This is a genomic window from Flavobacterium fragile (assembly GCF_023634865.1).
Lineage (GTDB): Bacteria > Bacteroidota > Bacteroidia > Flavobacteriales > Flavobacteriaceae > Flavobacterium > Flavobacterium fragile.
This window is the reverse complement of the sequence record NZ_JAMLJN010000003.1, coordinates 1-230,686: the sequence shown is the minus strand read 5'-3', so window position 1 is coordinate 230,686 and position 230,686 is coordinate 1. Positions and strand designations below refer to the sequence as shown.

The 230,686-nt window shown below is 33.9% G+C and carries 186 protein-coding genes, 3 tRNA genes and 1 pseudogene; 64 read left to right on the top strand and 126 right to left on the bottom strand.

All coding sequences use genetic code 11. The annotated features are described in order from the left end of the window. Positions 1–10 precede the first annotated feature (10 nt). Positions 11–1,894, top strand: coding sequence for a DUF349 domain-containing protein (locus NAT47_RS05540; RefSeq protein ID WP_250581200.1), 1,884 nt, complete (start codon positions 11–13; stop codon positions 1,892–1,894). Positions 1,895–1,941: 47 nt separating this feature from the next. After that, a complete protein-coding gene (locus NAT47_RS05535) occupies positions 1,942–2,868 on the top strand; it encodes a hypothetical protein (RefSeq protein WP_250581193.1) in 927 nt (308 codons plus the stop codon). Between the two features lie 362 nt (positions 2,869–3,230). Here NAT47_RS05535 and mazG read toward each other — a convergent pair whose 3' ends face one another. The 3 genes from mazG to def all read right to left on the bottom strand — a co-directional run bounded on the left by mazG (position 3,231) and on the right by def (position 5,276). Then, positions 3,231–4,004: a nucleoside triphosphate pyrophosphohydrolase gene (mazG, locus tag NAT47_RS05530; RefSeq protein WP_250581191.1), complete on the bottom strand. Its 774-nt coding sequence runs from the start codon at positions 4,002–4,004 to the stop codon at positions 3,231–3,233. A 134-nt stretch (positions 4,005–4,138) separates the two neighbouring features. Further along, on the bottom strand, positions 4,139–4,573 hold the full coding sequence (locus NAT47_RS05525; RefSeq protein WP_250581189.1) for a DUF5606 family protein: 435 nt from the start codon (positions 4,571–4,573) through the stop codon (positions 4,139–4,141). Between the two features lie 115 nt (positions 4,574–4,688). Beyond that, a complete protein-coding gene (gene def / locus NAT47_RS05520; RefSeq protein WP_250581187.1) occupies positions 4,689–5,276 on the bottom strand; it encodes a peptide deformylase in 588 nt (195 codons plus the stop codon). Between the two features lie 181 nt (positions 5,277–5,457). Between def and NAT47_RS05515 the strand changes: the two genes are divergently transcribed. From NAT47_RS05515 to argH, 8 genes are read left to right on the top strand one after another with little or no spacing between them, the layout of a single operon-like run. After that, positions 5,458–6,039 carry a GNAT family N-acetyltransferase gene (locus NAT47_RS05515; RefSeq protein ID WP_250581185.1) on the top strand — a complete coding sequence of 194 codons (582 nt, stop codon included), beginning with the start codon at positions 5,458–5,460 and terminating at the stop codon, positions 6,037–6,039. Beyond that, on the top strand, positions 6,014–7,213 hold the full coding sequence (locus NAT47_RS05510) for an argininosuccinate synthase (RefSeq protein ID WP_250581183.1): 1,200 nt from the start codon (positions 6,014–6,016) through the stop codon (positions 7,211–7,213). Before NAT47_RS05515 ends, NAT47_RS05510 begins: the two co-directional genes overlap by 26 nt. Before the next feature lie 5 nt (positions 7,214–7,218). Continuing rightward, on the top strand, positions 7,219–8,193 hold the full coding sequence (gene argC / locus NAT47_RS05505; RefSeq protein ID WP_250581181.1) for an N-acetyl-gamma-glutamyl-phosphate reductase: 975 nt from the start codon (positions 7,219–7,221) through the stop codon (positions 8,191–8,193). A gap of 10 nt (positions 8,194–8,203) precedes the next feature. Further along, positions 8,204–9,340 (top strand): aspartate aminotransferase family protein, encoded by a 1,137-nt coding sequence (locus NAT47_RS05500; RefSeq protein WP_250581174.1) that lies wholly within the window; start codon positions 8,204–8,206, stop codon positions 9,338–9,340. A gap of 2 nt (positions 9,341–9,342) precedes the next feature. After that, positions 9,343–10,302, top strand: coding sequence for an N-acetylornithine carbamoyltransferase (locus NAT47_RS05495; protein ID WP_250581167.1), 960 nt, complete (start codon positions 9,343–9,345; stop codon positions 10,300–10,302). Further along, positions 10,289–11,089, top strand: coding sequence for an acetylglutamate kinase (gene argB, locus NAT47_RS05490; protein ID WP_250581165.1), 801 nt, complete (start codon positions 10,289–10,291; stop codon positions 11,087–11,089). The genes NAT47_RS05495 and argB overlap by 14 nt, the downstream gene beginning before the upstream one ends. Then, the gene (locus tag NAT47_RS05485) at positions 11,058–12,128 is read left to right on the top strand and encodes a M20 family metallo-hydrolase (RefSeq protein WP_250581163.1); all 1,071 of its coding nucleotides are present in this window, start codon (positions 11,058–11,060) and stop codon (positions 12,126–12,128) included. Before argB ends, NAT47_RS05485 begins: the two co-directional genes overlap by 32 nt. Before the next feature lie 2 nt (positions 12,129–12,130). After that, positions 12,131–13,441 (top strand): argininosuccinate lyase, encoded by a 1,311-nt coding sequence (argH, locus tag NAT47_RS05480; RefSeq protein WP_250581162.1) that lies wholly within the window; start codon positions 12,131–12,133, stop codon positions 13,439–13,441. On the opposite strand, the gene NAT47_RS05475 is transcribed toward argH, so the two are convergent. Genes NAT47_RS05475 through NAT47_RS05465 form a run of 3 tightly spaced genes read right to left on the bottom strand, consistent with a single transcriptional unit; the run spans position 13,438 to position 15,235 of the window. Beyond that, complete coding sequence (locus NAT47_RS05475) at positions 13,438–13,914, bottom strand: Lrp/AsnC family transcriptional regulator (RefSeq protein WP_250581160.1); 477 nt, start codon at positions 13,912–13,914, stop codon at positions 13,438–13,440. The genes argH and NAT47_RS05475 overlap by 4 nt on opposite strands. A gap of 30 nt (positions 13,915–13,944) precedes the next feature. Next, the gene (gene ruvX / locus NAT47_RS05470) at positions 13,945–14,355 is read right to left on the bottom strand and encodes a Holliday junction resolvase RuvX (RefSeq protein ID WP_250581157.1); all 411 of its coding nucleotides are present in this window, start codon (positions 14,353–14,355) and stop codon (positions 13,945–13,947) included. 31 nt (positions 14,356–14,386) lie between these two features. Next, entirely contained in the window at positions 14,387–15,235 is an 849-nt protein-coding gene (locus tag NAT47_RS05465; protein WP_250581155.1) for an META domain-containing protein, read from the bottom strand. A 105-nt stretch (positions 15,236–15,340) separates the two neighbouring features. Between NAT47_RS05465 and NAT47_RS05460 the strand changes: the two genes are divergently transcribed. Further along, on the top strand, positions 15,341–16,156 hold the full coding sequence (locus NAT47_RS05460) for a 2,3,4,5-tetrahydropyridine-2,6-dicarboxylate N-succinyltransferase (protein WP_250581153.1): 816 nt from the start codon (positions 15,341–15,343) through the stop codon (positions 16,154–16,156). A gap of 144 nt (positions 16,157–16,300) precedes the next feature. After that, positions 16,301–18,169 (top strand): LTA synthase family protein, encoded by a 1,869-nt coding sequence (locus NAT47_RS05455; RefSeq protein WP_250581151.1) that lies wholly within the window; start codon positions 16,301–16,303, stop codon positions 18,167–18,169. Here NAT47_RS05455 and NAT47_RS05450 read toward each other — a convergent pair. Next, positions 18,155–18,916, bottom strand: a complete 762-nt coding sequence (locus tag NAT47_RS05450; RefSeq protein WP_250581149.1) for a glycosyltransferase family 2 protein — start codon at positions 18,914–18,916, stop codon at positions 18,155–18,157. The two genes, NAT47_RS05455 and NAT47_RS05450, sit on opposite strands and share 15 nt — an antisense overlap. 87 nt (positions 18,917–19,003) lie before the next feature. Here NAT47_RS05450 and NAT47_RS05445 point away from each other — a divergent pair, with 87 nt between their 5' ends. Further along, the gene (locus NAT47_RS05445) at positions 19,004–20,062 is read left to right on the top strand and encodes a glycosyltransferase family 9 protein (protein WP_250581147.1); all 1,059 of its coding nucleotides are present in this window, start codon (positions 19,004–19,006) and stop codon (positions 20,060–20,062) included. Positions 20,063–20,144: 82 nt separating this feature from the next. Here the strand turns inward: NAT47_RS05445 and NAT47_RS05440 are convergent, their stop codons facing one another. Together NAT47_RS05440 and NAT47_RS05435 are read right to left on the bottom strand one after the other, a co-directional pair. Next, complete coding sequence (locus NAT47_RS05440) at positions 20,145–20,960, bottom strand: glycosyltransferase family 2 protein (RefSeq protein WP_250581145.1); 816 nt, start codon at positions 20,958–20,960, stop codon at positions 20,145–20,147. A gap of 24 nt (positions 20,961–20,984) precedes the next feature. Then, on the bottom strand, positions 20,985–21,749 hold the full coding sequence (locus tag NAT47_RS05435) for a lipopolysaccharide kinase InaA family protein (RefSeq protein WP_250581143.1): 765 nt from the start codon (positions 21,747–21,749) through the stop codon (positions 20,985–20,987). An 81-nt stretch (positions 21,750–21,830) separates the two neighbouring features. Here NAT47_RS05435 and NAT47_RS05430 point away from each other — a divergent pair, with 81 nt between their 5' ends. Then, positions 21,831–22,628 carry a glycosyltransferase family 2 protein gene (locus NAT47_RS05430; RefSeq protein ID WP_250581142.1) on the top strand — a complete coding sequence of 266 codons (798 nt, stop codon included), beginning with the start codon at positions 21,831–21,833 and terminating at the stop codon, positions 22,626–22,628. Here NAT47_RS05430 and NAT47_RS05425 read toward each other — a convergent pair. Then, positions 22,623–23,729 (bottom strand): glycosyltransferase family 4 protein, encoded by a 1,107-nt coding sequence (locus NAT47_RS05425; RefSeq protein ID WP_250581139.1) that lies wholly within the window; start codon positions 23,727–23,729, stop codon positions 22,623–22,625. The two genes, NAT47_RS05430 and NAT47_RS05425, sit on opposite strands and share 6 nt — an antisense overlap. 104 nt (positions 23,730–23,833) lie before the next feature. On the opposite strand from NAT47_RS05425, the gene NAT47_RS05420 reads away from it, so the two are divergent. The 4 genes from NAT47_RS05420 (at position 23,834) to NAT47_RS05405 (ending at position 27,821) form a co-directional block, all read left to right on the top strand. Then, on the top strand, positions 23,834–24,403 hold the full coding sequence (locus tag NAT47_RS05420; protein ID WP_250581137.1) for an L-threonylcarbamoyladenylate synthase: 570 nt from the start codon (positions 23,834–23,836) through the stop codon (positions 24,401–24,403). Positions 24,404–24,497: 94 nt separating this feature from the next. Then, positions 24,498–25,913, top strand: coding sequence for a CCA tRNA nucleotidyltransferase (locus tag NAT47_RS05415; RefSeq protein ID WP_250581135.1), 1,416 nt, complete (start codon positions 24,498–24,500; stop codon positions 25,911–25,913). Positions 25,914–25,987: 74 nt separating this feature from the next. Further along, positions 25,988–27,007 carry a COX15/CtaA family protein gene (locus NAT47_RS05410; RefSeq protein ID WP_250581133.1) on the top strand — a complete coding sequence of 340 codons (1,020 nt, stop codon included), beginning with the start codon at positions 25,988–25,990 and terminating at the stop codon, positions 27,005–27,007. A 43-nt stretch (positions 27,008–27,050) separates the two neighbouring features. Next, positions 27,051–27,821 (top strand): CDP-alcohol phosphatidyltransferase family protein, encoded by a 771-nt coding sequence (locus tag NAT47_RS05405; protein ID WP_250581131.1) that lies wholly within the window; start codon positions 27,051–27,053, stop codon positions 27,819–27,821. A gap of 56 nt (positions 27,822–27,877) precedes the next feature. On the opposite strand, the gene NAT47_RS05400 is transcribed toward NAT47_RS05405, so the two are convergent. Further along, complete coding sequence (locus NAT47_RS05400) at positions 27,878–28,471, bottom strand: thioredoxin family protein (RefSeq protein WP_250581129.1); 594 nt, start codon at positions 28,469–28,471, stop codon at positions 27,878–27,880. Between the two features lies 1 nt (position 28,472). Further along, on the bottom strand, positions 28,473–28,961 hold the full coding sequence (locus NAT47_RS05395; RefSeq protein WP_250581127.1) for a TlpA family protein disulfide reductase: 489 nt from the start codon (positions 28,959–28,961) through the stop codon (positions 28,473–28,475). Between the two features lie 214 nt (positions 28,962–29,175). Between NAT47_RS05395 and NAT47_RS05390 the strand changes: the two genes are divergently transcribed. From NAT47_RS05390 to NAT47_RS05350, 9 genes are all read left to right on the top strand, one after another. Next, positions 29,176–29,727, top strand: a complete 552-nt coding sequence (locus tag NAT47_RS05390; protein ID WP_250581124.1) for a plasmid pRiA4b ORF-3 family protein — start codon at positions 29,176–29,178, stop codon at positions 29,725–29,727. A gap of 102 nt (positions 29,728–29,829) precedes the next feature. Next, on the top strand, positions 29,830–30,888 hold the full coding sequence (locus NAT47_RS05385; protein WP_250581122.1) for a nucleoid-associated protein: 1,059 nt from the start codon (positions 29,830–29,832) through the stop codon (positions 30,886–30,888). A 142-nt stretch (positions 30,889–31,030) separates the two neighbouring features. Further along, on the top strand, positions 31,031–31,690 hold the full coding sequence (locus NAT47_RS05380; protein ID WP_250581120.1) for a TetR/AcrR family transcriptional regulator: 660 nt from the start codon (positions 31,031–31,033) through the stop codon (positions 31,688–31,690). Between the two features lie 4 nt (positions 31,691–31,694). Next, positions 31,695–33,005 (top strand): ABC1 kinase family protein, encoded by a 1,311-nt coding sequence (locus tag NAT47_RS05375; RefSeq protein WP_250581118.1) that lies wholly within the window; start codon positions 31,695–31,697, stop codon positions 33,003–33,005. A gap of 158 nt (positions 33,006–33,163) precedes the next feature. Next, positions 33,164–35,179: a choice-of-anchor L domain-containing protein gene (locus NAT47_RS05370; RefSeq protein ID WP_250581116.1), complete on the top strand. Its 2,016-nt coding sequence runs from the start codon at positions 33,164–33,166 to the stop codon at positions 35,177–35,179. Positions 35,180–35,223: 44 nt separating this feature from the next. Beyond that, the gene (locus NAT47_RS05365) at positions 35,224–36,240 is read left to right on the top strand and encodes a DHH family phosphoesterase (protein WP_408610591.1); all 1,017 of its coding nucleotides are present in this window, start codon (positions 35,224–35,226) and stop codon (positions 36,238–36,240) included. Next, positions 36,237–36,797, top strand: coding sequence for a gliding motility-associated peptidyl-prolyl isomerase GldI (gldI, locus tag NAT47_RS05360; protein WP_250581115.1), 561 nt, complete (start codon positions 36,237–36,239; stop codon positions 36,795–36,797). The genes NAT47_RS05365 and gldI overlap by 4 nt, the downstream gene beginning before the upstream one ends. A 6-nt stretch (positions 36,798–36,803) precedes the next feature. Then, positions 36,804–37,892 (top strand): peptidylprolyl isomerase, encoded by a 1,089-nt coding sequence (locus tag NAT47_RS05355; RefSeq protein WP_250581113.1) that lies wholly within the window; start codon positions 36,804–36,806, stop codon positions 37,890–37,892. A 4-nt stretch (positions 37,893–37,896) separates the two neighbouring features. Next, on the top strand, positions 37,897–38,907 hold the full coding sequence (locus NAT47_RS05350; protein WP_250581111.1) for a peptidylprolyl isomerase: 1,011 nt from the start codon (positions 37,897–37,899) through the stop codon (positions 38,905–38,907). 45 nt (positions 38,908–38,952) lie between these two features. Here the strand turns inward: NAT47_RS05350 and NAT47_RS05345 are convergent, their stop codons facing one another. The 6 genes from NAT47_RS05345 to proS all read right to left on the bottom strand — a co-directional run bounded on the left by NAT47_RS05345 (position 38,953) and on the right by proS (position 43,550). Beyond that, positions 38,953–39,387, bottom strand: a complete 435-nt coding sequence (locus NAT47_RS05345; protein ID WP_250581109.1) for a hypothetical protein — start codon at positions 39,385–39,387, stop codon at positions 38,953–38,955. 45 nt (positions 39,388–39,432) lie between these two features. Beyond that, a complete protein-coding gene (gene typA / locus NAT47_RS05340) occupies positions 39,433–41,232 on the bottom strand; it encodes a translational GTPase TypA (RefSeq protein WP_250581107.1) in 1,800 nt (599 codons plus the stop codon). Between the two features lie 143 nt (positions 41,233–41,375). Next, complete coding sequence (rpsT, locus tag NAT47_RS05335; RefSeq protein WP_073583040.1) at positions 41,376–41,627, bottom strand: 30S ribosomal protein S20; 252 nt, start codon at positions 41,625–41,627, stop codon at positions 41,376–41,378. A gap of 157 nt (positions 41,628–41,784) precedes the next feature. Then, positions 41,785–41,856, bottom strand: a tRNA-Glu gene (locus tag NAT47_RS05330). Positions 41,857–41,882: 26 nt separating this feature from the next. Beyond that, positions 41,883–41,954: transfer RNA gene (locus tag NAT47_RS05325), tRNA-Glu, on the bottom strand. A gap of 117 nt (positions 41,955–42,071) precedes the next feature. After that, positions 42,072–43,550, bottom strand: a complete 1,479-nt coding sequence (proS, locus tag NAT47_RS05320; protein WP_250581105.1) for a proline--tRNA ligase — start codon at positions 43,548–43,550, stop codon at positions 42,072–42,074. Positions 43,551–43,652: 102 nt separating this feature from the next. On the opposite strand from proS, the gene NAT47_RS05315 reads away from it, so the two are divergent. The 6 genes from NAT47_RS05315 (at position 43,653) to NAT47_RS05290 (ending at position 50,076) form a co-directional block, all read left to right on the top strand. Next, positions 43,653–44,612 (top strand): hypothetical protein, encoded by a 960-nt coding sequence (locus NAT47_RS05315; protein ID WP_250581103.1) that lies wholly within the window; start codon positions 43,653–43,655, stop codon positions 44,610–44,612. A 22-nt stretch (positions 44,613–44,634) separates the two neighbouring features. Next, entirely contained in the window at positions 44,635–46,110 is a 1,476-nt protein-coding gene (locus NAT47_RS05310) for an OmpP1/FadL family transporter (protein ID WP_250581100.1), read from the top strand. Positions 46,111–46,311: 201 nt separating this feature from the next. Then, positions 46,312–47,613, top strand: coding sequence for a 30S ribosomal protein S12 methylthiotransferase RimO (gene rimO / locus NAT47_RS05305; RefSeq protein WP_250581098.1), 1,302 nt, complete (start codon positions 46,312–46,314; stop codon positions 47,611–47,613). Positions 47,614–48,004: 391 nt separating this feature from the next. Further along, positions 48,005–48,862 carry a hypothetical protein gene (locus tag NAT47_RS05300; protein ID WP_250581096.1) on the top strand — a complete coding sequence of 286 codons (858 nt, stop codon included), beginning with the start codon at positions 48,005–48,007 and terminating at the stop codon, positions 48,860–48,862. A 220-nt stretch (positions 48,863–49,082) separates the two neighbouring features. After that, positions 49,083–49,757: a hypothetical protein gene (locus tag NAT47_RS05295; RefSeq protein WP_250581094.1), complete on the top strand. Its 675-nt coding sequence runs from the start codon at positions 49,083–49,085 to the stop codon at positions 49,755–49,757. A gap of 82 nt (positions 49,758–49,839) precedes the next feature. Then, complete coding sequence (locus NAT47_RS05290; RefSeq protein WP_250581092.1) at positions 49,840–50,076, top strand: YdcH family protein; 237 nt, start codon at positions 49,840–49,842, stop codon at positions 50,074–50,076. Positions 50,077–50,128: 52 nt separating this feature from the next. Here NAT47_RS05290 and NAT47_RS05285 read toward each other — a convergent pair whose 3' ends face one another. From NAT47_RS05285 to NAT47_RS05250, 8 genes are all read right to left on the bottom strand, one after another. After that, positions 50,129–51,547: an MBL fold metallo-hydrolase gene (locus tag NAT47_RS05285; protein ID WP_250581090.1), complete on the bottom strand. Its 1,419-nt coding sequence runs from the start codon at positions 51,545–51,547 to the stop codon at positions 50,129–50,131. Positions 51,548–51,626: 79 nt separating this feature from the next. Beyond that, a complete protein-coding gene (locus tag NAT47_RS05280) occupies positions 51,627–52,838 on the bottom strand; it encodes a peptidoglycan endopeptidase (protein WP_250581088.1) in 1,212 nt (403 codons plus the stop codon). Between the two features lie 98 nt (positions 52,839–52,936). Next, positions 52,937–55,201, bottom strand: a complete 2,265-nt coding sequence (locus NAT47_RS05275) for an aconitate hydratase (RefSeq protein WP_250581080.1) — start codon at positions 55,199–55,201, stop codon at positions 52,937–52,939. Positions 55,202–55,316: 115 nt separating this feature from the next. Beyond that, positions 55,317–58,088 (bottom strand): bifunctional aconitate hydratase 2/2-methylisocitrate dehydratase, encoded by a 2,772-nt coding sequence (locus tag NAT47_RS05270; protein ID WP_250581349.1) that lies wholly within the window; start codon positions 58,086–58,088, stop codon positions 55,317–55,319. 315 nt (positions 58,089–58,403) lie between these two features. Then, positions 58,404–59,357, bottom strand: a complete 954-nt coding sequence (locus tag NAT47_RS05265) for an AAA family ATPase (RefSeq protein ID WP_250581078.1) — start codon at positions 59,355–59,357, stop codon at positions 58,404–58,406. Positions 59,358–59,465: 108 nt separating this feature from the next. Further along, positions 59,466–60,821: a peptidylprolyl isomerase gene (locus tag NAT47_RS05260; protein ID WP_250581076.1), complete on the bottom strand. Its 1,356-nt coding sequence runs from the start codon at positions 60,819–60,821 to the stop codon at positions 59,466–59,468. Beyond that, positions 60,805–61,656 carry a peptidylprolyl isomerase gene (locus tag NAT47_RS05255; RefSeq protein WP_250581074.1) on the bottom strand — a complete coding sequence of 284 codons (852 nt, stop codon included), beginning with the start codon at positions 61,654–61,656 and terminating at the stop codon, positions 60,805–60,807. Before NAT47_RS05255 ends, NAT47_RS05260 begins: the two co-directional genes overlap by 17 nt. Continuing rightward, a complete protein-coding gene (locus tag NAT47_RS05250) occupies positions 61,656–63,617 on the bottom strand; it encodes a peptidylprolyl isomerase (protein WP_250581069.1) in 1,962 nt (653 codons plus the stop codon). Before NAT47_RS05250 ends, NAT47_RS05255 begins: the two co-directional genes overlap by 1 nt. A gap of 127 nt (positions 63,618–63,744) precedes the next feature. On the opposite strand from NAT47_RS05250, the gene NAT47_RS05245 reads away from it, so the two are divergent. Then, positions 63,745–65,340, top strand: coding sequence for a peptide chain release factor 3 (locus tag NAT47_RS05245; protein ID WP_250581062.1), 1,596 nt, complete (start codon positions 63,745–63,747; stop codon positions 65,338–65,340). A gap of 49 nt (positions 65,341–65,389) precedes the next feature. On the opposite strand, the gene NAT47_RS05240 is transcribed toward NAT47_RS05245, so the two are convergent. The 3 genes from NAT47_RS05240 to ffh form a co-directional block, all read right to left on the bottom strand. Next, on the bottom strand, positions 65,390–66,319 hold the full coding sequence (locus NAT47_RS05240; RefSeq protein ID WP_250581060.1) for a TolB family protein: 930 nt from the start codon (positions 66,317–66,319) through the stop codon (positions 65,390–65,392). A 271-nt stretch (positions 66,320–66,590) separates the two neighbouring features. Then, on the bottom strand, positions 66,591–67,472 hold the full coding sequence (locus NAT47_RS05235; protein ID WP_250581058.1) for a bifunctional 5,10-methylenetetrahydrofolate dehydrogenase/5,10-methenyltetrahydrofolate cyclohydrolase: 882 nt from the start codon (positions 67,470–67,472) through the stop codon (positions 66,591–66,593). Positions 67,473–67,544: 72 nt separating this feature from the next. Further along, positions 67,545–68,882 (bottom strand): signal recognition particle protein, encoded by a 1,338-nt coding sequence (ffh, locus tag NAT47_RS05230; protein ID WP_250581056.1) that lies wholly within the window; start codon positions 68,880–68,882, stop codon positions 67,545–67,547. A 179-nt stretch (positions 68,883–69,061) separates the two neighbouring features. Here ffh and NAT47_RS05225 point away from each other — a divergent pair, with 179 nt between their 5' ends. Next, positions 69,062–69,364, top strand: a complete 303-nt coding sequence (locus tag NAT47_RS05225; protein WP_250581054.1) for a heavy metal-binding domain-containing protein — start codon at positions 69,062–69,064, stop codon at positions 69,362–69,364. A gap of 64 nt (positions 69,365–69,428) precedes the next feature. Here NAT47_RS05225 and NAT47_RS05220 read toward each other — a convergent pair whose 3' ends face one another. Continuing rightward, a complete protein-coding gene (locus NAT47_RS05220) occupies positions 69,429–69,896 on the bottom strand; it encodes a hypothetical protein (protein WP_250581052.1) in 468 nt (155 codons plus the stop codon). 38 nt (positions 69,897–69,934) lie between these two features. Next, on the bottom strand, positions 69,935–70,969 hold the full coding sequence (locus NAT47_RS05215; RefSeq protein ID WP_250581045.1) for a hypothetical protein: 1,035 nt from the start codon (positions 70,967–70,969) through the stop codon (positions 69,935–69,937). A 176-nt stretch (positions 70,970–71,145) separates the two neighbouring features. Between NAT47_RS05215 and NAT47_RS05210 the strand changes: the two genes are divergently transcribed. From NAT47_RS05210 to NAT47_RS05200, 3 genes are read left to right on the top strand one after another with little or no spacing between them, the layout of a single operon-like run. Beyond that, on the top strand, positions 71,146–71,661 hold the full coding sequence (locus NAT47_RS05210) for an RNA polymerase sigma factor (RefSeq protein ID WP_250581043.1): 516 nt from the start codon (positions 71,146–71,148) through the stop codon (positions 71,659–71,661). Between the two features lie 44 nt (positions 71,662–71,705). Next, complete coding sequence (locus NAT47_RS05205) at positions 71,706–72,605, top strand: FecR family protein (RefSeq protein WP_250581041.1); 900 nt, start codon at positions 71,706–71,708, stop codon at positions 72,603–72,605. Then, positions 72,606–75,149 carry a TonB-dependent receptor gene (locus tag NAT47_RS05200; protein WP_250581039.1) on the top strand — a complete coding sequence of 848 codons (2,544 nt, stop codon included), beginning with the start codon at positions 72,606–72,608 and terminating at the stop codon, positions 75,147–75,149. 32 nt (positions 75,150–75,181) lie between these two features. Here NAT47_RS05200 and NAT47_RS05195 read toward each other — a convergent pair whose 3' ends face one another. From NAT47_RS05195 to argS, 14 genes are all read right to left on the bottom strand, one after another. Next, positions 75,182–75,370 carry a YgaP family membrane protein gene (locus NAT47_RS05195; protein ID WP_250581032.1) on the bottom strand — a complete coding sequence of 63 codons (189 nt, stop codon included), beginning with the start codon at positions 75,368–75,370 and terminating at the stop codon, positions 75,182–75,184. An 11-nt stretch (positions 75,371–75,381) separates the two neighbouring features. Further along, positions 75,382–75,687: a hypothetical protein gene (locus NAT47_RS05190; RefSeq protein ID WP_250581030.1), complete on the bottom strand. Its 306-nt coding sequence runs from the start codon at positions 75,685–75,687 to the stop codon at positions 75,382–75,384. A 50-nt stretch (positions 75,688–75,737) separates the two neighbouring features. After that, the gene (locus tag NAT47_RS05185; protein ID WP_250581028.1) at positions 75,738–78,935 is read right to left on the bottom strand and encodes an efflux RND transporter permease subunit; all 3,198 of its coding nucleotides are present in this window, start codon (positions 78,933–78,935) and stop codon (positions 75,738–75,740) included. A 63-nt stretch (positions 78,936–78,998) separates the two neighbouring features. After that, positions 78,999–80,081 carry an efflux RND transporter periplasmic adaptor subunit gene (locus tag NAT47_RS05180; RefSeq protein WP_250581026.1) on the bottom strand — a complete coding sequence of 361 codons (1,083 nt, stop codon included), beginning with the start codon at positions 80,079–80,081 and terminating at the stop codon, positions 78,999–79,001. 4 nt (positions 80,082–80,085) lie between these two features. Then, complete coding sequence (locus NAT47_RS05175) at positions 80,086–81,393, bottom strand: TolC family protein (protein ID WP_250581024.1); 1,308 nt, start codon at positions 81,391–81,393, stop codon at positions 80,086–80,088. 254 nt (positions 81,394–81,647) lie between these two features. Continuing rightward, positions 81,648–81,857: a hypothetical protein gene (locus NAT47_RS05170; RefSeq protein WP_250581022.1), complete on the bottom strand. Its 210-nt coding sequence runs from the start codon at positions 81,855–81,857 to the stop codon at positions 81,648–81,650. A gap of 98 nt (positions 81,858–81,955) precedes the next feature. Beyond that, entirely contained in the window at positions 81,956–83,563 is a 1,608-nt protein-coding gene (locus NAT47_RS05165) for a hypothetical protein (protein WP_250581020.1), read from the bottom strand. Between the two features lie 66 nt (positions 83,564–83,629). Continuing rightward, positions 83,630–83,947 carry a hypothetical protein gene (locus NAT47_RS05160; protein ID WP_250581013.1) on the bottom strand — a complete coding sequence of 106 codons (318 nt, stop codon included), beginning with the start codon at positions 83,945–83,947 and terminating at the stop codon, positions 83,630–83,632. Positions 83,948–84,212: 265 nt separating this feature from the next. Continuing rightward, on the bottom strand, positions 84,213–84,809 hold the full coding sequence (locus NAT47_RS05155) for a class I SAM-dependent methyltransferase (RefSeq protein WP_250581011.1): 597 nt from the start codon (positions 84,807–84,809) through the stop codon (positions 84,213–84,215). Next, complete coding sequence (locus NAT47_RS05150; RefSeq protein ID WP_250581009.1) at positions 84,806–85,009, bottom strand: DUF6132 family protein; 204 nt, start codon at positions 85,007–85,009, stop codon at positions 84,806–84,808. The genes NAT47_RS05155 and NAT47_RS05150 overlap by 4 nt, the downstream gene beginning before the upstream one ends. A 60-nt stretch (positions 85,010–85,069) precedes the next feature. Next, on the bottom strand, positions 85,070–86,314 hold the full coding sequence (locus NAT47_RS05145; RefSeq protein ID WP_262918731.1) for an MBOAT family O-acyltransferase: 1,245 nt from the start codon (positions 86,312–86,314) through the stop codon (positions 85,070–85,072). Between the two features lie 269 nt (positions 86,315–86,583). After that, a complete protein-coding gene (locus NAT47_RS05140) occupies positions 86,584–88,008 on the bottom strand; it encodes a GDSL-type esterase/lipase family protein (RefSeq protein ID WP_250580999.1) in 1,425 nt (474 codons plus the stop codon). Continuing rightward, positions 87,998–89,449, bottom strand: coding sequence for an SGNH/GDSL hydrolase family protein (locus NAT47_RS05135; RefSeq protein WP_250580997.1), 1,452 nt, complete (start codon positions 89,447–89,449; stop codon positions 87,998–88,000). The genes NAT47_RS05140 and NAT47_RS05135 overlap by 11 nt, the downstream gene beginning before the upstream one ends. An 85-nt stretch (positions 89,450–89,534) precedes the next feature. Beyond that, positions 89,535–91,313: an arginine--tRNA ligase gene (argS, locus tag NAT47_RS05130; RefSeq protein WP_250580995.1), complete on the bottom strand. Its 1,779-nt coding sequence runs from the start codon at positions 91,311–91,313 to the stop codon at positions 89,535–89,537. A 182-nt stretch (positions 91,314–91,495) separates the two neighbouring features. Here argS and NAT47_RS05125 point away from each other — a divergent pair, with 182 nt between their 5' ends. Then, positions 91,496–93,910, top strand: a complete 2,415-nt coding sequence (locus NAT47_RS05125; protein ID WP_250580994.1) for an outer membrane beta-barrel family protein — start codon at positions 91,496–91,498, stop codon at positions 93,908–93,910. 110 nt (positions 93,911–94,020) lie between these two features. On the opposite strand, the gene NAT47_RS05120 is transcribed toward NAT47_RS05125, so the two are convergent. Further along, positions 94,021–95,028 (bottom strand): 3-oxoacyl-ACP synthase III family protein, encoded by a 1,008-nt coding sequence (locus NAT47_RS05120; RefSeq protein ID WP_250580992.1) that lies wholly within the window; start codon positions 95,026–95,028, stop codon positions 94,021–94,023. A gap of 182 nt (positions 95,029–95,210) precedes the next feature. Here NAT47_RS05120 and NAT47_RS05115 point away from each other — a divergent pair, with 182 nt between their 5' ends. Beyond that, a complete protein-coding gene (locus NAT47_RS05115; RefSeq protein ID WP_250580990.1) occupies positions 95,211–97,625 on the top strand; it encodes a S9 family peptidase in 2,415 nt (804 codons plus the stop codon). 112 nt (positions 97,626–97,737) lie between these two features. Here NAT47_RS05115 and NAT47_RS05110 read toward each other — a convergent pair whose 3' ends face one another. Next, the gene (locus NAT47_RS05110) at positions 97,738–98,658 is read right to left on the bottom strand and encodes an ABC transporter ATP-binding protein (RefSeq protein ID WP_250580988.1); all 921 of its coding nucleotides are present in this window, start codon (positions 98,656–98,658) and stop codon (positions 97,738–97,740) included. Between the two features lie 115 nt (positions 98,659–98,773). On the opposite strand from NAT47_RS05110, the gene htpG reads away from it, so the two are divergent. Next, a complete protein-coding gene (gene htpG, locus NAT47_RS05105; protein WP_250580986.1) occupies positions 98,774–100,657 on the top strand; it encodes a molecular chaperone HtpG in 1,884 nt (627 codons plus the stop codon). 104 nt (positions 100,658–100,761) lie between these two features. Here the strand turns inward: htpG and NAT47_RS05100 are convergent, their stop codons facing one another. Then, positions 100,762–101,256 carry a hypothetical protein gene (locus NAT47_RS05100; RefSeq protein ID WP_250580984.1) on the bottom strand — a complete coding sequence of 165 codons (495 nt, stop codon included), beginning with the start codon at positions 101,254–101,256 and terminating at the stop codon, positions 100,762–100,764. Positions 101,257–101,717: 461 nt separating this feature from the next. Between NAT47_RS05100 and NAT47_RS05095 the strand changes: the two genes are divergently transcribed. The 6 genes from NAT47_RS05095 (at position 101,718) to NAT47_RS05070 (ending at position 106,806) form a co-directional block, all read left to right on the top strand. Then, entirely contained in the window at positions 101,718–102,623 is a 906-nt protein-coding gene (locus NAT47_RS05095) for an EamA family transporter (RefSeq protein WP_250580982.1), read from the top strand. Between the two features lie 33 nt (positions 102,624–102,656). After that, positions 102,657–103,259 carry an alpha-ketoglutarate-dependent dioxygenase AlkB family protein gene (locus NAT47_RS05090; protein ID WP_250580980.1) on the top strand — a complete coding sequence of 201 codons (603 nt, stop codon included), beginning with the start codon at positions 102,657–102,659 and terminating at the stop codon, positions 103,257–103,259. Positions 103,260–103,397: 138 nt separating this feature from the next. Beyond that, complete coding sequence (locus tag NAT47_RS05085) at positions 103,398–103,679, top strand: TIGR03643 family protein (RefSeq protein ID WP_250580978.1); 282 nt, start codon at positions 103,398–103,400, stop codon at positions 103,677–103,679. A gap of 56 nt (positions 103,680–103,735) precedes the next feature. Beyond that, entirely contained in the window at positions 103,736–104,017 is a 282-nt protein-coding gene (locus NAT47_RS05080; RefSeq protein ID WP_250580976.1) for a TIGR03643 family protein, read from the top strand. Between the two features lie 52 nt (positions 104,018–104,069). Continuing rightward, entirely contained in the window at positions 104,070–105,929 is a 1,860-nt protein-coding gene (locus NAT47_RS05075) for a M61 family metallopeptidase (protein WP_250580974.1), read from the top strand. A 154-nt stretch (positions 105,930–106,083) separates the two neighbouring features. Beyond that, positions 106,084–106,806, top strand: coding sequence for a DUF4369 domain-containing protein (locus tag NAT47_RS05070; RefSeq protein ID WP_250580972.1), 723 nt, complete (start codon positions 106,084–106,086; stop codon positions 106,804–106,806). A gap of 136 nt (positions 106,807–106,942) precedes the next feature. Here the strand turns inward: NAT47_RS05070 and NAT47_RS05065 are convergent, their stop codons facing one another. The 7 genes from NAT47_RS05065 to idi form a co-directional block, all read right to left on the bottom strand. Beyond that, positions 106,943–108,205 carry an IS4 family transposase gene (locus tag NAT47_RS05065; RefSeq protein WP_250581341.1) on the bottom strand — a complete coding sequence of 421 codons (1,263 nt, stop codon included), beginning with the start codon at positions 108,203–108,205 and terminating at the stop codon, positions 106,943–106,945. Between the two features lie 545 nt (positions 108,206–108,750). Beyond that, positions 108,751–108,824 (bottom strand) — tRNA-Thr (locus NAT47_RS05055). Positions 108,825–108,899: 75 nt separating this feature from the next. Then, positions 108,900–109,169 carry a hypothetical protein gene (locus NAT47_RS05050; protein WP_250580970.1) on the bottom strand — a complete coding sequence of 90 codons (270 nt, stop codon included), beginning with the start codon at positions 109,167–109,169 and terminating at the stop codon, positions 108,900–108,902. Positions 109,170–109,226: 57 nt separating this feature from the next. Then, positions 109,227–110,192 (bottom strand): type I phosphomannose isomerase catalytic subunit, encoded by a 966-nt coding sequence (locus NAT47_RS05045; protein WP_250580968.1) that lies wholly within the window; start codon positions 110,190–110,192, stop codon positions 109,227–109,229. 224 nt (positions 110,193–110,416) lie between these two features. Beyond that, positions 110,417–110,869, bottom strand: coding sequence for a peroxiredoxin (locus NAT47_RS05040; protein ID WP_250580961.1), 453 nt, complete (start codon positions 110,867–110,869; stop codon positions 110,417–110,419). A 1-nt stretch (position 110,870) separates the two neighbouring features. Continuing rightward, positions 110,871–111,281, bottom strand: a complete 411-nt coding sequence (locus tag NAT47_RS05035; protein WP_250580959.1) for a 6-pyruvoyl trahydropterin synthase family protein — start codon at positions 111,279–111,281, stop codon at positions 110,871–110,873. Between the two features lie 116 nt (positions 111,282–111,397). Further along, on the bottom strand, positions 111,398–111,925 hold the full coding sequence (gene idi, locus NAT47_RS05030) for an isopentenyl-diphosphate Delta-isomerase (RefSeq protein ID WP_250580957.1): 528 nt from the start codon (positions 111,923–111,925) through the stop codon (positions 111,398–111,400). 295 nt (positions 111,926–112,220) lie between these two features. Between idi and NAT47_RS05025 the strand changes: the two genes are divergently transcribed. Beyond that, on the top strand, positions 112,221–112,667 hold the full coding sequence (locus tag NAT47_RS05025) for a cold-shock protein (RefSeq protein ID WP_250580956.1): 447 nt from the start codon (positions 112,221–112,223) through the stop codon (positions 112,665–112,667). A gap of 68 nt (positions 112,668–112,735) precedes the next feature. Then, positions 112,736–113,626, top strand: a complete 891-nt coding sequence (locus tag NAT47_RS05020; protein WP_250580954.1) for a phospholipase A — start codon at positions 112,736–112,738, stop codon at positions 113,624–113,626. A gap of 4 nt (positions 113,627–113,630) precedes the next feature. On the opposite strand, the gene NAT47_RS05015 is transcribed toward NAT47_RS05020, so the two are convergent. Then, a complete protein-coding gene (locus tag NAT47_RS05015; RefSeq protein ID WP_250580952.1) occupies positions 113,631–115,190 on the bottom strand; it encodes an NAD(P)/FAD-dependent oxidoreductase in 1,560 nt (519 codons plus the stop codon). A gap of 24 nt (positions 115,191–115,214) precedes the next feature. Further along, entirely contained in the window at positions 115,215–116,273 is a 1,059-nt protein-coding gene (locus tag NAT47_RS05010; RefSeq protein WP_250580950.1) for a DUF2891 domain-containing protein, read from the bottom strand. A 58-nt stretch (positions 116,274–116,331) separates the two neighbouring features. On the opposite strand from NAT47_RS05010, the gene NAT47_RS05005 reads away from it, so the two are divergent. Then, positions 116,332–116,574 carry a hypothetical protein gene (locus tag NAT47_RS05005; RefSeq protein WP_250580948.1) on the top strand — a complete coding sequence of 81 codons (243 nt, stop codon included), beginning with the start codon at positions 116,332–116,334 and terminating at the stop codon, positions 116,572–116,574. A gap of 3 nt (positions 116,575–116,577) precedes the next feature. Then, the gene (locus tag NAT47_RS05000; protein ID WP_250580946.1) at positions 116,578–116,940 is read left to right on the top strand and encodes a DUF983 domain-containing protein; all 363 of its coding nucleotides are present in this window, start codon (positions 116,578–116,580) and stop codon (positions 116,938–116,940) included. A gap of 89 nt (positions 116,941–117,029) precedes the next feature. Here the strand turns inward: NAT47_RS05000 and recQ are convergent, their stop codons facing one another. Next, positions 117,030–119,225, bottom strand: coding sequence for a DNA helicase RecQ (gene recQ / locus NAT47_RS04995; protein WP_250580944.1), 2,196 nt, complete (start codon positions 119,223–119,225; stop codon positions 117,030–117,032). Between the two features lie 85 nt (positions 119,226–119,310). Between recQ and NAT47_RS04990 the strand changes: the two genes are divergently transcribed. The 4 genes from NAT47_RS04990 to lptB all read left to right on the top strand — a co-directional run bounded on the left by NAT47_RS04990 (position 119,311) and on the right by lptB (position 122,368). Beyond that, positions 119,311–120,276, top strand: coding sequence for a KpsF/GutQ family sugar-phosphate isomerase (locus tag NAT47_RS04990; RefSeq protein WP_250580937.1), 966 nt, complete (start codon positions 119,311–119,313; stop codon positions 120,274–120,276). Further along, positions 120,276–121,103, top strand: coding sequence for a twin-arginine translocase subunit TatC (gene tatC, locus NAT47_RS04985; RefSeq protein ID WP_250580929.1), 828 nt, complete (start codon positions 120,276–120,278; stop codon positions 121,101–121,103). Before NAT47_RS04990 ends, tatC begins: the two co-directional genes overlap by 1 nt. A gap of 3 nt (positions 121,104–121,106) precedes the next feature. Beyond that, the gene (locus NAT47_RS04980) at positions 121,107–121,460 is read left to right on the top strand and encodes a carboxymuconolactone decarboxylase family protein (protein ID WP_250580927.1); all 354 of its coding nucleotides are present in this window, start codon (positions 121,107–121,109) and stop codon (positions 121,458–121,460) included. 110 nt (positions 121,461–121,570) lie between these two features. Next, a complete protein-coding gene (lptB, locus tag NAT47_RS04975) occupies positions 121,571–122,368 on the top strand; it encodes an LPS export ABC transporter ATP-binding protein (RefSeq protein WP_250580925.1) in 798 nt (265 codons plus the stop codon). Between the two features lie 198 nt (positions 122,369–122,566). Here lptB and NAT47_RS04970 read toward each other — a convergent pair whose 3' ends face one another. Both NAT47_RS04970 and NAT47_RS04965 read right to left on the bottom strand, forming a co-directional pair. Beyond that, positions 122,567–123,415 carry a glycoside hydrolase family 25 protein gene (locus NAT47_RS04970; RefSeq protein ID WP_250580916.1) on the bottom strand — a complete coding sequence of 283 codons (849 nt, stop codon included), beginning with the start codon at positions 123,413–123,415 and terminating at the stop codon, positions 122,567–122,569. Beyond that, positions 123,415–124,155 carry a CDP-alcohol phosphatidyltransferase family protein gene (locus tag NAT47_RS04965; RefSeq protein WP_250580914.1) on the bottom strand — a complete coding sequence of 247 codons (741 nt, stop codon included), beginning with the start codon at positions 124,153–124,155 and terminating at the stop codon, positions 123,415–123,417. The genes NAT47_RS04970 and NAT47_RS04965 overlap by 1 nt, the downstream gene beginning before the upstream one ends. Positions 124,156–124,282: 127 nt before the next feature. Between NAT47_RS04965 and NAT47_RS04960 the strand changes: the two genes are divergently transcribed. Together NAT47_RS04960 and NAT47_RS04955 are read left to right on the top strand one after the other, a co-directional pair. After that, on the top strand, positions 124,283–125,356 hold the full coding sequence (locus tag NAT47_RS04960; protein ID WP_456298674.1) for a putative type IX sorting system protein PorV2: 1,074 nt from the start codon (positions 124,283–124,285) through the stop codon (positions 125,354–125,356). 92 nt (positions 125,357–125,448) lie between these two features. Then, positions 125,449–126,588: a lipoprotein N-acyltransferase Lnb domain-containing protein gene (locus tag NAT47_RS04955; protein WP_250580912.1), complete on the top strand. Its 1,140-nt coding sequence runs from the start codon at positions 125,449–125,451 to the stop codon at positions 126,586–126,588. A gap of 97 nt (positions 126,589–126,685) precedes the next feature. Here NAT47_RS04955 and NAT47_RS04950 read toward each other — a convergent pair whose 3' ends face one another. The 8 genes from NAT47_RS04950 to NAT47_RS04915 all read right to left on the bottom strand — a co-directional run bounded on the left by NAT47_RS04950 (position 126,686) and on the right by NAT47_RS04915 (position 136,963). Beyond that, positions 126,686–128,068: an exopolysaccharide biosynthesis polyprenyl glycosylphosphotransferase gene (locus NAT47_RS04950; RefSeq protein ID WP_250580910.1), complete on the bottom strand. Its 1,383-nt coding sequence runs from the start codon at positions 128,066–128,068 to the stop codon at positions 126,686–126,688. Positions 128,069–128,226: 158 nt separating this feature from the next. Next, positions 128,227–128,742, bottom strand: a complete 516-nt coding sequence (locus NAT47_RS04945) for a hypothetical protein (protein ID WP_250580881.1) — start codon at positions 128,740–128,742, stop codon at positions 128,227–128,229. A gap of 1,683 nt (positions 128,743–130,425) precedes the next feature. Continuing rightward, positions 130,426–131,448, bottom strand: a complete 1,023-nt coding sequence (locus NAT47_RS04940; protein WP_250580879.1) for a glycosyltransferase family 4 protein — start codon at positions 131,446–131,448, stop codon at positions 130,426–130,428. Then, positions 131,411–132,766: an O-antigen ligase family protein gene (locus NAT47_RS04935; protein WP_250580877.1), complete on the bottom strand. Its 1,356-nt coding sequence runs from the start codon at positions 132,764–132,766 to the stop codon at positions 131,411–131,413. Before NAT47_RS04935 ends, NAT47_RS04940 begins: the two co-directional genes overlap by 38 nt. Further along, on the bottom strand, positions 132,756–133,847 hold the full coding sequence (locus NAT47_RS04930) for a glycosyltransferase (RefSeq protein WP_250580875.1): 1,092 nt from the start codon (positions 133,845–133,847) through the stop codon (positions 132,756–132,758). The genes NAT47_RS04935 and NAT47_RS04930 overlap by 11 nt, the downstream gene beginning before the upstream one ends. Positions 133,848–134,469: 622 nt before the next feature. Next, a complete protein-coding gene (locus NAT47_RS04925) occupies positions 134,470–135,672 on the bottom strand; it encodes a glycosyltransferase family 4 protein (RefSeq protein WP_250580873.1) in 1,203 nt (400 codons plus the stop codon). Then, complete coding sequence (locus tag NAT47_RS04920) at positions 135,669–136,664, bottom strand: glycosyltransferase (RefSeq protein WP_250580871.1); 996 nt, start codon at positions 136,662–136,664, stop codon at positions 135,669–135,671. The genes NAT47_RS04925 and NAT47_RS04920 overlap by 4 nt, the downstream gene beginning before the upstream one ends. Positions 136,665–136,759: 95 nt before the next feature. Continuing rightward, a complete protein-coding gene (locus tag NAT47_RS04915; protein ID WP_250580869.1) occupies positions 136,760–136,963 on the bottom strand; it encodes a hypothetical protein in 204 nt (67 codons plus the stop codon). Between the two features lie 1,134 nt (positions 136,964–138,097). Between NAT47_RS04915 and NAT47_RS04910 the strand changes: the two genes are divergently transcribed. Continuing rightward, the gene (locus NAT47_RS04910) at positions 138,098–138,730 is read left to right on the top strand and encodes a hypothetical protein (RefSeq protein ID WP_250580867.1); all 633 of its coding nucleotides are present in this window, start codon (positions 138,098–138,100) and stop codon (positions 138,728–138,730) included. A 378-nt stretch (positions 138,731–139,108) separates the two neighbouring features. On the opposite strand, the gene NAT47_RS04905 is transcribed toward NAT47_RS04910, so the two are convergent. The 29 genes from NAT47_RS04905 to NAT47_RS04765 form a co-directional block, all read right to left on the bottom strand. Beyond that, positions 139,109–140,104 carry a glycosyltransferase family 2 protein gene (locus NAT47_RS04905; protein WP_250580865.1) on the bottom strand — a complete coding sequence of 332 codons (996 nt, stop codon included), beginning with the start codon at positions 140,102–140,104 and terminating at the stop codon, positions 139,109–139,111. Further along, positions 140,094–141,122, bottom strand: a complete 1,029-nt coding sequence (locus NAT47_RS04900) for an exostosin domain-containing protein (RefSeq protein WP_250580863.1) — start codon at positions 141,120–141,122, stop codon at positions 140,094–140,096. The genes NAT47_RS04905 and NAT47_RS04900 overlap by 11 nt, the downstream gene beginning before the upstream one ends. A gap of 6 nt (positions 141,123–141,128) precedes the next feature. Then, positions 141,129–142,646, bottom strand: a complete 1,518-nt coding sequence (locus NAT47_RS04895; protein WP_250580861.1) for a glycosyltransferase family 2 protein — start codon at positions 142,644–142,646, stop codon at positions 141,129–141,131. Next, the gene (locus NAT47_RS04890; RefSeq protein ID WP_250580859.1) at positions 142,643–143,785 is read right to left on the bottom strand and encodes a glycosyltransferase family 4 protein; all 1,143 of its coding nucleotides are present in this window, start codon (positions 143,783–143,785) and stop codon (positions 142,643–142,645) included. The genes NAT47_RS04895 and NAT47_RS04890 overlap by 4 nt, the downstream gene beginning before the upstream one ends. Positions 143,786–143,788: 3 nt before the next feature. Further along, the gene (locus tag NAT47_RS04885) at positions 143,789–144,667 is read right to left on the bottom strand and encodes a hypothetical protein (protein ID WP_250580857.1); all 879 of its coding nucleotides are present in this window, start codon (positions 144,665–144,667) and stop codon (positions 143,789–143,791) included. Between the two features lie 3 nt (positions 144,668–144,670). After that, the gene (locus NAT47_RS04880) at positions 144,671–145,555 is read right to left on the bottom strand and encodes a hypothetical protein (protein ID WP_250580855.1); all 885 of its coding nucleotides are present in this window, start codon (positions 145,553–145,555) and stop codon (positions 144,671–144,673) included. Next, positions 145,555–146,988, bottom strand: a complete 1,434-nt coding sequence (locus tag NAT47_RS04875; protein ID WP_250580853.1) for an MBOAT family O-acyltransferase — start codon at positions 146,986–146,988, stop codon at positions 145,555–145,557. The genes NAT47_RS04880 and NAT47_RS04875 overlap by 1 nt, the downstream gene beginning before the upstream one ends. A 4-nt stretch (positions 146,989–146,992) precedes the next feature. Beyond that, the gene (locus tag NAT47_RS04870) at positions 146,993–147,868 is read right to left on the bottom strand and encodes a hypothetical protein (RefSeq protein ID WP_250580851.1); all 876 of its coding nucleotides are present in this window, start codon (positions 147,866–147,868) and stop codon (positions 146,993–146,995) included. After that, complete coding sequence (locus NAT47_RS04865) at positions 147,865–149,262, bottom strand: glycosyltransferase family protein (RefSeq protein WP_250580849.1); 1,398 nt, start codon at positions 149,260–149,262, stop codon at positions 147,865–147,867. The genes NAT47_RS04870 and NAT47_RS04865 overlap by 4 nt, the downstream gene beginning before the upstream one ends. Before the next feature lie 355 nt (positions 149,263–149,617). Continuing rightward, entirely contained in the window at positions 149,618–149,926 is a 309-nt protein-coding gene (locus NAT47_RS04860; protein WP_250580847.1) for a GIY-YIG nuclease family protein, read from the bottom strand. Positions 149,927–150,198: 272 nt separating this feature from the next. Beyond that, positions 150,199–151,074 (bottom strand): N-acetylneuraminate synthase family protein, encoded by an 876-nt coding sequence (locus NAT47_RS04855; RefSeq protein ID WP_250580846.1) that lies wholly within the window; start codon positions 151,072–151,074, stop codon positions 150,199–150,201. A gap of 482 nt (positions 151,075–151,556) precedes the next feature. Further along, positions 151,557–152,714 carry an acylneuraminate cytidylyltransferase gene (locus tag NAT47_RS04850; RefSeq protein ID WP_250580844.1) on the bottom strand — a complete coding sequence of 386 codons (1,158 nt, stop codon included), beginning with the start codon at positions 152,712–152,714 and terminating at the stop codon, positions 151,557–151,559. Between the two features lie 51 nt (positions 152,715–152,765). Continuing rightward, positions 152,766–153,644: a glycosyltransferase family 2 protein gene (locus NAT47_RS04845; RefSeq protein WP_250580842.1), complete on the bottom strand. Its 879-nt coding sequence runs from the start codon at positions 153,642–153,644 to the stop codon at positions 152,766–152,768. Next, the gene (locus tag NAT47_RS04840) at positions 153,644–154,789 is read right to left on the bottom strand and encodes a glycosyltransferase family 4 protein (protein ID WP_250580840.1); all 1,146 of its coding nucleotides are present in this window, start codon (positions 154,787–154,789) and stop codon (positions 153,644–153,646) included. Before NAT47_RS04840 ends, NAT47_RS04845 begins: the two co-directional genes overlap by 1 nt. A 4-nt stretch (positions 154,790–154,793) precedes the next feature. Continuing rightward, positions 154,794–155,978, bottom strand: coding sequence for a glycosyltransferase family 4 protein (locus NAT47_RS04835; protein ID WP_250580838.1), 1,185 nt, complete (start codon positions 155,976–155,978; stop codon positions 154,794–154,796). Between the two features lie 12 nt (positions 155,979–155,990). Further along, entirely contained in the window at positions 155,991–156,635 is a 645-nt protein-coding gene (locus NAT47_RS04830) for a class I SAM-dependent methyltransferase (RefSeq protein ID WP_250580836.1), read from the bottom strand. 243 nt (positions 156,636–156,878) lie between these two features. Further along, complete coding sequence (locus tag NAT47_RS04825; protein ID WP_250580834.1) at positions 156,879–157,865, bottom strand: acyltransferase family protein; 987 nt, start codon at positions 157,863–157,865, stop codon at positions 156,879–156,881. A gap of 3 nt (positions 157,866–157,868) precedes the next feature. Further along, positions 157,869–158,924, bottom strand: coding sequence for an acyltransferase family protein (locus NAT47_RS04820; RefSeq protein ID WP_250580832.1), 1,056 nt, complete (start codon positions 158,922–158,924; stop codon positions 157,869–157,871). Continuing rightward, positions 158,925–159,704, bottom strand: coding sequence for a glycosyltransferase (locus NAT47_RS04815; RefSeq protein ID WP_250580830.1), 780 nt, complete (start codon positions 159,702–159,704; stop codon positions 158,925–158,927). A gap of 3 nt (positions 159,705–159,707) precedes the next feature. Then, complete coding sequence (locus tag NAT47_RS04810; RefSeq protein WP_250580828.1) at positions 159,708–160,562, bottom strand: glycosyltransferase family 2 protein; 855 nt, start codon at positions 160,560–160,562, stop codon at positions 159,708–159,710. Next, positions 160,550–161,401, bottom strand: a complete 852-nt coding sequence (locus NAT47_RS04805) for a glycosyltransferase family 2 protein (protein WP_250580826.1) — start codon at positions 161,399–161,401, stop codon at positions 160,550–160,552. Before NAT47_RS04805 ends, NAT47_RS04810 begins: the two co-directional genes overlap by 13 nt. A 49-nt stretch (positions 161,402–161,450) precedes the next feature. Then, positions 161,451–162,398, bottom strand: coding sequence for a glycosyltransferase family 2 protein (locus tag NAT47_RS04800; protein WP_250580824.1), 948 nt, complete (start codon positions 162,396–162,398; stop codon positions 161,451–161,453). Next, the gene (locus tag NAT47_RS04795; protein ID WP_250580822.1) at positions 162,395–163,279 is read right to left on the bottom strand and encodes an FkbM family methyltransferase; all 885 of its coding nucleotides are present in this window, start codon (positions 163,277–163,279) and stop codon (positions 162,395–162,397) included. Before NAT47_RS04795 ends, NAT47_RS04800 begins: the two co-directional genes overlap by 4 nt. 7 nt (positions 163,280–163,286) lie before the next feature. After that, on the bottom strand, positions 163,287–164,513 hold the full coding sequence (locus NAT47_RS04790) for an ABC transporter ATP-binding protein (protein WP_250580821.1): 1,227 nt from the start codon (positions 164,511–164,513) through the stop codon (positions 163,287–163,289). Positions 164,514–165,362: 849 nt separating this feature from the next. Further along, complete coding sequence (locus NAT47_RS04785) at positions 165,363–166,214, bottom strand: ABC transporter permease (protein ID WP_250580820.1); 852 nt, start codon at positions 166,212–166,214, stop codon at positions 165,363–165,365. A gap of 208 nt (positions 166,215–166,422) precedes the next feature. Further along, positions 166,423–166,575 (bottom strand): hypothetical protein, encoded by a 153-nt coding sequence (locus NAT47_RS04780; protein WP_250580819.1) that lies wholly within the window; start codon positions 166,573–166,575, stop codon positions 166,423–166,425. 90 nt (positions 166,576–166,665) lie between these two features. Beyond that, complete coding sequence (locus NAT47_RS04775; RefSeq protein ID WP_250580818.1) at positions 166,666–171,978, bottom strand: hypothetical protein; 5,313 nt, start codon at positions 171,976–171,978, stop codon at positions 166,666–166,668. Positions 171,979–172,209: 231 nt separating this feature from the next. Continuing rightward, positions 172,210–172,452, bottom strand: coding sequence for a hypothetical protein (locus tag NAT47_RS04770; RefSeq protein ID WP_250580817.1), 243 nt, complete (start codon positions 172,450–172,452; stop codon positions 172,210–172,212). Then, positions 172,437–176,954 carry a T9SS type A sorting domain-containing protein gene (locus NAT47_RS04765; protein WP_250580816.1) on the bottom strand — a complete coding sequence of 1,506 codons (4,518 nt, stop codon included), beginning with the start codon at positions 176,952–176,954 and terminating at the stop codon, positions 172,437–172,439. Before NAT47_RS04765 ends, NAT47_RS04770 begins: the two co-directional genes overlap by 16 nt. 546 nt (positions 176,955–177,500) lie before the next feature. Here NAT47_RS04765 and NAT47_RS04760 point away from each other — a divergent pair. From NAT47_RS04760 to NAT47_RS04735, 6 genes are all read left to right on the top strand, one after another. Further along, positions 177,501–179,372 (top strand): tetratricopeptide repeat protein, encoded by a 1,872-nt coding sequence (locus NAT47_RS04760; RefSeq protein WP_250580815.1) that lies wholly within the window; start codon positions 177,501–177,503, stop codon positions 179,370–179,372. Positions 179,373–179,403: 31 nt separating this feature from the next. Then, positions 179,404–180,138 (top strand): tyrosine-protein phosphatase, encoded by a 735-nt coding sequence (locus tag NAT47_RS04755; RefSeq protein ID WP_250580814.1) that lies wholly within the window; start codon positions 179,404–179,406, stop codon positions 180,136–180,138. Between the two features lie 104 nt (positions 180,139–180,242). After that, positions 180,243–181,379, top strand: coding sequence for a DegT/DnrJ/EryC1/StrS family aminotransferase (locus NAT47_RS04750; RefSeq protein WP_250580813.1), 1,137 nt, complete (start codon positions 180,243–180,245; stop codon positions 181,377–181,379). A gap of 48 nt (positions 181,380–181,427) precedes the next feature. After that, on the top strand, positions 181,428–183,338 hold the full coding sequence (locus NAT47_RS04745; RefSeq protein ID WP_408610593.1) for a polysaccharide biosynthesis protein: 1,911 nt from the start codon (positions 181,428–181,430) through the stop codon (positions 183,336–183,338). A gap of 60 nt (positions 183,339–183,398) precedes the next feature. Then, positions 183,399–184,163 (top strand): polysaccharide biosynthesis/export family protein, encoded by a 765-nt coding sequence (locus tag NAT47_RS04740; RefSeq protein ID WP_250580811.1) that lies wholly within the window; start codon positions 183,399–183,401, stop codon positions 184,161–184,163. A 2-nt stretch (positions 184,164–184,165) separates the two neighbouring features. After that, positions 184,166–186,529: a GumC family protein gene (locus NAT47_RS04735; RefSeq protein ID WP_250580809.1), complete on the top strand. Its 2,364-nt coding sequence runs from the start codon at positions 184,166–184,168 to the stop codon at positions 186,527–186,529. A 64-nt stretch (positions 186,530–186,593) separates the two neighbouring features. On the opposite strand, the gene NAT47_RS04730 is transcribed toward NAT47_RS04735, so the two are convergent. The 29 genes and pseudogenes from NAT47_RS04730 to NAT47_RS04590 form a co-directional block, all read right to left on the bottom strand. Continuing rightward, the gene (locus NAT47_RS04730; RefSeq protein ID WP_250580803.1) at positions 186,594–186,797 is read right to left on the bottom strand and encodes a hypothetical protein; all 204 of its coding nucleotides are present in this window, start codon (positions 186,795–186,797) and stop codon (positions 186,594–186,596) included. A gap of 18 nt (positions 186,798–186,815) precedes the next feature. After that, positions 186,816–190,517, bottom strand: a complete 3,702-nt coding sequence (locus NAT47_RS04725; protein ID WP_250580801.1) for an endonuclease — start codon at positions 190,515–190,517, stop codon at positions 186,816–186,818. A 345-nt stretch (positions 190,518–190,862) separates the two neighbouring features. Further along, positions 190,863–191,345, bottom strand: a complete 483-nt coding sequence (locus tag NAT47_RS04720) for a sugar transferase (RefSeq protein ID WP_250580794.1) — start codon at positions 191,343–191,345, stop codon at positions 190,863–190,865. 42 nt (positions 191,346–191,387) lie between these two features. After that, positions 191,388–191,957 carry a hypothetical protein gene (locus tag NAT47_RS04715; RefSeq protein ID WP_250580787.1) on the bottom strand — a complete coding sequence of 190 codons (570 nt, stop codon included), beginning with the start codon at positions 191,955–191,957 and terminating at the stop codon, positions 191,388–191,390. A gap of 1,480 nt (positions 191,958–193,437) precedes the next feature. After that, positions 193,438–195,327 carry a polysaccharide biosynthesis protein gene (locus NAT47_RS04710; RefSeq protein ID WP_250580785.1) on the bottom strand — a complete coding sequence of 630 codons (1,890 nt, stop codon included), beginning with the start codon at positions 195,325–195,327 and terminating at the stop codon, positions 193,438–193,440. A 1,450-nt stretch (positions 195,328–196,777) separates the two neighbouring features. After that, the gene (locus NAT47_RS04705; RefSeq protein ID WP_250580784.1) at positions 196,778–197,032 is read right to left on the bottom strand and encodes a hypothetical protein; all 255 of its coding nucleotides are present in this window, start codon (positions 197,030–197,032) and stop codon (positions 196,778–196,780) included. A 6-nt stretch (positions 197,033–197,038) separates the two neighbouring features. Then, positions 197,039–202,894, bottom strand: a complete 5,856-nt coding sequence (locus NAT47_RS04700) for a T9SS type A sorting domain-containing protein (RefSeq protein WP_250580782.1) — start codon at positions 202,892–202,894, stop codon at positions 197,039–197,041. Between the two features lie 585 nt (positions 202,895–203,479). Then, positions 203,480–203,953, bottom strand: a complete 474-nt coding sequence (locus NAT47_RS04695; protein WP_250580781.1) for a sugar transferase — start codon at positions 203,951–203,953, stop codon at positions 203,480–203,482. A 938-nt stretch (positions 203,954–204,891) separates the two neighbouring features. Next, on the bottom strand, positions 204,892–206,061 hold the full coding sequence (locus NAT47_RS04690; protein ID WP_250580779.1) for an ATP-binding protein: 1,170 nt from the start codon (positions 206,059–206,061) through the stop codon (positions 204,892–204,894). A gap of 764 nt (positions 206,062–206,825) precedes the next feature. Further along, positions 206,826–207,581, bottom strand: coding sequence for a hypothetical protein (locus NAT47_RS04685; RefSeq protein WP_250580777.1), 756 nt, complete (start codon positions 207,579–207,581; stop codon positions 206,826–206,828). A gap of 973 nt (positions 207,582–208,554) precedes the next feature. Continuing rightward, entirely contained in the window at positions 208,555–208,935 is a 381-nt protein-coding gene (locus tag NAT47_RS04680; protein WP_250580775.1) for an HU family DNA-binding protein, read from the bottom strand. Between the two features lie 323 nt (positions 208,936–209,258). Continuing rightward, entirely contained in the window at positions 209,259–209,900 is a 642-nt protein-coding gene (locus NAT47_RS04675) for an acetyltransferase (RefSeq protein ID WP_250580773.1), read from the bottom strand. A gap of 11 nt (positions 209,901–209,911) precedes the next feature. Beyond that, positions 209,912–210,517, bottom strand: a complete 606-nt coding sequence (locus NAT47_RS04670; protein WP_250580771.1) for a sugar transferase — start codon at positions 210,515–210,517, stop codon at positions 209,912–209,914. Positions 210,518–210,535: 18 nt separating this feature from the next. Continuing rightward, on the bottom strand, positions 210,536–211,381 hold the full coding sequence (locus tag NAT47_RS04665; protein WP_250580770.1) for a nucleotidyl transferase AbiEii/AbiGii toxin family protein: 846 nt from the start codon (positions 211,379–211,381) through the stop codon (positions 210,536–210,538). Continuing rightward, positions 211,374–212,006, bottom strand: coding sequence for a type IV toxin-antitoxin system AbiEi family antitoxin domain-containing protein (locus NAT47_RS04660; RefSeq protein ID WP_250580768.1), 633 nt, complete (start codon positions 212,004–212,006; stop codon positions 211,374–211,376). The genes NAT47_RS04665 and NAT47_RS04660 overlap by 8 nt, the downstream gene beginning before the upstream one ends. A 126-nt stretch (positions 212,007–212,132) precedes the next feature. Then, positions 212,133–212,318, bottom strand: a pseudogene (locus NAT47_RS04655) (sugar transferase); the annotation flags it as partial. 90 nt (positions 212,319–212,408) lie between these two features. Then, positions 212,409–213,527, bottom strand: a complete 1,119-nt coding sequence (locus NAT47_RS04650; protein WP_250580766.1) for a glycosyltransferase family protein — start codon at positions 213,525–213,527, stop codon at positions 212,409–212,411. Next, positions 213,524–214,663 (bottom strand): glycosyltransferase, encoded by a 1,140-nt coding sequence (locus NAT47_RS04645; RefSeq protein ID WP_250580764.1) that lies wholly within the window; start codon positions 214,661–214,663, stop codon positions 213,524–213,526. Before NAT47_RS04645 ends, NAT47_RS04650 begins: the two co-directional genes overlap by 4 nt. After that, the gene (locus tag NAT47_RS04640; RefSeq protein WP_250580762.1) at positions 214,656–215,774 is read right to left on the bottom strand and encodes a glycosyltransferase family 4 protein; all 1,119 of its coding nucleotides are present in this window, start codon (positions 215,772–215,774) and stop codon (positions 214,656–214,658) included. Before NAT47_RS04640 ends, NAT47_RS04645 begins: the two co-directional genes overlap by 8 nt. Beyond that, entirely contained in the window at positions 215,752–216,993 is a 1,242-nt protein-coding gene (locus NAT47_RS04635) for a hypothetical protein (RefSeq protein WP_250580760.1), read from the bottom strand. The genes NAT47_RS04640 and NAT47_RS04635 overlap by 23 nt, the downstream gene beginning before the upstream one ends. Further along, a complete protein-coding gene (locus tag NAT47_RS04630; RefSeq protein ID WP_250580759.1) occupies positions 216,981–218,093 on the bottom strand; it encodes a glycosyltransferase in 1,113 nt (370 codons plus the stop codon). Before NAT47_RS04630 ends, NAT47_RS04635 begins: the two co-directional genes overlap by 13 nt. 6 nt (positions 218,094–218,099) lie before the next feature. Next, entirely contained in the window at positions 218,100–219,248 is a 1,149-nt protein-coding gene (locus tag NAT47_RS04625) for a glycosyltransferase family 4 protein (protein WP_250580757.1), read from the bottom strand. Next, a complete protein-coding gene (locus tag NAT47_RS04620) occupies positions 219,235–220,197 on the bottom strand; it encodes a glycosyltransferase family 2 protein (protein WP_250580755.1) in 963 nt (320 codons plus the stop codon). Before NAT47_RS04620 ends, NAT47_RS04625 begins: the two co-directional genes overlap by 14 nt. Further along, the gene (locus NAT47_RS04615) at positions 220,194–221,645 is read right to left on the bottom strand and encodes a lipopolysaccharide biosynthesis protein (protein WP_250580753.1); all 1,452 of its coding nucleotides are present in this window, start codon (positions 221,643–221,645) and stop codon (positions 220,194–220,196) included. The genes NAT47_RS04620 and NAT47_RS04615 overlap by 4 nt, the downstream gene beginning before the upstream one ends. A gap of 139 nt (positions 221,646–221,784) precedes the next feature. Then, positions 221,785–223,083: a nucleotide sugar dehydrogenase gene (locus NAT47_RS04610; protein ID WP_250580751.1), complete on the bottom strand. Its 1,299-nt coding sequence runs from the start codon at positions 223,081–223,083 to the stop codon at positions 221,785–221,787. A 33-nt stretch (positions 223,084–223,116) separates the two neighbouring features. Then, the gene (locus NAT47_RS04605) at positions 223,117–224,091 is read right to left on the bottom strand and encodes an SDR family oxidoreductase (RefSeq protein ID WP_250580748.1); all 975 of its coding nucleotides are present in this window, start codon (positions 224,089–224,091) and stop codon (positions 223,117–223,119) included. Positions 224,092–224,222: 131 nt separating this feature from the next. Further along, positions 224,223–224,648 carry an adenylyltransferase/cytidyltransferase family protein gene (locus tag NAT47_RS04600; RefSeq protein ID WP_250580746.1) on the bottom strand — a complete coding sequence of 142 codons (426 nt, stop codon included), beginning with the start codon at positions 224,646–224,648 and terminating at the stop codon, positions 224,223–224,225. Between the two features lie 337 nt (positions 224,649–224,985). Further along, complete coding sequence (locus NAT47_RS04595) at positions 224,986–225,492, bottom strand: helix-turn-helix domain-containing protein (RefSeq protein ID WP_250580744.1); 507 nt, start codon at positions 225,490–225,492, stop codon at positions 224,986–224,988. Positions 225,493–227,966: 2,474 nt separating this feature from the next. Beyond that, entirely contained in the window at positions 227,967–229,175 is a 1,209-nt protein-coding gene (locus NAT47_RS04590) for an ATP-binding protein (protein ID WP_250580743.1), read from the bottom strand. Between the last annotated feature and the right edge of the window lie 1,511 nt (positions 229,176–230,686).

Sequence of the window (230,686 nt, the reverse complement as noted above, 5' to 3'; positions counted from 1 at the left end):
CATTTACACAATGTCAGAAGCAACACATGATAACCTGCACAACGCAGATGGACAAGACCAAATGGAACAATTAGATGGTGTTACCACTATTAGTCAATCGGTATTAGAGGAAATAGACAATTCTAATGCAGAAGAAAGCGAAGATGATTCGATAAAAGAAAAGCACGAAATTCCAGTTTTGGATTACGATGCGATGTCGATGGAAGCCTTAACCGATGAACTGGAAAAATTAGTCAACAACGAAAAAGTAATGGCGATTAAAGACCATGTAGAAGGCATTAGAAAAGCTTTTTCGGACAAATACCACCATTTTATAGACGAGAAAAAAGAGGAATTCTTAGCTCAAAACAACGAAGAAGGTTTAGATTTTGAGTATCACTTCCCTTTAAAAAATAAGTTTGATGGTATTTACAACGCGTACAAAGCAAGTAAAGCGAAACACTTCAAACAATTACAAAACAATTTAGAACAGAATTTCGCGGTTCGTGAAAGCTTAATCGAAGAGTTGAAAAACTTAATCGATTCTGGTGATTCGAGCATTAGCGATATGTTCAAAAAGGTAAACGAAATTCGTGAGCGATGGAAAAATGCGGGTGCGATTCCAAGAGACAAATACAATATCTTGTGGAACAACTACCATTTTCACATGGAGCGTTTTTACGACATCATGCACTTAGACAAAGAAGCGCGTGATTTAGACTTGAAAAACAATTTAGAGCAAAAACAATTAATCATTGCTAAAGCCAAAGAATTGTTGAACGAAACTGACGTAATGAAAGCGTTCCGCGAATTGCAATTATTACACCGCGTTTGGAAAGAAGAAATTGGTCCAGTAGATCGTGAACACAGAGAAGTGATTTGGAACGAATTCAGCGAAATCACCAAACAAATGCACGATAAACGCGAAAGTTTATATGCTGAAGCTAGAGCTAAAGAATCAGACAACTTAGCGGTGAAAAACGAAATCATATCTCAAATTATTGTTTTAGGAAACGAGAAAATCGATTCGCACAGTGGATGGCAAGAGCAAATTCAGAAAATGGAAGCATTACGTGAAGCGTTCTTTAAAGCAGGAAAAGTGCCAGCGGAAGTAACTGAGGAAACTTGGGCTAACTTTAAAAATGCGGTTCGTTCTTTTAATGCGAACAAAAATGTTTTCTATAAAGACATCAAACACGAACAACACGAGAACTTAAATAAAAAATTAGCGTTAGTTGAAAAAGCTAAATCATTAAAAGACAGTGCTGATTTCGCGGCTACAACTCCAATTATGAAGAAAATTCAGGACGATTGGAAGAAAATTGGACATGTGCCACGAAAATATTCAGATAGTGTTTGGAAAGACTTTAAAGATGCGTGTAATGCATATTTTGATAGAATGCATGAAGCAAGAAACGCGGAAACTAGTGAAGAAGTAGAAGCATTTGAAAAGAAAAAAGCATTTTTAGAAGAATTGAAATCATTCACTTTAACTGGCGAACACAAAGCGGATTTAGATGCCATAAAAGCTCACATTGCGACTTGGAAAACTTTTGGAAAAGTACCTTTTAACAGAAGACATATTGAAGGAAAATTCAATAAGATTTTAGATGCCTTGTTTGAAAAACTAAGTATGTCTAAAAAAGATACCGAAATGATGCGTTTTAACAATCGCTTAGAGCAATTAGTAGAAGGTGACGACCGCAGAGCTTTGGAACAAGAGCAATTCTTTATCAGAAAGAAAATCGACGAAGTACAAAGCGAAATTTTCCAATTAGAGAACAACATTCAGTTTATTAGCAGTAGTTCGAAAGGTGAAAATCCTTTTATCAAAGAAGTTCAAAAAAGCATTGAACGCCACAAAGACGACTTGAAACTATGGAAAGAAAAATTACAGCAAATTAAAAATATGTAATTGGAAATCCCGAGTTAAGGCTCGGGATTTTTTTAAAAAATTTTCAAATGAAAAACATCCTTATTTTTTTCACTTTTTTTATTACTAATTATTCACTAAGTCAAATTAATTTAAAAGATTCTACTTTTCAAGCTATTGGATATTGGGATTTAAACGAGGAGCAACAATATAAAATTACCCATTCCAAATACAAAGTTACTGGTAATGATTCCATTTTAAAAAGCAGATTAGACTTTAGACTGAATATAAAAATTACTGACTCAACAGCTAACTCTTATACAATTGAGTGGCTATATTCTGACTTTAAAACCAATATTAAACATCCACTACTTTCAAAAATCATCTCTTTAAATGAAAATAGAAAAATTATTTTCAAAACAGATGAAATGGGAGGTTTCAAAGAAATTTTAAATTTAGAAGAATTAACTAGAGATTATCAAAAGACAATTGATATACTTAAAAACGAAATTTCAAAGTCCGATAATGAGTTAGTTGAATTAATAAAAAAAATTGAAACCTTATATATAGGAAAATTGGCTGTAAATAACACGACTATTAAAGACATTAATCAATTTTATAATTTTCATGGTGGGGCGTATAAATTAAATGAAACCGTTGAAGGTAATTTAAAACTAGACAACCTTTTAGGGGGAGAGCCGTTTGACGCAAAAGTTTATGTTGAATTAACCGAAATTTCCGAAGATAATGATTTTGTAGTGCTTTTACTTGAACAATATGTTGATCAAGAACAACTTGCTAAAGAAGCTATACGATTTGGAGAAAAAATAAGTGAACAAAAAATAAGTGCTAATGATAAAAAAAACATCGAAAACTTAGAACATAGCATAATATTAACCACATCCATACATAATTCCGGTTGGCCTTTATACTCAATGCAAGTAACAAATGTAAGTTTAGATGGAAATAGTAACGTTGAAATTAGAGAAATTGAAATTATTTTAGACGAAAATTAAAAAGGTAAATCAATTTATTTTTCTAACATGACAATCATTTTCATAACACACTAATATACAGTCTTTACAAAACTTCCTAATCGTTGTGTTTATTTTACCGATTTCAGCTCCAAAGGAACTAAAAAAAGTGAATGCAACTATTTAAAATACCATTAGGCATGAAATATGGGTAACTTTAAAGTAAAATAGCTGGTAAAATCCCGTAGGGATTACATAAAAGAGATGCTTAAGCATGACAAACTGAGTGGAAAAACTTTGCGTGCTTTGCGAAACAACTTAGCGCCTTTGCGTTTAAATACTCAAACAAGTTGAGCCTAACAAACTAAACGTTAAAACTGAACACTGCGTCTGACCACTGAACACTACAACTTCTTCGCTTCTTCCCAAAAAACATCCATTTCAGCTAGCGTCATATTCATTAAAGGTTTGCCTAATTCGGTGGCTTTGCTTTCTAAATATTGGAAACGTTTAATGAATTTTTTATTGGTGCGTTCTAAAGCGTCTTCTGGGTTTACTTTTAAGAATCTTGCGTAATTTATCATGGAGAATAAAACGTCGCCAAATTCGGCTTCTATTTTGTCTTGGTTGCCGGCTTGTACCTCAACTTGAAGTTCGTTTAGCTCTTCTTGTACTTTGTCCCACACTTGATGCGGTTCTTCCCAATCAAATCCAACACCTTTAACCTTATCTTGAATGCGGCTTGCTTTTACTAATGCTGGTAAACTTTTTGGCACACCTTCTAAAACGGATTTTTTACCTTCTTTGAGTTTTAGTTTTTCCCAATTTTGCTTTACTTCTTCTTCATCAGCCACTATCACATCGCCATAAATATGTGGATGACGATCGATTAATTTATCACAAATGGAATTTGCTACATCGCCAATATCAAACGCATTGGTTTCGCTTCCAATTTTCGCATAAAATACAATGTGTAACAATACATCACCCAACTCTTTCTTGATTTCCTGCAAATCGTTATCTAAAATAGCATTGCCTAATTCGTAGGTTTCTTCAATCGTTAAATGACGTAGACTTTGAAGCGTTTGCTTTTTATCCCACGGACATTTTTCGCGTAAATCGTCCATGATATCTAAAAGGCGGTTGAAAGCTTGTAATTGTTGCTGGCGTGTGTTCATTTTGGAGTTGAATTGTTAAATTGTTGAATCGTTAAATTGAGATGCTGAAACGAGTTCAGCATGACAAATTAGATGTAAAAATAAAAAATCCCACGTGGAAAACGCAGGATTTTAAAGTATAATTTTTTCAATGCTTATTCAGCAGCTGGAGTTTCTTCTTCTTGTTTTACTTCTTTTGATAACGCTTCTACAGAAACAAATCCTTTAGGTTGTAACAAATTGTACCAATTTAAGATTTTTTTAATGTCAGACGTATATACTCTGTCTTCGTCAAATTCTGGTAAAACTTCTCTGAAATACGTTTTTAATTTTGCATCGTCTTCTTTGTGAGACATTGCTAAACCATCGTTTTCTTTAGTAGCAATTGCTTTGAATACTTCTGTTAAACGTACCTCTTCTGAATAAGTATATACTGCAATTTCTGATAACAAACTTACGTTTGCTCTCATTCCAACAGTAATTTTCTTTCCGTCTAATAAAGACTCTGCAACAAATCCTGTACGTGTTTGAATTTTTAATTCATATAAACCTGGTTTCCCAGAAATAGCTAATATTTTTTGAATGCTCATTGTTCTTACTAATTAAGGTTGGCAAATATATTATTTTAAAGTAAAAAGTGAAACGTAAAAAGTAAAAAGTTTAAAGAAAAACTGAATACTAAAAACTGAACACTGAATACTGTAATTAACGTCCTTTTTTGTTAACAAATTTCATTTTATAATCAGGTCTTGCTTTACCATCCATGATGTTTTGCAATTTTTTCCCAATTAATTTCTTTTTCAACATCGACAAGTGATCAGTAAATAAAATACCTTCAATGTGATCGTACTCATGTTGGATAACACGAGCGATTAAACCATCATATACTTCGGTCTTCTTATTAAAATCTTCGTCCATGTATTCAATTGTAATTGTGTCATGACGAAAAACATCTTCACGCACATCTGGTATACTCAAACAACCTTCGTTGAATCCCCAAATATCACCTTCTTCTTTGATGATTTTGGCATTAATAAACGTCTTTTTGAAGTCTTTCATTAAAGCTGCTTCTTCTTTAGAAACGTCATCACTATCTGCAAAAGGTTCGGTATCAATAACAAACAAACGAATAGGTAACCCAACTTGTGGAGCCGCCAAACCAACGCCATGTGCATGATACATAGTGTCATACATGTTCGCAATTGTTTCTTTAAGATTCGGATATTCTGGCGTAATGTCCTCCGCTACTTTACGTAAAACTGGTTCACCGTATCCGTATATTGGTAAAATCATAAACTTGAAATTAAGGGTACAAAAATAGTAAAATATACAGATAATAAAACTGTTATAACAAATAAATAACAATTTAAACTAAAGATTTAAAATCTTTAAAATTAATTTTAAAAAGATATTTTATCTTTATTTTGTGATTTAATAAATAATTTTATTTAGTTTTGCCGAAATTTTAAAAGAAATGACCATTAAAATTGAGCAAACGAATTCTCAACATTTGATTTTCTGCGAAGCCATCATAGAAGAAATGGAACTTTCGGCAAAAATGAGAGGAACAGGAATCGCAAAGCGTTCGATAGAATATTTAAATAAAAAAATCATAGACGGAAATGGAATTATCGCCCTTACCGAAGAAAACGAATGGGCAGGATTTTGTTATATCGAAACGTGGAGTCATGAAAAATTTGTAGCCAATTCAGGATTGATAGTAGCGCCAAAATTTAGAAAACACGGACTAGCTCGTAAAATCAAACAAGCTATATTTTCATTGTCTCAAAATAAGTTTCCAAATGCTAAAATCTTTGGTCTAACTACGGGTTTAGCAGTGATGAAAATCAATAGTGAATTGGGCTACGAACCCGTAACTTATTCCGAATTAACACAAGATGAAAACTTTTGGAACGGATGCAAAAGCTGTATCAATTATGAAATTTTAATCGCAAAAGAAAAGAAAAACTGTTTGTGCACAGCCATGTTGTACGAACCAAAAGTAGCATTAATACCAAATGAAGAAAACCATGAAAAAAGTAGTTTTAGCTTATAGCGGAGGATTAGACACTTCGTTTTGTGCCGTTTATTTATCTAAAAAATTAGGATACGAAATTCACGCAGTAACTGTAAATACAGGTGGATTTTCAGTTGAAGAAATAAAAGACATTGAAAGACGCGCTTTGAATCTTGGTGTCCATTCTTATACGTGTATTGATGCCGTAAAAAATTATTATGATACTTGTGTAAAATTCTTGATTTATGGAAATGTTCTAAAAAACAATACCTATCCGCTTTCTGTAAGTGCTGAACGAACCATTCAAGCTAAATCGATTGCTGATTTTGCTAAAAAAATCAATGCTGATGCAGTAGCTCATGGAAGTACTGGCGCTGGAAATGATCAAGTGCGTTTTGATGTAATTTTTAATATTCTTTGTCCTAATATCGAAATCATCACGCCAATTCGTGATTTGAAACTTTCTAGAGAAGCCGAAATGGAATTTTTAAAAGAAAATCAAGTAGAAATGAATTTCGAAAAAGCGTTGTATTCTGTAAATAAAGGGCTTTGGGGAACTTCTGTTGGCGGAAAAGAAACTTTAACATCTAATCAACATTTACCTGAAACCGCTTTTCCATCGCAATTAGAAAAATCAGAAGCAGACAAAACCGAAGTGATTTTACATTTCAAAGAAGGAGAAATCTTCGGAATTAACGATACTATTTTCTCTCATCCAAGTGATGCTATTTTGCATTTAGAAAAGTTAGCCGCTCCTTTCGCTATCGGAAGAGATATTCACGTGGGGGATACCATTGTCGGCATAAAAGGAAGAGTAGGTTTTGAAGCGGCGGCGGCTATGATTATTCTGAAAGCACATCATCTATTGGAAAAACATACGTTATCGAAATTCCAATTGAATTTGAAAAGCCAATTAGCCGATTGGTATGGTAGCTGGTTACACGAAGGTTTGTTCTTAGATCCCGCTTTACGTGATATAGAATCTTTCTTTACCAACACTCAAAAAACTGTCAACGGAAAAGTTACAGTAACGCTTTTACCCTATCGTTTTATCCTTAACGGAATTGAATCAGAAAACGATTTGATGGCATCCAAATTTGGAAGTTATGGTGAAATGAATTTGGGCTGGTCAGGAGAAGACGTAAAAGGATATTCAAAAATAATCAGTAATTCGCTTACCATTTATCATCAGGTGAACGAAGGGAAAATATAAATCAAATGAAATCAAAAATAAAAGTTGGAATAGTGGGAGCTGCAGGTTATACCGGTGGCGAATTGATTCGTTTGCTCTTAAATCATCCAAAAACCGAAATAACTTTCGCATTAAGCAGAAGTCAGAATGGAAAGGAAATCAGCAGTATTCATAGCGATTTAATTGGCGAAACAAATTTGATTTTCACCAATCAATATTCCAATATAATTGATGTTTTGTTTCTGTGTCTCCCACATAAAGAAAGTAAAATTTGGTTGCAAAATAATGAAGTGAATGAAACCATCAAAATCATCGATTTAGGAAATGATTTCAGAATTGACGGCAAATTTGAAAAAGGCAATTTTGTTTACGGTTTACCCGAAATCAATAAGAAAACTATTGAACAGAGTAATTACGTTGCTAATCCAGGTTGTTTCGCTACGGCTATTCAATTAGCGTTGCTTCCACTTGCGAAAGCAAAGATTTTAAAAACAGTTTACACAACCGGAATTACAGGTTCGACTGGTGCAGGACAACAATTGCAAGAGACAACGCATTTTAGCTGGAGAGTTAATAATATTTCGGCTTACAAAACTTTACAACACCAACATGTAGCTGAAATTTGTAAAACGCTAAATAGTTTAAATGTGGAAAAAGTAAACTTAGAATTTGTGCCTTGGCGTGGCGATTTTACTCGGGGAATTTTCTCTAGTTCTACGATTGAAACAAAAATGAGTTTAGAAGAAATTCAAACACTTTATGAAGATTTATACAGGAACAATCCATTTGTGTTTTTGTCTAAAACCAACATCGATTTGAAACAAGTTGTAAACACCAATAAATGTTTGCTGTTTATTGAAAAAGACGAAAATCACGTGGTCATTCACTCCGTTATTGATAATTTATTAAAAGGCGCTTCTGGACAAGCGATTCAAAACATGAATTTGATGTTGGGCTGGGAAGCAACGCTGGGATTAAAATTAAAAGCCTCAGCATTTTAAAAAGAAAAAAATGAAATTATTTGATGTATATCCGTTATTTGACTTAAACTTCATTAAAGCTGAAGGAAGTTATTTATGGAACGATAAAAACGAAAAATATCTAGATTTATATGGTGGTCATGCCGTGATTTCAATAGGTCATAGCCATCCAACTTATGTACAAAAAGTCACGGAACAGTTACAAAAAATTGGCTTTTATTCCAATTCAGTAAAAATTCCAATCCAAGAAGAAGTAGCACTAAAACTAGGTAAAATTTGTGGTTACGAAGACTATTCGCTCTTCATGTGTAATTCAGGTGCTGAAGCCAACGAAAACGCAATTAAACTAGCTTCATTTCACACAAAAAAGAAAAAGAATATTTGCTTCACCAAAGCTTTTCATGGAAGAACTGCGGCTGCTGTTGCGGCAACCGACAACAAAAGTATTATTGCGCCAACGAATGAGACGGACAATTTTATTTTTGTTCCATTTAACAACACAACTGCGTTAGAGGAAACATTTAAAAATCACGAAATTTCTTCGGTAATTATTGAAGGAATTCAGGGTGTAGGCGGTGTTCAAATTCCGGAAGTCGACTTCTTAAAAAAAATAAGAAGTTTATGTGATGAACATGAAGCGGTTTTCATTTGCGATGAAATTCAATCGGGTTATGGAAGAACAGGAAAGTTTTTTGCTCATCAACATGCCCAAGTTCAAGCTGATATCATAACAATTGCGAAAGGAATGGGAAATGGTTTTCCGGTTGGTGGCGTTTTAATTGCTCCTAAATTTCAAGCCAAGCATGGTTTATTGGGAACCACTTTCGGCGGTAACTATTTGGCTTGTGCTGCATCACTTGCCGTTTTAGAAACCATCGAAAAAGAAAACCTATTACAAAATGCAACAGATTTAGGAAACTACTTGTATGAAGAGTTAAAAGACGATCCGTTAATTCACGAAATCCGTTACCAAGGTTTAATGTTTGGCATCGAACTAAAAGTTTCTTGTGCGCCATTACGAAACAAATTGCTGAGTGAATTCAATATTTTAACTGGAAATGCTTCGTGCCCAAAAACATTGCGAATTCTTCCTGCTTTAAACATTACAAAAACCGAGTTAGATGCTTTTATACACGCATTTAAAATTCTATCCAAATCAAATTTATAATCATGAAACGATTTTTCTCTGTAGACGATATAACCAATCTTGATGCATTTATTCAAGAGGCAATCCAAATAAAAAAAACGCCTTTACAAAAAAGCGAATTAGGCAAAGGAAAAACTTTAGGCTTGGTTTTTCTAAATTCAAGTTTAAGAACTAGATTAAGTACTCAAAAAGCAGCTCAAAATTTAGGTTTGAATACCATCATTTTAAATGCCAATCAAGAAGCGTGGACATGGGAATTTGAAGATGGAGCAATTATGAATGGTGGAACTGTAGAACACATCAAAGATGCGGCGCAAGTACTGAGTCAGTATTGTGATATTATTGGTATTCGTTGTTTTGCGGGATTGACTAATAAAGAAGAAGACACTTCTGAAAAGGTATTTTCTTTGTTTGAAAAATATGCGACTGTGCCTATTATTTCCTTAGAATCAGCAACTTTACATCCGTTACAAAGTTTGGCGGATTGCATCACTATTGAAGAGCAGAAACCAATCAATAAGAAACCAAAAGTAGTTTTGACTTGGGCGCCTCACATAAAATCGATTCCACATGCCGTTGGAAATTCCTTTGCTCAATGGATGAACAAAACGGATTGCGAATTTGTAATTACGCATCCAAAAGGATATGAATTGGACCCAAAATTCACTCAAAATGCAACCATTGAATACAATCAAGAAGTAGCACTACAAGATGCTGATTTTGTATATATAAAAAACTGGTCGTCATTTGAAGAATATGGGAAAATCCTAGAAACCGAGGAAGATTGGATGTTAACCCATGAAAAACTAAAAGTTACTAATGATGCCAAAATCATGCATTGTTTGCCCGTGCGAAGAAATGTAGAAGTAAGCGATGAAGTATTAGATAGACCTAATTCTTTAATTTACCAACAAGCCAATAATAGAACTTATGCCGCACAAATTGTGCTTCAGAAAATACTGGAATCAAATGAAAACGCTTAATGTAATAAAAATTGGCGGCAACGTTATCGATGATGAATCAAAATTAAATGATTTCATCCAATCGCTTGCGAGTTTAAACGAACCTTTTATTCTAGTTCATGGCGGTGGAAAATTAGCAACTGATTTGGCTGAAAAACTAAATATCCCACAACAATTAATTGAAGGCAGAAGAATTACAGATGCCGAAACTTTGAAAATTGCGACCATGGTTTATGCGGGTTACATCAACAAAAATATAGTTACGAAACTTCAAAAACACAAAATTAATAGTATAGGTTTATCTGGAACTGATGGAAATTTAATTACGGCAACAAAACGAATTCATCAGGAAATCGATTTCGGATTTGTGGGTGATATTTCAATTGAAAATGTTAATTCAGACTTCTTAGAGTTGCTACTTCAAAATGGATTAAAACCGGTAATCTGCGCTATTACTCACGATAAACAAGGTCAATTATTAAATACAAATGCCGATACTATTGCGAGTGTTTTGGCTTCGGCTTTGGCAACTTCATTTCATGTAAAATTGACGTATTGCTTTGAAAAAAATGGCGTTTTATCGAATCCCGAAGAGGAAAATTCAGTTATTAAAAACTTAGATTGGGAAACGTTTCAAAAATTAAAAGAACAAGGAATTATTAACAAAGGAATGGTTCCAAAAATTAAAAATGCATTTGAGGCTTTGGCAAATGGAGTGAAAGAAATTGGGATTACTTCTTCAGAAAACTTTGCTCATTTTATAAAAAACAATTCACATGAAGGAACAAGAATTACATCATCTTTTTGAGTCGGTTTACAAATTATTGAAAGCATTAATTTCGATTCCTTCGTTCAGTAAAAGTGAAGATAAAACAGCGGATTGTATAGAAAATTTCTTTGTAACATATAACATTCCGACGTATCGAGAAATGAATAACGTGTGGGCATTCAATAAATTTTATGATGCATCCAAACCAACTATTCTGCTAAATTCACATCACGATACGGTAAAACCGAATGCAAGTTATACCCTAAATCCTTTTGAACCAATTGAAAAAGACGGAAAATTATATGGTTTAGGCAGTAACGATGCTGGTGGTTGTTTAGTAAGTCTAATCGCTACTTTTATTCATTTTTACGATAAAGAAAACTTAAACTACAATTTAGTTTTAGCCGCTACTGCTGAAGAAGAGATTTCGGGTGTAAACGGAATCGAATCCATCTTTAAAAAACTTGGTTCTATTGATTTTGCGATTGTAGGTGAACCTACCGAAATGAATTTGGCTATAGCCGAAAAAGGATTATTGGTTTTAGATTGTGTGGCTAAAGGAACGTCTTCACATGCCGCACATCCGAACCATAATAATGCGATTTTGAATGCAATTGAAGATATTCAATGGTTTAACACCTATAAATTTGATAAAGTTTCGGATTTATTAGGCGAAATAAAAATGACGGTTACTATTATCAATAGTGGTACACAACACAATGTAGTTCCCGATTCTTGTCAGTTTACCGTAGATATTCGAACTACTGAAATGTATTCCAACACTGAAATTTTCAACATCATCCAACAAAACATTAAAAGTGAGGTAACTCCACGTTCCTTAAGACTGAATTCCTCCTCAATTCCGCTGTCACATCCTTTTGTACAAGCTGGAATAAAAATAGGAAGAACCTATTACGGTTCGCCAACCTCATCAGACCAAGCGGTAATTCCTTGTCCTTCTCTAAAAATGGGGCCCGGATTATCAACACGTTCGCACAGCAGTGATGAATTTATTTACGTACAAGAAATTAAAGAGGCAATTCAAATTTACCATTCCGTTTTAACCCAAATACTATAGTTATGGTAGAAAAAATATGGCAAAAAAAAGCAAGTGAAAACGCACATCACACTGAAATAGTAGAAAAATTTACCGTTGGAAATGATGTCCAATTTGATTATGCTCTAGCTAAATTCGATGTTTTGGGATCATTAGCCCATTGCGAAATGTTGCATTCCATCCATCTATTAAAAACGGATGAATGGCTTCTCATTGAAATCGAACTTCAAAAAATTTTAGAAGAAATCAAACAAAATCAATTTGTAATTGAATCTGGAATTGAAGATGTGCATTCACAAGTAGAACATTTATTGATTCAACGAATTGGGGAGATTGGAAAGAAAATTCACAGTGGTCGCTCGAGAAATGACCAAGTTCTGACCGATTTAAAATTGTATTTAAAAGCTGAAATTTTAGATATCAAATCACTTATTGAAGCTGTTTTTTCGTCATTAATTCAGTTGAGCAACCAACATAAAGAGGTATTACTTCCGGGTTATACACATTTGCAAATTGCTATGCCTTCTTCGTTTGGATTATGGTTTGGCGCATATGCTGAAAGTTTAGTAGATGATTTAGAATTGCTATTGGCAAGCCACAATATTATCAATAAAAATCCATTAGGTTCAGGTGCTGGCTACGGAACTTCATTTCCATTAAATAGAACGTTAACAACTGAATTGTTAGGGTTTGGAGCATTAAATGTCAATTCGGTTTACGCTCAAATGACTAGAGGAAAATCAGAAAAAGTTATAGCAATGGCAATAGCAGGTTTGGCGGGAACCATTAGTAAATTGTCGTATGACATGTGTTTGTATTTGAATCAAAATTTCGGTTTTATTTCTTTTCCGGATACTTTGACAACGGGAAGTAGTATTATGCCTCACAAGAAAAATCCGGATGTTTTTGAAATTATGAGAGCAAGATGCAATCGAATTCAAGCCTTACCTAACGAATTAATTATACTTACAAACAATCTGCCTTCAGGTTATCACAGAGATGTTCAATTGACAAAAGAGGCTTTATTTCCAGCGATTCAATCTTTGAAAGAATGTCTTGAAATGCTACAATTTATGTTGCAACACATTGAAGTTAAGAAAGATATCGTAAAAGATGCTAAATACAATTATATGTTTAGTGTAGAAAGTGTAAACCAGCAAGTTTTAGAGGGAATTCCGTTTAGAGATGCTTATAAAAACATTGGAATAGCAATTGAAAATCAAGATTTTATCCCAAATCACGAAGTGAATCACACCCATGAAGGTAGTATTGGAAATCTTAGAAATGAACTAATAGAAGAAGCTTTTAAAAGAGTAATAGCTAAATTTAATTAATTCCCTTTTGGCAGCATATAAGCTGTTTCTTTCTTTGCTTCATTCAAAACGATACTGCTGTGATATTGTCCAATATTAGGAATATTTGAAATCACATTTACCACAAAATCATTGTACGATGTAATATCCTCTGCAATGATTTTTAGCATATAATCGTAATTTCCAGACAAACTAATCACTTCTTGAACTTGAGGAATAGCAATTATGGTTTGTTCAAAAGCATCAAGAGCAGCCTTAGATTGTTCTTTCAAAGTAACGTTACAATACACCACGATTTGAACACCAATTTTAAAACGATCTACTAGCGCCACATACTTTGTAATCACTTGGTTTTTTTCCAAATTTTTGATACGCTCATAAGTTGGAGTAAACGAAAGCCCAACACGTTCTCCTATTTCTTTCACCGAAATTGTGGAATCTTGTTGTAAAATTTCTAAAATAGCTTGGTCTTTGGCGTCTAATTGATGTTTCATTCAGTAGTAAAATTGAAAATAAATATACAATTATTTTTTATAATGTAAATAATCTTGAAGCATAATGGTGGCAGCAATTTCGTCAACTAAAGCCTTATTTTGACGTTGTTTCTTTTTTAAACCACTATCAATCATCGTTTGAAACGCCATTTTAGAAGTAAATCGTTCATCTACTCTATCCACCGGCATATCAGGAAAAGCTGATTGAAATTTCACCACAAAAGCATTGATGATTTCGGCACTTTGAGATGGCGTTCCATCCATTTGCTTGGGTTCGCCAATAATAACTCGTTCTACTTTCTCTTTCAAGAAATAGTCTTTTAAAAAAGCAATCGCTGTTTCCGACGAAATGGTAGTTAGCCCAAAAGCAATCATCTGCATTTCATCAGTAACGGCAATTCCTGTTCGTTTGATTCCGTAATCTATGGCTAAAATTCGCATTGTTGATTATTTTGAACAAATATACATTCAATTACTTAATAATTTCAAATTCGGCTAATGTTGCCATTCTAGCTTTGTTTAATTTTAAAGTTTTACCATCAAAATTATAATTATCAGCCATTTCTAAAACTTTAGCTAGTTCTTGTTCGGTTACCATATCTTCACAAGCCATCATGGTGGAAGCTACTTTTGAGAATTCGATACGACTAACCTCTTCTTTTAATTTATAGCTTCCCATCATATTATTACAACCTGCAAAAGCTGAAAATCGTCCATCAGGATTAAAAGTAATTCCAAATTCTCTTTTACTATCTTTATTCTTTTCGATAGTTTTTCCGTATAATTTCAACAAACTCCATTTTGAATTTTTCAATTCAACTTTAGTAACTTCTTTGGTTTTTGTTTCTTCTTTTTGAGCTGGAGCAATTGGTTCCGAAATTTCAATTCTTGATAATTTGTATTTTGAAGCTAAATCACCTTCAATGCGTTTTTCATCAACATCTAAATGAAATAATACATTTTCACCCACAAAATATTGATTTGGTGCAGCTGAACCCGAAAGTGTAATGGTATTTCCAGCTTCATTCCAAGTATATGTTCCTGTCTCTTTAAAAACTTCTTTAGATTTTCCTTTATAAACTATTTCCTTTACATACGAATCTTCTGTCAATGAAATTGTAGTTTCAATAGCCTCACAATCGGCACAAGGTAAACTTCCTTTGTATGTTCCAATGTAATCCAAACTTATTTTTGCATTATGATGATCAATTTGAACTGTTGTTGAATCCATTGGAATTGTTCCTTCTTGTTTTTTCGAATCATTTTTACATGATGTTAATGTTGATGCAATTATTGCTAAACTTAAAAAACTTTTTTTCATGATAATACTCTATTTTGTGATTTCTATAAATTTACAAATTTTATGAATCAAAAACAATTCCAAAAATCATAAAATAGTATCTTTGCTATTCAAATTTTGAAAAACATGACCAATTTACAAGCAACAATAGAACAAGCATGGGAAAATCGTGCTTTATTACAAGAAGAAACTGCTCAAAAAGCCATTAGAGAAGTTATCGAATTATTAGATAGCGGAAAACTTCGTGTAGCTGAACCAGTTGAAAACGGGTGGCAAGTTAACGAATGGGTAAAAAAAGCCGTGGTAATGTACTTCCCAATTCAAAAAATGGAAACTTGGGAATCGGGTATTTTTGAATATCACGATAAAATGTTACTAAAACGTAATTATGCTGAAAAAGGTATTCGTGTAGTTCCAAATGCTGTGGCAAGATATGGTGCTTATATTTCTTCAGGAGTAATTTTGATGCCTAGTTATGTAAACATTGGTGCTTATGTAGATGAAGGTACGATGGTAGATACTTGGGCAACCGTAGGAAGTTGTGCGCAAATTGGTAAGCATGTTCATCTTTCTGGAGGCGTTGGAATTGGTGGTGTTTTAGAACCCTTACAAGCCGCTCCAGTAATTATTGAAGATGGCGCTTTCATAGGTTCAAGATGTATTGTGGTTGAAGGAGTTCACGTTGGAAAAGAAGCGGTTCTAGGTGCTAATGTGTGTTTGACAGGTTCTACAAAAATTATTGATGTAACAGGTGATGAGCCTATCGAATATAAAGGTGTTGTTCCTGCTCGTTCGGTAGTAATTCCTGGAAGCTATACAAAGAAATTCCCAGCGGGAGATTATCAAGTACCTTGCGCGATAATCATTGGACAAAGAAAACCTTCAACAGATTTAAAAACTTCTCTAAATGATGCATTAAGAGAATACAACGTAGCCGTTTAAATAAAATCCTTATAAAATTATTCAAATTCCAATTTGCGATAAAACATGCGCGAATTGGAATTTTTGTTTTAAATCAAAAGTAAAATAAACGTAAATAAATTGTAAATTTTATATGAATGGTTAATTTTGTTGAAAATTACCCTTATGTCAAACTATTTTAGCAGTGTAAAACTATTTTTCAAGCGTTTTTTTGTAGTTCTTTTTATTTACCAAATTTGTCGTTTGTTGTTTTACTTTTTCAATCGAAATGCTTTTGAAAACATTTCTGCTAAAGGCTTTTTAGGCGGTATTCATTTTGATTTATCGGCTATTGCCTACATCAATTTAATTTTTGCACTTTTACATTTTCTTCCTGGTAATTTTAAATACAAACCTAACTACCAAAAGTATTTGAAAACTGGATTCTTTGCAGTTAATTTGATATTCATTTTAACCAATTTTGTTGATTTCGAATATTACAAATTCACCGGCAGAAGAAGTACTTTTGGCATGATTACCGCAAGCGGAATGGAAAATGAAATTGGCGGATTAATCTTTTCCTTCTTAATTGAATTTTGGTATTTACCACTTCTTGCATTTGTTTTAGGAATACTATTCTGGAAAGCAACTCCAAATTTAAAACCTGCAACCGAACAAAGTGCAAATTGGTCACAAATAGCGAAACAATATGGCATGTTTGTGCTTTTAATGGGATTTGTTTTCCTGTTAGGCCGTGGTGGTGTACAAAAAAAACCAATTAAAATTGTGGATGCAGTAAATTATGGTTCTATCAATCAATCTGCGTTAGTTTTAAATACGCCTTTTTGTATCTTAAAAACCCTTGGCAAAAAAGAAACTTTAGAATCTCCAAAATACTTTTCAGAAACCGAATTAAATCAAATTTTCAATCCAATTACGGAAATTACTTCAACTGAAAATCCAAACAAAAAAAATGTAGTAATTATAATTTTAGAAAGTTTTGGACGAGAAAATATCCAACGCGGACAAACGCCTTTTCTGGATGGATTAATTGAAAAATCTTTATTTTTTGAAAATGGTTTTGCCAACGGAAAACTATCAATAGATGCTGTTCCTTCTACGCTTTCGAGTATCCCTAGTTTGATGAATACTTCATTAATTACGTCAAGTTATTCGATTAACGAAGTGTATGGTTTGCCAAAAATTTTAAAAGATAACGGATATCAAACTGCGTTTTTTCATGGTGCTTTTAACGGAAGTCAGAATTTTGATCAATATTGTAAAGTGGCGGGTTTTGATAATTATTTTGGAAAGAATGAATACGTTGGTCCAGAAGCATTTGACGGAAGATGGGGCATTTTTGACGAGGAATTTATGCAATATTTTTCAGGTAAAATGACCGAATTTAAACAACCTTTTTTTAGTACAATTTTCACCATTTCATCTCACAATCCTTACATAGTTCCCGAAAAATACAAAGGAAAATTCCCAAAAGGTAACGCTAAAATTCATGAAAGTATTGCTTATTCTGATTATGCTTTGAAACGTTTTTTTGAAACGGCTTCACAACAAGAATGGTACAAGAATACTTTGTTTGTAATCACGGCAGATCATACTTCATCAGAACCTACTGAGAAAAAATTCAAAACAAATGTTGGGAAATTTAGAGTACCGATATTATTCTTTGATCCTTCAAATCCTTCTATGGTTGGAAAAAATCTAAAGAATTTACAACAAATTGACATTATGCCATCGATTATTGATTATTTGAATATCGATAGTAAAATGATTACATATGGTAAATCGTATCAATCTGAAAAAGATTTTGTAGTGTATTATTTAGACAACATTTACCATTATATTTCAGGTGATTATTACTTAGCTTTTGATGGAAAAAAATCGTTAGGATTATATAATTTCAAGAAAGATGAATTATTAAAAACCAATTTAATCAAAACCGAAAAAGCAAAAGCAACCGAAATGGAAACGTTCATAAAAGCGTATATTCAATCGTTTAACGAGCGAATGATTGAAAATAAACTAACGCTTCAATAATTTTTCTTGACGTTGTAATTTCAGTAATTTGGCGTATTTCATGTGCGAGAAAAATCCTTGGATTAAAGCGATTGTAATTCCATCAATGCCGTTGAAAATGCCTTTTTTGAAGAAATAACATCTAATAAAAGCAATTAATCCATTAATCACAGGTTTCATAGCTCCTACTCTTTTTCCTTGATCAAAAAGTTGTTGGGCATGCCAAGTAGAATATTGGTTTTTCTTTGCTATAATTTGCTCAAAAGATTCCCAACCGTAATGTAAAATATGAACGGCTACTTTTTTCTCGTTAGTAGTTTCAATTTTTTGATGCACTTTAGCTTCGGAAGGTTTTGCAGTTTTCTTATTAAAAAAACGCACTTTATGATCGGGATACCAACCTGAAAAATCGATTAATTCATCGGCTAAAAAGTTTTTAACTCGAAACGAAAAAGCATCGTAATTCCCTTCTAAATATTTCCCTTTTAAGATAAATTCTTTGGCATCTTTATCTAAAAATTCGTCAGCATCTAAATTCAAAATCCAATCGTTTTTGCAAAATGGCAATCCGTGTGTGCGTTGTGGACCATCGCCAAGAAATTTTTGAGAAATTACTTTTGCTCCTTTTTCTTCGGCAATTTTCACAGTATTATCAGTACTTAACGAATCGACAATGATAACTTCATCACATACTTCAAACAAAGCATCAATGCATTTTCCAATGTTTTTTTCTTCATTAAACGTAATAACTAAACCACTAATTGCCATAAAATTTGAATTTTCACAAAAGTAAACAATTTATTTTGTTGGCAAAGTTTCAAAATCAGTGTATTTTAGCCAAATAATTTATCCAAAATGAAAATTTTAGTCATACAACAAAAGCGAATTGGAGATGTATTAACTTCTACAATATTATCCAATAATTTGAAGCAAAAATATCCAAATGCACAAGTAGATTACATGTGCTACGCCAATTGTGTTGATGTACTAAAAAACAATCCTAATATTGATAATATTATTGTTTTAGAAGAAAAAGTACGAAAAAACTATCTTTCGCTTTTTCAATTTATTTTCAAAATTAGAAGTTCCAAATATGATGCAGTGATTGATGCTTACAGTAAATTGGAAACCAATTTAATCACCTTGTTTTCTGGTGCTAAATATAAAATTTCATATAAGAAAGGATATTCTAATATATTCTACAATTACAATATTGAACGACTAAAAAACGGCACAAAATCAGAAATTGGATTAGCTATTATCAACCGATTACGTTTATTAAAACCGCTAATTAAAGAAGAAATTACCGATTACAAACCCAAAGTTTTTTTAACGGATTCAGAAATTAATAAGGCAAAAGAAATGCTGTCGAAATTTCCTTTAAAAACCGACAAACCTACTTTTATGATTGGAATTTTAGGTAGCGAATGGTACAAAACCTATCCGTTTGAAAAAATGGCGGAATTAATAGATTTTACTGTTGCAACCACAGATGCAAACTTGCTTTTCAATTACATTCCAAAACAAAAAGAAGACGCTCAAAAAATCTTTGATTTGTGCCAACCCGAAACGCAAAAACGTATTTATTTTGATTTGTATGCCAACGATTTACGTTCGTTTTTAGGATTATTATCACAATGTAATGCTTTGATTGGAAACGAAGGCGGAAGTGTGAATATGGCAAAAGCGTTGTTTGTTCCAACATTTTCATTGTTTTCACCAAGTGTAGATAAAGAAACATGGCAAATTTTTGAAGATGAGAAAAATATTTCCATTCATTTAAAAGATTTGAAACCTGAAATTTATCAAGAATTTGACGAGAAATACATCAAAGAAAACACTTTCAAATATTTTGAAGAATATCCGATTGCGTTGATTAAAGAAAAATTAAAAGCTTTTTTTAAATTGCTTTAAAGAAACAAATCTGTCATGCTGAACTTGTTTCAGCATCTAAAAAAACTAAAATAGAAACTGAAACCAGTTCCGTTTGACAAGATTAAAAATATTGTGACAAACCATTTTTAATACAAGTCACATTGTGTTTTTTATTGAAATTGCGAATAGCATTATTTTTCTCCCAAGTTTCATGAGTTGCATAACCCCTTTGATGGTCTAAATGCAAACAAACAGCACTGTAGCGAATTTGTTTAGATAGAACACCAAAGTTGAACAAACGTTCGCCAACTTCTCTATCTAAACCACCGTATTGCATTTCTTCGTTAAAACCATTTATGGCAACTAAATCTTTCTTAAAACAAGACGTGTTGTGACCGTTAAACGTTCGTTTTGTTGGGGTTAACCAATTCATAAATGAAGCAAAAAGTGAAATTCTAGTTAGCTTTGATAATTTAAACGTTTTGGAAACACCATTTTTAATTAGCCAAGAAATCGAAAAACAATCTTGATTTTTAATATTTTCTAATGAAATTTTTTGAGACGTTTCCATTGGCAATTTAAAATAACCACCAGAAAGAAAATAGCCTACTTCTTGATGTTTTAAATGTTGAGCAACAAAATCTTTTCTAGGAATACAGTCGCCATCGGTAAAAAGTAAGTAATCCGAATTGGTTTTGAGTATGGCTTTATTTAAGATTTTACATTTCTGAAAGCCATTATCTTCATGCCAAACGTGAACAATTGGAAACTTAAACTGATTTTGAAAAGATGCAATTATAGTTTTAGTTTTTTCGGTAGAACCATCATCGGCAATAACAACCTCAAAGTCTGGCTCCGTTTGGACACTATATCCAACAAGCACTTTTTGAAGCCATTCTTCTGAATTGTAAGTGGTGATAATTACCGATAATTTCATGCAAAGAATAAAAAGTGAAAAATACTACTTTTTCCAGAACTTTAATTTCTTTTTCAGTCTTTTTTTTCGGTGAAAACGATATTGAAAATCAGCTGTTAATCCCCACATGGTTTCAAAAATAGTAGTTTCATCTTCTCCCGAAAGTTTTGCATATTCGTTACTCATCACAGCAATCATATCTTTTTTATGCGTGATTTTCGATAAATTCTTCATTCGGGTTTGAAAATCGAGTATTTCATGGAATTTCATTCGGTTTAAATCAACTAGAAAAAAGGAATAACTTCCGTCGGTATTTTTACGAATTAAGGTATTTCCTGGTGAATGATCTAAGAATTCAATGCCTTTTTCGTGCATTTCGTAGGTAAATTGAGTGAATTTTCGAATGATGAAATCTCTGTTTTCAAAAGCTTCATTTTGAACAATTTCTCTGAATTCAAATACATTTTCAAGATGTTCACAAGCGTAATAGCTTTCTTTAAGCCCTATTAAATCATAATTTTCAAAGAAAGCAACAGGCTCTGGTGTTCCAATTTGCATTTCCATCAATTTTGAAGCAAATTCGAAAGAACGACGTGCTTTTGATTTTCGGAAATAGCGATAAGCGATTTTGTTGATAATATTAGGCTTCTTAAACGATTTAATACTAATCACTTCATTTCCCAATTCAAAAAGTTTAATTGCATTACGTTTTCCAATAACAAAATCTCTTCCAGATGATGAAAAATGGGTAATGTAATTTTCTATTTGAGTTTTATATTTTTGGAAGTTGGGATGATACTGCGCCAGCATGTTTTTTTTTATTCAAAAGTAGCTATTGTTGGCTATAATTCCAATTTATTGAATATTTTTACATGTTTTTAGCAAAAAAATATGAAACCATTACCAAAATGTTCCTTAGTTACACCAACCTATAACTGGCCTGAAGCACTAGAATTATTGCTTTTAAGTATTACTAAACAAACTGTTTTACCTAATGAAGTAATTATTGCCGATGATGGTTCAAAAGAGGAAACTCGTTTGTTAATTGAGCGTTTTCAAAAATCATTTCCTGTTTCGTTAATTCATGTTTGGCATGAAGATAATGGCAATCAAAAGCCAAAAATCATGAACAAAGCCATTGCCAAAGCAAAATACGAATACATAATTGAAATAGATGGAGACATCATCATGCATCCGGATTTTGTAAAAGATCATTTAACCTATGCTGAAAAAGGAGTTTATTTATTTGGTTCAAGAGTTAATATTCAAAAATCGATTTTAGATAGTGTTTTCATAAACAAAACTACTTCATTCCATTTTTTTTCTAAAGGTATTAAAAAACGTGGAAGAACATTACGAATTCCTTTCTTTATGAATTCTGCTAAACTTCACGACAAACGTTCTTCAAAACTTAGAGGCTGCAATATGTCGTTTTGGAAAGAAGATTTCATTAAAGTAAATGGTTTTAATGAAGGTTTAGTAGGATGGGGAGTTGATGATTCCGAGTTAATTCAACGCATGCATAACTTAGGAATTAAAGGAAAACGATTAAAAAATGTTGGAATTGCTTATCATATCTATCATAAAGAACAAGACAAAAGTCACATTCATTTAAACAATGCTATTGAAGACGAAGTAAGAGAAAAAAAGATAACTTTTATTGAGAAAGGTGTGAATCAGTATTTATAATTTCATCACTCTAAGATATTCTTCTTTGGTTTGTTTGGCAATATTTTCAGCTGTAAATTCATTTTCGATAATAGCTTTACTTTTTGAAACGAATTGCGATTTCAAATTTTCGTCATCTAAGAGAGTTAAAAGTTTATTGGCCAACTGTTTGAAATCTTTTACAGGAGCAATAAAACCATTTTTGCCATCTTGAATAACATCTGGAACTACTCCAACTTGCGTTGAAACAACTGGAGTTCCAAGTAACATGGCTTCAAGAACAGATGTTGGTCCGCCTTCTCTTTGTGATGTCATTAAGAAAGCATCTAATTGTGGAACTAAGGAAGATGCTTGTTCGATTTTATCTGTGAATATTATGGCTCCTTCCAACCCTTTATCTTTTACTTGTTGTAATAATTCAGGTGTGTTTTTTGTAAATTCTCCAATTTGGATAAATTTAATATCCTTTCGGTTTAATTTATGAACTACTTCGTCAACAACATTTATGAACGTTGGCAAATCTTTTGCATTGGAATGATTGGCAATATTTCCAACAACTTTAAATCCTGCATCAATTTTATACTTTTCTCTTAAGTTTAAGACTGGTTTCAAATTTAAAATCTCCAACGAAACACAATCATGCACAATTACAGTTTTACTTTTTGTTTTTTCATTTAAAATTTTTCCTAAATCTCTTTTAACTGAATTAGAAACACAAATAATTGAAGACAATCCCTTAAAATTATATTTCAAATTACTCAAAAAGCTACTGCTTGTTCCCATTCCCTTTTTAGAAAAAATTGTTTTGGTTTTCAGATAGAAAAGAAAATCAGAAATTGCGAAAACAGTCAGTGAATCACTAGTATGTAAATGAATAACATCTGGCTTTACCTGTCTTAGAAGTGAGTTTAAATATATGTAATTTTTAAATGTATTTAATTTATTGCCTCTAGCTTCGTAGAACTTAATATTCATATTGCTGCAATGCTTCTGTAAAATTGAATTCTTAACCCCAAACACTATGTTTTCTACACCTATATTTTGCAATTCGGGAAATAGATAAATCATTTGTTGTTCGTTTCCTCCCCAACCTTTAGCTCCAGAAATATGCAATATTTTCATAAGATAAGTTTGTTAAAAATCGTATCTAGAAGTGTTATACCTATACCGATTTTATTCGTTACTTTGCAAATATAAAATAGTAATTTAATTTCGTTTAAGAAATTATGGAAAATATCAACACCGAAGTACAAAACGCATTCGAAGTCATTATAAATGGTGGCATTATCTTATATCCTACTGATACCGTTTGGGGAATTGGATGTGATGCTACTAATGAAGAAGCTGTAAAAAAAATCTACGCTTTAAAACAACGAGAAGAAACCAAAAGCATGATTGTTTTAATGAACGGCGAACGTATGATGTACAACGTTTTCAAAGAAATTCCAGAGGTGGCTTGGCAAATTTTAGATTTATCGGAAAAACCAACAACTTTAATTTTAGACAATCCTCGAAATGTTGCCAAAAATATTATAGCCGAAGACAACACGTTAGGAGTTAGAATGGTAACGGAACCTTTCTGTTTTAAGTTAATGGAACGCATGAAAAAACCATTGGTTTCCACCTCAGCTAATATTTCCGGCGAACCAACCCCAAAAACTTTCAAAGAAATTAGTCCCGAAATTATAAAAGGTGTGGACTATGTAGTAAATTTGCACCACGATAAAGTTTGCAAAAATCCTTCTACTATAATTAAATTAGGTTTAGACAACCAAGTAAAAGTGATTCGCAAGTAAAATGCACCAATAAATCGATCTGTCAATTAGCCAATTATGTTGTTTGCTAGGTAATTGGCACATTGACTAATTGTCAAATCGACTAATTAAAGAAATGAATTACAAACAACATTTAGAACATAACATCTTCAAAATAATTTCACAAGCTGCCCAAGAACTTAACTTGGAATGCTATGTGATTGGTGGTTTTGTTCGCGATATAGTACTCAACAGAAACCACAAAAAAGACATCGACATCGTTGCCGTTGGTAGCGGAATTGAATTGGCTTTAAAAGTTTCTGAATTGATTCCATTTCATCCAAAAGTACAAGTTTTTAAAAATTATGGAACTGCGATGTTACGCTACGATGATATTGATGTAGAATTTGTTGGCGCTCGAAAAGAATCGTATACACACGATAGTCGAAATCCATTAGTGGAAAACGGAACGTTAAAAGACGACCAAGAAAGACGTGATTTCACAATAAACGCATTGGCTTTTTCGTTGAATTCTGCAAACTTTGGCGATTTAGTTGATCCTTTTAATGGTGTGGAAGATTTGAAAAATAAAATAATCAAAACGCCTTTAAATCCCGATATTACCTATTCTGATGATCCGTTGCGAATGATGCGCGCCATTCGTTTTGCTACGCAATTGAATTTCGAAATCGAATCGGATTCTTTAGAGGCAATTTCAAAGAATAAAGACAGAATCAACATTATTTCAGGCGAAAGAATTGTAGATGAGTTGCATAAAATTTTAGCTTCGGATAAACCTTCAATTGGTTTTTTACATTTGTATCAAACGGGTTTGTTAGACATTATCTTACCCGAACTTACGGCTTTAAATAATGTGGAAGAAGTTGAGGGTCATACACACAAAAACAATTTTTATCACACCTTAGAAGTGGTAGACAACATTTGCCCAAATACGGATGATGTATGGTTACGATGGGCAGCGCTTTTGCATGATATTGGTAAGGCACCAACCAAAAGATTCAACAAAAAACAAGGTTGGACTTTCCACGGACATGAATTTTTAGGTGGAAAAATGGTCAAAAAAATATTTGAGCGTTTACACATGCCGTTAAATCATAAGATGAAATTCGTGCAAAAAATGGTTACGATGAGTTCACGTCCTATTGTAATTGCGGAAGACATAGTTACAGATAGTGCCGTTCGTCGTTTGGTTTTTGATGCAGGCGAAGATATTGATAGTTTGATGACCTTATGTAAAGCCGATATCACTACAAAAAATCCAAAGAAATTTCAGAAATACCATAAAAACTTCGACATCGTAAAAGAAAAGATTATAGAAGTAGAAGAAAAAGACCGAGTTCGTGTGTTCCAACCTCCTATTTCGGGAGAAGAAATTATGGAATTATTTGGTTTAAAACCTTGTAGAGAAATTGGGATTCTCAAAGAAGCGGTAAAAGAAGCGATTTTAGAAGGCGAAATTCCAAACGAATATGAAGCCGCCAAAACATTCGTGTTAAACAAAGCTTCAAAAATGGGATTGAAAAAAGTATAAAAATTATAATCTGTTAAAGCACTTTTCAAATTAGCATTGCGTAAATTTGGAGTGCTTTTTGAATATCAAGAAAAATGAAAACAAATAAATCAGTCATTTACTGGCTACTTTCAGGATGTGTTTTGTTATTTATCATGGTAACCGTTGGTGGAATTACGCGTTTGACCAATTCTGGTTTATCTATGACCGACTGGCATTTGATTAATGACACGTTTCCTCCAATGAGCGAAGAAAAATGGGTGGAAGCTTTCGAAGAATACAAGAAATATCCAGAATATCAATTAATCAACAAGCACAAAGATTTTCAATTAGACGATTATAAATTCATTTTCTTTTGGGAATGGTTTCACCGTTTTATTGGTCGTATCATTGGAATTGTTTTCATTATTCCATTTGTTTATTTCTTAATCAAAAAGAAACTAGACAAAGAAACAATTAAAAAATGCATCATTCTATTAGCAATGGGTGCTTTTCAAGGATTTTTAGGTTGGTTCATGGTAGCCAGCGGTTTAAAAGATATGCCCGATGTGAGTCACTTTAGATTAGCGATTCACTTAACATTTGCTTTTATTACGTTTGCTTATACCCTTTGGGTTGCTTTAGATTTAATTTATCCTGAAAGAAAATCACCTGTTGTTGAATTAAGAAAAATCGCTAGAATAGCATTGGTAATTTTAATCATCCAAATTATTTATGGAGGTTTTGTTGCTGGATTAAACGCTGGATTAATTCACAATCATTGGCCTTTGATGAGCGATGGACAATTCTTTCATGAAAGTATCCGATTAGAACAATCTAACTTACTTTTATCATTCACAGAAGGAAAAAGTGGTGTTCAATTTATTCACCGAACATTTGCTTATGTAGTTGTATTTTCAATAATCTATCTTTTTATAAAAAGTAGAAAATTTATTTTGGATAAAACACAAGATAATGGTGTAAAAACGCTACTAGTTTTCGTGTTTATCCAATTCATTTTAGGGATTTTTACGTTATTATTCCATGTGCCACTTTGGTTAGGATTAGCACATCAAATTATGGCGTTTTTTTTACTAACAGCGATGACCTTTACACTTCATCGTTTTACAAAATAATGTTACAGACTATATTGTCACAGTTCTTTATTTCAAACTTTAAATGTCAAAATTAAACGCTTCGGATAAATTTTTAGATTTATCTGATTATGGAAGATCTTTCGGAAGATTTTTTGCGCTTCAATTAAAAGAAACCCGATTTACCGCCATCCATGTAACGCTTTTATTTGGTATTTCTGGATTAATGGCTATTTATTGTATTCTAAACCAATACTATTTTGCGGCTGCTTTTTTCATTATTTTAAAATCCGGAATTGATGCTGCTGATGGTGAATTAGCTAGATTGAAAAATATGCCTTCTTATGTGGGAAGATATTTAGATAGTGTATTTGATATCGTTTTAAACTTTCTATTTCTAATGGCTATTGCTTACGTATCTGGAAACTCTTTTTGGATGGCTATTTTAGCTTTCATTAGCATACAATTACAAGGTACACTTTACAATTACTACTATGTGATTTTAAGACATAAATCAGTGGGAGGTGATAACACAAGTAAAATTTTTGAATATAAAACACCAAAAGCTTTACCTGGCGAAACTCAAAATGCGGTAAACATTTTGTTCAGAATATATACTATTGTTTACGGCGTTTTTGATAAGATAATTCACGCTCTTGATTCAGAAGCCTACAAAGTAAAAACATTTCCAAATTGGTTCATGACCTTACTTTCTCTTTACGGATTAGGTTTTCAGTTATTAATGATTGCTTTGATGCTGCTATTCAATTGGATAGAATACATAACACCTTTTTTCATTATGTATTCCTTTTTAATTTTCGTTTTAATAGGAATTAGAAAAAGATTTCTTCAATAATATAAAAAAAAAGTGAAACATGACATTTCACTCTTCTAGTTCTATTTTTTATAAATTTACTTTTTAACTTTAATAGAACATCCAATTGCTTTTGTAGTATTAGGGGTTGGCTCCTGTCCTTTTTCAAGAGCAGCAATAGCATTTTCTAAATATTTTTCTTTAACCTGAGAAGCATCCTCCACATTATCATCGATAGCTCCAATATATTTTACTACTAAATTTTTATCTAATAAAAATACATGAGGTGTTTTAGTAGCACCATATTGTGGATAAATTTTCTGACCTTCATCAAACAAGTATGGGAATGTAAATTTCTTCTCTTTAGCTCTTTTTTGCATCAACTCAAAACTATCTTCTGGTTGAGCCGCTGGATCGTTAGAATTAATCGCTAACAAAACGTAACCTTTTGATTTATATCTTGTAGCCAAATCAATGATTCGATCTTCATACTTAACAGCATACGGACAGTGATTACAAGTAAACACAACTATGAATCCTTTCGCATCTTTGTAATCCGCCATGCTGTACATTTTATTATCGACCGATTTTAATTTGAAATCGGTAGCCTTATCTCCTACTTTATATCCTGTAGGATTAGTAAAACTCATTAAAACACCCATTAATAAGGCAAAAAATCCAATTCTTTTCATATTAATTTAATTTAGTTAGTGATTCATTTACAAACTGATTTAATTCTTCAAACGAGGCAAATTCTTGTTCCACAAAAATGCCTTTATTAGCCTTGATAATCCAAGTAGCCGGAATGGAACCGGACCAATTTTCATCAACTTTTGAAATCCAATTGTTGAATTTTTTATCCGCCATGTAAGTGGTTACAAAAGTGTAATTCTTCTTTTTTAAAAATGGTTTCAATTTACTTTCCACTTGCTTTTCGAAATCCAAACTCACAGTTATTACTTTTACATTTGGATTATCTTGATGTAATTTTTGAAAATAAGGCAATTCTTTTACGCAAGGTGTACACCAAGTGGCCCAAAAATTAACAACCAAAGGTATTTCGGAATTATTTTGAACATAGGCATTCAATTCATCGAAGTTTTGAAACGTAATTAAGTTTTGAGCTTTGATTGAAAAACTCAAAAAGAAAATTGAAAATACGATTAAACGAAAATATTTCATCTGCTTTTTTTTCAAAAATAGCGAGATATTCATTTTGTTTGTTGTTAATTAACAATTCTTTAAATATCGTAAATACTTATAAATTAACATAAGGTCAAAAAAACAAAGCATTATTAAAATTTAAGAATTGTAAAATCTTATCAACAAATCGCAAAAGCAAAAAAGTTTCTCGTAAATAATAATTACTTTTGCAGTTCTTAAAATTTCAAAGATTATGATTTACAAATTCCGAGTGATTCTCGATGCTGAAGAAGATATTTTTAGAGATATTGCCATTGAAAGCGACAACACCTTAGAAGATTTACACAATGCTATCGTAAACGCTTTTGGCTTTGATGGAACAGAAACAGGTTCGTTCTTTACTTGTGAAGACGACTGGACTTGGAACGAAGAAGATGAAATCCCAATGTTTGACACTGGCGAAGTTCCGGGGGAAATGAAAACGATGGTGGATTTCAAAATTGATGATTTGATGCACCAAGACAATACTAAAATGGTCTATGTGTATGATTTCTTTAGTATGTGGACATTCTTCGTGGAATTAGCTGCTATTGAAGAAGAAAAAGAAGCTGGCGAAACTTATCCTGCATTATTATTTTCTCATGGTGAATTACCAGCAGAAGCAGGTCAAAGCGGATTAAGAGGTGATTTATCCAATGACGATATTTACGGTGACTTTGAAGACGATTTCGATGACGATGATTTCGACATGTTTGATGGCGATGACAGCTTCGAAGACATGGGATTTGAAGAAAACTGGAACTAAAAGCCAAAAGAATTAGAAAAGAATAAACCAAAATACAATCTTAAAAAGCCAAGAAAAAACAATATCAGTTCTATCTTGGCTCTTTTATCTAAACTATAAAAAATGATCAATCTATTTAATGCTCACATTGAGAATTTATCAATTCACCGCGTAGGAAATAAAAGCAGAAATGAAGCTATATTCTTATCTGAAAATCCATACGGGTTGAATGATGAAATCATGCCTTTATTGAAGGAATTTTTCTTTAAACCTTTTAGAGAAAAAGAAGAAAACTACTTTCAGTTTGCTCATGAAGTAGATTTAGAATACAACGAAATGTATAATTTTGCTACCGAAGTTTTCAATAACCCTAGCGAAATTCACAACGTTTCTAAAAAAATTACAAAACACCTATTCGAGCAATCGAATCATCCACATATTAAAAATGGAGAAGTGTATGTGGCTTATTTTACGCACGTTTCTATTGATAATAATGTAGTAGATGCCATCGGAGTTTTCAAAAGTGAAGTACAAACCGATTTCTTACAATTCGAAGAAAACGGAAACAACTTAGAAATGATTTTACAACAAGGAATCAACTTGAATAAGTTGGACAAAGGTTGTATCATTTTTAACTATAAAAAAGAAGAAGGCTACAAAATTTTAACCGTTGATAGCAACCGTTACGATGCGCGTTATTGGTTAGAACATTTCTTATCAGTTGATGCGTTTCAAGATGAAAACTTCATGACAAAGAAATACTTAAAATTCTGTCAAGAGTTTGCCAAAGAAGTAGTTTTACCAGCCGAAGACAAACAACAAGAAGTATTGTTCATGAACCGAGCTATCAATCACTTTGCAAAAAATGATGAGTTTGAAGAAACAGCTTTCTTGAACGAAGTAATGCAAAATCCAGAATTCATTCCAGAATTCAAAAATTATAAAGTGGATAAAGGTGCCAAATACAGCATCGAAGATGTTTCAAGTTTTCCAATTGCAAATGCTGCAGTAACAGATGTGCGTCGTTCTTTGAAAAATACGATTCAATTGGACACCAATATCCAAATCAAATTGGATTTCATCAACCCAGAAAGCGCTGAAAAATTCGTAGAGAAAGGTTGGGACGAAGAAAAACAAATGTATTACTACTTGGTTTACTTTAATAAAGAGCAGAAATCGTAAGCCATTTACATACAAATTATTAAACCTCAATTGCAAATTCGTAATTGAGGTTTTTTTTGAAAGAACTTTAACAAAATATTTTGTTTAACTTTTTTGATTTTAAATTAAACATTCTGTACCTTTGAGAAAAATATTTAAAATCATGGCAAAAAAGAAAGAAATAAACAAAGAAGGCATTTTAAGTTTATATATCGATTATTTCTTAGAACACAACAAGCAACCGCAATCGGTTTATTTGTTTGCCAAACATGCTGGTTTTGAGGAAGGTTTGTTTTACAAACACTACGCTTCTTTTAACCAAATTGAGCAAAACTTTTTCATCTCGCTATTCGATAATACATTAGAATTATTAGGAAATAGTGAAGAATTCGCTTCCTACGATGCTCGCACGCAATTGTTGAGTTTCTATTTTACGTATTTCGAAATGTTAACTGCTAACAGAAGTTTCGTGGTAGCGTTGTTGAAAGAAGACAAAAACAAATTGAAAAGTTTGTCAAAATTGAGCGAATTAAGAAAAAGCTTCAAGCAGTTTTACGACACTTTAGACATTGAAAAAATCGATTTAAAACAAGAAAAGTTAATTGAAATTCAAGAAAAAACTATGAGTGAAATGGCTTGGTTCCAATTCTTATTTACTTTGAAGTTTTGGATTGAAGATACCTCAATTTCATTCGAAAAAACCGACATTTTCATTGAAAAATCAGTCAATACCAGTTTTGATTTGATGGATACTACTCCATTCAAAAGTCTAATTGATTTTGGAAAATTCATGTGGCACGAAAGAGGCTCATTTAAAATGTAATCACATGAAAACAATCGATAGTATTCCAACATCAAAAATCCAACGTGCTTCTAAGTTGATTCAAACCGGAGCTAAAGTAGGTGTCAATTATCTCAAATATTACGGAGATAAAATCACCAAATCCGAAGAAGAAGCCAAAGAATCGCTGAACAAAAACAACGCTGCCGACATTTACGATAGTTTAAAGCAACTGAAAGGAAGTGCTTTGAAAGTTGCACAAATGTTGAGCATGGATAAAAATATTTTACCAAGAGCTTACGTGGAAAAATTCTCGTTGGCGCAATTTTCGGTGCCGCCGTTGTCAGCTCCTTTAGTAAACAAAACCTTTAAAAATTATTTTGGCAAACAACCGAACGAAATATACGATACCTTCAATGCCACTTCTATAAATGCGGCTAGCATTGGTCAAGTGCACCAAGCTACCAAGGATGGGAAAAAACTTGCTGTGAAAATTCAATATCCAGGAGTGGCAGAAAGTATTAGTTCGGATTTGGCTTTAGTAAAACCTATTGCCATCAAAATGTTCAACATTAAAGGAAAAGATTCGGATAAATATTTCAAGGAAGTTGAAGACAAATTGATTGAAGAAACCAATTATATCAATGAGGTAAAACAAAGTATGGAAATGGCGGAAGCTTGTAAAAACATTCCAAATTTGGTTTTCCCGAAGTATTATCCAGAATGGTCTTCGGAAAAAATCATTACAATGGATTGGATGACAGGCGAACATTTATCTGAATTCACCGCTCATAATACTGATGCTGAAAAATCAAATATTTTAGGACAAACCCTTTGGGATTTTTACATGTTCCAAATGCACAATTTGAGAAAAGTGCATGCTGATCCGCATCCAGGAAATTTCTTAATAACGAAAGATACAAAGTTAGTAGCTTTAGATTTTGGTTGCATTAAAGAAGTTCCGAATGACTTTTATGTACCGTATTTCGAATTAGCGAAAAAAGAAAACTTAGACAATCCAGAATTCTTCCAATCGAAATTATACGAATTGGAAATCCTAAGAAAAGAAGACACAAAAGAAGAAGTAGAGTTTTTTACCGAAATGTTTCATGAACTTTTAAGTTTGTTTGCACGACCTTTCCATGTAGAAGAATTTGACTTTTCTGATGAAGAATTTTTCGGACAAATTGCTGATTTAGGTGAACGTTATTCGAAAAACACGGAATTACGTAACATGAACGGAAATCGCGGTTCAAAGCATTTTATTTACATCAATAGAACGTTTTTTGGTTTATACAATTTAATGCACGATTTAAAAGCTACAAATGTGAAAATCAACAACTTTATTCAATATTAATTTTGCCCCAAGTAATACCTTTAGATCCCTAGTTGAGCCATAAGACTAGGGATTTTTTCTTTGATTTTCTTTCGCTAACAATCACATATACTTTATATTTATTTTAACATCTTTATTGATTTTTAAAACCCTTGATTTGTATTATATTTACCTTAAATATGATGAGAATTAAAAATACCTTTTTTTTTATTGTTTTTTGGTGCGGATTATTTTCAAACTATGCACAAAACATATCAGTTGACGAAAGTTTTTCTGCCGAAGATTTAGTTAATAATGTCTTGATTAATAGTTCATGTGCAACTGCATTGAACATTAATTTCTTGGGAGGCAACTTTGCAAATGGCGAAAAAAGTTTTGGTTTTTTTGATGCAACCGGAACATCTTTTCCTTTTCAAAACGGAATTATTTTATCAACAGGAAAAATAATAAATGCTGAAGGTCCAAATACCTCTTTATCAGACGATGGAGGGAATATGGGTTGGGATGGTGACCCCGATTTAAATCAAGCATTAGGTTTAAACAATACGTTTAACGCAACCGTTCTAGAATTTGACTTCATTCCACTAGGAAATAAAATTAGCTTTGATTATATCTTTTCTTCTGAACAATATTTGACAAATCCATCTTCAAACCAATGTAATTATACAGATGGATTTGCTTTTCTTTTGAGAAGAAATGGAGAAACTACTTATCAAAATTTAGCCGTAGTTCCAAACACTACTATTCCTGTGAAAGTTAATACCGTTAGGGGCACAGGGACAATTTGTCCCCCAGCTAATGAAACCTATTTTGATGCTTTTAATGACACCAATCATCCTACTAATTTTAATGGACAAACTAAAGTATTAACGGCTCAATCCAATGTAATTCCTGGAGAAACTTATCATATAAAGTTAGTTATTGCAGATGAAGGGAATTACCGTTTTGATTCGGCAATATTTTTAGGTGGTGGCAGTTTTAATTTTGGCATTGATATTGGAGACGATCGTTTAATGGCTACTGGAAATCCTCTTTGCCCTGGAGAAATATTAACAGTTGATGCATCTCAAGTTGGTGCCACTGGATATCAATGGTATCAAGACGGTAATGTAATTCCGGGAGCTACTAATGCGACTTTTAATATAACTTCAGCAGGAGATTACCTTGTTGAAATTAATTATGGAACTACATGCCAAACAACAGGAAGCATTAAGATCGAATACGCTGAGCCTTTAGTAATTAATCAAAATTCGTTTACCGAATGTGACGCTGATACCAATCAAGATGGAAAAACAGTATTTAATTTGGATACTATTAGAAATCAATTATTTACTAATCTACCTTCCAATTATGTAGTTTCATTTTTTGAAACACCTACTAGCACAACTGCATTACCAACCACTTTTATCAATACAAATCCTAACTTTCAAACCATTTATGCAAGAATAACGAATATTCAAGGTTGTTATTCCGATTATGCCGTGAATTTAAGAGTTAATACGTTTGATGACATATTAGCTGATGAAACTTTAGGCTTGTGTGAAAATGAATCTTTAATTCTTAATGCCGGAAGTGGATTTGCTTCTTACCAATGGAATACAAATCCTCCTCAGTTTACCCAACAAATTACTGTAAATTCTGGTGGTAATTACCAAGTAACAGTTACCAATGACGTAAACTGTTCTAAAACCAAAACTTTTACCATAGAACCTTCTGGAGCTGCTACAATAGAGGAAATTATTATTAATGACTTCTCGGATAATAATACCGCTACTATTCAAATTGCTGCAAGTAGCTTAGGCAATTATGAATTTTCTTTGGATGGAAACAATTATCAAAATTCCAATACATTTTCAAATCTTACAGCAGGTGAATACACCGTTTATGTTCAAGATAAAAAAGGATGTGGTATTGTTTCGGAGAATTTCTTAATTCTTGACTATCCGAAATTTTTTACACCGAACAACGATGGTTATAACGACATTTGGTTTATAAAAAATCTTGAAAGAAGAAATTTAGAAGAAAGTATCATTACAATTTTTGATCGTTACGGAAAACTCATCAAACAAATTACAAGAAATGAAGGCTGGAATGGAACATTTAACAATGAATCACTTCCATCCTCTGACTATTGGTTTACAATTGAACTTACAAATGGAAAAACAGTTAAAGGACATTTCTCACTAATTCGTTAAACATAATAATTGCAGAATAGCTTACAAAATAATATATTCGCAGTATGATGCAAATACACGAAATTGAAGCTATAAAATCACTTTTAGCTACACCAAAAAAAATTACAATTGTTCCTCATAGAAATCCCGACGGAGATGCTATGGGATCTACATTAGCCTTATATCATGCCCTGAAAAAATTGCAACATAATGTAATTGTTATGGCTCCAAATGAATTTCCAGACTTTTTAGCTTGGTTACCAGAGAGTGAAAAAGTAATCGTTTTTGAACGCAGTTATGATACTTGCAAAGGAATTTTAGAAAATACTGAATTACTTTTCACACTAGACTTCAATGCTTTACATCGTACTGGAGATCAAATGGAAAATGTATTAAAAACATTGACAGCTCCTTTTGTAATGATTGACCACCATCAAGCACCTGATGATTATGCTACTTATACTTTCTCCGATACTATTTATGGATCAACGTGTGAAATGGTGTATGACTTTATTCATCAATTAGGATATGAAAATTTAATCAATAAAACAGTAGCCACTTGTTTGTATACAGGAATTGTTACCGATTCGGGGAGTTTTCGTTTTCCAAAAACTACAAGCAAAACCCATAAATGCGTTGCCGATTTAATAGATAGAGGAATCAACAATAGCGAAATTCATAATTTACTTTTTGATAATTCTTCCTACAACAGATTACTTCTTTTGGGAAGAGCACTCCAAAACTTAAAAATACTTCCGGAATACAAAACTACTTACATCACCTTATCTCAGGACGAGTTGAATGAATTTGGCCATCAAAAAGGAGATACAGAAGGTATTGTAAATTATGGGCTAAGCATAAAAGGAATCGATTTTACTGCCATTTTTATTGAAAATAAAGAAGAAGGAATCATCAAAATTTCATTCCGCTCTCAAGGGGAATTTGATGTAAATCAATTTGCTCGTAATCACTTTAATGGTGGGGGACATATTAATGCCGCAGGGGGTAAATCTTTTTCGAGTTTAGAGGAAACGATACAACAATTTATTGCTATTTTAGCACAAGAAAAAAAAGAATTATGAAACTTCAAACCTTATTACTTTTAGGCACTTTTATATTTTTTGCGAGTTGTTCGCAACAACAGCAACAAGCTAGAAAACCAATTTCACATACTTCTGGAACTTTTATAAAAGAGTCTATCGAACGCAATAAAATTCTTATTGCTGATGAAGAATATTTAATTGCTGAAATTATTAAAAAAGATTCTTTAAAATCTTACATTTCCTCAAATAAAGGATATTGGTACAAATATGAAACTAAGGTAAACGAAGCCACACCAACTCCAAAACGAGGTGATATTGCCTTTTTTGATTATGAAATTAAGGACTTAAAAAACCGAATTATTTATACCATGGCCGAAACCAAACCTCAAACTTATTATGTGGACAAAGAAAACATTATGATGGGATTACGCGATGGTATTAAATTAATGAAAAAGGGAGAAATAGTAACTTTTCTATTTCCATCTCACATGGCCTATGGTTATCATGGCGACGACAAAAAAATTGGCACAAACGAACCTTTGATTTGTACCGTTAGTTTAAATGATATAAAAGAAGATACTCAAGCTAAAAATTAATTATAAATGAAAATTTCCTCAATTTTATTACTTAGTGTTTTCACTTTTTTTACATCTTGTTCAAAATCTTATGATAATTTAAAAGAAGGATTATATGCCGATATTGAAACTTCAAAAGGTAGTATAATTGTGAAACTAGAATTTGAAAAAGTTCCAAATACTGTAGCAAATTTTGTAACCTTAGCTGAAGGTAAAAATCCTTTTGTTAGTGAAGAATTCAAAGGAAAACCTTTTTATGATGGTTTAACATTTCACCGTGTTATTTCAGACTTTATGGTTCAAGGTGGTGATCCAAATGGAAACGGCTCAGGTGGTCCAGGTTATAAATTCAAAGATGAATTTCATCCTGATTTAAAACATTCAAAAGCAGGAATTTTATCTATGGCAAATGCAGGACCAAGTACAAATGGGAGCCAGTTTTTCATCACCAGAAAAGCAACACCTTGGCTTGATAATATGCATACTGTTTTTGGAGAAGTTGTAGAAGGCATAGAAGTCGCAGATTCAATAGAAGCATACGATGTTATTGATAAAATTACAATCATTAGAATTGGAAATGCGGCAAAAAAATTTGATGCAGTAAAAATTTTCAAAAATTATTACTCAACTGTTGCTAAAGAAATAAAAGAATCTGAAGAAAAAGCAGCTAAAATTATCGAAAGTAAAGTTAAAGAAATTACTACCTTAAAAGCTACTGGAACTAAAACAAAATCAGGTTTAATCTATCAAATTATAAAAAAAGGAACCTCAAAAAAACCTGCTAATGGCACCCAAGTCTATATCAACTATGCTGGTTACTTAGAAAATGGCCAACTTTTTGATACCAATTACGAAGACATTGCAAAACGATTTGGAAAACATAATGCGCAAAGAGCCATAATGGGAGGCTATAGCCCTATAGCATCTACTATTGGAAATCTTCAATTTATTCCAGGTTTTGTGGAGGGAGTTAACATGATGAATTTTGGTGATAAAGTAATGTTATACATTCCGTCTGAACTTGGATATGGCCAACAAGGTGCAGGGGATGTTATTCCACCAAATGCTAATATAATTTTTGAAGTTGAACTTTTAGAATCTAATCCAACAAAATAATAAAATGAAAAATACTTTAAAACTCATTACAATTCTTTTTGGAGCTGCAACCACGATGTTAGCTCAACCAAAAAAACAAGAAGGTATATTTGCTGAAATCAATACAACAAAAGGAAAAATTGTAACTATTTTAGAATACAAAAAAACACCTATTACTGTTGCGAATTTTATCAGTTTAGCTGAGGGTAAAAATCCAAAAGTAACTGAAAAATACAAAGGAAAACCTTTCTATGATGGATTAAAATTTCATAGAGTAGTTGCTGACTTTATGATTCAAGGAGGTGATCCTGAAGGTAACGGTATGGGAGGTCCTGGTTACAAATTTGTAGATGAAATTGTTGCTGATTTAAAACATTCTAGTAAAGGAATTTTGTCAATGGCTAATGCTGGTCCAGCAACTAATGGAAGTCAATTTTTCATCACACATAAAGCAACACCTCATTTAGATGGAAGACATACCGTTTTTGGTCATGTAGTTAGCGGACAAGAAGTGGTAGATAAAATTGTGCAAGATGATGTTATTTTATCTGTAAAAATTGTTAGAATTGGAAAAGATGCAAAAAACTTTAATGAGGTTGCTGTTTTTAATGACTACTTTGCCAAAAAAGAAGCAGCTGAAAAAATTGAAGCTGAAAAACTAAGAGTAGCTAAGGAAAATGCTCTTAAAGAATTCGCTAATGCCGGTACAACACCAAGCGGATTAAAATATATTGTTTTACAAGAAGGTACTGGAAATAAACCTTTAGCCACTAGTAACGTAAAAGTTCACTACACTGGAATGTTTTTAGACGGAAAAGTATTTGATAGTAGTGTACAAAGAGGTCAGCCAATTGATTTTGGTTTAAATCAAGTAATTAAAGGTTGGATAGAAGGGGTACAATTAATGCCTGAAGGTTCAAAATATAAATTTTATATTCCTTCACATTTAGCATATGGTGAAAGAGGAGCTGGTGGAGTAATCCCTCCGAATGCTGACTTAATCTTTGAAATTGAGTTGATTAAAATCAATCAATAATATAAAAAAAAGCCACTAAATTTAAATTAGTGGCTTTTTTATTTTTTAGAATTTCCAATCAAAATCATCTTCTTTTTCTTTGAAAACTGCACCAAGTTCTATCTTAATGATTTCGTTGTAATCTAGATGAAAAAACAACCAGTTTTCTTCATTAAAATAACTTAATATTCCTTCGATAGTATCTGACTCAAAATATTTAACTTTATTCTTCTCCAAAATTGGATATACTTCACTCCAATTTTTGCTAATTAAAGAAGTATTAAATAACTTAACAATTGGATTAGAAGTCGTCATATAGCCTAATCTAAAATCTTCTTCTTTATAGAAAGTTAATCGTAGTTTTCTTGAATTATAAACATAAACAACATTTTCATCTTCATCTTTATAACTAGAATCAGGTTTACCCAAAATCTTAATCACATCTTGCTCTTTCATTCCAAAAAGCAAATTGTCTATTCCATACTTTAATTTAATTTCCATTCTTCTTGATGCTAAAAAATCCCGACTTTCATCGGGATTTAAATATTATGCTATTTTAAAACGTTTTCTATCGTTTTCATTCAAATAGATTTTACGTAAACGTAACGATTTTGGTGTCACCTCAACATACTCATCTTTTTGAATGTACTCTAAAGCTTCTTCTAATGAGAATTTGATAGCTGGAACAATTCTAGTTTTATCATCAGCACCAGCAGAACGGAAATTAGTTAACTGCTTAGTTTTGGTAATATTGATAACCATATCATCTCCACGTGAATTCTCACCCACAACCTGGCCTTCATAAACATCTTCATTAGGGTCAACGAAGAATTTACCTCTATCTTGTAACTTATTAATCGAATAAGGAATCGCTTTACCATTTTCCATAGAAATCAACGAACCATTAATACGTCCAGCAATTTCTCCTTTGTAGGGTTGATATTCAATAAAACGGTGCGACATAATAGCTTCACCTGCAGTAGCCGTTAATAATTGATTTCTCAATCCAATAATTCCACGTGAAGGAATATTAAATTTGATAATCATACGATCACCTTTTGGTTCCATAGATAACATTTCACCTTTACGAAGCGTTACAAATTCAACTGCTCTACCTGAAAGATTCTCTGGCAAGTCAATCGTTAATTCTTCAATTGGCTCACATTTCACACCATCAATTTCTTTGATGATAACTTGTGGCTGACCAATTTGCAACTCATAACCTTCTCTTCTCATCGTTTCAATTAAAACCGATAAGTGAAGTACACCACGACCAAACACCATGAATTTGTCAGCAGAATTAGTCTCTTCAACACGAAGTGCTAAATTTTTCTCTAACTCTTTTTCTAAACGTTCTTTTACGTGACGAGAAGTTACAAATTTACCTTCTTTACCAAAGAAAGGCGAATCATTAATCGTAAACAACATGCTCATAGTTGGTTCATCGATAGCAATTGTTTCCAAAGCTTCTGGATTTTCAAAATCAGCAACTGTATCACCAATTTCAAATCCTTCTAGACCAACTAAAGCACAGATATCTCCAGCAACAACTTCTTCTACTTTTTTACGTCCTAAACCTTCAAAAGTGTGCAATTCTTTAATTTTAGTTTTGATGATTTTTCCATCACGTTTTACCAAAGAAACATTCATTCCTTCTCTTAACACACCTCTTTGTAAACGACCGATCGCGATACGACCTGTAAAAGATGAGAAATCTAGGGAAGTAATCAACATCTGTGGTGTTCCTTCCGAAACTTTAGGAGCAGGAATATGTTCTAAAACCATATCTAACAATGGTTCAATATTTTCCGTTTGGTTTTTCCAATCATCCGACATCCAATTATTTTTAGCCGAACCGTAAACAGTTGGAAAATCTAACTGCCATTCTTCAGCACCTAATTCAAACATTAAGTCGAAAACTTTTTCATGTACTTCTTCTGGAGTACAGTTTTCTTTATCTACTTTATTGATAACGACACAAGGTTTTAATCCTAAGTCAATCGCTTTTTGCAATACAAAACGTGTTTGAGGCATTGGTCCCTCAAAAGCATCTACTAAAAGACAAACACCATCCGCCATATTAAGTACGCGCTCAACTTCACCACCAAAATCGGCGTGACCTGGAGTATCGATAATATTAATTTTAGTTCCTTTGTAAGTTACAGAAACGTTTTTAGAAGTAATGGTAATACCTCTTTCGCGTTCAATATCATTATTATCAAGAATTAAATCTCCTGTATTTTCGTTATCACGAAATAACTGGCAGTGGTACATAATTTTGTCAACCAATGTTGTTTTACCGTGGTCAACGTGTGCAATAATTGCGATGTTTCTAATAGAAGTCATTTATTATTTTTTTGAAAGGTGCAAATGTAGTGTTTATTTTTAGAAAAATAGTATAGTAATCAATACTTTAGTAGAAATAACATTAACATAACGAATAAAAAAAGCTCTCGAATGAGAGCTTTTATATATTTACTAACTATAGCTTATAAAGAAGCTACGTGCTTAGTTAATTTAGATTTTAAGTTAGAAGCTTTGTTATCGTGAATGATATTTTTCTTAGCTAATTTATCAATCATAGAAATTACAGTAGATAATTTAGCAGAAGCTTCAGCTTTGTCAGTAGCTAAACGAATAGCTTTGATAGCGTTACGAGTAGTTTTATGTTGGTATCTATTTAATACTCTTTTCTTCTCGTTACTTCTAATTCTTTTTAAAGCAGATTTATGATTTGCCATTTTGTTCTTTTTTTAATTGTAATAATTGTTATAAACTATTAGTTAAAAAAGAAAAACCTCCCACAATTACTTTTAGCAATCACTTTGGTTTTAACTAATAAAACAAAAAATGAGACACTATTTTTTGTTTTATAAAACTATTTCACAACTAATTTTGTAGCCCGTAGGGGAATCGAACCCCTCTTACCAGGATGAAAACCTGGCGTCCTAACCGATAGACGAACGGGCCATTAACCTATTCTTTTTTCAATTTTGTAGCCCGTAGGGGAATCGAACCCCTCTTACCAGGATGAAAACCTGGCGTCCTAACCGATAGACGAACGGGCCATCTCATACTTTGAAATCCTAAAAGAACTCATTTCTGTAATGCGAGTGCAAAGATAAACACATTTTTTATTTCTGCAATAGCCTCTTTATTTTTTTTTCGCTTTTTTTACTATTATTTTAGTAAGCCTTTGCAAATAAGACTCTTCCAATTGAAGGTTTTCCAGAAAAAACACACACACCCGCTTCATCTACTCTATCTAAAGCGATACAACGAATCGTTGCTTTAGTCAATTCTTTTATTTTTTCTTCTGTTTCAGGGGTTCCATCCCAATGAGCTGATAAGAAACCACCTTTTATTTCCAACACTTCTTTAAACTCATCAAAAGAATTCACTTCTGTAATATGAGTATTTCTATATTCTAAAGCCTTAGCAAACAAATCATTTTGAATAGTTGCCAATAAATTTTGAATGTAAGCTACTACTCCATCTTTCGCAACTAACTCTTTAGATAAATTATCTCTACGTACTACTTCATAGGTTCCGTTTTCTAAATCATTTGGACCAACTGCAATACGAACTGGCACTCCTTTTAATTCCCATTCCGCAAATTTGAATCCTGGTTTTTGTGTATCTCTATTATCATATTTTACCGAAATACCAAGTTTTCTTAATTCAGAAGCTAAAACATTTACCTGTTCTGAAATAGCATCAAACTGTTCGTCAGTTTTATAAATAGGAACAATCACCACTTGGATTGGCGCTAAATTTGGAGGCAATACCAAACCTTTATCATCAGAATGAGTCATCACTAAAGCTCCCATCAAACGTGTTGAAACGCCCCAAGATGTTCCCCAAACGTACTCTTGCTTTCCTTCTTTATTAGCAAATTTCACATCAAAAGCTTTGGCAAAATTTTGACCTAAGAAATGCGAAGTTCCCGCCTGTAAAGCCTTTCCATCTTGCATTAAAGCTTCAATACAATAGGTTTCATCTGCTCCAGCAAAACGTTCTGTTTCTGTTTTTAACCCCTTGATAACTGGAATTGCCATAAAGTTTTGAACAAAATCCGCATACACATTCATCATTTTTTCTGATTCTTCAATCGCCTCCTGACGTGTTGCGTGAGCCGTATGCCCTTCTTGCCATAAAAATTCAGCTGTTCTCAAAAATAAACGCGTTCTCATTTCCCAACGCACCACATTGGCCCATTGATTGATTAGCAAAGGTAAATCTCTGTACGATTGAACCCAACCTTTGTAAGTTGACCAAATAATAGCTTCAGAAGTTGGACGAACGATTAATTCTTCCTCTAATTTAGCATTCGGGTCAACAATTAACTTTCCTTTATTCTCTTCATCGGTTTTAAGTCTGTAATGTGTCACAATGGCACACTCTTTAGCAAAACCTTCAGCATTTTTCTCTTCTGCCTCAAACATGCTTTTAGGAACAAACAAGGGAAAATAAGCATTACTATGTCCTGTTTCTTTAAACATTCTGTCTAGTTCAGCTTGCATTTTTTCCCAAATTGCATAGCCATACGGTTTAATCACCATACACCCTCTTACTCCTGAATTTTCAGCTAAATCGGCCTTTACGACTAATTCATTATACCATTTGGAATAATCTTCCGCTCTTGTTGTTAAGTTCTTGCTCATTATGAATATTTTGGCACAAAAATTGTTTATATATTTTTTAACTAATTTGTTTGGCAAAAATAGTTAAATTTGAAGTGTCCAACAATAAAAAAAATAAGAGTTATGAAAACTTATTACTTGTATACCCAAAAAAATGCCATATTTACCTTGTTTGGATTGCTGGCTGTAATCACAACTTCATGTGGTTCCTACCAAAATTCATCTTACTATGACAATGATGGCGTATATGGTTCAGAAAGACCCAGCAACCAAGTTGAAAATAAATATTCTGAACAAAATTTGGAGAAATCTAATAAATATGCACAGCAATTCAAAAACATGCAAGAGGAGTACGTAGTTTTCACAGATGTTGACAATTATAGCTCAAATCCTCAAGATACTGTAGTTACCGTATACAGAAATGAATATGGCAACCATAACTATGCAGGTTGGGGAAATAATGCTTCCAACAATGTCACTGTTAATTATTACAACAATGGTTGGGGATGGAACAATTGGTACTCGCCTTATTGGGGTGGTGGCTGGAATTCTTGGTATGGCCCTAGTTGGGGATTAGGTTGGAACTCTTGGTATGGCGCTAACTGGGGTTGGGGATTTGGATGGAACTCTTGGTATGGTGCAGGATGGGGTTGGAACAATTGGTATTACCCTAACTATGGTTGGAATGGCGGTTATTACCACGGTGGAAGAGACGTTATTTACAACGGCAGTATAAGAGGCGGACACAACAATTACAACAATCCAAGAGGAGGAAGAAATATTATTAATAACAATAGAAGTAATACACCTAGACCTAACTTCAATAACAATAGAGGAAATACAAGACCTCAAGAAAATGGAGTGAGACCTAGCTCAACTCCGAGAAACAATAACTATTCTACTCCTAGAAACGATAATAATTCAACACCTAGAAATAATAATTATTCTACTCCTAGAAACAACAACTACTCTACTCCTAGAAGCGGCGGTTATTCATCACCACCGAGAAGTTCTTCAGGCGGAAGTTTTGGAGGCGGAGGATCTAGAGGAGGCGGAGGCGGATCTAGAGGCGGAAGAGGTTAATACAAATCACATTATTTATTTTATGAAAAAAATATTTTTAACTTTAGCATTTAGCATTTCTGTAGTATCAATTGCGCAAGAGATTACCACTAATGATGCACTTAGATATGCGATAGACAATATGAATGGAACAGCTCGATTTAGAAGTATGGGAGGAGCATTTGGAGCTGTTGGAGGTGACTTATCAGCTATCAACATAAATCCAGCAGGTTCTTTGTTTTTTAATAACAATTTTGCAAGTGTTTCAGTTTCAAATTTCAACAACTGCAATGAATCGAATTATTTTGGAAAAATGAACAAAGAAAGTTACAGTACTTTAGATTTAAATCAAATTGGAGCTGTCTTCGTTTTTGATGAAAATTCTGGAAAATCTGGGTGGAATAAAATTTCCTTTGCCGTGAATTATGAAAACACTAAAAATCTAGACAATCGATTATTTGTTTCAGGATACAACCCTTATAATTCTATTTCACAATATTTTGTAGATCAAGCAAATTTTGTCACTAACACTCCTTTTAACGATTATCAATATGAGATGGCTTATGAAACCTATATCATAAACCCTTCAACAGCAGACCCTAACGTTTTTGTATCTAATGTTTCTCCTGGAGGCAATTATTATCAAGATTTTTTTACAACTGCTAATGGATACAATGGCAAACTAACTGCTAATATTGCTACTAGTTACAAAAACAAACTTTTTTTAGGACTAAATTTAAATGCTCATTTTACAGATTTTGTAACCACTAGCAGACTTTATGAATACAATGATAACCCAGAAAACCCTAGCTCACAGCCTACCGTTAGAGAAATCGTATTTGATAACCAGTTAAGTAGTTATGGTTCAGGTTTTTCATTTAACCTTGGAGCAATTTATAAAGTTGATGAATCATTACGATTAGGTGTTGCATATGAATCTCCTACTTGGTTGAGATTAAAAGAAGAGCTAGTACAGGATTTATACACATACGGAAATGTTAATGTACCTGCAGGAGATCAAAATCGTTACTATGAAGGTCCAATTTTTATTTTTCCAGCTTACAAACTAAAAACACCTGGTAGAGTTACTGCAAGTGCTACCTATATTTTTGGCAAAAAAGGATTAATCAGTATTGATGTTGCTTCTAAAGATTATAGTAAAACGGAATATAAAAATTCTTACCAAAACAATTTTAGAGATATTAACTCACAATTAAGCAATGAGCTTACAACAGCATACGAAGTAAGAATTGGAGGTGAATATAAAATCAAACAATGGAGCATTAGAGGCGGTTATCGATTTGAAGAAAGTCCATACAAATACAATGCTGTGATTGGAGATTTAACTAGCTATTCTACTGGTATTGGATATAATTTTGGCGAGAGTAGACTGGATCTTTCTTATGCTAACACAAGAAGAGATTATAATCAAAACTTGATTTCTTCTGGAATGACAGATACTGCTAGAATTAAAAACATTCAAGATAATATTACACTAACTTATGCTATCAATTTTTAATACGATTCAATAACTATAAAAAACCACTTCTTCAACCGAAGTGGTTTTTTTTATACCCAAACCATAACTTATAGCCCCGATGGGAGCGACATCCCGCCTAAGCGAATATAGCGGACAGCGGAATCAAACCATCAAAAAATTACAAAACGCTGGTGCTTTTACTAATTATTTTATGTAATTTTGCACCTCAAAATTAAAAGCATGAGAACCAAATCGTTAAAGAAAAATAAAATCAATGTAATTACTCTTGGATGTTCTAAAAATACTTACGATAGTGAAGTGTTAATGGGACAATTAAAGGCAAACGGTAAAGAAGTAGCACACGAAGAAGAAGGTAATATCGTGGTAATTAATACTTGTGGTTTTATTGACAATGCAAAGGAAGAATCGGTGAATACGATTTTGGAATATGTGGATAAAAAAGATCAAGGTTTAGTAGACAAAGTGTTTGTTACTGGATGTTTATCTGAAAGATACCGTCCTGATTTAGAAAAGGAAATTCCTGATGTTGACCAATATTTTGGAACTACAGAATTACCTCTTTTATTGAAAGCTTTAGGGGCTGATTACAAACACGAATTATTAGGAGAACGTTTAACTACAACTCCAAAAAACTATGCCTATTTAAAAATTGCAGAAGGATGTGATAGACCTTGTAGTTTTTGTGCAATTCCTTTAATGCGTGGAAAACACGTTTCGCAACCTATTGAAAAATTAGTTAAAGAAGCGGAAGGTTTAGCTAAAAAAGGAGTTAAAGAATTAATTTTAATTGCCCAAGATTTAACTTATTACGGATTAGATTTATACAAAAAACGCAATCTTGCCGAATTACTAGAAAACCTAGTTAAAGTTGAAGGAATTGAGTGGATTCGTTTACATTATGCTTTCCCAAGTGGTTTCCCAATGGACGTATTAGACGTAATGAAACGCGAACCAAAAATTTGTAATTATATTGATATTCCGTTACAACATATTTCAGATGATATTTTAAAATCAATGAAACGTGGAACAACTAAAGAGAAAACGACTAAATTATTACAAGAATTTAGAGAAAGAGTTCCTGGTATTGCCATTAGAACTACATTAATTGTGGGGTATCCCGGAGAAACACAAGAAGATTTTGAAATCCTACGGGATTGGGTTCAAGAAATGAAATTTGAACGTTTGGGATGCTTTACGTATTCTCATGAAGAAAACACAGGTGCTTTTGCTTTAGAAGACGATGTGCCACAAGAAGTAAAACAAGCACGTGCTGCCGAAATTATGGATTTACAATCGCAAATTTCATGGGATTTAAATCAGGAAAAAATTGGAAAAGTATTCAAATGCGTTATTGACAGAAAAGAAGGTCAATATTTTATTGGTAGAACCGAATTTGATAGTCCAGATGTAGACAATGAAGTATTAGTAGACGCTACTAAATACTACTTAAAAACGGGTGATTTTGTAAATCTAAAAATAATTGATGCCACAGAATTTGATTTGTATGCTGAGCCTATTTAAAATTTTTAATATTCTAAACATTCACATATCCTTGCATTAGTAAGGATATTTTTTTTTAAACATACCAACCAAAATGAGTTTAACAATACATCATAATTTGTGATTTTGTTGAAAGACAAAAACTTTACTCATTATTTACGATATTTTTTTTAATTTTATAGTAAAACATAACAACAACACAATCATGAGAAAAATTTTTCTATTAGCATTCATTTTAACAATAAATAATTTAGTGGCATAGGTTGGAATTGGTACTGACGCACCTCAAACAAGTTTAGATGTACGAGCAAAAAATCATATTACAAACCCAGGTACTGTTGATTCTAAAGATGGAATTTTAACTCCCAGAGTAAATTCATTATCTGTTAATGGAGAAGTAAATGGGCAATTAGTGTACTTAATAGCCGATAACGGAAATTACAAACAAGGTTTTCATTACTGGGATGGAGTACAATGGAGAGGTTTATACAATACAACAACAACTACAGGCACAATAACTAATTTATCGTGTAACGAAGCTATTTTAACTCCTTCCGTTTATACATCAGGAGTTACTTACACAGGTATTGTAACTATTCCTTACGTTGGAGGTAACACAGGTTCTTATGCCGCACAAACGATTGGACCTGTTAACGGATTAACATTATCATTGCAAGCAGGAAATTTTGAATTAGGCGGAGGAAACATGGTTTTTTCAGTATCAGGAACACCAACGGTTTCTAGCCCAACACCTACTAGTTTCAGTATCACAGTTGGAGGGCAAAGTTGTACAATTCAAGTAGGAGGCGGTAATTTAAAAGTCGGAGAAATCATAGCTGTCTCTTATACAATTCCAAAAACTCAAGCTGATCTATCCTCATTTAACCTAAATGATTATGTTACCACTAATAGTTTGACTCCCTTACCCGTAATCGATGGACTTCAAATGTCACTAGTGGGAGCAACTCTTAACAATTATTATTTGCCTAAACTATACAATTTTTCAGGTAGTACTAAAACGATAACTTATACATTGAATGAATTGTTAGCAGTTCAATACGAAGATGGTACTGAGGTTTCAATAAACAACGGAAGCTCAATTAGTCTAGGAAATGGTGATGTACTTTGGTCATCTGTTACCCCTGATGTGATGACCCTTAATTTAAATTTCAATAATGGAAGTGCCGATAGATTGTATGAATTAAAATGGTGGGGAATGGAAATTGGAAGCAACAGAAAAATTATTCTAACAGCGCGTAGGATTTTCTAAGAAATATTATTTCCACTTAATGCAATTATCTAAAATACAATAAATTAAAAATCCTCTATATGAGGATTTTTTCATTTAAAAACCTATTGTATAGATTTTGTATCATAACAATTCAAATAAAAACCACTTATAAAACTGATAATCATACCATTAAAATGTTTGTTTATTTTTGTACTTTTGTTAAGAGATATATCTATTTCACTAATTTAAATTACTTCTCATGAGAACTTTTCTACTTATCTCATTGATACTTTTGGGAATCCATGGATTTTCTCAAGTAGGCATTGGAACCGACGCTCCTACGAAAGATTTAGATATTAACGGAGAACTCAGAATTAGAACCATTAACAATGGGAATGTCCCAACAGACGGTGTTATACTAACTGACGCAAATGGTGTGGTAAAAAAAACAACTCCTAGTAACCTTATTAACAATACACTAAAAACCGTTGTAAAAGGTAGTTTTGCTCAAGACGCAGGTTCTCTAGTAAGTTTATCATTATTAAGTAGTGAAGCAAAAATAACATTCAACGCAGAAGAAATTGACTTAAATGATGAATATGATGTTACATCAGCTACATATACCGCAAAACAACCCGGAATTTACAGAGTGTATTCTCAAATAAAAGCTGGAGGTACTGTAGCTGTAGCAACCAACTTCGGCATCTCCATCCGTAAAAATGGAACGATTATAGCTAGAAATAATTTTGCGAATATTGGAATTACTGTAGTTATTACAGAAATTAATGTTACTCCCCCAGTTCGTTCTGCAGAAAATCTAATTCAACTGAATACGGGTGACACTATTGAATTTTACTTCGATGCCAATCTACTATCTGTTGATCTAATAAAAAATAAAGTTGATAGTTATTTTACAATAGAACAAATTAGGTGATTTTTTTTAAAAATGATAATTATCATATGTAATCATTTTTTTTAGTAGTAACTTCGAGTATAGAAATTTAAAAAGTAAAATTATGATAACCAAACATCCTATTTACCAAGATTTTCCTGAGTTCGCAGACAAGATTAAAGACTTGTATCATCATAATGATGAATTTCAAGTATTAGTGCACTCGTACACAGAATTAGACGAAAAAATCTATAAAATTGAAACCGATGAAGAATTAGCTATGGATGATGAATTATCACAACTTAGAAAAGATCGTGTGTTTCTTAAAGATGAAATTTATAATTTCCTAAAAAATAATTAGATTGATTTGGTCAGAAAAAGAGGCTGTATTCTTAGTGAAACAGCCTCTTTTTTTACAATAAAGTCTTCGGACAAACATATTCTGTTTTAGGTAATGAAGTAGTTTTTGCAATTTCATTAAATCCTCCTGTAACATCTACAAAATTATCATATCCTCTTTGTTTTAAAATGGAAGCTGCAATCATACTGCGATAACCTCCAGCGCAGTAAATCACAAAGGATTTATCTTTAGGAAAACTATCTAACTTAGCATTCAATTGATTCAATGGAATATTGACGGAATGTAACAGGTGTTCCGAATCAAATTCACTTTTCTTACGAACATCAAAAAGTAGAACCTGCTCTTTATTGAACCACTCTTCCAACTCTTTACCTGAAATTCTTTTTAAAGTATCAATTTCTTTACCTGATTGTTTCCATGATGCAAATCCACCTTCTAAATACCCTATAGTATTATCATATCCTACTCTTGATAATCGAATCATACATTCTTCTTCCCTACCAGGTTCTGTAACTAAAAGTATAGCTTGATTAATATCGGAAATCATCTCACCAACCCACATAGCAAAACTACCATCGATTCCAATATTAATGCTATTTGGAATAAAGCCTTTTGCAAAATCATTGGCATTTCGAGTATCCAAAACTAAAGCGCCCGAAACATTAGCTAAAGCTTCAAAATCATTTGGATGTAGAGGTTTCTTTGCTTTTTCAATTACTTTATCCAAGGATTCATATCCTTTTAAATTTAGCAATACATTTTTTGGAAAATAACCTGGCGGCGTTGTCAATCCCGTAAGTAATTCATTTACAAACTCGTCTTCTGTCATATCTTGTCGAAGCGCATAATTGGTTCGTTTTTGATTGCCTAAAGTATCGGTAGTTTCTTTACTCATGTTTTTTCCACAAGCACTACCCGCACCATGATTGGGATACACAATTAAATCATCTGAAAGCGGCAAGATTTTTTCACGGAGTGAATGATACAATAAGCGAGCTAATTTATCCTGAGTTAAATCGGCAACTACGTGTTGGGCCAAATCAGGGCGACCAACATCACCAATAAACAAGGTATCACCTGATATGATTCCGTGTTCCTTATCGTTTTCATCAATCAACAAGTACGTTGTACTTTCCATGGTATGACCAGGCGTATGAATGGCTTTTATTTTATAATTTCCAATGGTAAAAATTTGACCATCAGCAGCAATTAAAGCTTCATAATTAGGCTTTGCAGTTGGTCCAAATACAATTTGAGCTCCCGTTTTGGCTTTTAAATCCAAATGACCGCTCACAAAATCGGCATGAAAATGGGTTTCAAAAACATATTTGATTTTGGCATTATCTTTTTTGGCACGATCGATATAAGGTTGGACTTCACGTAATGGATCAAAAATAGCAGCTTCACCATTATTTTCTATATAATAAGCAGCATGCGCAATACAACCTGTATAGATTTGTTCTACTTTCATAACGTAACTTTTAGAGGTTACGAATTTACAGGCTAACAGTTAGAAGTAAAATGATAAATATCATGTAGAAAACCATCGATTAGTTTTCTAAAACACGATTAATTTGAATGAAACGTCTTTTATAATAAGGTTCTTCCGTAGATGAAATTATAACTCCCGCTTGAACCGAAGAATGAATAAATTTAATTTCATCTCCGTTAATCTCAGTAATCATTCCTACATGGTTGATACTTCCTCTTCCGTTTGTAGTAAAAAAGATTAAATCGCCTTTTCTAGCCTGACTCCTATCGATTTTATACCCAGCACCAACAGCCATTGAACTAGAAGAACGTGGCAGCGTCATATCGATGTGCTTAAAAGTGGTAAACATCAAACCCGAGCAATCAAATCCAGCGCTTGAAGTTCCACCTCCTCTATAGCGCGTACCTAAATGTTGAGAGGCTTTAGCAATTAAGAAATCAATTTTTGACATATGTTCAAGAGAGATTTCTTCTCCAAATTTTGGCGCTTTTTCAGCTTCATTTTGGTGATTTACTAATTCTAAATTTCCTTTTTTAACGATAACTTCATAACCAATAGGTAAATTAGCTATTATTTCAGGATTCATTTCTTCCAAATCCCTAACACTAACTTTATATTTTCTAGATAGTTTATATAAGGTTTCACCTTTACTAACAGTATGTACGTGATTACCTATTTCATCTATACACAAATTAGCATCTATGTTGATTAGTGGTGACGTTTCAACAGTTTCTTGTTTTACCACCAATTTTTGGTCTTCCTTTTTCTTTTCTTTTTGTTCTTCTTTAAGTGCTACCTTTTGCTCTGATTGAGCAGGTTCTTGTAATTGTTCTGATGTTTTTACTTTGGGTTTAACAGATTCTTTTTTGGCAGAAATTACAATTTTATCACCTATTTGCATAGTTTCAGCCTTAACATCAGGATTCAATTCTTTTAACTTTTCCAAGCTGATATCATACATTTTGGCAATCTTATATAAGGACTCACCTGAAGCAACGATATGAGTCTCTGGATTTGCATTTTTTGTACCCCCTTTTTCCTTTGAAGTCTTAGAATTTGATTTCTTATTTGGAATCAACAAAACCGTTTTCAATTGAAGTAAAGCACCTTTAGCTTTTGGATTTAATTCATAAATGTCGGATTCACTAACATCATACTTTTTAGCAATGGAATAAATAGATTCACCCGAAACCACGGTATGTTTAATGGTTTTTTGAGCAAATAAAGAACAACTAAAAAAAATAAAAAGTAATATGTAAGTAAACCTCATTGGAACTATTTTATATGGATTGCAGATAAGAGTTTGCAAGATAAAAAAAACTCCCTTTAAAAAGGGAGTTTTAACAATATTTTAAATTCGAAATTTAACTATGCTTTTTCAGCCGCAATTAAATTTAAAGCCGAGCCCGCCACAAACCAAGCGATTTGGCTATCGTTATAAGAGTGATTCGCTAAAATTGTATCTTTAGAACCATCAGCATGAACAAATTCTAATGTCAGCGGTTTTCCTGGAGCAAATTCTGTTAAATCTAAGAAATTGATGGTATCATCTTCTTGAATTTTATCATAATCCGATTCGTTGGCAAAAGTTAAAGCTAACATTCCTTGTTTTTTCAAATTCGTTTCATGAATACGAGCAAATGATTTCACTAAAACTGCTTTTACACCAAGAAAACGTGGTTCCATAGCTGCATGCTCTCGTGAAGAACCTTCACCATAGTTATGATCACCCACTACAATCGACGGAATTCCGGCTGCTTTATAAGCTCTTTGTACTTTAGGCACTTCGTCATAGGCTCCCGTCAATTGATTTTTCACCGAATTTGCTTTTCCATTAAATGCATTTTCCGCACCAATCAACATATTATTCGAAATATTATCCAAATGACCACGGAAACGTAACCAAGGTCCAGCCATCGAAATATGGTCAGTCGTACATTTCCCGAACGCTTTGATTAACAATTTGGCACCTGTAATATTTTTACCATCCCAAGCATCAAAAGGCGCTAACAATTGTAATCGGTCTGAAGTTGGAGAAACCACAACTTCTACATTAGAACCATCCTCTGCTGGTGCTTGAAATCCAGGATCTTTTACATCAAAACCTTTAGTTGGTAATTCATCTCCAAAAGGGGGATTCAATTTTACAGCTTCTCCTTTATCATTTATCAAAGTATCTGTTATGGGATTAAAATCCAAACGACCTGAAATCGCTAAAGCGGCTACCATTTCTGGCGAAGTTACAAAAGCATGCGTATTTGGATTTCCATCGGCTCTTTTTGAAAAGTTACGGTTGAACGAATGTACGATGGTATTTTTTTCTTGTTTGTCCGCTCCTTCTCTATCCCATTGTCCAATACAAGGCCCGCAAGCATTCGTAAACACTTTGGTTCCCATTTTCTCGAAATCGGCAATAATTCCATCTCGTTCAATCGTGTAACGAATTTGTTCCGAACCTGGGTTAATCCCAAATTCTGCTTTAGGCTTAATGCCATGAGCCACCGCTTGTCTTACAATGGAAGCAGCACGCGACATATCTTCGTAAGAAGAATTGGTACACGAACCGATTAATCCCCATTCGACTTTAATTGGCCATCCGTTAGCTTCGGCTTCCGCTTTCATTTTGGAAACTGGTGTTCCTCTATCTGGAGTGAAAGGCCCGTTAATGTGTGGTTCTAATTCTGATAAATTGATTTCGATTAATTGGTCAAAATATTTTTCTGGATTCGCATAAACTTCGGCATCCGCGGTTAAGTAAGAAGCCACTTTATCCGCTGCATTCACAACATCTTGACGACCTGTTGCTGCTAAATATCTTCTCATTGAATCATCGTATCCAAAAGTGGAAGTAGTAGCTCCAATTTCAGCTCCCATATTACAAATAGTTCCTTTTCCGGTACACGACATCGATTCGGCACCTTCTCCGAAATATTCTACAATAGCACCGGTTCCGCCTTTTACGGTCAAAATATCAGCTACTTTTAAAATAACGTCTTTTGGTGCGGTCCAACCGTTTAATTTACCCGTTAATTTTACTCCGATTAACTTTGGAAATTTTAATTCCCAAGACATACCCGACATAACATCAACCGCATCGGCACCACCAACTCCAATAGCCAACATTCCTAAACCACCAGCATTTACAGTATGAGAATCAGTTCCAATCATTAAACCTCCAGGAAAAGCATAATTCTCTAATACGATTTGGTGAATAATTCCCGAACCCGGTTTCCAAAATCCAATTCCGTATTTATTAGATACTGAGGACAAGAAATCAAAAACCTCTTTAGATTGTTTATTGGCGAAAGCTAAATCAGCTTCTGCACCCGATTTTGCTTGAATTAAATGGTCGCAATGTACGGTTGTAGGAACCGCAACTTTACTCTTTCCAGCATGCATAAATTGCAATAAGGCCATTTGTGCTGTTGCATCTTGACAAGCCACTCTATCGGGAGCAAAATCAACATAATCTTTACCTCTTGCGAAGGCTTGCGTTGGCATTCCTTCCCAAAGATGCGAATACAAAATTTTCTCAGACAAAGTCAATGGACGCCCAACTATATCACGAGCTTTATCTACTCGTTCTGCCATGGTGGCGTATACTTTTTCAATCATTTCAATATCAAATGCCATAGTAATTTATTTTGTTTGTTATTTAATCCCACTAATTTACAAAAAATTGAACAGATAAAAACAAAAAAGCCCAAGTAAAAAAACTTGAGCTTTTCATTTTGATATTTAGATTTAATTATCCTACTAACAATTTGTGAGATGGAGCAAACTTAGTTAAGTTGATTCCATCCACCGCTTTTTTGTATTCTTCAATTGAAGGGGTTCTTCCTAAAATAGTTGACAATACTACAACAGGAGTAGATGATAATAATGATTCTCCTTTTTTCTCTGCAGAGTCTTCTACAACACGACCTTGGAACAAACGAGTTGATGTTGCCATTACCGTATCTCCTTTAGACGCTTTTTCTTGGTTCCCCATACAAAGGTTACAACCCGGACGCTCTAAATACAACATGTTTTCATATTCGGTACGAGCAACTGCTTTTGGTGCATTATCATCAAATTCGAAACCTGAATATTTTTGTAATACTTCCCAATCGCCTTCTGCTTTTAATTCGTCAACAATATTGTATGTTGGAGGAGCAACTACTAATGGCGCTTTAAATTCCACTTTACCTTGTTGTTTTTCGATATTTTTCAACATTTGCGCTAAGATTTTCATATCTCCCTTGTGAACCATACAAGAACCGATGAATCCTAAATCTACTTTTTTATCACCGCCGTAGAAAGAAAGCGGACGAATCGTATCGTGCGTATAACGTTTTGAAACATCTTTATTGTTAACATCTGGGTCAGCAATCATTGGCTCAGCAATTTGATCTAAATCTACGACCACTTCAGCATAATATTTTGCATTTGCATCTGGACGTAACGCTGGTTTTTCACCTGAACGGATCTCTGCAATACGCTTGTTTGCTTTATCGATTAATCCTTGAAGAACACGGTTTTTGTTGTCCATGCCTTTATCAATCATGATTTGGATTCTTCCTTTTGCAATTTCTAAAGATTCGATTAAAGTTTCATCTTCAGAAATACAAATAGATGCTTTCGCTTTCATTTCAGCAGTCCAGTCAGTAAATGTAAACGCTTGATCAGCGGTTAATGTTCCAATGTGAACTTCGATAATTCTTCCTTGGAAAACATTTTCACCACCAAATTGGTGCAACATTTGCGCTTGAGTAGCATGAACTACATCTCGGAAATCCATATAATCAGGCATGCTTCCTTTGAAAGTCACTTTTACCGATTGAGGAATTGGCATTGAAGCTTCACCCGTTGCTAAAGCAAGAGCAACAGTTCCCGAATCTGCACCGAAAGCAACCCCTTTTGACATTCTAGTATGTGAGTCACCACCAATAATAATAGCCCACTCATCAACTGTAATATCATTTAATACTTTGTGAATTACGTCGGTCATTGGATGATAAACCCCTTTTGGATCACGTGCTGTAATCAATCCGAAATCATTCATGAACTGCATTAATTTCGGGATGTTTGCTTGTGCTTTTTTATCCCAAACAGATGCTGTATGACAACCTGATTGGTACGCTGCATCAACAATTGGAGAAATTACAGTTGCTGCCATCGATTCTAATTCTTGAGCCGTCATTAAACCTGTAGTATCTTGCGAACCTACAATGTTTACTGTAACACGAACATCAGAACCAGCATGCAACACTTGTTTAGAAAGAGTCCCAACTGCATTTTTATTGAAAATTTTCTCAACTGCCGTTAATCCTTGACCTTCAATGTGAATCTCTTTTGAAGGAGCGTATACAAGAGGTGCTTCAATTCCTAAAGTTTTAGCAGCAAAAGTTTGAAGTTTTTTACCAAAAACGATAGCGTACGAACCACCCGCTTTGATAAATTCCATTTTTTGTGGGGTGAATGATCTTGAAATATCGATCAATTCTTGATCACCGTTGTATAATTTTTTTGTTTTTGTATTGATGGTCAAAACAGTTCCAGTTGCAACTGAATATACTTGCTCTAAAACTGGTTCCCCATTTTCATCGCGAACTAATTCACCGTTAGCATCGGTCTTTTTAACCCAGTTTTTTAAATCGATTCCAATTCCTCCTGTTACGTCAACTGTAGTTAAGAAAATTGGAGAAATTCCATTGGTTCCTCCTACGATTGGAGCGAAATTCACGAATGGTACATAAGGACTTGCTTGTTTACCTGTCCAAAGTGCTACGTTATTTACACCTGACATACGAGAAGAACCTACACCCATCGTGCCTTTTTCAGCAATTAACATTACCGATTTATCTGGATGTTGCGCTTGTAAGGCTTTAATTTCTTCTTGCGCTTGAGGTGTAATCATACATTTTCCGTGTAATTCACGGTCAGAACGCGAGTGCGCTTGATTTCCTGGAGATAATAAATCGGTAGAAATATCACCTTCTCCAGCGATAAAAGTTACCACTTTGATTTCCTCTGCAACTTCTGGAAGTTTAGTAAAAAACTCCGCTTTTGCATAGCTTTCTAAAATAGCTTTTGCTACTGCATTTCCATTTTCATATGCTACTTTTAAACGATCCATATCGGCATCGTATAAGTAAACCTGTGTTTTTAAAACTTCAGCCGCTTGTTTCGCAATTGCTTCATCGTTTCCTAAAGCTAAATCTAACAATACTACGATAGATGGTCCACCTTTCATGTGCGATAACAATTCAAAAGCAAAAGTTGGAGTAATTTCAGCCACTACTTCTTGCCCTAAAATAATTTCTTTCAAGAATTTAGCCTTAGCACCAGCAGCAGGAGTAGTTCCCGGCAAAGTGTTATAGATGAAAAATTGCAAGCAATCTTCTCTATTTGCATTGTTTGTATCTTTGATTTGAGCAATGATTTCGTTTAATAAATCAGCACTATCAATTGGTTTTGGATGTAATCCTTGACCTTTTCTTTCCTCGATCTCTTTAATGTATTCGTTATAAAGATTCATTTCAGCAGCTAATGCCATACTATAAATAAGTTAATTAGTGTTTGTTGTTAAAGTGGCACAAATTTAATAAATCTTAATCAAATTTAAAAATTTTTAATAAAAAGCCTAAATAGAAGAATTATTATTTACAAAGATTTTATTTTAGTATTTATTTTTCAATAAAATTCGATAAAACAAAAATATTTTGAATAATTCGTAATTTAAAATCAAAGTTTTGTTAAATCAGCAAAAAACAATACTTGTTTTTAAAAGAGTAACAAAACAAAGGTGCATTTCCACTATCGGAAGTCCACAAAATGCTATGCTTAAAAGAAATTAGAACAACTTCTTAATGATTTGTTCTTCAGTTATACCCTCTGCATCCGCTTTATAATTTTTTACTATTCGGTGACGTAAAATACCTATAGCTACCGATTTTACATCTTCGATATCAGGAGAAAATTTACCATTAAATGCCGCATTGGTTTTAGCTGCTAAAATTAAATTCTGAGAAGCTCTTGGTCCTGCCCCCCAATCAATATAGGTTTTCACAAACTCATTAGACAAAGGATTATCGGGACGTGTTTTGCTGACTAAAGTAACGGCATATTCAATCACATTATCCGCCACAGGCATTTTTCGGATTACATTTTGAAAATCGATAATTTCTTGGGCTGTAAATAATGGTTTTACTTCAGGCTTAAAATCAGAAGTAGTAGATTTTACCACATTTACTTCTTCTTCAAAAGTAGGATAATCCAACTTAATCGCAAACATAAAACGATCCAATTGCGCTTCAGGAAGCGGATATGTTCCTTCTTGCTCTATAGGGTTTTGAGTAGCCAATACAAAATAAGGCAAATCTAATTTATAATGATGCCCGGCAACAGTTACGGCACGTTCTTGCATAGCCTCCAATAAAGCGGCTTGTGTTTTAGGAGGCGTTCTGTTTATTTCATCTGCCAAAATAATATTCGAAAAAATAGGCCCTTTTATAAATTTAAAATTGCGATTTTCGTCTAAGATTTCACTTCCCAAAATATCAGACGGCATTAAATCAGGTGTAAACTGAATGCGTTTGAACTGCAACCCTAGCGCTTGAGATATAGTATTCACCATCAAAGTCTTAGCAAGTCCCGGAACTCCTATTAACAAAGCATGACCACCTGAAAAAATACTCATCACTATTTGATGTACTACCTCATTCTGACCTACAATCACTTTAGCTATCTCTAACTTTAATTCATTTTGTCTTTTTACTAATTCATTAATAAGCGTAACGTCTGACATAAATTCTAATTTTAGTAATGGGTAAAAGGTGTTCTGATAAAGAAACTAAGATAATTATTTTTTATGAAAAAATACCCTTTGAAAATTTTCAGAGGGTATTAATATAGTTTACTTTTTTAACCAATTGTTGGCAAATGGGCAATCCTTATAATCATCTCCAATTTTAATGTAGGTCTCTTTAATTTTTTCTTCAGACCACTTAGCAATAGCTTTAATTTGTTTGTCTTTTAAAGCCAACTCTTTGATCTTTAAATAATCTTTCGCAAAATCTGCTTGATGTTCTTCAGTTCTGTTATTTACAGTGATGATTTTATAAAACTTACCCATTCCTCTAGCTTCATCTAGAATTGGCATAGTAACCTCGCCGTCTTTTAAATCCGAAACTTGTGCATATAATACAGGGTCCATTTTTGTCAATTCGAATTTTGGCTCCATAGTTCTTGGATTTAACAAAACACCACCATTATTTCGTGTTTCTTTTTCATCAGATGAAGAACGAGCAGCATCAGCAAAAGAAATTTCTTTGTTTACAATTTTAGTTCTGATTTGCTCAATTTTTTCTTTAGCGTCTTTAATAGCTTGAGAAGAAACTTTTGGTGTAATTAAAATATGACGTAATTCTACATCTTGACCTTTAATTTTCTCCACGTAAATAATGTGAAATCCAAATTCCGTTTCAAAAGGTTCTGATATTTCTCCTTCAGCCAAACTAAAAGCAACATCTTTAAATTCTTTCACAAAAGGCGTTTTACGATTCATTTTGTAATATCCTCCATTCGAACTAGAACCAGGATCTTCTGAAAACAAAACTGCCTTACTGAAAAAACTCGACCCATTTAAAACATCTTGTTTTATTTCTTTCAACTTATTGATTACATTGTTTTTCTCGTCTTCTGAAATCACAGGCTTCACAACGATTTGAGCAATCTCCATTTCAGCTCCCACGGTAGGTATTTCATCTGCAGGGATTCCTTTAAAGAAATTACGCACTTCTTCAGGTGTTATTTCAACCCCGTCAACAATTTTCTTTTGCATTTGAGTAGTTAACTTATTCATTTTTACTACATCGAAAAAATGACTTCTTAACTCTTCTACGTTTTTCTTGTTGTAATATTTAACTACCTTATCAATCGAACCAATTTGTTCAACAGCTGCATCAATTTGTTCATTCAAAAATGAATTTACCTCAGCATCTGATACTACTATACTGTCTTGAACCGCTTGATGTGCATATAATTTATCTTCTAATTGCTTTCCTAATAATTCGCAACGAGTGATATTTTTCACATCAATTCCTTGTGATTTTAAGGTTATCAATTCTAAATCAATATCAGAATCCAACACCACATAATCGCCTACAACAGCAATTACGCCATCTACTTTTTGTCTTTTAGGTTGTGCAAATACTGCTGACGATGTTATTAATAGTAATGCAAAAAGTAATTTCTTATTTATAAATTTCATATTTATTGTCTTTGATTGCGTCATTCGTAATCTCTTTTTCTAAAGTATTAATTAATTCTAATTTTCTATTATTTATTATAATTTGTTTTATAGTTGGTTTTAAAAACTCTAACGGAGTTGCACTATCTTTTGGTAAAACACTATTCACTTTTACTAACCAAATAGTAGTTGAATCAGGATACTGAAAGTTACTACCACTTGAAATATAATGTTGCTTGTTGTCAATGTTTATGAACGGGATTTTCTCATAAACCTGATTAATATCCACCCAAATAGAGTCGTTAAAAGCATAACTTTTAAACTGAACTGCCATTTGCTCAAGCTCTTTCTTATCTTTTTTGGTAAAGGAAGTAAACTTTGATTTAATTTTAGCAAATTTTGGATTTTCTTTAACTAAATTAATGTATCGTAACTTTACCAATTCTGAAGGATTCTTGAAATACTGTTTATTTTTATTGTAGTAATCCTGAATCTGAGATTCCGTAACCAGAGTATCAACCTGACGTATTACTAAATTTTCCAGATATGCCTCAGTATATAAATCAACTTTATATTGCTCAATCAAGTCGTTAAATGCTTCAACTTGATCTTTCCCAATGTTTTTCTCTGCCGCTTCAAACAATAATTTTTGTGTTGCCCATCGATCAATAAATGATTTCACAATGGTGATGCTATCTTCTTTTGAAGTTCCATTAGGAACCAAGTTTAAAATATCGGACTCATATAAATAACTTTTCCCAACACGCGCAATAGCTTTGGGCTCCTTCGGTGGTTTAAAATAATCACACGAAGCTACCAATAGGAAAAGCAAAAATATAGAAGTCCAGTATTTCATTATTTACTCAATTGATTCTTCACCTTTAAAAACACATCTTGATTTACTTTTATTGAAAATTCTTTTTTCAATTCGTCAACCCAATGATTTTCTAAATATTGCTGATAATCGCTAATAACTCTTCCTTTAGTTTCTGATAATTCCTTATTACCTGATGGTTTTTCATCAATTACATGAACTACAAAATAATAATTATCTTTCGAAACAATTGATGAAACTCCTTTAGACAAATTATTAAATTGTGATAAGACGTCAGCATCTATTTCATAAAGACCTGATTTTGATATAATGTTAACTTTTCCGTCTTTATTTAGTTCTGCTTTAATGTAATCCAATGATTTTCCTTTTTTCAAGAACTTTTGTGCCTTCTCAATTATTTTCAAATCAGTAGATGATAAAATATCCGCTTGTAATCTTTTTTTCCACTGATAATTCTTAATGTTGTCTTGAAAATAGGTATTCAAAGCTAAGGTATCATTCTTTGCTCTATTCCATATCTCTTTTTCCATTAAGTCAAAAAGCAACAAACCATCACGATACTCATCCATTACATATCGAAACTCTGGGAATTCATTTTCCAAATTATCATTGTAATAAGCCAATACTTGTTCATCAGTAAATTTTTCAAACAATTCATCCACCAATCTCGAAATAGGTTTTGTTTTTATATTCCCCTTCTGACTAGAAGATATATAATCTAAAAACACCTTAGAATTTACTTTTTTAACCTTATTTAGGGTTAAGACTACTCCCTCTAATTGATTGTTTTTGGCTGGAACTTCCCAAGTTTGATTGTAGAATTTATCATTTACAACAGACTTGACTTTAGAGAGTAATGTGAGATTCTTATTCACATCATATTTAGAACGTAACTTTTTGGCTAAGGAATTAGTGATTAATAAGGAGCGTTCATCTCTTTTTATTTTATCTTCCAATTCTGATTTCATTTCTGATAGCGAACCAACAGGATGTTTTTCGATTAGTTTTACAATATGCCATCCAAATTGCGTTTCAAAAGGAGCCGATATTTGTTGTCTTTCTTTTAAACCAAATGCAACATTTTCAAACTCTTCCGAACTCAACTGCCCCGATCCAAAACGTTGCAAAATACCACCTTTAGATGCGGAAGACTTGTCCTCTGAAAATTGTTGGGCCAAACTTTCAAAACTTTCGCCTTGTTGGATTTTTTGATAAATAGCATCTATAGTAGATTTCGCTTTTTCTTTTGGGCCATTTTCATCTTGTTTTAAAAGCATAATATGAGCCACTGTTACTTCACCACGATTAGCTCTCTTGTCTGCTACTTTAACCAAATGATAACCAAAACGAGTTCTAAAAGGCTTGGAAACTTGACCTACAGGAGTATGGTAAGCAGCATTTTCAAATGGGTAAACCATTCTAAAGGCAGAAAAATAACCCAAATCACCATTATTTTCTTTTACAGATGGATCTTCAGAAGTTTGTTGGGCTACCGTTATAAAATCCTCACCTGCATCTAATCGCTTTTTAATAGCTGTAATTTTTTGATAGGCTTTTAAAGTATCAGCCGGAGAAGCTCCTTCATCTACTAAAACTAAGATATGAGATGCTCTTACCTCTTGTTGCAATCTGTCATATGCTTCTTGAATCAACTCATTAGTAACTTTAGAATCATTCAAATAATTCTTAGACAATTGGTTGCGATACGATTTTAGTTCATTTTGGTAATTATTGCCATTTTGTAAACCAAGTTTATTCGCTTTTTCTACTTTTAACTTATAGCCAATAAACAATTCCAAATACTTATCCAGATCTTTTTGAGAGTCATCTTTTACTAAATCTAAATTCTTTTTGTAAACCCTAACAAATTCATCCGTATAATAAGGATTATTGTCTATCGAAAACAAAACTTCCTTGGTTTGGGCCAATAAAAAATAAGGTGTTATTAAAAAAACAAAAACAAGTAAGCGACTAATTTTCATAATATATGTATACATTTTGAGTTGCAATCGACAAAAATAACAATTCGAGACTATTCCACAACATTTAAAACGGACTATTAACAGAAAATTCTGCAAAAAAAGTTACTTTTGCACAAAATTTTGAATAATGAGTTTTATAGAAGAAATAGCAAGAAGAAGAACCTTTGGAATTATCTCCCATCCCGATGCTGGTAAAACAACTCTAACAGAGAAATTATTATTGTTTGGTGGAGCTATTCAAGAAGCGGGTGCGGTAAAAAGTAATAAAATTAAAAAAGGTGCTACTTCCGATTTCATGGAGATTGAAAGACAAAGAGGAATTTCCGTAGCCACTTCTGTCTTAGCTTTCAATTATAAAGATAAAAAAATCAATATCTTAGATACACCTGGTCACAAAGACTTTGCAGAAGATACCTTTAGAACTTTAACTGCAGTTGATAGTGTAATCGTAGTAATCGATGTTGCAAAAGGGGTTGAGGAACAAACCGAAAAATTAGTGGAAGTTTGTAGAATGCGAAACATTCCAATGATTGTTTTCATTAACAAATTAGACCGTGAAGGTAAAGACGCTTTCGATTTGATGGATGAAGTGGAGAAAAAATTAAAACTTCGAGTAACACCATTAAGTTTTCCTATTGGAATGGGATACGATTTCCAAGGAATCTATAATATTTGGGAAAAGAACATTAACCTTTTTGAAGGTGATAGTCGAAAAAATATTGAAGAAACGATAGCTTTTAACGACATCAATAATCCAGAACTAGAAGGAATTATTGGAGAAAAACCAGCTAACCGATTAAGAGAAGAGTTAGAATTAATAGACGAAGTATATCCACCATTTGACAGGGAGGAATATTTGGCTGGTGATTTACAACCGGTGTTCTTTGGTTCGGCTTTGAATAATTTTGGAGTTCGAGAATTATTAGATTGTTTCATCGAAATTGCGCCAACACCAAAGCCAAAAGAATCAGATACGAGATTAGTTCAACCTGATGAAACCAAATTCAGTGGATTTGTTTTTAAAATTCATGCCAACATGGATCCAAAACATCGTGACCGTTTAGCTTTCGTTAAAATTGTTTCGGGAACATTTGAAAAAAACAAACCGTATTTACACGTTAGACACGGAAAAAACATGAAATTTTCAAGTCCAAACGCTTTTTTTGCAGAAAAGAAAGAGATTGTCGACATTTCCTATCCTGGTGACATCGTAGGATTACACGATACGGGTAACTTCAAAATTGGAGATACTTTAACGGAAGGAGAAATAATGAATTTCCAAGGAATTCCAAGTTTCTCACCAGAACATTTTAGATACATCAATAATGCAGATCCATTAAAATCAAAACAATTAGAAAAAGGAATTGACCAATTAATGGACGAAGGGGTTGCCCAATTATTTACGTTAGAAATGAACGGAAGAAAAGTAATAGGTACCGTAGGAGCGCTACAATACGAAGTTATTCAATACCGTTTAGAACACGAATATGGTGCAAAATGTACGTATGAAAACTTTCCAGCTTTTAAAGCATGTTGGGTAAAACCACAAGATCCAAAAAACGAAGAATTTGCCGAATTCAAGCGTGTAAAACAAAAATTCTTAGGTCACGATAAATACGGCCAATTGGTTTTCTTAGCCGATAGCGATTTCTCAATCCAAATGACCCAACAGAAATATCCTACAGTAGAATTATTCTTTACTTCGGATTATCAAAAGAGATAAAACAAAAAGCCATTTCGTTTGAAATGGCTTTTTAGTTTTATGAATGTAATTAATTAACAATTAAAGGACGAACTCTCCAAATATCAGTGTAAGGATAAGAAAATGCAGATAATTCTTGATTAATAGTACTATTAGATGTTCTAGTAGTATTGAAAAAATTAGAATATTTGTTAACTGCTTTATCCGGCTGACGTGCACCAGCTGTAGATGAAAAATAAATATTACCATCTACTCCCCAAAAAGGCTGAGTCTCATTTGAGTCACCGCTTGTAATTTGAGTTAAAGAAGTCCCATTAACTTTCATCACGAATAAATGACTAAATTTATCTTTTGTTCCAATAAAAACAATATGTTTTCCATCAGGGGAATAAGCACCATTAGTAGAATGCTGTTCACCAGTTGTAATCTGTGTGCTTTGGAACGATTTCAAATCTAGTTCGAATAACTGATAAAAATCACCTGATAATTTTGTATACAACAACTTATCACCTTTCGGACTCCATTTAGGATTAATACCTTCAGAGAGTACTGTAAAGCTACTTCCATCTCTATTAACCAAACAGATATTACGAGTCTCTTGCAAAGTTGTAGTTAAAACTATCTTCTTGCCATCTGGAGAAACACTAGCATCTGCATCAAAATCACCATAAGCATTTTGACCAATATAAGTTAAACCTAATTTATTTATGCTTGTAACTGCTATAGTAGGTTTAGAGGCATAATAGGTGAAAATAAAATTTTCATTATCTATCCACGAAGGTCTATCCGTTTTATTTCCTATTAATGGAGTAAAACCTGGTAGCATAACATCATTTTTTAATCTAATACTCCATTTATTATAATTGTTATTTGCGTCATCGCGGATTACATATAATAATTTTTTTCCATCTGGAGACAAAGAAGGTTGAAATTCTGCTACAACATCATCTGTTATTCGAACTAATTCTTTCGCACTTGCTGTAACTTGAGGACCAGACAACTTAACTGGAGCTGGTTTCGTAGAACTGCATGAATTTAAAATAAATACAGCAACTATACTAGAGAGGATAATTTTTTTCTTCATAAAAACTTAATTTATTTGTTAAAAAACAAATATATAATTTTTTTTAAAAATTATATTTATTTTTTTTTAAATTATAAATAAATTTTCTAAAAAAAACAAAAAATGAGCCCAATATAATGTTGAGCTCACTACTATGATACCTAATTAACTACAATTGTGATGAAATATAGAGAATTTATTTTTTTAATTATTTATGTCTTCTTTGCTCTCTTGCTAATAAGGTGTTTTTCAACAACATTGCAATCGTCATAGGACCTACTCCCCCAGGTACTGGTGTAATAAAAGAAGCTTTTTTAGATACATTTTCAAAATCAACGTCGCCTACAATTCTGTATCCTTTTTCAGTAGTTTCGTCTTCTACTCTAGTGATACCAACATCGATTACAACTACATCGTCTTTAACCATTTCGGCTTTTAAGAAATTAGGAACTCCTAAAGCAGAAATGATAATATCGGCTTGAGAGGTAATTTGGTTGATGTTTTTTGAATGACTGTGAGTAACCGTTACCGTTGAATTTCCTGGGAATCCTTTTCTTCCCATTAAAATCCCCATTGGACGACCAACAATATGGCTTCTTCCGATAACTACGGTATGTTTTCCATCAGTTGGCACATTATAACGTTCTAATAACTCTAAAATTCCGAATGGTGTTGCCGGAATAAAAGTAGACATGTCCAAAGCCATTTTTCCAAAATTTTCAGGATGGAAACCATCTACATCTTTACTAGGATCAATCGCTTCAATGATTTTTTGGGTATCGATTTGTTTTGGCAAAGGCAACTGAACAATGAAGCCGTCAACAGCATCATTTTCGTTCAATTCTTTGATTTTTTTCAACAATTCAATTTCGGTTGTAGTACTTGGCATTTTAATTAAAGTAGATTCAAAACCCACGCGCTCACAAGCTTTAACTTTACTTCCTACATAAGTTAAACTAGCGCCATCATTTCCTACGATAATGGCTGCCAAATGGGGTACTTTTTCTCCTTTTGCTTTCATTTGGGCTACCTCAGCAGCGATTTCATTTTTAATATCTTCCGATACTTTTTTTCCGTCTAATAATTGCATTTTGTTGTGTTGTTTGTTGTGTGTTTTATTTATATATTATAAAAAAGACGCGAGGAATCGCGTCTTTACAGTTTATCTCATGCCTTTCATTCCTCCCATGGCTTTCATTAGGTTTTTACCTGCACCACCTTGCATCATTTTCATCATTTTACTCATTTGGTCAAATTGCTTCATCAATTGGTTCACCTCTTCAATTTTTCGACCCGAACCTTTAGCAATTCTAGTTTTGCGTTTTACATCAATGATAGACGGCTTACTTCTTTCTGCCGGAGTCATTGAATAAATAATAGCTTCAATATGTTTGAAAGCATCATCTTGAATTTCTACATCTTTCAACGCTTTTCCAGCACCTGGGATCATTCCAACAAGATCTTTCATGTTACCCATTTTCTTGATTTGTTGAATTTGCGCTAAGAAATCGTCAAAACCAAACTCGTTTTTAGCGATTTTCTTTTGTAATTTTCTTGCTTCTTCTTCGTCATATTGCTCTTGAGCTCGTTCTACTAAGGAAACCACGTCTCCCATTCCCAAGATTCGATCTGCCATACGAGAAGGATAAAACACGTCGATAGCTTCCATTTTTTCACCCGTACCGATGAATTTAATTGGTTTATTCACTACCGACTTAATCGAAATCGCCGCTCCACCACGAGTATCACCATCTAACTTCGTTAAGATAACTCCGTCAAAATTTAATCTATCGTTGAATGCTTTCGCTGTATTTACTGCATCTTGTCCCGTCATCGCATCTACCACAAACAACGTTTCTTGTGGTTGAATGGCTTGGTGAACATTAGCGATTTCATTCATCATTTCTTCATCTACAGCCAAACGACCAGCGGTATCGATAATGACTACATTGAAACCATTTGCCTTGGCATGTTTGATCGCATTTTGAGCAATTTCAACTGGATTTTTATTTTCGGGTTCTGAATAGACTTCAACACCAATTTGTCCACCTACTACATGCAACTGATTAATTGCCGCAGGACGATAGATATCACAAGCCACCAATAAAGGCTTTTTGTTCTTTTTCGTTTTTAAAAAGTTCGCTAATTTTCCAGAAAAAGTAGTTTTACCAGATCCTTGTAAACCCGACATTAAAATCACAGAAGGATTTCCAGAAAGGTTAATTCCAGCGGCATCACCACCCATTAATTCGGTTAACTCGTCTTTAACGATTTTAACCATTAATTGTCCTGGCTGTAATGTAGTTAATACGTTTTCACCAATTGCTTTTTCTTTTACTCTTGTGGTAAAATCTTTTGCAATTTTAAAGTTTACGTCGGCATCTAATAAAGCTCTACGAACTTCTTTAAGAGTATCAGCAACGTTAACGTCGGTAATTTTACCATGTCCTTTTAATATATGAAACGCTTTATCTAACTTATCACTTAAATTATCAAACATAATGCTGTTTTTGTTTAATGAAGTGCAAAGATAACATAAAGTTAGAAAGTCGCAAAGTAGTATTTAGAGTTTGAAGAAAATAATCAGTTGGTATTAAAATAAAAAAGAAAATATTCCATTTGATCTGAGAAAAAATAATCAAAAGTTTTATATTTGATATAACCATAAAAATCAAAAATATGATTTTAACAACAACCAATTCGGTAGAAGGGTTTTCAATAGTGGAATACTTGGGAATCGTTTCTGGAACTGCAGTAAATGTGCAAAAAATGAAATTTACATTCAATATGCAAAAATACTACTCGGGAATCAGCGAAAGTATTTTAGATGTTAAAGAACAAGCGATGCAACAAATAAAAGCAAATGCAGAAAAATTAAATGCCAATGCGGTTGTGGGTATCCAAGTTGATATTGAACTCACTTCAAGTAATTATGTTGCAGTAAGTGTAACAGGAACCGCAGTAAGTATAATAAAAAAATAATAATATGAAAACAAAAAAACCAACTTTAAAGTTGGCTTTTTGTTTGGGTAAAAAGGGTTATTTTTTAATTCTTCTCAAAAGTCAGGTAATCGGTTCCACCGCTACCACCGCTTACATCCACTAACTCAATCTTAGAGGGGCCATAACTAATAATACTCCAATCATCTGTTAAATCATCTACAAAACTTGCAGGAGCAGGTGAAGCAAAAAAGATGTTAAAATCTAGGTCGTCGTTTGGAGTATCATCATTACTATTATCACGAGTAACTGACCAAGAACCTGTAAAAGTTGAAGAGTTAGCCGCTGTTAAAACACTATTTGCACCAAATGTAAAAATGTAATTGGAATAATTCGTTGTTTCGTTAACACCTGAATCTTCATAGAAAGTAATACGCCAAGTTCCTTGGTTCACGGTATTAATAACAGGAGTTGGATCTGCTGAATTTACAGAATCATTATCATCCGAACAGGTAGAAGCTACATTGAGCATAAAAATCAAAGATAATAACGGAATTAAAGATAGTCTTTTCATAAAGTTATATTTTTAATGAATAAATTATTGTAATGCTTTTAATTTTTTGTAAAGTATAAATAATCTGTACCTTCATTTCCTCCACTCACATCTTTTAATCTAATTTGAGTAGAGGTAAATTCAACTACTTCCCAGTCATCTTCAAGCTCATCTAAGGCTAAACCTTCATAATTTAAATCTAATTTTTCTTCACCACTTTCTATATAATTAGACCAACTACCATTTAAAATATTGCCATTTAGTATTGCTTGAGTAGTTCCATTTGCTGTAAAAGTGAAAACATATCCTGAATATGCCGCAGTTTGATCTGTATCATCATAAAAATATGAAACATACCAAGATCCACTAGATAAAATTGCGGCTAAATTTCCATTACTACCCGAAGAAGGAGAATCATCATCACAATCATCGATAGCATCCTCAATAACATCTTCAAATTGGTCATTATTAGATATCACAATGGTTTGATTATTTGAATTAGTTACTGAAATTGGATATTGAATCGCTATATATTCATTATCCTCTAGCGACTCTAAAAAATTGTATAGTTGTACATTATTTGTAATAGAAATTGTTTCAGCTAATTGATTATTTGCGTTATAGATATTAACTACAATTGGAAAATTGAAATTAATACATTCTATTTCATCAAAACCATCATCTTCACCACAATCATCCATAATATCATCTAAAACATCTGAATTTTGTACTACAAGTGTGGTAAAATTTTGAAATTGAACCGTGATTGGATAGACAAAATTTACAATATCATCATCGTTTGAAAATGCATCAATTGCATCTTGAACTGTTTGATAATCCGCTTGATTTGAAACTACAATATTTTGTCCATTAACAATAACAGTTGCCGGAAGTACAACGCTAAAACAACTTGAATTGTCTAACACGTTATCAGTTGATGTAGGATTTTGAGAAACCCTAGAGATTAAATTTGTTAATGGTGAAGATTTTGCTAGATTTTGACTAGTATCTTGAATGACTTCATTTTCTTCACTTTGGCATGACATTAAAAGCAAACCTATTAAACTTAAATTTAAAAAATGTTTTAGTTTCATATTTATTATTTTTTTGGGTTTATATTAGTTATAACAATTCAAATTAATTTTACCCTACCTAAATTTTAAAAAAATGATTAAAATTAAAAATGTTTATATTTGCTATAACTATACAACAACTTATTTTTATAAAACCCTACCTAGGATTTAATTAATTTTAAGCGATTTATTCAAGGATGCCTGAAAATAGTACAATTTGCCAAGAAAATATTTTTTCAGCTTTTTTTAAAAGCCATGCAAAAGGTTTACGAAATTATCTTTACTACAAATTTGGCAATACAGAACAGGCTGAAGATGCCACACAAGAAGCTTTTATAAAACTGTGGCAGAATTGTAAAGATGTCCCAATTGAAAAAGCAAAATCTTATATTTATACTATTGCAACTAACAATTCTTTAAATGCAATTGCACATAATAAAGTAGTTCTTACCTATGAAAAGAACAATACTTTAATCGATAGAACCAACGAAAACCCAGAACACATACTAGAACAAGAACAATTTGAATCTAAATTATTAAAAGCTATTAACAATATAAACGAAACGCAAAGAATAGCTTTTTTAATGCATCGAATTGATGGAAAAAAATACGCCGAAATTGCCTCTGAATTAAACATTAGTGTGAAAGCCGTTGAAAAACGTATTCACTTGGCTTTGATAGAACTAAAAAAAGAAATTGAAAATTTTAAGTAGGGTAAAAAACAATATACTTGTTACATTATTGTAATACAGAAATTATGGACGAAGATTACAAACTAGCCAAATGGCTTAATAACGAATTAACCACTGAAGAATTAGCCGAATTTAAACAAAATCCGGACTTTCCTTTGTATGAAAAAATCAAAGAAAATTCAGCTCGCTTAAAAACACCTGCATTTGACCAAGATAAAATGTTAAGCAACGTTGTTGCTACTAAAAAAGCAACAAAAGTTGTGAAACTACAACAAAATTGGTTCGTTCGGATTGCTGCTGTTTTAGTTATTGCTTTGGGATTAAGTTTTTTTATGGTTAATAGTTTTAAAGAAAAATATTACGGTACTGAACTTACGCAAACTGTAAATTTACCAGATAATTCAGAAGTTATCGTGAATAAAAATTCGTCTATAGAATACAAAACTTTTTTCTGGAAAAACAACCGAACTATCGATTTAAAAGGTGAAGCCTATTTTAAAGTGGCAAAAGGAAAAACATTTGAAGTCAATACAAATTTAGGAAAAGTGACCGTTTTAGGAACACAGTTTAATGTAAATGCAAAAGACAACACCTTTGAAGTAACCTGTTACGAAGGAAAAGTAAAAGTAAAATACAAAAATCAGGAACTTATTCTAACAAAAGGGATGTTGGTTACTTTTGAAAATGATTCTAAAAAAGAAGGAAAAACCACATTATCAATGCCAAACTGGGCTTCTGATGAAATAGAAATGAGTTTTACAAATCAAAACTTAAAAACTATTATTACTGATATTGAAAACACATATAACGTTACCATTAAAACAAATACGATAGCAACAGAACAATTATTCACTGGAAAACTTCCTAGCAATAATTTAGATGTAGCCTTACAAATAATTGCCTCAACCTATCATTTACAAATAAACAAATCAAACGAAACAAGTTTTGAATTAGTAAAAAAGTAAATGAATTATAATCGCTTTTTAATAATTATTAGCTTATTTGTCTTTGTTTTACCGCTTAGTGCGCAAGACAAAGACAATACTATTTTATTAAAAACAATTTTTGAAAACATCAGCAAAAAACACCAAGTCAGCTTTAATTACATCGAAGAAGAAATTGCGGTTTTCAAACTAGTTCCTCCTTCAAACGCACTAACATTACAAGAAAAACTGAACTACATTACCGAGAAAACCCAATTAAAATTTGAATTTATTTCAAAAAAATACATTTCAGTAATTAACAATCAAAAACTTGATAAACCTTTATGTGGCTATCTTTTTGATGAAGAAACAAAAGAACCCATCATTGGAGCATTCGTAAAAATAACTGCTACGAATAGTACCTCAATTACGAATGACTTAGGTTATTTTGAACTTAATGTAAAATCGGCAAACGATATCGAAATTTCACATTTGAACTATAAAACTAAATTAGTACAATCAACTTTTTTATACGTTGAAAATTGCCCGAAAATCTATCTAAAAAGCATTATAAACGACTTAGACCCCATCATAACAACAGTTTATTTAACTAAAGGAATTACCAAAAGAAAAGACGGAACATACGAAATAAAACCTAAAAAAATAGGACAACTTCCTGGTCTAACTGAACCTGATGTTTTTCAAACCATGCAACAAATCCCTGGTATAAATGCTACGGATGAAAGCATTTCAAACACAAGTGTGAGAGGCGGAACACATGACCAAAATTTGTTTCTTTGGAATGGAATTAGATTGTATCAAACAGGGCATTTTTTTGGATTAATTTCTTCTTTAAATCCAAATTTAGCTCACAAAATTAATATTGCTAAAAACGGAACCTCAGCTTTTTATGGCGATGGTGTTTCGAGTTCAGTTTTAATTTCAACACATACAGATTCTATCGAAAACACAACAGGAGCTGTAGGTTTTAACTTAATTAACGCTGATTTTTATGCGAAAGTAAAAACTTCAAAAAAATCAAATATTGAAATTAGCGGAAGACGATCATATACAGATTTAGTAACTTCTCCAACCTATACAAATTATTTCAATAAGATTTTTCAAAACACAATTGTTACTAATTATTTTGACAACCAAAATATTAAATATAGTTCAGATGAAGATTTTTATTTTTATGATTTCACCGCGCAATATCATCAAAAAATAAAACAAAAAACAGATTTATTTGTTGATATCTTGAGTATTAGCAACGTATTAGACATATTTCAAACCAAAACAGAAAATAATATTACCATATCTAAAAACAGTTGCTTAGAACAACAAACTTATGGAGCAAATGCATTGTTGAGAACAAACTGGAATGCAAAAAATAGCAGCGAAATATCAATTTACGCTTCCTATTACAATATTAATTCTGAAAATGAATCGATAGAAAGCAATCAAATTTTTAATCAAGAAAACACCATTTTAGATACGGGTATAAAATTACAAAATAATCATATCCTATCTGACAATTTTACCTTTAGGAATGGCTATCAATTTAATGAAATTGGAGTACGAAATGTAGATATCGTAAATACGCCTGTTTTTTCTAGAAAAATCAAAGAAGTTTTAAAAAATCATGCGCTAATTGCCGAACTTAACTATTATTCAGTTAACGATAAATTTAAAGGCCGAATTGGTTTCAGACAAAACTATATTCAAGAATTTTCAACGTTTATTTTTGAACCGCGAATTCAGTTAAATTATAAATTCACTCCGTTTTTCCAATTGGAAATTATGGGGGAAAGCAAGCATCAAACCACATCACAAATTGTTGATTTACAACAAGATTTTTTAGGTATCGAAAAACGAAGATGGACTTTATCTAACAATGAAGACATTCCTATTGTGAAAAGTAATCAAGCGTCATTAGGATTCTCGTTCAATAAAAACAATTGGTTGCTAACTCTAGAAAATTTCTACAAAAAAGTAGATGGAATTACCAGTATGAGTCAAGGTTTTCAAAACCAATATGAATTTGTAAAGACCAATGGAAATTTCACGGTTTACGGAACCGAATTTTTAATTCAAAAACAATTCAGACATATTACTTCTTGGGTAAGTTATACTTTTCAAGAAAATAATTATGAATTTAAAACATTGAATGCAAAAGCATTTCCTAATAATTTTGAAATTAAGCATCACATAAAATCAGCTATTATATCAGATTTCAAAAATATAAAACTTGCCATTGGAGCACAATGGTTTACTGGGAAACCAACAACTTTACCAATAAGCACAACACCTATCTACACCAATCCAGAAACACCGGCTGTGGGTTATCAAGCGCCAAATTCATCTAATTTAGAGGATTATTTCCAAGTGAATTTTTCAGGTGCTTATGCTTTTAATATTGGTACAAAATCAAAACTAAATTTTGGTTTTTCGGTTCAAAATTTATTGAATAATAAAACCAGTATCAATCAACATTATCGCATCAACAATAACACAAATATTGTGGAACAGATAAATACTTTCTCATTAGAAAGAACACCAAATGCCTTTTTAAGATTTACTTTCTAATGAAAAAGTCAGGCTTTCACCTGACTTCAATATTAATCTTTTATCTTAAATACTTTTCTTAAAATATCTTCCATTAAACACCATTTGGTAAAGGATGATTGTAGTAAATTAGCCCCTACAAAAAGGGTAAACCAATACCAATTTTCATTTACATACATTCCTAAAAGAACACTTAAAAGAATAAAGGTTCCTGCCACTGCTCTAACAATTCTATTGATCATAATTTTTGATTTTAATTATATTTTTCTACCGATAAAACGGCTAAATGAACTTTTGATATGGATTCAAGTTTTTTATTAAATGCAGCTACTTCTTCGAATAAAGCATCTAAATTTTGTTGTAAAATGAAGGCGTAAAACATTACTGAATCGGTTTCATTCATTTCAGAACCAAACCAATTATCTTCCACGCCTTCCTCTGAAGCATCTCTAAAACCTTTTACATCGCGGTACGAATAGGATTTTACTTTAGCTTCTTTTAGCATCTTTTTGACTTCTTTTTCAAATTCTGCTATAGCGGTGATTAATACTAATTTCATATTTTTTTATTTAAACCTGACAGGTCTTAAAAAACCTGCCAGATTGTTATTTAATTATTTTTCTCCCATTTTTTACGTTCGGTAATGTAGTAAATCAAAGGCACTACGATTAATGTTAACAATGTTGAAACAATCGCTCCTGCGACTAACGAAATAGCTAATCCTTGGAAAATTGGGTCAAACAAAATGATTGAGGCTCCAATCACAACAGCACCTGTAGTTAATAAAATTGGGGTTGTTCTTACGGCTCCAGCTTCAATGATAGCTTGTTTAATCGGAATTCCATCGTTCAATCGGATTTCGATAAAGTCAATCAACAAGACTGAATTTCGCACCATAACTCCAGCCAACGCAATCATCCCAATAAATGAAGTAGCAGTAAAAAACGCTCCTAACATCCAGTGACCTAACACAATTCCCACTAACGAAAGAGGAATCGCCACCATCATAACGATTGGTGTTTTGAAATTTTGGAACCAACCTACAATCAACATGTAAATCACGATAATTACGACTAAGAACGCTGCTCCTAAATCACGGAACACCTCTAAGGTAATTTGCCATTCTCCATCCCATTTTACAGTAAAATTACTTTCGTCTGATGGTGAACCGATATACAATTCGTTTACATTATAGCCTTTTGGTAATTGCATTTTTTCCAACTTCTCATTCATTCCTAAAATTGCATATACCGGACTTTCTAAGGCTCCTGCCATATCGGCTAAAACATATACTACTCGTTTTTGATCTTTTCTGTAAATCGTATTTTGTAAGGTATCAGTAGTAACTTTTACCAAATCACTAACCGGAACTACATTACCCCGACTTCCTTTTATTTTCAAATTTTGAATATCTTGAATTGAAGTTTTGTCTTTATCTTCCAATGATAATGTGATACCAACTGGATTATTTGAACGTTCATCATACAAGTTAGAAACCGGCATTTCTCTTAATAAATAAGTCAAATTACCTACTACTTGCTGTGGGGCGATTCCATTCAACATGGCTTTTTCTCTATCCACCTCTAATTTATATTCTACTTGAGGCGCTTCTACCATCCAATCGGTATCAACCACATCTGTTGTAGTTTCTAAAATGGTTTTCACTTGATTCGCTACTTTAATTTGCTCTTCATAATCAGGTCCGTAAACCTCCGCCACTAAAGTAGATAAAACGGGTGGTCCAGGTGGAACTTCCACAATTTTTACATTCGCACCATATTTTTTAGCAATTTTTTGCACTTCTGGACGTACTACTTTTGCGATATCGTGACTTTGTAAATCGCGATCTTCTTTATGTAGTAAGTTTACTTGAATATCCGCCATGTTGCTTCCACCACGCATATCGTAATGACGTACCAAACCATTAAAGGTTATCGGAGCCGAAGCGCCAATATAATTTTGATAATCCACAACTTCAGGAACCGTTGAAAGATATTGCGCAATTTCTTTAGTAACTGCAGCCGTTCTTTCCAAAGTAGTTCCTTCTGGCATATCAATCACCACTTGGAATTCATTTTTGTTATCAAAAGGCAACATTTTCACGGCTACCGATTTGGTAAAGAACATCAATACAGAACCTAGTAATAAAACTCCTGTAATCAAGAACATTAGATTACGTTTCTTAGAGTTGTCTAAAAGCGGTTGCTCAATTTTTTTATAGATTTTATAAATCCAAGACGTTTCTAAACCTTGTTCTTCTTTGTGTTCTTGCTCATCTTTTTCATGTAACAAATGGTAACCTAAATAAGGCGTAACCGTTAAAGCTACAAACAATGATAATAACATCGCAATAGAAGCACCAATCGGCATTGGACTCATATAAGGTCCCATCATACCCGATACGAAAGCCATTGGTAAGATAGCTGCAATTACGGTAAATGTTGCTAAAATCGTTGGGTTACCTACTTCGTTAATCGCATAAATAGCGGCTTGTTTGAATGGCAGTCGCTTCATTTTGAAATGACGGTGCATGTTTTCGGCAATAATAATACTATCATCCACCACAATACCAACTACGAACACTAAAGCAAAAAGCGTAATTCTATTTAACGTATAGCCTAATAAATAGTAACTAAATAAAGTTAAAGCAAAAGTTAATGGAACTGAAAAGAAAACTACTAATCCACCTCTCCAGCCCATAGCTAACATTACTAAAACCGTTACCGCAATAATGGCAACACCTAAGTGTAACAACAACTCTCCTACTTTGTGTGAGGCAGTTTCTCCGTAGTTACGAGTAACTTCGACATGCACATCTGCAGGAATAATATTTTTCTTTAAGCTTTCAACTTTAGTAATGATTTTCTCTGAAATTTGCATCGCATCGGCACCTTTTACTTTCGCAATCGAAATGGTTACGGCTGGATATTCTGAATTAAATTTTGAGAATTTCTCATTCGCTTTTCCGTAACCAAAAGACACATAATTCTTTGGCGTTTGAGGTCCATCTTGAATCGAAGCGACTTGTTTTAAGTAAACCGGCATGTTGTTATTGACACCGACTACCAAGTTTTCTACGTCTTCCGAAGTGGCTAAAAATTTACCTGTTGTAACTAAATACTCGGTATCATTTTGCACAAAACTTCCTGATTGCGAACTTCCGTTATTGGCTTGAATCATTTGCATAATGCCCAACGCATCAACACCATTTTCAGCCATTTTATCCTTGTCTAAAACTACTTTTAGCTCGCGTGTTCTTCCACCAATTTCTTTCGTAATCGCAACATCTTTTACTTTTTCAACTTCCGAAGTAACTTCTTCGGCTATTTGACGTAATTGGAAATCATCATATTTTTCACTCCAAAGCGTTAATCCCAACATCGGAACATCATCAATCGAACGCGTTTTTACGATAGGTTGCATAACACCTTCAGGGAACATCGTGCGATTTTTCATCAATTCGTCATATAATTTTACATACGAATCTTCACTGTTTTCACCCACATAAAATTGTACCACCATCATAGAATAGCCATTGAAAGCCATACTGTGAATGTGCTCCACTCCCTTGATGTTGCTAATAATTTTCTCTAATGGTTTTACCACTCTACTTTCCATCTCAGATGGGCTAGCTCCTGGATACATGACCATAACATCGGCCATAGGAACGTTTATTTGCGGTTCTTCTTCCCTTGGAATTAAGAACGAACTGTATGTACCAATAATCATCAACGCCACCATCAATAAAATGGTTAATTTAGAGTTGATAAAGAAATTGGCTATTTTACCTGATATACCTTCTTGCATTTTTTTAAGTTTAAATGTTTATGAGTTTAAAAGACAATACTTAAAACTGAAAACTGCGACTGATTACTGAACACTAATCTTAGCTCCGTTGAATAATTTTCCTTCTGCCGAAACAATATAGAGCTCATCTGCTGATAATCCAGATAATACTTCTACTTGATTTCCGAATGTTTTCCCGATTCTTAACCATCTTAAAATGGCTACATTACCACTTCCTATGGTATAAATTCCAGTTAATTGTCCTTGTTTTACTAGAGCGCTTTCTGGAACTAGAACCACATCCGATTTCACAGTAGATACTTCTTTTTTAGCGGTTGGGAATTGCACGTTTACAAACATTCCAGATAAGATTTCTTTATCCATTTTGTCCAAAGTTACTTTCACCAAATATTGTCCGCCTGTATTTTTTGCGGATAAACTCACTTCAGAAACTTTTCCAGTTACTTCTTTGTTTAATGATTTTACATTGATTTTTACTGGCATTCCGTTTTTTACATTCGAAATATCACTTTCTGAAACCATAGCCGTTACTTGTAATCTTGATGCTCCTTCAATACTTACTAAAGGCATTCCTGGGTTGGCCATATCACCTTCTTTTACAAAAGTATTAGTAACTGTTCCTGAAAATGGAGCGGTGATATTCGAATAAGAAAACTGCGCCATCACTTCATTACGCATTTGTTTGGCTGCTTCTAATCCTGCTTTTGCCATTTCGTAGCGAGCCGTCATATCATCTAATTCTTTTTGAGAAGCCGATTGTTGTGCAAACAAATTCACAAAACGATCATAATCTTTTTTGGCATTGTTATAAGCAGCTGTAGCATGTGTGATGGAAGCATCTACTTGTGCTTTTTTAGCTTGTAAATCCGTATTATTGATGCTTACCAAAAGTTGCCCAGCCGAAACATTTTGTCCCACTTTTACATTTACTTTGGTTACATAACCCATCATTCTAGTACTTAAATTGGCACTATTTTCAGATTCAATTTTTCCACTTGCCGTTACATACGGACTATTTGAATTTCCTGAATTCCCAGCTACTTTTACTGAAATTGCAGGTAAATCTGCTACATTTTCTTTTTTATCACTTCCACAAGAAGTTAAGATTAATGAAGACAAAGTGATTATTGTTATTATTTTTTTCATAGTGTTATTTCGTTAAAAATTGTAAATATTGTTTAGTAAAGTTATATTCGAAAACAGCTTGCAAATGCTCTAATTCTTTTTGCGCCATTTGGGTTTCAGCCATTAGTAAATCGGTAGTTTTTTCTAAACCTTGTGTGAATCGGTTTTGACGAATTCTGTAAGCTTCTTGTGATTGTTCAAAAGCCAATTGGGATAAATTCACTTTGTTGTGGGCATCAAGCAATTGGCGATTCGTTTTACTCAATTCTAACTGACTTTGTTTTTTGTATTGTTCGGTTTCAACCGTTGCTTTTTCAAAATCAGCTTTTGCTTTTTGTGTTTTTCCGATATTCTTATAGCCATCAAAAACATTCCATGATAATTGAGCACCTACTACATATCCTTTTGCTGAAGTTTGAAACACATGTTGGTCATACAATTCGTAACTTCCAAAAGCATTCAATCTTGGTAAAAATCCGAATTTAGACGATTGAAACATTTTTTGATACGCTTCTGCCGATTTTTGCATCGCTTGAATATCTTTTCTAGAATCAGAAAGTGTTGTACTGATATTTTCAATGACAATTGCATTATCTAATGCTTCAGCAGGTTTATAGGTTTTACCAGCCATATCTTCGTTTAATAAAAAAGCTAAATAATCCGAAGCATTTTGTACATTCGATTTGGCATATTGCAATTGATTAACGATTTCATTCACACGAACCTGTACATTTAACAAATCGGTTTTTTGCAACATTCCGTTTTTAAAATAATTTTCAACTAATTTCAAATTGCCTTGAGCAGTTGAATTTGCTTTTTCTAAAACTTTCACTGCTTTGTAAGCCAATTGTAATTGCATGTACGCTTTTGAAACTTCAAATTTTAAATATTCTTTAGTACGTTCTGTTTGATACTGAAACGCTTCCATTTTAGCTTTAGCAGCTTGTCTTCCTAGCAATCCATCTACATTAAGCAAAGGTTGTTGCACCTCAATCTTAGTAGCAAAATTTTGGGTTCTCTTAGGATCATTTAACAAAGTAGGATTAAAATCAGTAGCAGTTAAAATTTCCTGATTCAACTTCGAACCAAAAGCCATTAAAGGATTGGTAGTAGCTATTCCAGTATGTGAAACCGTAACATTAGGCAAAAAGAGCGCATTCGATTGACGATAATCCGCTTTTGCAGATTGAAATGATTTTTCAGCCACTTTAATTTGTAGGTTATTTTCAGTGACTTTTTGTAACAAATCATTTTTTGAAATCGTCAAAGTGTCTTGTGCAAAAGCAGTAACAGACACCAATCCTAAAACGATTAACAAGTTGACTTTTTTCATAGTTTTGTTTTATTCTTATTTTACGTTACAAATGTACATTCGAAAAAAAAGGTAGTCGGTAACATGAGTTACACAATATGAGAGTTAAAATAGAAGAGCGTCCTTGAAGAACGCTCTTACTAACCAATCATACTAAAACTATCAATTCAAATTAAATTGAATTCAAAGGTATTGACACATAACAACCTATTCAGTAACTAATGTTACAAAAAAAGCCCCGATAAATCGGGGCTCTGTTTTTAATGTGAATAAGATTATTCCGCTTTTTTCTCAGCTGACTTTTTAGAAGAACAACATCCTCCACCAGATTTAGAATCCGTTCCACAAGATTTTTTCTCTGCTGTAGAACAAGATTTTTCTGTTTTAGCTGTTTCTTTTTTCTCTTTTTTCTTAGGCTCTTGTGCGTTAACATTCATTGAAAACATAAAAGCGGCAACAGCCATAATAGAAATTAATTTTTTCATTTTTTGTATTTTTTAAATTGTTATTTATTCTTTAGTTTGCATTGTACTACTACAAATATAAGTAATTTTAGAAATAGTACTCTTAAATTTAAATTAATTTATTTTTTGTTCTTTCGGGACACAAGTTCAGAAGTGTAAAAAGTATCGTCAAATATAAAAGTAATAGTTATTACTTCTGAGGCATAGGATTTTAAATCAAAACTCATAGTATTAACCCCTTGTTTTACATCCTCAATTTCACCGGCTTCCAAAATCGCTCCAGTTGAAGAAGTAACCAAATAATTCACTTGGGCCAAATAAGGCATTTCAAACTGAATCCTTGCAATATCAGCTGTTGATTCTGAAGACAATAGGGACAAACTAAATGGATTTTTTCCATCTAATGGCGTATTTACTAAACTCGTATTCTTAACCAATTTCACCTCATAAACCGTAGGATCAGCACTTGTTAAATGGGTTTGATTAGTAGAAAATGCATCAGGAGAAGTACTTTGAATTCCTCCAAACAAATGTCCAATTACAAAACTATCCTCAGTAATTTTTGATAATTGAAGTACTTCATTAGAATAATGAGGTAAATTCAAATTTGGAATAAATTCAGCACCAGCACCTTTTAAATTCGGCATTTCAATTGGCAACTGGTATTCTGCCATACTTCCATCAGCAAAACGAGTAGTGCTACTTATAGTTTTTACAAAAGGAACACTGTCGTCTTTAAGTAATGCCCCATTTTGATAGCTATATCGACTGATTCCTCCAAAAAACAAATTGTGCATTTGATTATTTACAGCATCGTACAAACAAACTTTTCCACTATGATAATTACTCAAATATTGATTGAACTGCATTTGCGGAAAATATCCAGAAGTTTTAATGTCAACTGGATATAAAAAAGGCAATTCCGCTTCTATCTGAAATACACCTGAAGAAATGGTGTAGCCCAACTCGCCATTAGGAAACACCTGAGGCAACAAATTATAATCGCGACGATGTAAATGAACGGGATCTACAATTTCTTCATAATCAGTAAAGGTTAATGAGGTCCCAGTAGTATTAATCGTAAACTTACGAATCGCATTCGAATACGTTTGGGTAAAAGTTGGATGATTCATAGGATTATAGCGTCCATCAAATCGATGCCCACCAACTAAATAAAAGGTTGTACCAATTTTGCCTAATTGTCCTCCCGTAATAGCAAACACATCATTAGTAATTTGTTTGAAAAAGGATTGTATCGGACTTCCTTTGATAATAGCATGAATTAAATTAGGAACATCTACCGATGTCAAATGAGGAAATGTTTTATGATCGGAAGCCGAATTTGAATAAGCATAACCTCCAATAATAAACAATTGATCACCATCTTGATAAAAATTCATATTAGTAGACTGCAACTGTTCTTTAAGTGCTGTGGGAAGTGAATGCACCGAAGCCGACCAAGATTGCTTTTTAGCAACGTCTACCACATAAAGGTCAGTATTGTTTTGGTCACCCGGAAAAGCTCTAAAAGGTTGTCGAGCGTGAACACCATCTTTTCTCCCACCTATGATAAGCCATTTTCCTTCATGTTGTGCAAAGGCATAAGAATGCAGACCTGGCAATCCAGCAACAGAAACTGGTGTGAGAACAACATCATAAGTAAAAGTACTTTGCGCTAGTGTTGACTGAAAAAAGACAAACAAAAGCACCTTAATTAAATATTTCATTTTATTCCATTATGTATTGAGTTTGTGATTTCACAAACTTTGTAATCTAGTTAAATCGTAAAAGAATTAAATATATTTGGGAGGATGCCAAATGGAACTTTGATATTTTGAAATAAAGATTTTCTCGTAATTAGATTGCTCTTTTTGAATTTTGAATTCAGCAAAAATAATCTCAGGCTTAAAATCCAATTCACTTACAAATTGAACAGGACTAAAGTTTAAACCCATAATAATTTTACCTTTTTCACAACCTAAAGCATCAGAATCGGATGCATGACACGATATCTCACATTGTTCTTTAAAAAACACTTTCATTGCTCTTACAGACGGTAAAGTGGTAAGTGCCGTCAAATAAATAAAAAGTATGCAAGAGAATAATTTCATATATCAAAGTTACAAAATAAAAACAAACGTGTAACGTATGGATATAGAAATTCTTTACATAACGATTCTTCTATTTTCGCTTAGGAATAGAACAAGAATTTCCTGAACAACCCATATCAAATAGGGCTTGAATAAGAAAAAAGAATGCAAAAAAAAGAAACATATATTGGTCCTCGCTGAAAGCAAGATAGGTAACAACGCCTGCTAAAAACAGCCTAACCCATCTCATAAAATGCCAATTGGAAAATAAAAGCCTTTTCATATGTTATTTTTTTGTACCTATAAAACGAATTAATGCACCCTCACCTCGATGATACAATCCTTCGTCTAGAGTAATTATTTCATTTGTTAGCGAATCAAACTTTACATTAGGAAATTCTTCTGAAATTTCATCCAAAGAGAATAGCATATCAACGTCTTTTGGACCACCAGAATTATACTGCAATTGATTTTTCGCAAAAGCCTCAAAAATAATTACACCTCCAGGTTTTAATAAAGAAAGTAATTTCAAATGAGCTGCTTTTCGAATAGTTGCCGGGAAATGAGCAAAAATCAAAACGAGTCCATCAAACAGTTCTTCCGGATAAGAAACTTCCAAAACATCAGAAACGGTATAATCTATAAGAACTTGAGTTGCAGCTGCCAAATTCAAAGCCTTTTCCTTTCCTGCTTCACTGTAATCAAAAGCATAAACTTCAAACCCTTGTTGAGCAGCATAAACAGCATTTCTGCCCTCACCTTCAGCCGCAAATAAAATTTTACCTTTTGGTAAAGCACTTATATTATCTTTTAAAAATTGATTCGGCGCTGTTCCATAGGCAAAATCCGAAGCACCATAACGTTCGTCCCAAAATGGTTTCATTCTGATTTCTTTTTAGGAGAGGTTACAAATAAATGAAACAACAGGCCTCCCATAAGACCTCCGTACAAAGTGCTATTTAAAGGCTTTGAGGTTATCGAACATGTTCCTGAAACACATCCAACATAATGATAATAGGCATATCCTGAAAGGAGACCTACAACCACTCCTATACTAGTTATTATAAAAGTTTTTCTATTCATTTTGATAATCTGAATAACAAAATTACAGCCACAAAAAGAATTAGTAAGTAACAAAAGTTACTAAAACTGAAAATAAATAAAAGGTTGTGTATCAGCTGAAGCAGTAGCATAAACTACCCAATAAATCAATCCTAACAAGATCGCCTTAGCCACTAAAGGTAATTTTGAAAAGGTATTTTGCATTACGGCTAAAGTTTTCATAGGAATAAAATGCCAAACTACTCCAATAGCTATCAGTAAAAAAACATGCTTATAACCTAAAATAATAGTCATCCACTGATTAAAATCGAAGGTTAACTGTGAGATATTATGCGCCATTTGAAATGCTGTTGTGAAATCTTTTGCGCGGAAAAACAACCAACAAAACACAACAAAATGGAATGTCAAGACAACTTGAATCGTTCTTACAAAAGCATTTTTAGGCAACTTAATAAACTGTCCAAAGAATTTCTCAAAGACTAATGCCAATCCGTGAAGAATCCCCCAAACTACAAATTTCCAGGAAGCGCCATGCCACAATCCTCCCAACAACATCGTCATGAATAAATTAAAATAGGTTCTTAGTTTACCCTTGCGATTTCCTCCCATAGAAATATAGAGGTAATCCCTTAACCAACTCGAAAGGGAAATATGCCATCTTCTCCAAAACTCGGTAATAGAAGCGGATTGGTAAGGCGTTCTAAAGTTATCAGGCAACCAGAATCCCATTAATAAGGCCAACCCAATCGCTATATCAGAATACCCTGAAAAGTCACAATAAATTTGAATAGCATAACCATAAGAAGCCATTAAGTTTTCAAAAGCGGTATAACTATTCGGCGCATCAAAAACACGATCAACAAAATTACTTGAGATATAATCCGATATTACAGCTTTTTTTAGTAATCCTCCAATAATTAAAAACAAAGCACGATTAAATTCTTCTTTCGTAAGCTTGAGCTTCTCATAAATTTGAGGAATAAAATCACTTGCTCTAACAATCGGCCCAGCAACTAATTGAGGAAAAAACGAAACAAAAAACAAGAAATCGATAAAATTTTTAGTGGGTTTCAAATCACCACGATAAACATCAACGGTATAACTTAAAATCTGAAAAGTGTAAAAAGAGATTCCTACAGGTAGTACAATATCTTCAAACTTTAAATTACCGCTAAAAAAATTATTGTAATTATCAATAAAGAAATTGGTATACTTAAAATAAGCCAACATCCCGAGATTAATTAACAAACTAAGTATCATATAAAACTTACGATACCATTGTTTTGGCTCTTCATAAATTAATCGAGACAAAACGTAGTCTACCATTGATGAAAATATCAAAAGCCAAAAATAAACTCCACTCGACTTGTAGTAAAAAAATATTGAAAACGCCACTACATAGGTAATTCTAAAATAATGGGTTTTGCGAGACAAGATATAGATAACGTAAAAAAACAAAAACAAACCCAAAAACAGAGCACTGTTAAATAATAGAGGGTGTTTAGGATCATATAAAAACCATTTTTGAATAGTTTCTATATCGATATTTCCTACATGCTCAAGAAACCAATTTTGTATGCTAAAAAGTGCTTTCACTATAATTTTGTAGATTTATATAATTCGTATGATTGTAAAAAAGATTCAAAAAACAATTCTCCTTGCTTTTCATAACCTTTTTTAGAGTAATGAACTTTATCTTTGGCCATATATCCTTTTGCAGAATTACGATTAATAGAGCTATTCCCACCAAAAACCTCGAGAAGATTCCAAACAGCATAATTTTTAACATGGGCATGGTCTTCAATTTCCTGTGCATACATTTCGATAAAGGTGTTTCTATATTTGCGATGCAAAACAGATGGCGGAGGAGTCATAACCAATATTCCCGCATCAGGATTTTTATGTTTTATTCCCTGAATCATCTCATCTAAATTAGAAAAAAACTGCTCCCCAGATTGCTTATCAAAACTCTCATTAGTTCCAAATGAAATAATCACTAAATCAGGTTGTAAAACAGGTAACTGTTCATTAAACAATCGAAATTTGTTGAAATCAGAAACCTTAGCACCATTCACGCCTATGCCATGATATATCACACCAGATGCATTATTTTCTAAGACCAATCCATTCAAAGCAAATTCGTCAATTTCCTGATTCGGAACTAAAACAATTTTATCTAACGGTTTTTCTGAAACATAATCATTAGAAAGCAAAGAAGGTTCTAATTCGATAGGAATGTATTCTATTTTGGTAGCCGTTTTGGTTTGAGTTCCCTTTGTTGGAATTGTCAAAACTTTACCATCTCGAATGATATTGCTTTTTAAACCATTCGCTTTTTTTAATGCTTTTAAAGAAACGTTGTATTTATCAGCAATGCCTCCTAAAACTTCACCTGGCTTGACTTTATGTGTGATTTTTTTCGGAACTTTTCTTTCAATGAAACTATTTTTATTGGAAATCGAAACATCAAATAAATTCACATTTTGAGGGGTAATTACTTTCAGTTTTGTAAAGTGGTATGGAACTTCTTTTACATGCATTTGAATCGCAAAATCTTTTGAAGTCGTTTCCATAGAAAAACCACTTAAGCCAACAGGTCGATTGGTATCCGCATACAAATTTCGAAAACTTTGAAAACTACCTGAAGCAGTGTAACGAATAGGAGCACTATTATTGGTTTTGGCTACACTATAGGGAAAAGTAAATCCAAATCCCCCATTTCCATAAACCTTTTGAAATTGCGAACGAATTTTAGCCGTAAACAAATCGGCTTGTATGTGAGAATCCCCAATATGAACGATATTAATCTTACCTGATTTACTTTGCTCCAATTGGTACAATTTTTCATAAAATGCAATAATAGCATTGGGATTATGAATGTCATTTCCTGTAAAGGAAACTTCGATAGAATCAATAACGGGAACTTCTACTTCAACAGAATCTATAGGCACCAATAAAGTATCCTGAGCAAATCCAAAAAAAGAAAAAACCAAGAGAAACAACAAAAATCTACTTTTCATAAACGGTATCTTTTGGTGTTAAAACGGTATCTTTCTTAACAGGCACAACAGCTTTTTTTCGTTTTTTCCTCAACTCCTTATACGTTTCATACCCTTTGTTCAATTGGGTGAAAATCAAATTTGCCGCTTCTTTAGCTCCTCTGTGATTAAAGTGTGTATAGTCTTTGTTAGCTCTCACAGGTTCCTGCTCTACCCATTTTATCATAGAACCATCTCCACCCATCAAAGTATACAAATTCACAAAACTCGATTCAGATTTGATAGCGTAACGTTTTTGGGCTCTGTTTAATGGAACTACTGCAGAATCAGTTTTCATCTCCATGTCGTATTTAGTAGATTTGTCGGCAACAGAGATTATTAATATTGAAACACCCGGAAAACAAGCTCTTAAATGAGCAACTACTTTTTCCATCCTTTTTTCATACCAACCATAATGTAACGAACCATAGTTCAATACATTGGCCCCGTATTGCAATACTATTAAATCATAATCTAACTTGGAATGAAAAGCGCGCATGGTGGCAACATCAAAACTACCAATTGGTAAACCTGAGTTTCCTCTATTCGAGAAATTATCCACGTGAACACCTTTTCCATCATCAAAATTAAATCCATAAATAGGAATAGAATCGGCGTTCTTGAAATTTACTCTAATACTTTTTAAATTGCCTTCTGATAAGGTTAAGGTATTAACTAATTTATTAGGATTCAATTTCTTAACAATAGTGTCGGTGCCTGATATGTAAAACACTTTTCCTTCTTTGTTAGACGAACTTCCGTAAAATAAAGTTGGGCGAGGTAATTCAGAAGCAAATCTGGTGGTATTCGCTTTGTATTTTACCCAAGCCACACTAGCTGTATCATTCGCGTAAAACACATGACCGTTTACTCCAAATGGATTAGACGGATGTTTCACTTTTAAATACGACTGTGTTTTCCAATTACCCGAAAATTCATGGGTTAACGAACTTCTGGAAGCAGCAGATTCGGATGTAATATTGACAAAACCAACACCTTGACCTCCAAACTTCTCCTGAAAATACGTCCTGAAATCTTTAACAATTAAATCACCATCTGTCATGGAATCTCCAAAATAAGCAATTCGAACGTTACCTTGTTTTTTTGTTTCTAACTGAAAAAGTTTCTCGAAAAAACCAACTAAATATTGATTCCCTGTATACGTTTCAAAAGTTTCTTTCGGAAATTCAATACCATTTACGGCTACATAATCGATAACAGTCCCCCTCATAGAATCTTCTACAACGGTACCTCCATCTTCAGCAAGAGCTTCTAAAAGCAAACTATCGACTACAACATTTTTAGAATCTAATTTATCTTCAGTAAATAATTTCTTAGGCAAAATCGTTTTGAATATCAAAAATGAAAATCCAGAAACAATTACCACAATTAAGGTTTGAAAAAAATATTTTGATGTATTCATGTATTAAATTTCAATTTCGAAGACAAGTCCAAAAATCTAGTAAAATCTCAAACTCGTTACTCGTTACTTTAAGCTCGCAACTCTATTACATTCGCTCAGGAACTTGAATTCCTAACAACTGAAACGCATTTTTAATCGTATTCCCTACCGATTTTGATAGTTGTACTCGAAATACTTTCTTGTCGTGATTTTCTTCTCCCAATATCGAAACTTGTTGATAGAACGAATTGAATTCTTTTACCAAATCATACGTATAATTCGCAATCAAAGCCGGACTATGATTATCCGCCGCATTTTGAATTACATCAGGGAATAATTGTACTTGCTTGATTAATTCTTTCTCTTTTTCATGCAATTCTAATCCAGAAATTGAAATTGAAGTATCAAAATCAGCTTTTCTTAAAATCGACTGAATACGAGCGTAAGTGTACTGAATAAACGGCCCAGTATTTCCTGCAAAATCAACCGATTCTTCTGGATTAAACATCATTTGTTTTTTCGGATCTACCTTCAACATATAATATTTCAAAGCACCTAAACCAATGGTTTTGAATAAAACGGCTTTCTCTTCTTCAGAATAACCATCTAACTTTCCTAATTCTTCCGATATAGTTTGTGCAGTTGTAGTCATTTCCGCCATTAAATCATCAGCATCTACAACGGTTCCTTCACGAGATTTCATTTTTCCAGAAGGTAATTCTACCATTCCGTATGATAAATGATACAAACTATCCGCCCAATCAAATCCTAACTTTTTCAAGATCAAGAATAACACTTTAAAGTGGTAATCTTGCTCGTTTCCTACCGTATAAACCATTCCACCAACATCTGAAAAATCTTTCACACGTTGGATAGCAGTACCAATATCTTGCGTCATGTAAACCGCAGTTCCGTCAGAACGAAGTACGATTTTTCTATCCAAACCATCTGCCGTTAAATCAATCCAAACCGAACCATCCGGATCTTTCTCGAAAATGCCTTTTTCTAAACCAAATTGCACTACTTCTTTTCCTAATAAATAGGTTTTAGATTCATAATAGTAGCTATCAAAATCAACGCCTAGATTTTTATACGTTTCAGCAAAACCGTCATACACCCATTGGTTCATGGTTTTCCAAAGTTCGATAACTTCCGGCTTTCCATTTTCCCAATCTAAAAGCATTTGTTGCGCTTCTAAAATAGATGGTGCAAGTTTTTTTGCTTCGTCTTCGGTTTTACCTTGAGCAATTAATTCTGAAATTTCTTTTTTGTATTGCTTGTCAAATTCTACATAAAAATTCCCAACTAATTTATCTCCTTTTAATCCGGTGGAAGCTGGAGTTTGTCCGTTTCCGAATTTCTGCCAAGCCAACATCGATTTACAGATATGAATTCCTCTATCGTTGATGATTTGCGTTTTGTATACTTTTTTTCCGGAAGCTTTTAAAATCTCAGCAACGGAATAACCCAATAAATTATTTCGGATGTGACCTAAATGCAATGGCTTGTTGGTATTGGGTGAAGAATATTCTACCATTACCGCCTTCTCTCCTTCTTTTGGAGCTACAAAACCAAAGGTTTCATTGTTTTTAATCGTATTGAAAAATTCCACATAAAAAGCATCCGAAATCACGATATTTAAAAATCCGCCTACTACATTGAACTTAGCCACTTCATTTACGTTCGCCACTAAGTAATTTCCAATCTGATTTCCGATTTCAACGGGATTGCCTTTTAATGCTTTTACCAAAGGAAAAACCACTACAGTAATATCACCTTCAAAATCTTTCCTTGTAGCCTGAAATTCAACTTTTTCTATAGAAATAGGGAACAATTCTTCAACTGCCTTTTGAATGTGCTGGGTTAATGTTTGATGTAATGTCATTTTTCCTTGATTTTTAAAACGTGCAAAGGTAAGAATTTTGAAGATAGTATGATGAAATAAAATTTCACAAATAGCGGAAAATGTTAAAAAAAAAATAAAAATTAAAAATAGACTGTAACATTTAACAAATGTTGAAGTCTACTTAAGCACAATCATCAATCATATTTAATTAAAACAATCTAATGAAACTAAAACTTTTTATCACTACACTTTTGTGCAGTATCACTTTTGGATTCGCACAAAACAACGGAAGCATCAAGGGAAAGGTAACAGACAAGAAAACAAACGAAACGTTGCCTTATGTAAACATCATCATCAAAGAAAATGGCAAATTAGTTACAGGAGCAGTAACTACTGAAGAGGGTAATTTTTCTATAACCAAATTGGCTCCTCAGAAATATACCGTTGAAATTCAATTTATTGGATATACAACCGTTACTAAAAATGTTGACCTAACTACGAATGCCAATCAAAACTTAGGAACAATTGCTATTGCAGAAGATATTATCGAACTAAAAGATGTTGAAGTGGTAGCAGAACGATCGAACATGGTTCAAAAAATTGACCGAAAAGTAATTAATGTTGGAAAAGACTTAATTGCTTCAGGAACAACCGCTTCAGAAATCATGAACAATATCCCGACGGTTAGCATCGATCCTCAAACGAAAGAAATCAGCATGAGAGGAAATAGTAACGTGCGAGTACTAATTGATGGTAAACCGTCAAACGTATCAATCGAGCAACTGCTACAACAAATTCCTTCAGCTTCAATTAAACAAGTAGAATTGATAACAAATCCTTCGGCAAAATACAATCCTGAAGGAATGAGTGGAATCATCAATATTATTTTACACAAAAATTCACAAGACGGATTTAATGGCTCAATAAATACCGGGGTCACCTTCGGAATCACTCCAAAAACAAACTCAGCATTAAACATGAATTATCGCGTTGGAAAAGTGAATTTTTACACGAATTATGGCTTCAATCATGGGATAAATGCCAACAACGGTTTTGTAGACAGCGAAAGAACCAACTTAGAAAACAGACAAGATTTTAATTTTAGAAATAAAAACAATTCACATCTGATTAAGTTCGGAATGGATTATTACATCAACGATAAAAACACCTTATCAGCATATACCAATCAAAGTTTTACATCGGGTTTCGGAACAGGATTAACAACCGTAGCTTTTGACAATCCTATTGCGAACCGAAATACCAATCAATCGTTCGGAAGTGATGGCAAAAACAAAAACCAAACGTATGATGTAGTCTACAAACATAATTTTGACAAAAAAGACAAAACGTTCGAACTTCAAGCTAATTTTTCTCATACTGAAAATGATGAAAATACGCTATATAACGAAACCATTTTCAATCCTACACAATCGTTTGAAAGAAGAAATATTCTTAATGGAGTCACCGATTACTTTCAATTGAATGCTGATTTTGTGAATCCATTAAACGAAACTACCAAATTAGAATTGGGGGTAGAATCGAGAATTCAAAACTCAAGCAATAGATTAGAAGATGTAAATCCTAGTTTTTCTAGTGCAAATAATGCTTTCGAATTTGGAAGAAATATTTACTCTGGATATGCTAACATTGGAAAACAAGTAGGCAAATGGAGCGGTCAAGTGGGACTTAGAATGGAATATTTCGATCTTCAAGCCGATTTTGAAGTAAATCAAACCAACCCTTCGTTTTCAGACAAACAAAGAGTTAATGACGAAATTTTTACGGTTTACCCATCTGCATTTTTAACGTACAATGCTAATGATAAAAACTCGTTTAACTTCAATTATTCCAGAAGAATAGATCGCCCAAGTATTGGTCAGATTAGTCCGATTAGAGAATGGACCACTCCTATCTTAGAATCAAGGGGTAATCCAGAGTTAACACCTCAATTTACCAACTCATTTGAAGTGAATTACACCCGAAACACCAAATTAGGTTCAATAACAAGTGGCATATTCTACAGAAAAATTTCAGATGAAATTTCGAGAGTGGTATTCAACGATCCAAACAACCCAAACCGAAATATTTTATCGTATGACAATTTTAACAACAATGATGCATACGGTATTGAAACGTCTGGAAATTTAAAATTCTCTAAATGGTGGTCCGTTAATGCTAGTGCTGATGTGTACTTTAGAACGGTAAAAGGAACCGTACAAAATAGCAATACAAATGCTTTAGAAAATGCAGAAGCAGATGTAACTACTTTTAATGTTAGAGTAAACAACAGTTTTACAGCCACAAAAGATTTGCGTTTTCAATTGTTTGGAATGTATAGAGGAAAAGACAAAAGCATTCAGTTTGACAGAAAGGAAATGTATCGTATTGACTTAGGAGCAACTTACAATGTTTTAAAAGGTAAAGGAACCATAACAGCCAGACTAAACGATATGTTCGAAACGATGCGTTTTGCTTTTGATGGCTCCATTCCTTACCGCCAACAAGGAGCATTCTACTGGGAAAGCCAAACCGTTTATGTAGGATTCAACTACATGTTTGGAGGTGGAAAAAACAAAGCCCTAGCCAGAAAACAAAGAGATGCCAACGAGGTGCAAAGCGGTGGCGGAATGTTTTAGTCCTCCCTAATCCCTCCAAAAAAGAGGAATTCATAAACCATAAAAAAGCGTTCTGAGTTTTCAGAGCGCTTTTGTCTATATGCTATTTTCTTTTTTCTATTCTCGAAAAATTACCATCTAATAATCACACTTCCCCAAGTAAATCCGGAACCAAAAGCTGCTAAAACAACTAAATCACCCGATTTTATTTTTCCTTGTTCCCAAGCTTCAGTCAAAGCAATTGGAATAGAAGCGGCTGTAGTGTTTCCGTATTTTTGAATGTTGTTAAAAACTTGATCATCAGTCAAGCGAAACTTCTGTTGAATGAATTGAGAAATTCTCAAATTCGCTTGATGCGGTACCAACATATCAATATCCGAAACCTGTAAATTATTAGCTTGCAAACCTTCATTAATAACTTCGCTAAAACGAACTACGGCATTTTTGAAAACGAATTGCCCGTTCATGTAAGGATAATAACTTTCGTCATTTGGATCATTATCCGCAATGATATCAGTCACCCAACGTTTACCCATACCCGGAGCTACTAAAGACAATTCTTCAGCATGCTGTCCTTCGGAATGAAGATGAGTCGACAAAATTCCTTTCGTAACATCTTCCTCTCTTGAAAGTACTGCTGCTCCTGCTCCATCTCCAAAAATAACAGAAACACCTCTACCACGAGTGGTCATATCTAAACCGGTAGAATGCAATTCAGAACCAATAACTAAGACATTTTTATACATTCCCGTCTTAATGTATTGATCCGCAACAGAAAGAGCATACACAAAACCCGAACATTGATTACGAACATCCAGAGCACCAACAGTTCTTAAACCCAAATCGCGTTGTACTAAAACACCAGGGCCTGGAAAATAATAATCGGGACTCAAAGTAGCGAAAACCACAAAGTCGATATCTTCTTTGGCTACACCAGAACGCTCAATAGCAATTTTGGCTGCTTTAACACCCATAGAGGTGGTAGTATCTTCCCCTCGAATAACATGACGACGTTCTTGAATTCCAGTTCTTTCCTGAATCCATTCGTCATTTGTGTCCATTATTTTAGATAAATCATCATTGGTTACTACATTATCAGGAACGTAATAACCTAAACCCGTAATTTTTGAATGATACATATTGATATGGCTAAATTAAACGGCAAAAATACAAAATAAATACATGTCAATCTTCTTTTTTGATAAAATCAAATCATGGATGAGTAGATAATTTGAAAGTAGATTACGAAAATTAACAAATTATTTGAAAAAGATAGGACTCAAAAATTTAACTTTAAACCATCAAATTCAAACTAACAAACATGAAATTAAGATTGCTTACCATCATGACGCTTATGGGGGCTTTATTCAGTACCTCAGCACAAGAAAATGTAACGTATCAGAAACCCTCTGCCGAAATTCTAGCACTAGCGGATTACGAAAGAGCTCCTTCTGTAAGTATGGACACCAAAAAAGAATACATGCTTTTGAGTTATCGTAATACGTACAAAACACTAGACGATTTAAACCAAACGGAAATGAAATTAGGCGGATTACGTATTAATCCCGTTACCAATATATCAAGCACCGTTACTTACATTAACAACCTAAAGATTAGAAAAATTAAGGATAAAAACGAAATTCAAGTTAGTGGACTACCTGCAAATGCTCGAATTACAAATATTTCTTGGTCACCAAACGAAAAGAAAATTGCTTTTACAAACACCACAAATCAAGGGGTGGAACTTTGGGTAATTGATGTGGCAACTGCAACCGCTAAAAAACTAACTTCTGATAATTTGAATGCAAATCTTGGAAGTCCGTTCAATTGGATGAAAGACAACGAAACGTTATTGGTGAAAGTATTACCGAAAAACCGTCCAGCGTTAATTGATAGTAACAAAGATGTTCCTAAAGGACCAACCGTTTCAACTAGTGACGGCTCAAAATCACAAAACAGAACGTATCAAGACTTGTTGAAAAACAAAACCGATGAAGCTAATTTTGACGCATTAGTAACTTCAGAATTATATAAAGTAACCCTTTCTGGAGCAACTACTTTATTCAAAAAAGCCGACATTTATGCAGGGGAAAGCTTTTCTCCAGATGGAAACTACTTAATGCTAACTACGATTCAAAAACCGTACTCGTATATTGTACCAATGAGCCGTTTTCCGCAAAAAACTACGGTTTATGATGCGAACGGAAAAGAAGTTAAAGTGGTGAACGAAGTGCCATTAACGGAAATTATGCCAAAAGGTTTTTCATCAGTAAGAAAAGGAAAAAGAAGCATGGGTTGGAGAGCGGACAAACCTGCTACTTTATACTTTGTGGAAGCTTTAGATGGTGGAGACCAAGCAGTAAAAGTAGATTTCAGAGACGAAGTATTCTTGTGGGAAGCGCCTTTTACATCAAACCCAACAAGCTTAATCAAAACCCAACAACGTTATGCGGGCATCATGTGGGCAAACGATAACATTGCGATTGTAGCAGATTCTTGGTACGATACAAGAAATACTAAAGCGTATTTATTCAATCCTTCAAATACTGCTGTAGCTCCAAAAATTATTGAAGATAGAAATTCACAAGACATCTACTCTGATCCTGGAAATTTCGAAATGAAAAAGAACGAATTCGGAAGATACGTAATTGCGATTGAAAACGGTAAAGGCTATTTAATAGGTGACGGTCATACCAAAGATGGACAATTTCCATTTATCGATGAGTTTGATTTCAATACTCTGAAGAAAACACGTCTGTACACTTCAAAAATGAAAGATAAAAAAGAAGACTTAATGTCGATTGAAGATTTCAAAAAAGGAGAAGTATTGGTAATGATACAATCGAAAAACGAATATCCAAATTACTACTTCAGAAACATCAAATCAAAAAATAAATTAACTCCGATTACTACTTTCAAAAACCCATTTGAAAGTATCAAAAACGTACATAAAGAGGTAATCAAATACAAAAGAAACGATGGTGTAGAATTATCGGGAACCTTATATTTACCTGTCGGATATGACAAAATGAAAAAAGAAAAATTACCATTATTAATTTGGGCCTATCCAGCAGAATACAAAGACAAAAATTCAGCCGGACAAAGCGATAAAAACCCGAATGAGTTTACATTCCCTAACTACGGTTCGTTTGTATATTGGGTAACCAAAGGGTATGCAGTTTTAGACGACGCAGCTTTCCCAATTATTGGAGAAGGAACAACTGAACCAAACGATACATTTATCCAACAATTAGTGGCTAACGCAGAGGCTGCAATTGATGCAGTAGATAAATTGGGTTACATCAATCGTAAAAAAGTAGCCATTGGGGGTCACTCATACGGAGCGTTCATGACGGCTAATTTATTAACGCATTCTAATTTATTTGCTTGTGGTATTGCAAGAAGTGGTGCTTATAACAGAACCTTAACGCCTTTTGGATTCCAAAGCGAACAACGCAACTATTGGGATGTTCCAGAAGTATACAATACTATGTCGCCTTTCATGAATGCTGAAAAAATGAAAACGCCTCTATTATTAGTTCATGGCGAAGCGGATAACAATCCTGGAACTTTTACACTACAATCAGAGCGTTATTTCCAAGCGTTAAAAGGATTAGGAGGACCAGCAAGATTAGTAATCCTACCTAAAGAAAGCCACGGATACGTTGCAAAAGAAAACATCTTACACCTGTTGTGGGAACAAGATCAATTCTTAGAAAAATATTTAAAGAATTAGAGAAAAGAATAAAGAAAATAGACCTTTGAGCAATTGTTTGAAGGTCTTTTTTTTCTCTTAATTTCTTTCATAACTTTTTGGAATTCCCCCTTTGAAGGGGGTTAGAGGGATGTTAAGCAATTTTCAACCCAACCACTTCCCCATTCTCCAAAATTGCATCATTTTCAAAAAATAAAATTCGATTACCATATTTCGCTTCTATAAAATAATGACTTCCTCTGAAATAAGAATTGACAATCTCCACCTTCAAATCGGAATTCATCACTACTTTTAATTGATGTGGATAAACAAATCTTAGCTCGCCGTTGATTTCAATTTCATTAACATCTCCAAATAACGAAGCCACATATTTATCTCTTGGATTATCGTAAATGAATTTTGGAACACCACTTTCAATGATGTTTCCATCTTTAATAATTGCTACCTCATCCGCAAACGACAACACATCCGTACTATCATGCGTAGCAACAATACAAGTAATCCCTTTTTCTTTTAAATAACCAAACAATTTGCGTCTCAAACTATTTTTTCTAAAATTATCGATATGACTAAAAGGTTCGTCTAACAATAAAACTTCTGGTTCTAAAGCTAAAACTCGAGCTAAAGCTACTCGTTGCATTTGGCCACCACTTAATAATTTAGCTTTTACATTGGCATATTCGGTCATTTCTACGATTTCAAGTAACTCAGCAATTCTGGCTTTTTTCTTTTCGGGATAAAAATTAGAAAGGTATTTCCCAACATTCTCGGCCACTGTAATATAAGGCATCAAATCAAAATCTTGTGCCAAATACTTCATGAAAGGCATTCCCGGAATCAAATGATATTTCGGACCCAACACTTCTATATCATTCCAAAAAATCTGACCTTCATCTAGGTCATATAAGCCGTAGATTAATTTTAACAAAGTACTTTTTCCACAACCGCTTTCGCCAATTAAAGCCAAGTTTTTACCTTTTGACAATTGCAAAGAAATCGCATGTAAATTTGGAATTTCGTCATATGAAAAAGTAATATTTTGAACCGACAACATAAGATTTTTTTTTGCAAAGATAGGATTTAAATTATGTCAATTTGTCATCATTTCAACTTTGGTATTTCTTTTGAAATCAAAAAACCATCAAATTGTTTAACTTAAAATTTTAAATATGGCATCAGGAAAAATTAATGTTTCAGTAGAAAACATCTTTCCCCTAATTAAAAAATTCTTATACAGCGATCACGAAATTTTCTTACGTGAATTAGTATCGAATGCAACCGACGCTACTTTAAAATTAAAACATTTAACCAGCATTGGCGAAGCAAAAGTAGAATATGGCAACCCTATAATCGAGGTGAAAATCGATAAAGAGGGTAAAAAACTTCACATCATCGACCAAGGGTTAGGAATGACAGCCGATGAAGTAGAAAAATACATCAATCAAATCGCGTTCTCAGGCGCAGAAGAATTCTTAGAAAAATACAAAGATTCCGCCAAAGATTCAGGTGTAATCGGACACTTTGGATTAGGATTTTACTCGGCGTTCATGGTGGCTTCTAAAGTAGAAATCATCACTAAATCATTCAAAGACGAACCAGCCGCTCATTGGACGTGCGATGGTAGTCCAGAATTTACATTAGTACCGCACGATAAAACGGAAAGAGGAACCGAAATCATCTTACATATCGCTGAAGATTCACTAGAGTTTTTAGAGGAATTCAAAATCCGTGAATTGTTGACGAAATACAACAAGTTCATGCCAATTCCGATTAAATTTGGAACAAAAAAAGAAGCACTTCCAAAACCAGAAGACGCTCCTGAAGATTACAAAACAGAATATGTAGATGTAGACAACATCATCAACAATCCAAATCCGGCTTGGACCAAACAACCAAGTGATTTATCGGAGGAAGATTATAAAAACTTCTATCGCGAACTGTATCCAATGCAATTTGACGAACCGTTATTCAACATTCACTTAAATGTTGACTATCCGTTCAATTTGACTGGAATTTTGTATTTCCCAAAATTATCTTCGGATTTACAAATTCAGAAAGACAAAATCCAATTGTACCAAAATCAGGTTTTCGTTACCGATAATGTAGAAGGAATTGTTCCTGAATTCTTAATGATGTTGAAAGGAGTAGTAGATTCGCCAGACATTCCATTAAACGTATCGCGTTCGTACTTACAAGCCGATGGTAATGTGAAGAAAATTTCAAATTACATCACAAGAAAAGTAGCGGATAAATTGAAATCGTTATTCAACGAAAACCGCGAAGACTTCCAACAAAAATGGAACGACATCAAAGTGGTATTGGAATATGGTATGCTTTCAGAACCAAAATTCTATGAAAAAGCTGGCGATTTCGTGTTATATCCAACAACAGATGACAAATATTATACGTTAGCTGAATTAAAAGAAGCTTTAAAAGACAACCAAACCGACAAAAACGGAAAATTAGTAGTCCTTTACGCTTCGAACAAAGACGCGCAACACAGTTACATTGATATTGCAAAAGAAAAAGGATATCAAGTATTGTTGTTAGATTCTCCAATTGTATCGCACTTAATCCAAAAATTAGAAGCAGACAATGAAAATCTAACTTTTGCTCGTGTAGATGCGGATCACATCGATAAATTAATTCAGAAAGAGGAAGAAACAATTTCAAAATTATCGGATGACGAAAAAGAAAAACTAAAAACGGCTGTTGAAACCGTAGTGCCAAAAGAAAACTATACGGTGCAATTAGAAAACTTAGACAGCAAGGCAGCGCCATTCATCATTACCCAACCCGAATTCATGCGCAGAATGAAAGAAATGAGCGCAACAGGCGGTGGCGGAATGTTTGGTATGGGCAACTTCCCTGACATGTACAATTTAGTGGTAAATACCAATTCAGAATTAGCCACTACTATTTTAAACAGTCCTGAAGACGCACAAAAAGACTTAGTAAAACAAGCCTTAGATTTAGCCAAACTTTCACAAGGTTTATTAAAAGGCGAAGAGTTAACAGCTTTTGTAAAAAGAAGTTTTGAAACGTTGAAATAATTCGAAATTTTGTCATTCTGAACTGGTTTCAGAATCTAATTAATAGAATAAAAACTAAATAAAACCTACAAGGAATAAATTTCTTGTAGGTTTTTTATTTAAAGCTAAATTCCTAAAAATTGCTTTTGTCCTTCTGTTAAATGCCAAGTTTCTTGTACATCCAAATTAACCAAAATCACTTTAATTTTTAACTCTTTTTTTTCTTTTAAGGAGCGATACCAATTAAATGAAGTTTCGTTATTGGAATCCAAAAACAGAGCCCAATTAATAAACACATAAAGATCATACGTTTCCGAAAGAAAAGTTTCAGTTCCTAAAAAAGTAAGCTCATCTAACCAATTAGAAAGTGGTTGATTAGAATCAATCTTACTTTTCATAATTTTAGACAAATCTTTTATGTTAGCGCCACAACTTATCCCTTTATTTTTATTTTTGAGCAAAAAACCATCTGTATTAAAAAAATAAGCTTCTGGAACAGCTAATCGCTGAGTGGCAGAGTAGTTACCAAAAACCTTGATATCTTTTAGAATGGCCAAATCATCCAAATCATAAGAAATCTGATTTTTATTTAAATAGTTAATAAGAGAATCTTGATTCACACTTTTAAAGGTTATGTCTACTTTTTGACATAATACAAGCGAACAAAAAAAACAAAATAGTAAGGATAAATAAAACTTCATCATATGTATTTTAATGTAAAACAACTGAAATTTCTCAAACATGAGGAGTATAAAAATACAAAAAAAAGACACTTTCACATTCATTAAAAAAAATCATGATAATAACCATTCGCAATTGAGAAGATTTGTTTTGTTTCTTTATGAAATACATCAAAAGCTTTTTTTACAACCAAGTTTCACCTACCCAAACACTAACAAAAAAACCTTACTTAAAAAAGAATTAAAATAACAACTCAACTTTTGAAGTTAAACATCAAATTCTTTCAAAAGTTCTAAATTCTAAATTCCATAATCTAAATTCTAGATTCTAAATTCTGAATTCTAAATTCTAAATTCTAAATTCAAATTCCCTATATTTGCGCCCCTTAAAAATTTAGAACATGTCAAACAACAATATAATAAAAGGAGTTTTCCTTGTTGCTTTAGGCGCAACGAGCTATGGAATGTTAGCTACTTTCGTGAAACTAGCCTATCAAGAAAATTATACAACAGCCGAAGTAACCTCCTCGCAATTCATCTATGGAATACTTGGGATTTTAATCATCAATTTATTCCAACGTACCAAAAACAAAAACGCTGCGACGAAAGCGACCTCAAAAAATATTTTCCATTTAATGTTAGCCGGAACTTCATTGGGCATGACCAGTGTTTTCTACTATCTTGCCGTAAAATACATTCCCGTTTCAATCGGAATTGTATTGCTAATGCAAACCGTTTGGATGGGGGTTTTATTAGAATGGTTCCTAGACAAAAAAGCACCATCTATACAAAAAATCATATCGGTAATCATTGTATTGATAGGAACCGCTTTGGCGATTAATATTTTTAAAATCGATTTTAATGACGCAACTATCGACTGGGCCAACGGATTATTCTGGGGTTTATTAGCTGCTGCTTCTTTTACAACTACCATGTTTACAGCCAACAAAGTAGCAATAGGAATCTCATCCGCACAAAGAAGTTTATACATGTTATTAGGAGGTGCAGTTATCGTTTTTGGCTTCAGTTTATATACACAAGTAACGCCTTTCAATTTTGAAATATTTACCAAATGGGGAATTGTGTTGGCTTTATTCGGAACCATCATTCCACCCATGTTATTAAACGCCGGATTTCCTCACACGGGAATTGGTTTAGGAAGTATTGTTTCTTCATTAGAATTACCTGTTTCGGTAATGATGGCATTTTTCCTTTTAAACGAACAGGTAGTTTTCCTGCAATGGATTGGAATCATTTTAATTATTACTGCAATTGTAATCATGAACATACAATTCAAAAAAAAATAAAGTAAATTAGCGATGTGAATCATCGCTTTTTTTATGCTCGATTTATTTCCATCTGAAAAAATAATTTTACCATTACCCGATGCGGTTTTTGAATGGTATCCCAATTTCTTCAACAAAGAAGAAGCCGATCTCTTATGGGATAAATTAATGTCCGAAACGCCTTGGCAACAAGATGACATTACCATTTTTGGTAAGAAAGTAGCCCAACCCAGATTAACATGTTTGTTCGGAAATGAAGGAAAACCTTATTCCTATTCAGGGATAACGATGCAACCTCATGCTTGGAATCCAACGTTAATGTTCATCAAAGAAAAAGTAGAACAAATAGCCAGTCACAACTTCACAACAGTACTAGCTAATTTATATCGAAACGAAAAAGACAGTAACGGTTGGCATGCCGATAATGAAAAAGAATTAGGCAAGAATCCTATCATTGCCTCAGTAAGCTTTGGGGAGGAACGAAAATTTCAACTAAAACACATCTCAAATTCGGAAGCAAAAATGAACCTAAATCTAACCCACGGGAGTTTATTGTTGATGAAAGAAGGAAGTCAAATCCATTACAAACATCAAATCCCAAAGGCGATCCAACCAAAAAATCCGAGAATAAATTTAACGTTTAGAACAATTTTGTAAAGATTTCTCAAAAACTAGTTGCTACTTTAATCATATTTTAAAAATTTCAAAAAAAGTAATAGACCTCATTTTTGAATTTATTTTTTTACTAATATTGAATAACAAACCATTAAATAAGAGAGAAACCGTATTTACTTCATGAAAAAGAAGAAAATTTCAGAATTCGACAACGAAACATTAGATAGAGTTGTTACTATGGCGCAGGAGGAAAAAAAACCTTTTGAAGTGTTAAAAGTAGAATTTGGAGTAACAGAAAACGAAGTTACCGAATTAATGCGCAAAAGACTGTCCAAAGATAATTTTGAACTTTGGAAAAAGAAAGTAACTGCAAGTAAGCCAAAACCGAAACCAATCAAATATAACGAATTGGAAGACGAAGACTTAGACAGCAAATACTACTTCAAAAATAAATTCGATTAAAAAAAATTAACTCTTGTTCAACAAGAGTTTTTTTATTTAATATAGAAATTTGCAACATGCAAAAGAAAATTTTTACCGAATCACAAATCGATCGCATCATAGAAATGGCTTGGGAAGATCGTACCCCGTTTGAAGCCATAACGTTTCAATTTGGTATCTCCGAACAAGAAACCATTGAAATCATGCGCCGCGAAATGAAACCTTCTAGCTTTAGAATGTGGCGCGAACGCGTACAGGGCAGAACAACCAAACATGCCAAACGAAGAGTAAACGGCATAGACCGATTCAAATGCAAACTACAAAGACAAATTACAGGTAACAAAATATCCAAGAGATAACTGTAACATTTAGCCTATTTTATCTACTTATGGGGAATACAATTTAGATAAAATGAAAAAATTAATGTTTTCCCTAGCTTTAGTAGGATTTTTATGGAGTTGTAGTCCTACCCAAACGACTACCAAACAAAATGATGTAGCAGTTACCATCGATTTAATCAATGTTAAAGACGATAAAGTAATGGTGAGCGTGACCCCACCAACATTTACTACAGAATCCGTAACCTATCACTTTCCTAAAACAGTTCCTGGAACCTATTCAGAAGATAATTACGGTCGTTTTATCGAAAATGTAAAAGCTTTTGACAACAAAGGAAAAACTCTAAAAGTAGCCAAAATTGACGAAAACTCATACAGTATTTCAGATGCTACCAAATTGAGTAAAATTACTTACTTAGTAAACGATACTTTTGATACTGAAAGTGGAGCTGGTTTTGGCGAAAGCGAAGATGTTTTTTCTCCAGCGGGAACCAACATCAAAGCGGGTGAAAATTTCATGTTAAATACACACGGTTTTATCGGATACTTCAAAGGAAAAGAAGAAACACCTTATAAATTAATCGTTCAACATCCCGAGACATTAACCGGAATTTCTGCTATGACAGACGCTGACCCAAGTACTACTTTAGATGTATTTTACATGCCAAAATACGCCAATTTAGTGGAAATGCCTATCATGTATTCTAAACCTGATTTTACTACATTCAGAATTGACGATATGGACATCATCATCAGTGTGTATTCTCCGACAGGTAAATATACAGCCGAACAAATTACACCTCACATGGAAAATATGATGAAAGCGCAAAAACGTTTTCTAGGTCCTATCGATGCTACAAAAAAATACGCAATCTTACTTTATTTAGCAGATGTGGAGGCAAAAGACGCAAAAGGTTTTGGAGCCTTAGAACACCCAACATCTACAACAGTGGTAATGCCTGAAGTTATGGATTTAGAAATGCTTCAAGAGCAATTAAAAGACGTAGTTTCGCACGAATTCTTTCATATTGTAACACCATTAACGATTCATTCTACTGAAATTCAAAATTTCGACTTCAACAACCCCCAAATGTCAGAACACTTATGGATGTATGAAGGGGTAACGGAATATTTTGCAAACCTATTCCAAATCAACCAAGGACTAATTGAAGAAGGAGAATTCTTTGAAAGAATGGCAGGTAAAATTGCACAATCACGCCAAATGAACGACAATATGAGTTTTACCAAAATGAGTAAAAACGTATTAAATCAGCCATACAAAGAGCAATACCTAAACGTGTATAACAAAGGGGCTTTAATAGCCATGTGTGTAGACATTCTGATAAGAGAAAACAGCAATGGAGAAAAAGGAATCTTAAATTTAATGCAAGAACTATCAAAACAATATGGTAAAAACAAAGCATTCAAAGACGAAGAACTATTCGATAAGATTACTGCCTTAACCTATCCTGCTGTTGGAGAATTCTTAAAAACACATGTCGCTGGAGAAACACCAATTCCTTATGAGCAATTTTTTGCTAAAATGGGGGTAACAGAAACTACTATCGAAGTACCAGGAAATCCATTCTTAAAAGGACAAACAGAACCTTATATCACCATTAATCCAAACACGAAAGAAATTTTAGTTTTACCGGATAGCGAATTAAATATTTTTATGACCTCCTTAGGTTTAAAAAATAACGATACGCTTTTAGCTTTTAACGACAAAAGTTACAACCTTGACAACATTTACGACTTAATTATGGCAAGCGTAAATTGGAAAGACGGGGATGCCATTTCAGTAAAAATCAAAAGAGATGGCAAAGAACAAACGATTAAAGGTAAAGTAATAATGCCAAAAGAAAAACAAGAAAGCTACATAGCAACCGACAACACTAAGAAAACGGTTCGTGATGCTTGGTTAAAAGGCTAAAATTTGGAATTGAAGAATAACGATTTTAAATTTTATAAGTATCCTAAGATTTGAAATTGAATTTTTGAAATTGAAATTGCACTTGAAAATCCTCAAAGTACTTAGTATTTTGAGGATTTTTTATTTACTTTGCGAACACAAATTTATAAACATAATGAAAAAGATTGTTTTAGCACTAATGGCCGTTGTATTAGTAACTGCATGTAAAGAAGAAAAAAACGCCAATGCTAATGTGCACATTACGGGAAATATTAAAGGATTAAGTCAAGGGAAATTATACCTACAAAAACTTCAAGATACCGTTTTAGTCACTTTAGACAGTATCACAATTAATGGTGATTCAAAATTTGAAAGTCATGTAAATTTAGAAAGTCCAGAAATGCTATATTTATTTTTAGACAGAGGACAAACCAAATCGATTGACAATAGCTTACCATTCTTTGCAGAACCGGGTAATATCAAAATTGAAACTACATTAGAACGCTTTTTTGCTGATGCTAAAATTACAGGTTCAAAAAATCATGACTTATGGCTAAAATTTGACAGCCTAAACAGTAAATTCAGAGATCAAAACTTAGCTTTAATGGCAAAACGTTTGAAAAACGAATTAAAACCTAATCCTACTACAACAGATAGTATTGAAAACGAATACCAAAAACTATTAAAAAGAAAGTATCGCTATACGGCTCATTTTGCTGTGAGTAATGCCAATAAAGAAATCGCACCCTATTTAGCACTTTCAGAAATTGCAAATATCAACACACCTTATTTGGATACAATACAAAAAAGTATGACTCCAGAAGTAGCAAAATCTAAATACGGTAAAATGCTAAAGGAATACATTGCAAAAAGAAAAGCAGAAGAGACTCAGAAATAAATAAAACCAAATAAAAAAACTACAACTTGAGGTTGTAGTTTTTTTTGTTTTGAACATTAAAAATAACACACCGCTACCACCGCTACCGCCCGAATCACCGCTACCGCGCGAACAATGTCATTAAGTTAAGAAAAAATCATAAGCTATTCTTTTGATTTTTAGTCACTATTGGTTTTGTTCTTGTCCTGTATTTCCCAATTTTTCGTTCAAATTTTCTATCTGGTCTTATTGGAATTAGATGCTTTTTAAATAATTCTTTAAGTTCATTTATGATATCATTCATATCATTTTTAGTGAAAAACAGTTCTAAAATTCTATCTTTCATAAAGCCATATGACAAGGTTGTATTTATTTTATATTGATATTTTATGTTTTTAGTTTCGCTTTCTTTTTCAATCTCTTCGTTAATTTCATTTTCTATAAGAGTTTGAATATTACTTACAAAAAGTGTTGAATAAAAATCTTGTAATATACTTTGATTTGAGTAACCAGAAAATTCCTCAATTTTTAGTTTATTTTTAAGTTCATCATAGTAGGTTTCTATTTTCCATCTTTTAAAATATAATTCTTTAAAAACCTCATTACCATAATGTTTACTATCTAAAAGTGAGGTTGCTAAAACTTCTATTCCACCACTATTTAAAGTTATTCGTAATAGCCTTATTTTTAATGTTGAAGATTTAGTATAGGGTTTATTTTCAAAACTCTTTTTTTGTCCAGGTTTTATTTCGACTATTTGTGATGTTTTACCACTCGCTACAAAATCTTTCACAACTTGACTAAAGTCTAATGGCATACGCATAAGAAAATGTAAATTCTTCTGATAATGTTCATAAATTAATTCAAAAGAAGGATAACCTCTGTCATAAATTATCAAATCATTTGCTTGACAATGTTCCAAGAGTTGTTTGGCTTGTGTGCGTTCATCAGTGTCAATTGAAGACAAAATCCCATTAATGCATATTTCATTGAGTAAATCATACAAAACACAAGCTTTGGTCTGAACAATGTAAGTATTAGTTTGGTTTTTAGTTTGTCCGTAAATTTCTTCAAGTTCTTTAGTAAAAGGTAAAGTCAATCGGGAACCATCCATTGCTAATATTCGTAAGTTATCAAATTGTCTTAAAACTCCTGAATTGTCCTTGTAAAATTCTTCAATAATTCGCTGATTTAAGTGTTTAAAAACCTCAGGCTTTATTTTCTTACGAGCTTGGACAAAAGCACTTTTACTAAATGTTTCTTGTGCAATATCTTTTCTTTTGAGAAAGCTCAAAAAGTTTACAATTTCTATTGATAGGCTTCTAGTTAAAAAATTTAGCATAAATAAAATGGTGCCTGAAAAAGATTGCTTCCTGTTTCTTGTAAAATCCTCAGGATTTGTTTTAAAATTATCTTTCAGAAAAGTACTAAAAATTTCTGATTGAAGAGAAGATAAAATCTGAAAAGCTGTTTTTTTGCATGATACTAATTATCTGATTACCATATAAATATACGAAATTATTCACAAAAAAACAAGCTTAATCTGTTGATTTTCAAATAATTAAACCCTTAACTTAATGACATTGACCGCGCGAATCCCTTCGCGTGGTTCTGATAAAAGTTGTTATAAATAAAGTTTATTATATTTGATAAAAATCAAACATGAGTAGAAATTATAAATTCTACAATCCAGAGGGACTATATTTTGTTAGTTTTGCTGTGGTAGGTTGGTTAGATGTTTTTACTAGAAATAGATTACATTCACAATAACCCCGCTCCGCTCCCGCGCGAATCCCTTAGCGTGGTTCTAAATAAAACAGATTTGCATTATACTTGATAAAAAAATCCCACCGCTCACCCGCGAATCCCTTCGCGTGGTAAGTTTAAAAAACAAATTAAAAACTCTTATACAAAACACCCTAAAACAAAAAAACCACCACATTACTGTGATGGTTTCTACTTTAGAGCCGATGGAGGGACTCGAACCCACGACCTGCTGATTACAAATCAGCTGCTCTAGCCAGCTGAGCTACACCGGCAACTCTATTGCGGTGCAAATATACTTCTGAAAATTAAATTTCCAAAAAAAATTAGCACTTTTTTATCGCAATTTTTTAGTTTAATTCGTTTATTTTCGCAACAAATTGATTTGCAGCCGCTTCGTAATCCTTACGGATTTGTTTAAAATGCGCTTTTTTGCTCTCAACGTCTTTTTGATTCGCTCTTGTCATTAAAGTATCAAAAGTTTCGTAGATTTCATCAACTAATTTATCAGAAGCTTCTGTTGGTTTTCCGCCATTGGTCATTTCCCAAACGTAAACGATGTTTACAATATCTCCTAAAACGTAGTTGATTTCTTTTTTCAAGTTTTTAACGCTTGCCATTTTGTATAAATTTTAAATTTGGAACAAAATTACACAATATATTCTGTTCCCAATACATTATATCGAAATTTCTAACAAGGTAGCCTCACCTTTCAAAGTCAATTGCTTTAGACAAGCCGGAATTAAAAGGGTATCACCCATACGATAATGGTAAACCTCATCACCTACTGTAAGTTCAAATTGACCATTAGTACACATCAACACCGTAAAAGCGTCTTGCTTTCTGTTCCAATCAAAAACAGTACGCAAAGCAATAATATGAGTGGTAAAGTAAGGACAAGTAACAACAGGAGTACTTTGGTTAATCGCCTCGTGATAATCTATTTTTGAAGGTGTTGTCTGATAATTAATAGCATCCAATGCCTGTTCAGTATGCAACTCCCGTTCTTTACCATCGGCATCCACTCGATCCCAATCATAAATACGATAGGTAACATCGCTCGTTTGTTGAATTTCTGCTACCACTACTCCTGCCCCAATAGCATGAATGGTTCCGGTTTCTAAAAAGAAAACATCGCCTTTGGAAACGGGATATTCGTTCAGTAAATCAAGTAGATTTTTATTGGCTAAATGCGCTAAATATTCTTGTTGATGGGTATCTTTTTTAAATCCAACCACCAGTCGTGCCGAATCATCCGCTTGCATCACATACCACATTTCGGTTTTGCCAAACGAATTGTGTCGTTCTTTAGCTAAAGCATCATTCGGATGCAATTGAATAGACAAATCTTCCTTGGCATCAATGAATTTAAAAAGCAATGGAAATTGTTTTCCAAAACGAGCAATAACCGATTTCCCTAAAATTTCTTCAGGATACAAATCAATAACTTCATTGATGTTTTTTCCTTTTAAAGCACCATTGTTAACCACACTAACATCACCAGGAACAGTGGAAATTTCCCAACTCTCACCCGCAGTTTCAGAAACTATCGGTTTGTTGAGATAAGTTTTCAACTTGGTTCCGCCCCAAATGCGGTCTTTAAGTATCGGTGTAAACGTTAAAGGATAAAACTTCATAGTCATATAGTGAAGTACAAAGATGCAAAAAACAATTAAAATATGCTAAAGATGCTGTTTGTTAGCAAAAAAAAGAATCAAAAATTCAGAAAAAATAGCAGCTGAATAAAAAGCTTCAAGCTGAAAACAATATAAACACTAAATTGTTAGAAAAAATGTCCCCTTGAGTGCCTATTCCGTCTTTTCGGAAGGACTTTAGGGGTGTTAAAAGAGGGAAACAAATTGTTATATCATTTCGCCTTTTGAATGGCTTTCAAAGCTTTTTCAATATGATTTTTAGCACTCATACTATCGAAAATATAAATACAATGGCCTTTAGCATCAAAAACATAGGTCACACGCCCCGGCAATAAGCCAAAAAGTGCCGTTGGAACGCCAAACAAACGTCGCAATTTGCGGTCGGCATCCGATAGTAAAATAAAAGGTAATTTATATTGTTGTTGGAAACTTTGATGGGAACTAGCCGAATCACCACTAATTCCAATTACTTCAGCACCTAAATCTTGAAAATCCTGATAAGCATCTCTAAAACTACATGCCTGAGTGGTACAACCTGGCGTAAAATCTTTAGGATAAAAGTAAATCACAACAGGTTTCTGATGAATTTCTTTACTATCAAATGCACTTCCGTCTTGCTTAGTCGCGGAAAAATGTGGTAATGTATCTCCTATTTGAATTGCCATATTACAAACCTTTATATGTTACAAAATTGCGTGGTGTTTCGTAAAGGGTAATTTCTAAATCCTTATCAGCAGCTAGTAAAGCGCGAAGTTTATGCCAAATGATGTAAGCAATATGTTCCGCTGTTGGATTCAAATCTTTGAACTCCGGAACGTCTTCATTTAAATTTTTATGATCAAAAGCTTCTTCAATGTGCTCTTTGATTAAATCGGATAAGATTTTAGTATCAATCACATAACCGGTCTCTGGATCCACTTCACCCGTTACTGAAACAATCAATTCATAATTATGCCCATGAAAATTAGGATTGTTACATTTTCCAAAAACTTCCTGATTTTTTTCCATAGACCAATCTTTGCGATACAAACGATGGGCTGCATTAAAATGAGCTTTTCTCGAAACAGTTACTTTCATGGCAATTTTAAATTTAGAAATTTGAATTTAGAATATCGTTTTATATTTTAATTTTTTGAGAAACAAGATTTTTAAAATTAATCTAACAACTTCAATCTGTGTTCCTAAAATGAAATTTACAATTTATGATCTTCTAGATAATGATAAAACTCATCAAATATAATTTTAAACCAAACGGTATAAAGCTCTGGATGGAACTTCATATCTTCTTTGATAGCTTCAATAGACATCCATTTCCAACTTTCCACTTCCTCTGGATTAATATCGGGCGCTTCGTTGTAATAACCAATCATCACATGATCCAATTCATGTTCGGTTAAACCATTATCAAAAGGAGCTTTATAGATAAAATGAAACAACTCTTTTAATTCTGTTTGAAATCCCATTTCTTCAAACAAACGACGTTTTCCGGCTTCTATATTTGTTTCACCGGCGCGTTGATGACTACAACAAGTATTAGTCCATAGCAAAGGAGAATGATATTTGTGATGCGCGCGCTGTTGCAACATCACTTCGTTTTTTTCATTCAATACAAATACAGAAAAAGCGCGATGTAAAACCGCTTTTTCATGAGCTTCCATCTTGTTCATTAGCCCAATAGGCTCATCTTGCTCGTTAACTAAAATTACTTGTTCTTCAATCATAAGGTTGTAATAGTCCTCAAAATTACGAAAAAAGAAAGGATTCTAAGCCAGTTTTTAAGTTTGTGATAAGTTTAACGTGTGTTGAATAGTGCCGATAAAAGGGCATAAAATTAGAAATCCTAGACATTTTTCATATCGAACACTTTTTTTCACTACCTTTGTACCATTAGTAATGATATGAATTTCTTCTTGCAATACTTTGAATAAAAGTACTTTATAAATTTCTTGTTTATTTCGCTAGTCTTTTTTATCCTTTTACTTTTACAAATTATACTAATTCAATTTATTTAAATTAATGGCAAGACCACAGGAAACTTTCAACAAAAGAGAACAAGAAAAATTAAGAGCACAAAAAAGAAAAGAAAAACAAGAAAAAAAAGAAGCTCGTAAGGCCAATCCTAAATTATCTGGAGAAGATTTATATGTCTATGTAGATGAAAACGGACACTTAACGAGTACACCTCCAGACCCTTCAAAAAAAATCGAAATTGATGTAGAAAGCATTGAAATTGGCGTTTCTAGAAGAACAGAATCAGACGAAGCACCAGTGGAACGCAGAGGAACTATAGATTTCTTTAACGAATCAAAAGGTTTCGGCTTCATCAAAGAAGTAGAAACAGGAGAAAAATACTTTGTACACATCAGTGGATTAATCGACAAAGTAAAAGAAGGAAACTTGGTTACTTATGATTTAGAAAAAGGGGCTAAAGGCATGAATGCAGTCAACGTAAAAAAAATATAAATAAAACACCAAAAATCGCAGGTTAACCTGCGATTTTTTTTATTATATTGCCATGGATATAAAACACTATGAAAAAGAAACAGTTACTTTCATTTTTGTCTTTTTTATTCATTACCCACTTATTGGCTCAAGGAAGCCACCACAAACACTTAGACATTATTAAAAAATCCTATTCTCAAAAATGGGAATTGGACTCCATTGACAAAAGAGGAACTTTCCGATTAGTATCATACAAACCAATGTACATTACGGCTGGAAGAATTTCCAATAATCCAAACGAAAAACCCGTTAGTGAAAATCCTAAATATGCAGCAACTGAAAAAGAAATATTCAATTCAGTGGAAGCTAAATTTCAATTGAGTTTTAAAACCAAAGTCTTTCAAGGATTATTTTGGAACAAAGGGGATATTTGGGTAGCCTATACTCAAAAAGCACATTGGCAAGTTTATAATGATAAGATATCAAGAGCTTTTCGAGAAATCAATTATGAACCTGAAATTATTTTTAAGTATCCTATCAAAATAAAAGCCTTCGGAGGGAATTTTAAATCACTAGGATTCGCTTTAAATCACCAATCCAACGGACGTGATATACCACTTTCGAGAAGTTGGAACAGAATCATATTTCATGTAGGATATGAAATAGACAATTGGATCATATCCCTGAATCCATGGATACGAACAAAAGATAGTGATGATGAAAATCCATACATCACAAAGTACATTGGAAATGGCGAAATCAACGTTTCCTACAACTACAACCGCCATGAATTTTATGCCATTGCAACGCATCCTTTTAATCGTATTAAAGGGGGAAGCCTACAATTAAATTATGTGTTCCCTATGAAAGGACACTTAAGAGGACATATTCAATTTTTTAATGGATATGGAGAAACTTTAGTAGATTACAATCATCGCCAAACCACTATTGGAGCTGGAATATCTTTTGCCAATTGGTAAACGATTATCGTAAACTTTCAGCTACTTTCAAAGCACACTTCTCGCCATCAATAGCAGCCGAAATAATCCCCCCAGCATACCCTGCCCCTTCTCCACAAGGATACAATCCCTTAATTTGAACATGCTCCAAAGAAAAAGGGTCGCGTGGAATACGCACCGGTGAAGAAGTTCTACTCTCAGGTGCATGCAAAATAGCATCATTGGTCATATAACCACGCATCGATTTTCCAAACTGCACAAAACCTTCACGCATAATTTGGGTTAAAAATCCAGGAAAAACTTGTCCTAATTCAATCGAAGTAGTACCGGGAACATAAGAGGTCTTAGGAATAGTAGCCGAAATTTTATTCTGAGTAAAATCAACCATTCGCTGTGCTGGCACTTTTTGAGTCTCTCCTGCCAAATGCCAAGCTTTTTGTTCGATAGCTTTTTGAAATTCCATACCCGCTAGCGGTCCAAATTTCTCAAAGGGCTTAAAATCTTCCATTTTTAATTCCACCACAATTCCAGAGTTAGCAGTAGCTTGGTCACGTTTTGAAGGAGACCAACCATTCGTCACCACTTCACCCGGAGCCGTAGCACAAGGAGCAATAACACCACCGGGACACATACAAAACGAATACATACCGCGACCGTTCACCTGTTTTACAATAGAATACGGCGCTGGCGGTAAATAATCGCCTCTAAAATCGCACGAATATTGAATTTGATCAATCAATTCTTGTGGATGTTCCGCACGAACGCCTAAAGCAAATGGCTTTGCTTCAATAGGAACGCCTTTTTTATGCAACAATTCAAAAATATCACGAGCAGAATGTCCTGTAGCCAAAATAACTTTATTGGCTGAGATGACATCACCATTTTGTAGAACAACTCCTTGCATTTCATTGTTTTTAATAACGAAATCGGTAACGCATGTTTCAAACAAAACCTGCCCCCCACTTGCAATAATTTGCTCTCGAATATCTTGAATAATTTGAGGTAATTTATTAGTACCAATATGCGGATGGGCTTCTACCATGATTTCAGGTGTAGCTCCAAACCCCACAAAAAGCTCTAAAATACGATCTACATCACCACGTTTTTTAGAACGAGTATATAATTTTCCGTCAGAATACGTCCCTGCTCCACCTTCGCCAAAACAATAATTGGAATCTGCATTCACAATACCATCGCGATTAATGGCTTTTAAATCACGACGACGTCCACGAACATCTTTCCCGCGTTCTATAACGATAGGCTTTAAACCCAATTCAATCAATTGCAAAGCAGCAAATAACCCCGCCGGTCCAGCACCAACCACAATTATTTCTTGTTTATTGGCAACATTAGGATAATCGGGCAACTCGACTTTTGATGCTACATATTCTTCTCCAACCAAAAATACATTCGCCTTAATATTGATTTTAATAGCTTTCTGACGCGCATCTATCGAGCGTTTTAAAACCACCACTTTCTGAATTTCTTTGGGACTAACCTGAAATAACTTGGCTACATGTTGGGCTAACAAACTTTCGTTTGCCGCTACTTCAGGTGAAACTTGAAATTGAAATTCGCGTGGCATAATCTTAAAATTTCGGCAAATATACTACTTGATTTTCGATTTTTCCTCAAAAGCTCGCAACGCAAAAGAAGCCAACCAATGCTCGCCTTCGTAATTACCATCCACAATTGAAGGTAATGAGAAAGACAAATGTTGATCAGCCAAAGGTTTCAAATGCGAAAATTGTTTAGGATACTGTCGCATTAAAAAATACAAATTCCAAGCGCGACTGAAATTCAAACCATCCAAATGAACCAAATGACCATCGGTTCTATCGGATACGCGTGCGACTTCCCATTGCCATTTTTTGGAAAATAATTGGGGAGCAAACTTTTGCAACCAAGGGAGAAATTCATTTTGAGGCAAAATACGCTGCATAATCGCGACTTCTTCCATACAAGGCGATAAGAAATCAGTTCCGCTTGGCTCCCAATAAAACGGACAATTTTCATCTTTTAAGAACAAACGTTTGGCATGTTCCTGAATACTTTGCTGCAATTCAATATTTCCAGAATAAACCGCATAATCCCAAGCATTCGTTAAGCCATAAGCGGTATTAGAATGCGTTCCTACTCGAATGGGATATAATAATTTCGGTAAAAACTCCAGATAACGTTCAATAATCAAATCGGTCAATGGACGTAAATTAGCCGCTAAATCTTTGGCAAAAGCTTCTTCAGAGAGTTCCAATTCATGCTGCAATTTCAGCAACCAATTCCATCCATACGTACGCTCAAAGGATTTCTCGTGTGCTTTTTCAAAATAGACTATTTCTTGTGCAATATTTTCTTTCGAAAGATTAATTTGTAACTTTTCAATAATTTGCTCCCGTTCTTTTATGTCTTTAAAATGAGCCAACAAATACACCAAACTCCAATGACCATGCACCGAAGAATGCCAATCAAAACAGCCATAAAACGCAGGATGCAAGACTTTTGGAGACAACAACTCCGTTTCGTTTAACAAAAGTTGATTGAGTTTGTTCGGATATTCCTGTTGCAAACATTTCACAGGCAAACTAGCCAAATGATTCGCTTGTGTAAGGGTGAGTTCTTGGGAAGAAACAAAGGTTCCAACAAAAAGCAAGGCAAATAAAACTTTCATATCTTTTTAGTTTTTTCAAATGTACTAAAAACTTACCTTTGATTTTTATTTCGAAAACATGAACCGAAAAATAAAACTCATTTGGGATTTTAGAGGAGAGGCCGCTGCCAAAACAGCCGAACATCACCTGATACACCTCAACGAATACCTGGAACAAGAAAAAATTACCTTAGAAAAAACAGGCTTCGAAAATATAAATGAAATGCATGCGATTGCTTTCATAGTTGTGGAAGAAAAAGATATGATCACATTTCGAGATATTCTAAAACCACACCGAGGCGAAATTTACACTACAAATTAAATCATGATTACAAACATTTTAAATATGTTGGGGAACAAATGTCCCAATTGCAACAAAGGGAAAATTTTTGAAAAAGGATTGCTCCATTTTAGTTTTAGTTTTCCAAAAATGCATGAAAATTGCTCTAATTGCGGTACCAAATTCGAAAAAGAACCTGGATTCTTCTTTGGAGCCATGTTCGTGAGTTATGCATTGGGAGTGGCAGAAGCCTTAATCACCTACTTCATCTGCATGCCATTTTTTGAAAAAACTTTTGATTTACGGATTATTCCAATAATTGGACTGGTGATTTTAAGTTTAACCTTAGTCAACATCAAACTATCTCGGATCATTTGGATTTATATCTTTAGGGAATTTAAAGCATAAAAAAACGCTGTCAAATGACAGCGTTTTCTATTTATTTTCAATATTTCTCAAATTATTTCAATCCCTTTCCTAATTTCAGAAAGTAAGAATTAATTCGCTACTTCACTGATAAATTTAATACGCATCAAACGCAATTCTTCGGTGTCGTAATCACCATCAAATTCTTTCAGCGCCAAATCAATCTTATCCGATTCCGAATCCATGAAGTAATCGTGAATTTCTTCTTGTTGGTCTTCGTCTAAAATTTCGTCTATCCAATATTTAATATTCAGTTTGGTTCCCGAATACACGATTTGCTCCATTTCCTTTAACAAATCATCCATCGATAAGCCTTTCGCTTTCGCAATATCATCTAAACCTAGTTTTCGATCCACATTTTGAATAATATACAACTTCAAACTAGAGTTAGCTCCGGTCGATTTTACAACCAAATCATCTGGACGAATAATGTCGTTATCTTCCACATATCGGGCAATCAAATCGACAAATTCTTTACCATATTTTTTGGCCTTCCCTTCTCCTACCCCATGAACATTACTCAATTCATCAATAGAAATAGGATATTTCAACGCCATATCTTCTAAAGAAGGATCTTGAAACACTACAAACGGCGGAACTCCCAATTTCTTGGAAACTTTTTTACGCAAATCGCGCAACATCACCATTAAGGCTTCATCAGCAGTTCCTGAAGATTTAGCGGCAGTTACTATAGCCTCATCTTCTTCTTCGTTATATTCATGATCTTCCGACATTAGGAAGGACTCGGGTTTACTAATAAAAGCTTCTCCTTTTGGAGACATTTTCAAAACACCATAAGTTTCAATATCTTTCGTAAGCAATCCCGCTACCAATACTTGTCGAATTAACGCCATCCAATATTTCTCATCAAAAGCAGCACCACTTCCAAAACAAGGCATGGAATCGATTTTTTGGGCTTTGATAACGGCATTAATTTTGCCTACCAACGCTAGAACCACTTCTTTAGATTTAAACAATTGCTTGGTATCGCGAACCACTTTCAATAAAGTAACCACTTGGTCTTGAGCCTCTACTTTCTTCTTCGGATTGCGAACGTTGTCATCCATATCCGCTCCTTCTCCATTTACATCGTCGAATTCTTCACCAAAATAATGCAATAAGAATTTACGACGCGACATCGAAGTTTCCGCATACGCCACCACTTCTTGCAACAAAGCAAATCCAATTTCCTGCTCTGCAACGGGTTTTCCGGAAAGGAATTTTTCTAACTTTTCTATGTCTTTATAGGAATAGTAAGCCAAACAGTGACCTTCGCCTCCATCACGCCCGGCACGACCCGTTTCTTGGTAATAACTCTCTAAAGATTTTGGAATATCGTGGTGAATTACATAACGCACATCAGGTTTGTCGATGCCCATACCAAAAGCAATAGTAGCCACTACCACTTCTACATCCTCCATCAAAAACATGTCTTGATGTTTCGCACGCGTTTTAGCATCTAATCCCGCATGATAAGGAACAGCACTAATACCATTCACCTGTAAAACTTGGGCAATTTCTTCCACTTTTTTACGACTCAAACAGTAAATAACACCTGATTTTCCTTTATGTTGTTTGATGAAACGAATGATATCCGATTCCACATTTTTGGTCTTAGTACGTACTTCGTAAAATAAATTCGGTCGGTTAAATGACGCTTTGAAGGTATTCGCATCTGGCATATCCAAGTTTTTCAAGATGTCTTCTTGCACTTTTGGAGTGGCAGTTGCAGTTAATCCAATCATTGGCACATCCCCTAACTGACGAACAATATTACGTAAGTTGCGATATTCGGGACGGAAATCATGTCCCCATTCCGAAATACAATGCGCTTCATCTATAGCAACAAAAGACAATTTTACACTTCTCAAAAACGCAATATACTCCTCTTTGGTCAACGATTCTGGGGCAACGTATAACAATTTGGTAATACCCGAAGTAATATCTTTTTTAACTTGATTGACTTCGGTTTTATTCAACGAAGAATTCAATACATGAGCAATTCCAGGTTCCGAACTCAAACTTCGAATAGCATCAACTTGGTTTTTCATCAACGCAATAAGCGGAGAAACTACTATAGCAGTACCTTCTAATACCAAAGCTGGCAACTGATAGCAAAGCGACTTACCACCACCTGTAGGCATAATAACAAAGGTGTTATTACCGGTGATAATACTCCTAACTACCTGTTCCTGAAGACCTTTGAACTGATTAAATCCAAAATATTTTTTTAATTCTTTATGTAAATCAATTTCGTGTGGATTCATTCTCTATTAATATGATTTTACCTAAATTTGCAAACATAAAGATACGACTTTCTTTAATACACACAAATTTTTTAATATTTGTATTTTGAGCACAACAAATTCGATTTTAGAAACAGCAAAAAGGACTTTACTTTCAGAAAGTAAGAGCATCGAAAACTTAGTAAATTATCTCGACGAAGACTTTGCAAAAAGTGTGAAGGAAATCTACAATTCAAAAGGAAGACTCGTAGTAACAGGCATTGGCAAAAGCGCCTTAATCGCCCAAAAGATAGTGGCTACTTTAAACTCTACCGGAACACCTTCTATGTTTTTACATGCTGCAGAAGCAGTTCATGGCGATTTAGGAATGGTCCAACCAGAAGACTGCATCATCTGCATTTCAAAAAGCGGAAACAGCCCTGAAATCAAAGTATTGGTTCCTTTGTTAAAACGTTTCGGCAATACGTTAATCGGAATGACCGCAGACAAAAATTCATTTCTAGGCAAAGAATCGCATTACATTTTACATGCTTATGTAGAAAGTGAAGCGTGTCCAAACAACCTAGCGCCTACCAACAGCACGACCGCTCAATTAGTGCTTGGCGATGCTTTAGCAGTGTGTTTAATGGAAATGCGTAATTTCAAAAGTGAAGATTTTGCAGTATACCATCCTGGAGGAGCTTTGGGTAAAAAACTATTGCTTCGCGTAAAAGATATGTTAGACACCACACACAAACCAATGGTTACTCCTGATGCGTCTATCAAAAAAGTAATCATGGAAATTTCTGAAAAAAGATTAGGGGTAACAGCCGTAGTCGAAAATAATACAGTAGTAGGAATTGTTACTGATGGAGACATTCGCCGCATGTTAAACAACCGGGATTCTTTTGCAGATTTAACGGCTCAGGACATCATGACCAAAAATCCAAAAAACATCCATTCCAACATCTTGGTTTCAGAAGCGTTGAATATTTTGGAAAACAACGCCATAACACAATTAGTAGTAATTGACGACAACGAATACAAAGGAATACTTCACTTACACGATATTTTAAAAGAAGGAATCGTATAATGGCAGAAAAAAACATGAAAGAGATGTCGTTCTTAGACCATCTCGAAGAATTGCGTTGGTTATTAGTAAGAAGCACCGTAGCCATCTTAATTGGAGCTACTGTAGCTTTCTTTTTTAGTGATTTTATATTTAATGACATCATCTTTGGACCTAAAAGTCCAGATTTCATTACGTACCAATTCTTTTGCGACTTATCAACCCAATTGAATATTTCGGAATCATTTTGCGTAAAAGAACTTCCTTTCGAAATACAAAATACAGACATCGAAGGACAAGTCTCTTTGTTAATTTGGACGTGTATTACGGCAGGATTTATCATAGCTTTCCCCTACATGCTCTTGCAATTGTGGAACTTTATTAGTCCCGCATTGTACGAAAAAGAAAAAAAATATGCGAAAGCATTTATCTTTGTTTCTTCCTTGTTGTTTTTCATGGGAATCTTATTTGGCTACTTCGTAATTGTCCCCATGTCCGTTAACTTTTTTGCTACCTTTAATGTAAGTCCAGAAATTAAAAACGATATTAACGTGCAGTCGTATATTGGAATGATAAAAACCTCGGTAATTGCATGTGGACTAATTTTTGAACTTCCAATAATCATATATTTCCTATCCAAAATCGGATTAATCACGCCTGAATTCCTAAGAAAATACAGAAAATACGCTATTGTACTCATTCTAATAGTAGCTGCTATTGCAACACCTCCTGATGTGGTGAGTCAAATAGTTGTATCAATACCCCTATTGGTTTTGTATGAAATAAGTATTTTTATAAGTGCTTTGGTAGTAAAAAACAAAGAAAAAGAAAAAGAAAAAGCAAATACATAAAAAATGGCAGATTTAGTTAAAGAATTCAATGACTATCGTTCTAAAATGAACGAAAAATTATTAGCAGACAACAACAAAGTAATCAAAAGAATCTTCAATGTAGACACTAATGCCTACACTGAGGGCGCTTTAGATGTTAAAACAAAAGAACTATTAGGCCTTGTAGCTTCTGCAGTGTTACGTTGTGATGACTGCATCAAATACCACTTGGAAACCGCTTACAAAAACGGAGTAAACAGAGAAGAAATGATGGAAGCCATGGGAATCGCCACCTTAGTAGGCGGAACCATCGTAATCCCTCATTTAAGAAGAGCATACGAGTTTTGGGAAGCTTTAGAAGAACAAAGTTCGAACTAACAAATTCCAAAATCGAAGTTAAAAGTAGTAGTTCGTTGAATGTTTTTTGTTTATTTGCAATGCAAATTCACTTCTAAACTCATAAACTTCTAAACTCATAAACTAAAAAAATGAAATTAAGAGCAGAAAATTTAGTTAAAACCTACAAAAAAAGAAGTGTAGTAAAAGGAATTTCCGTGGAAGTAAACCAAGGAGAAATCGTGGGTTTATTAGGACCTAATGGCGCCGGAAAAACCACATCGTTCTACATGATTGTAGGTTTAGTAAAACCAAATAGCGGTCATATCTACTTAGACGATATGGACATTACTAATTTTCCAATGTACAAAAGAGCACAACACGGAATTGGCTATTTGGCACAAGAAGCTTCTGTTTTTAGAAAATTGAGTATCGAAGACAACATTATGAGTGTACTACAATTAACCAACCTTTCAAAAGCCGAACAAGAAGCGAAAATGGAAGCGTTAATTGATGAATTTGCATTGCAACACATTCGTACCAACCGTGGCGATTTACTTTCAGGGGGCGAACGACGTCGTACCGAAATTGCACGTGCTTTAGCAACCGATCCAAAATTCATCTTATTAGACGAACCTTTTGCTGGGGTTGACCCTGTGGCGGTGGAAGACATCCAACGAATTGTAGCCCAATTAAAAAATAAAAACATCGGAATTTTAATTACCGACCATAACGTTCAAGAAACCTTAGCCATAACCGACAAAACCTACTTGATGTTTGAAGGAGGAATCCTAAAAGCTGGAAAACCAGAAGAATTAGCAGCTGACGAAGTAGTAAGAAGGGTGTACTTAGGCCAAAACTTCGAATTGCGTAAAAAGAAAATCGATTTTGAAGCTCCTAAAACCACCATCATCCACGGTAAAGGCGAATTGAATTTGAATAAAGAATAATTCTTTTGTAGCACTAAGTTTTATGATGTGCTGTGTTGTTCAAGAGATGCTTAATAGCATGACAAACGAAGCGCGTAGTCAAGGTAAACTATAAAATTACAACACCTAAACACAATACAAAGTAAAACTACTGCGTCTATGCGTTTGAATTAATTGCGCCCTTAGCGAAAAAACTTTGCGCCTTTGCGTTTAAAAAAATTATCGAATACACTTTAACAACAACCTATTCTTATCGCCATTAAAAATATTAATATCAACCATACCTTCTATACCGGCAATACGCGCCTTTTCAGTGAATTGCCAAAACATCCAATCAGGCTCTAAATGATTGCGCCAAAAATTATAATTGGCAATCCAAAGCGGATAATCCGAAAATTCTTTTTTCAAAAAATCATTGTAATAGCTTTCTCCAGAATAAATAATGGGCTTGACTTTATAATGCTGTTCTACCTTTTTCAACCAACGACGTAATCCTACTTTTAAACTATCAATCGACTGTGACTTGGGTAATTTTTCAATATCTAAAACAGGGGGTAAATCGCCTTTTTCTAGTGTTACATTTTTGATAAAGTTTTGGGCTTGCGCAATAGAATTTTCATTAGGACGATAATAGTGATAGGCGCCACGAATCAATTGGCGCTCTTTGGAAGCGACCCAATTAGCACGGAATCGGGTATCAATTTTATCTACTCCAGCAGTAGCGCGAATAAAAACAAAGGACAACTCAAACGATTCATCAAGGTGATAAGTCTGTTCCCAATCAATCTCACTTTGGTATTCCGAAACATCAAAACCAATAGCTTTATCATCGTGTTGGTGCAAAACTTCGTAAATTCGAATATCAACTAGCTTACGCTCCTTTTCAGACAGACGATCAAGGGTTTTATCTGTTTTGAAGCCCAAATAGTATAAAAATCCATCGCGAAATTGATAAACCCCAACTAAAACAAAAAGCAACATAACAAAAGAAATCAAATAGAAAACCCATTTCCCTTTGGTGGATTTCTTCTTTCTAACCGATTTTCTTCTGTAAGAAGTTGACGCCATTACACCTTAGAAACCGTTTTATTGCGGATAATAGAAATCAGTACATAACTGATAATAATCAATGGTATTGCAATAAATCCTAACACGACAAAAGACAACAACGAACCCACTAAAAATGAGATTTGCATTTTGTATTTCGCCCAAGTAAATTCTTTTATCTTAAGAGAAAATAACGGAATTTCTGCATTCAAAATATAAGCGCTAATAAATGTGATTACCAATAACACAAAAGGATTGTATAAAATAGCCGTCAAAGCTTCAAAATCATTCGCATACTGAATCATCGGAAGGCTCATAATAACCAAAGCATTTGCCGGTGTGGGCAACCCTATAAAAGAATCCGTTTGACGCGTATCGATGTTAAAATTCGCCAAACGATAACAAGAAGCTATCGTGATTAAAAAACCCAAATACGGTACAAATCCCATGTAAAACGTTTCTTCGGTTAACATATACTCAGGTTGGGTTTGCTGAATGTCTTCAAACAAGCGAAACATCATCAATCCTGGCACAACACCACAAGTCACCATATCAGCCAAAGAATCCAACTGAACGCCTAAAGGCCCAGCCACTTGAAATTTTCTAGCCAAAAATCCATCCCAAAAATCAAGAAAAATACCCAAACAGACAAAGATAAAAGCTTCATCATAGTAGCCTCTAAAAATAGCAATAATAGCTAATAAACCTGTAGACAAGTTCATTAAGGTAATAGCATTGGGAATGTGTTTTTTAATTTGCATACACTAATCTTTTAAAAAATCGAAATAACAGACTTTATAAATCTCAAAACAAAGGTAATACAATAAGTTAATACTTTTAGAGTTTACTATTTAAGAAATTTATTTCATCTTTGTAAAAAAATTGGCATTGAAAAAGACCACTTTATATTTTCTAATTTGCTTTAGCGGGTTGGCTTATGGTCAAACCGTTCGAAAATATTCCAATGAATTCATGAACATTGGAGTTGATGCAGCCGCTTTAGGAATGGCCAATGCAGTCGTTTCACACACGGGAGACGTAAACTCAGGCTATTGGAACCCAGCAGGTTTATTGAAATTAGAAGACAAACAATTTGCGCTAATGCATGCCAATTATTTTGCCAACATTGCGCAATACGATTATGCCGGTTTCGCTATGCCTATCGACGACCAAAGTGCAGTGGGAATTTCACTAATCCGCTTTGGTGTAGACGACATCTTAAATACAACGCAATTAATCGACAGCGAAGGAAACATCGACTACAACCGAATCTCGTTATTCTCTACAGCCGATTATGGTTTGACCGTTTCCTATGCCCGAAGCTTACCGATTGAAGGCTTAAATTACGGCGTAAATGCCAAAGTTATCCGAAGAATAATAGGCGATTTTGCCAATTCTTGGGGATTTGGATTGGATTTAGGTATACAATACATCAGCGATGACGAAGATTGGAAATTAGGTTTGATGATTCGCGACATCACAACCACTTACAATACCTGGACCATCAATCAAGAAAAATACGAGGAAATTGCAAATGCCATTCCTGGTGAAAATCAAGAATTGCCAGAAACAAGTGAAATTACGCTACCGAAAGCCCAACTAGGATTGTCAAAAAAATGGATCATTCGATACGATTACAGCGTGTTGGCCGCTACAAACCTAAACATGCAATTCACGAGAACCAATGATCTAATTTCAACCAATTCGGTGAGTATTGATCCTGCATTGGGGTTAGAATTTGGATATTTGGATTTAGTATTTATTAGAGCCGGAGTCGGAAACTTCCAACAAATCACCCAAATAGACAATTCAAAAAAATTAAGTTTCCAACCCAATATAGGATTGGGATTCAAATACAAAGGCATCCAAGTAGATTACGCTTTAACCGATTTAGGCGATCAAAGTGCTGCATTGTATTCGAATATTTTCTCCTTAAAAGTGGATTGGGAATTGTTTAGATAATGAGTAATAAGTATTTAGTTATAGGTAATAGGTCATAGCAAAAAAACCTGAAACCTGAAACCTGAAACTTGAAACCTGAAACAAAATACGGTATGACTAAAAAACTACTTTTAACACTTTCCATACTACTAAGCACCATTGCTTTTTCCCAAAACATGTCCCTTTCGGAAAAAGCAAAAGTCAGTATTTTAACCTGTGGATTAGGACCGGAATCGTATGCTATGTATGGACACACGGGTATTCGCATTCAAGACAGTACGATAGGATTAGATGTAGTGTACAATTATGGCGCTTTTGATTTTAGCACCCCTAATTTCATCGGAAAATTCGTTAAAGGCGACTTGCAATATTTTGTCACAAATGGCAGTTTTATCGATTTCTATTACAATTATCAAGCAGAAAATCGAGAAATTATCGAACAAGAAATAGCATTGAACCCATCACAAATCAACCTATTGTTCCAGCAACTGAATCACTCGGTTTACAGTGAAGAACGTTTTTACACCTACAAATTCATAGAGAGAAATTGCACTACAATGGTAGTCGATAAAATCAATGGAATTTTAGGAAACGAATACATCAAAGCCAATACTTCCAATCAATCCTACAGAGAAATGCTGTATCCTTACATGACCGATTTCTTCATGAAATTAGGAATTCAATTGATTTTTGGTACGAAAGTAGACGAACCAGCAACGCGATTATTTCTTCCTTACGAATTCAAAAATGCCATTTCAAAGACTAAAATCAATGGGGATGCAATTGAGAAAAGCAACAATAAAATACTAGAAGTCAGCAAGCCCCAAGGAACTTTCAATGGACTGAACTCCATCTACGCATTAATCACAATCCTACTAGTTTTAGTAGTGGCCAACAAAAAATGGATTCAAATCAGTTATTTTGTTTTCGCAGGAATATTGGGATTATTTTTCTCTTTGGTAGGAGCCTATTCAGTACACGAAGAAGTGTTATGGAACTACAATATTTTATTGTTCAATCCACTTTTGCTAGTATTCGCTTGGTATCTTAAAAAAGGAAACAAACACCAAATTAAGCGAATGGGACAAATCCTTTTGGCTATGTTGTTAGTATATCTAGCCTACATGACCACAAAAATCCACTTAGAAATCGTTTGGCCTTTCATCGCCTTACATTTGTATTGGATCGGAAAAATTGTGTTAGAGATTAAGAAATCTAATACAGCACACAATAAAACAGATACACCAAAATAAAACACCAATAAACTCAAAAGCAAAAACATAAATTTTAAACACTCCCAATCTCCCCGTCTCCCCGTCTCCTCGTCACCCAATCTCCTCATCTCCCTCACTACTGCCCCCTAAAGAACAAAACCGTACTCATGGTCTTCACTAAGATATCAATATCTAGAAAAATACTGCGATGCTTGATGTAATACAAATCGTAACGCAATTTCATCAAACTATCATCTAAACTAGAGCCATAAGGATGGTTCACTTGAGCCCAACCCGTTAAGCCAGGCTTGATGACATGTCTTGTTTGGTACAAAGGAATTACATTTGCAATTTGATTTACAAATATCGGACGTTCTGGTCTTGGTCCAATGATAGCCATATCTCCTTTTAAAACATTAATAAATTGAGGCAATTCGTCTAGTCTTGTTTTTCTCAAGAATTTACCAAAAGGAGTTATTCGACTGTCATTTAAAACAGCAAAAACAGCACCATTTTCTTCAGCATTTTTTACCATAGTACGCATTTTATAAATGGTAAAGGGAATACCGTTTTTTCCAACCCGTTCTTGTGTATAGAAAAAAGAGCCTTTGTTAGCAAAAAGATTAACAGCCCAAATAATAGGACTAATGGCAAAGAACCCCATTAATCCAATTAGTGAAAAAACAATATCTAAAATACGACTAAAATAAACATACAACTTATTTTGATTGCTTCTACTAAATGGAAAAAACTTATAAAATTCCCGATCATCAAAATGAATAGGCAAACGATAAGTACTATGCTCATAAACCTGACTATACTTCCGAATTACCACACCATTCTCCAAAAAGCGCAACAATTGATTGTACAAATCGGGAGACGTCATTTTATTCTTAACATGCGTAACTACTATTTCAGATATAAAATTTTTTCGAACAAACTCCTCCAACTCCGCTTCTGCCACAAGTGGAATTGAGCAAGACATAGGAGCTTTATCAACAGCAATAAACCCCATAATCTTGTAATGCGGATTAAACTTATTGAGTTCAGCTACTAAGACCTCCATTTCAGAACTCAACCCAATAAAAAGCACTTTCTTAACAAAACGATTAGAAGCCAGGAATTGAATGTACAAATACCTCCAGAGTAACAAAGAAAATAAAACCGAAAAAAAGAAAACCAAGATTTGCAAACGATTCGATGGCAAAACAGGCGTGTAAAAAGGCGTGAGTAAATAAAATAAAACAGTAACAGAGGTGGTCAAAACAACACTTCTCGTTATTTGCAACCATGAACTAGCATTTTGCAGGTGATACATCTCAAAGACAGTACCAAACAACATGAGATAAAGCGAAAAAACAAGTAAAGCAATAGGGCGCTGTAAAGTCATCACAAAATAGTCAATAACGAAAAAATGAGCAACAAAAAAGAAGGCGATGATCGGAAACAAAACATCCAATATTCGCAATAAAATTTTGCGCTCAGAAATTTCAAAATGAATATTCTTAAAAGAGTTCATAGTATCTAACTATTTTGCTGCAAAGTAAAGAATTTAAGATTATAGGGAAAAAGAAACATACTTTTTTTAGTAAAAATTAATTATTCAATAACATACTTCTAATAATACTAATCCAATCTTGGTAAATTTGAATACAACAAAACTAATATTCACGCGCCCTAATACCTATCATTACCCAAAGCCATTCGCGATAAGGCCATAGAAAATAACAAGGCAAAAATATTCATCAAACTATTTTGAATAGTGATAGGATAATTATAAAACAACTTGTCTTGCTTTAACATAGGAGACAGCGAATCAGTCTCGTCAAGGAGATGAGAAGTGATACTTGAATCAAAAAAATAGTACTCCAATAAATAATAAATACAATCCGTTAAATAATAAGAGATAAAACTTACCAATCCCAATAACACAATTTGATTTGTTTTGTTGTATTGAGGTTTACCAGACAGCAAGCGCTCATAATTGATTTTATTAACAATCGAAATGGAGGTGAAAGTCAACGCCATAAAAAAAAGCAAAGCAACAAAAAAAGCAGTAAAGGAAAAATAATGAAACGAACTCCTATCACCTTCAAACAGATAAACAAAATGAAACGTCAATATTGTTGAAATTAGCCCTACTATAAAACCTAACTTAACTAAAACTAAATTCTTTTTTAAAAACTTTTCCATAAGTGATATTTTATGCTTTGATCTTGATTTAATGTCGGTTTTCAAAATATGGTGTAAGAATTAAAAAACAAACAAATTAAAAAGCGAGAATGAATGAAACCCTCTTTCACAATGGGAATTAATAGCTAAAACCAAATCAGATTAAAATTTTTAAATAGTGACTATTCCTTATTGTAGCGAAGCACAAGAAGCCAATGCTTGCTAAGAACTGAAATACCTTTGTAAAATTGGAACCCAATAAGCCTTAGTAAAAAAATTATTTTCAACCAGAAAAACTATAACTATAAGATAAAGAATTAATTATAATCAAATATAAAGGAATTATTTATTAATTATTAATAAATATTTTACAAATAAAAGTAATTTTAAATCCCGCACAGAAGAAAAAAACAGGCTTATATCTCAGTTACTATACCCCTTCACTTTAGTAAATCCAACACCTTCCGCGTTCCTAAAACAACTTCAAGAACAAGTACAATTCCAAAAATTTCCCCAATTAGTAAAATCCGTGTTCCTAAAAATTCAACATTCAAAAAACTGAAACAAGATAAGTGTTCAGTAACAGTTTTCAGTCGCAGAGAAAATCCGTCCCCATCCATCTTCGCTTTAGCGAACCCTTCAACGCAAACAAAGAAAATCCGTTTCATCAGCGCTCCGCTAAGCGGACCCGTTTCATCCGCGTTCTAACAACTACGGCTTCGAGAACCTCAGCCTCCGTCATCCTCGTTCCAAAAACAAGTTCAAGAACAAGTACAACTTCAAGAACAAGTACAATTTCAAAAATTTCCCCAATTAGTAAAATCCGTGTTCCAAAAAATTCAACATTCAAAACCTGAAACAAGATAAGTTTTCAGTCGCAGAGAAAATCCGTCATCATCCGCCTCCGCTTTAGCGGACCTAAACCTAAAATTAAAATCAGCGCAAATCCAATAAATCCGAGTCATCCGCGTTCCTAAAACAACTTCAAGAACAAGTACAATTCCAAAAATTTCCCCAATTAGTAAAATCCGTGTTCCAAAAAATTCAACATTCAAAACCTGAAACAAGATAAGTTTTCAGTCGCAGAGAAAATCCGTCATCATCCGCCTCCGCTTTAGCGGACCTAAACCTAAAATTAAAATCAGCGCAAATCCAATAAATCCGAGTCATCCGCGTTCCTAAAACAATTTCAAGAACAAGTACAATTTCAAGAATAAATCCAAAAATTATAAAGATTACTCCAAAATTAAAATTTCAAAAATTACTCAAATTATAAAAATATGTGTTCCTAAAAATTCAACATTTAAAAACCTGAAACAAGATAAGTTTTCAGTCGCAGTTTTCAGTCGCAGAGAAAATCCGTCATCATCCGCCTCCGCTTTAGCGGACCCAAACCTAAAATTAAAATCAGCGCAAATCCAATAAATCCGAGTCATCCGCGTTCCTAAAACAACTTCAAGAACAAGTACAATTTCAAAAATTTCCCCAATTAGTAAAATCCGTGTTCCAAAAAATTCAACATTCAAAAACCTGAAACAAGATAAGTTTTCAGTCGCAGAGAAAATCCGTCATCATCCGCCTCCGCTTTAGCGGACCCAAACCTAAAATTAAAATCAGCGCAAATCCAATAAATCCGAGTCATCCGCGTTCCAAAAACCTAAAACCATAATAACTCCTCACCACTCACTTATCACCATTCACCACTCACTCCTCACTCCTCCCCATCAATTCCACCCACTTCTCCTTCACTACTTCCCAATCCAACTGCTCCACAAAACGACGTGCATTTGTAGCCATCTCAGTAGCTTGGTTGGGATTTTCGATCAATTGTACAACAGCCTGAACCATGGCAGAAACAGCACCATCAGGAACTAACAAAGCATTTTCGGTATCGGTTAACAAATAAGGAATACCCCCTACTTTAGTGCTGATTACTGGAAGTCCTAAGGCCATAGCCTCCATAACACTCACCGGAGTATTGTCAAAATGAGTAGTGTTGATAAAAATAGCGTGATCTTCTGATAGCTGTCCCCACTCAGATTTTGATAACTGACCCGTAAAACAAACCGAAACGCCTAACGAATTGGCATAATCTTGAGTAGTTTTTAAACTCCCATCTTTGTCGGGCCCTACCATAGTTAAGGCAGCTTCTGGATACTTTTCTTTTAATTGAGCCAACACATCAATTGCCATTTTAGGGTTATAAATTCCAGCAAAAGCACGTACCCAAAGGAGTTTGGGAGCAAAAGAAATTCGGGCTTTAAAGGGATAACGAGTTATTTCGATGGTATTAGGAATAAGCACTACATTAGAATAACCCGCCGTTTCAAAAGCGTGTTTTAAATACCCTGAAGGCGCAACATTTTGATAGGCATGAGCAAACAATAGCTGGCATAAGAAAGGGTTCCGTTGTAAACGCTGAGGCAAATTGCCTCCATGTAAAATAGGAAGATAAGGAACAGAAAACAGCCTAGCCAATTGACTCGAAAAAAAAGCATACCAAAAAGCGGTAGTACTATAGGTATCAATTAAAATATAAGACACGTGATTCCGATACACAAAAACCGCTCGTAACATATCGAGTAACCGCAAAACAAACGACTTTTGGTCAGAAGCATAGTGAATCACATACCCTTCTTGCTCAAGCTGAGGCCCAAGCGTTTCTATCGTAGTAGCATTGAAACCATGCTTACTTAGCCGATTCCCGAGGTACAGTAGTTGTATCATCTACAAATTGAACTTTTAATAAAGCTAAGGCATACACAAAAGCCGGAGCCGCCAAACGCATAGCGGCATGATTGATGGTCAGCAACCAAAAAATAAGAAAAGGGACGACAAATAAATTTTGTTTATTGCCCAAATACAAAAACAGAGGCGTTATGCCCAGTATCAATAAGGCAGCTATACCAAACATACCGTGTTCGGCTAACAAACGAGTAATTTCATTGTGAGAAGCAGCTACTATACCCGTCATTTCTTCCCGATATTCTTTGTTCTTCCCCACTCCAATACCCCAAACAGGATTATCTTTAAACATTTGCAATTCCGTTTTAGCGATGGTTTCCCGACCTCCTAAACGATCTGTTTTTTCTCGGCCTCGAGCATCTTTGTTGGCATAACGATTTTCAATCATACCGTCTGTTTGGATAATACTATACGTCCAAACAAAACCACCAAGGATAAAAGCACTGAGGGAAAGTACCACAATTAAATTTTTCGCTTTAGCAGTAGCAAACCAATACAAGACTAGAATAAAAGCAGCCATCATAGCTACAGCAGTAAAGACCCCACCACGAGAAAAGGTAACTATACCTCGAAATGAAGCAACAATCAGCAAGAACAAATGAAGGAGCTGTAGCTTTTTCGTTTTGGAATACAACACCAACAAAGCAAAAAAGCAAAACATACCCAATCCAAGAACCGTAGAAACTTGGTTGGGACCAAAACCACCCGAGGTCTCAAAATTGGATTGGGTACCCGTAATTACATCCCGTACAGAAGGCGTATACAAAAAAAGATAAGTCAAAAGCGATACGATGGGGAGTGCCATGGCTTTCAAAATATATTCAACATGCAATTGCGAAACCGAACGCTGATAACAATAAAAAGCACTCACAAAAAGCGTTACTTCGCCAAGAATATTAAATACTATTGCTTTTCGAATATTTGTGGCTTCTCCTAATACGTTAGCACCAATAATGATTCCGGGTATTAACAAAAGAAGAAAAACAATGTAAATAAAGGATTTTTTTGAAACCCCAGTATAATAGGCACCAAATAACAAAAAATAAATGACCAAATATTTGGTTTGTTCGTGGGAAAAGTTACCTTCAGTCATCCTCAACAATACTTCCGAACCTATGGCATAGGCTGCCAAAAACAAAGCTTCGTTATTTTTATTTTGGGTATTGACTAACAAAACGGTCCCAAGCAAAGGAAGTAACAATCCATAAATTTTAGATAAAAAAGGAAGTAAGTAAATAGCTAGCGCTAGCAATACATGCAAACCAACTATAAAAAGATAAGTGGGTTGTTTAGTCTTCATACATCCATTTTAAATACTCGGGAATAACGGCTGCTGTGCTATACGTCTGCTTAATGTGTTTTTGTAAGGCTTCGCCATATTCCTGACGTAAAGATACATTATTTATCAATTGCGACAAGTGATGGAAAAAGCTTACGCTATCGCCTTTGGGTACCAAAATACCATTTTGTTCTGTAAGAACTTGTCCAACCTCTCCTACTTGTGTGGCAACAACTGCAAGTCCCGCAAGCCCATATTCTAGGATGGAGACGGGCAAGCCTTCGGAATCTGAAGTTAAAACCCCAATGCTGCATTGCTTCAGAATACCTGATACTTCTTGCTGAGTTCCATAAATAAAAACATGGGATTCCAATTTCGTTTGAGAAAGTGTTGCTTTGAGTTGGTCCGAATAAGCATCTTGAAAATCCTTCCCTACCAAATGAAAAGTCCAGTCGGGATGAACTGCTTTCATACGTTGGGCTACTTCGAGAAGCATGCTGTGGTTTTTTTGAGGGCGTAAATTAGCCAAACAAACAATTCGTTTCCCTTCTTCCCCATGTAAAGAAATAGCAGGTAGCGAAGTAGCAGAGGGGATACCAACAAAATTAGGAAGGTACAATACCTGTTTACAAAACAAATGAGTCTGGGACCAGCTTTGCAAAGCATGATTGACTGTAATAATTCCTTTTACAAATTGACTAGCCACTTGTAAAGCGAATTTAGGACGACGATCCAATTGTTCGCTCCAACCATAATGATCGTGCCAAACAATCGTAAGAGTTGGAAAACGCAAGCGTAACAGAATGGCAAAAAATACAGAACTACTGTGCGCATGAACGTGAGTAATACGATGCTTCTTAATAAAATTACACAACAACCGATACGCTTTCACATCCAAAACCCGTTGGCGATGTAAATAAGCATATGCTACGTCTGGTGATAATTCAGCTTTCAAATTGCCTTCTGCACGAGTAGTAACAAGCGCACTAAAACCTGTACTCGCCTGTAAAGCATTTGCATAATTCACCGCCATGCGTTCCGCTCCACCTGCTTCAAGGCTATCAATAAGTTGCGCTATGCGTATTTCTTTTGGAGAAGCCAATAGAGTTTATCGTGTTAAGGATTAGACTGTAAAAATAGAAAAAATCAAAAGAAGAAATACAAAGAATACACAAATTCAACTTAAACATTACAAATGATACATCTCTAATGAACTTGCTTAAAATTTCCTCTTTAAGCCTGCAATACCACAAACAAGCTCAAGCCAACCATCATATAACACCAATTTTAAAGATTACTCCCAAATTTTTATAATCCGTGTTCCTAAAAATTCAACATTCAAAAAACTGAAACAAGATAAGTTTTCAGTCGCAGTTTTCAGTCGCAGAGAAAATCCGTCGTCATCCGTGTTACAAAATTTCAAAAATTTATTCCCAAATTAAAATTCCAAAAATTTCCCAAATTATTAAAATCTGTGTTCCTAAAAATTCAACATTCAAAAAACTGAAACAAGATAAGTTTTCAGTCGCAGTTTTCAGTCGCAGAGAAGATCAGTCATCATCTGCTTCCGCTTTAGCGGACCCAAACCTAAAATTAAAATCAGCGCAAATCCAATAAATCCGAGTCATCCGCGTTCCTAAAACGACTTCAAGAACAATTACAATTTCAAAGATTCCCCAAATTAGTAAAATCCGTGTTCCTAAACCTCAAAATGTATAACCAAATCAACCTCGCAACAATTTCATAATCTCCAACTCAAACTTATCTGTTGTAAATTGTCGCGACCAATTGAGCCCTTCAATAGCCATCCTTTGGTACTGCTCTTTATCTGATACTAATTTATAGATCTTATTCACATCCGCTTCTAATCGTTCCGTGAGCAGTAAACCTCTACTCCCGTTCCCCATCATATACGCCACACAAGAAACCGGCGACGCTATAGGAACACAGCCCCAAAACATGGCTTCGGCTACCACTTTAGGCCACCCCTCGCTTTTGGAAGGTAAAATCAAAAAGTGGCTGGATTGATACGCATGTAAAATCGTTTCCTTACTTTGATTGCCGTGTAACGTCACGATAGCCTCTAAATGGTTTTGAGCTAAATACCTTTCTAGTTCTTGACGCATTTCGCCTTCTCCATACACCTCCAGTTGGACTTTTTCCCCTTGTTGGTGCAAGGCTTCCACTAATTGAATGGCGTAAAGCGGTTGCTTCCCTTTGGACAAGGTGCCAACAAATAAAAAAGAAGTTGAAGGCAAATTAATCTCTATTTTGTCAAGTCGAGCGGAGTCGAAACTGTTTTCATTAGTTCTCGACTTCGCTGCAAGTGACAATTGGTTCTGAATTCTAAATTCTGAATTCTGAATTTCATCTTCACTGTAAGTAGCCGTAAAAAACGGTTTCACATTCTTAGTCTGATTCGGCCATTCCCCATACACCAAAACCTGCATGTTTTTAGTTAAAAAGGGATTCGACAAAATCAATTGCTGCAGGCGATAACTCCAAGGTTGCTTACTCTTAGGGTCCCAATTACCAGCATACTTGGCCGTCTTTTTCTTTTTAGGAAATAAAATCTGAACCAAAGCCCCTAACAAACCCATGTTCCCCGGGCAACGTAAGTGAATGTGATCCGCTTGTTGCATTGCTTGATATATTTTTACCATAGCTACTAACGCCCTTGGAAACGCTTTGAGTTGATTGAAAAAGGAGGTGAGATCAAATTCGGGTACCTTGACAAAACGAAAAGGAGAATTGGTTACATACGATTCATGAATAGGAGTCAATGATTCTTGTACCAATGGAGCCACTACAACTACCTCATCTACATAGCGCAACCAAATATTCATCTCTCGAACATAAGGGGCATAACCAAAGTACTCATGGTTTACCTTGATATGCGGAACATGGGTTATAATTAAAAGTTTCATTTTAAATTCTTTAAGATATTTTCTATGTAAGAATTTGGAAAAAGATACTTTTCACTCCAATTTTTATTATTCAATCCCATCTGCTTATACTTATCATCTTCTAATAAAAAATCTATTTTTTCTGGTAATTCTTCAAAAGATGCTCTATTAGTTAAAACCATATAATTTTTACCTTCGTAAAAATCACTAATATAGACATTTAAAGGAGTAGTAATAACCGCTTTACCCAACATTAAGTACTCACCTATTTTCCATCCTGCTGAATCTTTTAACCCATCATCAGCTATGCAAATGTCTGCTTTTAATAATTCTTCTAAATATGCTTTTTTAGACAAAACTTTTGAATTAAAAATAAGCTCAGGGCATAATTTTCGTGCCAATTCAGAATCAAAAACACCCACAAAAGAATTTTTATAATTTGCTTTAATTATTCTACACGCATTTATTCTAAAAAAATTTTGACGCTCTCGTCTTATTTTTTCCTCCTCATCATTTGTGTTTTTTGGATCCCATAGTCTGGTACAGAAAATAACTCTTCCATTATTAGCTGTTGAACTATTTTTAAATTTTGATAAAAGCATTGAAAAATGAGACATATTGGTAATCTTTAGAAAATCTATAGCTCTAGAAAATTCTACTTTACTCTGTTTTATAAAATTAAAATCTAAAGGCATCTTCAAAGCCATTTTATAGGGATGGTAAGCAAAATTAACTTGAAAATTTAAAGGGAAAATATTATGTCTCATGTGTTCCCTTTTTAATGATCTTTTATAATAAAAATCATATTTTTCTGGCATATCCGAAAAATGAAAATCATCTGAATAATCCAAATAAGCAATCTTTTCATTGTATTTTATGACAATACCTACAGATGATAAAGATTCATTTATTTTTACTTTAAAAACCATTCTATTCGATTCACAATAAAGCAATAATGAATACATAAAATGATTATGATGTGATGTCCACTGTTTTATTTCAATGTTTATCATTTAAACTAATTAATAACAAAGTGTAGAAAATTATCTTACTCTCTTCTATTTAAATTAAAAAGTAAAGATACAATTAACCTGAATTAAAAACATCATTACCGTTTATAAAATTCTTTTAACTCTTGAATAACATCTTGTAGTTCTAAGCCTTGATCTCTGCAAAACTCTTTTACAGTTATTTTTTGGTGTTTCAACTTGTTGTTTTTCTTTTTAATTACTCTAACTACTTTTCTGGCATAGCTGGAGCTTCCTCCTAAAATAATTTGTACCTCTTTTGGAGTCATAATAATTCTTGACATAATTTTTAATTTTTGTTTTTAATACTTAACTTATATTTCAAAATAAACACGTGTTTCTTTTTAAATGTGTTACGTGAAAACTTTTACTTTCAAAGTTTTACAACACAATAGTACTTTATTGATCATTCCCAAAATAAGACACTTCATTTTATCCATTCTTTTTTGCTACATAATTCAACAAAGTAAAACCAACCCTTTTTATAATGTTGTGACATGAAACAAATTGTACTTCGCAAACTTAAATTGAAGCCTTTTAAAAAAATAGGACACTTCATTCTATCCATTCTATTTTGCTACATAATTCAACAAAGTAAAACCAACCCTTTTTATAATGTTGTGACATGAAACAAATTGTACTTCGCAAACTTAAATTGAAGCCTTTTAAAAAAATAGGACACTTCATTCTATCCATTCTATTTTGCTACATAATTCAACAAAGTAAAACCAACCCATTTTATAATGTTGTGACATGAAACAAATTATACTTCGCAAACTTAAATTGAAGCCTTTTAAAAAAATAGGACACTTCATTCTATCCATTCTATTTTGCTACATAATTCAACAAAGTAAAACCAACCCATTTTATAATGTTGTGACATGAAACAAATTTTATATGGTTACTCTCGGGATATGTACGGGATATGTACGGGATATGTATGGAACATCTATGGGAGACCAATGGATTAAATGATAACATAAGGAGGCTGTAACACAAAGTTTCGCAAAGTTTTTACACGAATTAACACGAAGTGTATTAGAAATGAGTAGAGTTGCAATGCCTTTTTATAAGGAATTACAATTTAGCTAACACTGAAAGAAAAGTCTAGTAAATTCGAATTAATAAATTTTGATTACCAATTTTAACGGTTATAATGTTACAAAATGGAACAAAACAGCACATTTGAGCGCAAACGGAACTCATTCTTTTTTTGATTGAAAAAGTTGTTCTAGTTTTGAAATCGAAATCAAGGCGCCTGATTTACAAAACATTTTATAAATCTTTAAAAAAAGAAAATTATGGCAAAGCAACAGTCATTTTTAAAAGTAGCGGGAACGCTAGAGGGTCTAACTTTTTATAAAAGTGTAGACGGGCACTTGGTACGCACCAAGGGAGGGGTTTCAAAAGGGAGAATCATGAATGATCCTGCCTATATTAGAACACGTGAGAATATCGCCGAATTTGGTTCAACGGCACAGTCTGGTAAGTTATTGCGCAATGCAATTGGTACTATGTTAAATCGTGCCAAAGATCCTCGTATGAGTAGTCGCATGATGGGTATTTTGAGTAAAGTCCGACAATTAGATAGCAGTTCTGCTCGTGGTGAACGCATAGTTAGTGAGGGACTAGCTACAATTAATGGCAAACAATTATTGAAGGGTTTTGATTTCAATAATCGGGCTGCCTTACAAGCTGTATTCCATGCTCCTTTTAGTTTAGACACCACAACTGGAGTTGTTACGATTGAAAATTTAGTTCCCACAGATCAGTTACAAGTTCCTGAAGGAGCTACTCATGTAGCTTTTCGTAGTGCCTTTATTAAGTTAGATTTTAGTACGGGAGATTATAATGCTCAATATAGTCCTGTAGTGAATACATTACTAAACATGAGTCCAAGTACTATTACGTTAACTCCCGCAGGAGTACCAACTGGTAGTGGGACGCAATTTTACTTGTTACTAATTGAATTTTTTCAAGAAGTGAATGGGGAGCAATACCCCTTACGAAATGGAGCGTTTAATGTATTGAACTTGATTGATGTGGTATAATCCCGTTTTTCTTAAAAGAGCCTCAACTTTGTTGGGGCTTTTTGTTTTATAACCACAAGGTACAAAGGCTTGCACTAAGCACACAGTGTTATTTTAAACAATTTGGAAAAAATAAGGGCAATTGTTTTCGCTTTGCTTAAAGATTGACCTACTTTGTAGGAGATTCCTACTTTGGCGGAATGACAAATTCAAGGGCAAGTTCAAAAAACAACTTGAAACTTGAAACGAAAATTTTAAACCATATAATCTACCTGGATAACGTTTAAAAGTAAATAAAAGATTTTTGAGATTTCTTCAATCTGTGTTCCTAAAAAATCAAGGGCAAGGACAAGGACAGGGACAACTTCAAACTTGAAACTTGAAACTTGAAACTTGAAACTAAACCCTAGGTGCCTTCCAAAACAACGAAAACCACCCCACAACTCTCCCTAAAGTCTCCGTAAAGGCTTCTTTTCTCTTTGGAGTAGTAATCACATTAGTAGCTCGAATGCCTGTTAATAATAAAGTTATCGCATGCCATTTGAATCGTGCCGATAAAGAAGGGTTCGGATTTTTAACCCGCCATACATACCAACCATTACGAACCACCATTTTGCCATAAGCGTATTGGTTCGGGCGACCTGCAGCATCGTGGTGATGTTCTAATTGAGCAGCCGTATTCAAATACAATTGCCCTACTTTAGAAACGCGCAAAGTAAAATCCGCATCTTCATACAAACCATAGCCTTCAAAATAAGTAGAAAATTGAAACGACTCGAAAACAGTTTTTCGAAAAGAAGAAACTCCTCCCATTAACTGTTCCACAGGATAAACTTTACCCGAAGGAGGTAAAAACCCAACACTACGACCATGAGAAAACGCAGGAGAGCAACCAGGCGGTTCATCACTATCCAAACCTAACTTTTTACGCCAAACAAAACGCGAACCATCTTTGCGTTTCCATCCATCATAATAAAACTCATTAACTTTAGCTATATAATTAACTCCTACGTGCTGCCATATAACTTCATTCGTTATATATCCTCCAACACCTAAAGCTTCTGGATAGTCTTGATAAGTTTGAATAATCGCTTCAAAATATGTAGGCGCTAAAACCGTATCATCATCCAAAAAACAAACCACCTCACTAGCTTCAGAAACTCTTGAAATCCCATAATTGCGCTGTTTCGTCAACCCTCTATCTTTATCTTCTACTTTAAAATACTTCAAATTGGGAAAAGAATGTTGACTCAGCATTTCTTTGGTGAAATCATCAGGCGAACCATCCACAATTAGAATCTCATGAGGATATAGTGTTTGTTGCTTTACAGATTGAAGTAAAGTGAGTAATGCTTGAGGGCGCTTATAGGTACAAATGATGAGACTAAAGTTCATGTTTATTTTGATAAATCTTTGAAATCGAAATGAAATAATTTTGCCGATTTAGCGTATTTAAAGCCAAAGTTCTATTTTGTAATTGTATATTTTTAAGCTCATCAATTGAATGGGAATTATGAAAATCAATAATTTTTTGAATGAAATTATTTTTAGTACAAATAATACAATGGGCATTCCAATTTATTTCTTTGTGAAAGGGTAAACGAACATCGGTATCAATCAAAATAGGTATTCTACCCATCATTAACGTTTCATAAAATCGAACTGAAAAATTCCCCGAACCACGCAAACAAAATGTATACAAATTACGCTCTATATTTTCATAGAACTCTAAGGTGGTTTTTACTTTTTGTGATTCTGAAGTAGCACCCGCTCTATATTTATTTCTATATACAAAATCCGCAAGAATCATTTCTGATGCTTTTATTTTTTCTAAAAGCCGAAAACGAATACTACTTGATGGAAAAAAAACTTGATGATCTGTAAAATCTTTTTTCAAAAACCGATTTAGCGTTTGTTTAAAGTAAATTAACAACTCCTTTACCCATTTTACAAATGAGCCATCTGCATTTCCAACAAAACCAACAGATGGTTTAATGGTTTTATTTATCGGTTGCCATTCTTTTGATAATATAGTGTGATAAGGATCATTAATAAAGGAAGGCATAACAAAAGTGTTAGCATTCATTTTACTATGAAAGCCACCTAGTCTAAACGTAATTACCTCATCAGAAAACGAAGTGCCAAAATCGCCCGCACTATATACCCATACCTTTTTATCTTGTTTTTTTGCTGAAGCTATAAACAAATTCATTTCGTGCTTTCTTTTACTATGTAAATAATACCCAAGATCTACAGGTAAAATACACACATCGGCTGCTTCAATAGTATCAACAAAGATAAAATACTCCTTAACTTTTGGATTCTCTAAATAAAACCAATCAAAAAGAAGTGGAAAAACACGACTGCGATTTTCTGGAGTTAATTGGGTAATATCTGTGTAAAATTTAAGCATTAATTTCTAAAGTTTTGCTGACCAATATTTACTTTGTTTCCATTGCTTTTCAAACCCTTTTACTTTCCAAAATTTATATTGATATGTTTTTAAAAACAAGCGCATTTTATACCCTAACATTTGTTCCTTAGTACTATATTTTTCTTTCACATACATAATAGTAGGTGATGGTTTTGGCTGTATTGGTTCCTTTTCCCAAGGGTGTATAAATTTAGTCCTAAACCCGCCCATTGGCGCTTTTAAATGAATTATCTTGATAATAGGATTATATATAATATCAAAACCATTATTTCTTAATTTCAAACCATACTCTGTATCTTCTCCATAACCAAATTCCAACTTTAGTTCAAACCCAATCGTTTTTGTAATTTCACTTTTGATAAATGAATTACCAGAACCAAATATTGTAGTTTGACTGATAGAATTATACAATTGAGTTTCTTCTTTTAATAGATAATTAGTTGAAAAAACGCTTAAATGATAATCAATTAAAAATTTAAGTGCCTCTTTTATTAAATTCTCATCAAATCTATTATCATCGTCATTAAAAAAACACCACTTACTCTCTAACAAATCCAACGCTTTATTTCTAGCTTGACAAGCCCCAGTTTGATGGGTAAAAATATGTTTAATTTTAAAGGGCCAAACTTCATTGTGAATATAATCTAATTCTGATTCACTATCTTGAATTGGATTTTGCTCTACAATTACAACATTTTTAGGCAAATGCGTTTGCCCACTTAAATCCTTTAAAACATCATATAAGTATTGCTTTCTTCCGATAGTTGGAATGATTACATCAATGGTTTCATTTTCCCAATTTATTACGGATTGGTAGTTTTCGAAATTCAACTCTTCTTGGTTTACTTTTTGCTGGGTTTTAAATATAGAAAACAACCATGGTAATAAAGGTAGCCGATTTTCAAAAATCACATAACACAATAAAAGAAAGTGCTTCCACACCCATTTGTAGTGTTGCGACACAAAGGAAAATAATTCTTTAGTTGTAGCTACTGGATAGGTTATCTGACTTTTTGAAGCTGCTATTAATTGTGGTTCCGAATAACAAAACATTCCTAGAGGTTGGTACAATTTAGCAATGGAATTCAACACAAAATCTAAATTAGTACTGGTTGTCCAATACGTTTTATCGGTTAGTAAAATGGTACTTGACTTCATGGCTCCCACAACACTACTCATTTGCCAAGTAGGATAATGGACTGCTTTATTAATATTTATAAAAGGAGATTCTTCTACATACCCAATAGCATCAGGCAAATAATTCCCAACAGGATTAAACGAATACATATACCGATTATGGGGAAAGGCCTCTTCAATAAAAGCTCGATTTAATGAAGAATAGACCGATTCATTACACCACACTAGTATTTCTTCAGGATAATAGGAAGCCAATACATAAATCATTTTTGCTATAGATAACTCTTGAGTAACGATTTTATATTCGTTCTCATGAATTCCTTCAATTTTTAAAACTTTATGAAAATCATGAACTAATACAATCATAGTAATTCTTTATAAAATTGAATATTTTGATCTACTATATACTGTATATCAAAACGATTTGTTACAAAACGACAAGCCTCATTACCTATACTTTCACACAATACATCGTCATTTAATAATGTTACAATTTGCTGAGAGAAGACATCATGCTGAGAGGGATAAACTAGAAAACCACTTTTGCCATCTTCCATTAATTCTTGTGCCCAACCAATGTTACTATTTACCACTGCTTTTTTCATTGCCATCGATTCGATAGTGACCATTCCAAGGGTTTCAGCATAAGTGGGAAACACACAAACATTGGCTTTTTTAATATAATCTTGCACTTCTGAATATGGTATTTTACCTAAATAGGAAACCTGTTCCAAATCCTGTTCAGAAAACTGTTGCTTAACTAATTCCCACGTAGATTTTTTTCCAGTAGCAATATCTCCAGAATCGCCACCAATTAAAACCAATTGGGCTTTTGGAAATTGTTTTCTTACTTTATGGAAGATGTCAGGCAATTCAAAAACCCCTTTTTTTCTTATGATAGTTCCAATGTACAAAACAAGTCCTTTCTCAAAACGTTCTGGATGTTCATTATGAAATTGAGTCAAATCCAAACCATAATGTATGGTTTTTATTTGTTCTTTGTGCAACCCAAAAAGTTCAGCCGAAACTTCCCCTGCGTATTTTGTTGGAGCAATAAACCCTTTTGCTTTTCTTACCGCTAAAGTTTCAAACAAACGATTTTTAAATTTTTGTTTTCTTTTTTCGATATGACAAAAATAGGTATCGCTGCCGTGAAAACGAATAACTAACGGAACCGTAAAATTCATAAAAGCGGTAACTCCTGTCCAATCGGGTGCTTCGATTAAATTGATGTTTTCTTTTTTAATAATAGAATTGACATAGTTTTGAATATATTTTCGATAGAAAAACCACTTTGCAAACGGATACTTTTTATCAGAAATCAAATGAAAAACAATTCCATTTTCTTCAAAAACTTCCGCTTTTGGTTGACCATAAACAAAAACCGTCACTTTAACCCGTTTTACAACCAAAGCCACCACCAAGTTTTTAATACTGGTGCCAAGTCCGCCCGAATGATTGACCTTCGAGTGTGGATATTCGGGAGTTAAAAAAGCAATGTGCATAGTTTATTTTTTAAATATGTCTTCAATAATTTTAGCGGTGTACAACCTAGCGCCTTTATCATTCAAATGGCCACAGGATGAAAAGTATTCATCTCCGGCTACTACATGTTCATATTCTTTTATTTCGGGATACAACGCTTTGACTTTTTTAAAGTACTCCATTCCTTTTACATTAGAGCACATGGGCGTGGTAACGGCTATTAGATTGATGTGATTGTCTTTACAAATTTGCTTAATTTCTTCGAAATAACGGTTACGTAAAGGCACTAAACTTGCAATATTATTCTTCATATTGGCTTTAGGATTAAATCCAAGAGGATAATATCCTTTATTAGCCAAAGTATTGGTTGGTTCGTTTACCAATGTTTTGTACCAAGCCCTAAATCCTATTTTGGAATCAAATTGAATGTATCGGTAAAAAGGGACATAATACAATTCGGTAAAATCAGTTTCATTTTTAAAATGTTCTGTAATAGTATTCGATTGATGTAGAAACGGCATAAAACGCCCAAAAGTACCATCATCGCGTTTTTCGTTGGATAAGTTTAAATCCGTTTCTACTATGATATTTTTGATGTTCCAACCTCTTTCCACCATCAATTTTAGCAGTAATGACGTTTCAAATAAATGCGAACCACTCATCCCGTAATTAAAGGTTTTTAATCCTTCTTTTTCAAACAACTCCGACACAAAATGATTATTGGCTCTAGAAGTTCCTAAAATAATCACATCATACTGTTGTGGTTTCGAATTGATAACGTTTTCCACCTTATTTCGAGTTTCCGATTGAGCAAAAACAGTAGTATAAATGAAATCCAATGCAAAAGCGGAGAGCAAAAGCACCAACAAAATTTTTCCGATAAATAGAAGAAAAGGTTTCATTTTTTAATCAGTTAACAAGGTATCTATAAAATATTGGGTGAAAAAAGTAGCTCCCTTACGATTCAAATGAGTACAATCTTGGAACAAAAGATCATCTTTAACTACAGAAGAAAAATCGTGTAACTTCGGAATCTTACCTTGTAATTTTGCAACATAATCTTTATTCTTGATGCTTAAACTCATGGGCGAAAAATAGTAAACAATATTCATATCGTTTTTCTTGGCAAAATCTTGAATCTGATTAAAATAAACATTTTGTTCATTTACTGAAGAGGGCAGTTCATAATCACAATGATCCAACTGACCATCCAAACCCACAAATCCTTTTTCTTTTTGTATAGTGGTTTGCTTTCCTAAAACATTTAAAACAAACTCACGAAAACCAATTTTAGAATCATAATCACTAAAACGATAAAAAGGAAAATAATAAAGCAAACTAGGATGCTCAAAATGGTGATTCAAATAAGATTTAGTAACCGAATTATCCCGCACATAAGGCATCACTTCATATTGAAGCACATTAGAATAACCCTCTTGAATATTAAAAATATAATCTACTTGAATAAAAATCGTTTCGGTATGAATTTCATAAGCTTTAATTAACTGTAATAAAGTGTAAATATCCTCCATTTTTGCCGCTTGAAATCCTAAATTCAAAGCACTTTTACCGGTTTGCTTTTCAATTTCTGAGATAACTAGGCTATTTTCTACACGAGAAGAACCTAAAAAAATATAATCTAACGTATCCTTCTTAAAGGTTCTGAAATATTGAAACTTAGTTCTAGGTGAAGAGGTTTCATAAACATGAGTGTACACCAAATCAAATGAAAATGCAGAGAGCAAAAGCACTAATAAAATTTTTCCGATAAAGATTAAAAAGGGTTTCATTAGAATTGGAAATAAATAAATTCTTTATAATCAGAATACACGCCTAATGCCAATAAAGCCATAATCGCTAAGGTTACTTTTACCCAACTGGCTTTCCCAGACAATGGTTCTACTTTGGAACGATTGAACCATTCAACTCCTACAAAAACTAAAATTAAAAGTAGTAATTCAATATTGTATCGTTCATTATTTAAATACTGAGTATTAAAATGGAAGTCGGTAACCATTTTTTGAATATAACCAATAGCTTCTGAAATCGATTTAGCTCTAAAGAAAATCCAAGCAATAGTAGTTAACACAAAAGTACCTAGAATATTTAAAATGGTTTTTAAGCTATTGGCATTCCACCCCATTTCTATTTCACCCATATTCGAACGGTTCTTATTCTGCAACAACAAAGGCAAAAAGTAAATCGCATTCAACAATCCCCATACAATGAATGTCCAATTAGCACCATGCCAAAATCCGCTCACCAAGAAAATGATAAAGGTGTTTCTTACTTTCATCCACATTCCTCCTTGACTTCCACCAAGTGGAATATATAAATAATCGCGAAACCAAGACGACAACGAAATGTGCCAACGACGCCAAAACTCGGCTATATCTCTTGAAAAATAAGGGTAATTGAAATTCTTTAACAAATCAATTCCGAACAATTTAGAGGTTCCTAAAGCAATATCGGAATACCCTGAAAAATCACCATAAATTTGGAAGGCAAAATAAACAGCTCCTAACATCAAGGACAACGAATTCATAGATTCGTAATTATCAAAAACGGCATTAGCATAAGTAGCACAACTATCGGCAATCACTACTTTTTTGACCAATCCCCAAATAATTTGATAAACGCCTTCTTTGGCTTTTTCAAAGTTAAAATGACGCTTGATTTTGACTTGTGGTAATAAATGCGTAGCTCTTTCAATAGGTCCCGCCACTAAAAGCGGAAAGTAACTTACGAATAAGGAATAATCGACAAAATTGCGCTCGGCAGTAATGCGTTTATAATAAATATCAATCACATACGATAACCCATGGAAGGTATAAAAAGAAATTCCGACCGGTAGAATCAATTTTAACAGAACAGGATTCGTTTGAAATCCGAAACCATGTAACAAATCAGCAAACGATTGGGCAAAGAAATCGTAGTATTTGAAAATGCCTAAAAATCCTAAGTTAATACCAATCGTCAACCACAACCAAAACTTGCGCTTTTTGTCGGTCGTACTGTTTTCCATCATAATGGCACTAAAGTAATCCAACAATGTAGAAAACACCAACAAAAACAGGAAACGCCAATCCCAACACGAATAAAAATAATAACTCGCAACAATTAAGAGGGTATTTTGGGTGGTTTTGTTTTTATTAAAAACAAACCAATACAAAAGAAATACTATAGGTAGAAATATAGCGAAGGATAAGGAGTTGAAGAACATAAAACTAATTATTTTTTATTTTATTAGAAAATTGTAATGAAAATTGTTGTGCACCGACATCATTTAAATGATATCCATTCTTAAACATTTTAGGATTACTTATTGAAGCTGAAAAATCCCAAAAAGTAGAATATTGACGCTTTAATTTAGAAACAAAACTTATATTTTTAGTATCATTTCGTAATGGGGCAATAAAAAAAACAAAATTTAATGAATTAGCATCCAAAAATAATAATGTTTCTTTGTTGAATTTATTATCGTAAAAAACACTTTTCGGGAGTTCTCTTTGCCACGAGTTTCCACTTCCATTCAGAGGAATATAACCATTAGTTTTTTCAAATTCATTTTTTCTAAATAAAGAAGCTAATAAATCTCTAAGACCTAATTTAGAACCGTTTTTAGAATATTTATAAAAAGGAAAATAAGCCAAAAAAAGATAATCCTTTTCATCATAATAATAGGATTTAATAATATTATTTTCATTTATAAATGGCAACATATCTAAGTATAAAAAATTAGATCTCCCAGTTGAATTATAGTAGTAATCGGTTTGAATAAAAATCGAATCCGATTTTATATTATAAAATTTTGAAAGTTTAAGAAGCGTTAATATATCTTTAGGCTTTGCATCCATTACCCCAAAATTCACACTTGTTCTATCTAAAGAAGAATCTATAATTTTTGGATCAATATGATTTACAACCCTAGATGAGCCATAAAAAATATAATCATACTTTTTATTTTGCTGATTTTTTATAAATTGAAATTTTGAATAGTTTGTTTTCTCAACATACAAAAAAGTATAAATAGTCTCTAGCAAAAAAGACACTGAGATAAAAACAAATAATATCTTTAAAGAAAAGAAAAAAAAATTTTTCATTTATTTAAGATTTCATTGATTCCTCCCCAAATTTTCTCTGAAGCTTTTGCGGGTTCAGTTCCCACCACTACGTCAAACCATTTCTTTCCAACAGGAACATTGGATTTATTTCCATCTAAAATAGCTTTTACAATAGCCGTCAATTCTTTTTTATCGTAAACAAACAAGGCGGCTTCTTTGTTTGGCATTGAACGAAAATGAATATACTTATAATTTTGCCCGATATCGCGAATTCCTTTTTGTAATTGCGGTTGTTCGTAATCAAAAAACAAACACGATTTGTCATGCGCTACAAAATCGAAGACCATGGATGAGGCAATATTTCCTACAAATTCAGTATGCTCACAAATATTAGCTTGTAATGCAAAATCTTCTTTGGTGGGCATAATTTCATTCCAACTCGTGCCTACTGGGCGCCATAAAGGATCAATAGAAACAATAACATCTTGATACTGTTCTAAGACCGCATCGTATCGATTCGTAAAATCTACTGGACATTTTCTGTAAATAATGCCCAAGTTATATCCTTGTTGGTTTAATTCACGAACTGAAATTGCTAAATCTTCTAAATAGAATTGATCCAATGGTGAGGTAACAATATCGTCACCTGAAAAACAAATATATTTTTTTTCTAAGTCTAAATGATGTGTCGTATAAAAATCTTCTTTGGTTTGCAATAAACTCGTATCGAAATGGCTTTCAAATTGGGGTGTTCCGGTAACAAAAACTTGCTCTGGTTGTACATACGGACAATATTGAAGCAATTCTTTTTTCATGTAATCGCTCCACACAAAATAAAAATCGGGTTCAATTAACGTGGTAGCTTTTGGTAAATTATCCCATGAAAAAATAAAGGAAGCAGTTGGAATTCCTAAATCTTGAGCCGCCAAAATAGGCGCAATAGCTTGAGTTGGTCGAGGATTCGTACAAAAAACAATGTCAGGTTTGTGATCTAGTAATTGCTTTTTACAATACTCGTATTTAGAGGTACTTCTTTCTAACTTTTTAATTTTAGTTCGAATGCTCTCTACTCCTTTTTCAGTAGATTTTGTAGCTACTAAAAAATCAACATTCAAACTTTTAATGATATTTTTTATTCCCTTATAAGATTGCGGAAAATTATAGGTATTATAAACCGTTTCGTTGAATTTTTTATCAAAAACATTTAACTCGCAACGTTTTCTAGCACGAGTATATACCGTTGTCCAAGGATGCAATTGATGATTCGTAAGAGTTACCTCATCAAATCCTAATTCTTCTTTGATTTTAAAAGGCGTATTATTCCAATACACAATTTCATATCCTAAAGCGGTACCAATAGCATTAAAATTGCTTAAAGCGAAATTACGCAAACCTACACCATCAGGTAAAAAAATAAAGGCTTTTTTACTCATTTTCAAATTCATTATATAGTTGGCAAATATAGTATTTATAACGTATTAAACTAAGTAATGAAAAGAGTTTTTGGGAATACAATTTATCTAGTTATCAAGTGTTATACTTATTTCTTTTGAGAAAAAATCAACCTAAGTAGAATTGTTAATTCATAAGAACTACTTAGCTGTCATATCGAGCTTGCCTGTACTGAGCTTAGTCGGAGTTTCGAAATGGTTTGTGTAGAAGAGTCTCGACTCCGCTCGACTTGACAGATTTGTACTTTGATTGACAATTGTGGAAATACATATCCTAAGAACTACTGCACTGTCATATCGAGCGGAGTGGAGATTGTCAAATCGAGCGAAGTCGAGATTACTTGTACTTAAAATGCGTTTCATTCTTACACTCAGCCAAAATTGGTAACAAATCCCATTCTCCTTTAATCAAAGCTTCTTTCTTAGCTCTACTCCATTTCTTTATTTTCTTTTCAAAAGATATAGCTTGATTAGGCTCTAAAAATTCCTGATACCAAACCAACTCAACCGGTCGTCTTGAAAAAGTATAAGCATCTGAATATTTACCTGCATTGTGTTCCGTAACTCTACGGTCTAAATTTGAAGTAATACCGACATAATAAGAGTAGTCGGAACATTTAAGGATGTAAACAAAATAAAATTTCATGGCGTGTATATTTATATATGTAAAAATAGGAATAATTATTAAACAAAAAAAGTCTCGACTCCGCTCGACTTGACAAAATTGTGCTTTGATTGACAATGGTGGAAATACATAGCTTAACAACTACTGCTCTGTCAAATCGAGCGGAGTCGAGATAATCTCTGTCAAATCAAGCAAATGCCTGTTCCTTCTTTTCGGAATCAAGACCAGTTACGTTTTAATACACTTTATATTATATGAAAATAAAAATCCCTTCATAAGAAGGGATTTCGGTCTTATACTTTCTTATTTTTTAATTTATCTCTTTGCACTTGTTCAATCGGTAAAATATCTTGACTTTTAAAACGTAAGGCTTTATGAACCGCTTTTAAATCGCGACATAATTTACGTAACCCTTCTGGTTCTAAAGATGCTGCATGATCAGTCCCTTTCCATGTTCTATCTAATGTATAATGACGCTCAATTACGTTTGCTCCTAGAGTATAAGCGGCAACATCAACCGCAATTCCTAAATGGTGTCCAGAAAAACCAATGTGTTTTACTTTGTCTCCATATTTTTCAATCAATAAATTGATATCTAATAAGCAAACATCTTCAAATGGAACTGGATATCCAGAAGTACAATTGTATAATACTAAATCTTTGTTTCTACCTTTTTCAATGAAGAAATTAACTAAATCATCCGCTTCTCCTTTAGTTGTCATTCCAGTTGAAATGTGAATTTCCCCTTTGTAGTTATCACATAACCAACCTAACATATCGTAGTTGTTGTTACATGCAGAAGGAATTTTTATGTATTCCGGATTTAAAGAAGCAATTTCTTTTGCAGAAGTAGTATCCCAAACTGATGTGGAATACACAATACCAATTTCCTCACAATACGCTTTTAATTCAGCATGTTGATTAACATCAAATTCTAAATATTCTCTGTGTGCACCATAAGTATCTCCATAAGAGTTAGCAGGATTAGGGTGTGGTGCATTGTATTGATCTTCTGTCAATAATTCTTTATTGTTACGCTTCTGAAATTTTACAGAATCCGCATTACAAAATATTTTAGCTATTTTGATTAATTCTTTTGCGATTTCCATATCCCCTTTGTGATTACATCCTATTTCGGCAATTACGTAAGGTTTTTTATATGCTGTCATTTTCATTCTATTAGAAAAGCAAAGAAAAATAATTTTATCGAATAATCACAATGTTAAGTGATTATTATTTGGTTAATTGAGTTTAGAAAGAACCTCTGTTCTGTTAAACTAAAATAATTTCGTTTAAATGTCATATCGAGTTAAGTCGAGACATTGTCAAATCGAACGAAATCGAGAAACTGTCATATCGAGCTAAGTCGAGATAGTTTTCATAAGCCTTCATTTCGACATTGCTCAATACAGGCTCGCTCAGAGTGACAATAGTGGAATTATAATTTCTAAAGAACTACCGCTCTGTCAAATCGAGCGAAGTCGAGACTGTTAATTTTTTATATAAAAAAGTCTCGACTCCGCTCGACTTGACAAATTTTTACTTTGATTGACAATGGTGGAAATACATATCCTAAGAACTACTGCACTGTCATATCGAGCGAAGTCGAGACATTGTCATATCGAGCAAAGTCGAGATGGTTTATCTCTAATTAAAACCTAGCATTATATTTCACAACCCATTCACAAACTTCTCTAATAGCACCATCAGCAGAATTGTTAGATAACGCAAAATCTACTTGTTGTTTTACAACGGCAGTTGCATTAGCTGGAGCAAATGACCAACCTACCGTGCAAAGATTAGCCAAGTCATTTACATCATCGCCCACATAAGCCAAATTAGCCCATGAAGTTTGTTGTTGATTTATAAAATTTTGAAGGAATGAATATTTATCTTTTACTCCTAAAAAGGTATGTTTTATTTGAAGTTTCTGCATGCGTTTCGCTACTAAATCAGAGTTTTCTGAAGTGATTACAACAACTTCAACGTTATTTTGTCTCAAAATTTCCAAACCCATACCATCGCGCATATCAAACTTTTTCATCAACTCGCCTTCTGCTCCGTAATAAACACATCCATCTGTAAAAACACCATCAACATCTAATACTAAATAATGGATTCGTTCTTGCTTCTTAAAAGATTTTTGGCGTTCCGCCAGTAAACTTTCTATAATAGTCCAATCGGAAAGGCTATCGATTTCCATTAAAGTTTCCTCAGGCATTTCAACCAAACCTATGGTTTCACTTACTCTGTTTTTACTTTTTAGGAAAGCGTCTTTTGTTGTAGCATAAACAGCTCCGTTTTCCATCAACAAACCTGCAAAATCTTGTCTTCTTGGTCGGTTAAAAACGTCGTAATTTTGAGGAGTTCCATCTGCATTCCAAGTAAAACGATGTGTTTTTACTACACTTAAGGCTGAAGTTTTTCCTTCAACATTTATTTGACACAAAGCAGTATTAATATCTTGTGAAGTAGTTAAAGGCGACGTAGCTTGCAACAAACACAAAACATCAAAATCGCAATTGATTTTTTCAGCAAACTCTAGCATAGCACTTTCTGTGGATGCGGTATCATTTGCATTTTCATCATTGCGAAGTAACCCTTTTACTTTTGAAGTCCAATGATATTCTTTACTTATAAAGTTTAAAATTTCCTCATCATCTGTAAACACATAAACTTCGTCTAAATCAGAAAAAATAGCAGCGCCTAAAACCCATGAAAATAAAGGACGACCTAACATTTTTTTCTTGTTTTTACCAGGAATTCCTTTAGAACCTTTTCGTAATGGTATGATGGCTACTTTTTTCATGTAATATTATTGAATTGATTTAAAACTTTTGATGATGTAAGGTATTAAATTTTAATATGATAAAGATGCAATCGTTCTAACTTTTTGTAAAACCTTATCAGTAACAGGCTTTCTAAATTGTTTTTTTTGTCTATATGTCACATAAATATGTAGTAATGCTTGAAAATACAACTTAAAATAAGTAGTATCCTTAAGAGCATATTTTTTAAAGTTGTGATATAAGAGTTTTACTATTGGAAGGAAAGGCTTTGGATAATAATTTAAAAAAATAAAGAAGGAATTTTGCAACTGCTTTTGAAAACGAAAATAATTTTTCCCTTGTAATTTTCGTTGAACTAAATCAACACGATGATTTACAGCAATCTGATTGGTAAACCACAATTCATATCCTAAATCCATAACTTCTAAAGACACGCAAGGTTCTTCACCATAAATATCAATCCAAGTAGGAAAACCGCGTGTGGCATCATAGACGGCTTTTTTAATTGCGAAACCACAACCTATAAAATCATTAGTTTCGTAAAATTTTGATGTATTCTCCACTTTTGACAAAGCTTCATTATCATTAGAAAAGATACCTTTTACTTCTTTAAAAGCCAAAACCCCAATTTTCGGGTTTTTAAACAAGGTTTGTAATTTTTCTTTATAGTCAGATGTAATAATATGAGCATCATCATCCAAACCAATTAAATACTTCCCTTTAGCTTGCGGATACAAAAAGGCACGAGCAGGAGAAGCAGAAATTCGTTTATTCCCCGAAAACCATTTCACCCAAGGAAATTGATCTCGAATTTGCTCAGTTGACTCACAAGCATCAATGTAAACCAACACTTCATCTTCATTGGCATCAAACGATTGGTAAAGAACCGTTAGTGTTTGAATTAAATCGGCTACTCGATTATGGGTCACTATAAGATACGAAAACTCCATTAATTATATATTTGAGAATACAAAGCTACAATTTTCGCCTTAAGTTGTAACCTATCATACTGTTGGTGCATATAAGCTGTATTATATTCTTGTGCTGATTCACGCATCGCAAAATCATCTAAAGCCATTATAATTAAACGAGCTATTTCTTGCTCATCTAATGGCGACTCAATTAACAAACCATTTTTTCCATGAGTTATGACTTCTTCTGTTACATTTCCAGGATTGGATTGAATAGGAAAAGCCCCCATTCCCATGGCTTCTAAAACCACATTGGGCATACCATCTGAAATGCTATTGGCAATGTGCAATGTGCTTTGTCCCATGTAAGTTAACAATTGATGATTTGGAATATAAGTAGCTCTTGAAAAAACAGTTACCTCATGTTTACTATAAAAGGAAGAAGCATTTAGATACTGCACTACCGCTTCATCTGCACTGTATACAACTAATTTATAGTGATTCATAATTTGAGGTGCATATTTTACAATTGCACGCAATACCACTAGTGCTTTTCCTACTCCATCTTCGTATCCTTTTACCATGATAATAGTTCGATCTGATGGCTCTAAAATAGCCTCTTTGATAAAGGCTACGCCACCATTTCCAGGAAACACTCCTAAAAATTTATTTTTAAAACCCAGTTGTAAGGCTTTTTGATAATCTCGATTGCAATCGGTAATCAAATAATCTACCCGATTTAAAAATTGTTTCACAAAAGATGTAGTCAGACCTAATCGTTCATATTGAAACATATCGCTACCCCAAGAAGAATAGATTAATGGAATATGAGGATATTGTTCTAAAACGGAAAAAATTGGATATCCCGACAATTGCATTTCAAACACATGAATTACATCGGGTTGCAAATTAGTAACCAAACGATTAAAAGTTGACGATACAGAACGCTCGTTAATATGTTGGATCCTTTGATATAAAAAAGGAAAGTGTTTTTTTACTCGGTGTCGAAATGGGAAATTCCATCTTAATTTCCAACCTGCATATTGAGTAACCCAATTAATTTTATTGGAAAATCCAGCTCCATCGGTAATATCAAACCAATGCACCTCATGCCCAGCCTCTTTCAACTGGTTTGCCCATTGAAAAAAATGATGATTGGGTATAGAAACTAATAGGATTTTCATTTGATTACGAAAATATGTTTTTATACGATTTATTAAATTTATCTATACCAAAATGTTCTGATGCATAATCAAAAGCAGCTTTTGAAATCCTATTCTTTTCCTCTGTATTTTTTACTAAATTCAAAATGTGTTCACAAAATAAATTAACCATTTCTTCTTCATTAGTTTCATCTATAAGTAATCCATTTTCATTATTTGTAATATGTTCCTTAATACCACCAACATTTGTTGAAATTGGAATAACACCATGTGCCATAGCTTCCATCATGACCATAGGAAATCCTTCATAAACAGAAGTTACCAAAACAAAATGCAATGATTTATATAATTCTATCATTTTTTCTTTATCTATAATTTCACCTAAAAAAGAAACCTTTGCATTCTTTATTAAAACGATATTACTTTTCATACCTGTTCCTGCCATTACGAACTCAATATTAGAAACTTGAGCATTTATTCTTTTAGCAATTTCAAGGAATAATTCTGGTCTTTTTTCTGCTGACCATCTTCCTACAAATCCAATTTTAATAGCATTTTCATTTTTACTGGAGTAGGTTGCTTCAGTTAATTCAATTCCATTTTGAATCACTTCAATATTGTTTATAAGCTGAGGATTTACATGGTGTAATTTATAAAATTCAATAATATCATTTTTAGCCTTTAAATTGATAACAATTCTTTTATGAATTGTATTTGCTGAATTTACAACATCTAAAATTCTAGAATCATTTTCTTCAAAAGCGTGAAATAAATCTATTTTTTTTATTTTTTTACTTAGTCTTGATAGTATTTGATAGTAATACGAAGTATTACATCCAAAAACATTTTCTATGCTATTACTATGATTAATGGCTTCAATAATACTTTTTTGTAAATGGGCATTTATCCATTTATTTCGTTTATTTAGAATTGGATTCAACTCAATAATTTCGGCCGTATTTTTAAATGCATCATAAAAACTCTTTGTTGCTGAACCCATTGTAAAAATGACAACACAATTTTTATTTTCAATTGCTTTCAAAATATTTACATGAACTCTTTCGGCACCACCGGTATGATAGTAAGGAAAGAAAAATAAACATTCGCAATTTTTAATTTTACGAACATCTTTTGTCAGAAAAAAAGCATAATTAAATAGCGCATAAATTGTATTTACACCCTTTTTAATTATGCTTTTCAAATTCTTCATTGTAGTTGTCTATTATTTTTTGGAAGCCTGGCAACATACCATAGTATCACCATCAAGAAGAAATACTTTATCTACCTTTAAATTTGAGTATTTCTCAATTTGATTTTTAAGTGTAAATGGGCTATACCAGCAGTTGTGATCGGGATGAACAACTTCAATAAATTCATTATTACCATAAAAATTTCTTTCAATATGTTTTTTTGCAAAACAATTTGGTGCAGTTATATAAAAAACTTCAGAATTTATAGTTGATAATCCTTCTAAAAAAGTCCTAACATTATCAACATGCTCAATAGTTTCTGGAACAAGACAAACATCATAAACATTACCCGCTAACTGATTAAATTCTGAATAATAGTTTTGGTTAACATATTTTTTTAAGTTTTCAATTCCTTCTAAATCTACATCAAAACCATGAATAGATTTAGCTTGTTTTGACAATTTAATATGTAAATTGTAAGATGGGTTAAAAATGGGCCAATCGTTACATCCTAAATGTAATACGTTTTTATCTTTCGCAATATTTTCGAAAAAAGAAATTCTATCTACTATAGTTTCTGTGCTAACTTTTTGTACCCAAAATTTATCATGTAATAAATATTGCTCTGGCTTTTTTTTGAAAGTATTGATTACTTTTCTTGCTATCTTCTTTATCATTTCAACTAATATTTTTTATCCAAAAAATTAAACACTTGCGTGTTTGTTAATCCTTTGTATTTTAAAATTTTTCTCACACTTACTATTTGGCTATTTCATCTAATAATTTTTTATCCGTCTAAATTTTAAAGCCTACCCTAGTATAAATTACTTAACAAATAACCGAAAATAATGGACAACAAACAAATAATTTAAAATTTCATTTCGAAATTAATATGGACTAAAATAAACATCATTATTAAATTAATATTTGATAGTTGCAGACCATTTTTTTGAAGGCTTTTCTATCAAAATGAACATCACCCAAGCTAAAATATAAGAAATGACAAGACTAAAAATTAATAAAAGTATTTTCTGCCATAAGTTAATCATATATGGAGATAATAAATTAATTAGTATAGCTCCTGTAAAATTGTGTATTAAATATAAAGAGTATGAAAATTCTCCCAAAAAAGAGAGTGTTTTTAATTCATTATTTTTAAAATATAATATTAATATTACAGTAACAATTGAAAAAACACCACAGGCTATTCCATAAAAATAAATTACCCAAATAGTTAAAAGTAATAGCAAAGAATAAAATTCAATTATTTTGATTTTTTCAATAAATTTTAGAAAAATAATAATTCCCATTAAGAATATTGGTAACCAATAAAAAATAAATGAAAAATTCGAATTTATACTTAATGATAAAAACAAAAAATAAAGAATATATCTATAAATGCTATTTGAATGAATAAATAGTGGGAATAGTATTGAAATTAACAAATAGTATTGAAATTCAATAGCAAGAGACCAATATACATCATTTAACCATTTAAAACCTTCAAAAAATGGAATTAAATATCCGAAATGAAGCAGAATTTGCTCAAGAGAAAACTGAACATCAAATATATTTAATCCTATACGTAAAGTTAATATTATAGAAATAAAAAGAATCATAGAAATTATGTAGGGAGGTTCTAGTCGTAAAAAACGTTTCAACAAAAATTTAAAAATTTTATTTATTTTGTAGTTAGAATTATACATTGACCATGGTATAACAAAACCCGAAATAACGAAGAACATTTGAACTCCATATTTACCATGATCGAAAATAAATATTATTAATTCATTGTAAATAAGACCATTTGTTGTGCAAACAAAATGAAAAACACACACTGAAAATGCCGCAAAAAATCTTAAAGAATTTAAAATTGGAATATTTTTATAAATTTTATTTTCTAGCATTAATTAAGTTTTAGAGTCTATAAATTTTGTAATATTAAATTCTATTTTTATAAACCTCTTTTCAACAATATGCCATGACAAATAACCAAAAATGATAGACAACAAGCAAGAATACACTAATAATTCTAATGTATTCAACTTATAAAAATACATTAAAAATTGTTGTATTGGAAAACTATAAATATAAATTCCATAAGAGGCATCACCATATTTGCCAAATGCACTAAAAAAAGGCAACACATAATAGCCTAAAAAAATTATAATCACAGGAAAAACAAGATGTTTTACAACTGAATAAAAATTGAGATAAATGCTCAAAACAAAAATGAAAAGAGCAATACAGAAATAAATATCTCTATTTTTATTTTTTTCAAATTGCAAGGCAGCTACTATACTTCCTGCAATAAAAAAAGTACCTAAATTTAAAATTTCGTAACCTAACATTCCAAATACTTCAGAGCTAGCAAAGCGATCTAAATAAAACTGAAACAAAATATAAAAAAATAAATAAACTATAATCAATCCCCACAACAATAGCAACTTTTTACCTTTAATGAAAAACAAAAAGGCAATAGCGACATAAAGGGTAAACTCATACCGAATGGTCCATAACGAACCATTGATGGCGTGATAATAATTAGAATTAAAAACTCCTTCTATAACGGGCTGAAAGCCATACAAAGACAAATTATTAGGAAGATAGGTCCAAAATTCAGGGTTTAAATAAAATGGCACATCACTTTCATAAACAAAAGGAACTAATAAAAGAGTTATAAACAATACTACAAACAATCCAGGTAAAATACGTTTTAGTCTTTTTGTAAAATATTCTATTAAACTTTTACTACGCTGCATACTTTGAAAAATAAAAAACCCACTAATTACAAAAAAACCATTTAACCCTAAAGCGGAATAAACCATTTGTCCGTTTGTAAACTGATAAATCCATTGTTCTTTTTCTTCTACACCAGACAGTGGAAACGAGTGAGAAATTACCACTAAAAGCGCAAACATAAAGCGCAAAAAATCAAAATTATTATAGTGTTTCATTGTTGTCATCTAAAACTGTTTAGGTTTATTAAAAACAAACTTTAATAAAAACAGAAACCTTTTTAAAATATAATACAACTCTATAAAAAACGACTTTATTAATTTAAACAATGCCATTATCGTTTTATTAATTGCGTTTTTAAGCGTAACGTCTTGATGCCATAATTGATAGTTGCCTACCACATCGTTTTTAAATCTAAAAAATAGCTGAGCTGGAGTACGTTTTACTTCATAGCAAAATATAGCAGGCACTAATGCTATTTCATATCCTGCTTTTAGCACTCTTACAGTCCATTCTTTATCTTCAAAGGTGGCAACATCTTCTTTGAATGGAAGTTTTTCCCAAACTTCTTTATTAAATGCGGAACCTGCAAATATTAACCCTGATTTATTGGGGTCTTGAGCAGTGGTTATTCCGTTTATATAGTTTTTGTAATCGTTTGGCTGGTGCAAACAGCGTACACCTGCAATCGATGGTTTTTCTTCAAACTTTTGAAGAATGACTTTAAAAAAATCATGACTCACTGGATAAGAATGAGCACTGAAAATAACCACTATTTTATTTATAGCTACAGTAGCTGCTAAATTTGCACTGCCTCCAAAACTAAATTTTTCAATGGTTACAAATTGTGCTCCGTATTGTTTTGTAATGGCTTCGCTAGTGTCTGAAGATAAATTATCTAAAACTATGATTTCATCAATATCTTGATGGTAACGCTCATTTAAATTTTTTAATAAAAATTCTAAAGCGGGCGCCTCATTTTTATTTCTTATAACAACTGAAATCATCGTTTATTTATTTTTTAATACCAATTTAGTAAACCATCTAAAAGGCATGGTAAAAACTTTTCCAATTTTATATTCTATAGAATTTTTTAACTTCATTTTACCTACTCTATGGGTTTTAATTTCATAAAACAAAACCTCCATACAGTTTTCAAAATCTTCAATATAAAGTTCTTTGTGTTTTTTACAAATGTATTCTCTATTGCTTTCAAAATGATTATTTATTGTGTCAACTAACATGGACTTCTTTGCTTTCCTATAATAAAACAAAAAATCTTCAACTATTAAGTATTCCCAACCCTTTTTGGTAACATTTAGCCAAAAATCCCAGTCTTCAAAACCTGTTTTCATGCTTTCGTCATAGCCACAAACTTGAAGCCAACAGCTTTTTCTGTAAAGTGATGTGGCTACTAATTGATTTACATATAACAAATTTTTCCAATAATTCCCTTTTGGCTTCAACTGATAAATTACATTTTCTTTTGACTGTACAAAAAACTTTGTATAACACGAAACAATTCCCAAATTAGAATTAGAAGTTAAAACAGGAACTAATTTTTCTAAAAACTGAGAATCAAGTAAATCATCTGCATCTAAAGGCAAAATATATTCTCCTTTTGCTATTTTAACACCTTCGTTTCTTGCACTAGACAAACCTCCATTTTGTTTTTCTAAATAAATGAAACGACCATCCGTATCTAACCATTTTTTTGCGACTTCTTTTGTATTATCTGGACTGCCATCATCTACAATTATACATTCCCAATGGGAATAGGTTTGATTTAAAACCGATTGTAAGGATTCATCAAGATAATGCGCATGCTTATAGCATGGTACAATAATAGAGACTAAAACTTCCATTTCAATAGGCTTTTTATTGTTCTAATAGGCTTTAAGATGGTTTCTCCTATTTTATATTCTTTCGAATGTTTAATTTTAACTACGTTATTTTTTAAAACCGAATTAATTCGTAAAATTTCTAAGGTATAAAAATCTAAATGCGCTAAATAAACCTCTTTGTGCTTTTCAAAAATATATTTGCGTAGTTCAAAATCGTGGTTTTTAAAAGCAGTTTTGTCACGTGATGCTTTTTTTATTCTATAGTGGGATAATACTTCGGGAATAATCTCCATGTGCCAATTGTTTTTTAAAATGGCAATCCAAAATTCCCAATCTTCGTAACCATTTACCATTTTTTCATCATAACCGCCTACTTGTTCCCAACATTCTTTTCGATATAATGAATTTGCACGACCATTATTTTTTATTATAAAATCCTTTGTTATGCCACCAAGAGGTTCAACAATTTCGACAGTATTACCGTAATGATTAAAAGTCCTACAGTAAGAACCTACTACACCTACTTGATGATTTGTTTTTAAAACAGAAAGTGCTTTTTCTATAAAAGTAGGTTCATAATAATCATCGGCATCTAAGTTTAAAATATAAGAAGTTGTTGCCATTTTAATGGCATTATTACGTGCCACGCTTACCCCTTTATTTTGCTGATAAATGATTTGTAATGTAGGATGCTTTAATGTTGCTAAAACCTGTTTGGTTGATTCCTGAGAACCATCATCGATGATAATAATTTTATCAGGCACTACCGTTTGATTTAAAACTGAATACAAAGCTTGATTTATGTATTCACCATCATTATAACAAGGTATGATTGCCGTTACATCGCTTTTTGTATTCATTATCATAAGGTTATTTAAACAAAAATAGAAAAATACTATAAACTTAAAACTATCTATTAAAAATAAAAGGAAAAAGTTGTTTGCGTTTTTGAACTATGGGGAAATATTTTAGGCTTAATGTGGAAAAAAACACCTTTTTATTGTTCCAAAATAGATACATCCAATAAAAAATATCTTTACTGATTGAATTGTTTTGCTTATATCGTAATAACCATATCCATTTTAATAAAATATCGAGATTATATTGAGACAGTTTATTTTTTCCTGCCCAAAAAAACATGGATTCATACATTTTAATGGTGTAAACTGCATAAACTTCTTTATCATTAAAAATATTGGCTTCATGAACTCCGCGTAAAGCTACTGGTGTATCAATAATTCCTGAAATCAAATTGCCTTTTAGAGCCATTTTCCAAAAAATATCGGTATCCTCAGCAACTTTTAATTTTTCATTAAAAAGTCCAGTTTTAGTAAATAAATTCTTTTTTACTGTTAACCCGTCTATTTGAAAATGCCCATATTTTCCTGATATTAAAGCTTCAAAAAGTTTAGATGACTCTATGGGTTGTGTCATCGTATTTAATACCAACTGCTTTTTTTCATGTTCGCTAATGTCTCTATAAAAATGAAAATCAACCGCATTATAAACACCATCTATCTCAGGATTTTTTTGAAAAAGTTTAGTGTCGTTTTTAAATCTATCTGGTAGGTAAAAATCATCTGCATCTAAAAAAGCAATGTACTCCGAAATTGCTTTTTGAATACCTAAATTTCTGGTAGCAGATCGGCCTTTGTTTTCTTTATTGGTGTGATGAAAAAGTTTAACCTTGTCATTCGATTTCTGTAGATGCTTTACAATTTCCTCTGTAGCATCTTTACTTCCGTCGTTTACAACTATTACTTCAGCCACTTCAGATTGTTCTAAAGCTGAATTTATGGCTTTTTCTATGAAACGAGAAGCATTATAAGCTGGGATTATTACAGATATATTAATCATTTATTGTTAAAAGCCAAAATTAAACCAGCTTGTGATCTAACATTTTTTGTGAAAAAACTAAAATTATTATTAAGAAGTATTTTAGAGACTTCATCATAACTGTCATCATGCCACTCAATCATAAAAGCATCAATTTTATTAAAAACATCAGTAACATTATCAATAGCCTTTAAAATTTCAATTTCACCACCTTCACAATCCATTTTTACAATAATTTGACAATCAAGATGTTTGTTTAGAATACTCAATAACTCGTCTTTACTATTTTTAATATCAACCTCAACTTTAATAGCATTCTCATTACCAATATAACGATCGCTTTTAATAGCGCTTAATCCAGAACTTCCTTTAGAATTTGAATCAAACAAAAATGAGATTTTTTTATCAACGTCACCAAGTCCAAAATTTTCAATTTTAACCTTATTAGTTATATTGTTTAATTCAAAATTTTTAATCGCTTGATTATAAGTTAACGTAACAGGTTCAAAAGAATATACTTTTTCTACAAAATCTTGCTTTGAAAAATAAGTTGATGCAATACCAATATTAGCTCCAATATCTATAACAATTGTCTTTTTTGAAGTATCAAATTGATAATCATCATCTACAAATATCTCCTTAAGAATATAGAATTCTTCATTACTTTCTATATAAAAAAATAAACTATTAAAACTAATTGTAAAACCATCACCATTGTCTACGATATTGAAATCACTGTATTTATTAGATAATGCCAAAATATATTCTTTGCTTTCATAGATTTTATCAAACTTTTTTACATCGTATTTACATAAATAAGGTGCAATAAGTCTTTTATCTCTAATTTTTCTCTCAATTCGATAACCTAATCTATTTATAATCTTATATATTGTTTTTTTCATAATAATTTTATTTCAGAAGCGTAACTTTTGATATCGAATGTGATTTGTAATTTGTTTTAGACTCTAAATTTTGATTCATGTTTGATATTTGAATTTCTGAATAATTTTCAATCCACAAATAAACATTATTCAAAAAATCATATAAATATAACACAAAACTATACTCACCAGGTTTTAATCTTGGTTTATTAATTGAAAATTTATATGTATTTAAACCTTTTTTAACTTTTATAGATTCTGAATTATAATTCATTTTATAATGAACAACAAACTCTTCATGCTGATTTAATATGGCGAAATCTAAAAATAAATCAACATCAAAATCTATTTTAGAATTTAGAAGTATCTCAAAGCGTATATCATCATCAAAATCAATTATTCTGTTATGAACGATTTCTACATCTAAATTTCCGTTTTTAATCTTATAATCAACTATATCTCTTTTTAAACTTAAATACCTTTCAACTATACTATCAATTTGTCCATTTTTTTCAATTAAACCATTATTAAGCAAAATCCCTTTTGTACATAAACTCTGAACAGCTGCCATATTATGACTCACAAACAACACCGTTCTTCCTTCACCCTTACTCACATCATTCATTTTCCCTAAGCACTTCTTTTGGAATTCGGCATCGCCCACTGCTAATACCTCATCTACAATTAAAATCTCCGATTCTAAATGAGCGGCTACAGCAAATGCTAAACGCACATACATTCCAGAAGAATAGCGTTTTACAGGCGTATCGATATAGCGTTCTACTCCCGAAAAAGCAATGATTTCATCCAACTTACGGGTAATTTCGTACTTACGCATTCCTAAAATAGCGCCGTTCAAGTAGATGTTTTCTCTTCCAGTCATTTCAGGATGAAAACCAGTTCCTACTTCTAACAAAGAAGCAATTCTGCCTTTCGTGTAAATTTTACCCGTGGTAGGTTGGGTTACTTGACTTAATATTTTCAATAACGTAGATTTTCCCGCTCCATTGCGCCCAATAATCCCAACCGAGTCCCCTTGGTTGATTTCGAAATTGATGTCGCGCAAACTCCACACGTAGTCACTATCGCCTTTTCTACTGCGGTCATTCGCTTCTCCAATTTTCAAAAAAGGATCTTCTTTCCCACGCACGTTATACCACCAACGCTTCAAATCATCCCGCACCGTCCCCGTACCTACAAGCCCGAGTCGGTATTGCTTGGAAATATGTTCCGCTTTTATAACTACTTTACTCATTATATTACGCTTCTTCTTGTCAGACTGAGCGGAGAAGAAGTTTTTCATTAGTTCTCGACTTCGCTCGAAGTGACAATTGTGTCTATCTACTTTTAATTAACTATTTTTAATTCTTATCTTTTTTAGATTCCTCCAATCTGTGTTCCTAAAACCCTTACCTCATAACAAGTGAAACGTCTCTGTGCAACTCACTAACACGCTATCCATTTCAAAAACTATGTTTCTATGTGGTTAAAATTCAACATTTGATATTTTTCAACCTATCCCTTTTCTTAACCACTAAGAGCACAAAACTTTTCACTATGTACACTAAGGCACTATAATCTCCCAATCTCCCCCTCTCCCAATCTTCCCCTCTCCCCCTCTCCCCCTCTCCCCCTCTCCTTGTCTCCCTCTCTCCCAATCTCCGTGCAAAACTTTTTCATTAGTTCTCGACTTCGCTCGAAGTGACAATTGTTTTATATTCAACTCAACATTCAAATAACCCCGCTACACCCCTAATCCCGATAGCTATTGGGACCTCAAGAGGACAATTCATTCTAATAACTTTTTCTCTTTAACACTTTTCAATTAGAAAAATCCTCAAAATCCTTTAATCCGTGGCAAAAAAACAAAAAAAGTGAAACGCCTCTGTGAACCTCTCTCAACACAATCCACTTCAAAAAAATCTCCGTGCAAATCTGTGTAAAACAAAACCGCTACACCCCTAAAGTCCCCTCAAGGGGACAATTCCTAATAAGAACTTTTTTACTTAACTAATTTCAATTAGAAAATCCGTCATCATCAGCTAAATCAGTATCATCCGCGTTCCAATATCCAGCTCCCTGTCTCCCTGTCTCCAAATCTCCCCTAAACCGTATCCATAAACGTCTTCTGCGTCTTATTAAACACCAAAACACCTACCATTAAAATCACCAAGGCAAAAACCGAAGGATAGACAACATCAACTAACGCAAAATCTCCCACCCCCAAATAAGCATAGCGCATATAATCAAATAACCCTACCAACGGATTCAAATCTACTACCCACAGGTAATCCGATGGAACGGAAGAACTTGGATAAATCACCGGAGTGGCGTACATAAACAATTGCACGCCAAAACCTATTAACTGATTCAAATCTTTATATTTTGTAGTCATAGAAGACAAAATCAAACCAATGCCCATGGAAATCAACGCCATTAATACAATAATTACGGGGGTAAATAAAATCCAAGTGTTGGGCTGGATTTGATTTTGAAGCGCAAAATAGACCACAAAACCAACAAACAAAAGAAATTGAACCCCAAACTTCATCAAGTTAGAAATCACGATAGTCAAGGGCATAATCAATCTCGGAAAATACACTTTTCCAAAAATACCCGCATTCGCATTAAATACGCCAGAAACGGATGTAAGACAAGTTGAGAAATAATTCCATAAGGTAATGCCCGCCATATAAAACACCACTTGAGGGGCTCCATCAGTAGACAGCTGGGCTACATTACCAAAGATAATAGTAAACGTAATCGTAGTAAGAAGTGGCTGAATAAAAAACCAAAGTGGTCCCAAAATCGTCTGTTTGTAAACGGTTACAAAGTCTCTTCGAACAAACAAAACCAACAAATCACGATAATGCCATAGCGCTCTAAAATTAATATCAAAGAGTGAAGTTTTGGATTCAATTACAGAATCCCAAGATTCGTGCGGTTCAGTATTCATTGGTTCATAAAATAGTGATGAAAAGTAATGATAATTTTCGATTCAAAAATACTACTTTTTACAAGATACAACAAGCGGTAAAAGTAAAGATAGTAGTAAGAATCAGTAGGCAAAATAAAAAGAGCCCGACTACCCATCGAACTCTTTTCAAGAAAAACAATTATAACCTAACTAAACGAATTGAAACCATAATTAGTAAAATAGGAAATTAACGAGAATGCGAATCTGAAGAGACGCGATATTTTGAGAAAACGTACAACAATCCAATACCACCTAACAACCAAATGTGATCATCTATAGGTAATTCCTCAGGATCTAAATCACCAGGAGGAGGGGGCAAGTCTTGTGCAAAAACACTCAAGTCAACAAAAAAAAATATTAAAAATAGAACGAGGTATTTCCTACTTAAATTCATAAAAAACCAGAAAAAATTTATATAGATTTGGTGGGGCTAATATATAACTTTCTGTGTAAACACAACGTTACGAATAGTTTTATATTGTATTAAATAAACTTCATTACGTAACGGTAACGACTGGGTGCGAAACTGCATCGTATCCAAATCGGAAGCCTCAAATAACAAACGACCAGCCAAATCAAAAATACGAACCTCAGACAAAGCATCGGCTAACGAATCAATATGCAACACGTCATTAGATACATACACTACCGCTGGAGCTGGAGCATCAAAATCAGTGGCTCCTAATGAAATGTTAGGATAAAACAACTCAAAACGAGTATCGAAAGAACCTGCATCAGAGGTAAAACGATAGGGAGAAGTTTTTAAGTTATGAGAAAGACCCGTTGTCAAATCACGCAAATAAACTGCTTGAGCTGGATCAGCAAACACACCATCTACAGTAGCAATAGAAATTTCAAAAGTACCCGCAACACCCGCTTTAAAAGCTAAAGGCACCACATCCGAACGATCAAAAGGTAACGGACGACCTTGAACTACATAATAGCGATTGTCTAGCTTAGAAGTTAACTGTGTACCATAAGTACTATAAACCAAACCATCATAACCACGATCTACCCCAATAGTTGCACCCTGTGCATAAGCAACCAAAGTTTGATTTTCCATAACCAAAGCACCAGTTGCATTCACAGAAGACAAGTTCAACCAAATACGGTGACGTTCTATGGAAGACGTAGTGCTAAAAGGATGAGAAGGAAGTGTAGCCGAACGATAAAACTGATTATTAGCATCAACAACGCGCTGTTCATTATTGAAAACCACAGTTCCACCGGCTGGTTGCGACTTTACTACAAAACCTTGCCCTACTTGTATGATTCCATTAGGCTTAACCGTTGTTCCAGCACCTGACGTTTGAGTAGTGGCCGCAACACCTCCTGAACCAGGAGTCCAAGTAGCAAACTGACCCGCTGCATTTCCCGTACCCGTATGAGCAAAGAAATACAAAGTTCCATCAATATCCGGATTGTCATTCACAAACTTCGAAGCATCAAGCGGAGATGGATAAGGATTCCCTACCCCATTGTATCCATAACTACTAGAATTCAAAGTAAAAGTATATTTCCCATTATTAGGAACACCGGTAAATACCCCATTATAAGGTGTAGGTGTCGTAGACGAATGATTGTTCGGAGTACGAATCACATAAGCAACCCCAGGAGTAAAAGTGGTAGAGGAATTCAATCCTGCAGCACTGTAGTAATTAGTCGGCGTATCAAACAAATAAAAACGATTGGATAAAGTCAAAGGAGAAAAAGCATATAAATTCTGACCCAACACCGGACTCGACCAAAACGTATAATCCAAACGAAGCATAGGAGCTGATGTTCTACGCACGGTAATCATTCCTGAATTCACCACATCATTCAACTGTAATAAGTTAGCATTATTTTGAACGGTTATACCATTACTAGTACTATTGTTCACAATCTCGTTGGCTACTGTTACAGCATATCCATCAGTGATATCAACCGTTTGATCCGCATTTATAGTTAAACTATTGGCTGAAAAACTACCTCCATTCGTTGCACTTGTATAGGGACCCGCTATCTCAGCATCGGTATAAATATCAGGCAACACAGGTGTCCAAGCACTTCCAGTCCATGTGGTTTTCTTTACTTCTCCCAATTCAAAATCACCAAAAGTAGTGCGTGTTGGAGTCGTATATAATGTCCCTGCGATAGTTGGGGTGGGTAATATGTTCCAACTCGAAGCAGGACAGTGTGCAATTCTATAACGGCTCAACGTTCCCGTATTCGTCGTATTCGCAATATCAAAACTTGCGGTGTAATTCGTGATACTTCCCGCACCTGATTTCGTTAACGTCCAATAGGTATCCGACTTAGCACTCGCGTTGAGTACACTTCCTTGCGAAGGAGTACCTGTAGTAGCTTTTGCTGCCACTAAAACCGAACCTGAAAGACCCGTAGAAGCAACCGTAACAGGAGCATACACCGTAGTACCAATCTCAAACAAACTTGGAGTTGAAGCCAACGGTTTCTCTAAAGTACCTTTCACAAATCCTGTAGTGCGACTTACAACACCCGAAGTGCCCATCGTCATTTTAAAACTTCCTGTGGTTAAAAACTTATCTGATAATGATAACGTATTTAATGTCGTGGCATTACCGCCTAATGTAGCACTGACTCCGTTGGCAATAGTTAAATTGCGGTAGGTAGTTGGCAACACCGTTTGCGCGGTAGTACCGTTATAAGTAATGGTGTTAGGGAAAGAGGCCGCATCAAAAGTACCATTATTCACAAGTGCATTCGAAATCAAAACTTGTGCATCGGCCTGTAGCGTAGCTTTCTTACCTGAAGCTATCTCTACATCATAAAACTGAGTAGTTCCCGAAATAGTAGACTCGGAAGCCGTAGCATCATAATCAAAAATCACTTTACTATTCCCTGGAGCAAAAGTCCCTTTATTATCCCAAGAACCATAGTTGATTCCTCCTCCGTTGGCATTTGGACCTCCATAAATGGTAATCTTAGCCGCCTGTCCATTTTGTACCGTTAAAAGACCACCTGTAGCAATCTCTAACGAACGCATACGCACTTCACCCGCAATAAAAGTAGGTAACGGATTTAAAATACCATAACCACTAGCCGTAGTAATAACAGGATCATTATTAGTAATAGCAGCATCTGGAATAAGTACATCAGCAGTATCATTTGGCACCTTACCCCCACTCCAATTTGTTAAAATATTCCAACTCGAACTAACAGCACCAGTCCATACATAATCCGAAATCGTTTCTTTCGTAGAAAGCATCCAATATTTCGTAAAGGCTATATCGCCTTCTGTAGCTAAATAAGAAACCGAGTGATTACTTAACTCTACCCAATTTCCTGTAGGATCAAAACTCGTTTTACCATGTTCGTGAGGCGTTCTTCCTCCATAAGGTATATGGTGATCCCAAGTCACCAAGTTACTTTCGTTAGTATTCCCATTTAACTCGGCATCCTGATACGCCATACGCAACGTAAAACGGCTGTTAGTGGAACCTCCTGTACGCAAAAATTGATACATACGCTTCAAAGTATTACGATTAGCGGTATATCCATTAATTAATACACCTCCTGTATTATCAATATGCGTTCCGTGATCACCGCGTGTCGCAACAACCGTAATTTGAGTAGGCAAAGCACTGCCTGAAACAGAAGTAAAACGCAATTGGGTATTTACGTTTCCAAAAGTATACGTCGTATTATCTGCAATGGTCGTACGACGGATTTTACCCGTTACATCACCAGGTCCTGCCGTTGTAGCGGTAGCGCCCATGGTAAGGATGTACGAATTTAAATTATTGAAAGCCAAAGTACTATTGGCATAATCTCCTGTTCCATATTTATTGGTAGCATAAGTTCCATAGTCAATTACCATATCAAGAGCGCCATCTGTATCGTTAGGATTGGCAGCTAAAGACAATTCTCCATCAACCGTTAAATTACCTAAAGCTTTAACTCCTGTTGTATTGCTAATTTTTAAATTTGAAAAAGTTCTTGCACCCAAATACTGTTTGGCTGTACCATTTAACTCAAAAGTGGAACCTGTTTGAAAGTTAATAGCACCCGTAACCGCTAAACTTCCAGCGAAAGCATCTGTAGCGCTCAAATTTCCTGAAGCTACAACACCACCAGAAGGCACTGTAATTGACCCTGCACCTGTAATACTATGAGTAGCAGTAGCTAATGTACCATTTACCGTAAGCGTTTTACCCGAATTAAATGAAGCATTAGCCGTCATGGTAACCGTATGCGGTGCTTGAATTAATACATTGTTATTAGCACCTGGTGGCTGTGTGGCTATAACCCAACCCACAGTAGGAATACCCGAATCGAACTCCCATGTAGTAGCCGTACTGTAATCCCCTGTTGCACGACTACGGAAATCGGCGATATTGATGTCTTGGTAGGTTTTAACTTGTATAACGTTGCTATTAGGAGAAGTTGATGTATTATAAACAGCTCTTACTCTGTAGTAATAAGTAGTGGAAGACGATAAACCTGAAACATTATATGTAGTTACATTACCAACATTTAAATCCTGATAACCATTAACATAAGAAGGGATAACTTCTGAACGTAAAACTATATCGTCAATTCTGCTGGCTCCATTATAATTAAAAGGCCATCCTCTTGTGTTTTGAACAGAATTACCATCTACAGCAGTATTAGAATTCATTAACCAGCGAATAAAAACTGATGTTTTGTTATCACAAATACTTGGCAAATTTAGATTTGTAACACCACGAGAGTAATTACTTCCAACAACAATTGTACCTCCAGGTATGTTAGTCCAAGTACCGCCAGTACCAATTCTGTATTGTACTATAAAATCTCTTGGTCCATTTGCCTGGGAATACTGTACAGCATTCAATGTTATGTTATAATGACCTAGAGTATTAACTTGAATCTGCCAATAATCAGAACCAGAACCACCACTCCACTGATCAACAGAAGCTGCAGAAGAAGTTAAACCAGGGGCTGTAGAAATTGTACCTGCATTAGTTGTTAATGTATTTGCAGTATTGTTAGTAGATGTAATATCTGGCCCATCAGTACCTGTAGTAGGAAAAGACCAACCTATGATATTAGCTTTAATGAAAGGAGTTGTACTTACATCAAGTCTGTAACTTGTTGCTCCTAAAGTCGGTTGCCAATTAGCGGTAAATGAGTTTGAAGTAATATTTGTAGCGGGGTTAGCTAACGGATTCATTTTGTAAAGCTGAAGATTTTCTTCACCTCCATTATCATAATAGCTAAAATCAGGAGTGGCCGAATCAAAGTAAGTTAACCTATTTGTATTATCTCCTAAATTTCGAATGACAACCTCTGTAACTGAATATGCAATAGTCCAACGTTGAAAATTATTTGTTATGGATGGAGTTAGATTAACTCCCCAACTTGTTCCAGTGTAATTTAAATAACGAGCACTTGACTCAGAATAAATGGTTTTACCAGAAGCGTTTGTCTCAATACGCCAAACTATGGCATTGGATGGATTTTGAATAACACCAGATAAAGGATTGATCGCTTGTGTTAATAGAACGGGTTGATTTGATCCATCAATACCTTGAACATTACTCATTGCTCTAGTGCTACTAGCATTAGTAATCACATAATACCCATCCGTTAATTCAGCCGTAGATGCAATCTTAGTAAAAGTACCTGTACCCGAGTACTGCGCATGCGCCTTATTTACAAATAAAAATGTTAAAAAAAGTGTCAAGATGGAAAAAACCAACCGACGTTGAGAAAAACTAACAAACATTTTTAAATTCATACTTTTTTATTTTAACTTATAAGTAAATTTTCAAATTGAGCGTGCAAAGGTAATGATTTCCTAAAGAGAAAACCTTAACTAATGCATTATAATTTAATATTTTAAGAGCATCTTAAGAAAGATTTAAGTATTCTTTTACTAATACCCTAACCAATCTCCAAAAATGACCTCTTTATAGCAAAATGCTTTACCTAGATACGTAAAAAAAAACGTTTAGGTTTTATAGTAATGCTATTTTTCTATTTTACTAAATACCATGCGCTTATAATAAAAAGCCATTCCAACAACCAGCACCACCAAAACAGGTATAACCCAAGCATCTATAGGTGCAGGCTGACCACCCACATCATCTACATCAGGGTCAAAACCCGTATCACCTTGCGCATGAACAAATAAAGACATCATCATAAATCCCAAAAAAAGGATTTTCTTTACACTCTTTTTCATTAAATTCAGTATTATTCTACTATCCATTTCATTCTTTTTACTTTGCCATCTTGGGCCACAACTACGATGTAAACGCCTGCATTTAGTACTTGGCGTGGCTGTACAAACAACACAGAAGCATCCTGACGCAAATCAACAGCAATCGCTTGTCCTAACAAACTAAACAATTGAACGGTTGCTGCACCTTGAACACCATAGAGTTGAAAAGCCGAAGTAACTTTTGCTGGATTCGGATACAAAGTCACATGGTCTAATCCATAATCAGCTGTACCCAACGTTTGATTAGAGAACACCACTTTGAAACGATTGGCGTACAAACTGGAATGCTGAATATCAACCGTAAAAGGCACTACAGTAGCAGGTGTAATTTCAGTATAGGTACCCGTCATCACATCCAACAAATAAGGGGTTGGACCACTGTAATTTTGCAAATCAAAAGCCCATCGGTAATTTGAAAAACGACATTTAGATAAACTTATAGGCAATTCATCAGAAGATAAAGGAACCGGTTGAAGATTGAAAGCTAAAGAATTACTACCCACTTTAAACCCTACTTCTTCATCCAAATTACTCATTTTCTTCGCATCATCACTATCCACTTGTGCATTGTATTGCGAACCAAACAAAGTAACCGCACCATCAATTTCTTTCCACTGATCGTCTAAGAATACAGTAAGCTTTACTTTTAATAAGGATAGCGTTGAAGCAGAACTTGTAGTAGTAGTTGTTGCAGATCGAAATAAATTAGCAGGACCCGCTAACACGCGCTTATGCGCCTCCTTAACAGCCAAAGAACGAGAACTCGTAGCCGAATTGTTTTTCAAAAAAACAGACTGACCCGGTTGTAAAACTTCTGTAAAACTAGAATTTGTAGAATTTTGATTGGTACTTATAACTCGAGTTACAAATCCTCCTCTCGTATTTAAAGTCGGATCCCAATACGTAATTTGGTCCGTAATATTAGCATTAGCAAGAGCCAAAGCCTGACTAATATCGATAGGGGCTTGATAAGGATTACCCACTAAAGTATAACCATCCGCACTCTGATTTAATGAAGGCGTATAAGTACCCGTATACAAAGTTCCTGTGGCCCGCAAAATGGTAGGCGTTGGCGTGGGAGTATTAGTAGTCATATTAATGGTACGGTCGCCACGAACCATCAAACGATAGCCTTTACCCACTTGCAAAGTAGCAACATTAGTATTCGCAACAGCTTCCCAAGCTCCTGTAACTTCATTAAATACAAATAGAGAGTTATTATTAGTAGCCGTATCATCAAAACCATTAGACGAACCTCCTGGACCCGTAATATGAGTACCGTAACCGGGAACAATACTGCCGTTTTCCTGCCAATTCGCACGAATAGAAGTGGTAGTAGTGACACTCGGACTCAAAAAACGGTAGGCACGTTTGGCAGGAATGTAACGTTCTACGCAAACATTACCCACCACAGCACCACTAACAAAAGGAACGACCGCGGTTCTAGTAGCACTAGAAGCTAAAGTAATCAATCCATCAGGAGCTGCCACGGTAACCGTACCTTGGGTAAGATTCAATTTCCCTTCTACTCGAATTGGAGTTTTCAAAACCACCGCACCAGAACTTGAACGATTCATAGTAAATTGTTCTAAAATACTATTGGGCCCAAAATACAAATCACCAGCGGCACCATAACCCAAAACATGTACTTGAGAACCAGAAACCGTTTGAATTGCTTTTTGAGGAGACGCATTAGCAATAGTACCTTGCAAAGTCAAAGCATCAGTAGCACCTACAAACACTTTATAGGAATGTGCATTAGAATTAAAATCCAAAGTACCAAAAACACGAACACCATTCAAATGCAAATCATTTTGTACAGTAGCAGCAAAAGTGATCGCAGCACCATTACCCGGCACATAGTTGTTTTGCCAGTTAGTAGCTTTATTAAAATCAGTATCTGTAGTTCCTACCCACAAAGCTGGATTTCCTACAGTAAGACTAGCCTGACCCACGGCTGTAGGATCATCTGTATTCATAACCGTTATAGCAGTGGTACCCAAACCTCCAAAAGTCAAATTGGTAACCAACTCGCCATTCACAAAATTAGACGTTACACCTGTAGGATACAAAACACCCGCACTCGAAAGGGAAACAGTACCCGTAAAACCAGTAAAAGGGGTTCCAGGACAAGTGATCCCTTGAATAGCAATAATTTTGACTGCTAAAGTTTCCCCTGAGTTTATTGATGTAGGTAAAGGAGATCCATCTGCTTTAACAATACAAAAACCTCCTACACCCGTAACCGTTTTACTATTTGAAGACACACTCAACAAACCTCCCGATTCATTCTTAGCCGTAATAACAGCCCCTCTAAACAACACATCGGATGAAACCGTAACCGACCAAGCACCCGTAGTAGCTTGACTAGCCACGACTACTCCATCAACATATACACGAACAGTACCCGAAGCACCAGTACCCGTTATAGTAGTCTGACCCGCTACATATTCATTCGAAATAGTTGGTGCTGCCGGCGCAGTACCTAAAACAACTACTGCCAAAGTAGCACTACTAACCGTTTTACCCACAGCCTTAGCCGTTGCCGTAATAGAATCACCCTGCGCCAATGTAACATTAGGTAGCGACCAAGTACCATAAGCTGATACTGTAGCAGTACCCAAAACCACACCGCCTTTATAAACCGTGATAACCGTACCAGGTGCCTCAGAACTAAAACCTGAGATAGTGCGTCCTGAACCTGATGATAACGGACCCGTTATTTCAGGGGTAACGCTAGCGGTTGGAGTTTGAAGCTGTGAAGTAACGATATTTGACACATAAGACAACCAATAAGAAGCTCCTGTAACTACACCTTGTGCGCGTGCCGTTACTAAATCACCCTCTGTTAACCCAGATACAGTAAAAGTAGTCGTTGCATTAGGAGTTACAACTGAAGCTGTTCGAGCAACTTCTATTCCGTTTACATATAATATAAGTATAGCGTCTACAGGATTCGCCGGAATAACTACACCATTCACAGTAGTACCTTTATCAGCACCATTGTTTGAGACTATAATTTGCTGAGAAGAAGCAGATTGATAAATAGGGGTAGTAACTATTGTTGGCTTTGGAGTAATATATCCATTGGCAGTGGCGTTACCATTAGTTCTTACAGAAACATTAGAATAAGCTGATGTACAAATTATGCTACCGCCAGAAACAAGAGTTGCTTTAGCAATGAAATTATTTGAATTAAAAATAGTATTTGAATTTGTAACATAGATTGAGAATGTCCCATTTGATTGAACAAATGAATTAGCTGATGCCATAGGCGTAAAAGAAGTAAATTGGTTTACGTCAGGTCCTGTCTGGGTAAATAATTCGATTTTAATATTTGAACCAGTAGGAACTATAGTGCCAGACCAAGATCCTTCGATATAATAACTCGAACCAGAACTATTTCTAACCAAATTCACAGGAGCTTCTAAAAAACAATGCTGTGCTCCCGAAACAATCATAGCACTAGAAACACCCGAAACGCTCTTACCTAAAGCAGTAGCTGTAGCAGTAATCAAATCACCAGCAACCAAACCTGTAACACCAGTCAAGCTCCAGGTGTTATTCGTTACTGTGGTAGTACCCAACAATACACCATTTTTATAAACTTTTATAGTAGTACCAGTAGCCTCTTTACTTGTACCCGAAATAGAAGTAGAAGTAACCGTAACACCATCATTAACAGAAGGCACAGAAGCCTGCATCAACCAAGTAGAACCATTAAAATCCGAAGTTAAATTAGCTAAATTAGTTGAAGGAAATGAACTAATCAAATCGGTAAAAATAGCGGGCAAATTCCAACCGTAATTACTGTCATTCACTCCTTGAATATCAGAAATACCCCCCGATGATAACACAGAGGAAGAATTGTTACCAGTAACAGCAACAATGCGAGCCTGACTCACATTGCCCAAAGCACTTAAGGGAACAAAAAAATCAATAAAATAATCCGGTGTACCATTAACAGTTGTCAACGCAACCGAACGCTGGGAATAGGTATTGATAGGAAAAGACTGAGTAGTAGAAACACGATAGTCACGTACATAAACACCTCCACTCTGACTACCCGTTTGCAAAGAAACTTCTAATTCAAAACCTTGATTTGCACCAGACAAAGTACCATTGGTGTCAAAAACCAAAGCATAAGCCTTTCCAGAAGTCCCAATGGATCCTACACGGAAACGTACAACCAAATAATCAAGGCCATCCACGTTTTTAACCAATAAAAAAACAGAGGTGTTAGGCGCAGTTGAACTTACCAAATCTGTCAATCCTCCTGAACTACCATTGTTCAAATCAGAATTAGGTTCATCAACCAAACTTGGCAACCCAATCATCTTTAATTCACTATTGGTTCCATAATCTGTGCCACCCACGGGAAATCCAGCAGAGGTTACAGATACAAACCCATCATTGTTAGGATCCAAAACCTGCTGCCCCAAAACTCCCTGAACTCTTTGGTACAAAGTACCTGGAGTCTGAGCTGACAAAAAAAGACTACTTAAAAACGATAATAAAAGAAAACTTTTTTTAAAAAACATACAAAGTAGAATAAATTAAATCGTAATAAAAAATTAAAAAAACAGTTAAAAAAAACTTGAAAAAAGGAAATTGAAGCAGCAAAAGCAAACTTTAAATCATTCTCACCAATTTTTAATTTAACAATACAAAGGTAAAACAAGAAAATTGAGAGACGTAAAAATCAGAATAGACAAAACTTAGACGGAAACAAAATAAAAAGGAAGTAAAACAGAAAATATAATACTGAATTACAATAATTTAGCTTTTTTTGTCTAATATTTGTCTAGTTATTAAGGGTTGGAAACACAGACAAAAGATTTAAAAAGCACTAACAATAGATTTTTTTAAAAAAGAAAAATTTTTTTTTAAATCAAAAACCCTATAATTTAGCATCAAAATTCAAAAGAAAGCAACAAAAAAAAGCACGCAAAAAAAGAATAATGAAAAGGTTACCTCCGCTCTAGTAAAAGCCTTCTAAAACCGTAAAATTCAAAAAAAATAATGACTTTAATGATATGACGCTAAAAAAAAATCTAACTTCTCTTTACATCTTCTTTTTGGCATCCACCTTGCAAGCTCAAAACAAAGTGACATTTGAGGACACGCAGAAAGCATTCCAAGAAATCTTTACCAATCCACAACTTGCCAAAAAGAAACTGGATGCCTACGAAAAAATTACAGTTGAAAATAAAGATTCTATCTATGGACTAGTACTGAATGCAAAAGGAATCTATTATGGGGTATTGGGCAACAACAAAAAATCTCTTGAACATTTTAAAAAAGCGTTGCCCTTTTTTGGCCTCGACGTAGAAAGACAAGTCAAAACGCTCAACAACATTGCGATTGTGTACCACAAGATGAATCAAATAGAGGAATCTATTAACACAACCCAAGAAGCGCTTAACCTTGCTAAAACAACGAAAAAGAACAATCTAATAGCACTGGTTTACGGTCACTACGCCACTTGTTACAGCGCATATGGTTCTTATAAAAATGCCGTCAAATATCTCATTGAAAGTATTGAATATTGGGAAAAAGCCCCAAAAGAATACGAAATATACACCGCAATCGAAAAGCAAAAATTAGGAAACCTATACAACAAAATGGGCAATTACGATTTTGCTATTGATTTATTCAATTCAGTACTTCCCATAATGAAGAAAAAGGAACGACTAGATGCCTACTACTTAACCCTAATATCCAAATCAGAATCGCTACTTAAACAAAAGAAATACAACGAGGTATTAAAAAATATAGCAATTGCCGAAAAAGGATTGATCAAATTCAACAACAACATCTACAACCAATACCTGCACGACATCAAAGGGAACACCTATTTGGAAATGAACCAATGGCAAAAAGCACAGGAAGAATATCAAAAAAACCTTGAAATTGCATTGGCAAATCAAATCCCAAATGGCGTACACAGCTTCTGTGTTTTTGCCGAAAAAGCCATGGAAGTAAATTCGCCTTTCTTGGAAAATTGGTTAAAAATAGCCGAAAAAAAAGAATTTCAAGAAATACTCAAAGTAGCTCCCCTCGACGTGCAATTGCACTACCACAAAACCATTGCTAAAGTAGCTAAAAGAAAAGGCAACATTACCAACTATTTCAACCATTTCGATGCCGTAGAAAAATTAAAAGATTCTATCGCAAATCGAAACAATTTCGTAGAAACCATAGCAATTCAAACACAATACGAATTGAAATTAAAAAAACAAGAAAACACCATCTTGGCACAAAAATTAAATATTGAAAAATCAAAATCAATAAAAACAATTCTAGCCAGCTTGTTAATCATCGCAATTTTAATTCTATTCTTAATCTGGAAAAGCTTCAAAAACAAATACAACAAAGAAAAATTAAAAGCTGCTGAGCTTGAAAAAAATTTAATTAAAGAACAATTAGCAAACGCTACAAAAGACAGCGAAGCAGAAAAAAACCGAATCAAGCAACAAGAAAGGGAAATTATTGAACTTACAGCCATAACCATTGAAAAAGAGGAAACGGTTTCGCATATCTTGGAATTAATAGAAGCAAACAAAAACAAACAAGCTATCGCAGAACTCAAAAAAAGACACCCTAACAAAGGATATTGGAAAAAAATTGTAGAAAAAATCAATACGCTAGACGCTGATTTTATCAATCACCTCTCACAAATGTACCCATTTTTAACACAAGGGGATTTAGAATTTTGTAGTTTGCTGAAAATGAACTTAAGCTCAAAAGAAATAGCAAGCATCCTTCAAATCAACGTGGAAAGTGTTTTTACAAAAAAATACCGCCTACAAAAAAAACTGAAACTGAACCAACATACCGATTTACGAAATTGGCTTATGGAATTGAACAACAAATACCATGAAAACAATTTGAATAAAAATCAATAAGTATCGTGTAACCAAATTAGAATTGTAAATTATGTTTTCAATCTTGAAAAGTAAGCCCTCATTAGCCGAACTAATTCCAAAGGAATTCGTTGACATTCACTCGCACATGCTGCCCGGAATTGATGATGGAGCGAAAGAGATGAAGGATACCCAATTCTTATTGGAATCTATGCTTCAACTTGGTTTTGAAAAAGTAATCACGACACCTCATACGATGTCAGGGGTATGGGCAAATACTCCAGAAACAATTACAGAAGCATACCATTTGGTAAAAAAAGAACTACCAGATCTAGCCAACAAGACGAAACTTCAAGCCGCATCTGAATACCTATTAGATGAAAATTGTATAGAGGCAGCCAATAAAGGCGAACTCTTAACGCTAAAAGACAATCTGGTATTGGTAGAATTGTCGTTTATTAGTGCACCAATTCAATTATACGACTACCTATTCGAATTACAACTTAAAGGTTACAAACCCGTTCTAGCACACCCAGAACGCTATGCGTATTTTTTTAACAAAAAAGAAGAATATGCTAGACTTAAAAAAGCAGGATGCTTGTTCCAATTGAACCTGTTAGCGACCGTAGGATACTACGGCAAAGAGGTATTGGAAACGGCAGATTTCTTGTTAAAAAACGACGGGTATGATTTTGCAGGATCAGACATGCATCATAAAAAACACCTAGACGCATTCCACAACAAGGTATTGTGCAAAGAAAAAAACAAACTTGAAAACGTAATGAAACAGAACATACGTTTCAAATAATGTCCCTCAAAGGGGGACATTCACCGATAAACCAACGCATTTAAACGAAAATAATAGCTAGTACAACATCTTTTAAATACTTTTGCAAAAATTTGAAATCTACAATGTCAAACACTACGAAAATATGGCTTTCTTCTCCGCACATGGGCGGGAACGAACAAAAATACATACAGGAAGCATTTCAAGACAATTGGATTGCACCGCTTGGGCCTAACGTAACAGGTTTTGAAGAAGACATAAAAAAATACCTAAATACCCCAAAAGAAATTGCTGCTCTAAGCTCAGGAACAGCAGCCATTCACCTTAGCTTAATTTTAGCAGGCGTAAAAGCAGGTGATGAAGTGCTTTGCCAAAGCCTAACCTTTTCCGCTTCGGCCAACCCTATTCTGTACCAAGGAGCTACACCAATTTTCATCGACAGCGAAGAAAGTACATGGAACATCTGCCCTATAGCACTAGAAAACGCCATTCAAGACAGAATCCAAAAAGGCAAAAAACCGAAAGCCATCATAGCGGTTCACTTATACGGTATGCCATTCAACGCTGAAACACTAACTGCAATAGCGAATAAATATGAAATCCCACTAATAGAAGATAGCGCAGAAGCATTAGGAAGTACCTACAAAGGGAAAAAGTGTGGTACCTTGGGAACCTTTGGAATATTGTCGTTTAACGGAAATAAAATCATTACCACATCAGGTGGAGGTGCTTTAGTATGTCCAAACAAAGAAACCAAAGATAAAGCGGTATTCTTCGCAACACAATCCAGAGACAATGCACCGCATTACCAACATTCAGAAATAGGGTATAATTACCGTATGAGCAACATCTGCGCTGGAATTGGAAGAGGACAAATGGAAGTAATAGACCAACGGGTATCGCAACGAAGAACCATGCAGGCGTTTTATGACGAACTTTTTAAACCTTACGAGGGGATAACGCTACTAAAAGAACCGTCTTCCGATTATTTCTCTAATCATTGGCTAAGCGCCATCATAATGAACTCGGAAGAGGAAAGAGAAGGATTACGATTGGCCTTAGAACAAGAAAATATCGAATCCCGACCTCTATGGAAACCCATGCATTTACAGCCTGTGTTTCATCAATTTCCGTATTATGGCGAAAAAGTGGCTGAAAATCTTTTTGCAAAAGGACTTTGCTTGCCCTCAGGTTCTAACCTGACCAATCAAGACAGAGAACGCATACAAAACGCTATCTTGAAATATTTAAAAAACAAATAATTAAAAAGCGCAACTTTGAAAAAAATCGTTGATAGTTTTAGTCAGCTCATGATAAACAAAAAAATGTTCCCCTTCGGATACACACCGAGATGGGTCATCTTTTTTATCGATGTAGTGCTCTTAATAGCAGCAAATGTGCTTACCTATAGCCTACTGAAAAGTTTAACTTCAAATTTCTACGATGTCTTATCCCCTATGGAAAGATATTCAATAGTAGTCGTAGTAAATATTTTTTGTTTTTACATATATAAAACGTATTCAGGAATTATTCGCCATTCAAGTATGTTAGACGCTATTAAATTGGTGCTTTCTACTGGAACCTCATTTTTAATCATAACCATCCTTAACATAACTTCTTTATTCGTTGTTGGGGAGAAAATTTTCCTATTTCCAGGATTAATCCTAAATGCAATTCTAACTTTTACGTTCTTATTTTTATTCAGAATCACAACCAAATATGTTTTTGAAACCTTAATGGATAACATCCAAACAAAAGACCTAATTCCAACGGTAATACTTGGTACAGATGCTAATGCCATCGCTATAGCCAACTCTTTACAAGCGGAAAGTCCTGCCCGCTTCAAAATGGTAGGATTCATGGAAATTGCGCAACCTCTTAACCGTTTCGGTGTTACCAAAAGAATCTTGGGACTCCCTATTTTATATACAACAAAAAAACCGTGTACCATACTTAAAGTCTTAAATGTAAAAGCAATCATCATAGCAGACAAAAACTTGGCACACGAAAAGAAAATAGAAATAATAGATGACTGCCTACAAAACAACATCAAAGTATACCGCGTACAACTAATCAGCGACTGGGGAAACAAAAGCGAAATTTCGAAAAAAATCCAAAGCTTCGAAATTGAAGACTTGCTAAACCGAAAACCCATTTTGCTAGACAACAAATTGATTTCTAATAAAATCACAAACAACACCATTCTAATAACTGGCGCCGCCGGATCAATAGGAAGTGAAATCGTAAGGCAAGTTGCAAACTACCATCCCAATAAAATTATCCTGATCGACCAAGCGGAAACACCACTACACAGCTTGAGATTAGAATTAGAAAAAAACGGCGAAACCAATGTGGTGAGTATAGTAGCTGATATCCGAAACAAAAAGGTGATGGATACCATTTTTGCGAACTACCAACCAGAATTCGTTTTTCATGCAGCAGCTTACAAACACGTGCCGTTAATGGAGGAAAACCCTAGCCAGGCAATCGAAACCAATGTAATAGGAACTAAAAATGTAGCCGATACAGCACTAAAATACGGAGTGAAAAACTTTGTAATGATCTCTACAGACAAAGCTGTCAACCCAAGCAATGTCATGGGGGCTAGCAAGCGAATTGCCGAAATTTACATTCAAAACCTACATCAAAAATCACAGGACCAACAAAAAACAAAATTCATTATTACAAGATTTGGAAACGTATTAGGGTCAAATGGATCAGTAGTCCCACTATTCAAACAACAAATTGAAAACGGAGGTCCCGTTACCTTAACCCATGCAGAAATCATCCGCTACTTCATGACCATCTCAGAAGCTTGTCAATTGGTATTAGAAGCAGGAGCCATAGGAAATGGCGGTGAAATCTACATTTTCGATATGGGAGAACCCGTGAAAATTATCGACTTAGCCAAAAAAATGATCCAGTTAGGAGGCTATGTACCCTATAAAGACATCGACATCAAAGAAATTGGTTTGAGACCTGGAGAAAAACTATACGAAGAATTACTAAACGACAAATCCAAAACCTTACCTACTCATCATGAAAAAATCATGGTGGCAACAGAATGCGACTATGATTTTTCACACACCGATACCTTAATCAAAGAGGTAATGAAAAAAGCCAAAAACAACGAAAACAATATGGAAATAGTAAGCCTAATGAAACAAATTGTACCAGAATTCAAAAGCTTAAACTCCAACTATGAAGTATTAGACAACTGAATGGCAGCCAAACAAGAAAACTAAATTAGAATAACTATATTTGCCCAAAAACATAAAAACGTGAGAACTAAAATCGTATTATTAACTAGTCTATTCGTAGGAGTACTCCTAACAGGCTGTGTATCGAAATCTAAAATAGTATACCTAAACGGTATCAACAACAGCAATACTACTATAAAAAATGTAGAGATTAAATTACAACCTGATGATATACTTTTAATAGTGGTGACTTCAGAAAATCCTGAGATTACATTGCCTTATAATCTAAAAACGCTTAATGTGTTATCAGATGCTGGAGGAGGACAACAACAACGTCAAATGACATATTTAATTGATAAAAAAGGAGAAATCAACTTCCCTATTTTAGGAAATATTAATATTGGAGGATTAACCCGTTTAGAAGCACAAGAAAAAATCCAAAATATTTTAAAAGAGCATGTGTCGGATGCAAAAGTTGACATTCGCATACAAAATTTTAAAGTTACCGTTCTTGGTGAAGTAATGCGCCCTGGAACTATTAACGTGACAAGTGAAAGAATAACTGTACTAGAAGCACTAGGTATGGTAGGCGACTTAGGAATTCAAGGAAAAAGAGATAATATATTATTGATTAGAGAACAAAACGGACAAAGCATAACCCAACGTTTAGATTTAAGAGATCCCAACTTAATCAACTCTCCTTTTTACTATTTAGTACAAAATGATGTATTATACGTGGAACCTAACAAAACAAAAATCAACAGTTCAGGTGTGGGACCTAATTTAACCGTAGGACTTACAGCTTTATCACTACTAATCGGAATCATCTCGTTAACAATCAGATAATAATGGAATCGCAAAATATAAATCCTATTCAAAACCAAACAGAAAATATCGATGTAAAAGCCATACTTTGGCCTTACCTAATCCATTGGAAAGCATTTGTAATCTCAGTATTTGTAGGGCTTACTATTGCTTATATCTATTTGAGATATGCCACACCTATATACCAGGCAAGTGCTACTATACAAGTAAAAGATGACAAAAGAGGCGGCATGTCCTCAGAATTAGCTACTTTTTCAGAACTTACCAAAATGTCGGGAATAAAAAACAACGTGGAAAATGAAATTGAAGTGTTACGCTCCCGAACTCTGATGGAAAAAACAATTAAAGATCTAAATCTAAACGTTTCCTATTTAAGAAATGGAAAAATTAAAACATCAGACGTCTATAAAAATACTCCAATTGAAATTGTTTGGATTCCAAATGACAAAGAAAAAGCCGGAAGTATCATAATAGAAAGCAGTAACAACGAAAAATTCAAAATAGTAGACAACAATCAGAATACAATGGGTGAATATGGATACCTAGAAACCATAACTCTACCCTTTGGAAAAATAATGGTCCAAAAAAAAGCAGGTAAAAATTACAATAAAAACTTCGAATTCAAAGTAAATTTCCAACCTACAAAAAATTTAATTGGCAAATATAGAGGAAGCTTAAATACCGCAATTCTAGGAAAAAACACAAGCATTTTAGAACTAACCCTTACAGATGAAGTACCCGAAAAAGCGGAAGACATCTTAAACACCTTAATTAAAAACTACAACCAAGACGCCATTGAAGACAAACGTTTCGTAGCGCAAAAAACATCGCGTTTCATCGAAGATCGATTAAATTTATTAGCCAAAGAACTTAGCGATGTGGAAAACGAAGTAGAAAGCTTCAAAAAAGAAAACAAGTTAATGGACATCGAAACAGAAGCTTCACTGTTTCGCGAAAATGCTAGTGCGTTTGAAAAAAGCGCCATTGAAAACGAAACAAAAATCAACATCATAAAAACGTTACAACAGTACGTAAAGCAAGCTGATGTAGAAGACTTATTACCCGCTAACATTTTATCTACGGAAGAGACCGCATCACCACTAATTGAAGAATACAACCAATTGGTATTAATGCGCACCAAGCAATTAAAAAGTGCGGGGCCAAAAAACAGTGTAATAGTACAACTTGAACAAAAAATAGAAGCACTAAAAGCTAATATAGAAGCTAGTCTTAAACAATCACTTGTAAATTACAACATTGTCAAAAGAGATTTAGACGCTCAAAGAAGCTTACTTTCAGGTAAATTAGCTAATGCGCCCACTCAAGAAAAAGTATTCAAAGAAATCTTTAGAAAACAAAGCATCAAAGATGCAATCTACTCCTATTTACTTCAAAAAAGAGAAGAAACAGAAATCAGTTTAGCCGCAACGGAACCCAACGCAAAGGTGATTGACAAGGCGCTTGCGTATACCAATCCAATTGCTCCAAAAAAACAAATTATTTATCTAGCAGCTTTTGTACTAGGATTATTACTACCTGCCGCTGTCATATACATAATTCAACTGATGGACACTAAAATAAAATCTAGAGAAGATATCGAAAAAAATACGACGATACCAATCGTAGGAGATGTACCTCATGCGGCAGACGATGAAGCTCTTTTAGTAGAAGCAAACAGCAGAACCAATACAGCGGAAGCACTTCGCATCATACGAACCAATCTGAACTTTTTGCTAACAGAAGTGCCTAACGACAGGGCAAAGCTAATATTTGTTACTTCCACTTTCCCAAAAGAAGGAAAAACATTTATTTCCGTGAATTTAGCAGCTACTATGGCACTTTCTGAGAAAAAAGTACTGTTAATTGGTATGGACATTCGAAATCCTAAAATTGACAGTTACCTAAACGTTCCAGAGAGAGGGGTTACAAATTTCTTATCGGATAAAACAAATAAATCGTACAAAGACTACTTAGTAAAAATAGAAAACTACGAAAACTTCTATGTGTTGCCAGGAGGAATCATCCCTCCAAACCCAGCCGAATTATTAATGGGTAAAAAAGTAAACGAATTGTTCGATGCCGTAAAACACGATTTTGATTACGTAATTGTAGATACCGCACCGGTAAGCTTAGTTACCGATACGCTATTAATAGCCCACCATGCAGATGCCTTTGTGTACATTACAAGAGCCAACTTCTTAGAAAAAGCAATGCTAGCACTGCCCCAACAATTATACGTCCAGAAAAAACTTCCAAACCTTTCCATCTTGGTAAACGATACCAACATACAAAAAGGTTACGGATACGGATACGGCTATGGGTACGGATACGGTTACGGCGTCGAAGTAGAACAAAAACCATGGTGGAAAAAAATGCTTAAATTATAAATCCAAAAACAAAAAAGTCTGCTAGTTAAGCAGACTTTTTTAATATATATACAAAAGCAAAAAATTAGTATTTCACAAACTTCTTATACCTAAAAAACATATAAAGCCATCCTAAGAACAAAACAGGATAGAGCCAATCAGCAATTGGTGCTGCTGTCGGAACATCTTGCACATCATCTCCAGAATCTACAGGCTGAGAATAGATAAAGGAACTAAAAAAGAAAATAAAGAAAATACATCTTTTAAAAATAGGGGACTTAACAATCATATTCAAATACCATTTAAATTATTCGACAACCCATTGAATAGGAATTACCTTTGAATCCGTCGTAACAGTTACAAAATAAATACCCGGAACTACCGCTACTGTTGGGGTAACAACCAAACCAGAAGGGGTATAGTTTTTTTGTACAGGTATAACTTGCCCTACTACATTATGCACATGAACTGGCACATCAGAAAGCAATCCAGATAAAACAAACTGCTGAACGCCTGACGGTGCCGGATTCGGATACAAGAAAACGGAAGTGGCAACAGACGGAACAGTTAACGAAGCTGAGGGAAATAAAAACTGAAAACGATGGGGAGAACGTGAAGCAACATCTGTTGTAGTCTGAAAAGTAACCACAGTGGTACTATTGAACGAAATCGTGTGCGATTGCTGCGTGTAAGTGTCAAACAATACGATTCCATCCGGTGCAAAATCATGCTGAACAACCACTTTCCATACATAGGATTGATTTTCCTGTAAATGAGACGATACTATTTGAAAAACATCATTCGGTACTACTGTTCCAATTTTATCTATACTCAAAAGTGCGGCGCCTCTTTGAAACGCAACTTGCTCTCCCGAACTGCTCAACTTCACAACATCATCAGAATCTAAAGCAGAAGTAAAACCTTCATTTTGAACAACTAAAGCACCATCTAAAGGTGGCTCTCCTAAACTGTACGCTAACGAAGAATACAAAGTAATACCTAACTTGGATAATAAACGTGTAGGAGGTGAATTTCGGAACACAAAAGCCTGAACGGAAGCTTTATCAGTTTCCTTAATCGTGAGACTTCCTGCAACACCCGATGTAGCATTTTTTACAAAAAAAGCTTGACCCGACTGAATATAATTACTCACAGTTGTAGATGCCCCAGAACCATCAGAGAGTATATTAGTAATTCCATCTGAAGTACAAGCTACATAACGCCCACGCTGTGTTCCCGTACCTAAAGTAGGATCCCAGGCATAAAAGCTGTTTTCTATTCCTGTTTTTGTCACAGTAGCCCAATCAATAGGACTAACATACGGATTGGCAATTAATGTATAATCAGACGCAGTCATTGTGGAATAAGTTACGGAACCTGTCACTAAAGCTCCCGTAGCACTCAAAGTAACAGGTTGATTCATGTTCACCTGAGATGCACTATTAAGTAAAGATGGTGTTCGATCACCTCTCACTAACAAGCGATAGCCTTTAGAAGCTAAAAGAGGCAATACATTTGTATTAGATATAGGGCTCCAACCCGAAGATTCATAAGTAAATAAAGACGGATTCCCAGTTGCAGTACAATCAAAACCATCGGGCGAAATAGTTCCTATTGCTCCTTGTGCTCCCGTAATATAAACCTGTTGTTGCCAATTAGTCGCAATAGAACCTGTTGTGGTAACTGCTGGGGCTAACAATCGAAACGCTCGTTTTCCAGTAATGTAACGCTTTACAGTAAAAGAACCACTACCTGCTATCGGACTTCCTCCATAAACATCAAATTGTGCGGTGCCTTGAGCGTTACTTTCAAAAACAACACTTCCATGATTCACCAGATCGCCTTGAACACGAAGTACCTGATCAGCGGCTATTGTTAGTACAGTAGTTGCACTAATGGTTAAGTTTTTTGTGGTAAGCCCCCCAACACTTACCGTTAAATCCCCATTGATAACGGCGTCTCTTGTGGCTGTAGGTACACCGTCAGACCAACTACTTCCATTCCAAATGGTCGGTGTAACTGAAGTAGTAACGGCTATTTCATTAGAGTTTTGAGTAGTTGAAGTTCCGTCAAAGGCACGTACCACATAATAATAAGTAGTAGCAGGATCTAATCCAGTAATCGTATAAGAGGTTATAGCGCCAACATTAACATCTGTAACCACAGGAACTATAGTTGTACCTCCATTAAAAGTATGAATGCCAAGATTAGTGATGTCATCAATTGGCAACAAATCCCACTGAGTAGCTAAGGTTGGAAAACCTGAAGAAGGGTTAACCGTAACTCCACTCATAATAGTTGACTTCCGCACCAAAGTCTTATCTACAGTAGTTAAGACACCAGAAGTCCAAGCCGTTCCAGGATCTTCTCCTACTCTCCCGAAAACATCAACAATAGTAGAGGTACTCTTATTAAACAAAACCAAAGCATCATCTCCATTAAAAGCAGTTGCCGTTGAAATTGGGTAAGATAAAGTACCCAAAAGGTTTGCAGAACCATTTCTTAAAACTAGTACGCTTCCATGATTTAATGTTCCACTCAAAACGTTTGTACTATTCGGAATACTAACTCCATTAGCATACAACAGAATTTCATAATTAGCTAAATTAACAGAAGCTCCAGTACCATTAAATATTTCCAAATATTTATTATTAGAAGATCCTTCTACATATTCTGAAAAAAACAGGTCCGTGGCTGTACCTCCTGCAATGCGTTTATAAACGTCAAGACGATAGGACTGCGCCCCTGAAACCGCCTGCCAATTAGCAGTAAAAGATCCAGAAGATAGGGAAGATGCAGCCAAGGCAGTTGGAACACCCACAGGGGCTAAGGTTGTAGCACTTGTGGTAGGCACACTGCCATCTGTTTTGTAATTAATGCTGCTTCCCGAACCTGAATATGGAAAAATTTTAAAATAATACAACGTATTGGAACTTAGCCCTGTAAAAGTAACCGTTTGAACTCCAGAAGCCACATTCTTAACTAAGGCACTGTTGTTTTGAGACACACCATCAATAGGATTAGTAAAAGTAGCGGTGGTACTAGCTAATAGTAAATAGGCAGTAGCAGGTGTTGCCCCTGTAGTATCAAGCCAAGAAACGGTAATCGCTGAAGTAGAAGTAGCCACAGCAGAAAAATTCGAAACAGGATTAGTAGGTTCTGTGGCTAACGTTATTGGGGTCGGATTCCAAATAGCCGCCGCATATTCGGGATGATCAACAAATGGATTACGATTGCCTTGTAAAGCATAAATAGCATTATTACGATCAATTTCTTTCTGACTCACCGGATCTTGTGCATGCCATTGCAATAAAAGATCAATATACCAAGACTCAAAAGCCGGATAAGCAGTTCCGTTCAAAACTACATCTCCATTGGTATCATTTGTTTGCCAGGTACTTACCAGATTTTCATATCGCGTAACCATATAAAAATAAGCTCGAGCCAAATCCCCCTTGTAAGCATCAATAGGCTCAAAAACGAGGCCCGTATAACCAGGAGTAACGGAAGTTCCTAACTTAGAACCATTACTAGAAGTGTAAGTAGGTGTGCCTACTTCTCCATAAGGATAATTACTGCGCATACCATTGACTTTTCCATCTGTTGGATAAATATGATACAAATCAGAATACATAGGCGAAGCATCTAAAAACCAACTTTTGGGCATGCTGTGCTCACGGTTGTAACAATCCCCCTCTACACTATAAGTCCCGCATTGATCAGTACTGTAAATAAACTGATAAACAGGAGTTCCTTGAGGGATATCGGTATAAATATCCCAAATTACATTAGAGGTAGAAGGTTTTATATCTGTTGTATTAAATGCAGTCCACAAATTAGTGTAAGAAATAACAGTATGGTCTTTAATAATAGTATAGAGTGCGGTTTTCAAAGGAGCACCGGTTAGACCGTTGGCAGAAGTGTAATAATTGGCTGGTTGCGAAAACGAAAAGCCACAACTCAACAACAATAAAAGGAATATACTCTTAAAGTAGCTTGTATGTTTCATAAAGAGGGTAAGTAATTGACATTAATAAATAGCCTAAATACCAAAAATTAAAAAATTTAATTCCTGACAGTTAAGAAAAAACAAAAAATAATCAATACATACTTGCTAGCAGCCTATAAAAGCATAAAGAGAAAGGTAATAATTTTTATTCATGGTCATTTGGGGTTAAATAAGGATTTCAAAAATAATATTTTAATGCATACTTGCAAGAAATATTACATTATTTTTTTATTAAAAAAACGAAAAATTATAGGAAGATTAAGAATAAAAATTAACTATTAAAATTAGCAAACGCAAACCATAACAATAGGTTTAAAAAGGAGAACTAAACCAAATGACAAAACATTAAGAATCCTTGTAATTGGAAATATAAAGGTCCACATCAAAAGAAAAAGGGAAAAAAGTGTAAAAGAGAATTTTTAAATCCATCCAAAAAGTGCGATGTCGGGCATACCAAACATTAATCCGTACTTTATCAGGCCAAATAACAGTATCGTTATACAACAAAGGGGCATCGTGTTGCGAAAGTAAAGCCTCCTCGTTGCGATACTTTAAAGAAGCCAATCCTGTAATCCCTGGTTTTAACGAAAGTAATATTCGATCTTCTCCCTGCAATAAATCAGCATAACCAGGCACATCAGGACGAGGCCCAACCAACGCCATATCGCCCTTCAAAAGATTAACCAATTGCGGCAGTTCGTCCAACTTAGTAGACCGCAAAAAACGCCCCCAAGCAGTAGGCTGTGTAGCACCAACCGGAATCGTACGCAATTTGTAAATCACAAAAGGAACACCATATCGCCCAATACGTACTTGCTGGAAAAGCATAAAATAAAAATTAAGTAAAAGTAAAGAAAAGCAGAGACGCTTCTAATACCAATCAGAATGATATCTATTTTCTCCTAAGTAATAAATAATCCCCACTGTGAAATTATAGAAACTGCCCTTCGAAGCTTTATACTCAGGATCCAATAAAAATCCATCAAAACCATAATGCTGTTTCAAAGTAAAATTATGAGTATACGTCGCCGCTAAAGCTACTTTATGGCTCAGTTGATACATCGGAGTAATCCCTAAACCTACCACTCCAATCTTCTCGGCATCATATTGCCCAACACCTTTAGCAAATGCAACTCCCGCATCCAAATTCAAATTCACTCCCAAACGATCACGCGTCAAGTAAGTCAATCCAAATTGCTTCCCTACATTATACACCGCCCCTAAAGATAAGGTATTATACTTAAGCCCTAATAACCCACCTGGATCATTCACAAAATGATCAAATTTATAAGTTACCTTCGCTCCTATCGTTTCCGTAAACATATAACGCAACCCCACATCAAAGTGATTCATCCCTGAAAAATTAGAATTAAAACGCTTGTTGTAAGGAGAAATCGCTCCATTATACCCGTAATTCGCCTCCAATGAAACCTTATTCATTTGGTACTGCGAAAAACCCAACACAGAAAACAACAAAGAAAATGCAACCCAAAAATTCAAACCCTTTTTCATAAAAATAATATTATCCCTGCGAAAATATAAAAAATTGCCCAAACTACCCCCTCTCCAACCTTTTTTTATCAAATCACCCCATAATCAATCACTATTCACTTATCCCTTATCACTTATCCCTTATCCCTTATCCCTTCTCTCTATTCACTTTTCAAAAAATCCGTGTTCCAAAAACTTAAAGCAAGATAAGTGTTCAGTCGCAGTTTTCAGTCGCAGAGAAAATCCGCCACCATCCATCTTCGCTTTAGCGAACCCTTCAACGCAAACAAAGAAAATCCGTTTCATCAGCGCTCCGCCAAACGGACCCGTTTCATCCGCGTTCCAACAACTTGAGGCAAGATAAGTGTTCAGTAACAGTTTTCAGTCGCAGATAAAATCCGTCACCATTCATCTTCGCTTTAGCGAACCCTTCAACGCAAACAAAGAAAATCCGTTTCATCAGCGCTCCGCCAAACGGACCCGTTTCATCCGCGTTCCAACAACTTGAGGCAAGATAAGTGTTCAGTCTCAGTTCTCAGTCGCAGATAAAATCCGCCACCATCCATCTTCGCTTTAGCGAACCCTTCAACGCAAACAAAGAAAATCCGTTTCATCAGCGCTCCGCCAAACGGACCCGTTTCATCCGCGTTCCAAAAACTTGAGGCAAGATAAGTGTTCAGTAACAGTTTTCAGTCGCAGATAAAATCCGTCCCCATCACCATTCGCTTTAGCGAACCCTTAAACGCAAACAAAGAAAATCCGTTTCATCAGCGCTCCGCTAAGCGGACCCGTTTCATCCGCGTTCCAACAACTTGAGGCAAGATAAGTGTTCAGTCGCAGTTTTCAGTCACAGAGAAAATCCGCCACCATCCATCTTCGCTTTAGCGAACCCTTAAACGCAAACAAAGAAAATCCGCTTCATCAGCGCTCCGCCAAACCGACCCGTTTCATCCGCGTTCCAACAACTACGGCTTCGAGAACCTCAGCCTCCGTTATCCGAGTTCCTAAAACAAGTTCAAAAACAAATCCAAGAATTTTAAAGATGTCCCAAATTATGAAAATCCGTGTTCCAAAAACAATCATTACAAATCATCTTAAAACTACGAACAAATAAAAAGTGACACTAGGAATTGTCCCCTCGAGGGGACTTTAGGGGTGTAATAAACGTTCACCTGAAAACATAACAAATAATAAGTTCCTATCTTTTCAATTAAAAAATCCTCAAAATCCTTTAATCTGCGGTTAAAACAAACCACTCTAAACAACTTACTTTGCGAGCAAAATAAAACAAGTGCAACGCCCCGTAAAAACCCCAACAAAAAAACCTATCCTTCTGTGTGGTAAAACCACTCCCCAATTAAAATTTCAAAGATTTCTCCAATTATCCAAATCTGTGTTCCAAAAATTCAAAAATCCAAAATCCAAACCTTTAGCAATCCTTTGAAGTTTGAATAAACTCAGGCACCAACTCTTGAAAAGCCGCAATAACTGACGCTTTATCTTGAAAATTAACAGTAGCAATTTTCGCTAAAAAAGCCGTCACCAACTCATAAGACAACACCCGATCTTGTGCTATTAATATTTTAGGATGATAAGTAGGCAACGTTTTCGAAGAATCGGCAAGAATTTCTTCATACAATTTCTCTCCAGGACGTAAGCCTATAAAAACAATATCAATATCGGTATAAGGCTCTTTCCCACTCAATCGAATCATCTTTTCGGCCAAATTACGAATGAGCACAGGTTTTCCCATATCGAAGATGTAAATCTCACCCCCAGAACCCATAGCTCCAGCTTCTAAAACCAATTTACAAGCTTCGGGAATAGTCATAAAAAAACGATTAATTTCGGGATGCGTAACAGTAACAGGGCCTCCTTTTTTAATTTGTTCTTCAAACAAATGGACTACCGAACCATTCGAACCCAATACATTTCCAAAACGTGTCGTAATAATTTTCATTTTATTTTCACTAGTTTGGGAATGAAAATAAGACTGCACCATAATTTCAGCAATACGTTTAGATGCCCCCATAATATTAGTAGGATTCACCGCTTTATCTGTGGAAATTAAAACAAATCGATCGGCGCCAAAAGCCGCAGCTGCCTCTAAAACATTTTTTGTCCCTAAAATATTAACTTTTATGGCTTGTCTAAAATTCGTTTCAAGCACAGGCACATGCTTATAAGCTGCAGCGTGAAATACTATTTCGGGTTGAAAATGTTCAAAAACAGAAAAAACTTCCTCCCTATTCCCAATAGTGATCAATTCATAATGACACGTCAAAGAAGGAAAAGCTTGCGACATATTCAATTGAAGTGTGTTCAAAGGAGTTTCTGCTTGATCAACAATCACAATTTTGGCAGGCTCAAAATGAGCCAGTTGATTGACAATTTCACTACCAATAGAACCAGCACCTCCCGTTACCAAAATCGTTTTCCCTTTCAGTCTGTTAATAACATTAGGGTTGTCAATCGATATGGTTTCCCGATAAAGCAATTCCTCTAAGGTATATCGCTTTAGAGATTTTGTCGTATTCAAACTATTATCAAAACCACTTACCAATTTAGGATTATAAACCACAATCTTATTTTCCAAACAAGCCTCAAGAAATGCAATCTCTTCCTCCTCTGGCAAATAATTCTTAATCAAAACAACATGCTTTATTTTATAAAATCGAAGAATAGCTATGATGGAATTACTTTTCGCAATAACCGGAATCCCTAATATTTTTTTATCGTTCAAATATTTATTCTTATCTATAAAAAAACACAAATTATAGGTCGAACTATCATTTACAAAAGCTTCTGCCAAGGCAATAGTGGTACTATTAACACCTATAATAGCTAAATTTTCAACAGAATTACTGCCGTCGGTAACCGACAAGTATTTAAAAAGCCACTTTACCGCAATGCGGAAAAAAATAAGAGAAAACAAAATGACTAAGGAGGATAAAAAAATGGTGAAAATCACAAAAATATGTTGCCCCGAATAAATCAAATACAAAGTATCTACCAAAAGCAATGTAATAAAGGTTGAAAATACCGCCTTAAACAAACGAATGGCATCTTTGATACTAGAATAACGAATGATACCCTTGTAAGTTTTAAAAAGTAAAAAATAAAAAAACAAGAGAGTCACATAAAACAACAAGCGATAGAGTAAAGGTACGGTAGAATAAAACTGAACTCCTATGGTACTAAAAACAAAATAAGAAGATACTGAGGCAAAAAAAACAATCCCCATATCCATAAATAAAATAATCCAAGAGGGTAAAAAACCCAATCGTTTTAGGTTGACAAATTGCTTCAGTTTATTCATAAAAAGACAAGGTAAAAAACAAAAATAAGTGATTTTTGGAATTGAAAATCCAAAATGATTCTCTTTTTAACCCTTTTCAAATTATGAATCAAAGTTTATAAACCAACCGTAAAAAAACTCCTTTTTTATAAAAAAACAACCCAACACAAAAAATGCATCTTAAACAAATCCCCAAAAAAAGAGTAAATAATATAAAACAACAAAAATCACCCCAAACCAAATCCTGTAACTAGTACTTCAAACTTTGTACTTCACCTCACTTCTAATTTCTAACTTCTAAATTCTAAATTCTAAATTCTAACCTCTAAATTCTAACCTCTAAATTCTAAATTCTAAATTCTAACCTCTAAATTCTAACCTCTAAATTCTAAATTCTAACCTCTAAATTCTAATTTCTAACTTCTAAATTCTAAATTCTAACTTCTAAATTCTAACTTCTAAATTCTAAATTCTAACTTCTCCTCCCCCTGTCATATCGAGCGAAGTCGAGATACCCCCCTACATTCCAAATTTTAAAGATTTCCCAAATTATGAAAATCCGTGTTCCAAAAACAATCATTACAAATCATCTTAAAACTACGAACAAATAAAAAGTGATACTAGGAATTGTCCCCTCGAGGGGACTTTAGGGGTGTAATAAACGTTCACCTGAAAACATAACAAATAATAAGTTCCTATCTTTTCAATTATAAAAATCCTCATAATCCTTTAATCTGCGGTTAAAACCAACCACCCTAAACAACTTAGCATCTCAGCGCCTTTGCGAGCAAAATAAAACAAGTGCAACGCCCCGTAAAAAACCCCAACAAAAAAACCTATCCTTCTGTATGGTAAAACCACTCCCAATTAAAATTTCAAAGATTTATCCAATTATCCAAATCTGTGTTCCAAAACTTGAAGCAAGATAAGTGTTCAGTCGCAGTTTTCAGTCGCAGATAAAATCCGTCCCCATCCATCTTCGCTTTAGCGAACCCTTAAACGCAAACAAAGAAAATCCGTTTCATCAGCGCTCCGCCAAACGGACCCGTTTCATCCGCGTTCCAACAACTTGAGGCAAGATAAGTGTTCAGTCGCAGTTTTCAGTCGCAGATAAAATCCGTCATCATCCATCTTCGCTTTAGCGAACCCTTAAACGCAAACAAAGAAAATCCGCTTCATCAGCGCTCCGCTAAGCGGACCCGTTTCATCCGCGTTCCAACAACTTGAGGCAAGATAAGTGTTCAGTCGCAGTTTTCAGTCGCAGAGAAAATCCGTAATCATCCGCGTTCCAAAAACAAGTTCAAGAACAAGTACAATTTCAAAAACAAATCCAAAATTTTAAAGATTTCCCCCAAAATTAAAATTTCAAAAATTACTCAAATTATAAAAATCTGTGTTTCGAAAATCCATTTTCCGAAAATCCGTGTTCCAAAAACCCCAAACCAAAAAAAAGACGCCGAAGCGTCTCTTTTTAAATTTTTTCTTGCGATTGGCGTTTCCAATAATAATACATCAAAAGAATACCCAATCCTAAACCCAGATATACCCAAGTATCAATAGGAGCTTGTGCCCCAGGATCACCCTCAAGTGGCAAACCAGGATCATCCGCAAACTCCTCCTCTCCAGGTAACACTTCACCTGATCCACTCGCAGCAAAAACAGCAAAAGAATACAAATGAAAAAGTAAAATATAGAGAACCAACTCCAAACGCTTAACTACTTTCATGGGACTTTATTTAATAATTAATTTAGTGGTAAACACCTTTCCTTCTTGACGCACTTGCAGCAGGTAAACACCTTGCTGTAAACCTCCTACAGCGACCGTATTATGCAAAGCTTCTAAAGCTCCGGACTGCACTTCTTGCCCCATTACATTAACTAATGAATAACGCGCTGGAGTAATAGCATCGTGTAAAACGACTGAGAAAGTACCATCAGTAATCGGGTTAGGATACACACGTACAGCAGTCATAGATAAATCATCCAAACCTAAAGTAGTAGGATACACAATTCTAAAACGATTATCTGGAGTAGCAGTAGTAGCTACAACACCGGTGAAAGAAACAAGCAATTCGCTACCGTCTGTTGGAATAGCCGTTAATGTACCAGAAGAGATATCTTCCAAATACGGTTGTAACGTACTGTTAACATAATCTTCAGTTCTCACACGCAATTGATACGCTTGCGCTGTAGTACCAGTCATTCGTAATGGTTGTTGCGTGCCAGATACAGGCATACCGCGGTATTCAATCGCTAGATTAGTCGTACCATTACGGAAGGCAATGTTTTCGTTGAAATTGCTGATTTTATTCGCATCCACTTCATCAACCGCATCATTTCCTGTAGGGGATTGTACCGATAGCACACCATCCGCTAACTTCCAGTTCCCTGCTTCTTGTTTGTACAATAAAACACGGATTTTATCTGCTGAAAGCGGTGCGGCATCACGAGCAAACCAAGTATCCGAACTACCTGAAACTTTATGAGCTTCATTTATAGCAAACGAAGTAGAAGCCGAACGAACAAAAAATCCTTGTCCACTTTGAATGTTTTTATCTACTGTAGCTGGAGTACTCGGAGCCCAATTGGTCCCATCATAAGTAACATAACCCCCAAAAGAACCAATCGAAGGATCTAGCATCCAAATCTTAGCTCCAGCGTTAGTGGCAATCAAAGCTTCTGTATCTAAAGCACTCGCATACGGATTCCCAACCAACTGAAACTGATTCGCTGTTAAAGTAGTGGTTACTGTTTCCGTAATCAACTCGCCTTTCGGACGTAAAGTCGTAGCCGTAGAAGGAGTAGTAGGATCAGCTCCCGGAGTAATATTAGAACTTCCATGTGGACCGGTAGCAAATACTAAAAACGCATTGTTTTGAGTAGCACCAAATAATGGGGTGGTATTCGTATTATTTACAGCAGCCCAGCCTCCATTATAGCTAAAAATATTAGATTGTGGCCCAACTTCTAAACCTGTAGCGCCACCTCCATTCGGATTCCACAATAAAACACCCTCATTGGCAGTACCTTGCCAATTAGCAAAAATACTGTTGTTAGAAGACCCTTTTGAAGGAGCAGTCAACAAACGCCAAGCTCTTCTTGAAGGAACATAACGCTCTGCTGTTACTTTTCCGTTTAATGCCCAACCCGTAGCGTTAGCAATTCTGGCTGTTCCAGAGGCATCAGACTTTAATACAAAGGTCAAATTATCAGAAGTACCATCAAAATCTACGGTTCCCGGAGTACCTGAAAACGTAATCGCCCCTGTATTGCTTAAAGAACCATTAGAAGTAAATGTTTTCGTTCCTGCTCCTGAAAATTCAATGTTGTTATAATCAAATCCAGCTATACTTTGGGCGGTTGCCCCATTAAAATTAAACTGGCTTGGAATCACTACAGATGAAGTTCCCGACTTAATCAAGTTGCCTTGTATGCTTGGAGTACCTTCAAAAGACTTCGCTCCCGAACCTGAAAGTTCTAAATGATGATAAGCTGCAGTGTTATTGTCAGAAGAAGTAGCAGGTATCGTTTGGTTAGTGGTTCCATTGAAAACAAAAGTGTTGGCATCTGTCGTAGCATTTAGGGTACCTAAATTAATAAATTCCCCTTTTATCGAAATTTCCGCATCTTCCTGAATGGTAACTGTTTCATTTAACAAGATTGATAAATCATGAAACTGAGTAGTACCTGCTATGGTAGCACCCGAAGCTGTTAGGCTTGAATTAAACACTACTTTACTATTAGCAGGTACGAACGTTCCATTATTAATCCACGAACCAAAGTTGTTCCCTCCACCTGAGGAGTTAGGACCTCCAAAAATAGTGAGGGTTGGATTAGTGCCAGAAGCTACCGTGAGGACTCCTCCTGTACCAATTTCTAACGTTTTCATACCCACATTGCCTAATAATGAACCTAAAAGTTGATCTATCAGAATACTGCCTTCGCTAATAACCGGATCATGAGGCGTAGTGCTAGCATCAGGTATATATACATTGTCAGTGGCATCAGGAATATTCCCTCCAGTCCAGTTAGAAGCAATGTTCCAATTTGTGGTCGAAAGAAATGGGATATCCACTGCTCCCAACCAAACCGAATCATAAGTGCTTACTTTGTTCGATAACATCCAATATTTAGTACGAGATACAGAACCTTCCTCGGCCAAATAAAACATCCCATGATTGGCCAACTCTACAAAATTATCCGTGGTATTGTTATTCGTTTTTCCGTGCTCATGCGGTGTAACACCATCATAAGCTGGATTCTCTAAATGGTGATCCCAAGTAACCAAATCACCTTCCGTATTGTCATTTAATTCTAAATCGGTATAAGGAAACTTCACAGAAAAACGGTCTTCTGCACTTCCAATTTGCGTGCCACCACGCAATATTTGCCACAAACGTTGCACCGCTGGACCTCCAATTGCTGGATTACCATTATCAGCAGCATCTTTATCTACATGCAACCCTTCTGCTCCTCTTGTAGCGATTACAGTGATTCTAGAAGGTAAGTTTCCTAGAGTTCCCAAATCAGTAAAAGACAACGTCATGTTGGGATGAGAAAAAGCATACGTAGTACCACTCACAAAAGCATGTTCTCGCGTTACTTTACCCGTAACATCGCCAATTCCAGTTACCGTAGCAGCAGCACCTAGGTTCAACACATACGAATCTAAGTTATTATGGGGTAACGTACTATTATAATTATCTGGCTCCGATTTAGATACAGTAGCATAGGTACCATAAGCAATCACCATATCTAAGGCACCATCGGTGTCATCAGGATTAGCAGTAGCTAAGTTTAATGTACCGTTTACCGTGATATTGCCAGTTGCTTTAACGCCTGATGTGTTGTTGATGGTGAGGTTGTTAAATGTAGTTTCGGCAGCTATGGTTTGCTGACTAGAACCATTAAATGAAACCGTTCCTCCAAAAGTTTTGTCACTTCTGTTATCGGTCAAGGTGCCTTGGATTACTATCGTACCGTTGTTGGTGATGGTAAAACCATTAGGAATTGTTATATTTTGATTTAATGTTAAAGTGGCATTTGCATCTACTATCAAACTTCCACTAGTTAATGTTAAATTAGATAAGGTTTGGTTAGTACTAATTTGTAAGACACCCCCATCAACTGTAACCTGATTACCAGATGGAATTGTACCACCCCCGGTTCGGTTTAATCTTAAAGTAGAACTGTTAACATTGGTAGCAGTAGTGTAAGTATTTTGACCACTAAATACTACGGTACCTGAACCGCTCCCTGAAATAGTAACAGGTCCTGATGCACTAGTAATGGAAGATGTAATGACTATATCACCAGAACCATCAACCATGATGTTGTTATTTATTGAATTATTAAAAATTAAGTTAGCGGTACTAGAATTTTGAACATTATTTTGAAGTGTTAAACTAAAACCACTATTATTTCTTAAAATGGTATTTAAATTCCCGTTAATAATTCCTCCATTTAAAGTTAACGTTCCAGCTGTTGCTGAGCTATTACCAATAGCTAATCCTCTAGTTCTTAGATTACTAATTTCAATTCCTGCAATAGCTAAACTAGAGGTTCCCATGTTAATCCCTGCAACAGTTGCACTTCCTGCATTTTCAAACAAAGCTACATCAGTAGTTTGCCATTGTGTAGAGGTTTTGGATGGACTCCAGTTTCCTGAAGTATACCAAGCATTTGCAGTTGAAGTATTAATCCATGTAATTTTTGTATTATCTATTAAGTTAGGTACAACTGATGTTTCTACTCCAGTACTCCAAATTGTACCTTCTCGTGTAAATATTTTGACAAAATAGGTTGTTCCATTGTTTAGTCCAGTAATAATTTGTGGATTAGTAGTTCCTTTGTATACTACAAAGCCGCCATCAAAAGGATCTCCACTTCCAAAAGATAGATTAGCATTATAAAGTGTCCCATCACCTGTAGGAGAGGATGTCACTGATGAAGATTCTTTAGCTACTATCAAAATTTCATCAAAACAAACAGGATTTATCCAACTAGCTGTGACTTGTAAATTGCCTGGGTTTAAATTAAAACTTGTAACATTAGCTAATGATATTGTTACCGAATTTGAAGCACTAGAATCTGGTAATCCTATCGCAGTTGCATTCAAAGTAACTGTTCCTAATTGAGTAAATTGTAAATTAGTAAAAGAAGCAACACCCTGAACTGCGCTCACTTGATTTCCCGTCATTCCTAATGCCCCACTGTTAGTAAGAGTTATTTGGGAAGTATAATCCAAATCAACCGTTCCATTTGCATCTACTGCTTTTACAACAGGTGCTGTAGCCAAATTTGTAGAAGGACATACCGTTGAAGAGGGTTGCGTAGTAAAAACCAATTGAGTAGCAGTTGCTCTTACAGTAACGGTATTACTTGTTACAGCAGCTCCAAAATCAGTAGCAAAAGACGAACCTGAAGCATCTGATGTAAAACCATGCCCAGTTGGACTCACAGTAAACGCCATAGTAGCATTATCTACTATATTACTTGTCTTCAACCACATTTTAAGAGTGATTTCCTTACTTGAATTATCACTTATATCTAAATTACCTGAAGTTATAGGAATTGTAATATCGGCATCGGTAATAGTAGGTGTTCCTATTGTAATTGGAGTAGCCCCATCCCATAAACTTACTCCTCCAATATGATCCGTCCAATCTGCTGTACCAGATGCTTTCTTTATTTTTACCTGTGTTACTTTGGTTGCCAAACCATCCCCCGAACCTAAATCACTTACCTTAAATTTAAACACATCCACAGCCGAACCACTTGCAGTTGCTGTACTTGCTAAATCAACAGTAGAAACTTGCGCTGTAGGGGATTCTACTTTGGAAGTGGTATCGTTATTAGAAACTAACGTGCCAGATAAAACAACATCATCAATTGCCCAACTCTCACTCGTAGCATTACATTGCATTGAAACTCTCATTTGTAAATTCGAAACCGAAGGTAAACCAGTAACTGTTAATCTCGTAATTCCATTAGTTCCAGATAAAGTAATAGGAGATGTTGCTCCTGTGTATGCAGAAACGGTTGAACTACTTGTAGTAGAATAAGCAGTTGTGGATGATCCAGTTCCAGCAAAAGACCATCTTACGTTTCCACCTATGCCTGTAACTTTAAACAAAATTTGAGAGTACCAAGTAACTCCACCATCAGGGCTAATTTCTATAGTTAATTGATCATTATTATTGTCCATTCCGTTTCCGGTTGAACCTATTGAAAAAGCAGCAACTCTTAAAGAAACTGAAACACCTGAATAGCTTGAGGTATTAATATTACCAAATGTTAAAGTTCTACCTGCTAATGTTGTTGAAGAAGCAGATACTCTATACCCTCTTAGACCACCTGAAAATAAATTGGAAGATGATGGTGCGTCTGAAGCAGTTGTTGTATAAGTTGTAAATCCTGTGTTAGCAGTAGTACCAACATCCGTTGTTGTAAAATTCCATGTTGGGGTTGCAGGTGTTGTTTCAAAATCTTGAGAGACTATAGTCGTTTGCCCCCACCCCAAATTCACCATCAAAAAAAACAGTCCTACTAAGAAAAAAGACTGCGCATTACGTAAAGTATGTTTCATATAAAATGTAATTTTAACATTAAAACACTTATGTTACATGATTTGAGAGACTTATCCAAACGATTTGTATTCGGTTAAAAAAGACAAATCCCATATTAGTAACTAAGCAACACCAAATATAAACGCCTAATTTCAATTAAAAAACGAATAATTAAAAATTAACTATTTGATAATTATAAAAGGCATTACCCAACAATTATTTAACAATTACTAAAAAATAGCATCATAGGATAACAATAAAACACAAAATGAAGAGCTTTTTAAAAACAATAGCGCAACAAAAAAATGAAAATCATAGGGCAAAAAACCAAAAAAAGGGCACATCATTTAGAAACAGGTAGTAAATGTTAAAAATTCTTTAAAAATAGGACTCTATAAAGAACTAAAACACACAATACCAAATATAAAGGGTAAAAGTATTAAAATGTTATGCAATGAGACAATGTGGAAATGTGTTAATTAGAAGATGTGAAGATGTGGTGGTATGAACTTTTACTCCCTTTACCTATTACCCATTACCCTTAACCCATTACCCATTACCCATTACCCATTACCCATTACCCTTCACCCTTCACCCTTCACCCATCACCCATCACCCATAAACGCATCAACATCAAAAGGAATAGGAATAAGCGTGTAAAAAATAATTTGTAAATCAATTAAAAACGTACGATTAGAAGCGTACCATTTGTTAATACGTACCTTATCGGGCCAGATGACCTCATCATTGTATTGTTTTGGATTGGGTTGTTGCGTTAAAAGTTGTTCTTCGTTGCGGTATTTTAAGGAGGCTAAACCGGTGATCCCCGGTTTTAAAGTAAGAATGATGCGATCGTCTCCTTGAAGTAAATCAGCATACCCTGGCACATCGGGGCGAGGGCCTACAAAGGTCATTTCGCCTTTCAACACATTGAGCAATTGCGGCAATTCATCCAACTTAGATTTGCGCAAAAAAGCACCCCAAGCATTGGGCATAGTAGCACCTTCAGGTATCGTTCGGAGTTTATATATTGTAAAGGGTACTCCGTTTTTTCCGATGCGGGTTTGTTTGAATAGCATTTGGATGGATTAGATAACAAATGTAATCAAAATTTGATTATGCCTTAATTGCTGTTTTTTAGTTGCATATTTTTACACCCCTAATCCCGATAGCTATTGGGACCTCAAGGGGACAATGCCTTCTAAGCAATTTTAATGGAATTACAATTTCAAAGATTTCTCAAATTATCCCAATCTGTGTTCCAAAACTTGAAGCAAGATATGTGTTCAGTCGCAGTTTTCAGTCGCAGAGAAAATCCGCCACCATCCATCTTCGCTTTAGCGAACCCTTCAACGCAAACAAAGAAAATCCGTTTCATCAGCGCTCCGCTAAGCGGACCCGTTTCATCCGCGTTCCAACAACTACGGCTTCGAGAACCTCAGCCTCCGTTATCCACATTAAAAAATTTCAAAAATTTCCCAAATTATCCCAATCCGTGTTCCAAAACTTGAAGCAAAATAAGTTTTCAGTCGCAGTTTTCAGTCGCAGAGAAAATCCGCCACCATCTATCTTCGCTTTAGCGAACCCTTCAACGCAAACAAAGAAAATCCGTTTCATCAGCGCTCCGCCAAACGGACCCGTTTCATCTGCGTTCCAAAACTACGGCTTCGAGAACCTCAGCCTCCGTTATCCACATTAAAAAATTTCAAAAATTTCCCAAATTATCCCAATCCGTGTTCCAAAACTTGAAGCAAAATAAGTTTTCAGTCGCAGTTTTCAGTCGCAGAGAAAATCCGCCACCATCTATCTTCGCTTTAGCGAACCCTTCAACGCAAACAAAGAAAATCCGTTTCATCAGCGCTCCGCCAAACGGACCCGTTTCATCTGCGTTCCAAAACTACGGCTTCGAGAACCTCAGCCTCCGTTATCCACATTAAAAAATTTCAAAAATTTCCCAAATTATTAATATCGGTGTTCCAAAAACCTCATGAAATGGTCTTAAATGAGATACAGAACACTAATACATCAAACCAAAATACCATAAAGGAATCGTATTTAAATAACCACTTTCTATATCATCCTTAACAACATAGCCATTCCCAAGCGTCTTTATTTGTTTTAGACTTTTGTTCTTGCCTCCTATCTCAAAATCCATCGTTCCAATTTTAAAATCAACATTTTTAGAAGCAACAACTTGATGATGAACACGTACTTGATTCATAAAAAATGTCTCTCTAATATTTCCTTTATTAGGATTTTCATTAGCTAATCCATAAACTAAATTCGTATTATCTAAATATACTTTATTCACTTTACCTAATCCTCTAATGCCATTCGTTTCATCTCGTAGTTGCGAAACCATTCCAGCTTCTTCCATATACAAAAGATAATCCGCAATATTATTTCTACTTATAGCTAACATTTCGGCAATTTTACTCATGTTAGGTTTAAAAGGAACACTTTCGGCAACAATAGCCATGAGTTGTTTCAACTTTCTTCCTGTAGACACATTCATGTCTGCATATACAGGAATATCGCTCTCTAGCGTTTGGTTAATGACCTGAAATAATTTTATATCAAAATCAGGTTCTAGTGCAAAGGGATAATATCCTTTTTTAAGATAATCAGAAAATAAAAGTAAAGGATGCGATAATGAAATTACCCTTGACGGATACGTTACAATTTCTTCTAACGTAAACTTGGGCACTTCTATTTTATGGAAAAGCAACAAATATTCACGAAAGGATAAACCTTGCATTGGGTATAATACCGCTCTCCGACTTAAATCGGCACTTCCTTTTTTAATATCCAATACAGAAGACCCGGTGAATATAACTTGTAACTGAGGATGATAATCATAAATTAACTTCAGTTCGTTTGACCAATCAGGATATTTGTGAATTTCATCAATAATAAAATGAGTTCCACCAAATTTAACAAAATGGGAAGCAAGCTCATAAAGACGATTTTTGGCAAAATAAAAATCATCCGCTGTAACATATAACGTATAGCGAGGATCTAAATGGTTTTTAATATGTTGCAAAACTAAAGTAGTTTTCCCAATGCCACGAGGACCTATAATTCCAATCAGTCTGTTTTTCCAATTAATTTGGTCATATAAATACCTTGTAAAAGTAGTATTCACTCCATTTAGTAAACGATTGGAATATTCAAATAAAGTTTCCATTGCATAATTATTTCTACAAAAATAAAAAAAAACGCACTACAAAAGTGCATTTTTTTTATTTTTATGCACTATCATAGTGCATTTTATATTGATAAATTGGTTTTAAACTGTAATTTCTTTAAACATGAAACAAATAATAAGACCAACTCCAATAACGTCAATATTTTTTCACGGTTATAAAAGTTCATAATATATCGTAATTAAAGTTACCGTAATACATGTTGCGATAACAAATAAAAAAACCTAAAACAAAATCGTGATGGAAATTAAAATATAAAGATTTCTCGAAGCAAAACCCCATACCGTTCCTAAAACCGAAATCTCCTTGTGTCATATCGAGCGAAGTCGAGAACTTGTCTTTCTGAACTAGTTTCAGAATCTCCTCCAAAGTAGGAGATCACTTTACATCGTAAAGCCAACATTCAACATTAAAAACCAGTAATTATCCCCTTCGCTTTAGCGAATCCGTAACCATCAGCGTTTTGCTAAAACAAATCCGCATCATCCGCGTGCCAAAATTTCTAAGATTTCTCCCAAATTAAAATTTCAAAAATTTCCCAAATTATCCCAATCCGTGTTCCAAAACCCGTAATTATCCCCTTCGCTTTAGCGAATCCGTAACCATCAGCGTTTTGCTAAAACAAATCCGCATCATCCGCGTGCCAAAATTTCTAAGATTTCTCCCAAATTAAAATTTCAAAAATTTCCCAAATTATCCCAATCCGTGTTCCTAAAACTCAAAAACCACAACTCGTACCGCTTCATCACCTCTTCATCCCAACAACCGTAACCGTATTCCACTTCCTTGCCAACGGTTTCACCTTACGCCTAACCTTATTCGAAAAACCTATAAACAAAAACGCCAACCACAAATCATGCTCAGGCAAAGGCGCAATCTCAAACGACAAATCAATAACAACAGCCTCTCGCGCCACTTGAATAACGTTACTGTAAGAAGTTTCAAAGCTATTAGCAGCAGAATCCCAGTTGGCAAAGCCCAACTGAAATTCGACCAAATTCGCATCCACATCAGGCCACTCTAAATCTTGCGTAAGGTGCAATGAGAACGGTTGTAAAACCATAGTATCCCAATCAAACGAAACAGGAACACGACACACCTTGGTCATCGGACGCAAACGATTCCCTTCAAAACCCAATAAAATCTCAGACAAATAGGGTGAAGTAAGACCATTTTCTATCAGTCGAGAACCTATCGGATTTGACAGATCCTCTTCTATAATCTCAAACAACAACTGATTCACACGACCCGCAAAGGAAACATCCTTAGCACGATCAAAAAAAGACTTAACCAACATACGAAAATAACGAGACTTACGCGAACACCTACCAAATTCAAAACCATGCAACTTAATCCGATTAAAAATAGGATTCTCTGCAAATTGCTTAGAAGTAATACCCGAATCACCTTTCTCTCGAGCCAACTCCTGATCAGAAGCCTTGTAAAACGTAATACCACCTATAGTACCACGAAATGTAACATTAGAAATAACTTTTGCCATAATAAAATTGTTTTTCCTAAAGTTAGCAAAAGCCTAAATACCAAGCAAGTAGCATTTTAATACCATTTGATACAGTTTGATACAATTTAATGCGGTTTTGACAACCCTGTCATCAAAAAGGCGCGCGCCGAAGGATTTTTACAAAAAAAATAGCATAACATAGCAACTCAATAGACAACATAACTATAAAATAAAAAGCGGTGGCTTCGAGAACCTCAGCCACCGTCATCCCCGTTCCAAAATTGTATAGATTTCCCAAATTATAAAAATCCGTGTTCCGAAAACTTGAAACAAGATAAGTGTTCAGTCTCAGTTTTCAGTCTCAGAGAAAATCCGTCCCCATCACCCTTCGCTTTAGCGAATCCATCAACACAAACAAAGAAAATCCGCTTCATCAGCGCTCCGCTAAGCGGACCCGTTTCATCCGCGTTCCAACAACTACGGCTTCGAGAACCTCAGCCTCCGTTATCCGAGTTCCAAAAACAAGTTCAAGAACAAGTACAATTTCAAGAACAAATGCAAAAATTATAAAGATTACTCCAAAATTAAAATTTCAAAAATTCCTCAAATTATAAAAATCTGTGTTCCAAAAACTTCAAAATCAAACTTACTTAAAACACTCGAAACACCCCTAATCCCGATAGCTATCGGGACCTCGAGGGGACAATCTTTACAGAGACTATTGACTTTTAATAATTTTAAAGACTATAAATTCGAATTATCTATAAACTACCAACTAATAAATGGTTGTACTGGGAATTGTCCCCTTGAGGGGACTATAGGGGTGTTTGCGATGTACTCTTCTACTTTATAAAAAGCTCAAAAGATTCTTCTAAAAGCTCGTAGTTTTTAAGCAAATCCTTTGAGAAATTTCAAAAAACCTTTGAGCAATAAACAAAAACCTTTGAGCTTTTTTCACTTAAAGGCATAAAAAAACCGAGGGAAATCCTCGGTTTAAAAATTAATGACCTTATTAGTTTGCTTTTCTGAAACGCAACTCGTTAGTCATTTTGCTGAGTTTTTTACCCGGTCTAAAACGAACCCTACCTTTTACAATGTCTGTAGCAGTGACTTCTTCTAAAGTGTCTTTCCCTGCTGATTTTAGGGTTACGTTAAAACTTCCTAAACGGCCTACTCTTACAATTTTTCCTTGCTCTAACTGACGTAGGATATTACGTTCTAACGAAAGTAATACCGCTATACAGTCGGTTTCGGTTAAGGTAGTTTCATAAGCAATTTGCTCCGCTAAAAACTCAAAATCTACTTCACCATCCGCGATGGCAGTTGCGTAGAACTTTTCAGGGGCTGCCAAGTCCTGAGGATTTTTTTTAGGCAGTACGCGATACTTGATCATGTTGTTAAATTTTATATTAATAATAAATTTTTAAAAGATTACAAACAAAATAGCTTAACCGGTGCGCCTTATTATTTGTACCTTTTCTTTTATATTATTAAAACAAAATAAGTTTCTTTTTGTTTTTAAAAAATCAATCTATTTAAGGTAAATATTTTAAATTTATTTTTTTAAAAACTTGATTAACAACAACTTATGTTTTATAAAAATTAACAAATATTTAACATTTAGAACCAGAAAGCAACCTGTTTTTATAGTAAAAAATCAATAGTATAAATGTGGTTTTTAATTTTTAAACCAAAAAAAATCCGCTGATGCGGATTTTAATGAAATTTTATCGGTTTGGCTGGAATACCTACAGCCGTACAGCTCGGTGGTAAAGATTTAGAAACAACCGCTCCAGCTCCTACTATTGTCCCTTGTCCAATAGTCAATTGATTAATAATTTTAGCTCCGGTTCCTACGTAAACCCCATCCTCAACTAGTACATCACCAGAAATATTGACTGAAGGCATAAATGAACTATAATCTCCAATTTTTGTATCATGACCAACTGTACACATAAGATTTAAAGTTACAAAACTTCCTATTTCTATATTACAAGTTATAATAGTACCAGCACAAATAATTGTCCCTTCCCCAATATTAACATCATCATTACTTACAATAACACTGGGATGGATAATTGTTGGAAACCTCAAATTAGGATTAGTTAACCTAGAAATTATTTTTTGCTTAATTTTAGGGTCTCCAATTCCTAACACCACAGATGTTTGGTCTGTTAATAAATTTAATTTTTCAATTTTTCCTAAATAAGGTAATCCATTGTAACTTGATTCCAATTCATCAGCATCATCATAAAACCCAAGTATATTAAATTTTTTATTGATTTTGTTAATTTCATCAAGTAAAAATTTTACTTCTCTACCAAATCCTCCTACTCCAATAATTGCAATATTATCCATAATTAATTTTTTTAATCATTACCTCTAAAGGGTTCCATAGTTATCTCTTGATTCGCATTAATTCCCTCTGATTTAACCACTTTCTGAATAGTTCTCAATAAAATTTTCAAATCCAAAAGTAAAGAACAATGCTCCACATACCACACATCATAAGCAAACTTCTGTTCCCATGAAATCCCATTCCGCCCATTGACTTGTGCCCAACCTGTAATCCCAGGCCGTACGTTATGGCGTTGCTTTTGCACTGCATTGTACAAAGGTAAGTATTGTACTAACAAAGGCCGAGGCCCTATCAAACTCATATCCCCTTTCAAGACATTCAACAATTGCGGAATCTCATCTAACGAGGTCTTTCGCACAAAACGACCTATTCTAGTCAAACGCTCCGCATCCGATAACAAGTTCCCCTCGCTATCCTTTTTATCATTCATAGTCTTGAACTTCACAATTCGAAACAGTTTTTCATTTTTACCTGGGCGGGTTTGAAAGAAAAAAGGCTTTCCTTGGTTGGCAAAAAACAAGCCAATAGTAACTAATATAAATAGAGGACTAAATAACAATAAAGCAACGAGTGCAATTAAAAAATCGAAGAGTCGTTTAAAATAATTTTGGTACATAGATTTTGATGCTTCAGACTAATGATTAGAGGATATTTTTATATGGTCAACCAATTGCAAAAAATAGTCCGTTGACCAAATAGCAATTTCAGAAGAATCTTTTATAAACGGTTGTACATCATTTTTCACCAAATTTATATCGGTTTCTAGGATTCTTTTTTTGAGTAATTCTTTAAATATTGTTGGCGTCATTAATGTACTATCATAACCATGGGTTTGCTGCGCTCTCTTTATAAAATGCTCAAAACCCAACGGAATAGAATGACGCACATACCACTCAAAATCATACCAATCTCTCCCTTTCACTCTGTTGTTCCAACTTCTGAATAACATGGCATGCATTTTTCCAGCAAATAGGTCAGGAAGGGTATAACATGGCACCATAAAAGAAAAAGGTAACAACAACAATTTTGGCTCCGTTGAAAATCCCAAGGGCGGCTGCAGGTCTACTTCAATTTTAATTTTTATACTAGGTGTAGATTGAAAATGGATATTGTAAATTTCGGTAGTATCTTTCAAAAAAGCAGACTCAACTGGCGATTGTTTTTTTTCCTCTTTTTTGGAAATCACTACTTCTCTACCCAATGCCTTAAATTCATCAACAATAGCATCAAAATAATCGGATATAGTAAAATTAGGATCGGGTTGCAACAATGAAAAATCTAAATCTTCTGAAAAACGAGGCAAAGCATGAAAAATGCGCAAACAAGTACCACCATAAAAAGCTGCTTTATTAAAAAATCCTGCTCTATACAAACCTGCTAAAGCAATTTGCTGCATTACTTCATGTAAAGCATTAGTGCGGTCGTCTACAGTTTGTATTGTATAACGTCCCATCATTTGATCAAATACGGAACTACTCATTGTTTTTCAATAGTTTTAAAAGTTGTGACAATGCTGTTTTTTTCTTTCCTACTTCCATACACTGGCTAATAATTTCAGTGTTCCAACTTCTATTTTCAAATAAATCAATTCGCAAATTTTCTTCTAAATAGATTTTAACTGCTTTTGACGATTGCAATCGTAATCCTGAAGACAATACAATCAAATCGCATAAAGCTTTTTCAGGTGAAGCAATTAAAAAAGCGGTATTGTCTTGGGTAACTTGTTGTTGAATACCAATTGAAAAATACTCCGGTGAAACCGTACGATATTCAAATACACCCAAAGGAGTATCATACATTTTAAATCGTTTCATAGTTACCGAACGTACCCTATATACTCTTTCTGGAATCAAATTGTGATAGGATAAGGCACTTTCTAAAGAAACATAAGAAGGGCCATATAAATGATTAGCTATCAATTCTCTAGAAATAGGAGATGTACCCTCTTGTTGCGCAACTACAAACAACCCTTTTTTAATTCGTATTAACTGCTGCTGTTTTTCCATAGCAGCAATTTTGTCTTTTGGAAATCGGTAGTCCCTTAGTAAGGTAACCAAGGTAGCATAATCAACAGGGGTATTTCTAAATTGATCTAAATTTATCATCTGGTAGCACTATTATGAGATGTAAAAATAGTGTTTTTTACACAGATAATCGATAAAAAATCGATTATTTATGTAAATTTTGCTAAAAAAGAGTGCGCATTTCTCTTCTCTTATATCATTCCTTCATGTCTTGAACTTCACAATTCGAAACAGTTTTTCATTTTTACCTGGGCGGGTTTGCAAGAAAAAAGGTTTCCCTTGGTTGACAAAAAACAAGCCAACGGTTACAATTATAAAAAAAGGGCTTAAAAGGATGAGTCCGATTAAGGTCATGGTGAAATCTAGGATTCTTTTGAAAAAGGATTTATACATTTTCTAAATTTTTATATTATGCTAAATTGTCTCCAAAACTCTTTTTATTTATGCAGAAAGCCATTAATTACTTCGCAACCTATACATAAATTACAACCTTAATTCCCCATACATCAAATCATTAATTTTTGTAAATACCTCAGAAACTCTGACATCAATAGTAAAATCATTTTCATTAATTACCTGATCATAATTATCTAAATAATCATTTATTAATTTCTCATTCAACACATCATTCTCTTTCAAAAAACACCCTAATCCAGTGTTTTCTTCAAAGCGTCTGCTTACATCTTCTCCAACATTGACTATTATTGGTAGAGAAAAAGCCCAATAATCAAAAAGTTTTGTTGGGAATTTAACCAAACTGTCTGCTGAGTACAATGCCAGACCAAAGCAATATTGATTTCCAGATTGCTTAAAATATTCTAAAGATTTTGGCTCAAATAGTTTAATTCTTCCTTTAGATTTTAATTCAAACTCTTTAACTATATTGGATTTCGAACCAGAACCATAACAATCAAGCTCATATCCTTCATTATCCAATATAAACTGACAAATTTCCTCTATTTTATAATTAACTCCTAAGCTTCCTAGATATAAAAACCGCCTACTGTTTTTATGAAACAAATTGCATTTTATATCTTTATTTCTATCCAAAGTAAGCCCTAAATCAATGACTCCAAGGCTTTTATTCTTTAAATACGTGTAATACTCTAAGTATTCATTATTTACAGCTATAAAATAATTTGCATTAGAATAGATGATTTTTTTAAAGTTAAAAAACATTTTCCTTGCTCTTTTATTTTTTACAAATATTTCAGGCCATAAATCGTTACTGTCTAACAGAATTTTATATTTAAAAAAAGGTTTTAAAAAAAAAAACAAATAATTATAAAATATGGAACTATCATTAAGGACAATCAATTTGGCCTTTTTAACAAGTTTAAAATATTGAAACAAAACTTGGTAACCAAACAGAAATTCCGACAAAAATCTTTTAATACCAATGTGTTTTTTATATGCAAAATCATTAATCAAATGAACTCCATTTGACTCATTGACAACACGTTTTTTAAGACCATGATGCCAACTCCCCAAAATTAATTCCGTTGCATAGCCTTCTTTTCTTAGAACTTCCGAAAATAAAATATATCTTGGAGTTCTAAAACCATCAGAAGGAGTTTGTTTATTATCTATAAATAAGATCATTCTTTACAAATTATTTTTGTTATTTCCATAATAAAATCCTCAACAGTATTAATTTTATGCTTTGTTAAGTTTTTCTTTATTTCATAATAAAGACCACTATCATTAAGCATTAATTTAACCTTTTCAGCCAATTGATTTGCATTTTCAAAATCCACAAATAATATATCTTGTCTATCTTTATATTCATTTTCAAGATTACCTACTCTAGTGGAAATTGATGGTAAATTGAAAAAAGTTGCCTCTTTAATTACCCTTGGATTTCCTTCAGATATAGAGGGAAAAACGAATAGTTTAGAAGTTTTATATTCTTTATGAAGTTGTTCCCTTTCGGTTATTGCTCCAAGAAATTTCACATTCTCATTTAAATTATATTTAGCAACTAAATCCATAAGTTTAGTTTTTAAGTCTCCTTCTCCAATTATTACCAATGAAATGTTTTTAAAATCTTTTTTTAGAATTTTAATCATCTCAATAAGTAATTCAACTCTTTTTGAAGGGGTCAATCTTCCAACAAACAATAATTTATTGTCATCTATAACTGCTTGGTTTGAATTTGCTTCTGCAGCGTATAGGGTTGAAGAATTAACGATGTATTTATTTTTAATTTGAACTTGATTAAAAAGTTTCTCCCCATTAACTAAACACTTGTATTTATTAGATTCTCTAGTTAAATGTCTATAATATAAAATTCCTATTTGGTTGAAAAACCAATTTCTATTTAAATTCTTAGATGTCAGAATTTCCAACGGATTACTGCCAATATAAACATTGACTTTAACTCCGCTAGATTTTAATAATCCTGCAACTTTCATAGAATTGAACATGACCTGAGAAACAATTGCATAATCTGCTTTGACATCTTTCAAATATTTATATAAAGAATTTGATTTTCTTAAAGCTTCTAGTCTGGTGTTAAAAAAAGGAAGTTCAATTATTTCAACTTTTTTATTTTCAAATTTAACGTATAATGGATTTATTTCTTGCCTGGATTGCACCTTTTTCAATGGAGCCAGTAGTGTAACTTTTTTGAATGTTTTCAACAAGTTAGTTATTAATATAACTTCAGGCAGGAAACCATATATTTCACCATTAAACTTATAATAATTACCATAATATACCAAGATACTTTTATCCATTATCGATAGATTTAAATAATTGATAATATTTTGTTACAATAACTTCCCAATTCATTTTCAAAACTTTTTGATATGCTTCATTTATAAGTTTATTTCTTTTTTCCTCGTTTAAACATACTGAATAAGCAAAAGAATCCGCCATTTCATGAATATTTAATGGCGAAGCTACAATACCTTCTTTACCTATATTCTCACCTACGGATGTTGTAATTGATCCAATAACTAGACATTTATTAGCCATTGCTTCCAAGATTGTTAAACCAAACCCTTCATGAAGGCTAAAATTCACGTAAGCAAAAGCATTATAATAGAGACTTTTTAAATCATCATCAGAAACATTCTCCTTAAAAAGAATAAAATTTTCAGTAAAGATATTATTCTCTTTAAAATATCTGTCAACTGCTCTTCCCACAAAAACTAATTTATAGTTGGAAGCTGATGATTCTTTGAATTTTTTAAATGCTGAATAAATATTTTTATAATTTTTTCGGCTATGCGGGGAACCTACCACTAAAAAATATTCTTTCGGAATCAAATCTGAAAAATTAAATTTCTGGGAACTTTGAATAAAAAAATTAGGATTTACTCCTTCGCCAATAACATCGATTCTTCCAATAAATCCTTTGGACAAATTCTCTAAATCCTTTTTAGTAGTATTGGATACCGCAATTATTTTTGCTTTGGATTTTAATAATCGTTTTAACCCGTTTTTTTTTAAAATTTTAGCTCTCCACACATAAAACTGGGGAAACACTAATGAGGCAATATCATGAATGGTTACCACTGCTTCAAAACCTTTAATATCCCCTGGAAACCTAATACTGTCGTGGTAATGAATAATCCCAGAATTACCAAAAGTTTTTTTTAGAATCCAACGAGAGACAAAAGGAAAAAAAAGTGTCAAATAAGTAAAAACAGATATACTTAAATTAATTCTGATTATTTCCAGATTATTCTCAACATTTACAACTTGATTTTTGAAACAAAACAAAACCAGTTTTTTGTCTTCTTTCATTATCATCATTTGATCTATTAATTCATCGGAAAATCTTGATAATCCTGTTATTCCTTCCTTATAATAAGAAGCATCAATATATAATTTCCTGTTCATTTTTCTTAGTTATATTTGCTATTGTAAGTATTCCTACAATAATTATTACCTGTAATGATTCCATGATTGCAAGGTGATTATCAAAAAGACCAATAACAAAAACCATTGCAAAAAATATCAACAATTCTCTCTTGCTTTTTGAAGCCTTTCTTATTAAATAAAAAACTTTAACTAAGAAAATCATGCCGATTATACCGATGGTAGAAATAACCAATAAAACGGAATTAGAAACAAATCCTACTTTGCTGGATTCTATATCTAAATTTGAAACTTCTCTAATTCCCAGACTATTAACACCTGTACCGAATAAAACTCCTAAAAAATTATTAGAAATAAAATTTTGAAAATTCAAGTATCCCCATGATCGCTCATCTGCTGATGATGAATAATTATCAAATTGAAGTATGCGTTCCAAATAATCGTAAAAGTTGAAAATTAATAATAATTCAAAAAATATGAAACCAATAATTATATATACAGGTAAATATTTAAAATTTCTAATAATCAGAAACAAAATTAATACTGCAAATGATTGTTTTGATGCTGTTAATACAATGCAGAAAAACATTAAACTGAACCACAGAATATTTAATTTAACCTTGGATAAATTCATAATAATAAAACCCAAAACCAACACAACTCCTGCAGGATTAGGGTTATGATAACCACCATAATAGCGCATCAGATACCAATCTGCTTGAAATTTTTCAATATCCAGATAAAATTTTTCACTATTAGATATAATTTTATATATCAACATATAAAAAAAATCCAAAAACTGATTCCCTAATAAAGAAGATACAAAATGTATCAAAATTAATATTATATGTACTTTTAATCCTATCTGAATAATTTTCAGCAAAGTGAAAGTACTTATATAATTATTATAGATTAGAATTCCCAGAGAAAAAATTAATGATAGCGATATTATTCTAATTAGATTATTATAAAAAACATATGCTGTTTCCAGATATAACGCATGAAAAAAGGTATCAACAAATAAATATCCCAACAATCCAAAAATACCGCAATTAATAAAAGTTCGTTTTTTAATCTGAAAAAAAAATAAAATATAACAAAGTAAAATCGCTGAAGTAATCGTTACAAAATAAAGCGGAATACTACCCAATGACAATCTTGCATAGGGTAATGAAAATGATGCAATTATCAAAACATATAAAGAAGCAGTGACGCTTTTATTTAATTTTATTGCAGACATTTTTCAATTATTTTAAACTTTTCTGACCATTGATTTTTAAATGCGAAATCCAATATTTCTTCTTTTTTAAATCTAGGATTGTAGACTGCTTCTCTAATAGCCTCCGCATAATCTTTTGCAGTATTCGCAATATACATTGGTGAAGGATTAACTTCATATTCTCTTAAACTTGTTGACACAATTTGCAATCCGTAAGCACTATAATCATATCTTTTCATTGGGTTTGTCCCTAATAATCTTGAATCTATTAATTCTAAATCATACATTATTAATCCAACATTTGAATTATTATAATATGCGGCTAACTCGTGTCTCTTTTTGGCACCAAGCAGAGTAGAATTTTTAAAATTTCCAAAAAAAGCTTTGTCTTGTTGATTATGAGGCCCAATAAATACAAATTTTATTCCTGGCAGTAAAAGCATAACTTCTCCAATTAAACCTTTATTTATCATCGATAACGTTCCCACAAATAAAGCGATGGGATCAGAAATATTTAAAAACTCAACAGGTCTTTTAAAATCAACGAACTCATTAAGATTTATTCCGTGATCCAAATTTAAAACTTTATCATCTTGAACTTTATATTTACTTATCAGTACTTTTCTGGTCATCTCAGAAGTGGTAACAACCAAATCAACTCTTTCAATAATTGCTTTTTCAATTTTTGAAATAGAAGGAGATACTCCTGGATAAAGGCTGAATAAGTCATGTGCATTATAAACCAACTTCTTGGGTTTTAATATTTTTTCTATAGAGAACAAGGACAAAGAGCCACAAAAAAAAACATCAGGATTCTCCAAAGATTTATAATCAATTTTGCTAAAGGGTCTTAGCAAATAATTTGTATAAGGGAAATTTTTCCAAATAAATTTACCTCGATTAATAGCCCTGCTACCATGATTAAACAAAAAAGGAAGTCTTAACTCTTGGATGTTATTTACTCGATTACCTTTCTCCTCCCTATTTGCTCTCCAAGGATAAATAGGAGTGGATAACCATGTTGTTTCATTATTTTTTGCGCATTCAAAAGCATAATTGTGTGTATTAGTTACAATTGGGCTATCAAGATCAATATTGCGAGCGAATATATATTTTTTCATAATTATTTAAGCTTCGAAAAGACGTACAAGCAATTGTTTGTTTCTATTGTTATCAAAAATTTCAGAAATATGTTTTCTTGCATTGTGTTTTATTTCCATCAAACGATTGTTTTTTAAAATTAACAAGAACAAATCAAACAATTCATTATCCTCATTGAATAAAAACCCATTGTCGGAATTGATAATATCTGGAATTCCTCCAACATTTCTTGCAATACAAATGCACCCTGAAGCCATCGATTCAACTAATGCATTTGGAATTCCTTCCCTATGGGACGGATGTATATAAAAATCACTTAAAGATAATAATTTTGAAATTTCAGCATGACCAATATTTCCTGTAAAATTAATTGCATCAGCAACTTTTCTTTTTACAGCATACTCTTTTACTTTATCAAAAAATTCACCATTTCCTATCAGATTCAACTGAATATTTACACCTATCTTTTTCAACTCAAAAATTAAATCAATAAGCAAATCCTGCCTTTTATTATCATCGAATCTACCGATATGGGTGATGATAAAACTATTTTGATTTGAGGAAAATGCTTTAATGTCTTTATTTAAAAAAGGAGATAAATCCTTAATATTGTAAATGGTTTCCGTTTTATTTTTTAAAATCTCTTTTATATAATTCCCATTTGCAACAATACTATCTGATAGTCCAACAGCAATGTCAAATTGCTTTGAAAATTGGTCCCTTAGAATGGTAATATCCATTCCTCTAATTACAGAAACTACATTTGAATCCTTATAATTCAAAAAAGAAAAAACATAAGTTGTGGGCAATATCCACTGGCATAATTTATTCTTGTAATTATATTTATTTAATCCTCTGAGATAATAATTTAATTTTAATTGAAACTTCAATGAATTTAATCTACCATTAAACAACTTATTGATTAGATAATTATCAAAATAAAAAAAATTAACAACCAAAATATTATTTCTTATATAAGTTGGTTTATTGTTGTTTAAAAATTTATAAAAAACTCTTTTTAGCGGGCTAGGTAATGAGAGCATTTTAAAAACAACAATCTTTTCATAAACATCTTTTAGTTCTTCTATTTGTTGTTCAATAAAAACCCCTTCAAAAGGTTTGGCTTTTGAAGGATAATAAGGAGACAGAACTAATAATTTCTTATTTAAGACCATATTTGTTTTTTAATAAAGTAATTAAATTATACACCAGGATTTTATGGTTTAATAACTGTAACGGTGTTTTTAAAACAGCATCAAATGCAAATTTGATTGCTTTAAAATAGTTTTTGTTTTTTGCTTCAATAAAAGCCTGCTTCCTATAAACCAATGATTTATCATTTAAATAAGGCTTCATTAATTCATTTTCATATTGATTTATTATGGGCTTAATGTCTTCTTTTATCCAATTCGCCTTACCATTCCTTACATCTGCAATCAGCTTCCTAACCATATCAAAAACTATTAATTGCTTGACATTTTTGATATTTCTTGAAATGGAATCATCTGTGGCTGTCACAATATAAAGAGGTTCTGGTATATTGCAACTCAAATATTTTTCAGCAATCATAGCACTCCAGTAATAATCTTCACCACCTATTCTATGAAAGTACTCCGGATACCCCCCTACATCCTGTAAGACCTTTTTTGTAATCATTATAGATGCTCCACAAAATTGATGATTTTTTTCCAAGGATCGATATATTTCCTTATGTGTAACTGGTAAGGTTTTAGTCCTTAAATACATATCATTTTCATTGACATACGTTGCATAAGTTCCGCAAATTCCCAAGTCTGTTATTTCATAAAATTTACTTACTTGTTTTTCCAATCTTGAAATATCACTAACATCATCGGCATCTTGAAAAGTAATAAATTCCCCATCGCAAATTTCAAAAAGTTTATTCCATGTAAATAAAGCCCCCATATTCTTTTCATTATGAAAAGTCCTAATTCTTGGATCATTAAAAGAATCAATTATTTTTTTCGACTCATCATTTGACCCATCATCCGCAATCAACAATTCAAAATTTTGATGCGTTTGATTCAATATTGACTCTATGGCTTTTGCAACAAATTTTTCATTGTTAAAAACTGGCATTATAACAGATACTTTACCTTTCATAAATTATATCTTACTTTTTTAAGCAATTTAGTTATATGATTTGTCCCTGGCAATTTTAATATTACTCCAACAACTACAAATATTATCAAATACGTAAAACTGACAGACATTAAATGTAAAAAATTATTCCCTTCAATAAAGGTGAATAAATAAGTAAGAGAATAAATCAGAATAACTAAAAAAAAAGCATAAAAAAATAATGGCTTAAAAAAAACAAACCAATAAACTTCAATTTCTTTTTGAACAAAATAAAAATTAACTAATAAAGTGATTATTCCTACTAACAAATTTAAATAAAGAAAGGCATTCACATTCTTGGAATAAATAAAAAAAATAAGTGGTAAAAGAAATAATATTTTCTTAATTACCTCCAGTTTTAAGAATTTTTTAGAATTCCCCTTACTACTCAGAATAGTTACAAACAAACCATTTATGGGCAAAATAAATCCACCAATTACCATTATTTTAAAAATCTCAATAGTGGGTCTCCATTTTTCTGTCAACAAAATAATTATAAAATCTTCTGAAATAAGAAAAAGTAGTCCGGAAAGAAAGAAACTTAAAATTAAAATTATATCATAAACCTCATTTACTTTTTCTAAGAACATCTTCTTATTATTCTGCATTTTACTAAGCAATGGGAACATAATATTCATAATGCTTTCTGTAGAATAACTATTGATCATTCCATTCAATGATTTTGCTCTTTGATAAAATCCCAAAGTAACAAAAGAAAGTACTTTCCCTATTACCAGAATATCGAACTGCTGATACAGATTATTTAAAAATTTAGCTATAAATATTCTAAATCCGAAACCCCATAATGTTTTTAAAGCCTTAAATGAAAACTGGGGTTTGGGTGTATATGTTGAAATTTTCCATACACAAATATCATAAATAACCAACTCGAATAACATTTGAACAACTAAAGCCCAAACTCCATAACCATTGAAAGCCAATACAACACCTACAATTCCGCTCAAAACTGACGAAAATAGTCTAAATTTAGCAAAATACTTAAATTTCAAATCCTTCTTGATTAATGCATTTTGAATCGTATTGAAAGCATCTAAAATAAAAGAAACAGACATAACACGGGCCAACAAAACCAACTTTGGTTCCCCGTAATAACTTCCTATCAGGGGAGCACAAAAAAACATTATGAGTGTCAGTAAAGACGCAATGAACAAATTAAAATAAAACACAGAGTGCAAATGAATGGGCAGGACTCTTGTTCTCTGAATTATGGAACCACTTAATCCCATATCCGAAAAAACATTTGACAAACTTGTAAAAACTACAATAGAAGCCAATAAACCAAAGTCATTCGGAGAAAGTATCCGAGCTAAAATTATAGTTATAACAAGAGAAACTCCCTGCTTTATGAATTTCCCTCCAAAATCCCATAAGTAAGCACTTAGAGCTTTATCTTCAATCTTAAAACGCATAATAAATATTATATGAATCTTTCATAATTATCTTCAATTCGAACAATAACATCCTCATTAAAATATGTCATATGCCCCCAGGTCTAATGTCACTTTGCATATTCTATAATAACTGTTTTTGCATTTTTTACTGACACTTCTACAACTTCCCATCAACGTTATTACCCAAAATCCCCTTCACGTCATACAATAAACTAGTATCTTTTTGCAAAGAAGCTAAATCTAACTGTAAAAATTCTTTATGAGCAACCCCTAAAACTACGGCGTCAAACTTCTGGGTCGGCAATTCATCAGTTGTAACTAATCCATATTCATGTTTTACTTCTTCAGGGTTGGCCCAAGGGTCATAAATAGTAATGTTAATCCCATAATCAGCCAAGGCGGCAACAACATCTACAATTTTTGTATTACGAACATCAGGACAATTTTCTTTAAAAGTAATTCCAAGCATTAATAAATTCGCCCCATTAACAGTAATTCCTTTTTTTATCATCAACTTCACTACCTGCGAAGCAACATACTCCCCCATACTATCATTCAATCGTCTTCCTGCTAAAATAATCTCAGGATGATACCCCACTTCTTGCGCTTTTTGTGCCAAATAATAAGGATCAACCCCTATACAATGACCCCCCACCAAGCCCGGTTTGAAAGGTAAAAAATTCCATTTCGTGCCCGCAGCTTCCAAAACAGCATGGGTATCAATATTCAAAATATTAAAAATCTTAGCCAATTCATTCACAAACGCAATGTTAATATCACGTTGCGAATTTTCAATTACCTTAGCCGCTTCCGCTACTTTAATGGTAGGAGCCAAATGAGTTCCTGCCGTAATAACGCTTTTATAAAGTGCATCTACTTGTTGCCCTATTTCAGGTGTCGAACCCGAAGTTACTTTTAAAATCTTCTCAACCGTATGCTCTTTATCTCCTGGATTAATGCGCTCTGGCGAATATCCCGCAAAAAAGTCTTCGTTAAATTTTAATCCCGAAATTTTTTCCAAAACCGGAATACATTCTTCTTCTGTAGCTCCTGGATACACTGTTGATTCATAAACAACAATATCGCCTTTTTTTAGTACTCTACCTACGGTTTCACTAGCTTTATACAAAGGTGTCAAATCAGGACGATTGTTTTTATCTACGGGAGTAGGAACCGTCACGATGTAGATAGTAGCTTCTTGAATGTCGCTTAAATCGGAGGAGCAGTATAATCCGGTGGCTGAGGTTCTCGAAGCCACCGGATTATCCTTTACCAAAACCGCTTGTAAAATATCGTCTTCAACTTCTAAGGTACTATCGGTTCCCGAACGCAATTCTGCTATTCTTTTTTGGTTAATATCAAAGCCTACAACAGGAAACTTAGTTGCAAACAAGCGAGCTAAAGGTAAACCTACGTATCCTAAACCTATTACTGCTATTTTAGGTGATGCATTCATATATTATTGATTAAATTTTTTGATGGTTTTTGTTTATAATAATTCTTTGTGCTCCCAATACCAACGAACCGCTTCTTGTAATCCCTCTCGAATGGCATGGGTAGGTTGGTAGCCCAAAAGTTGCTTTGCTTTTTCAACAGAAGCTAAGGAATGAGGAATATCCCCCACACGATTAGGACCATACTTTATTTCAAGACTAGCGATTTGAGGATCATAAGTCGATAAAAATTCTTTTATATAAGTGACCAATTCATTCAAGTTGGTACGATCACCTACTGCGGTATTATAAACCGTATTGACAGCCCTTGGATCCTGAGTCAACAGGGCCAACTCATTCATTTGAATCACGTTATCGATATAAGTAAAATCACGAGAATTTTCTCCAGTACCATTAATAGTAGGCGATTCATGTTGAATTAACAATTTAGTAAACAAAGGAATTACAGCAGCGTAAGCACCACGGGTATTTTGTCTTCTACCAAACACATTAAAATAACGTAAACCAATAAGTTCCATGCCATAAGTCTTAGCAAACACATCCGCATACAACTCGTTCACATATTTGGTTACCGCGTAGGGCGACAAAGGTTTACCGATAACATCCTCCACTTTAGGTAAACTTTCCGAATCCCCATAAGTGGAAGAAGATGCCGCATAAACAAAACGTTTTACACCAGCGTCACGAGCCGCTACTAATAAATTCAAAAATCCCGATACATTCACTTCATTTGAAGTAATAGGATCATTCACGGAACGCGGTACCGAACCCAAAGCCGCTTGATGCAAAACATAATCTACACCGATAACTGCTTTACGACACGTTTCTAAATCACGAATATCCCCTTCTATTAATTCATAATGCGCTTGATCCAAAAAAGAGATAATATTATGATGATAACCCGTAGAGAAATTATCCAAACAACGAACAAAATATCCTTTATTTAAAAAATATTCCGTTAAGTTTGATCCAATAAATCCAGCACCGCCAGTGATTAATATAGTCTTCATAAGGTATGGGGAAACGTTTTTAATTTATAATTATAATGTATTAATTCTTAGCAGTATTTTAAACCTAAAAAGAGTTACTGATACTACCTTATACTTTTCACTTTTCACTTTATATCTCGTCCCTCACCCTGCTATTTCACTTTTCGCAACTCAATATCCGCCACCACTTTTCGCAAACCACTACTAGAAAAACGATGATCTCTTGTATTAAAATACAATTCTATCCCCTTCTCCTCACAATAAGCACGTCCCGTAAAGTTAGTATCTCGGTATTCTTCTCCCAAAATACGAACATCAATTTTAAACGAACGCAAAATATCCTCCAAATCCTGCTCCGTAGCATACGGCACAATCTCATCTACAAACTTGCACCCTTTAAGTTGGATGTATCTTTCTACAACAGTCTGAGTAGGCTTGTTTTTTTCTGGTCGGTCTAGGGTTGGGTCGGTTTGCAATCCACAAATCAAATAATCACACTGCCTTTTGGCTTCCTCTAACATTTTAATGTGTCCTGCATGCAATAAATCAAATGCACTAAAAGTAATTCCTATTTTCATCGGTATGCTTTTTAAATTTTATAGTAGTTTTTTTTTACAGTAAGTTATATCTAAATAGATCAAAAAGGAAACCTTAACCCATCATCTTTTTAATTTTTATTTTTTCCTTCTCAAATCTCCCCATCTCCTCATCGCCTCATCTCCCCATCACCACTTACTTCCCGTTTCGTACATCGTACTTTTTACTTTAAACGGAGGCTGAGGCTCTCGAAGCCGTAGTGATTTACTTCCCACATCGTACTTCCCACTTTTCCCTAATCCCTATTCACTTCCCACAGCTTCGCCCCGTGAGTCCCATTTTCCAATGTCCACCTGCGAAAAAAAGAGAGAAAATCCCTTATTTATTTTCAAAAATCAAAAGTCCGGCACCTGTGAAAGCCTCCGTCACATAGAACCGAACCTCCTTATCAATCTCACCCTGTATCTTGGGAGCCAATTGCGTAATATAATCCAAATTCAAATCCGTACCCTCCAGCACCACCTCCACGACACCCGAATCTATTCCCTGAGCATAATCCCCAACAATAAAAATACGATGTACATCCCCCATGCGACTTAAAATCTGCGCTACAATCACATCAATCCCCACATACTTGCGAATCAATTGTTGTAAAGTAGCAAAAAGAGAGTGCTGCTCATTCGCTCGATACATAATCTTCCCATCCTGCTCTTCTCGTAAAATATACCCCGCCTCACTCAAATTATTCAATTCCTTGCGAATGGCATTCGTATTCTCATTCATCTCCTGAGCCAACCCACGCAAATACCCCGCATTAGTAACGCTTAAAAAAAACTTTACCAACAACCGGATACGCGTCTTAGATGTAATTAACGACTGTAACATTTATAAATCTTTGAGTAACAAAAGTACTCATTTATTTCAAACCACCAACTTTTGAAGACGCAAAGGAATAACAAAACGGCCTAAACAGAGCCATTAAACAGCAATTCACTTAAAAAAGTCCACCCAAAAGGGGACATCTATTAATAAAAACAGCACCAATATCCCTTCTAATAATTCCCCACCCAATCATTTCCAATTCAAACAAAAAACCAAATCCCGTAACTCATACTTCAAACTTCGTACTTAATCTCACTTCTAAATTCTAATTTCTAAATTCTATATTCTAACTTCTAAATTCTAACTTCTAAATTCTAAATTCTAAATTCTAACTTCTAAATTCTAAATTCTATATTCTAACTTCTAAATTCTATATTCTAACTTCTAACTTCTAAATTCTAACTTCTAAATTCCAACCTCGTACTTACCCTTCACCATTTCACTTTTCCCATCCCCCCATCACCTTTCACCTTTCACCTTTCACCTTTCACCTTTCACCTTTCACCTTTCACCTTTCACCTTTCACCTTTCACCTTTCACCATTCACCATTCACTCAAATAACACCCCTAAAGTCCCCTCAAATAGACAATGCCTTCTATTAACTTTAAGTTCATATCCTCTCAATTAAAAAAAATCCTCATAATCCTTTAATCTGCGGTTAAAACCAACCACCCTAAACAACTTAGCATCTCAATGCTTTTACGAGCAAAATAAAACAAGTGCAACGCCCCGTAAAAAACCTCAACAAAAAAACCTATCCTTCTGTGTGGTAAAACCACTCCCAAATTAAAATTTCAAAGATTTCTCCAATTATCCAAATCTGTGTTCCAAAACTTGAGGCAAGATAAGTGTTCAGTCTCAGTTTTCAGTCTCAGAGAAAATCCGTCACCATCCATCTTCGCTTTAGCGAACCCTTAAACGCAAACAAAGAAAATCCGTTTCATCAGCGCTCCGCCAAACCGACCCGTTTCATCCGCGTTCCAACAACTTGAAGCAAAATAAGTTTTCAGTCTCAGTTCTCAGTCGCAGAGAAAATCCGCCACCATCACCATTCGCTTTAGCGAACCCTTCAACGCAAACAAAGAAAATCCGTTTCATCAGCGCTCCGCTAAGCGGACCCGTTACATCCGCGTTCCAACAACTACGGCTTCGAGAACCTCAGCCTCCGTTATCCAAGTTCCTAAAACAAGTTCAAGAACAAATCCAAGAATTTTAAAGATTTCCCAAATTATGAAAATCCGTGTTCCAAAAACAATCATTACAAATCATCATCTTAAAACTACGAACAAATAAAAAGTGACACTAGGAATTGTCCCCTCGAGGGGACTTTAGGGGTGTAATAAACGTTCACCTGAAAACATAACAAATAATAAGTTCTTATCTTTTCAATTAAAAAAATCCTCAAAATCCTTTAATCTGCGGTTAAAACCAACCACCCTAAACAACTTAGAATCTCAATGCTTTTACGAGCAAAATAAAACAAGTGCAACGCCCCGTAAAAAACCCCAACAAAAAAACCTATCCTTCTGTGTGGTAAAACCACTCCCCAATTAAAATTTCAAAGATTTATCCAATTATCCAAATCTGTGTTCCAAAAAATCCGCCACCATCACCATTCGCTTTAGCGAACCCTTCAACGCAAACAAAGAAAATCCGTTTCATCAGCGCTCCGCCAAACGGACCCGTTTCATCCGCGTTCCAACAACTACGGCTTCGAGAACCTCAGCCTCCGTTATCCAAGTTCCTAAAACAAGTTCAAGAACAAATCCAAGAATTTTAAAGATTTCCCAAATTATGAAAATCCGTGTTCCAAAAACAATCATTACAAATCATCATCTTAAAACTACGAACAAATAAAAAGTGACACTAGGAATTGTCCCCTCGAGGGGACTTTAGGGGTGTAATAAACGTTCACCTGAAAACATAACAAATAATAAGTTCCTATCTTTTCAATTATAAAAATCCTCATAATCCTTTAATCTGCGGTTAAAACCAACCACCCTAAACAACTTAGCATCTCAATGCTTTTACGAGCAAAATAAAACAAGTGCAACGCCCCGTAAAAAACCTCAACAAAAAAACCTATCCTTCTGTGTGGTAAAACCACTCCCAAATTAAAATTTCAAAAATTCCTCAAATTATTAAAATCCGTGTTCCAAAAAATCCATGTTCCGAAAATCCGTGTTCCGAAAACTTCAAAATCAAACTAACTTAAAACACTCGAAACACCCCTAAAGTCCCCTCAAGGGGACAATCCTGCTATAGACTTTTTAATTCGTACTTTGTACTTTGTACTTATCATCAATCACTTTTCACTATTCACTATTCACTTATCCCTAATCCCTAATCCTTTTTCACTATTCACCATTCACTATTCACTTAGTACTTCGTACTTCCCCTCACTTCTAAATTCTAACTTCTAACTTCTAACTTCTAAATTCTAACTTCCAATCAACACATTGCCACATTTTGCTCATTAAGACAAACAAAACGAGCTTAGATTTAAAACTTCAATACCTTCATAAGAAGCGCCTTGATAGGTATCTAGTGTAACTACTGTTTTACGGTAGTTATCCTGTATTTTTAATAAATTACCAAATTCTCTTTCCAATGTTTTTTCTTCGGTTAGAGCTAAAGCCACTTGTATATACCACTTTTCGGTATTTTTTTGAGCAATAAAATCAATTTCTTGTGAGCCTAGAACACCAACATGTACTTGATACCCTTTGAATAGAAGTTCATTATAGACTATATTTTCTATTATTTTTCCTCTATCTTCCAAACGATAGCCCCATAACGCATTTCGTATACCTAAATTTTCGAAATAATATTTGTCCCCAATCTCAAAAAGACGCTTTCCTATTAGATCGTATCGCGATACTTTGTATATTAAAAAGGCATTTACCAAATAATTTACATACAGTTGGACTTGATTAGGTGGCATATTCGTTTTTTGGGATTTCAAAAAATCACTTATTTTTTTATTGGAGAATAGACTTCCTGTAGTGCTACACATAAAATGAACCAATTTTTCTAAAAAAGAAACATTTCGAATAGCAAAGCGATTAATAATATCGCGGTAAACAATAGTACTGTAAATGTTTTTTAAATATTCAAAAACTACTTCATCCTCCAAGGATAGGTTTTTTAAATACGGTAAACCTCCATATTTCATGTAAAGCTCAAGTGTAGACGGTGTATCTTGTAGTGTATGGAAATCTAAAAATTCTGAATAAGATAAACTTTGCACATTTATTTCAATAAATCTTCCACTCAAATGTCCTGCAATATCCGAAGAAAGCATAGTAGCATTACTTCCTGTACAATAAATATCCAGATTTTCTTGTAACAGTAAAGAACGCAAAGCGATACTAAAGTCAGTTATATCTTGAATTTCGTCAATAAAAAGATAGGTCTTACTCGTTTTACTTGCATTTTCATTCACATACGTTACTAAATCAGCCGCTGTAGCAATGAATGAAAATGCCAAATCTTCTTTATTAATATACAATACGGAAGGTTCAGAATAAACGGTTTTTAAATAGTCCATCAATTGAAAAAGTAAATAACTTTTTCCAACTCTTCTTTGACCCGTAAATACTTTAATAATCGATTGATTAATAAAGGGTTTTACTTTATTCAAATAATGGCTTCTAGTAATAATATGACTTGGCATCGTATTCATTATTATTTTAGTTATAACTATAATTTATTCAAATATACATATATTTTATAATTATAACTACAACTTTTTTGTTCTATATTTTGATTCAAATCTTGCTTCGCACCCTTCGGATTCAACTCGAGTTAAGGTTCCTACTAGATCAAAAAGTTACGCTAAGTTTTCAGCAAGGTTCATAACACTAAATAATATTCAAATTGACTCATTGTTCCATCACCTCATACTTCTAACTTTGCACCTAATACCTAATCCATCTCCCCATCATCAATCACTTTTTACTTATCCCTTATCCCTTTTCACTATTCACTCAAATAACACCCCTAAAGTCCCCTCGAGGGGACAATACCTTCTATTAACTTTAAGTTCATATCCTCTCAATTAAAAAAATCCTCATAATCCTTTAATCTGCGGTTAAAACCAACCACCCTAAACAACTTAGCATCTCAGCGCCTTTGCGAGCAAAATAAAACAAGTGCAACGCCCCGTAAAAAACCCCCAACAAAAAAACCTATCCTTCTGTGTGGTAAAACCACTCCCCAATTAAAATTTCAAAGATTTCCCAAATTTTTAAAATCCGTGTTCCAAAAAATCCGTCCCCATCCATCTTCGCTTTAGCGAACCCTTAAACGCAAACAAAGAAAATCCGTTTCATCAGCGCTCCGCCAAACGGACCCGTTTCATCCGCGTTCCAACAACTTGAAGCAAAATAAGTTTTCAGTCTCAGTTCTCAGTCGCAGAGAAAATCCGCCCCCATCACCATTCGCTTTAGCGAACCCTTCAACGCAAACAAAGAAAATCCGTTTCATCAGCGCTCCGCCAAACGGACCCGTTTCATCCGCGTTCCAACAACTACGGCTTCGAGAACCTCAGCCTCCGTTATCCAAGTTCCTAAAACAAGTTCAAAAACAAATCCAAGAATTTTAAAGATTTCCCAAATTATGAAAATCCGTGTTCCAAAAACAATCATTACAAATCATCTTTAAACTAAGAACAAATAAAAAGTGACACTAGGAATTTTCCCCTCGAGGGGACTTTAGGGGTGTAATAAACGTTCACCTGAAAACATAACAAATACTTTTCAATTAAAAAATCCTCAAAATCCTTTAATCTGCGGTTAAAACCAACCACTCTAAACAACTTACTTTGCTAGCAAAATAAAACAAGTGCAACGCCCCGTAAAAAAACCCAACAAAAAAACCTATCCTTCTGTGTGATAAAACCACTCCCAATTAAAATTTCAAAGATTTCCCAAATTTTTAAAATCCGTGTTCCAAAAAAAACTGCAACTTCCTGCTGTCATATCGAGCTAGCCTGTGCTGAGCTTAGTCGAAGTATCGAGACCATCACATCGAGCGTATGCCTGTTCCGAATTATCGGAATCGAGAACTTGTCATCCTATGTTTGCAAAAGGAAGTTCTTTGAAAATTTTATAAATTTATTTCAACAGAAGAAAGAGAAAGATAAAAGCTAAATCTTGTCATTGGTCAATTAAGACTGTTCGGAATGCTAGTTCC

What these genes read in the sequence shown, in the direction of transcription:
- NAT47_RS05290 (WP_250581092.1), top strand. Translation starts at nt 49,840, where the DNA reads ATGATAACCAAACATCCTATTTACCAAGATTTTCCTGAGTTCGCAGAC.
- NAT47_RS04750 (WP_250580813.1), top strand. Translation starts at nt 180,243, where the DNA reads ATGTCAAACACTACGAAAATATGGCTTTCTTCTCCGCACATGGGCGGG.
- NAT47_RS04775 (WP_250580818.1), bottom strand. Translation starts at nt 171,978, where the DNA reads ATGAATTTAAAAATGTTTGTTAGTTTTTCTCAACGTCGGTTGGTTTTT.
- NAT47_RS04645 (WP_250580764.1), bottom strand. Translation starts at nt 214,663, where the DNA reads ATGGATAAAAGTATCTTGGTATATTATGGTAATTATTATAAGTTTAAT.
- NAT47_RS04785 (WP_250580820.1), bottom strand. Translation starts at nt 166,214, where the DNA reads ATGAATACTGAACCGCACGAATCTTGGGATTCTGTAATTGAATCCAAA.
- NAT47_RS05215 (WP_250581045.1), bottom strand. Translation starts at nt 70,969, where the DNA reads ATGAAACTAAAACATTTTTTAAATTTAAGTTTAATAGGTTTGCTTTTA.
- NAT47_RS05195 (WP_250581032.1), bottom strand. Translation starts at nt 75,370, where the DNA reads ATGATCAATAGAATTGTTAGAGCAGTGGCAGGAACCTTTATTCTTTTA.
- NAT47_RS05350 (WP_250581111.1), top strand. Translation starts at nt 37,897, where the DNA reads ATGAAAAATACTTTAAAACTCATTACAATTCTTTTTGGAGCTGCAACC.
- gldI (WP_250581115.1), top strand. Translation starts at nt 36,237, where the DNA reads ATGAAACTTCAAACCTTATTACTTTTAGGCACTTTTATATTTTTTGCG.
- NAT47_RS05255 (WP_250581074.1), bottom strand. Translation starts at nt 61,656, where the DNA reads ATGAAATACTGGACTTCTATATTTTTGCTTTTCCTATTGGTAGCTTCG.
- NAT47_RS05440 (WP_250581145.1), bottom strand. Translation starts at nt 20,960, where the DNA reads ATGAAATTATCGGTAATTATCACCACTTACAATTCAGAAGAATGGCTT.
- NAT47_RS04615 (WP_250580753.1), bottom strand. Translation starts at nt 221,645, where the DNA reads ATGCGTTTTAAGATTGAAGATAAAGCTCTAAGTGCTTACTTATGGGAT.
- NAT47_RS05345 (WP_250581109.1), bottom strand. Translation starts at nt 39,387, where the DNA reads ATGGAAATTAAATTAAAGTATGGAATAGACAATTTGCTTTTTGGAATG.
- NAT47_RS05020 (WP_250580954.1), top strand. Translation starts at nt 112,736, where the DNA reads ATGAAAAAGAAACAGTTACTTTCATTTTTGTCTTTTTTATTCATTACC.
- NAT47_RS05295 (WP_250581094.1), top strand. Translation starts at nt 49,083, where the DNA reads ATGAGAACTTTTCTACTTATCTCATTGATACTTTTGGGAATCCATGGA.
- proS (WP_250581105.1), bottom strand. Translation starts at nt 43,550, where the DNA reads ATGAGCAAGAACTTAACAACAAGAGCGGAAGATTATTCCAAATGGTAT.
- NAT47_RS04970 (WP_250580916.1), bottom strand. Translation starts at nt 123,415, where the DNA reads ATGGCGTCAACTTCTTACAGAAGAAAATCGGTTAGAAAGAAGAAATCC.
- NAT47_RS05390 (WP_250581124.1), top strand. Translation starts at nt 29,176, where the DNA reads ATGATTTACAAATTCCGAGTGATTCTCGATGCTGAAGAAGATATTTTT.
- rimO (WP_250581098.1), top strand. Translation starts at nt 46,312, where the DNA reads ATGAGAACCAAATCGTTAAAGAAAAATAAAATCAATGTAATTACTCTT.
- NAT47_RS05460 (WP_250581153.1), top strand. Translation starts at nt 15,341, where the DNA reads ATGACCAATTTACAAGCAACAATAGAACAAGCATGGGAAAATCGTGCT.
- NAT47_RS04800 (WP_250580824.1), bottom strand. Translation starts at nt 162,398, where the DNA reads ATGATTAATATATCTGTAATAATCCCAGCTTATAATGCTTCTCGTTTC.
- NAT47_RS04590 (WP_250580743.1), bottom strand. Translation starts at nt 229,175, where the DNA reads ATGAATACGATGCCAAGTCATATTATTACTAGAAGCCATTATTTGAAT.
- NAT47_RS05400 (WP_250581129.1), bottom strand. Translation starts at nt 28,471, where the DNA reads ATGAAAAGAATTGGATTTTTTGCCTTATTAATGGGTGTTTTAATGAGT.
- NAT47_RS05500 (WP_250581174.1), top strand. Translation starts at nt 8,204, where the DNA reads ATGAAATTATTTGATGTATATCCGTTATTTGACTTAAACTTCATTAAA.
- NAT47_RS05495 (WP_250581167.1), top strand. Translation starts at nt 9,343, where the DNA reads ATGAAACGATTTTTCTCTGTAGACGATATAACCAATCTTGATGCATTT.
- NAT47_RS05245 (WP_250581062.1), top strand. Translation starts at nt 63,745, where the DNA reads ATGAGTTTTATAGAAGAAATAGCAAGAAGAAGAACCTTTGGAATTATC.
- mazG (WP_250581191.1), bottom strand. Translation starts at nt 4,004, where the DNA reads ATGAACACACGCCAGCAACAATTACAAGCTTTCAACCGCCTTTTAGAT.
- NAT47_RS05095 (WP_250580982.1), top strand. Translation starts at nt 101,718, where the DNA reads ATGTCAAACAACAATATAATAAAAGGAGTTTTCCTTGTTGCTTTAGGC.
- NAT47_RS05315 (WP_250581103.1), top strand. Translation starts at nt 43,653, where the DNA reads ATGAAAACTTATTACTTGTATACCCAAAAAAATGCCATATTTACCTTG.
- NAT47_RS05205 (WP_250581041.1), top strand. Translation starts at nt 71,706, where the DNA reads ATGGACGAAGATTACAAACTAGCCAAATGGCTTAATAACGAATTAACC.
- NAT47_RS04980 (WP_250580927.1), top strand. Translation starts at nt 121,107, where the DNA reads ATGGCAGATTTAGTTAAAGAATTCAATGACTATCGTTCTAAAATGAAC.
- NAT47_RS04650 (WP_250580766.1), bottom strand. Translation starts at nt 213,527, where the DNA reads ATGATCTTATTTATAGATAATAAACAAACTCCTTCTGATGGTTTTAGA.
- NAT47_RS05015 (WP_250580952.1), bottom strand. Translation starts at nt 115,190, where the DNA reads ATGCCACGCGAATTTCAATTTCAAGTTTCACCTGAAGTAGCGGCAAAC.
- NAT47_RS04825 (WP_250580834.1), bottom strand. Translation starts at nt 157,865, where the DNA reads ATGCTAGAAAATAAAATTTATAAAAATATTCCAATTTTAAATTCTTTA.
- NAT47_RS05475 (WP_250581160.1), bottom strand. Translation starts at nt 13,914, where the DNA reads ATGAAACATCAATTAGACGCCAAAGACCAAGCTATTTTAGAAATTTTA.
- NAT47_RS04910 (WP_250580867.1), top strand. Translation starts at nt 138,098, where the DNA reads ATGAATGATCCTGCCTATATTAGAACACGTGAGAATATCGCCGAATTT.
- NAT47_RS04685 (WP_250580777.1), bottom strand. Translation starts at nt 207,581, where the DNA reads ATGGCAAAAGTTATTTCTAATGTTACATTTCGTGGTACTATAGGTGGT.
- argS (WP_250580995.1), bottom strand. Translation starts at nt 91,313, where the DNA reads ATGACATTACATCAAACATTAACCCAGCACATTCAAAAGGCAGTTGAA.
- NAT47_RS04695 (WP_250580781.1), bottom strand. Translation starts at nt 203,953, where the DNA reads ATGCTATTCAAACAAACCCGCATCGGAAAAAACGGAGTACCCTTTACA.
- NAT47_RS04875 (WP_250580853.1), bottom strand. Translation starts at nt 146,988, where the DNA reads ATGTTCTTCAACTCCTTATCCTTCGCTATATTTCTACCTATAGTATTT.
- NAT47_RS05000 (WP_250580946.1), top strand. Translation starts at nt 116,578, where the DNA reads ATGATTACAAACATTTTAAATATGTTGGGGAACAAATGTCCCAATTGC.
- NAT47_RS05185 (WP_250581028.1), bottom strand. Translation starts at nt 78,935, where the DNA reads ATGCAAGAAGGTATATCAGGTAAAATAGCCAATTTCTTTATCAACTCT.
- NAT47_RS04850 (WP_250580844.1), bottom strand. Translation starts at nt 152,714, where the DNA reads ATGAAAAAAGTAGCCATCATACCATTACGAAAAGGTTCTAAAGGAATT.
- NAT47_RS05275 (WP_250581080.1), bottom strand. Translation starts at nt 55,201, where the DNA reads ATGGCATTTGATATTGAAATGATTGAAAAAGTATACGCCACCATGGCA.
- NAT47_RS05220 (WP_250581052.1), bottom strand. Translation starts at nt 69,896, where the DNA reads ATGAAAAGACTATCTTTAATTCCGTTATTATCTTTGATTTTTATGCTC.
- NAT47_RS04710 (WP_250580785.1), bottom strand. Translation starts at nt 195,327, where the DNA reads ATGAATAAACTGAAGCAATTTGTCAACCTAAAACGATTGGGTTTTTTA.
- NAT47_RS05155 (WP_250581011.1), bottom strand. Translation starts at nt 84,809, where the DNA reads ATGAAACCATTTTGGGACGAACGTTATGGTGCTTCGGATTTTGCCTAT.
- NAT47_RS05005 (WP_250580948.1), top strand. Translation starts at nt 116,332, where the DNA reads ATGAACCGAAAAATAAAACTCATTTGGGATTTTAGAGGAGAGGCCGCT.
- NAT47_RS05270 (WP_250581349.1), bottom strand. Translation starts at nt 58,088, where the DNA reads ATGAATCTTTATAACGAATACATTAAAGAGATCGAGGAAAGAAAAGGT.
- NAT47_RS05435 (WP_250581143.1), bottom strand. Translation starts at nt 21,749, where the DNA reads ATGCTGGCGCAGTATCATCCCAACTTCCAAAAATATAAAACTCAAATA.
- NAT47_RS05445 (WP_250581147.1), top strand. Translation starts at nt 19,004, where the DNA reads ATGAAAATTTTAGTCATACAACAAAAGCGAATTGGAGATGTATTAACT.
- NAT47_RS04595 (WP_250580744.1), bottom strand. Translation starts at nt 225,492, where the DNA reads ATGTTACAGTCGTTAATTACATCTAAGACGCGTATCCGGTTGTTGGTA.
- NAT47_RS05280 (WP_250581088.1), bottom strand. Translation starts at nt 52,838, where the DNA reads ATGAGGTTTACTTACATATTACTTTTTATTTTTTTTAGTTGTTCTTTA.
- NAT47_RS04790 (WP_250580821.1), bottom strand. Translation starts at nt 164,513, where the DNA reads ATGAGTAAAGTAGTTATAAAAGCGGAACATATTTCCAAGCAATACCGA.
- htpG (WP_250580986.1), top strand. Translation starts at nt 98,774, where the DNA reads ATGGCATCAGGAAAAATTAATGTTTCAGTAGAAAACATCTTTCCCCTA.
- NAT47_RS04840 (WP_250580840.1), bottom strand. Translation starts at nt 154,789, where the DNA reads ATGAAAATCCTATTAGTTTCTATACCCAATCATCATTTTTTTCAATGG.
- NAT47_RS04755 (WP_250580814.1), top strand. Translation starts at nt 179,404, where the DNA reads ATGTTTTCAATCTTGAAAAGTAAGCCCTCATTAGCCGAACTAATTCCA.
- NAT47_RS05110 (WP_250580988.1), bottom strand. Translation starts at nt 98,658, where the DNA reads ATGTTGTCGGTTCAAAATATTACTTTTTCATATGACGAAATTCCAAAT.
- NAT47_RS05540 (WP_250581200.1), top strand. Translation starts at nt 11, where the DNA reads ATGTCAGAAGCAACACATGATAACCTGCACAACGCAGATGGACAAGAC.
- NAT47_RS05250 (WP_250581069.1), bottom strand. Translation starts at nt 63,617, where the DNA reads ATGAAAATTAGTCGCTTACTTGTTTTTGTTTTTTTAATAACACCTTAT.
- NAT47_RS04810 (WP_250580828.1), bottom strand. Translation starts at nt 160,562, where the DNA reads ATGGAAGTTTTAGTCTCTATTATTGTACCATGCTATAAGCATGCGCAT.
- NAT47_RS05485 (WP_250581163.1), top strand. Translation starts at nt 11,058, where the DNA reads ATGAAGGAACAAGAATTACATCATCTTTTTGAGTCGGTTTACAAATTA.
- def (WP_250581187.1), bottom strand. Translation starts at nt 5,276, where the DNA reads ATGATTTTACCAATATACGGATACGGTGAACCAGTTTTACGTAAAGTA.
- NAT47_RS04935 (WP_250580877.1), bottom strand. Translation starts at nt 132,766, where the DNA reads ATGAAGACTAAACAACCCACTTATCTTTTTATAGTTGGTTTGCATGTA.
- NAT47_RS04945 (WP_250580881.1), bottom strand. Translation starts at nt 128,742, where the DNA reads ATGGAAAAGTTTTTAAAAAAGAATTTAGTTTTAGTTAAGTTAGGTTTT.
- NAT47_RS04675 (WP_250580773.1), bottom strand. Translation starts at nt 209,900, where the DNA reads ATGGATAATATTGCAATTATTGGAGTAGGAGGATTTGGTAGAGAAGTA.
- NAT47_RS05425 (WP_250581139.1), bottom strand. Translation starts at nt 23,729, where the DNA reads ATGAAAATATTGCATATTTCTGGAGCTAAAGGTTGGGGAGGAAACGAA.
- NAT47_RS05165 (WP_250581020.1), bottom strand. Translation starts at nt 83,563, where the DNA reads ATGAAATATTTAATTAAGGTGCTTTTGTTTGTCTTTTTTCAGTCAACA.
- NAT47_RS04680 (WP_250580775.1), bottom strand. Translation starts at nt 208,935, where the DNA reads ATGATCAAGTATCGCGTACTGCCTAAAAAAAATCCTCAGGACTTGGCA.
- NAT47_RS05035 (WP_250580959.1), bottom strand. Translation starts at nt 111,281, where the DNA reads ATGAAAGTAACTGTTTCGAGAAAAGCTCATTTTAATGCAGCCCATCGT.
- rpsT (WP_073583040.1), bottom strand. Translation starts at nt 41,627, where the DNA reads ATGGCAAATCATAAATCTGCTTTAAAAAGAATTAGAAGTAACGAGAAG.
- NAT47_RS04860 (WP_250580847.1), bottom strand. Translation starts at nt 149,926, where the DNA reads ATGAAATTTTATTTTGTTTACATCCTTAAATGTTCCGACTACTCTTAT.
- NAT47_RS04660 (WP_250580768.1), bottom strand. Translation starts at nt 212,006, where the DNA reads ATGATAAATTTAGATCAATTTAGAAATACCCCTGTTGATTATGCTACC.
- NAT47_RS04630 (WP_250580759.1), bottom strand. Translation starts at nt 218,093, where the DNA reads ATGAAAAAATATATATTCGCTCGCAATATTGATCTTGATAGCCCAATT.
- idi (WP_250580957.1), bottom strand. Translation starts at nt 111,925, where the DNA reads ATGATTGAAGAACAAGTAATTTTAGTTAACGAGCAAGATGAGCCTATT.
- NAT47_RS05535 (WP_250581193.1), top strand. Translation starts at nt 1,942, where the DNA reads ATGAAAAACATCCTTATTTTTTTCACTTTTTTTATTACTAATTATTCA.
- NAT47_RS05135 (WP_250580997.1), bottom strand. Translation starts at nt 89,449, where the DNA reads ATGAATACATCAAAATATTTTTTTCAAACCTTAATTGTGGTAATTGTT.
- recQ (WP_250580944.1), bottom strand. Translation starts at nt 119,225, where the DNA reads ATGAATCCACACGAAATTGATTTACATAAAGAATTAAAAAAATATTTT.
- NAT47_RS05260 (WP_250581076.1), bottom strand. Translation starts at nt 60,821, where the DNA reads ATGAAATTTATAAATAAGAAATTACTTTTTGCATTACTATTAATAACA.
- NAT47_RS05310 (WP_250581100.1), top strand. Translation starts at nt 44,635, where the DNA reads ATGAAAAAAATATTTTTAACTTTAGCATTTAGCATTTCTGTAGTATCA.
- NAT47_RS04855 (WP_250580846.1), bottom strand. Translation starts at nt 151,074, where the DNA reads ATGACAGCATATAAAAAACCTTACGTAATTGCCGAAATAGGATGTAAT.
- NAT47_RS04700 (WP_250580782.1), bottom strand. Translation starts at nt 202,894, where the DNA reads ATGAAACATACTTTACGTAATGCGCAGTCTTTTTTCTTAGTAGGACTG.
- ruvX (WP_250581157.1), bottom strand. Translation starts at nt 14,355, where the DNA reads ATGCGAATTTTAGCCATAGATTACGGAATCAAACGAACAGGAATTGCC.
- NAT47_RS04835 (WP_250580838.1), bottom strand. Translation starts at nt 155,978, where the DNA reads ATGAAGAATTTGAAAAGCATAATTAAAAAGGGTGTAAATACAATTTAT.
- lptB (WP_250580925.1), top strand. Translation starts at nt 121,571, where the DNA reads ATGAAATTAAGAGCAGAAAATTTAGTTAAAACCTACAAAAAAAGAAGT.
- NAT47_RS04965 (WP_250580914.1), bottom strand. Translation starts at nt 124,155, where the DNA reads ATGCAAATTAAAAAACACATTCCCAATGCTATTACCTTAATGAACTTG.
- NAT47_RS04925 (WP_250580873.1), bottom strand. Translation starts at nt 135,672, where the DNA reads ATGAAACTTTTAATTATAACCCATGTTCCGCATATCAAGGTAAACCAT.
- NAT47_RS05510 (WP_250581183.1), top strand. Translation starts at nt 6,014, where the DNA reads ATGAAAAAAGTAGTTTTAGCTTATAGCGGAGGATTAGACACTTCGTTT.
- NAT47_RS05380 (WP_250581120.1), top strand. Translation starts at nt 31,031, where the DNA reads ATGGCAAAAAAGAAAGAAATAAACAAAGAAGGCATTTTAAGTTTATAT.
- NAT47_RS04890 (WP_250580859.1), bottom strand. Translation starts at nt 143,785, where the DNA reads ATGCACATTGCTTTTTTAACTCCCGAATATCCACACTCGAAGGTCAAT.
- NAT47_RS05115 (WP_250580990.1), top strand. Translation starts at nt 95,211, where the DNA reads ATGAAATTAAGATTGCTTACCATCATGACGCTTATGGGGGCTTTATTC.
- NAT47_RS05385 (WP_250581122.1), top strand. Translation starts at nt 29,830, where the DNA reads ATGATCAATCTATTTAATGCTCACATTGAGAATTTATCAATTCACCGC.
- NAT47_RS05430 (WP_250581142.1), top strand. Translation starts at nt 21,831, where the DNA reads ATGAAACCATTACCAAAATGTTCCTTAGTTACACCAACCTATAACTGG.
- NAT47_RS04745 (WP_408610593.1), top strand. Translation starts at nt 181,428, where the DNA reads ATGATAAACAAAAAAATGTTCCCCTTCGGATACACACCGAGATGGGTC.
- NAT47_RS04865 (WP_250580849.1), bottom strand. Translation starts at nt 149,262, where the DNA reads ATGAGTAAAAAAGCCTTTATTTTTTTACCTGATGGTGTAGGTTTGCGT.
- NAT47_RS05375 (WP_250581118.1), top strand. Translation starts at nt 31,695, where the DNA reads ATGAAAACAATCGATAGTATTCCAACATCAAAAATCCAACGTGCTTCT.
- NAT47_RS04640 (WP_250580762.1), bottom strand. Translation starts at nt 215,774, where the DNA reads ATGAACAGGAAATTATATATTGATGCTTCTTATTATAAGGAAGGAATA.
- NAT47_RS04735 (WP_250580809.1), top strand. Translation starts at nt 184,166, where the DNA reads ATGGAATCGCAAAATATAAATCCTATTCAAAACCAAACAGAAAATATC.
- NAT47_RS04940 (WP_250580879.1), bottom strand. Translation starts at nt 131,448, where the DNA reads ATGATACAACTACTGTACCTCGGGAATCGGCTAAGTAAGCATGGTTTC.
- NAT47_RS05150 (WP_250581009.1), bottom strand. Translation starts at nt 85,009, where the DNA reads ATGAATAGAAAAACTTTTATAATAACTAGTATAGGAGTGGTTGTAGGT.
- NAT47_RS04830 (WP_250580836.1), bottom strand. Translation starts at nt 156,635, where the DNA reads ATGATAAAGAAGATAGCAAGAAAAGTAATCAATACTTTCAAAAAAAAG.
- NAT47_RS05160 (WP_250581013.1), bottom strand. Translation starts at nt 83,947, where the DNA reads ATGAAATTATTCTCTTGCATACTTTTTATTTATTTGACGGCACTTACC.
- argH (WP_250581162.1), top strand. Translation starts at nt 12,131, where the DNA reads ATGGTAGAAAAAATATGGCAAAAAAAAGCAAGTGAAAACGCACATCAC.
- NAT47_RS04715 (WP_250580787.1), bottom strand. Translation starts at nt 191,957, where the DNA reads ATGAATAAGGTTTCATTGGAGGCGAATTACGGGTATAATGGAGCGATT.
- NAT47_RS05420 (WP_250581137.1), top strand. Translation starts at nt 23,834, where the DNA reads ATGGAAAATATCAACACCGAAGTACAAAACGCATTCGAAGTCATTATA.
- argB (WP_250581165.1), top strand. Translation starts at nt 10,289, where the DNA reads ATGAAAACGCTTAATGTAATAAAAATTGGCGGCAACGTTATCGATGAT.
- NAT47_RS05265 (WP_250581078.1), bottom strand. Translation starts at nt 59,357, where the DNA reads ATGTCAGACGTTACGCTTATTAATGAATTAGTAAAAAGACAAAATGAA.
- NAT47_RS04620 (WP_250580755.1), bottom strand. Translation starts at nt 220,197, where the DNA reads ATGAAAGGTAAAGTATCTGTTATAATGCCAGTTTTTAACAATGAAAAA.
- NAT47_RS05175 (WP_250581024.1), bottom strand. Translation starts at nt 81,393, where the DNA reads ATGAAAAAAGTCAACTTGTTAATCGTTTTAGGATTGGTGTCTGTTACT.
- NAT47_RS05355 (WP_250581113.1), top strand. Translation starts at nt 36,804, where the DNA reads ATGAAAATTTCCTCAATTTTATTACTTAGTGTTTTCACTTTTTTTACA.
- NAT47_RS05180 (WP_250581026.1), bottom strand. Translation starts at nt 80,081, where the DNA reads ATGAAAAAAATAATAACAATAATCACTTTGTCTTCATTAATCTTAACT.
- NAT47_RS04600 (WP_250580746.1), bottom strand. Translation starts at nt 224,648, where the DNA reads ATGAAAATAGGAATTACTTTTAGTGCATTTGATTTATTGCATGCAGGA.
- NAT47_RS05090 (WP_250580980.1), top strand. Translation starts at nt 102,657, where the DNA reads ATGCTCGATTTATTTCCATCTGAAAAAATAATTTTACCATTACCCGAT.
- NAT47_RS05085 (WP_250580978.1), top strand. Translation starts at nt 103,398, where the DNA reads ATGAAAAAGAAGAAAATTTCAGAATTCGACAACGAAACATTAGATAGA.
- NAT47_RS05075 (WP_250580974.1), top strand. Translation starts at nt 104,070, where the DNA reads ATGAAAAAATTAATGTTTTCCCTAGCTTTAGTAGGATTTTTATGGAGT.
- tatC (WP_250580929.1), top strand. Translation starts at nt 120,276, where the DNA reads ATGGCAGAAAAAAACATGAAAGAGATGTCGTTCTTAGACCATCTCGAA.
- NAT47_RS05140 (WP_250580999.1), bottom strand. Translation starts at nt 88,008, where the DNA reads ATGAAAAGTAGATTTTTGTTGTTTCTCTTGGTTTTTTCTTTTTTTGGA.
- NAT47_RS05395 (WP_250581127.1), bottom strand. Translation starts at nt 28,961, where the DNA reads ATGAAATATTTTCGTTTAATCGTATTTTCAATTTTCTTTTTGAGTTTT.
- NAT47_RS05080 (WP_250580976.1), top strand. Translation starts at nt 103,736, where the DNA reads ATGCAAAAGAAAATTTTTACCGAATCACAAATCGATCGCATCATAGAA.
- NAT47_RS05415 (WP_250581135.1), top strand. Translation starts at nt 24,498, where the DNA reads ATGAATTACAAACAACATTTAGAACATAACATCTTCAAAATAATTTCA.
- argC (WP_250581181.1), top strand. Translation starts at nt 7,219, where the DNA reads ATGAAATCAAAAATAAAAGTTGGAATAGTGGGAGCTGCAGGTTATACC.
- NAT47_RS04795 (WP_250580822.1), bottom strand. Translation starts at nt 163,279, where the DNA reads ATGAAAAAAACAATATATAAGATTATAAATAGATTAGGTTATCGAATT.
- NAT47_RS05045 (WP_250580968.1), bottom strand. Translation starts at nt 110,192, where the DNA reads ATGACTATGAAGTTTTATCCTTTAACGTTTACACCGATACTTAAAGAC.
- NAT47_RS05190 (WP_250581030.1), bottom strand. Translation starts at nt 75,687, where the DNA reads ATGAAATTAGTATTAATCACCGCTATAGCAGAATTTGAAAAAGAAGTC.
- NAT47_RS05450 (WP_250581149.1), bottom strand. Translation starts at nt 18,916, where the DNA reads ATGGCAATTAGTGGTTTAGTTATTACGTTTAATGAAGAAAAAAACATT.
- NAT47_RS05120 (WP_250580992.1), bottom strand. Translation starts at nt 95,028, where the DNA reads ATGTATCATTCAAAAATTACGGGTTTAGGTTATTACGTTCCTGATAAT.
- NAT47_RS04770 (WP_250580817.1), bottom strand. Translation starts at nt 172,452, where the DNA reads ATGGATAGTAGAATAATACTGAATTTAATGAAAAAGAGTGTAAAGAAA.
- NAT47_RS04635 (WP_250580760.1), bottom strand. Translation starts at nt 216,993, where the DNA reads ATGTCTGCAATAAAATTAAATAAAAGCGTCACTGCTTCTTTATATGTT.
- NAT47_RS05365 (WP_408610591.1), top strand. Translation starts at nt 35,224, where the DNA reads ATGATGCAAATACACGAAATTGAAGCTATAAAATCACTTTTAGCTACA.
- NAT47_RS05010 (WP_250580950.1), bottom strand. Translation starts at nt 116,273, where the DNA reads ATGAAAGTTTTATTTGCCTTGCTTTTTGTTGGAACCTTTGTTTCTTCC.
- NAT47_RS04720 (WP_250580794.1), bottom strand. Translation starts at nt 191,345, where the DNA reads ATGCTTTTCCAGCAAGTACGTATTGGGCGATATGGTGTTCCTTTTGTG.
- NAT47_RS04895 (WP_250580861.1), bottom strand. Translation starts at nt 142,646, where the DNA reads ATGATTGTATTAGTTCATGATTTTCATAAAGTTTTAAAAATTGAAGGA.
- NAT47_RS04950 (WP_250580910.1), bottom strand. Translation starts at nt 128,068, where the DNA reads ATGAACTCTTTTAAGAATATTCATTTTGAAATTTCTGAGCGCAAAATT.
- NAT47_RS05025 (WP_250580956.1), top strand. Translation starts at nt 112,221, where the DNA reads ATGGCAAGACCACAGGAAACTTTCAACAAAAGAGAACAAGAAAAATTA.
- NAT47_RS04730 (WP_250580803.1), bottom strand. Translation starts at nt 186,797, where the DNA reads ATGATTGTTAAGTCCCCTATTTTTAAAAGATGTATTTTCTTTATTTTC.
- NAT47_RS04690 (WP_250580779.1), bottom strand. Translation starts at nt 206,061, where the DNA reads ATGGAAACTTTATTTGAATATTCCAATCGTTTACTAAATGGAGTGAAT.
- NAT47_RS04920 (WP_250580871.1), bottom strand. Translation starts at nt 136,664, where the DNA reads ATGATAAACATTGAAATAAAACAGTGGACATCACATCATAATCATTTT.
- NAT47_RS04805 (WP_250580826.1), bottom strand. Translation starts at nt 161,401, where the DNA reads ATGAATACAAAAAGCGATGTAACGGCAATCATACCTTGTTATAATGAT.
- NAT47_RS04905 (WP_250580865.1), bottom strand. Translation starts at nt 140,104, where the DNA reads ATGAACTTTAGTCTCATCATTTGTACCTATAAGCGCCCTCAAGCATTA.
- NAT47_RS04900 (WP_250580863.1), bottom strand. Translation starts at nt 141,122, where the DNA reads ATGCTTAAATTTTACACAGATATTACCCAATTAACTCCAGAAAATCGC.
- typA (WP_250581107.1), bottom strand. Translation starts at nt 41,232, where the DNA reads ATGACTTCTATTAGAAACATCGCAATTATTGCACACGTTGACCACGGT.
- NAT47_RS04610 (WP_250580751.1), bottom strand. Translation starts at nt 223,083, where the DNA reads ATGAATGCATCACCTAAAATAGCAGTAATAGGTTTAGGATACGTAGGT.
- NAT47_RS05455 (WP_250581151.1), top strand. Translation starts at nt 16,301, where the DNA reads ATGTCAAACTATTTTAGCAGTGTAAAACTATTTTTCAAGCGTTTTTTT.
- NAT47_RS04665 (WP_250580770.1), bottom strand. Translation starts at nt 211,381, where the DNA reads ATGAGTAGTTCCGTATTTGATCAAATGATGGGACGTTATACAATACAA.
- NAT47_RS04880 (WP_250580855.1), bottom strand. Translation starts at nt 145,555, where the DNA reads ATGAAACCCTTTTTAATCTTTATCGGAAAAATTTTATTAGTGCTTTTG.
- NAT47_RS04760 (WP_250580815.1), top strand. Translation starts at nt 177,501, where the DNA reads ATGACGCTAAAAAAAAATCTAACTTCTCTTTACATCTTCTTTTTGGCA.
- NAT47_RS05410 (WP_250581133.1), top strand. Translation starts at nt 25,988, where the DNA reads ATGAAAACAAATAAATCAGTCATTTACTGGCTACTTTCAGGATGTGTT.
- NAT47_RS04885 (WP_250580857.1), bottom strand. Translation starts at nt 144,667, where the DNA reads ATGAAACCTTTTCTTCTATTTATCGGAAAAATTTTGTTGGTGCTTTTG.
- NAT47_RS05405 (WP_250581131.1), top strand. Translation starts at nt 27,051, where the DNA reads ATGTCAAAATTAAACGCTTCGGATAAATTTTTAGATTTATCTGATTAT.
- NAT47_RS04845 (WP_250580842.1), bottom strand. Translation starts at nt 153,644, where the DNA reads ATGGAGTTTTCGTATCTTATAGTGACCCATAATCGAGTAGCCGATTTA.
- NAT47_RS05525 (WP_250581189.1), bottom strand. Translation starts at nt 4,573, where the DNA reads ATGAGCATTCAAAAAATATTAGCTATTTCTGGGAAACCAGGTTTATAT.
- NAT47_RS05050 (WP_250580970.1), bottom strand. Translation starts at nt 109,169, where the DNA reads ATGGCAAGCGTTAAAAACTTGAAAAAAGAAATCAACTACGTTTTAGGA.
- NAT47_RS05235 (WP_250581058.1), bottom strand. Translation starts at nt 67,472, where the DNA reads ATGCAATTATTAGACGGAAAAAAAGTATCGGAAGATATTAAAAATGAA.
- NAT47_RS05225 (WP_250581054.1), top strand. Translation starts at nt 69,062, where the DNA reads ATGATTTTAACAACAACCAATTCGGTAGAAGGGTTTTCAATAGTGGAA.
- NAT47_RS05285 (WP_250581090.1), bottom strand. Translation starts at nt 51,547, where the DNA reads ATGAAAGTAGAACAAATCTATACAGGTTGTATTGCGCATGCTGCTTAT.
- NAT47_RS05515 (WP_250581185.1), top strand. Translation starts at nt 5,458, where the DNA reads ATGACCATTAAAATTGAGCAAACGAATTCTCAACATTTGATTTTCTGC.
- NAT47_RS04725 (WP_250580801.1), bottom strand. Translation starts at nt 190,517, where the DNA reads ATGAAACATACAAGCTACTTTAAGAGTATATTCCTTTTATTGTTGTTG.
- NAT47_RS04705 (WP_250580784.1), bottom strand. Translation starts at nt 197,032, where the DNA reads ATGAAAGTAGTTAAGCGTTTGGAGTTGGTTCTCTATATTTTACTTTTT.
- NAT47_RS05170 (WP_250581022.1), bottom strand. Translation starts at nt 81,857, where the DNA reads ATGAAAAAATTAATTTCTATTATGGCTGTTGCCGCTTTTATGTTTTCA.
- NAT47_RS04815 (WP_250580830.1), bottom strand. Translation starts at nt 159,704, where the DNA reads ATGATTTCAGTTGTTATAAGAAATAAAAATGAGGCGCCCGCTTTAGAA.
- NAT47_RS04820 (WP_250580832.1), bottom strand. Translation starts at nt 158,924, where the DNA reads ATGACAACAATGAAACACTATAATAATTTTGATTTTTTGCGCTTTATG.
- NAT47_RS05210 (WP_250581043.1), top strand. Translation starts at nt 71,146, where the DNA reads ATGCCTGAAAATAGTACAATTTGCCAAGAAAATATTTTTTCAGCTTTT.
- NAT47_RS04870 (WP_250580851.1), bottom strand. Translation starts at nt 147,868, where the DNA reads ATGAAAAATTTTTTTTTCTTTTCTTTAAAGATATTATTTGTTTTTATC.
- NAT47_RS04625 (WP_250580757.1), bottom strand. Translation starts at nt 219,248, where the DNA reads ATGGTCTTAAATAAGAAATTATTAGTTCTGTCTCCTTATTATCCTTCA.
- NAT47_RS05200 (WP_250581039.1), top strand. Translation starts at nt 72,606, where the DNA reads ATGAATTATAATCGCTTTTTAATAATTATTAGCTTATTTGTCTTTGTT.
- NAT47_RS04605 (WP_250580748.1), bottom strand. Translation starts at nt 224,091, where the DNA reads ATGAAGACTATATTAATCACTGGCGGTGCTGGATTTATTGGATCAAAC.
- NAT47_RS05465 (WP_250581155.1), bottom strand. Translation starts at nt 15,235, where the DNA reads ATGAAAAAAAGTTTTTTAAGTTTAGCAATAATTGCATCAACATTAACA.
- ffh (WP_250581056.1), bottom strand. Translation starts at nt 68,882, where the DNA reads ATGTTTGATAATTTAAGTGATAAGTTAGATAAAGCGTTTCATATATTA.
- NAT47_RS05125 (WP_250580994.1), top strand. Translation starts at nt 91,496, where the DNA reads ATGAAACTAAAACTTTTTATCACTACACTTTTGTGCAGTATCACTTTT.
- NAT47_RS05040 (WP_250580961.1), bottom strand. Translation starts at nt 110,869, where the DNA reads ATGGCAATTCAAATAGGAGATACATTACCACATTTTTCCGCGACTAAG.
- NAT47_RS05070 (WP_250580972.1), top strand. Translation starts at nt 106,084, where the DNA reads ATGAAAAAGATTGTTTTAGCACTAATGGCCGTTGTATTAGTAACTGCA.
- NAT47_RS05370 (WP_250581116.1), top strand. Translation starts at nt 33,164, where the DNA reads ATGATGAGAATTAAAAATACCTTTTTTTTTATTGTTTTTTGGTGCGGA.
- NAT47_RS04670 (WP_250580771.1), bottom strand. Translation starts at nt 210,517, where the DNA reads ATGTACCAAAATTATTTTAAACGACTCTTCGATTTTTTAATTGCACTC.
- NAT47_RS05145 (WP_262918731.1), bottom strand. Translation starts at nt 86,314, where the DNA reads ATGGTAGACTACGTTTTGTCTCGATTAATTTATGAAGAGCCAAAACAA.
- NAT47_RS04955 (WP_250580912.1), top strand. Translation starts at nt 125,449, where the DNA reads ATGACTAAAAAACTACTTTTAACACTTTCCATACTACTAAGCACCATT.
- NAT47_RS04915 (WP_250580869.1), bottom strand. Translation starts at nt 136,963, where the DNA reads ATGTCAAGAATTATTATGACTCCAAAAGAGGTACAAATTATTTTAGGA.